Origin of the sequence: Winogradskyella damuponensis (assembly GCF_039538385.1) — a bacterium.
In the GTDB taxonomy this organism is placed as follows: Bacteria; Bacteroidota; Bacteroidia; order Flavobacteriales; family Flavobacteriaceae; genus Winogradskyella; species Winogradskyella damuponensis.
Window position 1 is genome coordinate 1 of the sequence record NZ_BAABCB010000002.1, and the last position, 230,686, is coordinate 230,686.

The 230,686-nt window shown below is 32.7% G+C and carries 205 protein-coding genes, 2 tRNA genes and 1 pseudogene (1 of these 208 cut by a window edge); 125 read left to right on the top strand and 83 right to left on the bottom strand.

All coding sequences use genetic code 11. The annotated features are described in order from the left end of the window. Positions 1–62 precede the first annotated feature (62 nt). Positions 63–2,495: a helix-turn-helix domain-containing protein gene (locus ABD730_RS00065; RefSeq protein ID WP_344711720.1), complete on the top strand. Its 2,433-nt coding sequence runs from the start codon at positions 63–65 to the stop codon at positions 2,493–2,495. Positions 2,496–2,630: 135 nt separating this feature from the next. Here ABD730_RS00065 and ABD730_RS00070 read toward each other — a convergent pair whose 3' ends face one another. From ABD730_RS00070 to ABD730_RS00125, 12 genes are all read right to left on the bottom strand, one after another. Continuing rightward, complete coding sequence (locus ABD730_RS00070; RefSeq protein ID WP_344711722.1) at positions 2,631–3,632, bottom strand: T9SS type A sorting domain-containing protein; 1,002 nt, start codon at positions 3,630–3,632, stop codon at positions 2,631–2,633. 2 nt (positions 3,633–3,634) lie between these two features. Continuing rightward, positions 3,635–4,675: a right-handed parallel beta-helix repeat-containing protein gene (locus tag ABD730_RS00075; RefSeq protein ID WP_334471649.1), complete on the bottom strand. Its 1,041-nt coding sequence runs from the start codon at positions 4,673–4,675 to the stop codon at positions 3,635–3,637. 95 nt (positions 4,676–4,770) lie between these two features. After that, the gene (locus tag ABD730_RS00080) at positions 4,771–5,331 is read right to left on the bottom strand and encodes a hypothetical protein (protein ID WP_344711728.1); all 561 of its coding nucleotides are present in this window, start codon (positions 5,329–5,331) and stop codon (positions 4,771–4,773) included. 24 nt (positions 5,332–5,355) lie between these two features. Next, positions 5,356–5,850: an outer membrane protein gene (locus ABD730_RS00085; RefSeq protein WP_334471647.1), complete on the bottom strand. Its 495-nt coding sequence runs from the start codon at positions 5,848–5,850 to the stop codon at positions 5,356–5,358. 21 nt (positions 5,851–5,871) lie between these two features. Next, a complete protein-coding gene (locus ABD730_RS00090; RefSeq protein WP_334471645.1) occupies positions 5,872–6,537 on the bottom strand; it encodes a hypothetical protein in 666 nt (221 codons plus the stop codon). A 16-nt stretch (positions 6,538–6,553) separates the two neighbouring features. Continuing rightward, positions 6,554–8,173, bottom strand: a complete 1,620-nt coding sequence (locus ABD730_RS00095; protein ID WP_344711730.1) for a hypothetical protein — start codon at positions 8,171–8,173, stop codon at positions 6,554–6,556. Between the two features lie 80 nt (positions 8,174–8,253). Further along, complete coding sequence (locus tag ABD730_RS00100; RefSeq protein ID WP_334471641.1) at positions 8,254–8,595, bottom strand: DUF4870 domain-containing protein; 342 nt, start codon at positions 8,593–8,595, stop codon at positions 8,254–8,256. A 14-nt stretch (positions 8,596–8,609) separates the two neighbouring features. Further along, complete coding sequence (locus tag ABD730_RS00105; RefSeq protein ID WP_334471639.1) at positions 8,610–9,137, bottom strand: hypothetical protein; 528 nt, start codon at positions 9,135–9,137, stop codon at positions 8,610–8,612. Positions 9,138–9,149: 12 nt separating this feature from the next. Then, positions 9,150–9,953: a hypothetical protein gene (locus ABD730_RS00110; protein WP_344711733.1), complete on the bottom strand. Its 804-nt coding sequence runs from the start codon at positions 9,951–9,953 to the stop codon at positions 9,150–9,152. 367 nt (positions 9,954–10,320) lie between these two features. Then, positions 10,321–12,606 carry a response regulator gene (locus ABD730_RS00115; RefSeq protein ID WP_344711735.1) on the bottom strand — a complete coding sequence of 762 codons (2,286 nt, stop codon included), beginning with the start codon at positions 12,604–12,606 and terminating at the stop codon, positions 10,321–10,323. A 384-nt stretch (positions 12,607–12,990) separates the two neighbouring features. Beyond that, positions 12,991–16,887, bottom strand: coding sequence for a two-component regulator propeller domain-containing protein (locus ABD730_RS00120; protein WP_344711737.1), 3,897 nt, complete (start codon positions 16,885–16,887; stop codon positions 12,991–12,993). A 151-nt stretch (positions 16,888–17,038) separates the two neighbouring features. Continuing rightward, positions 17,039–18,181, bottom strand: coding sequence for an acyl-CoA dehydrogenase (locus ABD730_RS00125; RefSeq protein WP_215927531.1), 1,143 nt, complete (start codon positions 18,179–18,181; stop codon positions 17,039–17,041). 91 nt (positions 18,182–18,272) lie between these two features. On the opposite strand from ABD730_RS00125, the gene ABD730_RS00130 reads away from it, so the two are divergent. The 16 genes from ABD730_RS00130 (at position 18,273) to ABD730_RS00205 (ending at position 31,479) form a co-directional block, all read left to right on the top strand. Continuing rightward, a complete protein-coding gene (locus ABD730_RS00130) occupies positions 18,273–19,349 on the top strand; it encodes an anhydro-N-acetylmuramic acid kinase (RefSeq protein ID WP_344711741.1) in 1,077 nt (358 codons plus the stop codon). 62 nt (positions 19,350–19,411) lie between these two features. After that, on the top strand, positions 19,412–20,638 hold the full coding sequence (locus ABD730_RS00135) for a Glu/Leu/Phe/Val dehydrogenase dimerization domain-containing protein (protein WP_334471655.1): 1,227 nt from the start codon (positions 19,412–19,414) through the stop codon (positions 20,636–20,638). Positions 20,639–20,644: 6 nt separating this feature from the next. Further along, positions 20,645–22,036 carry a sodium:proton antiporter NhaD gene (gene nhaD, locus ABD730_RS00140; protein ID WP_215927535.1) on the top strand — a complete coding sequence of 464 codons (1,392 nt, stop codon included), beginning with the start codon at positions 20,645–20,647 and terminating at the stop codon, positions 22,034–22,036. Between the two features lie 78 nt (positions 22,037–22,114). After that, entirely contained in the window at positions 22,115–22,810 is a 696-nt protein-coding gene (locus ABD730_RS00145; protein WP_334471627.1) for a MotA/TolQ/ExbB proton channel family protein, read from the top strand. A gap of 3 nt (positions 22,811–22,813) precedes the next feature. Then, complete coding sequence (locus tag ABD730_RS00150; RefSeq protein WP_215927539.1) at positions 22,814–23,206, top strand: ExbD/TolR family protein; 393 nt, start codon at positions 22,814–22,816, stop codon at positions 23,204–23,206. A 76-nt stretch (positions 23,207–23,282) separates the two neighbouring features. Next, a complete protein-coding gene (locus ABD730_RS00155; protein ID WP_344711743.1) occupies positions 23,283–24,179 on the top strand; it encodes an energy transducer TonB in 897 nt (298 codons plus the stop codon). A 1-nt stretch (position 24,180) separates the two neighbouring features. Then, positions 24,181–25,398, top strand: coding sequence for a bifunctional folylpolyglutamate synthase/dihydrofolate synthase (locus ABD730_RS00160; protein WP_344711744.1), 1,218 nt, complete (start codon positions 24,181–24,183; stop codon positions 25,396–25,398). Positions 25,399–25,461: 63 nt separating this feature from the next. Continuing rightward, a tRNA-Val gene (locus ABD730_RS00165) sits at positions 25,462–25,536 on the top strand. Positions 25,537–25,741: 205 nt separating this feature from the next. Next, a tRNA-Val gene (locus ABD730_RS00170) sits at positions 25,742–25,816 on the top strand. A gap of 129 nt (positions 25,817–25,945) precedes the next feature. After that, a complete protein-coding gene (locus ABD730_RS00175) occupies positions 25,946–27,037 on the top strand; it encodes a sensor histidine kinase (protein WP_334470592.1) in 1,092 nt (363 codons plus the stop codon). A gap of 8 nt (positions 27,038–27,045) precedes the next feature. Then, the gene (locus tag ABD730_RS00180) at positions 27,046–28,368 is read left to right on the top strand and encodes a sigma-54-dependent transcriptional regulator (protein WP_215927547.1); all 1,323 of its coding nucleotides are present in this window, start codon (positions 27,046–27,048) and stop codon (positions 28,366–28,368) included. 183 nt (positions 28,369–28,551) lie between these two features. Continuing rightward, on the top strand, positions 28,552–28,716 hold the full coding sequence (locus ABD730_RS00185) for a hypothetical protein (RefSeq protein WP_215927549.1): 165 nt from the start codon (positions 28,552–28,554) through the stop codon (positions 28,714–28,716). Between the two features lie 172 nt (positions 28,717–28,888). Further along, complete coding sequence (locus ABD730_RS00190; protein WP_334470587.1) at positions 28,889–30,205, top strand: Glu/Leu/Phe/Val family dehydrogenase; 1,317 nt, start codon at positions 28,889–28,891, stop codon at positions 30,203–30,205. 14 nt (positions 30,206–30,219) lie between these two features. Then, a complete protein-coding gene (locus ABD730_RS00195) occupies positions 30,220–30,639 on the top strand; it encodes a GreA/GreB family elongation factor (RefSeq protein WP_334470585.1) in 420 nt (139 codons plus the stop codon). An 11-nt stretch (positions 30,640–30,650) separates the two neighbouring features. Continuing rightward, positions 30,651–31,070, top strand: coding sequence for a hypothetical protein (locus tag ABD730_RS00200; protein WP_215927555.1), 420 nt, complete (start codon positions 30,651–30,653; stop codon positions 31,068–31,070). A 61-nt stretch (positions 31,071–31,131) separates the two neighbouring features. Continuing rightward, on the top strand, positions 31,132–31,479 hold the full coding sequence (locus ABD730_RS00205) for a hypothetical protein (protein WP_215927557.1): 348 nt from the start codon (positions 31,132–31,134) through the stop codon (positions 31,477–31,479). A 98-nt stretch (positions 31,480–31,577) separates the two neighbouring features. Here the strand turns inward: ABD730_RS00205 and ABD730_RS00210 are convergent, their stop codons facing one another. Together ABD730_RS00210 and gldJ are read right to left on the bottom strand one after the other, a co-directional pair. Further along, complete coding sequence (locus tag ABD730_RS00210; protein ID WP_344711753.1) at positions 31,578–32,858, bottom strand: UDP-N-acetylmuramoyl-tripeptide--D-alanyl-D-alanine ligase; 1,281 nt, start codon at positions 32,856–32,858, stop codon at positions 31,578–31,580. A 65-nt stretch (positions 32,859–32,923) separates the two neighbouring features. Further along, positions 32,924–34,612, bottom strand: a complete 1,689-nt coding sequence (gldJ, locus tag ABD730_RS00215) for a gliding motility lipoprotein GldJ (protein ID WP_334470581.1) — start codon at positions 34,610–34,612, stop codon at positions 32,924–32,926. A gap of 275 nt (positions 34,613–34,887) precedes the next feature. On the opposite strand from gldJ, the gene porU reads away from it, so the two are divergent. The 9 genes from porU (at position 34,888) to ABD730_RS00260 (ending at position 50,308) form a co-directional block, all read left to right on the top strand. Beyond that, complete coding sequence (gene porU / locus ABD730_RS00220; protein WP_334470579.1) at positions 34,888–38,754, top strand: type IX secretion system sortase PorU; 3,867 nt, start codon at positions 34,888–34,890, stop codon at positions 38,752–38,754. Positions 38,755–38,963: 209 nt separating this feature from the next. Continuing rightward, entirely contained in the window at positions 38,964–40,226 is a 1,263-nt protein-coding gene (porV, locus tag ABD730_RS00225) for a type IX secretion system outer membrane channel protein PorV (protein ID WP_334470577.1), read from the top strand. Positions 40,227–40,304: 78 nt separating this feature from the next. Next, positions 40,305–40,787 (top strand): cytidine deaminase, encoded by a 483-nt coding sequence (cdd, locus tag ABD730_RS00230; RefSeq protein WP_334470575.1) that lies wholly within the window; start codon positions 40,305–40,307, stop codon positions 40,785–40,787. 112 nt (positions 40,788–40,899) lie between these two features. Beyond that, the gene (gene pdhA, locus ABD730_RS00235; protein ID WP_334470573.1) at positions 40,900–41,901 is read left to right on the top strand and encodes a pyruvate dehydrogenase (acetyl-transferring) E1 component subunit alpha; all 1,002 of its coding nucleotides are present in this window, start codon (positions 40,900–40,902) and stop codon (positions 41,899–41,901) included. A gap of 3 nt (positions 41,902–41,904) precedes the next feature. After that, on the top strand, positions 41,905–43,524 hold the full coding sequence (locus tag ABD730_RS00240; RefSeq protein ID WP_334470571.1) for a pyruvate dehydrogenase complex dihydrolipoamide acetyltransferase: 1,620 nt from the start codon (positions 41,905–41,907) through the stop codon (positions 43,522–43,524). A gap of 152 nt (positions 43,525–43,676) precedes the next feature. Next, positions 43,677–44,411 carry a hypothetical protein gene (locus tag ABD730_RS00245; RefSeq protein ID WP_334470568.1) on the top strand — a complete coding sequence of 245 codons (735 nt, stop codon included), beginning with the start codon at positions 43,677–43,679 and terminating at the stop codon, positions 44,409–44,411. An 85-nt stretch (positions 44,412–44,496) separates the two neighbouring features. Further along, a complete protein-coding gene (locus ABD730_RS00250) occupies positions 44,497–45,459 on the top strand; it encodes a M28 family peptidase (protein ID WP_344711759.1) in 963 nt (320 codons plus the stop codon). Continuing rightward, positions 45,452–46,135, top strand: a complete 684-nt coding sequence (locus ABD730_RS00255; RefSeq protein ID WP_344711760.1) for an SDR family NAD(P)-dependent oxidoreductase — start codon at positions 45,452–45,454, stop codon at positions 46,133–46,135. The genes ABD730_RS00250 and ABD730_RS00255 overlap by 8 nt, the downstream gene beginning before the upstream one ends. Positions 46,136–46,267: 132 nt before the next feature. Then, positions 46,268–50,308: an FG-GAP-like repeat-containing protein gene (locus ABD730_RS00260; protein ID WP_344711761.1), complete on the top strand. Its 4,041-nt coding sequence runs from the start codon at positions 46,268–46,270 to the stop codon at positions 50,306–50,308. Here the strand turns inward: ABD730_RS00260 and ABD730_RS00265 are convergent. Together ABD730_RS00265 and ABD730_RS00270 are read right to left on the bottom strand one after the other, a co-directional pair. Then, positions 50,305–50,796, bottom strand: a complete 492-nt coding sequence (locus tag ABD730_RS00265) for a hypothetical protein (protein ID WP_344711763.1) — start codon at positions 50,794–50,796, stop codon at positions 50,305–50,307. The two genes, ABD730_RS00260 and ABD730_RS00265, sit on opposite strands and share 4 nt — an antisense overlap. Then, on the bottom strand, positions 50,793–51,683 hold the full coding sequence (locus tag ABD730_RS00270; RefSeq protein ID WP_344711765.1) for a hypothetical protein: 891 nt from the start codon (positions 51,681–51,683) through the stop codon (positions 50,793–50,795). The genes ABD730_RS00265 and ABD730_RS00270 overlap by 4 nt, the downstream gene beginning before the upstream one ends. 127 nt (positions 51,684–51,810) lie before the next feature. On the opposite strand from ABD730_RS00270, the gene ABD730_RS00275 reads away from it, so the two are divergent. From ABD730_RS00275 to ABD730_RS00290, 4 genes are all read left to right on the top strand, one after another. Continuing rightward, on the top strand, positions 51,811–52,647 hold the full coding sequence (locus ABD730_RS00275; protein WP_344711767.1) for a DUF4349 domain-containing protein: 837 nt from the start codon (positions 51,811–51,813) through the stop codon (positions 52,645–52,647). A gap of 25 nt (positions 52,648–52,672) precedes the next feature. Further along, positions 52,673–53,269, top strand: coding sequence for a SprT-like domain-containing protein (locus tag ABD730_RS00280; protein ID WP_344711769.1), 597 nt, complete (start codon positions 52,673–52,675; stop codon positions 53,267–53,269). Positions 53,270–53,280: 11 nt separating this feature from the next. Beyond that, positions 53,281–54,369, top strand: a complete 1,089-nt coding sequence (locus ABD730_RS00285) for a mannose-1-phosphate guanylyltransferase (protein ID WP_344711771.1) — start codon at positions 53,281–53,283, stop codon at positions 54,367–54,369. A gap of 88 nt (positions 54,370–54,457) precedes the next feature. After that, positions 54,458–55,951 (top strand): DUF389 domain-containing protein, encoded by a 1,494-nt coding sequence (locus ABD730_RS00290; RefSeq protein ID WP_344711773.1) that lies wholly within the window; start codon positions 54,458–54,460, stop codon positions 55,949–55,951. Positions 55,952–55,954: 3 nt separating this feature from the next. Here the strand turns inward: ABD730_RS00290 and ABD730_RS00295 are convergent, their stop codons facing one another. Both ABD730_RS00295 and ABD730_RS00300 read right to left on the bottom strand, forming a co-directional pair. After that, positions 55,955–56,722, bottom strand: a complete 768-nt coding sequence (locus tag ABD730_RS00295; protein WP_215927580.1) for an ABC transporter ATP-binding protein — start codon at positions 56,720–56,722, stop codon at positions 55,955–55,957. 2 nt (positions 56,723–56,724) lie between these two features. After that, positions 56,725–57,462, bottom strand: coding sequence for an MlaE family ABC transporter permease (locus ABD730_RS00300; RefSeq protein WP_215927582.1), 738 nt, complete (start codon positions 57,460–57,462; stop codon positions 56,725–56,727). A 112-nt stretch (positions 57,463–57,574) separates the two neighbouring features. On the opposite strand from ABD730_RS00300, the gene pafA reads away from it, so the two are divergent. Together pafA and ABD730_RS00310 are read left to right on the top strand one after the other, a co-directional pair. Beyond that, complete coding sequence (gene pafA / locus ABD730_RS00305) at positions 57,575–59,242, top strand: alkaline phosphatase PafA (protein ID WP_344711775.1); 1,668 nt, start codon at positions 57,575–57,577, stop codon at positions 59,240–59,242. A 9-nt stretch (positions 59,243–59,251) separates the two neighbouring features. Next, on the top strand, positions 59,252–60,058 hold the full coding sequence (locus tag ABD730_RS00310) for a DNA/RNA non-specific endonuclease (protein WP_344711777.1): 807 nt from the start codon (positions 59,252–59,254) through the stop codon (positions 60,056–60,058). A gap of 50 nt (positions 60,059–60,108) precedes the next feature. Here ABD730_RS00310 and ABD730_RS00315 read toward each other — a convergent pair whose 3' ends face one another. The 4 genes from ABD730_RS00315 to gcvP all read right to left on the bottom strand — a co-directional run bounded on the left by ABD730_RS00315 (position 60,109) and on the right by gcvP (position 65,645). Continuing rightward, entirely contained in the window at positions 60,109–60,960 is an 852-nt protein-coding gene (locus ABD730_RS00315; protein ID WP_334470602.1) for a glycosyltransferase family 2 protein, read from the bottom strand. A 58-nt stretch (positions 60,961–61,018) separates the two neighbouring features. Further along, positions 61,019–61,555: a methyltransferase gene (locus tag ABD730_RS00320; RefSeq protein ID WP_334470543.1), complete on the bottom strand. Its 537-nt coding sequence runs from the start codon at positions 61,553–61,555 to the stop codon at positions 61,019–61,021. A 20-nt stretch (positions 61,556–61,575) separates the two neighbouring features. After that, positions 61,576–62,634: a 3-oxoacyl-ACP synthase III family protein gene (locus ABD730_RS00325; RefSeq protein WP_344711780.1), complete on the bottom strand. Its 1,059-nt coding sequence runs from the start codon at positions 62,632–62,634 to the stop codon at positions 61,576–61,578. A gap of 161 nt (positions 62,635–62,795) precedes the next feature. Further along, on the bottom strand, positions 62,796–65,645 hold the full coding sequence (gcvP, locus tag ABD730_RS00330) for an aminomethyl-transferring glycine dehydrogenase (protein ID WP_344711782.1): 2,850 nt from the start codon (positions 65,643–65,645) through the stop codon (positions 62,796–62,798). A 118-nt stretch (positions 65,646–65,763) separates the two neighbouring features. On the opposite strand from gcvP, the gene ABD730_RS00335 reads away from it, so the two are divergent. Further along, on the top strand, positions 65,764–66,600 hold the full coding sequence (locus tag ABD730_RS00335; RefSeq protein WP_334470537.1) for a UbiA prenyltransferase family protein: 837 nt from the start codon (positions 65,764–65,766) through the stop codon (positions 66,598–66,600). Here ABD730_RS00335 and ABD730_RS00340 read toward each other — a convergent pair. The 9 genes from ABD730_RS00340 to ABD730_RS00380 all read right to left on the bottom strand — a co-directional run bounded on the left by ABD730_RS00340 (position 66,574) and on the right by ABD730_RS00380 (position 74,430). Further along, positions 66,574–66,840, bottom strand: a complete 267-nt coding sequence (locus ABD730_RS00340; protein WP_215927596.1) for a hypothetical protein — start codon at positions 66,838–66,840, stop codon at positions 66,574–66,576. The two genes, ABD730_RS00335 and ABD730_RS00340, sit on opposite strands and share 27 nt — an antisense overlap. Positions 66,841–66,865: 25 nt before the next feature. Further along, positions 66,866–67,423, bottom strand: a complete 558-nt coding sequence (locus ABD730_RS00345; RefSeq protein ID WP_334470535.1) for a sigma-70 family RNA polymerase sigma factor — start codon at positions 67,421–67,423, stop codon at positions 66,866–66,868. 96 nt (positions 67,424–67,519) lie between these two features. Next, positions 67,520–68,398, bottom strand: a complete 879-nt coding sequence (locus tag ABD730_RS00350) for a methyltransferase domain-containing protein (RefSeq protein ID WP_344711784.1) — start codon at positions 68,396–68,398, stop codon at positions 67,520–67,522. A 9-nt stretch (positions 68,399–68,407) separates the two neighbouring features. Further along, on the bottom strand, positions 68,408–68,842 hold the full coding sequence (locus ABD730_RS00355; RefSeq protein WP_334470531.1) for a hypothetical protein: 435 nt from the start codon (positions 68,840–68,842) through the stop codon (positions 68,408–68,410). A gap of 390 nt (positions 68,843–69,232) precedes the next feature. Beyond that, entirely contained in the window at positions 69,233–69,736 is a 504-nt protein-coding gene (locus ABD730_RS00360) for a GbsR/MarR family transcriptional regulator (protein WP_334470529.1), read from the bottom strand. 47 nt (positions 69,737–69,783) lie between these two features. After that, the gene (locus ABD730_RS00365; protein ID WP_344711785.1) at positions 69,784–70,581 is read right to left on the bottom strand and encodes a hypothetical protein; all 798 of its coding nucleotides are present in this window, start codon (positions 70,579–70,581) and stop codon (positions 69,784–69,786) included. A 12-nt stretch (positions 70,582–70,593) separates the two neighbouring features. Continuing rightward, positions 70,594–72,624, bottom strand: a complete 2,031-nt coding sequence (locus ABD730_RS00370; protein WP_344711787.1) for a M3 family metallopeptidase — start codon at positions 72,622–72,624, stop codon at positions 70,594–70,596. A 169-nt stretch (positions 72,625–72,793) separates the two neighbouring features. Continuing rightward, positions 72,794–73,273 carry a 5-(carboxyamino)imidazole ribonucleotide mutase gene (gene purE, locus ABD730_RS00375; protein WP_215927608.1) on the bottom strand — a complete coding sequence of 160 codons (480 nt, stop codon included), beginning with the start codon at positions 73,271–73,273 and terminating at the stop codon, positions 72,794–72,796. A 2-nt stretch (positions 73,274–73,275) separates the two neighbouring features. Further along, entirely contained in the window at positions 73,276–74,430 is a 1,155-nt protein-coding gene (locus ABD730_RS00380) for a 5-(carboxyamino)imidazole ribonucleotide synthase (RefSeq protein WP_344711789.1), read from the bottom strand. Between the two features lie 155 nt (positions 74,431–74,585). On the opposite strand from ABD730_RS00380, the gene ABD730_RS00385 reads away from it, so the two are divergent. The 6 genes from ABD730_RS00385 (at position 74,586) to ABD730_RS00410 (ending at position 79,885) form a co-directional block, all read left to right on the top strand. Next, the gene (locus tag ABD730_RS00385) at positions 74,586–75,695 is read left to right on the top strand and encodes an adenylate kinase (RefSeq protein ID WP_334470520.1); all 1,110 of its coding nucleotides are present in this window, start codon (positions 74,586–74,588) and stop codon (positions 75,693–75,695) included. A 63-nt stretch (positions 75,696–75,758) separates the two neighbouring features. Then, the gene (obgE, locus tag ABD730_RS00390; RefSeq protein WP_334470519.1) at positions 75,759–76,757 is read left to right on the top strand and encodes a GTPase ObgE; all 999 of its coding nucleotides are present in this window, start codon (positions 75,759–75,761) and stop codon (positions 76,755–76,757) included. 15 nt (positions 76,758–76,772) lie between these two features. Then, complete coding sequence (locus ABD730_RS00395) at positions 76,773–77,486, top strand: ion transporter (RefSeq protein ID WP_344711793.1); 714 nt, start codon at positions 76,773–76,775, stop codon at positions 77,484–77,486. Positions 77,487–77,528: 42 nt separating this feature from the next. Continuing rightward, entirely contained in the window at positions 77,529–78,521 is a 993-nt protein-coding gene (locus tag ABD730_RS00400) for a T9SS type A sorting domain-containing protein (RefSeq protein ID WP_344711795.1), read from the top strand. A gap of 29 nt (positions 78,522–78,550) precedes the next feature. Continuing rightward, positions 78,551–79,075, top strand: coding sequence for a DUF4136 domain-containing protein (locus ABD730_RS00405; RefSeq protein WP_344711797.1), 525 nt, complete (start codon positions 78,551–78,553; stop codon positions 79,073–79,075). Between the two features lie 81 nt (positions 79,076–79,156). Beyond that, positions 79,157–79,885, top strand: coding sequence for an SDR family oxidoreductase (locus tag ABD730_RS00410; RefSeq protein ID WP_334470511.1), 729 nt, complete (start codon positions 79,157–79,159; stop codon positions 79,883–79,885). A 66-nt stretch (positions 79,886–79,951) separates the two neighbouring features. On the opposite strand, the gene ABD730_RS00415 is transcribed toward ABD730_RS00410, so the two are convergent. Further along, on the bottom strand, positions 79,952–86,035 hold the full coding sequence (locus tag ABD730_RS00415; RefSeq protein WP_344711800.1) for an alpha-2-macroglobulin family protein: 6,084 nt from the start codon (positions 86,033–86,035) through the stop codon (positions 79,952–79,954). 185 nt (positions 86,036–86,220) lie between these two features. On the opposite strand from ABD730_RS00415, the gene ABD730_RS00420 reads away from it, so the two are divergent. Beyond that, positions 86,221–87,165, top strand: a complete 945-nt coding sequence (locus ABD730_RS00420; protein WP_344711802.1) for a tetratricopeptide repeat protein — start codon at positions 86,221–86,223, stop codon at positions 87,163–87,165. 209 nt (positions 87,166–87,374) lie between these two features. After that, positions 87,375–88,727, top strand: coding sequence for a UDP-N-acetylmuramate--L-alanine ligase (locus ABD730_RS00425; protein WP_334470504.1), 1,353 nt, complete (start codon positions 87,375–87,377; stop codon positions 88,725–88,727). A gap of 22 nt (positions 88,728–88,749) precedes the next feature. Here ABD730_RS00425 and ABD730_RS00430 read toward each other — a convergent pair whose 3' ends face one another. From ABD730_RS00430 to ABD730_RS00460, 7 genes are all read right to left on the bottom strand, one after another. After that, complete coding sequence (locus ABD730_RS00430; protein ID WP_344711804.1) at positions 88,750–89,478, bottom strand: tRNA-uridine aminocarboxypropyltransferase; 729 nt, start codon at positions 89,476–89,478, stop codon at positions 88,750–88,752. 99 nt (positions 89,479–89,577) lie between these two features. Beyond that, positions 89,578–89,949, bottom strand: a complete 372-nt coding sequence (locus ABD730_RS00435) for an immunity 53 family protein (protein ID WP_344711806.1) — start codon at positions 89,947–89,949, stop codon at positions 89,578–89,580. Between the two features lie 224 nt (positions 89,950–90,173). Further along, positions 90,174–91,148: a permease gene (locus tag ABD730_RS00440; protein ID WP_344711808.1), complete on the bottom strand. Its 975-nt coding sequence runs from the start codon at positions 91,146–91,148 to the stop codon at positions 90,174–90,176. Next, positions 91,141–91,548, bottom strand: coding sequence for an OsmC family protein (locus tag ABD730_RS00445; protein ID WP_344711810.1), 408 nt, complete (start codon positions 91,546–91,548; stop codon positions 91,141–91,143). Before ABD730_RS00445 ends, ABD730_RS00440 begins: the two co-directional genes overlap by 8 nt. Positions 91,549–91,559: 11 nt before the next feature. After that, positions 91,560–91,796 (bottom strand): thioredoxin family protein, encoded by a 237-nt coding sequence (locus ABD730_RS00450; protein WP_115818578.1) that lies wholly within the window; start codon positions 91,794–91,796, stop codon positions 91,560–91,562. A gap of 55 nt (positions 91,797–91,851) precedes the next feature. Then, positions 91,852–92,154: an ArsR/SmtB family transcription factor gene (locus tag ABD730_RS00455; RefSeq protein ID WP_344712312.1), complete on the bottom strand. Its 303-nt coding sequence runs from the start codon at positions 92,152–92,154 to the stop codon at positions 91,852–91,854. A 339-nt stretch (positions 92,155–92,493) separates the two neighbouring features. Beyond that, complete coding sequence (locus ABD730_RS00460; RefSeq protein ID WP_344711813.1) at positions 92,494–94,338, bottom strand: PLP-dependent aminotransferase family protein; 1,845 nt, start codon at positions 94,336–94,338, stop codon at positions 92,494–92,496. Positions 94,339–94,586: 248 nt separating this feature from the next. Here ABD730_RS00460 and ABD730_RS00465 point away from each other — a divergent pair, with 248 nt between their 5' ends. Next, positions 94,587–95,993 carry a cyclodeaminase/cyclohydrolase family protein gene (locus tag ABD730_RS00465; RefSeq protein WP_344711815.1) on the top strand — a complete coding sequence of 469 codons (1,407 nt, stop codon included), beginning with the start codon at positions 94,587–94,589 and terminating at the stop codon, positions 95,991–95,993. A 46-nt stretch (positions 95,994–96,039) separates the two neighbouring features. Here ABD730_RS00465 and ABD730_RS00470 read toward each other — a convergent pair whose 3' ends face one another. The 6 genes from ABD730_RS00470 to ABD730_RS00495 all read right to left on the bottom strand — a co-directional run bounded on the left by ABD730_RS00470 (position 96,040) and on the right by ABD730_RS00495 (position 100,172). Further along, positions 96,040–96,483, bottom strand: a complete 444-nt coding sequence (locus ABD730_RS00470; protein ID WP_344711818.1) for a hypothetical protein — start codon at positions 96,481–96,483, stop codon at positions 96,040–96,042. Further along, a complete protein-coding gene (locus ABD730_RS00475; RefSeq protein WP_344711820.1) occupies positions 96,480–97,040 on the bottom strand; it encodes a hypothetical protein in 561 nt (186 codons plus the stop codon). Before ABD730_RS00475 ends, ABD730_RS00470 begins: the two co-directional genes overlap by 4 nt. 131 nt (positions 97,041–97,171) lie before the next feature. Continuing rightward, a complete protein-coding gene (locus tag ABD730_RS00480; protein ID WP_344711822.1) occupies positions 97,172–98,116 on the bottom strand; it encodes a tRNA dihydrouridine synthase in 945 nt (314 codons plus the stop codon). A gap of 87 nt (positions 98,117–98,203) precedes the next feature. After that, complete coding sequence (locus tag ABD730_RS00485) at positions 98,204–99,091, bottom strand: dienelactone hydrolase family protein (RefSeq protein WP_344711824.1); 888 nt, start codon at positions 99,089–99,091, stop codon at positions 98,204–98,206. 75 nt (positions 99,092–99,166) lie between these two features. Continuing rightward, complete coding sequence (locus tag ABD730_RS00490; protein WP_334470481.1) at positions 99,167–99,574, bottom strand: hypothetical protein; 408 nt, start codon at positions 99,572–99,574, stop codon at positions 99,167–99,169. Positions 99,575–99,584: 10 nt separating this feature from the next. After that, positions 99,585–100,172 (bottom strand): FMN-binding negative transcriptional regulator, encoded by a 588-nt coding sequence (locus tag ABD730_RS00495; protein ID WP_344711826.1) that lies wholly within the window; start codon positions 100,170–100,172, stop codon positions 99,585–99,587. A 93-nt stretch (positions 100,173–100,265) separates the two neighbouring features. Between ABD730_RS00495 and radC the strand changes: the two genes are divergently transcribed. The 4 genes from radC (at position 100,266) to ABD730_RS00515 (ending at position 103,981) form a co-directional block, all read left to right on the top strand. Continuing rightward, the gene (gene radC, locus ABD730_RS00500; protein ID WP_215927657.1) at positions 100,266–100,964 is read left to right on the top strand and encodes a RadC family protein; all 699 of its coding nucleotides are present in this window, start codon (positions 100,266–100,268) and stop codon (positions 100,962–100,964) included. Between the two features lie 212 nt (positions 100,965–101,176). Next, complete coding sequence (locus ABD730_RS00505; RefSeq protein ID WP_486389693.1) at positions 101,177–102,472, top strand: polysaccharide deacetylase family protein; 1,296 nt, start codon at positions 101,177–101,179, stop codon at positions 102,470–102,472. Then, positions 102,469–103,155, top strand: coding sequence for a YjjG family noncanonical pyrimidine nucleotidase (locus tag ABD730_RS00510; protein WP_334470474.1), 687 nt, complete (start codon positions 102,469–102,471; stop codon positions 103,153–103,155). Before ABD730_RS00505 ends, ABD730_RS00510 begins: the two co-directional genes overlap by 4 nt. A gap of 10 nt (positions 103,156–103,165) precedes the next feature. After that, positions 103,166–103,981: a hypothetical protein gene (locus tag ABD730_RS00515; RefSeq protein WP_344711831.1), complete on the top strand. Its 816-nt coding sequence runs from the start codon at positions 103,166–103,168 to the stop codon at positions 103,979–103,981. A 4-nt stretch (positions 103,982–103,985) separates the two neighbouring features. Here ABD730_RS00515 and ABD730_RS00520 read toward each other — a convergent pair whose 3' ends face one another. Then, positions 103,986–105,263 carry a replication-associated recombination protein A gene (locus ABD730_RS00520; RefSeq protein ID WP_344711833.1) on the bottom strand — a complete coding sequence of 426 codons (1,278 nt, stop codon included), beginning with the start codon at positions 105,261–105,263 and terminating at the stop codon, positions 103,986–103,988. 119 nt (positions 105,264–105,382) lie between these two features. On the opposite strand from ABD730_RS00520, the gene ABD730_RS00525 reads away from it, so the two are divergent. Next, the gene (locus ABD730_RS00525) at positions 105,383–106,153 is read left to right on the top strand and encodes a rhomboid family intramembrane serine protease (RefSeq protein ID WP_215927662.1); all 771 of its coding nucleotides are present in this window, start codon (positions 105,383–105,385) and stop codon (positions 106,151–106,153) included. Here the strand turns inward: ABD730_RS00525 and rlmB are convergent. The 3 genes from rlmB to ABD730_RS00540 form a co-directional block, all read right to left on the bottom strand. After that, positions 106,150–106,884 carry a 23S rRNA (guanosine(2251)-2'-O)-methyltransferase RlmB gene (gene rlmB, locus ABD730_RS00530; protein ID WP_334470468.1) on the bottom strand — a complete coding sequence of 245 codons (735 nt, stop codon included), beginning with the start codon at positions 106,882–106,884 and terminating at the stop codon, positions 106,150–106,152. The two genes, ABD730_RS00525 and rlmB, sit on opposite strands and share 4 nt — an antisense overlap. Positions 106,885–106,953: 69 nt before the next feature. After that, positions 106,954–108,585 carry an aryl-sulfate sulfotransferase gene (locus tag ABD730_RS00535; RefSeq protein ID WP_344711837.1) on the bottom strand — a complete coding sequence of 544 codons (1,632 nt, stop codon included), beginning with the start codon at positions 108,583–108,585 and terminating at the stop codon, positions 106,954–106,956. 10 nt (positions 108,586–108,595) lie between these two features. Further along, entirely contained in the window at positions 108,596–110,284 is a 1,689-nt protein-coding gene (locus tag ABD730_RS00540; RefSeq protein ID WP_344711840.1) for a POTRA domain-containing protein, read from the bottom strand. 176 nt (positions 110,285–110,460) lie between these two features. On the opposite strand from ABD730_RS00540, the gene rpsL reads away from it, so the two are divergent. The 39 genes and pseudogenes from rpsL to ABD730_RS00735 form a co-directional block, all read left to right on the top strand. Beyond that, positions 110,461–110,835, top strand: a complete 375-nt coding sequence (rpsL, locus tag ABD730_RS00545; protein ID WP_019386263.1) for a 30S ribosomal protein S12 — start codon at positions 110,461–110,463, stop codon at positions 110,833–110,835. A 22-nt stretch (positions 110,836–110,857) separates the two neighbouring features. Next, positions 110,858–111,334 carry a 30S ribosomal protein S7 gene (gene rpsG / locus ABD730_RS00550; protein WP_178984421.1) on the top strand — a complete coding sequence of 159 codons (477 nt, stop codon included), beginning with the start codon at positions 110,858–110,860 and terminating at the stop codon, positions 111,332–111,334. Between the two features lie 3 nt (positions 111,335–111,337). After that, positions 111,338–113,464, top strand: a complete 2,127-nt coding sequence (gene fusA / locus ABD730_RS00555) for an elongation factor G (protein ID WP_344711847.1) — start codon at positions 111,338–111,340, stop codon at positions 113,462–113,464. Positions 113,465–113,475: 11 nt separating this feature from the next. Beyond that, positions 113,476–113,781, top strand: coding sequence for a 30S ribosomal protein S10 (gene rpsJ / locus ABD730_RS00560; protein ID WP_007650482.1), 306 nt, complete (start codon positions 113,476–113,478; stop codon positions 113,779–113,781). Between the two features lie 107 nt (positions 113,782–113,888). Further along, complete coding sequence (locus ABD730_RS00565) at positions 113,889–114,404, top strand: hypothetical protein (RefSeq protein WP_344711849.1); 516 nt, start codon at positions 113,889–113,891, stop codon at positions 114,402–114,404. A gap of 26 nt (positions 114,405–114,430) precedes the next feature. Next, positions 114,431–115,048: a 50S ribosomal protein L3 gene (gene rplC / locus ABD730_RS00570; RefSeq protein ID WP_215927671.1), complete on the top strand. Its 618-nt coding sequence runs from the start codon at positions 114,431–114,433 to the stop codon at positions 115,046–115,048. Then, positions 115,048–115,677: a 50S ribosomal protein L4 gene (rplD, locus tag ABD730_RS00575; RefSeq protein ID WP_215927673.1), complete on the top strand. Its 630-nt coding sequence runs from the start codon at positions 115,048–115,050 to the stop codon at positions 115,675–115,677. The genes rplC and rplD overlap by 1 nt, the downstream gene beginning before the upstream one ends. Positions 115,678–115,682: 5 nt before the next feature. Then, positions 115,683–115,973, top strand: a complete 291-nt coding sequence (rplW, locus tag ABD730_RS00580; RefSeq protein WP_173302428.1) for a 50S ribosomal protein L23 — start codon at positions 115,683–115,685, stop codon at positions 115,971–115,973. A gap of 12 nt (positions 115,974–115,985) precedes the next feature. Continuing rightward, entirely contained in the window at positions 115,986–116,813 is an 828-nt protein-coding gene (rplB, locus tag ABD730_RS00585; protein ID WP_215927675.1) for a 50S ribosomal protein L2, read from the top strand. Positions 116,814–116,823: 10 nt separating this feature from the next. Beyond that, entirely contained in the window at positions 116,824–117,102 is a 279-nt protein-coding gene (rpsS, locus tag ABD730_RS00590) for a 30S ribosomal protein S19 (protein ID WP_008269180.1), read from the top strand. A 5-nt stretch (positions 117,103–117,107) separates the two neighbouring features. After that, positions 117,108–117,515, top strand: coding sequence for a 50S ribosomal protein L22 (gene rplV, locus ABD730_RS00595; RefSeq protein WP_215927677.1), 408 nt, complete (start codon positions 117,108–117,110; stop codon positions 117,513–117,515). Between the two features lie 9 nt (positions 117,516–117,524). Next, positions 117,525–118,241 (top strand): 30S ribosomal protein S3, encoded by a 717-nt coding sequence (gene rpsC / locus ABD730_RS00600; RefSeq protein ID WP_215927679.1) that lies wholly within the window; start codon positions 117,525–117,527, stop codon positions 118,239–118,241. A gap of 20 nt (positions 118,242–118,261) precedes the next feature. Then, a complete protein-coding gene (gene rplP / locus ABD730_RS00605; protein ID WP_008269176.1) occupies positions 118,262–118,681 on the top strand; it encodes a 50S ribosomal protein L16 in 420 nt (139 codons plus the stop codon). A 12-nt stretch (positions 118,682–118,693) separates the two neighbouring features. Next, positions 118,694–118,885 (top strand): 50S ribosomal protein L29, encoded by a 192-nt coding sequence (gene rpmC, locus ABD730_RS00610; RefSeq protein WP_115818549.1) that lies wholly within the window; start codon positions 118,694–118,696, stop codon positions 118,883–118,885. A 17-nt stretch (positions 118,886–118,902) separates the two neighbouring features. Further along, positions 118,903–119,160 carry a 30S ribosomal protein S17 gene (gene rpsQ, locus ABD730_RS00615; RefSeq protein WP_092469501.1) on the top strand — a complete coding sequence of 86 codons (258 nt, stop codon included), beginning with the start codon at positions 118,903–118,905 and terminating at the stop codon, positions 119,158–119,160. Between the two features lie 2 nt (positions 119,161–119,162). Then, positions 119,163–119,531, top strand: a complete 369-nt coding sequence (gene rplN, locus ABD730_RS00620) for a 50S ribosomal protein L14 (RefSeq protein ID WP_092446808.1) — start codon at positions 119,163–119,165, stop codon at positions 119,529–119,531. 12 nt (positions 119,532–119,543) lie between these two features. Beyond that, positions 119,544–119,855, top strand: a complete 312-nt coding sequence (rplX, locus tag ABD730_RS00625; RefSeq protein ID WP_215927681.1) for a 50S ribosomal protein L24 — start codon at positions 119,544–119,546, stop codon at positions 119,853–119,855. Position 119,856: 1 nt separating this feature from the next. After that, on the top strand, positions 119,857–120,408 hold the full coding sequence (gene rplE / locus ABD730_RS00630) for a 50S ribosomal protein L5 (protein ID WP_215927683.1): 552 nt from the start codon (positions 119,857–119,859) through the stop codon (positions 120,406–120,408). Between the two features lie 2 nt (positions 120,409–120,410). Further along, positions 120,411–120,680 (top strand): 30S ribosomal protein S14, encoded by a 270-nt coding sequence (rpsN, locus tag ABD730_RS00635; RefSeq protein WP_115818545.1) that lies wholly within the window; start codon positions 120,411–120,413, stop codon positions 120,678–120,680. A 62-nt stretch (positions 120,681–120,742) separates the two neighbouring features. After that, the gene (gene rpsH / locus ABD730_RS00640) at positions 120,743–121,141 is read left to right on the top strand and encodes a 30S ribosomal protein S8 (protein WP_215927684.1); all 399 of its coding nucleotides are present in this window, start codon (positions 120,743–120,745) and stop codon (positions 121,139–121,141) included. 12 nt (positions 121,142–121,153) lie between these two features. Then, positions 121,154–121,696 carry a 50S ribosomal protein L6 gene (rplF, locus tag ABD730_RS00645; protein ID WP_334470434.1) on the top strand — a complete coding sequence of 181 codons (543 nt, stop codon included), beginning with the start codon at positions 121,154–121,156 and terminating at the stop codon, positions 121,694–121,696. A 10-nt stretch (positions 121,697–121,706) separates the two neighbouring features. Beyond that, positions 121,707–122,063 (top strand): 50S ribosomal protein L18, encoded by a 357-nt coding sequence (gene rplR / locus ABD730_RS00650; protein ID WP_215927688.1) that lies wholly within the window; start codon positions 121,707–121,709, stop codon positions 122,061–122,063. A gap of 6 nt (positions 122,064–122,069) precedes the next feature. Continuing rightward, positions 122,070–122,594 (top strand): 30S ribosomal protein S5, encoded by a 525-nt coding sequence (rpsE, locus tag ABD730_RS00655; RefSeq protein ID WP_179354566.1) that lies wholly within the window; start codon positions 122,070–122,072, stop codon positions 122,592–122,594. 13 nt (positions 122,595–122,607) lie between these two features. After that, positions 122,608–122,787 carry a 50S ribosomal protein L30 gene (rpmD, locus tag ABD730_RS00660; protein ID WP_008269164.1) on the top strand — a complete coding sequence of 60 codons (180 nt, stop codon included), beginning with the start codon at positions 122,608–122,610 and terminating at the stop codon, positions 122,785–122,787. Between the two features lie 15 nt (positions 122,788–122,802). After that, on the top strand, positions 122,803–123,255 hold the full coding sequence (gene rplO, locus ABD730_RS00665; RefSeq protein ID WP_215927690.1) for a 50S ribosomal protein L15: 453 nt from the start codon (positions 122,803–122,805) through the stop codon (positions 123,253–123,255). 9 nt (positions 123,256–123,264) lie between these two features. Next, a complete protein-coding gene (secY, locus tag ABD730_RS00670; RefSeq protein ID WP_215927692.1) occupies positions 123,265–124,629 on the top strand; it encodes a preprotein translocase subunit SecY in 1,365 nt (454 codons plus the stop codon). A gap of 78 nt (positions 124,630–124,707) precedes the next feature. After that, entirely contained in the window at positions 124,708–124,923 is a 216-nt protein-coding gene (infA, locus tag ABD730_RS00675; RefSeq protein ID WP_007094967.1) for a translation initiation factor IF-1, read from the top strand. A gap of 55 nt (positions 124,924–124,978) precedes the next feature. After that, positions 124,979–125,095: a type B 50S ribosomal protein L36 gene (gene ykgO / locus ABD730_RS00680; protein ID WP_008269159.1), complete on the top strand. Its 117-nt coding sequence runs from the start codon at positions 124,979–124,981 to the stop codon at positions 125,093–125,095. A 2-nt stretch (positions 125,096–125,097) separates the two neighbouring features. After that, a complete protein-coding gene (rpsM, locus tag ABD730_RS00685) occupies positions 125,098–125,472 on the top strand; it encodes a 30S ribosomal protein S13 (RefSeq protein ID WP_215927694.1) in 375 nt (124 codons plus the stop codon). Positions 125,473–125,572: 100 nt separating this feature from the next. Next, positions 125,573–125,956, top strand: coding sequence for a 30S ribosomal protein S11 (gene rpsK / locus ABD730_RS00690; RefSeq protein ID WP_173281865.1), 384 nt, complete (start codon positions 125,573–125,575; stop codon positions 125,954–125,956). A 213-nt stretch (positions 125,957–126,169) separates the two neighbouring features. Beyond that, the gene (rpsD, locus tag ABD730_RS00695; RefSeq protein ID WP_215927696.1) at positions 126,170–126,775 is read left to right on the top strand and encodes a 30S ribosomal protein S4; all 606 of its coding nucleotides are present in this window, start codon (positions 126,170–126,172) and stop codon (positions 126,773–126,775) included. 95 nt (positions 126,776–126,870) lie between these two features. Further along, a complete protein-coding gene (locus tag ABD730_RS00700) occupies positions 126,871–127,863 on the top strand; it encodes a DNA-directed RNA polymerase subunit alpha (protein ID WP_115818534.1) in 993 nt (330 codons plus the stop codon). A 59-nt stretch (positions 127,864–127,922) separates the two neighbouring features. After that, positions 127,923–128,399: a 50S ribosomal protein L17 gene (gene rplQ / locus ABD730_RS00705; protein WP_215927698.1), complete on the top strand. Its 477-nt coding sequence runs from the start codon at positions 127,923–127,925 to the stop codon at positions 128,397–128,399. A 275-nt stretch (positions 128,400–128,674) separates the two neighbouring features. Beyond that, positions 128,675–129,778: a glutamine-hydrolyzing carbamoyl-phosphate synthase small subunit gene (carA, locus tag ABD730_RS00710; protein WP_334470385.1), complete on the top strand. Its 1,104-nt coding sequence runs from the start codon at positions 128,675–128,677 to the stop codon at positions 129,776–129,778. 198 nt (positions 129,779–129,976) lie between these two features. Beyond that, positions 129,977–131,272, top strand: coding sequence for a phosphopyruvate hydratase (eno, locus tag ABD730_RS00715; protein WP_344711873.1), 1,296 nt, complete (start codon positions 129,977–129,979; stop codon positions 131,270–131,272). Positions 131,273–131,616: 344 nt separating this feature from the next. After that, on the top strand, positions 131,617–132,267 hold the full coding sequence (locus ABD730_RS00720) for a response regulator (RefSeq protein WP_344712314.1): 651 nt from the start codon (positions 131,617–131,619) through the stop codon (positions 132,265–132,267). A 98-nt stretch (positions 132,268–132,365) separates the two neighbouring features. Then, a complete protein-coding gene (locus ABD730_RS00725) occupies positions 132,366–133,700 on the top strand; it encodes a vitamin K epoxide reductase family protein (protein ID WP_344711875.1) in 1,335 nt (444 codons plus the stop codon). 113 nt (positions 133,701–133,813) lie between these two features. After that, the gene (locus ABD730_RS00730; RefSeq protein ID WP_344711877.1) at positions 133,814–135,157 is read left to right on the top strand and encodes a TlpA family protein disulfide reductase; all 1,344 of its coding nucleotides are present in this window, start codon (positions 133,814–133,816) and stop codon (positions 135,155–135,157) included. Between the two features lie 176 nt (positions 135,158–135,333). Further along, positions 135,334–135,450, top strand: a pseudogene (locus ABD730_RS00735) (cysteine peptidase family C39 domain-containing protein); the annotation flags it as partial. Positions 135,451–135,846: 396 nt separating this feature from the next. Here the strand turns inward: ABD730_RS00735 and ABD730_RS00740 are convergent. Continuing rightward, entirely contained in the window at positions 135,847–136,602 is a 756-nt protein-coding gene (locus ABD730_RS00740; RefSeq protein WP_344711879.1) for a DUF481 domain-containing protein, read from the bottom strand. Between the two features lie 175 nt (positions 136,603–136,777). Between ABD730_RS00740 and ABD730_RS00745 the strand changes: the two genes are divergently transcribed. Together ABD730_RS00745 and ABD730_RS00750 are read left to right on the top strand one after the other, a co-directional pair. Beyond that, positions 136,778–138,064: a citrate synthase gene (locus ABD730_RS00745; protein ID WP_215927709.1), complete on the top strand. Its 1,287-nt coding sequence runs from the start codon at positions 136,778–136,780 to the stop codon at positions 138,062–138,064. 152 nt (positions 138,065–138,216) lie between these two features. Next, on the top strand, positions 138,217–139,128 hold the full coding sequence (locus tag ABD730_RS00750) for a dimethylarginine dimethylaminohydrolase family protein (protein ID WP_334470374.1): 912 nt from the start codon (positions 138,217–138,219) through the stop codon (positions 139,126–139,128). Here the strand turns inward: ABD730_RS00750 and ABD730_RS00755 are convergent, their stop codons facing one another. The 6 genes from ABD730_RS00755 to rsfS all read right to left on the bottom strand — a co-directional run bounded on the left by ABD730_RS00755 (position 139,129) and on the right by rsfS (position 143,899). Then, positions 139,129–139,395 carry an acyl-CoA-binding protein gene (locus tag ABD730_RS00755; RefSeq protein WP_334470372.1) on the bottom strand — a complete coding sequence of 89 codons (267 nt, stop codon included), beginning with the start codon at positions 139,393–139,395 and terminating at the stop codon, positions 139,129–139,131. It abuts the gene before it with no gap. After that, a complete protein-coding gene (locus ABD730_RS00760; protein WP_215927715.1) occupies positions 139,392–140,045 on the bottom strand; it encodes a phosphatidylserine decarboxylase family protein in 654 nt (217 codons plus the stop codon). The genes ABD730_RS00755 and ABD730_RS00760 overlap by 4 nt, the downstream gene beginning before the upstream one ends. Further along, positions 140,035–140,856, bottom strand: a complete 822-nt coding sequence (locus ABD730_RS00765; protein WP_344711884.1) for a phosphatidate cytidylyltransferase — start codon at positions 140,854–140,856, stop codon at positions 140,035–140,037. The genes ABD730_RS00760 and ABD730_RS00765 overlap by 11 nt, the downstream gene beginning before the upstream one ends. Then, the gene (locus ABD730_RS00770) at positions 140,856–141,464 is read right to left on the bottom strand and encodes an LUD domain-containing protein (RefSeq protein ID WP_334470367.1); all 609 of its coding nucleotides are present in this window, start codon (positions 141,462–141,464) and stop codon (positions 140,856–140,858) included. The genes ABD730_RS00765 and ABD730_RS00770 overlap by 1 nt, the downstream gene beginning before the upstream one ends. 102 nt (positions 141,465–141,566) lie before the next feature. After that, entirely contained in the window at positions 141,567–143,510 is a 1,944-nt protein-coding gene (gene ftsH / locus ABD730_RS00775; RefSeq protein WP_344711886.1) for an ATP-dependent zinc metalloprotease FtsH, read from the bottom strand. 17 nt (positions 143,511–143,527) lie between these two features. Next, entirely contained in the window at positions 143,528–143,899 is a 372-nt protein-coding gene (gene rsfS / locus ABD730_RS00780; RefSeq protein ID WP_215927723.1) for a ribosome silencing factor, read from the bottom strand. Between the two features lie 94 nt (positions 143,900–143,993). On the opposite strand from rsfS, the gene ABD730_RS00785 reads away from it, so the two are divergent. Continuing rightward, positions 143,994–144,725, top strand: a complete 732-nt coding sequence (locus ABD730_RS00785) for a biotin--[acetyl-CoA-carboxylase] ligase (protein ID WP_344711888.1) — start codon at positions 143,994–143,996, stop codon at positions 144,723–144,725. Here ABD730_RS00785 and ABD730_RS00790 read toward each other — a convergent pair. Together ABD730_RS00790 and pyrE are read right to left on the bottom strand one after the other, a co-directional pair. Next, positions 144,722–145,117, bottom strand: coding sequence for an SRPBCC family protein (locus ABD730_RS00790; protein ID WP_215927727.1), 396 nt, complete (start codon positions 145,115–145,117; stop codon positions 144,722–144,724). The genes ABD730_RS00785 and ABD730_RS00790 overlap by 4 nt on opposite strands. A gap of 84 nt (positions 145,118–145,201) precedes the next feature. After that, positions 145,202–145,846, bottom strand: a complete 645-nt coding sequence (gene pyrE / locus ABD730_RS00795; RefSeq protein ID WP_334470360.1) for an orotate phosphoribosyltransferase — start codon at positions 145,844–145,846, stop codon at positions 145,202–145,204. Positions 145,847–145,966: 120 nt separating this feature from the next. Between pyrE and ABD730_RS00800 the strand changes: the two genes are divergently transcribed. After that, complete coding sequence (locus tag ABD730_RS00800) at positions 145,967–146,548, top strand: NUDIX hydrolase (RefSeq protein ID WP_334470597.1); 582 nt, start codon at positions 145,967–145,969, stop codon at positions 146,546–146,548. Positions 146,549–146,591: 43 nt separating this feature from the next. Here ABD730_RS00800 and ABD730_RS00805 read toward each other — a convergent pair whose 3' ends face one another. The 5 genes from ABD730_RS00805 to ABD730_RS00825 form a co-directional block, all read right to left on the bottom strand. Next, positions 146,592–147,470, bottom strand: coding sequence for a bile acid:sodium symporter family protein (locus tag ABD730_RS00805; RefSeq protein WP_344711891.1), 879 nt, complete (start codon positions 147,468–147,470; stop codon positions 146,592–146,594). Between the two features lie 59 nt (positions 147,471–147,529). Next, positions 147,530–148,219 carry an N-formylglutamate amidohydrolase gene (locus ABD730_RS00810; RefSeq protein WP_344711893.1) on the bottom strand — a complete coding sequence of 230 codons (690 nt, stop codon included), beginning with the start codon at positions 148,217–148,219 and terminating at the stop codon, positions 147,530–147,532. 84 nt (positions 148,220–148,303) lie between these two features. Further along, positions 148,304–149,530, bottom strand: coding sequence for a glutamate-cysteine ligase family protein (locus ABD730_RS00815; protein WP_344711895.1), 1,227 nt, complete (start codon positions 149,528–149,530; stop codon positions 148,304–148,306). A gap of 3 nt (positions 149,531–149,533) precedes the next feature. Further along, positions 149,534–150,979: a RimK family protein gene (locus tag ABD730_RS00820; RefSeq protein WP_344711897.1), complete on the bottom strand. Its 1,446-nt coding sequence runs from the start codon at positions 150,977–150,979 to the stop codon at positions 149,534–149,536. 208 nt (positions 150,980–151,187) lie between these two features. Further along, entirely contained in the window at positions 151,188–152,945 is a 1,758-nt protein-coding gene (locus ABD730_RS00825; protein ID WP_344711899.1) for a M14 family metallopeptidase, read from the bottom strand. A gap of 39 nt (positions 152,946–152,984) precedes the next feature. Here ABD730_RS00825 and ABD730_RS00830 point away from each other — a divergent pair, with 39 nt between their 5' ends. After that, entirely contained in the window at positions 152,985–153,353 is a 369-nt protein-coding gene (locus ABD730_RS00830; RefSeq protein ID WP_344711901.1) for a hypothetical protein, read from the top strand. Positions 153,354–153,421: 68 nt separating this feature from the next. Continuing rightward, a complete protein-coding gene (gene ctlX, locus ABD730_RS00835) occupies positions 153,422–154,354 on the top strand; it encodes a citrulline utilization hydrolase CtlX (protein ID WP_334470346.1) in 933 nt (310 codons plus the stop codon). Positions 154,355–154,441: 87 nt separating this feature from the next. Here the strand turns inward: ctlX and ABD730_RS00840 are convergent, their stop codons facing one another. Continuing rightward, a complete protein-coding gene (locus tag ABD730_RS00840) occupies positions 154,442–155,068 on the bottom strand; it encodes a chromophore lyase CpcT/CpeT (RefSeq protein ID WP_334470344.1) in 627 nt (208 codons plus the stop codon). A 38-nt stretch (positions 155,069–155,106) separates the two neighbouring features. Further along, positions 155,107–157,167 carry a tetratricopeptide repeat-containing sensor histidine kinase gene (locus ABD730_RS00845; RefSeq protein WP_344711904.1) on the bottom strand — a complete coding sequence of 687 codons (2,061 nt, stop codon included), beginning with the start codon at positions 157,165–157,167 and terminating at the stop codon, positions 155,107–155,109. A gap of 460 nt (positions 157,168–157,627) precedes the next feature. On the opposite strand from ABD730_RS00845, the gene argS reads away from it, so the two are divergent. Continuing rightward, on the top strand, positions 157,628–159,406 hold the full coding sequence (gene argS, locus ABD730_RS00850) for an arginine--tRNA ligase (protein WP_344712316.1): 1,779 nt from the start codon (positions 157,628–157,630) through the stop codon (positions 159,404–159,406). 196 nt (positions 159,407–159,602) lie between these two features. Next, positions 159,603–160,889, top strand: coding sequence for a carboxypeptidase-like regulatory domain-containing protein (locus ABD730_RS00855; protein ID WP_344711906.1), 1,287 nt, complete (start codon positions 159,603–159,605; stop codon positions 160,887–160,889). A 99-nt stretch (positions 160,890–160,988) separates the two neighbouring features. On the opposite strand, the gene ABD730_RS00860 is transcribed toward ABD730_RS00855, so the two are convergent. From ABD730_RS00860 to ABD730_RS00875, 4 genes are read right to left on the bottom strand one after another with little or no spacing between them, the layout of a single operon-like run. Beyond that, the gene (locus ABD730_RS00860) at positions 160,989–162,266 is read right to left on the bottom strand and encodes an acyloxyacyl hydrolase (RefSeq protein WP_344711908.1); all 1,278 of its coding nucleotides are present in this window, start codon (positions 162,264–162,266) and stop codon (positions 160,989–160,991) included. A 33-nt stretch (positions 162,267–162,299) separates the two neighbouring features. Further along, positions 162,300–164,615 carry a TonB-dependent receptor domain-containing protein gene (locus tag ABD730_RS00865; RefSeq protein WP_344711910.1) on the bottom strand — a complete coding sequence of 772 codons (2,316 nt, stop codon included), beginning with the start codon at positions 164,613–164,615 and terminating at the stop codon, positions 162,300–162,302. Further along, positions 164,608–165,504: a FecR family protein gene (locus ABD730_RS00870; protein ID WP_344711912.1), complete on the bottom strand. Its 897-nt coding sequence runs from the start codon at positions 165,502–165,504 to the stop codon at positions 164,608–164,610. The genes ABD730_RS00865 and ABD730_RS00870 overlap by 8 nt, the downstream gene beginning before the upstream one ends. 56 nt (positions 165,505–165,560) lie before the next feature. Next, positions 165,561–166,076 (bottom strand): RNA polymerase sigma factor, encoded by a 516-nt coding sequence (locus ABD730_RS00875; protein ID WP_334470333.1) that lies wholly within the window; start codon positions 166,074–166,076, stop codon positions 165,561–165,563. Positions 166,077–166,181: 105 nt separating this feature from the next. Here ABD730_RS00875 and ABD730_RS00880 point away from each other — a divergent pair, with 105 nt between their 5' ends. The 4 genes from ABD730_RS00880 to ABD730_RS00895 all read left to right on the top strand — a co-directional run bounded on the left by ABD730_RS00880 (position 166,182) and on the right by ABD730_RS00895 (position 172,093). Continuing rightward, the gene (locus ABD730_RS00880; RefSeq protein WP_344711914.1) at positions 166,182–168,767 is read left to right on the top strand and encodes a hypothetical protein; all 2,586 of its coding nucleotides are present in this window, start codon (positions 166,182–166,184) and stop codon (positions 168,765–168,767) included. A gap of 253 nt (positions 168,768–169,020) precedes the next feature. Continuing rightward, on the top strand, positions 169,021–170,352 hold the full coding sequence (gene ffh / locus ABD730_RS00885) for a signal recognition particle protein (RefSeq protein WP_215927754.1): 1,332 nt from the start codon (positions 169,021–169,023) through the stop codon (positions 170,350–170,352). 128 nt (positions 170,353–170,480) lie between these two features. Continuing rightward, positions 170,481–171,365 carry a bifunctional 5,10-methylenetetrahydrofolate dehydrogenase/5,10-methenyltetrahydrofolate cyclohydrolase gene (locus ABD730_RS00890; protein WP_215927756.1) on the top strand — a complete coding sequence of 295 codons (885 nt, stop codon included), beginning with the start codon at positions 170,481–170,483 and terminating at the stop codon, positions 171,363–171,365. Between the two features lie 8 nt (positions 171,366–171,373). After that, positions 171,374–172,093 carry a YwaF family protein gene (locus ABD730_RS00895; protein ID WP_344711916.1) on the top strand — a complete coding sequence of 240 codons (720 nt, stop codon included), beginning with the start codon at positions 171,374–171,376 and terminating at the stop codon, positions 172,091–172,093. On the opposite strand, the gene ABD730_RS00900 is transcribed toward ABD730_RS00895, so the two are convergent. From ABD730_RS00900 to ABD730_RS00925, 6 genes are read right to left on the bottom strand one after another with little or no spacing between them, the layout of a single operon-like run. Further along, a complete protein-coding gene (locus tag ABD730_RS00900; RefSeq protein WP_344711918.1) occupies positions 172,086–172,505 on the bottom strand; it encodes a VOC family protein in 420 nt (139 codons plus the stop codon). The genes ABD730_RS00895 and ABD730_RS00900 overlap by 8 nt on opposite strands. A 2-nt stretch (positions 172,506–172,507) precedes the next feature. Next, the gene (locus ABD730_RS00905; RefSeq protein ID WP_334470325.1) at positions 172,508–173,278 is read right to left on the bottom strand and encodes a pseudouridine synthase; all 771 of its coding nucleotides are present in this window, start codon (positions 173,276–173,278) and stop codon (positions 172,508–172,510) included. 21 nt (positions 173,279–173,299) lie between these two features. Next, positions 173,300–174,127 carry an alpha/beta fold hydrolase gene (locus ABD730_RS00910; protein ID WP_215927760.1) on the bottom strand — a complete coding sequence of 276 codons (828 nt, stop codon included), beginning with the start codon at positions 174,125–174,127 and terminating at the stop codon, positions 173,300–173,302. A 2-nt stretch (positions 174,128–174,129) separates the two neighbouring features. Then, complete coding sequence (locus ABD730_RS00915; RefSeq protein WP_334470323.1) at positions 174,130–174,495, bottom strand: cupin domain-containing protein; 366 nt, start codon at positions 174,493–174,495, stop codon at positions 174,130–174,132. 14 nt (positions 174,496–174,509) lie between these two features. Then, on the bottom strand, positions 174,510–175,067 hold the full coding sequence (locus ABD730_RS00920) for a hypothetical protein (protein ID WP_344711921.1): 558 nt from the start codon (positions 175,065–175,067) through the stop codon (positions 174,510–174,512). Positions 175,068–175,085: 18 nt separating this feature from the next. Beyond that, a complete protein-coding gene (locus ABD730_RS00925; RefSeq protein ID WP_334470319.1) occupies positions 175,086–176,624 on the bottom strand; it encodes a helicase HerA-like domain-containing protein in 1,539 nt (512 codons plus the stop codon). 178 nt (positions 176,625–176,802) lie between these two features. Here ABD730_RS00925 and ABD730_RS00930 point away from each other — a divergent pair, with 178 nt between their 5' ends. After that, complete coding sequence (locus ABD730_RS00930) at positions 176,803–177,435, top strand: 7-carboxy-7-deazaguanine synthase QueE (RefSeq protein WP_344711923.1); 633 nt, start codon at positions 176,803–176,805, stop codon at positions 177,433–177,435. 301 nt (positions 177,436–177,736) lie between these two features. On the opposite strand, the gene ABD730_RS00935 is transcribed toward ABD730_RS00930, so the two are convergent. Next, a complete protein-coding gene (locus ABD730_RS00935) occupies positions 177,737–178,282 on the bottom strand; it encodes a DUF2911 domain-containing protein (RefSeq protein ID WP_334470315.1) in 546 nt (181 codons plus the stop codon). 274 nt (positions 178,283–178,556) lie between these two features. Here ABD730_RS00935 and asnB point away from each other — a divergent pair, with 274 nt between their 5' ends. From asnB to ABD730_RS01005, 14 genes are all read left to right on the top strand, one after another. Next, complete coding sequence (asnB, locus tag ABD730_RS00940; protein ID WP_344711926.1) at positions 178,557–180,230, top strand: asparagine synthase B; 1,674 nt, start codon at positions 178,557–178,559, stop codon at positions 180,228–180,230. A 96-nt stretch (positions 180,231–180,326) separates the two neighbouring features. Continuing rightward, complete coding sequence (locus ABD730_RS00945) at positions 180,327–180,923, top strand: Crp/Fnr family transcriptional regulator (RefSeq protein ID WP_344711928.1); 597 nt, start codon at positions 180,327–180,329, stop codon at positions 180,921–180,923. A gap of 105 nt (positions 180,924–181,028) precedes the next feature. Then, positions 181,029–181,382, top strand: coding sequence for a hypothetical protein (locus tag ABD730_RS00950; RefSeq protein ID WP_344711930.1), 354 nt, complete (start codon positions 181,029–181,031; stop codon positions 181,380–181,382). Positions 181,383–181,388: 6 nt separating this feature from the next. After that, positions 181,389–182,270, top strand: a complete 882-nt coding sequence (locus tag ABD730_RS00955) for a pirin family protein (protein WP_344711932.1) — start codon at positions 181,389–181,391, stop codon at positions 182,268–182,270. A gap of 52 nt (positions 182,271–182,322) precedes the next feature. Continuing rightward, a complete protein-coding gene (locus ABD730_RS00960; RefSeq protein WP_334470305.1) occupies positions 182,323–182,640 on the top strand; it encodes a GNAT family N-acetyltransferase in 318 nt (105 codons plus the stop codon). Positions 182,641–182,642: 2 nt separating this feature from the next. Continuing rightward, entirely contained in the window at positions 182,643–183,530 is an 888-nt protein-coding gene (locus tag ABD730_RS00965) for a pirin family protein (protein WP_344711934.1), read from the top strand. A 39-nt stretch (positions 183,531–183,569) separates the two neighbouring features. After that, positions 183,570–184,160 (top strand): TMEM175 family protein, encoded by a 591-nt coding sequence (locus ABD730_RS00970; protein WP_334470301.1) that lies wholly within the window; start codon positions 183,570–183,572, stop codon positions 184,158–184,160. 480 nt (positions 184,161–184,640) lie between these two features. Then, a complete protein-coding gene (gene gyrB / locus ABD730_RS00975; RefSeq protein WP_334470299.1) occupies positions 184,641–186,590 on the top strand; it encodes a DNA topoisomerase (ATP-hydrolyzing) subunit B in 1,950 nt (649 codons plus the stop codon). A gap of 216 nt (positions 186,591–186,806) precedes the next feature. After that, positions 186,807–187,850, top strand: a complete 1,044-nt coding sequence (locus tag ABD730_RS00980; protein ID WP_334470297.1) for a DUF6588 family protein — start codon at positions 186,807–186,809, stop codon at positions 187,848–187,850. A 130-nt stretch (positions 187,851–187,980) separates the two neighbouring features. After that, on the top strand, positions 187,981–188,907 hold the full coding sequence (mdh, locus tag ABD730_RS00985) for a malate dehydrogenase (protein ID WP_334470296.1): 927 nt from the start codon (positions 187,981–187,983) through the stop codon (positions 188,905–188,907). A 199-nt stretch (positions 188,908–189,106) separates the two neighbouring features. Beyond that, positions 189,107–189,718: a hypothetical protein gene (locus ABD730_RS00990; protein WP_344711937.1), complete on the top strand. Its 612-nt coding sequence runs from the start codon at positions 189,107–189,109 to the stop codon at positions 189,716–189,718. 156 nt (positions 189,719–189,874) lie between these two features. After that, positions 189,875–192,931, top strand: coding sequence for a protein translocase subunit SecDF (gene secDF / locus ABD730_RS00995; RefSeq protein ID WP_334470292.1), 3,057 nt, complete (start codon positions 189,875–189,877; stop codon positions 192,929–192,931). Positions 192,932–193,055: 124 nt separating this feature from the next. Continuing rightward, the gene (locus ABD730_RS01000) at positions 193,056–193,463 is read left to right on the top strand and encodes a hypothetical protein (protein WP_334470290.1); all 408 of its coding nucleotides are present in this window, start codon (positions 193,056–193,058) and stop codon (positions 193,461–193,463) included. Continuing rightward, positions 193,460–194,314, top strand: coding sequence for a hypothetical protein (locus ABD730_RS01005; protein ID WP_344711940.1), 855 nt, complete (start codon positions 193,460–193,462; stop codon positions 194,312–194,314). The genes ABD730_RS01000 and ABD730_RS01005 overlap by 4 nt, the downstream gene beginning before the upstream one ends. Positions 194,315–194,438: 124 nt before the next feature. Here the strand turns inward: ABD730_RS01005 and ABD730_RS01010 are convergent, their stop codons facing one another. The 5 genes from ABD730_RS01010 to folE form a co-directional block, all read right to left on the bottom strand. Further along, positions 194,439–194,942 (bottom strand): DUF192 domain-containing protein, encoded by a 504-nt coding sequence (locus ABD730_RS01010; RefSeq protein ID WP_344711942.1) that lies wholly within the window; start codon positions 194,940–194,942, stop codon positions 194,439–194,441. Next, complete coding sequence (lgt, locus tag ABD730_RS01015; protein WP_334470284.1) at positions 194,942–195,766, bottom strand: prolipoprotein diacylglyceryl transferase; 825 nt, start codon at positions 195,764–195,766, stop codon at positions 194,942–194,944. The genes ABD730_RS01010 and lgt overlap by 1 nt, the downstream gene beginning before the upstream one ends. A gap of 305 nt (positions 195,767–196,071) precedes the next feature. Beyond that, complete coding sequence (gene yidD, locus ABD730_RS01020) at positions 196,072–196,308, bottom strand: membrane protein insertion efficiency factor YidD (RefSeq protein WP_215927785.1); 237 nt, start codon at positions 196,306–196,308, stop codon at positions 196,072–196,074. Positions 196,309–196,310: 2 nt separating this feature from the next. Then, on the bottom strand, positions 196,311–197,792 hold the full coding sequence (gene cysS / locus ABD730_RS01025; RefSeq protein WP_344711944.1) for a cysteine--tRNA ligase: 1,482 nt from the start codon (positions 197,790–197,792) through the stop codon (positions 196,311–196,313). Between the two features lie 55 nt (positions 197,793–197,847). After that, positions 197,848–198,525, bottom strand: coding sequence for a GTP cyclohydrolase I FolE (gene folE / locus ABD730_RS01030; RefSeq protein ID WP_215927789.1), 678 nt, complete (start codon positions 198,523–198,525; stop codon positions 197,848–197,850). Between the two features lie 198 nt (positions 198,526–198,723). Here folE and ABD730_RS01035 point away from each other — a divergent pair, with 198 nt between their 5' ends. Further along, positions 198,724–199,185: a hypothetical protein gene (locus ABD730_RS01035; RefSeq protein WP_344711946.1), complete on the top strand. Its 462-nt coding sequence runs from the start codon at positions 198,724–198,726 to the stop codon at positions 199,183–199,185. Between the two features lie 76 nt (positions 199,186–199,261). Then, positions 199,262–201,157, top strand: a complete 1,896-nt coding sequence (locus ABD730_RS01040; RefSeq protein WP_425583497.1) for a PKD domain-containing protein — start codon at positions 199,262–199,264, stop codon at positions 201,155–201,157. A 139-nt stretch (positions 201,158–201,296) separates the two neighbouring features. On the opposite strand, the gene ABD730_RS01045 is transcribed toward ABD730_RS01040, so the two are convergent. Together ABD730_RS01045 and murQ are read right to left on the bottom strand one after the other, a co-directional pair. Continuing rightward, positions 201,297–201,536 (bottom strand): DUF6095 family protein, encoded by a 240-nt coding sequence (locus ABD730_RS01045; RefSeq protein ID WP_344711950.1) that lies wholly within the window; start codon positions 201,534–201,536, stop codon positions 201,297–201,299. Continuing rightward, entirely contained in the window at positions 201,523–202,335 is an 813-nt protein-coding gene (murQ, locus tag ABD730_RS01050; RefSeq protein ID WP_344711952.1) for an N-acetylmuramic acid 6-phosphate etherase, read from the bottom strand. The genes ABD730_RS01045 and murQ overlap by 14 nt, the downstream gene beginning before the upstream one ends. A gap of 323 nt (positions 202,336–202,658) precedes the next feature. On the opposite strand from murQ, the gene ABD730_RS01055 reads away from it, so the two are divergent. From ABD730_RS01055 to ABD730_RS01100, 10 genes are all read left to right on the top strand, one after another. Further along, complete coding sequence (locus ABD730_RS01055) at positions 202,659–205,688, top strand: T9SS type A sorting domain-containing protein (RefSeq protein WP_344711954.1); 3,030 nt, start codon at positions 202,659–202,661, stop codon at positions 205,686–205,688. 265 nt (positions 205,689–205,953) lie between these two features. Further along, entirely contained in the window at positions 205,954–207,537 is a 1,584-nt protein-coding gene (locus tag ABD730_RS01060) for a helix-turn-helix domain-containing protein (protein ID WP_334471618.1), read from the top strand. After that, positions 207,538–208,695 carry a tetratricopeptide repeat protein gene (locus ABD730_RS01065; protein ID WP_334471616.1) on the top strand — a complete coding sequence of 386 codons (1,158 nt, stop codon included), beginning with the start codon at positions 207,538–207,540 and terminating at the stop codon, positions 208,693–208,695. Positions 208,696–209,266: 571 nt separating this feature from the next. Then, positions 209,267–212,293, top strand: a complete 3,027-nt coding sequence (locus tag ABD730_RS01070) for a T9SS type A sorting domain-containing protein (RefSeq protein WP_344711958.1) — start codon at positions 209,267–209,269, stop codon at positions 212,291–212,293. Positions 212,294–212,767: 474 nt separating this feature from the next. Beyond that, positions 212,768–214,279 carry a helix-turn-helix domain-containing protein gene (locus tag ABD730_RS01075; RefSeq protein ID WP_344711960.1) on the top strand — a complete coding sequence of 504 codons (1,512 nt, stop codon included), beginning with the start codon at positions 212,768–212,770 and terminating at the stop codon, positions 214,277–214,279. After that, positions 214,276–215,436, top strand: a complete 1,161-nt coding sequence (locus tag ABD730_RS01080) for a tetratricopeptide repeat protein (protein WP_344711962.1) — start codon at positions 214,276–214,278, stop codon at positions 215,434–215,436. Before ABD730_RS01075 ends, ABD730_RS01080 begins: the two co-directional genes overlap by 4 nt. A 153-nt stretch (positions 215,437–215,589) precedes the next feature. Then, a complete protein-coding gene (locus ABD730_RS01085) occupies positions 215,590–222,885 on the top strand; it encodes a choice-of-anchor J domain-containing protein (protein WP_344711964.1) in 7,296 nt (2,431 codons plus the stop codon). 33 nt (positions 222,886–222,918) lie between these two features. Further along, on the top strand, positions 222,919–223,854 hold the full coding sequence (locus ABD730_RS01090) for a PorP/SprF family type IX secretion system membrane protein (protein WP_334471610.1): 936 nt from the start codon (positions 222,919–222,921) through the stop codon (positions 223,852–223,854). Between the two features lie 18 nt (positions 223,855–223,872). Continuing rightward, a complete protein-coding gene (locus tag ABD730_RS01095; protein ID WP_344711966.1) occupies positions 223,873–225,741 on the top strand; it encodes an OmpA family protein in 1,869 nt (622 codons plus the stop codon). A gap of 2,584 nt (positions 225,742–228,325) precedes the next feature. Beyond that, positions 228,326–230,686, top strand: partial view of a T9SS type B sorting domain-containing protein gene (locus tag ABD730_RS01100; RefSeq protein WP_344711968.1) — the start only. 2,637 nt of this gene lie beyond the right edge of the window; only the first 2,361 of its 4,998 coding nucleotides appear in the window; the start codon lies at positions 228,326–228,328; its stop codon lies off the right edge, out of view.

The following is a 230,686-nucleotide window of genomic DNA, read 5'->3' on the forward strand; positions in this document are numbered from 1 at the left end:
CTATCGTGAAGTAAATCAATTAACCTTTTTTATTATCTTCATTCTTTATTTGGAATTGAATTATGAAAGAAAATTTAGAATTAGATTTAGCATGGAAGTTTGTAAACAATACTAATAGAAATGTCTTTTTAACAGGAAAGGCTGGTACTGGTAAAACTACCTTTTTACATAAACTAAAACTTCAGGGAAATAAACGAATGGTCATTGTTGCTCCTACAGGAGTAGCTGCCATCAATGCTAAAGGTGTTACAATTCATTCTTTTTTTCAAATGCCGTTTGGACCTATTTTACCAAATGATGAAATGTCCTCATCAAGTTTCAAACGAAAATTCAGCAAAACTAAAATAGATATAATTAAGTCTTTAGACTTATTGGTCATTGACGAGATTAGTATGGTTAGAGCTGATTTACTAGATGGTATAGATAAAACCTTAAGACGTTACAAGGATAGGAATAAAGTATTTGGCGGCGTACAGTTGTTAATGATTGGTGATTTACAACAATTGTCTCCAGTGATAAAGGATCATGAGTGGAGACTTCTACAGCCCTTCTATAAGAATGCATTCTTTTTTAGTAGTATTTCTTACCAAAATTGTAATCCTATTACTATAGAATTAAAACATATTTATAGACAAGAAAATCCGCTGTTTATTAATATTTTGAATGAAATCAGGAATAATAATTTAAGCATTGCTTTAGCCGAAGAATTAAACAAACGGTTTTTACCAGATTTTGAACCCAATGAAGATGATGGGTATGTGTCCCTAACCACACATAATAATAAAGCACGACAAACTAATTTGGTAGAGTTAGATAAGTTGAAAGGCAAAACATGGACATATAAAGCCATTATTGAAGGGACTTTTCCAGAGCATTCTTTTCCTAATAAAGAAACATTAGAGTTAAAAGTTGGAGCACAGGTTATGTTTATTAAAAATGATAGCTCTCAAGAGAAACGATACTTTAATGGTAAAATAGGAAAGGTGATATTATTAGAAAAGGATGAAGTTATTGTACACTGTCCGGATGACGATTTTAATATTACTACAAAATTAGAAACTTGGGAAAATATAAAATATACCGTTGATGCTGATACCAAAGCCATCTCTGAAGATAAAATAGGTAGTTTTACACAAATTCCATTGCGCTTAGCTTGGTCTATTACAATTCATAAAAGTCAGGGATTAACTTTTGAAAAAGCAATTATTGATGCTCAGGGAGCTTTTGCTCACGGACAAACTTATGTGGCATTGAGTCGTTGTAAATCATTAGAAGGTTTGGTTTTAAAAAGTAAAATTGAATCGAATCAAATAATTAGTGATTATAATGTTATTGAATTTAATAAGAAGGCAGAAGAAAATCAACCTAATGATTCTATTTTATTGGAATCAAAACGTAATTATCAATTAGATTTAATTTCAGAAGTATTCAATTTTTATGGTTTTATCTATCCTGCTAATCGTGTTTTAGATATTTATTATAAAAACAGAGGTAGTATTGAAGGTACAATAGAAGCTCCGATTATTACTATTAAAGATAGTGTAACAAATCTTCTTAAAATAAGTAATGGTTTTAAATCACAATTACAAACTTTAGTCAATCTTAAAGACATTCCTGAGCTGAGCGAAGTGGTGCAACAACGGTTTAAAAAAGCCTTGGGTTATTTTAAAGATCAAACGACTTCAACTATAGAAGCTCCTTTAAAAGGGGTAAATTTTTCTACTGATAACAAAGCCATTCAAAAAGATATTGATAAGCAATTAGATACTTTAGAGGAACTATTAGAAACTAAGCTTTCTTACTTTGAAGGTTTAACTGATGGTTTCAATACAGATACATTTTTAAGCTTAAGAGCAAAATCAGTATTCTTAGGTAAAGAAAAGCCCAAAAAACAGCGTAAAACAATTATAGATGGTACAACTAATGTTGAACTGTTTGAATTATTACGAGAATTAAGAAATCAAATTGCTAAACGTGAAGGCTTAGTTCATTTTCAAATTTTTACACAAAAATCGTTATATGCCATGTGTGAATTACTACCAACTTCTAAACAAGAATTGAAAGAGGTTCATGGTATGGGTAAAACGAGAATTGAAAAATATGGAGCAGACATATTAAAAGTTATAACGGATTATTGTAATGAAAATGATATTGAAACTTCTAATGATCATTCTGTATTTGATGAATTAAAACCTAAAAAACGAAAAGGGGATACCAAGAAGATATCTTTAGATTTATTTAAATCGGGAAAATCAATTGATCAAATTGCCTTAGAACGTGAATTAAATTCTAATACTATATTTGGACATCTAGCGGATTTTATTGCTTCAGGTGAAGTGAAAATTACGGATTTAATGTCTTCAACACATTATAAAGAATTAAAAGCGATTATCCCAACTCTTACTTTCGAAAACCTTTCAGATTTAAAACATCAAATAGATGATAAATATTCTTATGGAGAATTACGATTGGTCCTTCAAGAATTAAAATCATAATTATTACACTTTTCTAGGTTATAGGTTAATGATAGTAATAAAGGTGCTATGTCTAGATTTCACTCAATGGCATAAAAAAAAGCTTCGATAGCGAAGCTTTTTTTGAAAGGCTACTAACTCTTTAACTCTTGAATTCTATGATTTAATGATTTTAGCAACAGAACGTTTATTAGTGTTTTGTTCTATTATGTGCAGTAAATACATCCCTTTAGGATAATTTGAAAAGTCCATTTTTTCAAGTCTACTATTGGTTGTTGTATGAATGAGTTTTTTTCCATGTATATCAAACAGTTCTAATGAATAGTTTACATCTGTATGAAATTGAACATTTAATATCGTATGTGTTGGGTTAGGAAAAACCTTAAAATTTGTATGGTCTAAATTCTCTACCGATAAACTACTGTCTACATTAAAGAGTTCAAATATGTATGCAGACCAGTTATTATCCATATTCTTTACTCTAAGATATAAATAATGATTGCCATCGGTCATATCTTCAGGAACGGGTATGGCTAAAGTTTCATTAATTGTAAAACCTTCGGTTATTGGAATTGATACACCATTACCAATTCCTGGATCAGTATCAAAAAAGTATTCTGCAGCTGTTATAGGTGATGAAACAACATTAGAGATGGTTTGAATATAAAAGTAATCTCTGTAGAACAAACTCCAATTATGGTCTAAATCTTTTACACGTATATGTAATACATGTAAGCCATTATCGAGACCTGCAGTTGGAATATTAAAGGTATCATTGAGTGTTTGATCAGGTGTAATAGATAAGGAAGTGCCATTGCCAACACCAGGATCGGTATCGATAAAGTATTCAGCTTCACTTAAGTTTGAGCCTACAGGAGGAATTTCTATAGTATGTATGTAAAAATAATCACGATAATACATACTCCATATATCGTTAGTACCTTTAACTCGGATATGGAGTACATGCAATCCATTACTTAATCCATTGGTTGGTATACTAAAGTTTGAACTAATAGTATTGCCAGAAGTAACTGCTAATTCATTGGCATTCCCAACACCAGGATCTAGGTCTATAAAATATTCGGCATCTGTAATCTGGCTCCAGCCATTACAAAATGCGCCTATAGTGCAAATCAGGATGAGTAAAATACGTTTCATTACTATTGTTTTTGTGTTGCAGTAAAGTCTACATTAAGTGTTTGTCCTGGAGCAACAACACTATTTGTAATGGTGATACTTTCCGCATATGGAGTAAGATTAGGTCTTCCATTGGGATCAAACGCAAAGTTATTTCCATAAAGACCTATATCTGTTCCATCGCTTCCTGCATTGATTCCTGGTGATCCACTAGCTAAATTAAAGTCGTTAATATAAAAATCAGTTACAGATTCAAATGGTACGTTTTCAAATAAGGGATTGGTATTATCTAAATTATTGCTTCCTGATAACGGACTAATAGTAGCACCGTAATAGCTGTAGGTTATATTACTTACAAACGTTATTGTAGAACTATATAGGCCTATTTCTGTTAGAGTCCCTGTAGATAAGAAAATATTGTTATTTACTAATGTGTTAGAGCAATAAGAGAAAAATGTTTCAGAACTAAATGTGGTAAGAAATATATTATTTGTAACGATTGAAGTATTATTGAGATTAGTAATGGAACCTCTTAAAAAATTATTCTTTATTTGCCAATTGTTAGTCCCTGTTTGAGAGTTTATATTAGTGCTAGTACTTGAAAAATAATTGCCTTCAATAATCCACCCATCACTAAGGTTATCAGTAGTAGATCCGGTAACATTAGATCTAATACGATTGTTAATAATGTGCATATTGGTTTGATCGGGACTAGTACTAGATGTACCGCACTTTATATTGTTAATTGATAAACCTTTTATTTGTGAACCAGCTGAATTATTAATAAACGTAATGGTATTAAGGCTAGCGATTTCGCCTCCAGTAACATCAGAGTTGTGACCAAGCCCCATAATAGTGAGCGTTTTATCAATAGTTATAGACTCATAAGAATTAGGAGAAGGGTGCACTTGAATTATATCTCCTGTACTAGCTGTATTTATAGCAGTTTGCAAATCTGTAAATTGGGCTCCAGATTGATCTCGGTTGTCAACGGTGTGAATCGTTTGGGAAAAGCCAAATAGATTCAGTAATGTGCATAAAATAGTAATTTTTAAAGTTTTCATAATATGTATTTATTTAATTAATAAATGTGTGATATGTTTTTTTTAAGTCGGGTTAAAAGTGTCTTTTTAGTAGTGTATTTGTTTTTTATAAAGTGTCAATTGTTGCTGTACGCATTATACTCAAACTCTCCATCTACAATGTAAGTTTCCTCAATTTCATCGCCATTGATATTGACTTTATCAACAGCAATTCCTTGGAAAGATCCCTTTATACTAGTAACATAAATATCATTATGTTCAATTTGCAGAACTTCTACAGAAATAGATTTGGCTTCTAGACCTAATTCTAAATCATTAAATCCAAAAAGTAAATCGAAATCTGTATGACCATCTAATACTTCAGTCAAACCTGTTCTTGCAGGAATACTTAATGAAGCATTAATAGATTGATTGATATCGTTATAAACGATTACGGCCTTCTTTAAGGTTTGAGAATTGCTCTCAGGAAAAATATTAGCTACAGCAATTACACTTGGATCACTGATATTATCAGTCACAATATTGAACGTATCGTTTACTTGGTTGCCTGTGACACTATAATTGATATAAATAAGTTGTTGTGGAGTATCATTAGAATCATCATTATTTTTACTGCAAGACATCGTAACTAACGATAAGAGCAATAAGAGTTTTATTGTAGGCAATATAGGTTTCATATGATAGGATTTATAAATTAAACTTTACACCGCCTGCAATAACAAGCTGCCACCATCTATTATGACGTATTTTATTTCTGCGAAAGGGGTGATGCTACTTCCGATGTTAAAATTGGCACCTGCGCCTAAGTTGAGCCCTATACGACCATCACTACTAGAGAAATCACCTCCTAATCCAAAGCTGTTTTCGTATTTTACTTTAATACTAGAGTAGTTAAGACCTGCAATACCGTAAACATTAATGTTTTCTTCATCTAGAAAGTAATAGTTGGCATTGGCATTAACTTCAAACCAGTTTATTTTTATACCGCTTTCATCTTTAGGTAAATAATAAATAAACGATGGTGAAATGGTTAATTTTTCCATTATTGGAAACTCAGCATTAGCACCTAAACCTATAGTTTTAATTTCGGTACCATAACCTAATAGTGCTCCTATTTTTGTGTCTGATTGAGCTGACGCTGTAAGAGAAAATGTGATAATAATTATGGCTGTAATTAATAAATGGATTTTTTTCATGATTAAATATTTAAGATTATTTTACAAGTTATTGTTAGGTATCGTGTATTCAAAGCTACCTGTGACAGAGTGTAGTAATTCTTCTGGCTCAGAAGTTGGACCGGTATAGGCTTTGTAATATGCCTGCCCTTCAAAACTCCCTTTAATATGTCCAAGTGTTAAAATTCCAAAATCATTATAGGTTTCTTCATATTCAGTAATTGTTAGACTAATATTTTTTGAAAGTAAATGAGTAAGCAAATCATTATCACCATCATTATCACCATCATAGAAAGCATATAGTTCTCCAAACAAAAATTTCATATTAAAAATAGGTTCCTCTGTTATATTACCGGTTGATCCTGTTTCAATTTCACCAAGAGCAAATTCACCTATATTAGTAGGAAGTGTCATATAAATCTCCTTAAAATCATCACCAGGTAATGACCTTGCAAACACTAAACTTGCAACTTGCGTTGTTCCTTCATTATATACGTGTCCAAGTATCGTTATATTATCATTTTCAATTTCCTGAGATTCTGAAATAGTAAATGAATGATTAACAGCACTACCTGTTATGCTGTAATACATATAATTACTTTGAGATTGTGGGTCGTCGTCATTAGTGATGTCATCACTACTTGAGCAGGTATGTAACATTGTGGGTACTATGACCGTCAATATGATTTTTATAAAATTTGTTTTCATAACGTGGTTTTGTTTATTAATTTTTAAATCCAGAGAGTAAATTCATTGATTGATAATCTTTTTTACTTATCGTTGTAGGTTTCTTGTCTAGAGATTTTGCTGTTATACTTATATTATTCTTAGATTTATTTTTATCAATCATTTCCATTTCCATAATTAAACCATTAGAGAATTGGGATAGAATTTTGGGATCTATGTCTGGTAAATCCATGTTTTTTACGCCATTAAAGTTCATGAAATGACTAAGTTTTATAGGTGCTTCTATAGTATGGTACATTTTTATAATATACTTGTCGTCTTCAAGCTGTAGGCCTTTGCAATTGTAGTTTAATATGGTTTTTGAAGCTAAATCTGTAATTTTAAAATTTGGTTTGTCATTAGTATTTTTAAGTTCAGGAATAGGATACATTTGAAAAAAATTATGGCCTTGAGTCTCCATAAACATGACCATAATATTAAGATTTGAATCAAATAGCATGGTAGCATTACCTTTGTTTTTTGATTTGTTATCTACCATTTTTGTTGCTTGATAGTTTGCATTTTCTTTAATTAAGAAAGTCATATCTATGGCTTCTTTTTTTCTTGAAGCCATCAATATTTCGGTTTCAAGTTGCCAATCAAAATCATAAGAATCGGGTAACATTTTTGCAGTAACTTTGTTATTTTTTAATGCATTTCTGGCAGATTTTACTTGACCTTTTGAATTACTAGTATCATAATCGTCTTTATTTATATTTTCTGAATTTTCATCTTTTTTAAAAGATCCCATTACCATTCCCATCATATCTTGACCACGAGATTTTACTTCTCTAGCTGGTGGTAGATTGACTTCTACAGGTGTGTATTCGTAAATAATTAGACTTTCTCCAGGCGGCATCATGTCCATGTCAAAAGCACTCATAGACTGTTTTGTATCTGATTTATTGGTATATATTTCAATAAGACGATCGTTGTCATCAAAAATCACATAACTACCTTCATAGCCAGGCTCGTTTAGAAATTCAAACTTTGTATAGCTTATTCCTCTTAAGGATTGTTTACTTTCTTTAAAATCCTCATATCTAAAATGTTCGGGTTTGTATATAAAGGCAAATTCTACAAAACCATTAAACGGATTTGGGGTTATATTTTTATCCATTTGCTTTTGTGTGTTTGCCATAAATGGTTCTGGAGGTAGCTTTAGCATTTCTAACATCATGTTTGGCATCATCATTCCTTGACCTCCTGATGCTATTAGTGAAGATTTGTTGTAAGCTTGTGCTTTGTCATTATAAGCATATATAAATCCTTCACTGTCTGTATAACCTGGTTTAGGTGTTTTGTTAGATTCTAATCGTACAGCAACTTCTTCTGCATCAAAATATTGTGTCTGATTGCTATTTCCATTTTCATGTATTTTAAGAACAACATCTTCCTTGTAGAAATCTGTTTTATATTTGGTGTTAAGCTCTAGTGCTGAATTTGTTGATTCAGATTCGATTTGTTCTTCTGAATTTTTACGACTTCTTTTTTTAGACTTGTTTGTTGTTGTTGCATCATCTATGGTTTTTTCTGTTTTCTTTGAGACAACCTGATCCGTTTTTTTTAAAATGGTACGTTCGGCAGCTTGTTCTGCTTTTTTTCTTATTTTTTTCAAGATTTGAGCGTCTACATTTACGACCATGAAGAGGCTGAAAATCATCAATAGTATGTGTTTCGTTTTCATAATAAATGTGATTATAAATTGTTAAACCATTTTATATAATGTGTGCCTAAAAGGGGAACAGGTTTTTCTTTTTCGTTAATGGCATTTATAAATCCCATAATCCACATATAGAGTAAAACAAAGACACCAATGATGTTAATGAGCCAACCTAATATTGGTACAAGTCCAATGATGCCCAAAGCAAGACCTGTTATGGCTAAGCCTAAAGATTGGGTAATATGATATTTTGCAAAATCATCTTTTTTGTCATTATTCATCACAAAAGCAATAATGAGTCCTATAATAGTTAAATAGGCAATGATGGCAATTGTTTTACCTTCTGAAGATGTTGTTTTTGTTTTTGCTGATTCCATAAGATTTGTTGTTTTTAAAATGTAACGTTTATGTGTCCTGAAATTGGAAAGCTCCTACCATACTCCATCATTCCACTGCCTTCTCCTTCAAAGGTCATCCGTAGTCCTTTTGGTGTAATTTTAGAAATATTGATGGTTCCTTTTCTAAATATGATGCGTTTATTCATTTGCTTTACATCTCTATCTTTATTAAAGAGGTTGAGATCAACAGTTTGTTTTTCTGAATTCACATTTGGAATGTTGTATGTTGCTGAGCCTTTTTGTAAAATATCTGTATGAAAGAGGTTAAAGTTGAGTTGTAACGGATTATCATTATCCCTAAAAACAAGCAGAATTGAATCGTTTTGAAACTTGGTTTGTATTTGTGGTATTAATTGATTTTGCTTTATTTCAAATGATTTGCCTTCCATGGTGACTTGAATTGCAACATTTGAATCATTAGTACTGTAAGCAATACTATTTGTTTGAGTATTATTGTTGTTACAAGCTATGATTAAGCAAAAGAGGCTTATTGTTAGTATAAATTTTAATTGAGGTTTCATGTCTTAAAGTCTTTATTGTTTTACCGTAAATAGCTTTAGCATATTTTTTTGTTTTGGGCTAGGTACTTCGGCAATAAACGCATAGTTACCTGGCGTCAGATTTGTTGAAAAATAACCGGTGTTGCCTGTTGGCATTTCTTGAATACCTCCTAAAAAAGTGACTCCTTTAGGAGAAGGTGATATAAAACCTTTTGGGTTGGTCCAATTCATCCAACGATTTAATTCTTCTAAGTTGGCTTCGTTACTTAATTTGACTAAATGAATATCATGCCCTAAAAAGTGTTCATGTGCTTTTTGATCTGTAAATGTTACGGCAATAGTGTGCTGTCCTTTAGTGTAAGACGTATTTGCTGTGATACCATTGGCACTAGATATATTGAGATCTATGGTTGGTCGTGGTTTTTCTATCGCGCTCTTATGATTTGTAACACGTATTTCTTTAAACATACCCATTACAGAATGAAACTTGCCATTAGGCATTTTTACATAACATTCCATTAAGTAGTTTCCTGGTTCTAAATATATAGTAGACTCTGAGGTTGTATTGGGCGAGGTTAAACCAATACCTCCAGTAAAAACAACGTTAAAAAACCAAGGAGGTAAATTACCAAAGGCGGCGAGACCTTCTTCTGTTTTTCCTTCATTAATCAAGGTCATGCCTTTATCAAATACAGGAAATACGTCTGCTTTTGTGTCGGCAGCACTTATGCCATCAGGATATTTTTCAAATACTATAAAGTGTGTTTCCTGAGATTGATTTTTATAGCTGAATGTATTCCAACCAGAAGGAATAGAATCAACAGTTTGTATTTCCATGTTATTGGTTGTAATTTCTATAACTGGTTTTTTATCTGTTTTGCACCCGTAACAGAGCAACAGTAATGGAAGTAACAAATAATAGAATCGCTTTAAAATAGTATTCATGATTTCTTGATTTTTATAGATTTAACAACATTGCTATTAAGCACAATCTTTATAAAATAGTCTCCCCTTTTTAAGTGATCTAAATTGATATATATGTTTTCTACTTTTTTATTAAGCGTATGTCCTTTTGTTATCATTTTGTACTTTTTCAAATAGACAAATCGATTATTTAATAACTTTAATACTCTAAAATTAGATCGTTAACTGATAACGGGATTGCACTTATGTAACAAAGTGTTGTACTTATGTAACAGTGTGATTAAGTTGCTTGTTTTAAGGTGTTTGAAGCGAATTCGGTAGGGGTGCAATTGTAAATTGACTTAAAAGATTTTATAAAATAGGAAGATGTATTGAAACCCGTTTGGTAAGCAATTTCTGAAATTGTACTATCCGATTGTTCTAATAAACTAACCGCGACTTTCATACGTTCTTTTTTAATAAATTCTGTAGTAGATAAACCTGTAAGCGATTTCAGTTTTCTGTGTAGTTGCATTCTACTCATTAGCATTAAATCACTTAATTGCTTTGATGTAAAATCGGGTTGTAGTATATTTTCTTTTACAGCTTCTTGTAGTTTTTGAAAAAAATGATCTTCTGTGTGAGAAACATTTATACCATGGAAGTCTAGAGCATTATTTTTACTGTAATATTTGTGGAGTGTGTTTCTATTAGCAACAATTTGTTGTACTCGTATTTTAAGTTTTTCAACATTAAAAGGTTTTGTGACGTATGCGTCAGCACCAGATTTTAAACCTTGTATTTCATTTTTGTCACCAGATTTTGCCGTTAGTAGAATAATAGGTATGTGGCTTGTTTTTATATCTTCTTTTAAGGTGTTGCACATATCGATCCCATTTTTAATAGGCATCATTATATCGCTAATGATAATATCTGGAATAAGTTTTATAGCTTTTTCTATACCTTCCTTACCATTACAAGCTTCATAAAGTTTATAGTCTTCTTTAAAAATAGAGTGAATAAAAGTTCTGATGTCGTTATCATCTTCAACGATTAATAAAATAGGTTTTTGATTATGTTCTATATGTGCAGAATTTATGTGTTTTTCTGAATATTTAAGTTCTTCATGTGTTAGATCTAGAATTGGTTGCTGAGAAATTTCTGTAGCACCAAAATAGGAGAGCGCTAAAGGCAAAGTTACTGTGAACTGAATATCATCAGAATTCATAGTATGTGCTATAATATTACCATGAGATAAAACAGCTAACTCTTTTACTAAGGACAGTCCTATACCAACACCTTCGTTTAGCTTATTATTTTGGTAATAGCGCTGAAATAATTTTGGAAGTTCATCGTCTTTTAATTTATTCCCATTATTCACTATAGCAATTGTTATAAAGTTTTCATTTAAGTTAGCATCAAACGTAATTTTACCATTAATAGGGGTGTATTTTATCGCATTAGAAAGTAAGTTGGTAGCGATTTTCTCAATAACATCAGGATCAAACCAAACATCATCCATCGTGTCAATATTGTAAGAGAATTTGATTTGTTTTTCTTGAGCGCTATACTCAAAAGATTTAACTAACTGTTTTAATAATACTGTAATATTACCTTGCGATACATTGAGCTTTAAATTTCCAGATTCTAATTTTGAAAGGTCTAATAATTGGTTGACTAAATTTAATAAGCGTTTTGAGTTTCTTTTAATAAGGTTCAATTGCTCTTTATCATCTTCGGAAATATTTGGTTTCGCTAATTGATTTTCAACAGGACCAGAAATTAGTGTTAATGGGGTTTTAAATTCGTGTGAGATATTATTGTAAAGTTTAGTTTTAAACTCATCTAATTTTTTGATTTTGTCTTTTTCAATTTCAATTAAATTAAACTTATATCCTAAACCTAAAGAAAAACAAAGCATTTCTAAGAAAACCCCTAGCTGCGATGCATTAAAATTATAGAAACCAAATAAATTATTGGCATGTACACCTTGGATATAAACAGCTGTTGAAGCAGAGTACATGCCTAAAATAGTTAGAGAAATAAGGCATATATTACTTACCAAGATGTAATACCTTAGTTTTGATTTAATGACAATAAAAGCTCTAATTACAGCATATACGGAATATAGATGAAGCGGTATAAAAATGTAAGATTGGTATTTAACAACGTTTTCTGAGTCTTTGGTTATAAGCAAATACAAAAAAGTCACTGTTGCTAGCACATACATGAGTACCGTAAACATGTCTACTTCCTTAGAAAATCTTGCATGGTGAGATTTTATTTCTGCAAAAACATTAATAAATTTCACATACAGACCAGTTAGCAAAAACAATAAGGGTAATAAGAAGCTAAATTCTAGGTCTACATTATCTGTAAATAATCTTAGCTCTAGCATTAAATCTATTTTTATAAAAAAATAGCCAGCAAATAGAAGAGCATAAATTCCATATAGTAAATAGTCTTTTTTCTTTACTTGGATATAAACTAATAACATATATAAGCCAATAAATACAAATGCACCTTGAAATAGGAACGTTGTAATAATAGCCTTTATAGCATCTGTATTTTGAAAAATCTCATTCATTATCAGATCTCGTCTTTTAATAAAAAGAAAAGGGAAATAATGACTAACTCAGGATTATTTCAACTTACTTCCCTTTTCACAACTGATTAATAGCGTCTTAAATATTATTTAGTAATCTTGATAGATTTGATGACCTTATTATTTAGTAGAATTTCAAGCTGATAGTTTCCCTTTTTTAAATGGTCTATATTGAGATATATTTTATCATCTTTTGGTTTGTCCTTAATGGGATTTTCCATCTCAAAAAATTCTACTTAATTAGTGTAGGTGTAAAATTATAGTGAAGCTTGAATACATCATATCAATTATGTTTCAAAACATATAACAGGTGTTTCATTGTGTTGAAAGATGTTTGTAATTAACTGATTAATTGCGATATAGTGTTTAAGAAGGGTATTCTTTAGGAGTTGTCTTGTACGTGTCCTTGAAACATTTTATAAAATAGGAAGGAGAATTAAAACCAATTTGATACGCAATTTCAGATACTGTAGCATCCGAATTTTTTAATAATTCGAGCGATAGTTTTAAGCGTTGTGAACGAATAAATTCAGTGGTAGATAAACCAAAGATTGCTTTCATCTTTCTATGGAGTTGCGTTCTGCTCATTTGTAGTTTCTCACTAAACTTTTCACTAGTAAGGTTTGGATCCGTTAGGTATTCGTCTAAGACGTCTTTTATTTTTTGAAGAAAATCGTTTTCGGTAGAGGTAATAGCAAATTCTGGTGTAATGCTAAAATTTTTACTGAAGTGTTTTTGTAATTGTCGTCTGGTTTCGATTAAATTATCGACTTTCAACTTTAATTTTTCGCTATTAAAAGGTTTGGTAACGTAGGCATCAGCTCCTGTTTTTAAGCCCGTAATTTCATTAGCGTTACCTACTTTTGCCGTTAATAAGATGATTGGAATATGACTTGTAATTTCATCATATTTTAATGCATTACAGAGTTCAATACCATCTTTCTTTGGCATCATAATGTCGCTTATAATAAGATCTGGCATGTGTTTGCGTGCTTTTTCTATACCAGATTCACCATTGGTCGCCTCAATTAAGTGGTAATTGTTTTTGAAATTAGAAACGATAAAAGCACGTATGTCTGGTTCATCTTCTACAACTAAAAGTGTAGGTTTATCGGTGACTAAAATTTCTGATGCCTCTTGTACAGACTCATTAAGAGTCTCTTTTGTGTTCTCAATGATTTCTTCATTACTAAAGGCTTCTTTCTTAATGGGAAGTGTTACTGTAAATTGAATTTTATTGTCATCAATATTATTCGCAATAATGCTCCCTTTAGACAAGTTGACTAAATCTCTAACCAATGCCAAGCCAACACCAACACCATCAGATAGTTTGTTGTCTTGGTAGAATCGCTGAAACAGCTTACTCAAGTCTTTTCTGCCAACGCGATCGCTAGAATTTACTATAGATAACACCAATACATCATCTTGAAGATTGACATCGAATATAATTTCACTTTCTTTTGGAGCATATTTTACAGCATTCGATAATAAGTTCGATGTTACCTTTTCAATAACATCTTTATCAAACCACACTTGTTTTATATCTTGAATATTGCTTTTTATCTTAATATTTTTCTGATTGGCTTTATACTGAAAAGCACTAACTATTTGTTTTAACAATACGGTTATGTTGCCCTTAGAGACTCTTAATTTTATTTGCCCTGAATCTAGCATTGAAAGATCTAGCATCTGATCTACCAACAATACTAATCTGTCCGTATTTTGCTTTACTAGTTGTAACTCTTTTTTATCGCTTTTAGAAAGTTCTGGTTTTGATAGTTGATTTTCTATAGGTCCAGAAATTAGGGTCAGTGGTGTTCTAAATTCGTGCGAAATATTCGTGTATAATTTGGTTTTAAATTCGTCTAACTTTTTAAGTCGTTTAGTTTCTTCGTGTTCAAACTGAAGTTGCATTTTCATTTGCCAACGCCATTTTAAATAATAATAAAGTGCAAATGCAGATAACAACCCTAAGATTACATAAATAATTTTTGCCAAATTAGTACCATACCAAGGTTTGTTAATGGTAAATGCATATGTTGCAGGTGTATTGTTCCAAACACCGTCATAATTACTAGAGATAACTTTAAAAGTATAATCGTTAGGAGGAAGGTTGGTGTAATGTGCCGTATTACTATTGCCTGCATTTATCCATTCTTCATCGTAATTCACCAATTGATATTTATAAGAGTTACGCTCAGGTTGTGAAAAATGCAGGCTCGAAAACGTAAAAGTTATAGTGTTTTTATTGAATTTAAATGCTGCATTTTGTTGTAAGGGTTGGTCTACTGAATAAACTTCAAACTTTGTAATAATAGTTTTAGGTTTTATGGTGTTAAATGTTAATTGGTTTGGGTTAAACCAATTGAGACCTTCTAATCCACCAAAATAAAGATTACCGTTTTTGTCTTTATAGTAGGCACCCGTGTTAAATTCTAAAGCTTGTAACCCATCGTAATTACTATAATTTTCAAATTTATTTTTAGTTTGATTGGTAAATTTACTAATGCCATTATTTGTACTTAACCATAAATTCCCATTGTTATCTGGTAAAATTCCATAAATAACATTGTTAGGTAAACCATCCGTTGTTGTAAACGTTTCAAAAGTATCGTTTTCAATATGATACTTTTTAAGACCTTTGCCATTGGTTCCTATCCAAAGGATTCCATTTTGGTAGAGCAAAGACTTTATCTTACTATTGATGGTTTTAATATTAGTTATGCGATCTAAACTTGTATGTAACTTGTACAGGCCATTATCGTCACTTCCTATCCATAATTCATCATTGTCGCCATGGGTTACGGTTTTTATGTCGTTGGTTGTTAATAAAGAATTACTGGTATTAAATTGCTTAATAATTCCTTTATTTATGTCGAATAAAATCAGGCCGTTTCGTTCAGTACAAAGCCAACTTTGTTCATTGTTTTCTCTAACAATTTGCCAAATGGTATAATTGGCTAATTCTGGAAACGACTTATAGTTTCCGTTAATATCTCTAATATTTAGACCAAACCCTTGATGTCCAATCCATAAATTATTGTTATTGTTGAGTAGGCTAATAATTCTATCGCTAGCTAAAGGAGAATTATTGGCAGTGAATGTTTTATGTTCTTTAGTCTTAAAGTTAATGTAGGTTAGGCCTTTTCCAGAGGTGCCAATCCATATATTATCATCGTTATCAGTGCTAATACTTCTTACAACATCAACATTTACTGTTTTAGGAACTTGGTTATTGGTTAATACATTAAATTTTATTAGATGTGTATCGTAATAATTAGCACCAGCTCCATCAGTACCCAACCATATGATATTTGTTACGTCTTCATATAAACATAAGATGTCATTATATTGAATAGCAAATGGGTTGTCTTTGTTGGCTTTAAAGTTGGTGAGATTCTGGTTTGTTAGGTCAAGTTTATAAGCTCCATTTCCATAAGTCGCAATCCATAATCTGTTTTCTTTATCAATAAGAAGATCTTCAATATTTAAGTCTTCTGGAAGTTCTTTATGCCGATATTTTACAAACAAATCTGTTTTTTTTTCTCTGTAATATAAACCTTGACCAAAAGTTCCCAACCAGATGTTGCCGCTTTTATCTTTTGCTAATGTGCTAAAGTTTGCGTTATTGTGAGAATCTATCAGGATTTCCTTATAAGATGTGTTCTGTTTAAATTCAAATACCGAACCAGATGCTGAAACAATTAAGGAATTATTAGTTTCAATAAAATCATAAATAGTTCTTTGTTTATCATTTTCATTTAAAACCTGAAGCGTGTCTTTTGTTATCGCATCAATTTTAAATAAGCCGTCTCCATAAGTGCCAACATAAGTGTTTAAATTTTTATCTTGAAATATAGAACTGACATTTTTGAAGGTTGAGATGTGCTTAAAATCATCTGTTTTTGAGTTGTAAAGTTCTAGTTTTCCAGAATTAGTAATAATCCATAACTGATTTTGGTTATCATTATAAATCTTACCGAGCCTGCTAAATGTTGGTCTGGTAATGTCTTCAAAATGTTTGTCGTAGTGTTTAAAACTTCTACCATTATATTTGTTCAGCCCATCTTGTGTTGCAAGCCATAAATAACCAACACTGTCTTGTGCAATGCTAATAACGCTGCTTTGAGATAAACCATCATTGATGGTTAGACTATTAAATGAAAATGGCTTTTCGTTTACAGACTCTTGTGCGTTTACGAAAAATGAACAAGCAATCAATAAACAAATAAAAAGGAAAGAATTAATTATTTTGTAAAGCAAGTAAACCATAAATTAAATGACAGTGAATCTTAAAAAGATGTTGTTTAACTTACTAATATAAAGAATTTTAACTTGATATTACAATTTGTGAATAAATGTAAAAACCCATCAAAATTTGATGGGTTTTAAAATATATATTATGAGTAGTTATCTAATTTTTTATAAGTCCTCTAGAAATTACAATTTTCTGAATTTCTGAAGTTCCTTCATAAATCTGAGTGATTTTAGCATCACGCATTAAACGTTCTACATGGTATTCTTTTACAAATCCGTTTCCACCGTGTATTTGTACAGCTTCAACTGTGTGTTCCATAGCAACTTTACTAGCATATAATTTTGCCATAGCACTAGACATGTCATAATTGTTCCCTTGGTCTTTATCCCAAGCAGCTTTCATCACTAACATTCTTGCAGCTTCAATTTCAGTATGCATATCCGCTAATTTAAACGCTATAGCTTGGTGGTTACAAATTTCTGTACCAAAAGCTTTACGTTCTTTAGAATATTTTAAAGCTAATTCATAAGCACCAGCAGCAATACCTAAGGCTTGTGCAGCAATACCAATTCGTCCGCCAGAAAGTGTTTTCATAGCAAATCTAAATCCAAAGCCATCATCACCAATTCTATTTTCTTTAGGAACTTTTACGTCATTAAATTGTAATGTATGCGTATCACTACCTCTAATTCCTAATTTGTCTTCTTTAGGACCAATATCAAAACCAGGCATACCTTTTTCAACAATAAAGGCATTAATACCATGAGAGCCTTTATGCTTGTCTGTTTGAGCAATAACTAAATAAACTTCGGCACGTCCACCGTTTGTAATCCAGTTTTTTGTACCATTTAAAACGTAATGGTCACCTTTATCTATAGCGGTTGTTTTTTGAGATGTAGCATCACTACCAGCTTCTGGTTCGCTTAAACAAAATGCTCCAATACATTCACCTGTAGCTAATTTTGTTAAATATTTTTCTTTTTGAGCTTCATTTCCGTATGCTTCTAATCCGTAACAAACCAAAGAGTTATTTACTGAAACCATAACAGAAGCAGAGGCATCTACTTTAGATAATTCTTCCATGATGAGTACATAAGAAATAGCATCCATACCGCTTCCGCCATATTTAGGATCTACCATAATGCCTAAAAATCCTAATTCACCCATTTTACGTACTAAGCTTTCAGGAAAAGTTTGTGCATTATCACGTTCTATGACACCAGGAAGTAATTCTGTTTGTGCAAAATCTCGTGCTGCATCACGAATCATTAAATGTTCTTCTGTTAAGTTAAAGTCCATATACTATAAATATTATTGATTTCTTAAAATTTTGATGCAAAGATAATTTTTTATTGCGGTATTTTCAATAAGGAATATTATTTTTACTCATATGACAAAATTTACTTATAAAGTTATTGGTGTAATGTCAGGAACTTCACTAGATGGTATAGATCTTATTTATGCAACCTATGATGTTGTTGATGCCCATTGGGATTTTAAAATTCACGATGCAGAAACTGTAAAGTATTCAGCACAATGGAAATTACAATTGGGAGCATTAGTTAACCAGTCAATGGACCAATTGCAGGATATTGATTCGTTATATTCTAAATATCTAGCAACAGTAATTTCAACATTTATAAAACAACATCACATTAAAGATATAGATTTTATTGCCTCGCATGGACATACGGCTTTACACCAACCAAAACAAGGGGTAACTTATCAAATAGGTAATCTGCAAGTGTTAGCAGATGTTTTAAATGAAAAAGTTATCTGTGATTTTAGAGTTCAAGATGTAGAATTTGGTGGACAAGGAGCGCCTTTAGTACCTATAGGTGATCGTTTGTTATTTAAAGATTTTGATTATTGTCTCAATTTAGGCGGCTTTGCCAATGTTTCTTTTGAATCTAAAAATAAAAGAATTGCGTTTGATATTTGCCCTGTAAACATTGTTTTAAATTATTATGTTTCTAAATTAAATTTAGAATATGATGATAAAGGTAAAATAGCTTCAACAGGACAGGTAAATGAAGCGTTACTATTTCAGTTAAACACACTTCGTTTTTATAACGAACAAGCACCAAAATCTTTAGGTCTAGAATGGGTAGAATTAAATATCTTTCCACTTATTGAACCTTATAAGCTTGAAACAAAAGATATATTACGAACATTTATTGAACATGTTGCTATTCAGGTCTCTAGAATTCTAACAGAAAGCAATACAAAGGTTTTAGTTACAGGAGGTGGAGTTTACAATGATTTTTTAATGGATAGAATTAGTCATTTCTCTAAATCTAAAATTGTAATACCAGAAAATGAAATTATAGAATTTAAAGAAGCTTTAATTTTTGGATTGCTTGGAGTATTAAAAGAGAGAAACGAAGTTAACTGTTTAAAAAGTGTAACAGGTGCAAATCAAAATCATTCATCAGGAAAAAGATTAATCCCTAAAAATCTAAATTAATTAACATTTCGGTTCGATTGTTTTTTATATTTGTTACCGGAAATAAAACAAAAAATAAATTGATAAAAGATTTACTTCAGAAATACGAAAATAAGACTCCCGAAATCGTATTTCATTGGAACGACTCAGAAACAGATGCGGAAGGGTGGACAGTTATAAACTCATTACGTGGTGGAGCAGCAGGTGGTGGAACACGAATGCGAAAAGGATTAGATAGAAATGAAGTGTTGTCTCTTGCTAAAACGATGGAAGTAAAATTTACAGTTTCTGGCCCTGCCATTGGTGGAGCTAAATCTGGAATAAATTTTGACCCACAAGATCCAAGGAAAAAAGGTGTTTTAGAACGTTGGTATGCAGCGGTATCTCCTTTATTAAAAAGTTATTATGGAACAGGTGGTGATTTAAATGTAGATGAAATTCACGAAGTTATTCCAATTACTGAGCAGAGTGGTGTTTGGCATCCTCAAGAAGGTGTCTTTGAAGGCCATTTTAAACCAACACAAGCCGATAAAATTAATAGAATTGGTCAGTTAAGACAAGGTGTTATCAAGGTTATTGAAAATCCAGACTTTTCTCCTAGTGTTAATAGAAAATATACCGTTGCAGATATGATTACGGGTTATGGTGTCGCTACAGCAGCAAAACACTTCTATGATATTAATGGAGATTCTGTAAAAGGAAAACGCGTTGTTGTTCAGGGATTTGGAAACGTAGGTGCTGCAGCTGCTTTTTATTTCGCACAAATGGGAGCAAAAGTTGTTGGTATCATTGATAGAGTTGGAGGGTTAATCAATAAAGATGGATTTACATTTGAAGAGATCACAGATTTATACCTTGCAAAAAATGGTAATACACTAGTTGCAGATAACCTTATTCCGTTTGAAGAAATCAATGAAAGTATATGGTCGTTACAGACTGAAATATTTGCACCTTGTGCCGCATCGAGGTTAGTGACTCAAGATCAAATTGATCAGATGATTACTACAGGTTTAGAAGTGATTACCTGTGGTGCTAACGTCCCTTTTGCTGATAAAGAAATATTTTTTGGATCTATAATGGAACATACAGACCAAAAAGTGAGCCTAATACCAGATTTTATTTCAAATTGTGGTATGGCAAGAGTTTTTGCTTATTTTATGGAACGTAAAGTGCTAATGACTGATGAAGCTATTTTTAATGACACATCTGATGTTATAAGGAAAGCTTTAGAAAAAGTGCATGAAAATAATTCAACAAGAATAGGTATAAGTGAAACAGCTTTTGAAATAGCGTTAAAACAATTGATATAACATATAATGGAAGCTGCAATAATTCTTGTATTTGTTTTTGGCTATTTGGCCATAACATTAGAACACAATATTAAAATTGATAAATTAATCCCTGCTTTAGTCATGATGGCTATAAGTTGGGCACTGATTTCATTAGGTATTGATGGATTTACTCAATGGTTTGATTCTGCTAATCATAGCCTAATGGACAATTTTGGTTTACTTCCGCATGAAGAGAAAATGCACTTAATGGAAGAAACCTTACTTCATCATTTAGGTAAGACAGCAGAGATTCTTGTATTTTTATTAGGTGCAATGACCATTGTTGAAATAATAGATTATTTTGATGGGTTTTCTACCATTAAAAATGCTGTAAATTTTAACAGTAGGAAGAAACTGCTATGGATGTTTGCAATCTTAGCCTTTTTACTTTCAGCAATCATTGATAACCTTACTGCCACAATTGTTTTAATATCAATTCTTCAAAAAATTGTAAAAGAAAGAGATGTAAGAATATGGTATGCTGGTTTAATTATTATTGCCGCAAATGCAGGTGGTGCTTGGTCGCCTATAGGAGATGTGACAACAACAATGCTTTGGATTGGAGATAAAGTGTCTACAGGTAAATTGTTCTCGTATTTATTTATCCCTTCATTGTTATGTATGGTAGTACCAACTTTTATTGCGTCATTTTTAAAGCCTTTTAAAGGCGATTTAGAATTGCAAGAGTCAGATGGTAAACCAAAAAACAAGTTTAGTGCTACCATGTTATTCTTAGGATTGGGAGCTATTATTTTTGTGCCAATATTTAAAGTGATTACACACTTACCTCCTTATGTAGGTATGATGTTGTCATTGGGTGTTGTTGCTATTTTTGCTGAAGTATATAGTAGTTCTAAATTTTCAATTTCAGAAGTGAGTTCAGAAGAACATAATTCTAATGCAAGTCATAGTCCTGTTCATCATTCATTATCTAAAATTGAATTGCCAAGTATATTGTTTTTCTTAGGCATCTTAATGGCAGTTGCTGCCTTAGAATCTTTAGGAATTTTATTCGGTTTTGCAGGTTCACTTCAAGATACTATGCCAATGTTAGGTACAGAGTTTCATCATGAAGGTGTATCGGATTTAGTGGTATTACTTCTTGGAGTTGGATCGGCTGTAATAGATAACGTACCTTTGGTTGCAGCAAGTTTAGGTATGTTCTCAGAACCATTAGATAATGAGCTTTGGCACTTTATAGCTTATTCTGCAGGTACTGGAGGAAGTATGTTAATCATCGGTTCTGCAGCAGGTGTTGTGGCAATGGGAATGGAAAAAATAGATTTCTTTTGGTATTTAAAGAAAATATCTTGGTTGGCATTAGTTGGGTTTCTAGCTGGAGCAGCAGCCTTTATGGTAACAAGAGCTATTTTTTAATATTAAAATAATAAATATACTTAAGCTATAAACTTAGCGTTATAAACAGTACAACTTTAAAAAATTAAATATTTTAGTATGATATCATTAAATACTATTCAAGATGAAGTAGATATTTTAACAGAGGGAGAACCAGTTGAAAAAACCTTATCTATTATTGAATTAATTACAAGTGGAGGAACATCAGGAATAGTGATTATTCTTATTTTGTTCTTACTCTTAATTATAGCTACTTATATTTATTTTGAACGCATTTTTGCCATTAAAGCTGCGTCTAAAGTCGATTCAAACTTTATGAATCAGATTAAAGATCACGTAAGTAATGGTAAGATAGATTCAGCACAAATGTTATGTGCTCAGCAAAATTCACCAGTTTCGAGATTAATTGCTAAAGGAATTACTAGAATAGGAAAACCTCTAGAAGATATTAATACAGCTATAGAAAATGCTGGGCGTTTAGAAATTTATAGTCTAGAGAAAAACGTAAGTGTGTTAGCTACTATTTCTGGAGTTGCACCAATGATTGGGTTTTTAGGAACTGTTGTTGGTATGATTATTTCAATTTTTGAATTGGCAAATGCAGGAGGAACCATTCAAATGGATGTTTTAGCAAGTGGATTATATACAGCTATGACTACAACTGTTGGTGGACTTATAGTTGGTATTATTGCATACGTTGCATATAACCATGTTGTAGGAAGAACGAATAAAGTTGTTTACCAAATGGAAGCAAATTCTATTGAATTTTTAGATCATTTAAACGAACCTATCTAATTTATGAACATTAGAGGAAGAAATAAAGTAACACCAGAATTCAATTTCGCGTCAATGACCGATATTGTATTCTTGTTATTAATATTTTTTATGATAGCGTCAACATTGGTAAGTACTAATGCTATTGATATTATATTGCCAAAAGCAAGTGGTAAGACTGAAAATAAAAAATCGACTGCAGTAAGTATCAAAAAAGATTTGACCTATTATATTGATCAAAAACGCGTTGGTGAAAGTGTTTTAGAAACAGAGTTAGTATCTATTCTGTCTAACCAAGAATCACCAACAATCGTATTGAGAGCAGAGAAATCTGTACCTGTAGAAAATGTAGTGAAGGTTATGGATATTGCCAATAGAAATAAGTTTAAAGTGATATTAGCTGTTCAACCTAATTAACGGCATCATTTTTGAAAATAGCTTTGGAAACCAACAAGGTTTCAAAATTTGATAAGTTTAAAACAATACCTATAAAGTGAAATATTTAGAGACTAAACACGAACGCAATTCGGCAAAAATTACAGTACTCATTTCTTTGATACTGTTACTGCTATTGTTTGTTGTTGGGCCTCAATATATGGATCCTCCAGAAGAATATGGTGTAGCAGTAAACTTTGGGACCACAGATTTTGGTAGCGGCAATAAACCATTAAGTGAACCTAAAAAGGCTGTTGAAGAAAAAATAGTAGAAGAAAGTGCTGTTGAAGAAGTGGTACCGGAAGAATCACAAGTGACACCTACTGAAGCGGCAACCAAAGCCGAAGAAGTGATGACGCAAGATAACGCTGAAGAAATTGCTATAAAAAAGCAAAAAGAAGCTGAAGCAAAAGCTAAAGCGGCTGAAGAAAAGGCTAAGGCAGAAGCTAAAGCAGCCGCAGAAAAGATAGAGCGAGAAAAACGTGAGGCTGAAGAAAAGAAACGTGCTGAAGAAGCTGAGAAAAAGAGAAAGCTCGATGCTATGATTGGAGGTGTGAAAAATGCAGAAGGCAATACAGATGGAGGAGAAGGACCAGATAGTCAAGGTGGGAATAAAGGACAATTAGATGGTGATCCTTATGCACCAAGTTATTTTGGAGGTTCAGGTCCAGGAAAAGGAGGTGTAGGATACGGCCTAGGAGGTAGAGGCATACCATCCAAGCAAATATATAAGCAAGACTGCAACGAATACGGCTTAGTTGTTGTAAGAATTCAAGTAAACAGACAAGGCAAAGTAATTAAAGCAGAACCTGGAATTAAGGGCACAACCAATACAGATCCTTGTTTATTAGAACCTGCAAAAAAAATAGCCATGTCTCATAAATGGCCAGCAGATCCTGAGGCACCAACAACTCAAGTTGGTTTTGTGAGTATTAATTTTGATGTAGGTCAATAGAATGAATTATCAAGATACTGTGAATTGGATGTTTCAACAACTTCCAATGTATCAAAATAAAGGCAACTCAGCTTTTAAAAAAGACTTAACTAATACCATTAATTTAGCCACGTATCTCAACCATCCAGAAGGTAAGTTTAGATCTGTTCATGTTGCTGGCACTAATGGTAAAGGGTCAACAAGTCATATGTTGGCTTCAATTTTACAAGAATCAGGATATAAAGTTGGCCTATACACGTCTCCACATTTAAAGGACTTTAGAGAGCGTATTCGTATTAATGGTAAAGTTATAAGCAAGCAGGCTGTTATAGCTTTTATAAAGAAGAATAAAGCATTTTTAGAAGATAATCAACTGTCGTTTTTTGAAATGACTGTTGGTATGGCTTTCGATTATTTTTCAAAGCAAAAAGTAGATATTGCTATTGTTGAGGTTGGCTTGGGTGGTCGATTAGATTCTACAAACATTATTACACCAGAATTATCTGTAATTACAAACATAGGTTTTGATCACACGCAGTTTTTAGGAAACACATTTCAAGAAATTGCAGGAGAGAAAGCCGGAATTATAAAACAAAATGTTCCTGTTGTTATTGGAGAAACACATCCTGAAACCGAAAGTGTATTTAAACAAAAAGCAAGCGAAGCTAATTCTACGATTTACTTTGCAGATCAAATTATAAATGAAGCTTTAGAGAGCGATTTAAAAGGGTCTTATCAGGTACATAATATTAAAACGGTTATACAATCAATAAATATTTTAAAAGAACTAGGTTTTAAGATTTCTAAAAATAATTTAGAAAAAGGACTTTTAAATGTTGTTGGTAATACTGGTTTGCAAGGCCGATGGCAAATATTAGGGCACAATCCGAAGGTTGTTTGTGATACGGCGCACAATAAAGAAGGGTTAACTTATGTAATGGAGCAAATAAAAAAAGAAACCTTTAATAAGCTTCATATTGTATTTGGTGTTGTAAATGACAAAGATTTGGACACTATAATTCCTTTACTTCCTAAAGAAGCAAGCTATTATTTTTGTCAACCAAACGTGCAAAGAGGCTTAAATGCTAAAATATTGATGACTGCTTTTAAAAAAAATCAATTATTAGGAGAATCTTATAAAAGTGTTAGTGAAGCCTTAACTGTCGCAAAATCAAATGCTAATAAAGATGATTTGATTTATGTTGGCGGTAGTACTTTTGTTGTAGCAGAAATAATTTAAATTTTTATTAAAAAATGTTTTGAGATATTAAAAACTAGACTATCTTTGCAGTCCTAATTATTAGGGCGACTAGCTCAGTTGGTTCAGAGCACTTGGTTTACACCCAAGGGGTCAGGGGTTCGAATCCCTTGTCGCCCACTTCCAAAAGGAAACCCGATTTACGAAAGTAGATCGGGTTTTTTGCTTTTAATAAGCGAGTGAAGTTATTAGTTTTGGTAATTTATAAAACAGATATTTTAAGAATTACCTAACTGATTCAATATTTCAATAGCAGATGCAATTGCGTTCAAGGGCATCTAAGATTAAGTTCATTTGTTTAAAAAATGCTAAAGTCAATTACAAAGGGTCATTAACTCAGTTGGTTCAGAGTGTCACGTCGACAACGTGGAAGTCACTGGTTCGAATCCAGTATGACCCACATTATTAGAAAACCCAATTTATAATTGTAAATCGGGTTTTTTCGTTTAAAAATTACAGAGCATTGCTGTTATATAATTTATTGGATAATTATGTTTTGTTTTTTGAAAGTATATTTGTTAATTGAGATATGAATACTACAGAAGCAGCATTACAAGAACGTATTAAGGAGTTAACTTGTCTATATGAAGTTTCATCCATAATAGGAGATGTTAATATCGTGTTGCTTAAGGACACATTAAGAGCTGTAGCTTTTAGTTTAAAAAAAGCATTTCAACAATCTGAAGACACCCAAATTATAATACAAACAGAGCATAACAAAGTTGTAACTGAAAAAAGACAAGGAAAGTCTGTTTTTATTACTTCTGAAATTAAACTTTTTAATGAGGTTAAAGGTGAAATTAGTGCGCATTTAAATGGTGTAAATTATAGCGAGAACGATTTTTTAAATGAAGAGAAGTTGCTCTTAGATAATGTCGCTCTCATGGTTGGAAACATGTTAGAGCGTATTGAGATTCAGAAAAACCAAGCGTCTTTAAAACGGCAAATGGAACGTGCAGATCGTCTTGGGATTTTAGGTGAAATTACTGCCGGAATAGCGCATGAACTTAATACTCCTTTAGCAAATATTTTAGGCTTTGCAGAATTACTTAAGGATGATTTAGCAGATAATAAAAGTGCAACATCAGATTTAGATAAAATTATTCAAAATGCAGTTTTTTCGAGAGAAGTAGTAAAGAAGCTTATGTTTTTTGCTTGCGAAATGCCGCAAGAAATGAAACGTGTTAACATTGTGCCCAATATTAAAAATGCTATAAACTTATTAGATGCAACTTTTAGAAAAGAGCATGTAAAGTATCTTGTAAAAATTGAAGAAGAAGAATTATGGTTAAAGGCAGATCCTATTCAGCTCACACAGATTATTTTCAATTTATTAATTAATGCCATTTACTTTTCTCCAAAAGATGGATTGGTAACCATTGAGGCTGAAAAAACAGAAAAAGATATCATTTTGAAAATTTTTGACGAAGGAAAAGGATTTAACCCAGAAGATTTGGATAAAGTGTTTCAGCCGTTTTTTTCAACCAAACCTACAGGAGATGGTTCTGGACTAGGGCTAAGTGTTGTACATGGCATTGTAGCGTCTCATAAAGGCACAATAACAGCTGAGAATATGCCAAATAAAGGTGCTATATTTACAATAATACTCCCAAAAGAATAAATGACACCATGCAGTTACGCAAAGAAAATATACTTATTGTAGATGATGATGTTAACATCTTAGAGTTGTTACAGCGTCATTTGCAATCGTGGAATTATCATGTTTTTAAGGCGATGTCAGTAAAAGAAGCCGTAACAATTTTGCGAGATTCACAAATAGACTTATTGATTACAGACTTAAAAATGCCTGAGTTAGATGGTTCAGAACTTATTAAGTTTGTGTCAGAGCACTACCCAAAATTGCAAAAATTAGTTGTTACAGGTTATCCTTCAGTTCAAGATTCATTAGTTGCAATTAAATCAGGAGTGGTAGATTACTTAACAAAGCCATTTACAAAGGATGAATTAAAATCTGCAATAGATAAATCTATTTCTAATAATCAAATCCGGAAACCTAACCAATCTGAAGACGAACAAGAGTCTTCTTACGGGGAAATTATAGGTAATTCAGAAAAGATAAACGATGTCATTCAGGTCATTGAGCGTGTAAAAGATAATAAAGCTACGATATTTATTAAAGGTGAAAGTGGTACGGGAAAGGAGTTGGTTGCTAGAGCAATTCATTATCAAGGTAAGTTTGCAAGAGCGCCATTTATTGCTGTAAATTGTGGAGCAATACCAGAAAATCTTTTAGAAGCAGAATTGTTTGGGCATTTAAGAGGTGCATTTACAGGAGCAGAAACTAATAGAGAAGGGTTTTTTCAGGCTGCTAACGGAGGTACTATTTTTTTAGATGAAATAGGTAATGCATCACTAGCAGTTCAGTCAAGGTTGTTACGCGTATTACAAGAAAAAGAAGTTGTTAAAGTTGGGGCAACAAAAGCAGAAAAAGTAGATATACGCGTTATAGCGGCAACTAATAGCGATTTGCGTGATATGCTACAGAAGCAAACCTTTAGAGAAGATTTGTTTTATAGGTTAACTGTTGTCGAAATTGAAATAGCACCTTTGAGAGAGCGAAAAGAAGATATTCAGTTATTAGTAGATAAGTTTCTCTTTAAATATGGAGTAGAGTATAAAGATAGATTTCTTAAAATTACACCAGAAGCTTTGGAAATTCTAAAACGTTACGATTGGCCAGGAAATATTAGAGAATTAGAAAATATTATTCAGCGTGCAGTGATTATGTGTGATAAAATTATAGACGTAGCACATTTGCCTGAACATTTAAAATACACTTTAAATTTTTCTAAAGACAAATTGGAGCCGTTAAAAGTCATTGAAAAAAGATATATTGAAAAGGTCTTACGCGCTACAGATAATAATAAAACTAAGGCTGCAGAAATTCTTCAAATAGACCGAAAAACAATTCGTCAAAAACTTTCAGAATAATATTCTTTAACTGGTACTTTTTTACTCTATTGGGTAATTTTGTACCAATCTCTTTTTTGTGTTTTATAATTCAAGTCACTAACTATTCTTTGTTTACAGGCTTTTGTTGTTTTGCAGAGCCACGATTGGCTGTTTTGGCACAAGCATTGCTTCACTATACAAATAACATTAATAGTATTTATTATGAATCATTTTAATATTTGTCCGAGTTGCATGCATCGCAACGATTGTGTTTTAACAGCACAAAAGGATAAGGTTTGGTCTTGTAGTGAGTTTGATGAAATTAAATCAGAAGAGGTTTTTTTAGAAAAAGTACAACAGCCTAAGCAGGAACTAGAATTAGCTTAATATTTAATAATAAATTATGATTTTTAACGCATTAATATCAGTATTTAAAACTCGAAATCTAGTAGATAAAAAATCTGCTAAAGAAGTTTCTAGAAATAAATATATCATTGAGAAATATCATGAAAGATCGATAACTAATCGCTATTTCAAATAAAAATTTAAACATACTATAATGACAACATTAACAGCAGATTTGAAAAAAACAACCAAAAAAGCGACAAAAAAAGTACCTGTAAGAGGTATGATGGATAACGTGATGGAGCAGTTTAATAGTGCTGCAGACCAAATCAATTTACATCCAAACATTAGAAAAATATTAAGCATAACCAATAATGAAATTCTTGTGAATTTTCCAGTTAAAATGGATAATGGTGAGGTGGAAATATTTACAGGATACAGAGTACAACATAATAACGCATTAGGACCATATAAAGGAGGCTTACGTTATCATCCAACTGTAGATCTAGATGCTGCAAGAGCTTTAGCTATGTGGATGACATGGAAAACTTCTTTGGCAGGTTTGCCTTATGGAGGTGGTAAAGGAGGTATTAAATTAGATCCTTCTAAATATTCTGAAGGCGAATTAGAGCGTATTACAAGACGTTTTACGTTTGCTTTAGCAGATAATATTGGACCAGAACACGATATTCCTGCTCCAGATGTGAATACCAATAGCCAAACTATGGCATGGATAGCAGATACTTATATGAGTACGCGTCCGCCAGCAGAACGTAATGCAAACCAGCATATAGTTACAGGAAAACCAGATGGAAGTGGTGGACTTGAAGGAAGAGATAGAGCAACCGGTTACGGAGTGTACTTGACTATCAAATTCTGGGCAGAAAAAAACGATGTAAATTTAGAAGGAAAGAAATTTATCGTCCAAGGTTTTGGTAATGTTGGTTATTGGGCTGCTCTTTTTTTAGAAAGAGACGGAGCAAAATTAGTAGCAGTACAAGATGCATATGGATGTATTCAAAATCAAAAAGGTATAGCAGTTGAAGAGCTTTCTAAATATACTAAAATCAATGAAGGTAGTATTGCAGATTTTCCTGATGCAAAGCCCGTTAATAAAGATAAGTTCTTTGGTTTAGATTGTGATATTGTTATTCCTGCTGCTTTAGGAAATCAAATTACTAAAGAAAATGCATCAAAAATAAAAGGAAAACTTATTGCCGAAGGAGCAAATGGCCCAACCAATGTAGAAGGTGAAAAAATTCTTTTAGATAAAGGAATTACTATCATACCAGATATCTTATGTAACTCAGGGGGAGTTGTAGGTAGTTATTTTGAATGGTTGCAAAACCGAAATGGTGAAATTTGGCAACTAGATGAAGTTATGGCTAAACTTGACAAAAAGATGAAAGAATCTTTTAATAAAGTTTATGACTATTCTAAAAATGAAAATATAGATATGCGTACAGCAGCATTTTGTATTGCTATTGAACGTATAGAAAAAGCATATATACAAAGAGGTATTTTTCCATAAATAAATGTAAAAACATGAAGTACGGAAGTTTAATAATTGAAAAGAAAGAATACGTTTACTTAAAACGTATACTAAATGTATCGGGTTATGCCGAAGACCATGAAACTCAAAAATGTTTAATGAAACTGTCTGAAGAGCTAAAAACAGCTCAGATTGTTAGTGAAGAAGAAATGCCTAAGGATATTATTAGATTTAATAGTATCGTGACGCTAGTTTTAGAAAATGGTTTGGAAAAAAAGTTACAAGTTGTAATTCCAACAGAAAGAAATATAAAACAAAATAAGATTTCTATTCTTACACCAATGGGATCTGCATTAATTGGTTATTCAAAAGAGGATACCATTTTTTGGGATTTTCCAGGAGGGAAACAACAGCTAAAAATTATTGATGTAACCCAAGAAGAAACGTTTAGTGGATTAGATATTGTAATGTAAAAATATAAGATATGACAACTTTAAATACTGAAATTTTTCATCACGATTCAGATGTTGATGTAACACATAAAATCAACACTATGGAGTTAAGTAATTGGATTAATCATTTAAAGTATATAAAAAAAGAGTTGGTTAACCTTATTAATATTTGCACCGCAGATCTAAATGAAAAATTGGAAGACTATAGTGTTGAGGAGCGTTTTCAAAAAAAGAAAGTTGAAAACGAAATCCTATTAGAAGCACTTATAAAATATTCAAATTCTAGATCTAACATTGTAGAGTGTGAGGATACACAATGCGATATGGCATACATTAATGAGCACGAAAGTTATAGGAGAAGTTACCTATATCACTTGGATAAATACAGGAGGCTTAAAGATGAGTTTTTTAATAAAGTACAAGGAAAGTTTACACTTATAAAAATTAATTAATCTTATATCATATAAGCTTTTGAACACCGTTTTATCGCATCAACTTAATCAGCAAAGAAAATTGTGTATACAAAAAGATTTAAACGAATTAAATCTATGGATTAATACTTTAGAATTTTTTAATAACGAACTGGATCATTTTAGTGTTATAGAAAAACAGCTTATTAAAAAGGCTTCTGTTTCTAGTACTATTCAAGCCATTCGAAGAAAGAATGTCTTAAATATGGCCATCTTATGCAAGTACGAGCAAGAGTTGAAAACCGAATATCAATATGGGAAAACTGAATATGATTTAAACCGATTAAGATTCCATGAACAGAAGCGGATAAGTTATATGAAGCTCGTTGATGAGTGTAATACTTTTAAAAATAAATTCTACTTGTCTCTAAGAAAGTACAGAAGAGAATAACTTAAATTTTTACTTAAGATTACAAAAGGGTAATTCCCAATTATTTTTTTGTTGTTAATAGCAGGCCGTGAAAGAGAATTCTTTCACGGCTATTTATTTTATAATAATGTTAAAATTCGTTCTAAAGCCATTCCGCGAGACCCTTTAATCAAAACTGTAGCATTATTAAGTTGAAGCGATTCTATATGTGGTTTTAAATCTTCATAAGTTGAAAACTTAAGTGTTGATGCTTTGGTTTTGGTCTTATAAAAGTTTTTACCAATTAAATATGTGTTTTTTTCAAAATGATCTTCAATAAAATCGACTATGTTTTGATGTTCTTTTTCAGATTCAGAACCTAATTCAAACATATCTCCAAGAAAGAGAAACTTGTTTTTAACTTGTAGTTGTTTAAAATTTTTAAGCGCTGCTAACATGCTTGTAGGATTGGCATTGTAAGCGTCGAGAATAATTTTTGTATTGCCTTTTTCTATAATTTCAGAGCGGTTATTATCTGGGTGGTAACTTTCAATAGCTTTTTGTATGTTATCAGAGCTTACATTAAAATATTTTCCAATCGCAACAGCTACTGCTATGTTGCCATAATTATAATCGCCTATAAGTTGACTTTCAATTGTAATGCCATCATATGTTATGGTGACATAAGGGTTTGCATTTTCAAAAGCAACAATACAATCATTATTCGTATGAGATCCAAAATGACTAACATTATTATAGTTAGCAATTTGAGTTACTTGCTTTTTGTCGTCAGTGTTTATAAAGACTTTGTTCTGATTTTGCATTAAAAAATCATACAATTCAGACTTCGCTTTAATAACTCCTTCAATGCTTCCAAAACCTTCTAGGTGTGCTTTTCCAAAATTGGTAATTAAACCATAATCAGGCTGTGCAATACCAGATAAAAAAGCAATTTCCTTTAGGTGATTGGCGCCCATTTCTACAATTCCAAAGTCTAATTCTTTTGTAAAACTTAATAAGGTTAATGGCACACCAATATGGTTGTTTAGATTTCCAACTGTAGCTTTTACTTTGTACGTCGTTTCTAAAACCGCATTAATAAGCTCTTTTGTAGTGGTTTTACCATTGCTGCCAGTTAAAGCTATAATAGGAATGTTAATTGTCTTTCTATGATATGTTGCAAGCTTTTGAAGTGTTGTTAATACATCTTCAACTAAGATGCAATCATCGCTTATTAAAGCATTTTTATCATTTATAACACAATATTTTGCTCCACCGTCAAAAGCTTTATTTACAAATTGATTGCCATCAAAATTATCCCCTTTAAGCGCAAAATACATACAGCCTTGTTGAAGTTTTCTAGTGTCTGTAGAAACCGCTGTGCAGGCTTTAAATTTTTGATATATATCGTCTATTTTCATGAGCTTAAAAATAAAAAAGTCCTGATAAATTTATCAGGACTTTTTAAAATATTATTTAACGTTTATTAGTTACGTCTTTTTCCACCTTTTTGGCTTTTAGAACCAACTCTAGATACTGCGCATCTAAAGCCAATATAATCTGTTGCCATATCTTGTGGGAAGTAACGACGTTGTGCTGGGTCAATCCAGTATGCTCTATCTCTCCAAGAACCACCTTTATAAACTCTTACTTCGTCATTAATTAAAGATGTTCTACTATTAGATTTGTCATATTCTCTAATTAATTTACCCTCAGCAGAATCTGTTTCAACTCTATGTTTTGGTGAGTTGTACATTTTGCTAGTGGTATTTTTCTTTGCTGCTCCACCTTCTGTTTCATCAAAATTCTCTCTGTAGTAACGAGAAGAACGTTTGTCACCATCTCTAAAGTTGATGTTATCACTTTTACTAAAGTTAGTTCTTAAATAAGTTTCTTCTTCATCTACAGGAACTCTTGCGATTTCACCAGGTAAATCTCTAGCTACAATTTTTCCGTTGCTTAATGTATCATAAACAATTTCATCTGCAGTTACAATTTTTACAGTACCATCTTCATTGATTGCATTCTTAGTATATACATTTCCTCTATAGTAGTTGAAATCATTGAATTCGTCATCAACAATAGGTCTGTAAACATCGGCAACCCATTCGGCAACATTACCAGCCATGTCATATAAACCATAATCGTTTGGTGAGTATGTTTTTACTTCTGCAGTAATATCTGCACCATCGTCAGACCAGCCAGCAATTCCACCATAATCACCTTTTCCTTGCTTAAAGTTAGCCATTTGATCTCCACGATTTACACGCTTTCCAGATCTTGTATATTGACCATCCCAAGGGTATTTTTTACGTCCTCTATAAACATTAAAGCTACGTAATTCACTCATACCTAAAGCGGCATATTCCCATTCTGCTTCTGTTGGTAGTCTGTATTTTACAGGGATTGCACCAGATTCTCTATTAGCATAAATATTAACAGGATTGCCATCTGCATCTGTTTGTTGTCTACGTTTTCCACCTTCTAATACCTCCGAATTACCTCCGTAAGTCTCTGTAGGAGCGTTAATATAAGTATCAACATCAAAAGTACTTTCAGCATTCAAATCGGTATATTGAGCATCTCTTTTAATGTAACCAGCTTCTTGTAAAGATAATTCAGCTACACGGTTAGATCTCCAATTAGCATATTCTACAGCTTGAATCCAACTTACACCAACAACAGGGTAATTTGCATAACCAGGATGACGTAAATAGTTTTCTGTCATCATTTCATTATAACCTAAACGATTTCTCCAAACTAATGTGTCAGGAAGTGCACCTTTGTATATAAGTGCGAAATCTGGGTTATCTGGAGGATAAACACTTTTTAAATAATCTAAATAATAAAGATAATTTAGGTTAGTAATTTCAGTTTCATCCATGTAGAATGACTGAATATGTTGTTGATTTGGAGTGTTATTCCAATCGTGCATTGGATCATCACCTACTTTACCCATTGTAAAGGTTCCGCCTTCAATGAATGCAGTTCCAGGAGGTGTTTCTTGTTCCTTAAATTGAGTGTTGTACTGAAAACCACCTTGTTTATCGTTGATTTTCCATCCTGTGGCAGTATCTACATTGCCAGAATTAGAAGAACGGTTGCAACTTACAATTGAAGCGCAAAGCGTTACTGCTATTAGAAATTTTAGGTTTGAGACATGTTTCATATCCATACGTTTAAGTAAGCTCGTTTAATTTTAGAGTCGCAATATAACAATTAAAGGTAAACTGACAACTTTTTTTCGCGTCTAATTGCAAAAAAATGTGCATTTCATCCTTTTTTTTGAGCACAACAACGGACTTTTTTCGATTTGCCGATGTATTTTGCTCTTTAATAACGAGGGAGCAAATGAATTATTGTTGTATTTTTGAAATAAAAATTGCAAAGTCATAATATAGTGCTTTAACAGGCGTTATTTTATTTGAGACTAAAAACGAAAAAGAATACATGAAAAATTGCTATATAATCGCTTTGATGTTGTTTAGTGTGCTTTGTTTTGGGCAGCAAAAACAATTTAATATAAATTGGAGTGGATATAAAGTTTTAGAAACAGCTTATAGTAAAATAGAAGTGCCTGCTTTTGATGATAATCATTTTAGTTATAATGAAAGTGATGGTTTAACCTTTTTTGCTCAATGGGAAAGTAACGGAAGTCAAATTGATGAAAACTCAATACAATTAACCAATGTTGCTTATGAATCTATTTCTGCTTCTGAATTAAAGAATTTAAGTCCAAAATTAATTCCAAATTCTCCTAAGTATAAGATATACAATACTAATGCAAGAGATAAACGTGCTCATTATTTTGAATTAAGTCCTATTATTAAGGATAGAGGAGTTTATAAAAAAATTACAGGCTTTACAATTACGTATAGCACACGTTCTGCTCGTACAGCCAACAACCTAAATGATGCCAATGGAATTGTAAACTCAGTTTTAAGTACAGGACAATGGTTTCGTTTTTATATTGAAGATTCGGGTGTCTATAGATTATCCAAAAGCTTTTTAAGTAGTTTAGGTATTAATACCAATTCAGTAGATCCAAGAACAATAAAAATTTATGGTAATGGAGGGAGAATGTTACCTTTAAGTAATTCAGAAAATTACCCTTTCGATGTTGTAGAAAATGCCGTAAAGTTCATTGGTGAAGAAGATGGAAGCTTTGATAACAATGATTACATCCTTTTTTATGGTGAAGGACCTAAAACTTATAGTGAAGAAAGTGAAACCAATTTAAATATATTTACAGATAAGACATATTATTATGTGAATATCAGTTCTGGTAATGGTAAGCGTATTCAAGAAATGCCAACTATAGATGCTTCGCCAGATATAGTAATTAATACATTTCAAGATTATCAGTACTACGAAGTTGATGAATATAACCTGGGAAAAATAGGTAGACGTTGGTTTGGAGATGATTTTGATATTGAAAATCAACGTTCCTATAAATTTGAATTTCCAAATTTAGTAACTGATATTCCTGTAGATTTTAAAATTGTTGTTGGGTCTGTTTCTGAAGTAGAAACAACAATGAAGATTTCAATAAATGGAAATCAAGTTGATAATATAGGATTAGGAACCATAAGTCCTGGATCTGTATTAGCAACTGATAAAACACACAATAACTCACATATTATTACATCTGATGAGATTACGGTTACATTTGATTATAACAACAACGGTAACCCATCGTCAAATGCATTTTTAGATTATATTAATATTGAAGCAACTAGAGACTTAATTTATGAAGGCGATCAGTTAGTTTTTAAAAATAAAGATGTTATTACCACACCTGGAATAGCTCAATATAACTTGTCTAATACTTCTGCAGTAACAGAAATATGGGATGTTACAGATCGTTTTAATGTTACCAATCTTGTAAATTCTACTAGCGAAAATACAATAACCTTTAAAGCACAATCTGGAGAACAGAAAACATATATAGCATTTTCTAATGCCAGTGTTTTACAACCTAATAAAGACAGCAGGTCAAGTGTTGCAAATCAAAATCTAAAAGGAACTATTTTTAATAATGCCCAAGGACAGTTTGAAGATATAGATTATATTATTTTATCTCCTTCTCAACTGACAACACAAGCAGAACGTTTAGCGCAAATTAATAGAGATAGGTATAATCTAAACGTAAAAGTAGTTGATTTAGAAACAATCTATAATGAATTTAGTACAGGAAGTCAGGATGTAGCTGCAATTAGGAATTTTATTAAATACGTTTATGATAATGCAAGTACACCAAGCAAACGATTAAAATATTTATGCTTGTTTGGAGAAGGGTCTTATGACTATAAGGATAGAATACGTAATAATACCAACTTAGTGCCATCATGGTACTCTAAAGCAAGTTTTAGTCTCGGTAATTCCTTTGTTTCAGATGATTTCTATGCCATGTTAGATGATAATGAAGGAGATGGGTTAACAACTTCTGATAGAATGGATATCGCTGTAGGCCGAATTTTAGCAGAAGACGTACAGCGAGCCAAAGAAATGGTAGATAAAATTAATACCTACTATCAATCTGAGTCTTATGGCAGTTGGAGGAATAATGTGTTGCTTATTTCTGATGATGTTGATGAGGGCTGGGAAAGAAATTTACAAGAGACTACAGAAAGTTTGGGGAATTCGCTAAATCAAGAAAAACCATTTTTAAATGTCGTAAAGATTCATTCTGATGCTTTTGAGCAAGAGTCAACAGCAGCAGGAGATAGATATCCTAAAGTAAATGAAGCCATAAGAGACGCTATTGAAGTTGGAGCTTTAGTAGTGAATTATTTTGGTCATGGCGGAGAAGATGGTATAGCAAAAGAACGGATTTTTGATAAGTTTGATTCACAAGAAGTTAATAATATCTGCAAATACAATTTGTTTATAACTGTAACTTGTGAATATACCAAATTTGATGATCCACATAGAGATACAGCAGGAGAGTTTACCTTTTGGAATAAAAACGGAGGTGCCATTGCTTTACTAACAACAACACGTCAAATCTCAGAATCTACTGGAAGATTTTTTAACCTAGCCTTGGACGATTATCTCTATGCGTTTGGTTCTAATGATTATCCATCTATTGGAGAAGCATTGCGATTAACTAAAACAGATAATTCTATCGTTGGGCGTTCTCAAAAACGATTGGTCTTTCTAATTGGTGATCCAGCAATGAAATTAGCCTTTGCAAAACCAGATATTAGATTAACTAAGGTTAATGATGTAGAAATTACACAGCCTATTGATACACTTAAAGCTTTAGCTTATACAAAATTAGCAGGTGAGGTTGTAGATGTAAATGGAAACGTATTACCTAATTATAAAGGAACATTAACCGCTACGGTTTATGATAAGCCAATTGAACGTCAAACCTTAGGTAATGATGGAGTAACAGACGCTGATGGTGTAATTATTATGGACTATACAACATTAGGGGAAGTCATTTTTAAAGGGCAAGCAAGTATTGTTAATGGGCAATTTGAATTCGATTTTATTGTACCAAGAGATATTGTTATTCCTGTTGGCAATGGTAAAATTAGTTTTTATGCTCAAACGGATGATCAACTTTCAGATCAAGCAGGTGCAAATTTCGATATTAAAGTTGGAGGTATTAATGAAAATGCACCAACAGATGATATCGGACCAGTGATAAATCTATTCATGAATGACGAAAATTTTGTGTCTGGAGGTATCACTAACGAATCACCAACGTTGTTGGTAAAACTTCAAGACGATAATGGAATCAATACAGCAAGCGGGATAGGTCACGATATTACAGCCATTATAGATGGAGACGAAACCAACCCAATTGTATTAAATAATTATTACCAAGCCAGTGTAGATGATTATACTAATGGAACAGTTTCTTATCCTTTTAGAGATTTAGAACCAGGAGTACATACGCTTACATTAAAAGCTTGGGATGTTTATAATAATTCTTCAACAGCAGAAATTCAGTTTAGAGTTTTTGATGAAGACGAAGAATTGATTATTGATAATGTTTTAAATTATCCGAATCCTTTTGTGAATTATACAGAGTTTTGGTTTAATCATAACAGTTCTGATCCTTTAGATATTTCTGTGCAAATTTTTACAGTCACAGGTAAATTGGTAAGAACTTTAAATGGACAAACTAGTGCCGATGAATGTTGTTCTAAAGGTTCGTCGTCATTATCTAGAAGCATTATATGGGATGGAAGAGATGATTTTGGAGATAAAATAGGAAAAGGAGTCTATGTTTATAAACTAAAAGTGAAATCTAACCGTTTAAATAAGCAAGTTGAAAAAATTCAAAAACTTGTTATACTATAGAAGTGTTTAATTTTTTTGTTTTGTAGCTGAAATTATAGCTTTTTATTTTGCAGAAGATTTTCATTATTACGGTATAAGAAAACAGAAAGCAGGAAAAAAAGAAGTTGAATTGAGAGCAAAAAGAAAAAGTTTAAATTAATTCTTAAATAATAATTTATATTTGCTAACGAATTAGTGCTGATAAGTTAGCATTAATAACTAAAATGAACATGAAGAAATACATATTATCCCTAATCGCTATCGCGACAATTAACCTAACCTTTGCTCAAGTAGAAACCACACAAATTACTCGTAACAGTTTTGATAGTAGAGTAATTACTACAGGCTTGCCTTTTATGCTTATTGCACCTGATGCAAGATCAGCCTCTTTAGGAGATATGGGTGTAGCTACCTCTGTCGATGGATTTTCACAACAATACAATCCTGCAAAATATGCATTTTCAGAAGCTAAACAAGGAGTGAGTTTAAGTTATACACCCTATTTAACCAGATTAGTAAATGATATCTCGTTAAGTTATGTAACTTATTTCAATAGAATAAACGAGTATAGTTCTTTTTCTGCAGGACTTAAATATTTTTCATTAGGTGAAATTGTGCTAACACAAGATGCTAATGATCCTGGTGTAGCAGTAAAACCAAATGAATTTGCTATAGATGCAGCATATTCGTTAAGATTAAGTGATCAATTTGCTATGGCAGTAGCTCTACGTTATATGCGTTCAGCCCTTAGAATTGATACAGTAGATCCAAATGCGAGTCCAGGGAGTACATTTGGAGCAGATATAACAGGATATTACCAAAGTGAAGAAGAGGCTTATAATGATTTTAATGGGCGTTGGAGATTAGGTTTTGCAGTACAAAACTTAGGTCCAAGATTTAAGTACGATGATGGTGGTCAAGAAGTATTTCAGCCAACTAATTTACGTCTAGGTGCTGGTTTCGATTTTATTTTCGACCAGTATAGTAAATTGGCTGTTACTGCTGAGGTTTCTAAATATTTAGTGCCAACACCTCCAATTATGGGAGATAAAACGGTATTTACAGATACAAATGATGATGGTGTTTTTAGTCCAGATGATGGAGATTTTCAAACACAAGAGCAATTAGATGCTTCAGAAGAGAATGTTATCATTGAAGGTCAAAGTACAGATGTAAGTTTCTTAAGTGGAGTTTTTCAATCGTTTGGTGATGCACCAGGAGGTTTTAGTGAAGAGTTAAGAGAATTTACATGGGCATTAGGTGCTGAATATACATATCAAGAGAACTTTGCGTTTAGAGCGGGGTATTTTAATGAAGCAGATGATAAAGGAGCACGTAAGTTTTTTGCTTTAGGAGCAGGGTTTAAATACACAACAATAAATGTAGATTTATCGTACCTATTCTCAGCCTCTAAAATTCAAAGTCCATTAGAAAACACATTGCGTTTTTCATTGACCTTTAACTTTGGATCAGGGGAATATGATGAGTATTAGAATCTATAAATAATTTAAATTTCAAAACTATTGTTAAAAAAAGCAATAGTTTTTTTGTCTAAAATAAATAGTAAATTTATGAAGGAGGTTAAAATAGAAACTACATTACAAGTATATACAGGTTTTAATGAGCTTCCTCAAGCAATTCAAAACTTAATGAATACGGCAATTGAAGCTAGAGATAACGCCTACGCACCGTATTCAAAATTTAATGTAGGTGCTGCTATTTTACTCGATAATAATGAGGTTGTCATTGGTAGTAATCAAGAAAATGCGTGTTTTCCTTCTGGTTTATGTGCAGAGCGTACAGCTATTTATTATGCAGGTGCCAAATATCCAAAGGCTAAGATTCTAAAAATGGCAATTACAGCATCTTCCCAAAATCAAGTAACAGATAAACCAATCCCTCCATGTGGTGCCTGTAGGCAATCTATCGCAGAATACGAAATCAAACAAAATCAACCCATCGAAATTTATTTTATGGGAGCAAAAGGAAAGGTGGTAAAATCTAACTCATTAGCGAATTTGTTGCCGCTTCTTTTTGAAAGTTCGGTATTATAACGTTTTCGTTGCATTAAATTCATTAATTAACTGTTTTTTTACGATATACTGTTTCATCAGTATTTTCTAAAGTGTTATTTTTGCTATTCTATTTTAAAGAACTCATCAAAAAATGCAAAAAATAACCAAAGAAGTTTACCTAAAGTGGTATGAGGACATGTTGTTCTGGCGAAAGTTTGAAGACAAACTTGCCGCAGTTTACATTCAACAAAAAGTTAGAGGATTCCTTCATTTATATAATGGACAAGAAGCTGTATTAGCAGGTGCATTACATGCTATGGATTTAACTAAGGACAAAATGATAACGGCTTACCGTAATCACGTTCAGCCAATTGGTATGGGAGTAGATCCTAAACGAGTAATGGCAGAGTTATATGGAAAAGCAACAGGTACATCTCAAGGTCTTGGTGGATCAATGCATATTTTTTCAAAAGAACACCGCTTTTACGGAGGTCACGGAATTGTAGGTGGTCAGATTCCTTTAGGAGCTGGTATTGCTTTTGGAGATAAATATCATGGTAAAGATGCTGTAACTATTTGTTGTTTTGGTGATGGAGCTGCAAGACAGGGCTCATTACATGAAACATTTAACTTAGCAATGCTTTGGAATTTACCAGTTGTATTCGTTTGTGAAAACAACGGTTATGCTATGGGAACTTCTGTAGCGCGTACAGCAAACCATACAGATATTTGGAAATTAGGTTTAGGCTACGAAATGCCTTCTGGACCAGTTGATGGGATGAATCCTATTAAAGTTGCTGAAGCTTTTGATGAAGCAATTCAACGTGCTAGAAAAGGTGGCGGACCTTCGTTCTTAGAAGTGAAAACATACCGTTATAGAGGGCATTCAATGTCAGATGCTCAGCACTACAGAACAAAAGATGAGGTTGAAGAGTATAAGAAAATTGACCCAATTACTCAGGTAAAAGATATTATCTTAGAGAAAGGATATGCTACAGAAGCAGATTTAAAAGCTATTGATAAGGATGTTAAGAAACGCGTTTCTGAATGTGAAAAATTTGCAGACGAGTCTCCTTATCCAGATAAGAGTGTGATGTACGATGCTGTTTATGAGCAAGAAGATTACCCATTTATAGATCACAAAATTAAATAAGCTATGGCAGAAGTAATAAATATGCCGCGTTTAAGCGACACCATGGAAGAAGGAACTGTTGCCTCTTGGTTAAAAAAGGTAGGTGACAAAGTTGAAGAAGGAGATATTTTAGCAGAAATCGAAACGGATAAAGCAACTATGGAGTTCGAGTCTTTTAACGAAGGAACGTTACTACATATTGGTGTTCAAGAAGGTGAAACTGCAAAAGTAGATACGCTTTTAGCTATTATTGGTGAAGAAGGCGAAGATATTTCTAGTTACTTAAATGGAAGCGCATCAGAATCATCTGAAGAAAAAACAGAAGATACTGAGAGTGCTGCTGAAGAATCTCAAGAAGCGGAATCAGCAAGTGAAGTTGAAATTCCAGAAGGTGTTACAGTGGTTACCATGCCGCGTTTAAGTGATACCATGGAAGAAGGCACAGTAGCAACATGGCTTAAAAAAGTAGGAGAAGAGGTAGAAGAAGGAGATATTCTTGCTGAAATTGAAACCGATAAAGCGACCATGGAATTTGAATCATTCCAATCAGGTAACTTATTATACGTTGGTTTAAATGAAGGAGAAACGGCTAAAGTAGATTCTTTATTAGCAATTATAGGTCCTAAAGGAACTGACATTTCAGGTCTTGCGAAAAACTTTAAAGTTGATGGTGGTGATGAAAAGAAAGAAGCTCCAAAGGCTGAAACTAAAAAAGAAACACCAAAAGCAGAGCCTAAAAAAGTAGAAGCAAAGAAAGAAACACCAAAAGTCTCAACGTCAAATACAAGCTCAGGACGAGTTTTTGTTTCTCCTTTAGCTAAAAAAATGGCAGAAGAGAAGGGAATTAACTTAAGTCAAGTTAATGGTTCTGGTGAAAATGGACGTATTGTAAAGCGTGATATCGAAAACTTTACTCCAGCAGCACAATCTGCTTCAGTTGGTAAATTTGTTCCAACAGGACAAGAAGATTTTGACGAAGTGCCAAATTCAAATATGCGTAAAGCCATTGCTAAAAACTTAGCAAAATCTAAATTTACCGCACCACATTATTATTTAAATGTGGAGTTTGACATGGAAAATGCAATAGCATTTAGAGCACAATATAACTCTATACCAGATACTAAAATTTCTTATAATGATATGATTGTTAAAGCATGTGCTTTAGCGTTAAAACAGCATCCTCAAGTTAACTCTCAGTGGTTTGATGACAGAATGCAATTAAACAATCATGTTCATATTGGTGTTGCCGTTGCTGTGCCAGATGGTTTATTAGTGCCAGTGGTTAAATTTGCAAATGAGCAAAGCTTAACACAAATTGGTGCTGCTGTTAGAGAATATGCTGGTAAAGCAAGAAACAAGAAATTGTCTTTAGAAGAGATGGAAGGTAGTACGTTTACGGTTTCTAATTTAGGAATGTTTGGTATTGATAGCTTTACATCAATTATTAATCAACCAAATTCAGCGATTTTATCTGTTGGGAATATTGTTGAAAAACCAGTAGTTAAAAACGGACAAATTGTAGTAGGTAATACTATGAAATTATGTCTAGCATGTGATCACAGAACTGTAGATGGTGCAACCGGAGCACAATTCCTTCAAACTTTAAAAGGATATATTGAAAACCCTGTGACAATGTTAGTTTAATATATTAACGTTCACAGTATCGTGAAGATTATATAAAAAACCTATTTCATTAACCTGAAATAGGTTTTTTTTTGTTGTTGTATTAACCATAATATAAGATTACTTTTGCAGCTAAATTTAACTGCTATTCAGTAGTTTACTAAAAATATAAAATGAAAAATTTAAAAGTAGTTGTGTTAATGACATTTCTTACATTATTTATGTTGGGTAATGCACAAAAGAAGAAAGTGGCTGTTGTAACATTTTATGCAGACAAAATGATAGACTTATCAGCACTTGATGCTTCTGCAGATTTAATTGCAAAAAACACCAACCTAAGTGATGACCCCAATTTTAATTTAACTGAGCCACTTAATAAATTGCATGACGCTTTTTTTAGTGAATACGCTGAAAATTTTGATTTTGAATTTATAGCAGAAGAAGATGTATGGGCTAATGAAACATATAAAACGTTTAAACCTACTTATGAAGAAGCAGGAAGCATAAATAAAGATATAGAATCAACTACAACGGTTCAAGGCTATAAGGTTATCCCTAATTACAGACAAAATGTTAAAGATTTAAAAGGCGTTGCAGAAGATTTAGGTGTAGATGCTATAATGTTTATTCATTTAGATTTTGGTTTTGTGAAAACAGGAGTTGGTAGTTTTGGTTATGTTAGCATACAAGCAAGATTTAGTATGGATTTATATTCTAAAGATAATAAGAGTATTTTTCAGTTTCATGAAGTTGCGGGTTCTTCAAAAAAAGCAGCTATGGTAAAAGGTATTCCTGTTATGAGTACAGATAAGATTCAACCAATGTGTGAAAGCGCAGTAGATAAATTAATGAAAGATTTGAATAAAAAAGTAGCGCGTTTAGCTAAAAAAGCGAACAAAAAAATGTAAATCTTTTCAATTAAAAATAATCTTTTAAATCCTATGCCATTAGTTTGGTTTAGGATTTTTTTATATTTAAACACAAATAAAATTTATGATGAAAAAAGCACTTTCAATAATCTTAATAGCATTAGTTTGTTCATGTTCTTCGAGTAAAAAAACGTCAAACTCTAATGAAGTAACACCTGAAATCACAGAAAAAGCCATTAGAGCAAGTATGGAGTATTTAACTTCAGATGAATTGGAAGGGAGAGCAACAGGAACCGAAGGCTTAGAAAAAGCCGCTGTTTTTATAGAAAACTATTTAAAGTCTAATGGTATTAAACCTTATTTTAAAACGTATCGTGATTCGTTTAAACTAAATGATTTAGATGGTTACAATATTGTTGGAGTTATTGAAGGAAATGACCCAAAACTTAAAAATGAATATATAATTCTAGGTGGACACTACGATCATATTGGTAAAGGAAAAGTAGTAGAAGGAGATTCAATTGCAAATGGCGCCAATGATGATGCTTCTGGTACCATAGCGGCTATGGAATTTGGGAGGTATTTTGCCAAGACTAAGAGCAATAAACGTAGCATTTTAATTACATTATATGATGCTGAGGAATTAGGTTTAAAAGGCTCTGCTCATTTAGCTAAACGTTTAAAAGATAAGGGGGTGAATGTTTATACAATGATTAATTTTGAAATGATTGGTGTACCTAGAGCTTCAACGGAACCAATGGCTTATATGAGTGGTTACGAACGCTCTAGTTTAGCTGAAACTTTAAATAAATATGCAGGTGAGGAAGTTGTTGGTTTTTTTGATAGAGCAAAAAAGATGAATTTATTTATGAGGTCAGATAACTTTCCCTTCTTTAAAGAATTAAATATACCTGCACATGCCATTTCAACTTTCGATTTTACAAATTACGATTACTACCATCATGTAGATGATGAAGCCGATAAAATGGATTATGAGCATATGGTTAACTTTATTAATAAGATGATTCCTGCATTAGAAGGCATGATGAACGTACCAACAAAAGAAGTGATATTAAAAGATGAATAAAAATATTATTATAACAGGGACAAGTCGTGGAATTGGATTTGAATTAGTTCGCCTATTGGCAAAACAAGGCCATAATGTTTTAGCATTATCGCGAAATACAAAGCCAATAAGTCAACTTCATTTTGATAATATTTCATCCTTTGCATTTGATCTATGTAATGAAGTCGACTATAAAAAAGTAGCAGACTTTATTAAAAAAGAATGGAAGCATGTAGATATTTTAATTAATAATGCTGGTGCCATAATTAATAAACCTTTTGCACAAACAACATTTAAAGACTTTGAAAAAGTATACCAAACCAACGTTTTTGGAGTGTCAGAATTAACACGAACGGTACTTCCATTTATGAAGAACAATGGGCACGTAGTGACCATTAGTTCAATGGGAGGTATTCAAGGAAGTATGAAGTTTGCAGGATTATCAGCATACAGTTCTAGTAAAGGTGCTGTAATTACTTTGGTAGAGTTACTCGCTGAAGAATATAAAGAAACAGGTCCTCAATTTAATGTCTTAGCATTAGGAGCTGTTCAAACCGAAATGTTAGAAGAAGCTTTTCCTGGCTATCAAGCGCCGACATCGGCTAAAGAAATGGCAACATATATTCAAGATTTTGCCTTAACAGGAAATAAATATTATAACGGAAAAGTATTGCAGGTTTCTAATTCTACACCTTAATATATTGATGTCATAGCTAAAGCTGACTTTTAATTAAAAAAGCCAATTGTTTTTATATCATTTGTGTTATTCTAACAATAGGATAATAAAATATTAAAGCTAATTTTTATATTTATAAAAATAACCAGAGAAATGAGTCTAAAATTACCAAACAAAATACGTTTCATTTTCGTTGCTTTTTTATTGTTTTTTATTTTTCAAGATGTAAATGCGCAAACATTTAATCGGGTAGAAAACACTGTTGGTTTAGGGGTACTTCGAGAGAATAATGGAGTCGCCGTAGCCGACTATGACGGTGATAATGATTTAGATATTTTCGTGGTTGCAAAGGCAAAAGACGATCCTACTAGCCCTAAAACGTTAAGTCGCTTATTTCGAAATAATAATGACGGAACATTTACCGATGTTACAGAAATAGCTGGTTTTACTAATTTATTACTCCAAGAAGAAGGTGGTGGCGAATACTTTGGTTTAGCTGGAAATAAAAATGGTGCATTTTGGGGAGATTTTAATAATGATGGATTTCCAGATTTATTCTTAACCTACTCATTAAAAGTACAATTATGGCAAAATTTAGGTAATGGCACGTTTGTTAATATTACAGAAAGTGCTGGATTTACAACTTTTAATGAATGCTATAATACAGGAGCAACTTGGTTTGATTATAATAATGATGGCTATTTAGATATCTATATTAATGATTGGTCGGGTTGTGGCACAAACCAACTCTATAAAAATAATGGAGACAATACATTTGAAGATGTAACAGTTGAAATAGGCCTTTTTTCAGATGTAAGTAGACATAGTTATACTGCATTGCCTTTTGATTTTAATCAAGATGGTTTTATGGATTTACTAGTTTCAAACGACCTAAGTAAAGCTAATTATGTCTATATAAACAATAATGGTAATTCATTTGTAGAACAAGCAGCAGACTATGGTCTAGCTACTATGGGAGATGATATGGGAATTACAATAGGTGATCATAATAATGATGGTCATTTTGATTTATTTATAACTACAATAGATCAGAATTTTTTCCTTCGTAATAATGGTGATAATTCGTTTAGCGAACAGGCCGAAGCGTATGAGATTAACGCTACAGGATGGTCTTGGGGAACACGATTTTCTGACTTCGATTTAGATGGAGATGAAGATCTGTTTATTGCTAATGGTTATGATTTGGGTAATAGAAGCGCAGAACAAAATTTTTATTTTAGAAATGCTTTTGTAGAAGGCGAAGATAAATTTTATAATGTTTCAGCTCAGTTACAATTAAACGATTTAACTATAAGTGTAGAAGCTATTGATTGGGATTACGATAACGATGGAGATATCGATTTATTTATTACTAATAGTGATAGACCATCATTTCTATACGAAAACAAAACCCTAAATTTTGATACTACAGATCCTGCTGTACATTTTTTCAAAATTCAATTAGAAGGCACAACATCAAATCGTGATGCCATAGGTACAATAGTGACCCTAACTACAGAAAACGGAAGCTTAAAACGTTATTATTCTGGTGTAGGCTTATTGAGTCAGAGCTTACAAGCGGTCCATTTTGGTCTGGGTGAAGCAACTACAATTACAGAACTAGAAATAAAATGGCCATCAGGCTTAATTGAAACTTATAACGATTTAAGTGTAGATACAACTATAAAGGCAATTGAAGGACAGGGTTATGAGGAGTTAAATATTATACCAAGCCAGAAAACTTATGGCTGTACAGACCCTTTGTCTTGTAGTTATAATCCTAATGCAACCTTAGACGATGGCTCTTGTAGTTATATTTTACCCAACACTATTGTGGGTAATTTATCATCGTCTTTTCTCTCTACAGAGGTGTATACTTATAGCATTGGAGCTGAATCAATAGCGAATTGGCAAGTTGTAGGTGGAGAGATTTTAAGTGGCCAAGGTACAGATACAATTACCGTGAAGTGGCATATAGAAGAATCGGGTTCTGTTACAGTAACAGAGTCTACTGAAGATTGTATTAGTTTAGCAACTTCTGTTCAGGTTAATTTGAATGCAGATAACCTTCCTGAAGATATATCTATTGCAAGATTATGGAATGAAGCTTTATTAGAGGCCATAAGACGAGATTATGCAAGACCAACGATACACGCTAGGAATTTGTTTCATTCTAGTGTCGCGATGTATGATATTTGGGCCATTTATGACGATGTTGCAAGACCTTATTTAATAGGGAATACAGTAAATGGATTTAGTAGTACTTTGTCAGACTTTACTCCTTCTGAAAGTATAGAGGAGTCAGAGAAAGAAGCGATTAGTTTTGCAATGTATCGTTTGTTATCTCATCGTTTTCAAAACTCACCAAATGTTGAAATTACTCAAGCTAGATTTGATTTGTTAATGGACAAGTTAGGTTACGATACATCGTTTACGTCTTTGTTATACGAAAATGGAAGTGCAGCAGCTTTAGGTAATTTTGTTGGACAGATATTAATAGATTATGGTTTGCAAGATGGCGCAAGAGAAGCTACTGGCTATGATAATGGTTATTATGAACCAATAAATGTACCTTATGCTTTAGATGTCTCTTTTCACCCTCCTATAAATGACCCTAATAGATGGGAGCCACTAAGTTTAGAAACTTATATTGACCAAAGTGGTAATATCGTAGAAGGTAATGTACCTCCTTTTCTAAGTCCTGAATGGGGAAATGTATTACCTTTTGCCTTAAAAGAAGAGGATAAAGTGGCATACGAAAGGGATGGGAATGTCTTTAATGTGTATCACGATCCATCAAATCCACCTTATATAAGTACAACAGAAAATACTTCAGAAAGTGAAGCTTATAAATGGGGATTTTCAATGGTATCTGTTTGGCAATCGCATTTAGATCCTAGCGATAATGTTATGTGGGATATTTCACCAAGCGCAATAGGAAATGTAGATATTAGTACGTTTCCAACAAATTATGCCGACTATCCAAGTTTTTATAATTTTACAGAAGGTGGTTCTAATAGTAATGGACATGCTATAAATCCGTTTACAGGTAATCCTTACGAACCTAATATTGTGCCTCGTGGTGATTATACTAGAGTATTAGCAGAGTTTTGGGCAGACGGTCCAGATTCTGAAACTCCACCAGGTCATTGGTTTACACTATTAAATTATGTTAGTGATCATCAGGAATTTGAAAAACGTTTTGAGGGAGAAGGAGACATTTTACCCCCTTTAGAATGGGATGTTAAATCTTATTTTATATTAGGTGGAGGTATGCATGATGCTGCTATTTCTGGTTGGAGTATAAAAGGGTGGTATGATTATATTAGACCAATATCTGCCATACGTTATATGGCAACACAAGGGCAAAGTTCCGATCCTTCATTGTCTAACTATAGTGTTTCTGGTATCGAATTAATTGATGGTTATATCGAAGTCGTAGAGTTGGGAGATCCTTTGGCGGGTCTTACTAATGAAAATGTAGGTAAAATAAAGATGTATACTTGGAAAGGTCATGACTATATAAGTAATACAGAAACAGACCAAGCAGGAGTAGGTTGGATATTAGCAGAAGATTGGTACCCTTATCAGAGACCAACTTTTGTGACACCACCATTTGCAGGTTTTGTATCTGGACACTCTACGTATTCTAGAGCAGCAGCAGAACTAATGACTATGATAACAGGTGATGAATTTTTCCCTGGAGGTATAGCCGAATTTGTCGCAAAAAAGAATGAGTTTTTAGTATTTGAAGAAGGACCATCACAAGATGTTGTTTTACAATGGGCAACTTATAGAGATGCTTCAGACCAAACGAGCTTAAGTCGTATTTGGGGTGGAATACATCCACCAGCAGATGATATTCCCGGACGATTTATTGGTCAAGTGGTAGCTGAAGATGCATTTAGCTTTGCAATACCTTATTTTGAAGGTGAAGAATTAAGTGTTACTGAAGTTGCTTCAGAAATGGGAGTCTATCCTAATCCAACAACTAATGGTAAATTGCATATTTCAAATACAAAAACGAATGACCGCATTGAAGTGTATGATATGAGAGGACGTAAAATTGAAATACGAGATAGAGGCTATAATGAATTGACAAATACAACAACAATTACGTTAACTAATACTGAAATAGGTTTATACCTGCTGAAAGTAAATACTAGTACCACGATGATTGTGGTTAATAATTAATCATTATAGTTTTTAAAATCAATTTTGATTGCTGTTGTGGTTTGACCTTCAATCGTAATGTGTTGCTTTTTTATAAGAGCCTTTAAAGTATCTCTTTTTATAGCGTTATGTTGTTTTACGGTATAACCAAAATTGATGTTTGTTGTAGAATCATTAATTACTTCTACAGATCCAATTTGATATAAATCTTCTACTATAGGATAATCGTCATGGTCTAAACTATCTAAAATGATATTTGAAATCAGAATAGTGCTTGATTTTTTAGAAGTTTCAAAAGCTACATTTTTTTTAGATAAGTAAATTAGGTCGTATGTTTCTTGTAGTTTTTCTTCAACAATATGTAATTCATTAAAGTAAGGTTTTTCTATAGTTAATGTGTTGGCGTCATCGAATTCTAGACGTTCCATTTCAGAATGCTCAATAGATCTTTCATTGCTATTATTGCAACTACATAAGATTAAAACCAAAAGCGTCAAATAGCGTTTCATTCTACAATAAATTTAAGTTTCACAATTTTACCATCAGCATAGGTTTTGCTCAGAATCTTCATTTGTTTTAAACTTTGCGTTGGTGTTGTGAGTTTAGTAATGAATTCATGTTTTGTGTATAATTCGATACCTATATTATTGGGGAAAATTTGATAAATTAAAGCATCATTAGAAAAGATCTTTTCGAGATTTGCTTTATGTGCTTTCCAGTCAATAAGGTTTTTGCTAGAATAATAATCGAGCATTAAAGCATAATCATCTGTATTTAATTTGACTTTGCCATTGTCTATGTTTTTTATCGATTTAACAATGGTATCCGTTTTATGATAAGGAGATTGTACCACAAACGTTATATAGTCTGCATCTGTCGTATACGTAAAACAGCCATTATGATCAGATTTTATATAGGTTGGAGTTTCATCAATATTTAGAATTTTTATATCTAAACGAATTGAATTTATAGGTTGCCCTTTAATGTCATCTATAAAACAAATGGTATAGGTATGACTTCTATTGGTGAACCAAAAGGCTATTAAAATTGTTAGTAGCACAATCGGTAAGAGATAAAATTGTAAGGCTTTAGATTTTTGTTTAGAGACTTTGCTGTTCGCAGTTTTAAAATCAGACCAGTTTTTAAATCCAACATAAGTGCTGAGTAAATTAAGCATATCTACCCTTGGTAATTTATCAGTATCGTTTTTAAAATAGGTATAAAACCATTTTTCGCTGACACGTGTTTTTACACGTTCAAATAAATCTTCTTGAAACACTACAATGTCATTTCCACTCCAGTCTTTTACAGACTTAGAAGCATTGTGCTGTTTCAGAAAGGTTTTTAAAACCAATTCCTTAAGGTGAACGAATAATTCTAAGTCGTTAGAAATCAATAGTTAGTTTGCTTTAGTGCTTCTGTTTCAGTATTGTACACGCTTTACAATTGTTTTACAACGGCTTTACAATTGCTAATACATGTTTCAATATAGATTTGGTTTTAAATCTTAAAAATAAAGAATTATGAAACGTAAATCATTAAAAACAGTATTAAAATTATGGGTACTAGCCGTATTATTAGTGGCATGTAATCATTCAGAGTCCTCGGAAAACTTTGCTTTAGAAAGTGTTGAGGTTAAAGCCGATTTTGAAGCCGTTAAAATCGATGATAGTACTACCGAGACTCCAAAATTAGAATTAAAACATTTAAAAATCATTAAATCTGCAAATGTGAGGTATAAAGTTGAAGATGTAAAAATAGCTACAGAACGCGTTAAGCATATTTCTGAAGCATACAATTCTTATGTCTCAGATTTACGCTTCGAGAATAATCTTTATAAAAAAGAAAACCGATTCACGTTAAAAGTACCTTCTAAAGATTTTGATGTTATTATGGATTCTATAAGCAGTGTTGCCGAATTTATTGAATATGAAAATATAACCACTAAAGATGTGACTTCAGAATTTATAGATGTGGAAGCTAGATTGAAAACAAAATTAGAGGTTAAGGAGCGCTACGAATCTATTCTTAGAACAAAAGCAAAAAGTGTTGAAGACTTATTAGGTGTTGAAGAAAAATTACAACGTATTCAAGAGGAAATTGAATCCAGTCAAGGACAATTAAAATATTTAACCAATAAAGTGGCTTTTAGTACCATTCAGATTGATTTGTATGAAACGGTAGAATATAAAGAAGAACCAGAGCATTATAAAAAAACGTTTTTATCAGAAATTAAAGACGGTTTTACTTCAGGTTGGGATGTTCTGAAATTGTTTTTTATAGGTCTAGTGTATATTTGGCCATTTGTAATAATAGGAATTGTTGTGTTTATTTTGATTAGAAAAAGACTTAAAAAGTAATAATTTAACGCTTATTTTTGCAGTAATGCAAACACAGCTTTTAAATTTTATTCCTCCTGCGGCACAACCCATGATTACAGAGCTTTTAGCTATTGATCATTTAGTCGTAAAAGTGAAAAATGAGCGTAAAACGCGACACGGAGATTATAGAGAATTACCAAATGGGAAACATCAAATTACGATAAATTCTAATTTAAATGTTTATCGATTTTTAATTACACTAATTCACGAGATAGCCCATTTTGAAGCTTATAAAACATACGGAAGGCTTATTAAGCCACATGGAAAAGAGTGGAAGCATACCTTTCAGCATTTAATGTTGCCGTTTTTAAGGCCCGAAATTTTTCCGTTAGAGTTATTGCCATTATTAGCTAATCATTTTAAAAATCCAAAAGCGTCTAGCGATACAGATACGCAGCTCGCCTATGCCTTAAAGCAATTTGACGAAAGTAACGATAAGACCTATGTTTTTGAAGTACCTTTGAATACAACCTTTAAACTTTACAACGGTAGAGTGTTTAAAAAGGGAAATAAAAGAAGAAAGCGCTATGAATGTGTAGAAATTAATTCGGGTAAATTATATTTGTTTAACCCCAATGCAGAAGTAGAGGTTTTAGATTAAAACATAGATTGATGGATAGCAAAAATTCAAATTATTACGCCATTTTAATGGCAGGAGGAGTTGGTTCAAGATTTTGGCCTGTAAGTACGCAAGATTTTCCTAAGCAGTTTCACGATATGCTTGGTACAGGTGACACGTTGATACAAAAAACATTTAATCGCTTAGCACAGTTAATTCCAGAAGAGAATATTTTTATATTAACTAACGAGCGTTATAATGATCTTGTTTTTGAACAATTACCAAACGTTACCAAACGTCAAGTGGTTTTAGAACCAGCCATGCGTAATACAGCTCCTTGTATCTTATATGCAGCCTTAAAAATTCAGAAAGAAAATAAAGATGCAGTAATGATTGTAGCACCAAGTGATCATTGGATTGAAGATGAAGAGGCTTTTTCTAATAATGTAAAAACAGCTTTTGAGTATTGTGAATCTAACGATGCTTTAATGACTTTGGGGATTACGCCTACATTTCCTAATACAGGTTATGGTTATATTGAATATGATAAATCGGCTACAACTGAAATTAAACAAGTGAGTCAATTTAGAGAAAAACCCGATTATGAAACGGCAAAGTCTTTTATAGATCAAGGTAACTTTTTGTGGAATGCCGGGATTTTTATGTGGAGTGCTAAATCCGTTATTTCGGCATTCAAAAATAACCAACCTAAATTGTATCAATTATTTGAAAGTGGTTACAGCGTTTACAATACAGAATTTGAAGACGATTTTATTCGTGATAATTACGAAAAAGCAGAAAACATATCTGTAGATTATGCGCTTATGGAAAAGAGTGATAATGTTTATGTGATTCCTGCTACTTTCGATTGGAATGACCTAGGAACTTGGGGAAGCCTATACGATAAGTTAGATAAAGACGACAATGCTAATGCTGTGGTTAATGCTAAAACCTTATTAGAAGATGCTCATGGTAATATGATTCGTTCTAAGGCAGATAAAATTATTGTTGTCGATGGACTAAAAGATTATATCATTGTAGATAAAGACGAAGTTTTGCTTATCTTTCCTAAGGAAAAAGAACAAGATATTAAAAAAGTGCTACAAAATGTAAAAGCCAATTTTGGTGAAGAATATGGATAAACCTTTTGTTTTATTAGCGGTATACATTTAATATATTGATTACTGATTTTTAGGTTTTTAATTATAAAATTTGATTTTTTTTTAAACTATGAGCGAAGAACATAAATTTAATTTTTCAGAGGAAGAGGAGCAGCGCATCACTAATGAGATGAACAAAGAGAAAGCTGTTGAAGAAAAGAAGGACGCCGTTAAGAAAGATGCACAAGGTTTATTTGCAAGTATAAAATTGTTTTTAACTGAATTACTCGATTTTAGAGATGATACAGATAGAGATGCCACCATTACTGCTATTAAGCATGATATTCCATTCAAAGGGGCAACCGCTTGGATTTTGGTTTGTTCTATTTTTGTGGCTTCCATTGGTTTAAATGCAGATTCTACAGCTGTGGTTATTGGAGCCATGTTAATTTCGCCATTAATGGGGCCAATCTTAGGGGTTGGAATGTCTATAGCTATTAATGATATTGATACATTAAAGAAGTCTTTAATAAACTTAGCCACAATGATTGTCTTAAGTTTATTAACGGCATTTTTATTCTTTTGGTTATTTCCGCTGAGTACAGAAACTTCAGAGCTTTTAGGAAGAACGAGACCAGACATTAGGGATGTCTTAATTGCTTTCTTTGGTGGTTTGGCACTGATAATTGCACGAACCAAAAAAGGAACAATTGCTTCTGTGATATTTGGTGTTGCTATTGCTACAGCCTTAATGCCGCCTTTGTGTACAGCAGGTTATGGTTTGGCTATTGGTAATTGGAACTTTTTTGGTGGAGCCATGTACTTGTTTACCATTAACACCATATTTATAGCATTAGCAACATTCTTAGTTTTAAAAGTATTGCGTTTTCCAATGCTTAAATATGCTAATTCAGCAAAACGGAAACGTATTTCTAGAGTAGCAATGGCCGTTGCTGTTATTGTAATGATTCCTGCAATTTGGACATTTTTAACGGTATTGAACGAGAGTAAAATAGATATGGCTTATAAGAGTTTTCTAAAAGATGAAATAACAGAAAATCGTAGTCTATGGTTATATAATGAAGACCTTGATATGGATTCTAGAACGATAAACTTGTATTTTAATGGAGAAGTAAGTGATGAAATCGTTACTTCTTGGCAAAATGCTAAGAATAAGTCTGCCGCTCTTAATGAGTTTAAATTGGTTATAAACGCTAATAAAACCAGAAGTGTAGATCGTATGGCACAATCTCTAGATAGAGCTTATGCAGATTTAGATAGAAAAGATAATGTCATTGAAGGTTTGCAAAAACAAATAGAAGAGTTGCAATCAAATATCTCTAATTTAAATAAAGTAATAGAATCTAAAAACACCAATGAAAATGCGGTGTCATTTAGTGAGTTATCTCGTGATGCTAAAATTAAATTTAATGATTTAGAGTATTTTGGTTATGCTAAAATGTTAGAGTCAAAAGATTTTATAAATATAGATACAGTAACTGTCGCTAACGTGAGATGGAAAGTTCAACTTGCAGATAGTTTAGTTTTTATGAAAGAGCGTGATTTACAAACATGGCTAAAAAATGAATTGAAAGTAGATACCGTATTTATAAAACGAAACTAAACATTAGTCACTTTCTTCGAGATACATTTTTCGTACTTTCTTAAATAGATTAGAAGAGTAAACAAAGTCAGTTACCACTTCGTTATCAGTTTTAAATATGGTTTTGTTAGAACCTTCCCATGCTTTTAACCCATCTTTTAAGAATACAATTTTTTCACCAATTTCCATTACAGAATTCATATCGTGAGAGTTGATGACTGTAATAATATTGAATTCGTCTGTAATTTCTTGAATTAAATTATCGATAACAATAGCAGTTTTTGGATCTAAACCAGAATTGGGTTCGTCACAAAATAAGTACTTAGGGTTGTTTACAATTGCTCTAGCAATAGCGACACGTTTTTGCATACCGCCAGAAGCTTCACTAGGCATTTTTTTATGAGCATCAGGCAGATTAACACGGTTTAGAACCACATTAACTCTATCTTCCATTTCACTTTTACTTTGTTTTGTAAACATACGTAATGGAAACATCACATTTTCGGCAATAGTCATAGAATCAAATAAAGCACTGCCTTGAAAAACCATGCCTATTTCGGCACGTAATGCTCGCTTTTCATTAGGACTTAATTTGCTGAAAATCTTTCCGTCATAAGAAATTGAGCCTTCTTCATATTCAAATAAGCCCAATAAGCATTTTAAAAATACCGTTTTACCTGAGCCACTTTGTCCAATAATTAAGTTGGTCTTTCCTTTTTCAAAAGAGGTTGTTATGCCTTTTAAAATATGGGCATCTCCAAACGATTTATGTAAGTCTTTAACCTCTATCATAATTAGCCAAGTAATAAACTGGTTAGTAAAAAGTTAACTAATATAATCATAACACTAGTCCATACAAAAGAAGTTGTACTCGCTTTACCAACTTCTAAAGCGCCTCCTTTCATAAAATAACCGTAATACGAAGGTATAGTTGCTAATAAAAATGCAAATACAAAGGTTTTTACAAAAGCGTAGATGAAGTGAAACGGAATAAAGTCCATTTTTACTCCTTCAATATAATCTTCCATAGTACCATAGCCACCATAGACACAAGCTACAAGTCCTCCAAGAATCCCTAAAAACATGGCGATAGAGATTACAAAAGGATAAAGCGTTAGAGCAATAAATTTTGGAAAAACAAGGTAGTTAATAGCATTTATTCCCATAACCTCTAGTGCGTCAATTTGCTCAGTAACGCGCATTGTTCCTATACTTGATGTGATAAAAGAACCAACTTTACCCGCCATAATTATAGAAATAAAAGTTGGAGCAAATTCTAGTATTATAGATTGTCTAGTGGCAAAACCTACTAGATATTTTGGCATCAAAGGACTCGTCATGTTTAACGAAGTTTGAATAGCAACAACTCCTCCTACAAAAAATGAAATAAAAGCAACAATTCCTAATGAGCCTATAATAAGATCATCTATATCTTTTAAAATTAAAGGTTTCATCACAGACCATTTTGTAGGTCTACGAAAAATATCCTTAATCATTATAAAATAAGTGCCTATATTATGTAGGTAAATCATGTTTAATTTAATTAGTGCTAAAGTATAAAAAATGATTAGGAAATTACCCTAAATTAAAATTAAGATAACATAAAAATTGTATTTTTGAGATTGATATAAAAGACATATAGAAATGAAAAAAATCTTCACTATAGCTTCCATTTTGTTTTTGTTTAATTCTTGTAGCTCTCAAAATACTACAATAGAAACTACAGAAACTACCTCTATAGCAGAAACAAGCTCTAGACCTAAACTAGTTGTTGGAATTGTGGTAGACCAAATGCGCTATGATTATTTAACACGTTTTGAATCTAAATTTGGAGATGGTGGTTTTAACCGCATGATAAATGAGGGATTTAATTGTAAAAACAATCATTTTAATTATATACCAACCTATACAGGTCCAGGACATGCATCTGTATACACGGGAACTACTCCAAAAATTCATGGAATCATAGGTAATAACTGGTATGATAAGGAAACTAAAGAAATGGTGTATTGTGCAGGAGATGACAATGTGAAATCGGTGGGAACTGAGCATAAAGCAGGGAAAATGTCACCACACAGAATGCAGACAACAAGTTTTGCTGACGAGAACAGGTTGTTTACGCAAATGCAAGGTAAAACTATTGGGATTTCTTTAAAAGATAGAGGAGCTATTTTGCCAGCAGGTCATGTTGCAAATGCAGCATATTGGTTTCATGGAAGAGATGAAGGGCGTTGGATTTCAAGTTCGTTTTATATGAATGATTTGCCAAAATGGGTAAAAGATTTTAATACCGAAACTCATGCAGAATCTTATTTAAAAGAATGGAATACTCTTTATGATATTTCAACGTATACTGAAAGTGGTGTTGATGAAAATACGTTTGAAGGAGGCTTTAAAGGAAAAGAAAAGGCTACATTTCCTTACGACTTAAAAGCATTAAGTAAAGACAATAGAGGTTTCGATATTTTAAAAGCAACACCTTATGGCAATAGCTTAACTACAGATTTTGCTATAGCAGCAATTAAAGCAGAAGGTTTAGGGCAAGATCAAATTACAGATGTTTTAGCGGTAAGCTTTTCTGCGACGGATTATGTAGGTCATAATTTTGGTGTAAACTCTAAAGAAATCCAGGACACCTACTTGCGTTTAGATAAAGATTTAGAACGCTTATTTATATATTTAGATGCTACTGTGGGTAAAGGGGAATACACTGTTTTTCTTACTGCAGATCATGGAGCAGTAGACGTACCTTCTTATTTAACTTCGGCAAGAATACCTTCTGGTTACGTAGATAATAAAGATAGAAAAGAAAAATTTAATACTTTTTTAGAGGCGACTTATGGCACTAAAGATATTGTTGAAAATATTAGTAATGGACAAATATTCTTAGACAGAAAGAAAGTAGAGGATTTAGATTTAAACCTTATTGATGTTCAAAACGCGATTGCAATGGAGCAATTGGGTTATAAGAATATTTCTAAAGTTTATACAGCAACAACGATGAGTTCATCAAGTTTTTCAAATGGAGTAGAAATGTTGTTGCAAAATGGATTTAACCAAAAGCGTTCAGGCGATGTGTTGTTAGTTAATGACACAGCCTTTATTTCATATAGTAAAACGGGTTCTACTCATGGTAGTGGTTTAAATTACGATACTCATGTGCCTTTATTATTTTTTGGTAAAGGGGTTAAGCATGGTGAAACATTTGATAAAACTGTAATTCCAGATATTGCGCCAACAATTTCTGCACTTTTAGGCATTAGTTTTCCAAATGGAGCGACGGGAAAACCTTTAGGGTTTGTTATTGATTAAACGCTTATTTTGAAAAGAAAACCAATATTTACTATAATAGCCATCATCATTGTCATTGGCATTTACAGTTATGAGTATATTTTAAACTCAGAAGAAAAAACTAAAATCGTACATGAAGGGCAAACGGTAAAAGAAGGCACCAACGCGTATTACTTGCCAACAAGTACAACGAACCAAATAATTCATCATCAAAATTATTCCTTATCGTATAGCGAGCCTCATGAACAAGCCGAATGGGTGGCTTATGAGTTAAAAGCATCACATCTAAGTTCTACAAACCACAAGCGGCCTTATTTTGAAATCGACAATGCAGTAAAAACAGGAGCTGCACATTGGGGAAATTATAAAAAATCTGGTTACGATAAGGGGCATTTGTGTCCTGCTGGAGATAGGCGTTTTACTAAAGAAGCGCATGACGAAACTTTTTTAACGAGTAATATAAGTCCACAAGAACATAAATTTAATGCAGGTGTTTGGAATAGGTTAGAACAGAAAGTAAGGTATTGGGCGAAAAAGAATGATGGAGTTTTTGTGATTACAGGAGGTGTTTTAAAAGACAATTTAAAGGCTATTGGAGATGAAAATGTTTCAGTGCCTAATCAATTTTATAAAGTAATATTAGATAATACTAAAGGGCGAATTAAGATGTTGGCTTTTTTAATGGATCACAAAGATTCGGATCTACCTTTATATAAATTCGTGGTTTCTGTAGATGAGGTTGAAGCTGCAACTGGAATTGATTTTTTTCCGCAGTTAGATGATGCTATTGAAAATACATTAGAAGCATCGAGTAGTTATAAAAGTTGGAGTTTCTAAGTGATTTCTCGCTCTAATTAGAAAAAAATAATAGCGTACTGGTAGTGTTTTTATTTTAGAAATTTATCCTTTATACCTTTCCAACGTAAATCCCTAATAAATTTTCCTTCAGCTTTAGAAACCAAAAAATCGACTTGATTAGATTTAGCTCTAAAATAACCAGACATATAATCTGTAAACAGTTGAAAACTGCCTTTTTTATATGCGAGTTTTAAGGCCGAAATCAAAGTAATCCAAAAATGATAACGCATTTTGTACATAGCTTCTCCTTGTAAATATTTAGATGCTTTATTGTAGGATTGTCCGGTGGGTTTTAAATGCTTTATATGAAGTGTTTCGTCAGTTAAAATGTCCCAATTATAATATTTAGCCAAGAGTTCATCTACGGTATCCCAACCCATAGACGCTTTTAATTGCCCTATTTGATTAAAACATTCTTTTCTATAGGCTTTAAGAGCTCCTCTAATATGATCTTTATTGGTTAGATTTTCAAGAACCCATGCATTATTTTTTTTAATATAACAGAACCCAGAAGCCATTCCTAATTTTGGATTAGACTGAAAATGGCCTGCTATTTTTTCTAAATAATCTTTTGGAAAAATAAGATCGGCATCAAATTTACAAATGATGTTGTAGTTGTTATCTAAAGTTTCTAAACCTTTATTAAAAGCATGAATTATTTTTGATCCAGGTAAATGTTGGTCTGAAGACTTGGAGTTTACAATAGATAGCCAAGTGTATTTTGAAGCATATGTTTCAACAATATTTTGAGTAGCATCTGATGAATTATCATTTACAACAACTAATGCTTTAGGCAATAGTGTTTGTTGCGCCAAAGATTCTAAAGTTTTACCAATGTAATCTTCTTCGTTGTGAGCAGGAATGATGATGTAAATATCCATTAGAAATTTCAAAATACTAAGTTTCAAAGCTAAGTAAAACGCAATTGAAATTAGGGATTTATGCTTTGGAATTTATGCCTCTTTCTGCATAGACAATATAATAACGTGGAGTAAAATGCCTTAAAATAGGTCTTATACCAAATTTCTTTACGGGATTAGTCCATTTTTGTCGGTCTTTAATTATCCATCCTGTTTTTTCTAAAAGCCAATCGAGTTGCCAATCCTCAAACTCATGGTAATGTCTATCTCTCATATCTGTTTTACTTCTATAAGCAGAAGCAAACCAGAGTTTTAATGGTACACTGATAAGAATTCTGTCAGCTTTAATAGATTTTAAAACTTCATAAGGAGATAAGAAATGTTCAAAAATCTCAAAGGCGGTTACTACTTTTGCAGACGAGTCTTCAATTTCAGAACGTTCTTCATCTAAATCTTTACCTGTGGTATTTTCAACCGAGTAACCTTCAGAAATCATAATTTCTGAAAACGGATTTTTAACACCTAAATCTAAGATCGAATCCGATAGATTAACATGTTTTTGTAAAAACTGAAGGGTGAGTTTAAAGCGTTTATTTGGATATGTTTTTTCGTACATCTATTGTTGAATCAGTAAAATCAATATTGATATACAATAGCATTGATATTCATACCAGCGCCAACACTTGCAAACATTATAATATCACCTTTATTAATTTCTTGATTTTCTAATTGACCTTTTAAAATTATATCTAATAACGTAGGTACGGTTGCTACACTAGAATTGCCAAGCCTATTTATAGACATTGGCATTATGCCTTGAGGCGTTTTCATTTGGTATAGTTTATAAAACCGGTTCACAATGGCTTCGTCCATTTTCTCATTAGCTTGATGAATCAATATTTTTTTAACATCGGTAATGGACTTGCCACTTTTTTCGAGACAAGATTTTAATGCCATTGGTACATTAGAAAGCGCAAATTCATAGATTTTACGACCATACATTTTAATGTATCTACGTTGGTCTGTAATCTCAGGATTATTGGTTTCTCCAAAAAAGATAAAATGTGCTTCATCTAAAGCATAAGTCGCTGTTTCATGTGCTAAAATTCCACCTTTTTCATCATTTTTTTCAATAATAACAGCTCCTGCGCCATCACTATAAATCATTGAATCTCTATCGTGTTTATCAATAACTCTAGATAAGGTTTCACTACCAATTACTAAACAGCGTTTAGCAATACCTGCTGTGATAAATGCGTTGGCTTGAATGACTCCTTCTATCCAACCAGGACAACCAAAAAGTAAATCGTAACCTACGCATTTAGGATTTTTAATTTGCAGCAAATGTTTAACACGCGATGCTATACTAGGTACAGTGTCGCTCTGTTCTGTGTTATATTTTATGTCGCCATAATTGTGAGCAACAATAATATAGTCTATGCTCTCTTTTTCAATACCAGCATCTTCAATAGCTTTTGTTGCCGCAATAAAAGCAATATCACTGTTTAATTGTTTTTCATTAACATAGCGCCTTTCCTGAATACCTGTTATAGCTTCAAATTTTTCTACAATAATTTCATTAGGGCTATCAATTGAAGTTCCATCAGCATTTAAAAATTGATGATTATAAAAATCTTCATTTTTTTCAACAATACTTGGTATATAACTTCCCGTTCCTGTAATTCTAATTGCCATAGTTCTTTAATTTCAATACTACGAAGCTACTTAATATTATAGAATTTTCTATAATTTAAAGTTTTAATGCTTTAATTTTTAATGAATTCGTAATAATTGCTGTTTATAATTTGAAATGCATAAAAAAGCTTTCAATTTGTAAATTTTTTATAATACTATTTTTAAGCTTCCATGTAATCTTCAATTGGTGCACAACTACAAATAAGGTTTCTATCTCCATAGGCATCATCGACACGTCTTACACTTGGCCAAAATTTATTGTCTCTCACAAAATCTAGAGGAAATGCTGCCGCTTCTCTGTTGTATGGTAGTGTCCATTCATCAGCGGTTAGCATATCTAAAGTATGAGGTGCATTTTTTAATATGTTATTGGATTCGTCTTTAGATGATGAATCAATTTCTTTTCTAATAGAAATCATAGCATCACAAAAACGATCCATTTCTGCTTTACTTTCACTTTCTGTAGGTTCAATCATCATGGTTCCTGCTACCGGAAATGATACTGTTGGTGCGTGGAATCCATAATCCATTAAACGTTTTGCAATGTCTGTAACTTCAATGCCATTGGCTTTAAAATCACGACAGTCTATAATCATTTCGTGAGCGGCTCTTCCCATTTCTCCTGAATATAAAGTTGGGTACGATCCTTTTAAACGTTCTTTAATATAGTTCGCATTTAGTATCGCAATTTCGGTCGATTTTTTCAAGCCTCTGTAGCCTAACATTTTAATATAGCCATAAGAAATAAGGCAAACTAATGATGATCCAAAAGGAGCGCCAGAAATAGCCGAAATTGCTTGATGACCTCCTGTTTTTACAATTGGGTTTCCTGGTAAAAAAGGAACTAATTGTTCTGCTACACATATTGGTCCAACACCTGGTCCACCTCCTCCATGAGGGATGGCAAATGTTTTGTGTAAATTTAAGTGACAAACATCAGCACCAATATTTCCAGGATTAGTTAAGCCTACTTGCGCATTCATGTTAGCACCATCCATATAAACTTGTCCGCCGTTATCGTGAATAATCTGTGTGATTTCTTTTATCGCAGATTCGTAAACTCCATGTGTTGATGGGTAAGTAACCATTATCGCAGAAAGATTATCTTTATGTAATTCTGCTTTTTCTCTTAAATCTTCGACATCGATATTACCATTTTCTGAAGCTTTGGTAACAACCACTTTCATACCTGCCATAACAGCACTTGCTGGGTTTGTCCCGTGAGCAGATGATGGAATTAAACAAATGTTTCTATGGTGATCTCCACGAGACTCATGGTAAGCTTTAATAACCATTAAACCGGCGAATTCACCTTGAGCACCAGAATTTGGTTGAAGTGATGTTGCTGCAAATCCAGTGATTTCTGATAATTGGTTTTCTAATTCTTTTAATACTAATTTATAACCTATAGGCTGGTCTGCAGGTACAAATGGATGTATATTTCCCCAATTTGGCCAACTTAGTGGTAGCATTTCAGATGCTGCGTTTAATTTCATGGTACAAGACCCTAATGAAATCATTGAGTGATTTAAAGCCAAATCTTTGCGCTCTAAACGTTTTACATAACGCATTAATTCTGTTTCAGAATGGTAGGTATTAAAAACTTCAAACGTTAAAAACTCAGACTGACGTTTTAAATGATCTGGAATGGTTTTTATATGAGAAATAGATGCAATTTTATCTGTAGTGTTGCCTGTTGCATTTTCAAAAATTGAAATAATTTCATTTAAGTCTTCAATAGTTGTAGTTTCATTTATTGAAATTGTTACTGTATTGGTGTCTGGATAATGAAAATTAACTTCACGTTTTTCTGCTTCATACTTAACCTTTACAGCATCTGTTTTTATTTGAAGCGTATCAAAGTAGTGAGAGTTTACTTGCTCTAATCCTAGTTTTTCTAGAGCATTGGCTAGAGTAGAGGTAGAGTTCTTAACTTTATCTGCAATAAAAGTTAAACCTTTTGGACCATGATAAACAGCATACATTCCTGCCATAACAGCTAAAAGTACTTGAGCAGTACAGATGTTAGATGTTGCTTTGTCGCGTTTAATATGCTGTTCACGCGTTTGTAATGCCATACGCAAAGCTCTATTGCCATTTTTGTCTTTGGTTACACCAATAATACGACCAGGAACATCTCGTTTGTAAGCTTCTTTAGTTGCAAAAAAAGCAGCATGAGGACCTCCATAACCCATTGGGATTCCAAAGCGTTGTGTTGTTCCAACAACTACATCTGCCCCAAATTTACCTGGAGCTTCAAGTTTTACTAGACTTAAAATATCTGCTGCAACAGCGACTTTAATGTTTTTAGCGTTGGCTTGTTCTATAAAGGATTTAATGTCTGTAATCTGACCATTTTTTCCAGGATATTGTAATAAGGCACCAAAATATTCATCAGAAAGGTTGTATTCTGCTTCGTTACCAATTACTAATTCAATTCCTATTGGGTTTGCTCTAGTTTCTAGTAGTGCAATAGTTTGTGGCAATACTAAATCTGAAACAAAGAATTTATTGACATTGGCTTTCTTTTGAGCACGATCTCTAACGGCAAATAAAAGCCCCATAGCTTCTGCTGCTGCAGTACTTTCATCTAAAAGTGATGCATTGGCAATTTCCATACCTGTTAAATCAATAATCATGGTCTGGAAATTTAATAATGCTTCTAATCTACCTTGAGCAATTTCTGCTTGATAAGGTGTGTAAGCAGTATACCATCCTGGGTTTTCTAATATGTTTCGCTGAATTACAGCAGGTAAATTTGTAGGATGATAGCCTAAACCTATGTAAGATTTGTAGACTTTGTTGAGTTGTGATAGTTTATAAATGTGAGTTAGATACTCTTGTTCGCTCATTGCAGCATCAAGATCTAAATCGTTTTCTAAACGGATATTATCTGGAATAGTTTCAGTAATTAATTGTTCTAAATCTTTAACACCTATAGTGTCTAACATGGCTTGTTGTTCGGTTGAATTTGGGCCAATATGTCTGAGTGCAAATGAGGTTGTGTCCATTATAAAATAATTTATTTAGTTCTGCAAAAGTAAGGATTTAGCCTAGTTTTTTAGTTAATGAAAACTAAAGTTTTTAACCGAAATGATAGGTTATTAACACATTCCTTACTTTTGTTGAATGGGAGTTTTAAAACGCATCTTTAACTTTTATTTGAATAGTAGTATTCATGTTGCATTAGCCGCTTATGCCTTAGCATGGATAACACTAATAGAGATGAATGTTGATTATGATAAATCTCTCTTAAGTTTTGTTTTTTTTGCAACGATAACGGGGTATAATTTTGTAAAATATTTTGGAATTGTTAAGTTTCATCATCGCAGTTTGGCCAGCTGGCTAAAAGCGTTACAAGTGTTTTCTTTTCTAGCCTTTTTAGCTATGTGTTATTTTGTGCTAAAGCTTGAGTTTAATGCATTAGTACTTATTGTTATTCTTGGAATTATTACATTCTTTTATGCTATTCCGATAATGGTTCCTAAACAGTATTTGTTTGATGACCATAAAAATTTAAGGCAAGTCAGTGGTTTAAAAGTTTACCTTATTGCATTAATATGGATGCTTACAACGGTTTTATTGCCCATGTTAAATAATGATATTGTGATGAGTCCTGATAGCGTAATTATAGGTGTGCAACGGTTTTGTTATGTGCTTGTATTAATGTTGCCGTTTGAGATTAGAGATCTAAATTACGATAGTTTAAAGTTAGCAACAATACCTCAAAAAATAGGGGTTAAAAACACTAAAATTATAGGAGTAGCCCTTTTAGTTGTTTTTTTGATGTTAGAGTTTTTTAAAGATGAATTACTAGATGTATCCATTATTGCCATTGTAATAACGACTATTATTACACTAGTATTATTGCTTCTTTCAAACAAAAATCAATCAAAATATTTTAGTGCGTTTTGGGTAGAAGGTTTGCCTATTATTTGGCTATTGGTCTTGTTGTTGCTTCGCTAATTCTTTATCAAATTGTGATTGAAGCTTTTTTAGTTCTTCAGTTTTGAGACACTGAACTTTTGATTTTTCTATGGTTTCAGATAATTTCTTGTTTTTATTAGAATACTTCTTAGTAATGTGGCAATACATAAGACGTAATCTTAGTTTGAATTGTTCCCAAGAAGAAGCTTCATCATATTGTACTTTGTCACAAATATGCTTTGCTTCATCACAGCTAATAAATAAAAAACTTTTTTTCATTTTTAATGTCCTTGTAAACGGAATATTATTTATACCAATTATCTTCCATGCATTCTGCTAATGCAGTTCGTGCTCTGTGTATAATAACCCATAGGTTAGACGCAGTAATATCTAAATCATTACAAATGGTTTCTGTATCATAACCTAAAATGGTTTTCATCTTAAAAACGTCGGCTTGTTTTTCAGGTAATTTCCCTAAACAATCGTAGATGGCGTCACCTAATTCTGAATTCACTAAATGGTCTTCAGCAGTTTTGTCACTGGCATCTGCCACGCGCTCTTCTAACCAATCACCTTCAGTGTCTGTATCACTGTTGTAACTCATTCTAACTTCGGCTTTACCTTTATTAGAATTTATTTTTCGGTAATGGTCAATGATTTTACGTTTTAAAATAGAGATTAGCCACGTGCGTTCACTCGCTTCACCCTTAAAGTTTTTCATGGATTTAAGGCCTGCTAAGAATGTTTCAGATATTAAATCTTGAGCAATTTCTCTGCTATTAACACGAGTAATTGTGTAATTAAATAAATAATCTGAATATGATTTTACCCAATTGTTTGGGTTTATTTGATGCTTAGGCATTTTTCATTTTCATTGCTGACTCAAAAATAGGTTAAAATTTTTAAATATAATTTAGTTCTAAAAATTAAAGTAAAATTACATAGCGTGCATATCTCATTATTTTTTTGTGGCGCTAATGATATAATATCCAAAACTTTTGAGGTGTAATCCTGTTAATAATGCGTAGAATGATCCTTTTAAGTTGTGAAGACTTTCTCTTTTTATAGATTTAAAACTCAGTAATTTTTTTAGTATAAAGCCCATAATTGCAAATGGTACGTGTAGTACAGAAGGAGCAACGCTATGGGAGGTGTCTTCAATTGTAATATTTATGAAACCTAAGTCTTGTAACTTTTGCTTTATAAAAGTGTGAGTTTCCAGTTTTTCAAGACTCCAATGATCGCATAAACGGTTGTAGGCATATTCTGCTCCTTTGCAAAGATCTGAACGCTCTTTTTTTAGGAAGGCATCTGCGATGACTAATTTTCCGCCAGATTTTAAAATACGATACGCTTCTTTTAATGAATTTTCTCCGTGACCGGAATGGCAAAAGCTTTCTATGGCTACAGCCGAATCAAAGGAATGAGATTGAAATGAGGTGTGGTTATAGTTTTCTTTTAAAATAATACCATTTTTTCCTTGTAATAAATCATTCCCATGTTTCACTTGAAAATCAGAAAGCGTGACTCCATAAGTGATGAGATTTTGATGTTGTTTTAAGGCATAGCGCATCGTGCCGCCCATACCACAACCTAAATCGATGAGTCTATGTTTTTTAGTGTTAATTTGAAGTCGTTTTATAACCTGAGCATTCATTTGATTAAGCATGCTGTCGCGTTTAAAAGGATTAGTTTTAAACGGTGCATAATAACCAAAATGCATGTTAAAGTCTTGACTCCAAAATTCGTAATCTTCTGAGGCTTCGTTATAGAAATCTATCATTTCTATTTTGTTTTTTTCAGAATAGCTGTCAATAGGTAGTGCTTGTGTTTTCATGATGGAAATTTATAAGATTGAACTAAGATTTATCATTAATAACCACGTGTAAACCACAGCAAATAGTATGAACAAGGTATTCATGAAATAACTACCGATCTTGAAAATTAATTTCTGAGGTATTTGGTACATGGGATAATATGCAATTTGTGTAGCGACTTTTCCAACCCAATATGCCGCAATAAGTCCGGTTAATGCAATAGCTAAGTTTGATCCGTTTTGTAAATCGTTGGGAATTACGATAGCAATTAATCCAAAAGAAAAATTTAGACCTTGAATATATCTGCCATACGTTTTTGCGATTTCTTGATTTAGAGGTTTTAGCTGTTTCACATCATTATACCAGTCAAAAACCTTGTGTCTTATATAAGGATAAATTAATGCGGTGAATATTTGTCCACAGCCACCTAGAATGATTAACCAATTTGGAATTTGTGTTTTCATGATAATTTAATTTTATAAGTGATATAGAAATGGAATAGGGCAAGACCCATTGAAACGAATAACCATAGAAATATGAGTTGGAATCCTCCAATTCCGAAATGGCCTTTAATCCGAAAGAGTACAATAAGGTATACCGTTGTAATTACATAACTTTTAAATAGGTTTTTGACAGGTTTAGAGAGCGTTTTAAAATTAACTATAAGTGTTACACTCATTAAAATTTGAACAAGACCTAAAACAATTTGTGCCATAATGCCTCCCCAAAAAGTGAAGTAAAGAAACAGAGTAATCAGGATTAACAATTTGTTGATATCATAAAAGTGTTTCATGTTTTCTTTGTTTTTAAACTTTCAGAAAAAATTGAAAGTTTGTTTTAAAAAAAGATACCTGCTACTTCATTAGTTTTAAAACCGACTTCGTTAACCAATTTTGTTTTTGATTCACCATCTTATTCATTAAAGTATCTAAATCTTGCGTTAATTGGTTTAATGCCTTTGTTTGTTTAATGAGCTCTTTTGTTTTTTCAGTGCCATCATCTTTAATTGTAGAGACCTCTTCTAGGACTTTAATTACAGGTCTAATTTCTCTTCGGCTGCGTTCTTTGGCTACAATTTTTGCTAGTTCTTGTACGTCTTTTTCTGTGGTGAAAAATTCTTTACGTTCACCTGAAACTAAAACTTTGGTTACAATGCCCCAATCCATCAATTGTCTTAAATTCATACTGGTATTACCACGTGAAATTTTAAGATCTTCCATAATGTCTTCCATAGACAAAGGCTGCGTGGAAATAAAAAGTAAGGCTTGTATTTGAGCCATCGCTTTATTGATGCCCCAAAGTGAGCCTAAACTTCCCCAAGTGCTAATAAATTTTTCTTTTGCTTCTTGATATTCCATAATACAAATATATAATAATTTTTAAACTTTCAATAATCTTTGAAAGTTTATTTGATTTGATAATGGATATGGTCATCGTGTCGTACCGCTTTACAACCGTGAAATCGAATTTTAGATTCATGACCTAAACCGAGTGATTGTTTCAAGTGTGGCTCAATAAATAGCTTTTGGGTTGAAGGCGCAGAAAGCAATTTTTTAATTATAAGCACTGTTTTAGGTTTATCTAGTTTTAGGTTATGAATCGTTCCAAGTGTGAGATACTTTGTAAAATCATATTGCCAATAACCTTTTTCTAAACAAGATTTAAAGCTGTAATTTTTATCGGTATTAGCATAAACACCATAACCAGAAATTGAAGGTTTTTTAGAGGTTGAAATGCCATTGTGATCTAAATACATAAAAGATAAATCTATCTTTTTTCCATCATTATGACTTAAATGCGGCAATAAGGGAAAGCCATTAAAAAAAGGAAAGTTAGCATCTAAATAGGTGATTGTAATTCCGGATTTGAATAAAACATGAGCAGAATCTTCTAGTTCGCGTTTTAATTCTGGGTTCACATAATTCCTAAAAGCTAAGGGGTAAAACCAATTTCGAGGTTTTAAATGCTTATCAAACCATGGTAATTTTTCTCTTCCAAAATGAGTAGCAATTGGCGGAATGATAACAAGGTTAAATAGCAAGTAAAGTAAAGGGAAAACAATACGTTTTCCCTTTTTGATTTTATAAGAAATAATAATAGTAAGAAGCCAAATAATACCTCCAATTTGCGTGATTATTGTTAAAATTAAAATGATTGCGATATGCCCAATAAGTTTTAATAAGCTCATAAACAGTGAACGCACTAACGTTACGTTTTATTTCAACAAGCCTGCACGTCTTAATAAGGCTTCAGGTTTTGGTTCTTGTCCTCTAAACTTTTTATACAAAGTCATTGGGTTGTCGGTACCTCCTTGCGATAATACAAAGGTTTTAAACTTATCTGCCACGGTTTTATTAAAAATGCCTTCTTCTTTAAAATATTCAAAGGCATCTGCATCTAAAACTTCCGCCCATTTGTAACTGTAATAGCCAGAAGAATAGCCTCCTTGAAAAATATGCGAAAACGACGTGCTCATACAATTTTCTGCGACATCTGGATATAAACTTGTATCTCCAAAGGCTTCAACTTCATGAGACTTCACATTTGAAATATTAGAAGGATCAATACCATGCCAAGACATATCTAATAATCCAAAACTCAATTGACGTAAGGTTTGCATACCTTCGTGAAAGGTTGCTGAAGCTTTTATTTTTTCAACCAGTTCCATTGGGATGACTTCGCCTGTTTTGTAATGTGTTGCAAATAACTCTAAAGCTTCTTTTTCGTAGCACCAATTTTCTAGTACCTGACTTGGCAATTCAACAAAATCCCAATATACGCTAGTTCCAGATATACTTGGATACGTGGTGTTGGCTAACATACCGTGTAAGGCGTGACCAAATTCATGAAACAATGTTGTGACTTCATTAAAGGTTAATAATGATGGTTTACTTTTTGTTGGTTTTGTAAAGTTACATACGATAGATACATGTGGTCTTTCATTTTTACCATCTTTTATCATCTGTGGTTTAAAAGACGTCATCCAAGCACCATTTCGTTTTCCGGCTCTTGGGAAGAAGTCGGCATAGAAAATGGAAACTAATTCTCCTTCGCTATCCGTAACTTTATACGTTAAAACGTCCTCGTGATATTTATCAATGGTATTAATTTCTTCAAACTGTAGACCGAATAATTTATTAGCTACTGTAAAAGCACCATTGATTACATTTTCTAATTTGAAATACGGTTTTAATTGCTCATCATCCAAGTCGAATAATTTTTGTTTCAACTTTTCAGCATAATAACCAGAATCCCATTTTTGTAATTGATCGATGTTATCTAATTCTTTTGCGAAAGCTTCTAATTCTTCAAATTCTGCATTAGCCGCTGGTTTCGCTTTTTCTAATAATTCGTTTAAAAATGACGTTACTTTTTCTGGCGTTTCTGCCATACGCTCTTCCAACACAAAGTGAGCATGTGTTTTGTAGCCTAAAAGTTGAGCACGCTCAAAACGTAATTGCGCTATTTTAAGAACAATGTTTTGATTGTCTAGTTCATCGTTTTGAAATCCTTTTCTTCCAAAGGCTTTAGATAATTTTTCTCTTAAAGCTCTGTTGTCTGCATAGGTCATAAACGGAATATAACTTGGATAATCTAAGGTGATTAACCAACCGTCTTTGTCTTTGCTTTCTGCTAATTGTTTAGCGGCTTCTTTGGCTCCTTCTGGTAAGCCTGAAAGCTCAGACTCATCTGTAAGGTGCATTTCAAATTTATTTGTTTCCGCTAAAATATGTTCTCCGAATTTTAATTTTAATTGACTTAATTCTTTGTCAATGGCACGAAGTTTTTCTTTTTTATCTTCAGGTAAATTAGCTCCATTACGAGAAAATCCTTTATATTTTTTATCGAGAAGCGTGTCTTGCTCTGTAGTTAAATCTAAACTAGATTTAGCATCGTAAACTGCTTTTACGCGTTTAAATAAGGCTTCATTCAACGTGATGTCATTGCTGAAATCTGAAAGTAAAGGTGAAACCTCTTGTGCAATTTTCTGAATCTCGTCATTAGTTTCAGCAGAATTCAAATTAAAGAAAATACTAGATAGACGATCTAACTCTTCACCAGAATAATCTAAGGCTTCGATGGTGTTTTTAAAAGTTGGTGCTTCAGTGTTTGCTGTTATGGCATCAATTTCGGCTTTTGCTTTTTCTATGGCAATATTAAAAGCCGATAGATAATCTTCTGTTTTTATTTTAGAAAAAGGGGCTGTTTTATAAGGAGTATTGAATGAATTATTAAGAATTGTCATTTTATGTTATTTTTCTTACTAAATAATTGATAATCTGTTTTTTAACTAAAAATTAAGAAGCTGATTACATAAGTTGTTTGTACTTTTGTAAAATCTTTTTAGTGATGTATTTTACTACTAAGAATTGATTAATAGCAAAAAAAAGCCTTGATGTAAATTGAGGCTTTTTTTATAGGTTTTTTGCGGAGTCTATAACTTTAGATTTTAGTCCTTCTTTATAAACCATTATTTTGTCTAAAACACATTGGTCAGCGCTGCCTAAAATCTGAGCAGCTAAAATTCCTGCATTTTTGGCTCCGTTTAAAGCTACAGTAGCTACAGGTACTCCGCCTGGCATTTGTAAAATGGATAATACAGAATCCCAACCATCTATAGAATTACTGCTTTTTACAGGAACACCAATAACTGGTAACGGAGACATAGAGGCTACCATTCCTGGTAAATGTGCTGCACCACCTGCGCCAGCTATAATTACTTTGATGCCTCTTTTATGAGCATTTTTACTAAAATCGAATAATTTTTCAGGGGTTCTGTGTGCCGAAACGATATCAACTTCAATTTCAATATCAAAACCGTTTAATATATCTATAGCGTCTTGCATTACTGGCATGTCGCTTTTACTTCCCATTATTATGGCTACTTTACTCATTTTTATTCGCTAATTACTTCGATTGTTTGTTTTACTTGTTCTGCTATTTTACGAGCTACAGAGATCTCTTTGTTAACAATAGTTACATGGCCCATTTTACGGAAAGGTCTGGTTTGTTTTTTTCCGTAAATGTGTGGTGTTACTCCATCCATTGCAAGAATTTTTTCAATGTTTTTATACACTACATTTCCGGTATGATTTTCGGCACCAACAAGGTTCACCATCACTCCAGCGACTTTACTTTCGGTATTGCCAAGAGGTAAACCTAAAATGCATCTGATCTGTTGTTCAAATTGTGAGGTATAACTAGCTTCAATACTATAATGACCAGAATTATGTGGTCTTGGTGCGACTTCGTTTACTAAAATGTCATCAGTTTCAGTTTGAAACATTTCCACAGCCAATAAACCCACATGTTTAAATTCTGCTGCTACTTTTAATGCAACAGATTCTGCCTTCTTTGCAATAGCATCAGGAATTCTAGCCGGACAAATCACATATTCCACTTGATTGGCTTCAGGATGAAATTCCATTTCAACAACCGGATACGTTTTAACATCTCCTTGTGCGTTTCTAGCCACAATTACAGCTAATTCATTTTTAAATGGAATTAACTGTTCTGTAATACATTCCACATTTGGTAAATCCGTTAAGTCAGAAAGATTTCTAACCACTTTTACACCTGTGCCATCATAACCAAATCGAGCGCTTTTCCATACAAAAGGATAATTTAAGCCTCCATGATCTACAGCTTCATCAATTTCAGACGTATATGCAAATCTTGAGAAATCTGCTGTCGGAATATTATGATCGCGATAAAATAATTTCTGAGTCGCTTTATTCTGAATGGTTCGTAATGTTTTAGACGAAGGAAACACTTTTACACCTTGTTTTTCAAGTGTTTCTAAAGCATCTACATTAACATTTTCTATTTCAAAAGTTAATACATCAACCTGTTTTCCGAAGTTAATTACGGTGTCGTAGTCTAATAAATCGCCAACGGTGAATTCGTCGCAGGCCAGTCGTGATGGTGCATCAGGACTAGGATCTAAGACACAAGTGTAAATATCAAACTTACGCGTATCGTATAACATCATTTTGCCAAGTTGGCCACCACCAAGAATTCCGAGTTTAAAATTTGAAGAAAAATAGTTCATGTTCACTTTCCACGAAAGTGGAAATATTTTAAAAGATTCAACTTAATTTATAGCAAAAATACGCTAAATATCATATATCCCTCTAAATTCCTAAATCAAAAATCCCTTAAAAAGCAATCAAATATGTATCTTTGCAACTCTAAAATAAAAAGAAAGTGATTAAGCTTCACGATTTATACTTCAAACCTTTTATATCTGAACAAGAAATAGATACCGCTGTCCAAAAAATGGTAGATGGTATTGCTGAGGATTTAGGCGACGAAGTACCTGTGTTTATTGGGATTTTAAATGGCTCGTTTATGTTAGTAAGCGATTTTGTAAAAAAATACCCAAAGCCATGTGAAGTTACTTTTATTAAACTGGCCTCTTATGAAGGTGTGAAGTCTACAGAAGATATTCAACGCTTAATTGGATTAACCCAAGATTTAACAGGGCGTACAGTTGTTATTTTAGAAGACATTATAGATTCAGGAAACACTTTGGAAGAAGTGCATCGTATTTTTGAAAACGAAAATGTAAAGCAATTGATTATTGCAACGCTGTTTTACAAACCCGAAGCCTATAATAAAGACTTTAAACTTCATTACGTCGGTATGGAAATTCCTAATAAGTTCATCGTTGGTTATGGACTTGATTATAATGGATTAGGAAGAGATTTGCCAGATGTATATCAATTAAAAACAACACAACATATGACAAACATAGTACTATTTGGCCCTCCGGGAGCAGGTAAAGGAACACAAGCTAATTTTCTAAAAGAGAAATACGATTTAATACACATCTCTACAGGTGACGTTTTTAGATTTAATATCAAAAACGAAACCGCTTTAGGAATGTTAGCTAAGTCTTTTATGGATAAAGGAGAATTAGTGCCCGATCAGGTTACTATTGATATGTTGAATAAAGAGGTGGAGAAAAATGCAGGTGCTAATGGTTTTATATTTGATGGTTTTCCAAGAACCAATGCACAAGCAAAAGCCTTAGATGCGTTAATGGAAGATAAAGATTCTCAAATTGACGCTATGGTGGCTCTAGAGGTTGATGATGAGGTTTTAGTAGAGCGTTTACTTAAACGTGGAGAAACGAGTGGAAGAACTGATGATGCAGATGAGAGTATCATAAGAAACCGAATAAAACAATACTATACCAAAACGGCTGTTTTAAAAGATTACTACACTGATCAAAATAAATATTTTGGTGTTGATGGTGTTGGTAGTGTTGAAGATATTACAGTGCGTTTAAGTACTGTAATAGATAAATTATAAATTACCATTCCTACTAAAATAGGAATCTAACTAAAAAGATTCCCACTTTGGTGGGAAATGAATATGACTGAAGGAAATTTTGTTGACTACGTAAAAATGCATGTTACTTCCGGAAATGGAGGTAAGGGCTCGTCGCATTTACATCGCGAAAAATATATTGCTAAAGGTGGACCAGATGGCGGTGATGGCGGTAGAGGAGGTCACGTGATTTTAAGAGGAAACTCTAACCTTTGGACACTTATTCACTTGAAATTTAAGAGGCACTTTAGAGCTGGTCATGGTGCACATGGTAGTTCAGGTAGAAGTACAGGTGCAGATGGAGAAGATGTTTATGTTGAAGTGCCTTTAGGAACGGTTGTACGTGATTCTGAAACAGATGAGATTCTATTTGAAATTACCGAAGATGGGGAAGAAAGAATAGTCGTTGAAGGAGGTATGGGAGGTCGTGGTAACTGGCATTTTAAAAGTTCAGTAAACCAAACTCCACGCTATGCACAACCCGGAATTCCACTTGAAGAAAAAGATATTACTTTAGAGCTTAAAGTTTTAGCTGATGTTGGGTTAGTAGGTTTTCCTAATGCAGGGAAATCAACCTTATTATCTGTATTAACTTCTGCAAAACCTAAAATTGCCGATTACGAGTTTACAACCTTAAAACCAAATTTAGGTATTGTAGAATATCGCGATTTTAAATCTTTTGTAATGGCAGATATTCCTGGTATTATAGAAGGTGCAGCAGAAGGAAAAGGTTTAGGATACTACTTTTTAAGACATATTGAACGAAATTCAATTCTATTGTTTTTAATTCCTGCAGATGCCAAAGATATAGTAGAACAATACGAAATTTTAGAAGACGAATTAAGACGTTATAATCCTGAAATGCTAGACAAAGAACGTCTCGTTGTAATCTCAAAATCTGATATGCTAGATGATGAGTTGAAATCTGAAATATCGACCATTCTAGATAAAGACTTAAAAGCAGAATATATGTTTATCTCTTCTTTAGCACACCAAGGATTAACAGAGTTAAAAGATAAACTTTGGAAGTTGTTGAATGATTAATGTTTGAGCATTAAGATGAAAAACTACCTTAAAAATTTAGTAGAGCTCAACGATACTAAAAAGAGTAAACGCTTTGCTTATTTTATTCAGTTTTTAATTATATTTTCGGTAGTTACTTTTTCAATTGAAACCTTGCCCGATTTAAAACCACAAACTAAAGTGATTTTAAATGCTATTGAAGCATTTTGTGTTATTGTTTTTACTTTTGAGTATTTAGCACGTATTTATGTTGCAGATAATAAGTTGAAATTTATTTTCAGTTTTTTCGGAATTATTGATTTTCTAGCAATCTTACCATTTTATTTATCTTTTGGAATTGACTTAAGATCGTTGCGTCTATTGAGGATGTTCCGCTTGTTTAGATTATTCAAATTAGTTCGTTATAATAAAGCAATGCGGCATTTTGCTAATGCCATGAAGTTAGCTAAAGAGCAAATAATCCTCTTTATGATTATCACTATAATGCTCATTTATTTTGCCGCAGTTGGAATTTATTATTTTGAAAACGAAGCCCAACCAGAACATTTTTCTTCTGTATTTTCAAGTCTTTGGTGGTCTATTGTTACCTTAACAACAGTTGGTTATGGTGATGTATATCCAATTACTGTTGGTGGTCGCATTTTTACCTTTTTTATACTGTTAATTGGTTTGGGAGTTGTAGCGATTCCAACAGGTATTATTTCGTCTTCTCTAACCAAAGCAGTAGAACCAAACGAGGAGAAGAAATAGATGCCTCAAAACATTAATACAAACCTTTTTGATTTATTCGATATGAAAACATTTTTAAACCTTATAGCACTAGTCTTTTTTACAGCTAGTTTTGGACAATGTCCTGAAGGAGATGTTGTATTATTTGGACAACCTGCTGTTGATAATTTCGAAGTTCAATACCCAAATTGTCAGGCTATTGAAGGATTTCTTATTATTCAAGGAAATGATATTGTAGATCTCTCCCCATTGTCTCAGATAAATGCCGTAGGAAGTCTTCTTATTAATGATACTTCTCTTAGTAATATGCAAGGCTTAGACGCTATTACAATTACGGGTTTGAGCGAACAAGATGCTTTTATCGTTATAGATAACAACCCAATGTTTCAGGACATATTATTTTTAAATAATTACACAGTTAATGTTCCTGTGGTGTTTTTAGTTAGAGATATGCCTGCTTTAACATCTTTGGAAGGAGCCGGGAATATAACTGAGTTTATCACATTATATTTAGAAAACAACGATCAGTTATCTGACTTGAATGGTTTAAATGAGAATCTAAATATTATTGGTGGATTAGTTCAAGACCCTGTTTTATACATCAGAGAACACGCAAGTCTATCTGATATTTCTAGATTGAACACAGCGCAATTGAATAATTCGTTGACGGCAGAGATTATTAATAATACCCAACTTGCGGTTTGTGAGAATGATTTAGTGTGTAGTTTAATTGAGAATAATGCTATTTTAATTGAGAATAATGCTTTGGGTTGCAATTCAAATGCTGAAGTTGAAATAGCGTGTGAAAGCTTATCTCTAGGTGAAGTTGAAGAGGAATTATTTAAAATTTATCCCAATCCCGTATCTGGAATTCTGTTTGTTGATGGTCTCAATAATGAGAATTTTGAAAGCTTAAAAATATATTCAAGTACTGGCGAAAAAATCTTAGAAACAAACACGCATAAATTAGATTTAACAGCTTTTCAAACGGGAGTTTATTTTATTAAAATTACGACTAAGCAAGGGAGTTTAACAAAACTTGTGATAAAAGCGTAATGCGTTTTTAGTATCTTTAAACTAAAAAGATGAAAAAGTTAACGTTTCTATTTATAGTATTTTTTATCACCTCATGTGGTACAATAGTCAACTACGATTACGAAAAGTCAACAGAATTTAGTAATTACAAGAGTTATAATTATTTTGATGACATGAAAACGGGTTTAAACGAATTAGATACGAAACGCTTAATCAGAGCTATGGATAAAAAGCTCAAAACAATGGGGTTATTAAAATCAGATTACCCTGATTTTTATATCGATATACAAAGTCAAGATATCCAAAGCCGAAACCAAAGTAATGTTGGTATTGGTGTTGGAGGAGGTGGCGGACACGTTGGAGGTGGAGTTGCTATAGGAATTCCTGTAGGAATGAATAAGCAAACGCGAGAAATTGTTATTGAATTTGTTGATGATTCTAAAACAGGAATGTTTTGGCAAGCCGTGAGTGAAAGTAGTTATAATCCTAATGCAACACCAGAGAAACGCGAGGCACAGTTTGAGGCTTTAGTGGAAAAAATTTTTGCAAGCTATCCTCCTAAGTTAGAAAAGTAATTTTATCATTTTCATAACAGTTTTAACTTCAACGTTGTTTCAGTGTTTTGTAATTTTGGTGTCAACTGAAATTCAAAAGAAATGGAAGCATTAAAAGGAAAAGTAGCACTTATTACAGGTGGTACAAAAGGTATAGGTTATGGTGTTGCAGAAGCATTATTAAATAAAGGAGTAAAAGTAGTTATTACGAGTAGGCATCAGAATTCAGCTGAAAGTGCAGCTCAAGAATTGGCAGCAAAAACAAATAAATTAGATGCTATAATAGGAGTTGAAGCCGATGTAAGACGACTAGATAGTCAGGAAGCAGCCGTACAACAAGCAGTGTCAAAATTTGGCAAGTTAGATATTGTTATAGCTAATGCTGGTTTGGGGCATTTTGCAAGTATTGAGGATTTAACAACAGAACAGTGGAATGACACCATTGATACAAATCTTACTGGAGTGTTTAATTCTATTAAGGCTAGTGTTCAGGAACTCAAAAAATCAAAAGGTTATTATATTACCATTTCAAGTTTAGCTGGCGCTAACTTCTTTGCTAGTGGTTCTGCATACAATGCGAGTAAATTTGGTGTAACAGGATTTACACAGGCAGTGATGCTAGATTTAAGACAATACGGAATTAAAGTAAGTACAATCATGCCTGGTTCTGTATCGACGCATTTTAATGGTAATGTGCCAAACGATGAACAAGCTTGGAAAATTCAAAGTGAAGATATTGGTGAATTGGTCATTGATTTATTAAAAATGAATCCAAGAACTCTACCAAGTAAAATAGAAGTAAGGCCTACCACGCCTCCAAGTAAAGGATAAGTAAAGGGTAGAAAAAAAAGAGGTTTCAATTAGAAACCTCTTTTTTTTAATTTAGAATATTAACTGTTAGTTTACTGCAATTCTAACGCCTTCACTATGACTACTAAACTCTGGTGCATACATACTCTGAATGGTGCTAATGCCATTACTCATATTACCAGCATTACTCACTCGTAAATCATATTCAAAGACATAAACCCCCTTTGGTAAATAGTCCATAAAGAAATTGGTGGCCGCATCTTTGGTGCTTTCATAATACCCCAAACCATCTTGCCATTTGTACTGCGATAATACATTTACAGGTTCTAAACCAGCAGCGCGCATGTCTTTAAGATGTACAAATTCCATAGTGCGATCGGTTCTCAATTCAATTCTAACTCTAATTAAATCCCCTACTTTTAATTGACTTGCTGAGGTGATTTCGGTGATTTCTTCACCTTTATCGGTATTCGATTTTAAGAACAACTTTTTACTTAACTTTAAAGGAGTTTCAGCTGAAGTTATTTTGTCTAAATCTTCAAAATATTGCCAATATAAAGCTCCCCAAGCAATGCCTTCACCTTTTTTAGTAATGGTAACATCGGCTTGTTCTGGTTTAATTTCAGAACCATTCCAAGAGGTTTTATAATACCCTGTGCCAGCTTCTACTTTTACGTTTTCTAATGTTGAAGGTGAAATGGTTTCATTACCAACTTTAACGTCTACTTGTTCTGTAACGCTAAGCCAATCACTTCCTTGTAATAATAATGCATAAACGGCTTCGGTTGTTGCTTTAGTCGTTTTCCAACTGTTGGTCTGCTTGTTTTTAAGTAACCATATTTTTAGATTGTCTATAACATCGAGATTCTTTGCTTCGCTTTGTATACTTGTACCAATTTCCGAAAACACTTCCACCATTAAGGCTTGTGTTTCAACTGGTGCTTGGTACCAGTGCCATGAGTTGGTGTTGGTTTTCCAATACATGCCTAATTCCTCTGAAGTAATACTGTTTTCTTTTAATGATTTTACAATTTTACCAGCCGTTTTTGTGTCGTCTGATCTATGCATGGTTAAAGCCATTAGGCCTTTCGCGTATAATGAACGCGATAACCAATATTTCTGAATCTGTCCTTGGTAATACTCCATAATATTCTGAACTTCTTTCGAAGGTGTCATTTCAGGGTAAAAACTTCGTGTATATAAATAATGCAATTGGGTATGTGACAAATGATCTTTGCTTAAATCAGCATCCTTGTTGTACTTTCTGATGTCTTTATATTCTTTAACAAATTCGGCATCTAAATAGTCTATGGCGTTTTCGATCATAGAGCCTTCGACTGCGCTCAGGCTGACATTTAATTGTTTCAAATGCCCAAATCCAGCAATAATATGTTGGGTAATAAATCGATTATCACGCCCACCATTAAACCAAGGCCAAGCTCCAGAACCATGTTGATTGTTCTTTAATTTACGAACAGCAGATTGCAATTCATTATTCATTTTATTCAAGTCGAATAATAAGGCAATACGTTTTTTCTGTTCGGTTTCAGACTGTGCATCACGTAACCAAGGTGTTTCTTCAATCAATAATGATTTCAATTCTTGGTTCTTTTCTAAGTTAGACAATAAAGCGTTAGTAGATTTCCATTGGTTGAAAACAGCTTCAATTCTTGGATTCGATTTTACAATATGTTGTGCTAAGGCATTCGCATAATATCTTGAAAATGTTTGCTCGTTACACTCATAAGGATATTCCATTAAATAAGGTAGGGCTTGGACAGCATACCACGCCGGATTCGATGTCATTTCTAAGGTCAACTTATGGTGACTCAGCGTTGTTGAGGTAGTATTCTTCAGTTTATCTAAAGTGAATGTTTTTGTTTGGTTAGACCGTATCCACATTGGTAGCGTTTCTGTAACTAGCATTCTGTTAGATAAAACAGGTAAGGCATTTTGCTCGCCATCACTAAAATCACCAGCTTTTGCAATCACTTTATATTGTACCGCTTGGATGTTTTTTGGGATATTCAAACTCCAAGACACTTGCGTATTGCCTTTGGCATCAACTACAAAAGGAGAGGTGTTACTAGAATTTGAAAGTTCTGCATCAATGGATTTCCCGGTCACAGCATCAGTTAATATCAATTGAGCCATTCCAGATAATTCATTGTCGGTAAGATTTGCAATTTTAGTACTAATTGTAATTTGATCTCCTTCTCTTAAAAAACGTGGTGCGTTTGGTATCACCATTAATTCTTTCTGCGTCACTGTTTCTAATTTTGTTACGGCACTTTCTAGAGTTTTAGTGTGTGCCAATAATTGTAACTTCCATTTGGTTAAGGCTTCTGGTGCTGTAAAATTGAAGCTCACATTTCCTTCCTTGTCGGTTTGTAATTGTGGAAAGAAGAACGCGGTTTCGTTTAGGTTTTTTCTTATTTGGATGTTTTCTTCTGGTAATCCATGTATTTCCATATGTGTTGCTCCTACTATCGAAGTAGAGTCAGGAACCATCTTTGTTTTGTTGCTAGTGAATTGATATTCTGGATCAGCTTTTGTTCCATAACCAACAGCCACGACTTCTTCAAGTTCAGCAGAATCAGAAACCATTGCCACGGCTTCTGGCGAAGAAAGTCTTTTACTTCTACTTAAGTACCTGTGATTATTCCCAAAATAAAACCCAAACCAATTTAATGCATCGCGTCTTTGGTTTGGATAATAGCTAGAACGATTAAAATTATTGAATAATTTAAAATTAGTATTACCAAAACTTTGTCTAGAATTTTTACCTAGTCTTCCATGATAAACAGGGTTGTTAATAGGACTAAAATTCCAGTTATGAGATCTGAATTCATCTAAAGAGGCATCATACATGCTAGCCAATAATTCTGCAGATACTTTATCACCTTTTGGTCCTTTAATTTTAAAACTCCAAGTTTCATCTTGTCCTGGTTGTAATTTATCTCTAAAAGTGGTGGTTTCAATGTCTAAAGCAGTACTCGGGTAAGGTACATTGATATTAAAACTTTGAGATTTATATTCGTTAAAAGCGGCAAATGACGTGTGTACTGTAAAGCCGCCTAAATCGCCTTCTGTTACAGGAATGCTAATTGTTTTTTTAGAATTGTTGAGTTGGACTAACTGTGTCATTATAATTGTGTTGTCCTTTTCAATTTCTACGGTAACTGTGATGTTTTTAGCAGCAGAACCTAAGGTTAATTTTGCCATCGAATTAATTTCGTAAGTGTCTTTATCTAACTGTGCTTCATAGATTTGGTTATCTGCTATGGTCTTGTCTTTATCACTAAATAACGATGTAAAGACTTGGTCTTTTATGGGTTGTCCAAATTTATCTTGGCTTTCTGCGACAATAATATATTGGCCGGATTCCCATTTACTTAACCTTTTTAAGATGATGTTTTTTTCTTTTTCGGTATCAAATTCGGTGCTAAAAACTTCGTCGCCTTTTGCCCAATTGGTTAATTGCTCTTCATTATTATAAGGTTCGTTAGGGAATAGTGTTTTAAATTCAGCTTCAGAAAGTGTTTGGTAATCTGGGGCTTGCCAAGGTCTTGTTCTTAAAACACGATTTGGCGCCTTTAGTTTATATATTTTTAATTGTCCTTTTGCTGGTGCAAATTGTCCGTTAAGATTTTGAGACGTTAAAGTGAATTCAACGTCTTTTTGAGCTTTATCAATTTTCTGAGGAGCAACTATATTGAGTGTCATGGCATGGTAACCAACATTAACAATGGTAGATGTAGAACGAGTTTCTCCATTAATATCTGTTACATCTGCTGTGATTTCATAATTAAAAACAGGAAGATTGTCTTTAGAAACACTTTCATCAGGAAGTGCTTTAAATGTAATTTCAAATTCTCCTTTAGCATTTGTTTTGGTCTCTCCAAAAGTGATTTCTTGAGCTTCCGAATTAAAATAGGGACGTCTCCAATAATACCAACTCGGAAATCTTACATTTCGTTTTACACGATATGCTACTTTAGCATCTGTAATATTACTACCTGCAAAAGCGATTGCCGTTCCGTTTACCGTAATGCTATCGTTTACTTTGTAAGTTTCTGTAATGGGTTGAAATTCTGGTTTGAACTTCGGTCGTTTGTATTCTTCAACAGAAATGTATGTGTAGCCGTAACTATGTGAAAACATATCAATGCTAAAATTACCAGTTAAGCCATCATTAGGTAAAACAAACTCACCATGTACTGAACCAAAATCATTGGTTTTTAATAAAAGTTCGCTTATAACTTCACCATTCACATTTTTCAATCTTAATTTTGAAACCTCATGAGCTGATACTTCCGTTTTTCCGTCTTTAGATTTGGTTGCGATACCTTTAAAATAAACGGTTTGGCCTGGTCTGTATATACTTCTGTCTGTGAATAAAAAGTTGCGGTATTGTGTGTCGTTATTTTTGTTTTGGTCGTATTTTCTATTAATATAGAAGTCTCCAAAGTAACCCGTCTCATCCTTAGTTTTAACCTTAATTTGAACATCTCTATAGTAGTTGGTGTTCTTTTTAAATTCGAACTTACCAAAACGGTCTGTTGTAAAGTACTTTGTTGAACGCTTATTATTTCTGTTGTTTGCATACGATAATTCAACTTCTGCATAGGCTGAAGGTTTACCATTTTGTCTATGGATAACTTGATACAAATGCGTGTCGTTTTCTGAGCTTTCAACCAATGCTAAATTTGTAGCTTGAATATGAGCTGTTGCAAAAACGTCATGTTCAGAATTTGTATTTGTTTTAATTAAGTATAGACCATTTTCTAGATGTGGTAATACAATTTCTGTGCTGTGACTTTGATAATCTCCTTCGGTTTTTAATGCTCTTGAAAATGTTTCAACAGGATTCAGTTTGTTGAAAAAATCACGCTTCTCTTTCGCTCTGTAAATTTGATTATAACGTTCTAATTGGTTTTGTGAAATTTTATATATTTTAAAATCTAAAGCGTCTAAATTTTTGTAGGTCACTAAGATTTTTGAAGGAGAGTTATTACTAATAAATTCTTCAGTTTGTAATTGTAAATTAGCTTGTTGTATTTGCTCAATTAAAACCTTGCATTTTAGAGCACCAACACTATTTGGGAATTTAGAAATTGCCAAATTACAAAGTTGTAGTGCTTCTTTTAGTTTCCAGCGGTTTTTGGTGTTGTCTTCACTGTCTTTAATAGTGTTATTGTAAGAGTTGCCTTGTGTATAATATACTGTAGCAATTTCAAAATCATATAAAGTCGATAATTCAGAAGATGCTAATGCGTTTGATTTAGACCTTAAAGTTTCCAGAAGTAAATGGTCTACATTAGAAAATACAGCATGTTGTTTTACAAAATTTAGTCGTTCAATGTCTATTTCTACAAAAGCTTTAGTCGCTTTATTCTTTTTGTGAAATTTTATTAAATTTTGATAGATTTTTAAGGCATTGCGTTGAAGTGATAATGTGTCTTTAGATGATAAATCTATAGTGATAAAACGCTCACTATCTGAAATAAATGCTTTCTTATCAATACTAAATTTGTATGCAGGCTGTGTAATACTATTTTCATCTGTTTTATAAAAGTTTAGTGCATTATGACTTAGTAAATCGTATAATGTTGGACGATAATCTTTAGAGTTGTCTTGTTCAATTAAAAGTGTAGAATAATTAGTTAATAATTCTTGTTGAAGTAGTGTGTTATTGCTAAGTGAACGTTGAAAATAGGTGTGAATTTCACTAAATAAAGTTTGTAAATCCCATGTTCTAAAATCATCACTCACTTTTTGAGACGTTTTGGTACGATTATAAAATTGGTAGCGATTTTGCTGAAAATATTGCCAATACATGGTTGCTAGCATATTTTCCAATAGGGGCTTAGTTACATTACTTTTTGAAGACTCAATTTCAGATTTAAAACGATTTACGATGTTGAGTTGTGCATCTTCTTCAAGGATGAGCATATATTTACTAATATGTAATAATGCTTTGATACGTTGTTGAGTGTTTTTGGTTTTAATCGCTTTTTGATAGATGGTTTCAACCAGATCAGAAGCACTTTTGGTAAGGCCTTCGCTTTCGAGCTTATCCACTTCTTTCCATTGATTTTCAAATTCATTTTGAGCATTAGAAAAAGAAGCAAAGCAAATGAGCATGAGTATAGAGATATAGTTTTTCATAGTGTTTTCCGTAAATGTGGTAATCTTTAGTTTAACTGTGATCATTTTCTACAAAATACCTTCAAAAGGTATTCCAAAAAAAGGTCTAATGAGTAAAAGTCTTATTTAGATGAGTGAAGTTAACAATTTGTTGAGGAAACCGAGCGTTATTAAATTGTATTTTTGTCTAAAGATTTAATAATTATATGATTAGATATTTGTTTGTTTTAATGCTGTCGTCGTTCTGTTATTCACAAACTTCAATAGCGAATGCGGAAGCGTTTATAGCTAAAAAGCAATTTGTAAGGGCTCAAAATGAAATGACTGCATTTTTAGAGTCAAATCCAAACGACTTAAAAGGAATCGAACTTTTAGGTGATGCTTATGGCCATCAGAAAAAATGGGATAAGGCTATTGCGCAATATCAAATTTTAAAGCAAAAACGACCAAATAATGCTAATTATCACTATAAGTATGGAGGTGCTTTGGGAATGAAAGCCTTGAGTATAAGTAAAATTAAAGCGCTTGGCATTATTGGAGATGTTAAACAATCATTTTTAAAAGCAGCTCAACTGGATCCCCAACATATTGACACACGTTGGGCTTTGGTAGAATTGTATGTTTCGCTTCCTGGTATTGTTGGAGGAAGTTTTTCTAAAGCTTTAATGTATGCAGAACAATTAGAGGAATTATCTAAAGTTGATGGTTATTTAGCTAAAGGCTATGTTTATGAATATGATGACGAACCAGAGCTTGCCGAAAAATATTATAGATTAGCTATAAAAGTGGGTGGTTCTGTAACGTGTTATGAAAAGTTAACTGAATTTTACGAAGGACAAGAACAGCCAGAAAAAGCTATAGGTAATTTAGAAGAAGCTAAAGATAAACACCAGCGTAACGCAATGCACTATCAAATTGGTAAGGTGTGCGCAGATTATAATATTCAATTAGAGAAAGGTGAAAAATGCCTTAAAACGTATTTGTCTAACCATTCGGCAAAAGATGGTGTGCCTAAAGAATGGGCTTATTATCGCTTAGCACAAATCTATAAACACAAGAATAATAAAACTGAAGCTTTAGTTTGGATAAATAAAGCGATTTCAGGCTTACCTGATATTGATGTGTTTAAGGAATTTAAGGAGACGATTTAATTTATACCTTCTTCTCAATACATTTATTTGTTTTTTTTACTTTGAATTAAGAAACATTCGTACTGACGTATAGATTATGTTTCGTATTTCGTTTTTGTGTCAGTGCAAGTGATTTTTGTGGAACGAGAAAATCGTATCGAGAACCTTGTTTGATAAATTCTCATTTCAAAAAACTTATAGTATTTTTACGGTATACATTTAAGGATACTATGAACGTACATTTTATCGCTATTGGTGGTGCAGCAATGCACAATTTGGCCTTAGCACTTCACAATAAAGGTTATAAAGTTACAGGAAGCGACGATACCATTTTCGAGCCTTCAAAATCGAGATTAGAAGCTAAAGGCTTATTGCCAGATGCTTTTGGTTGGTATCCTGAAAAAATCACTTCAGATTTAGAGGCGATAGTTTTAGGAATGCACGCTAAAGCAGATAATCCGGAGCTATTAAAGGCTCAGGAACTAGGTTTGAAAATCTATAGTTATCCAGAATTTTTATACGAACAAGCCAAAAATAAAACACGTGTGGTTATTGGCGGAAGTCATGGAAAAACAACCATTACTTCTATGATTTTGCACGTGATGCATTATCATAATAGAGATGTGGATTATATGGTTGGTGCACAGCTTGAAGGTTTTGATGTGATGGTAAAACTCACAGAGCACAATGATTTTATGGTGTTAGAAGGTGATGAATATTTAAGTTCGCCTATAGATATGCGACCAAAATTTCATTTGTACAAACCAAATATTGCGTTGTTGAGTGGTATTGCTTGGGATCATATTAATGTGTTTCCTACGTATGAAAACTACGTGGAGCAGTTTAGCATCTTTGTAGATTCTATTGTGACAGGTGGAAGTATTAATTATAACGAAGAAGATCCTGAAGTCAAACGTGTAGTGGAAGCTTCAGAAAATCAGATTCGAAAAATAGCTTACAAAACTCCAGAATACACGGTTGAAGATGGAGAAACATTATTAGAAACTCCAGAAGGTCCAATGCCAATTGAAGTTTTTGGTGCGCACAACTTAAATAATTTAGCTGGTGCCAAATGGATTTGCCAACACATGGGCATCGATGAAGACGATTTCTACGAAGCCATTTCTACGTTTAAAGGAGCAAGCAAACGTTTAGAGAAAATTGCCGAATCTAAGACAAGCGTAGCTTATAAAGATTTTGCACACTCTCCAAGTAAAGTAGAAGCCACAACCAAAGCGGTAAAAGAACAATACAGCGATCGTACTTTAGTGGCGTGTTTAGAATTGCATACCTATAGTAGCCTTAATGCCGAATTCCTAAAAGAATATAAAGGAGCTTTAGATGCTGCAGATGTTGCTGTTGTGTTCTATTCTCCACATGCTGTAGAAATTAAGAAACTAGAAGAAGTTACAGAAACACAAATTGCAAATGCTTTTGAGCGCGATGATTTAATCATTTATACCAATCCAGAAGACTTTAAAAACTTCTTGTTTTCTCAAAAATTTGATAATAAGAGTTTGTTATTAATGAGTTCGGGTAATTATGGTGGTTTGGATTTTGATGAGGTGAAAGCACTTTTTTAAAGCGCTATTATCTATTTAGTAATTAGATCTCTTCTTGTTCAAAAACAGTATTTCTTTGCGTCCTCGTCTTATAGATATTCTTAGGACTAATGTCTCTGTTTGCCTTTGGACAATAGTTTTTACTATTTGGGTTTAGAATATAGTCGAGCTGATAATCAATCATTTTTTCAAAAGGAATAAGGAAGTCCTTTGTTTCGCATTGTTCTACGTTACCTTCTTTAAGTAAATTTAAAACCGTATAAACGGACTCAATGGTACTCAAACAAAGCGATTCTGGTTGCTGCTTAATAATAAATTTTGATTTTATTTTATTATCAAAACTCACTCTCTTTAGTTTTTGCAAGTTCTTACTTAATTTAAGCATTTTGCGAGCGCAAGGCCATGTACCATCAAGAATGAAGATGTGTGGAGTGCCACCCATAAAAGAATTTATTTCAGAACTTTTTCTTATGGATAAGTTGAAATTATCTTTTCCTGGATAAAGTAAGAAAGCACTTTTTTCATTAGAGAGTATGTCATTCACACGTTTATTATTGGTAAAATCTATACCAACTATAATTTCTGAATTTTCAAGTTGAAGATTAGTCATATGTCCCGTGCCGTTTTTTTCTTTTTTGTACTCCTTTGGGTGCATAAGAATAATAAAGCGCGTCTTAGTCTGAAATGGACTAATATGTTTACAAATACATGTGCTTGAAGGCCTCATACATTTATAACATGTAATTCTGTGGGTTTTTATATCTACTTGCAAGTCAAATATCTTTTTGTTTCTCTAATTGGTTATTGTATATAAATATACAGAGACTTTTATTTTCCAATTATCGAACGTTTTGAATACGTTTATATACTATTACTCATTCTCAATCTTATCAATCATCTGCTTAAATAGATCTAACAAGAAAATAAGTTTGCTAGCATCACCTGCTGCGAAGAATTTTGAATTTTCAACTTTTACACCATACCAATCTTGTCTATTGATTTCGTTAAGAATCCATTTGATTTCTAAATTGGCTATAGATGTTTTAGAGATATCAATTTCAACTTCCCAACCTGGTGTGTCTAATGTGGTAATCTGAATCACTTCACCTTTTTCCCAGTCTCCATCGCAATTACTTTTGAACCAATCTTGTATCCACTCTAAAATTTCCATTCCAATTCTCTTATTATATGTTTTGTCATTAAGAAGCGTAACCAAATATGCTGTATGCTCTCCATAAATCACAAAGAAACATGCTTATGAAAAATGCTAAAACTTATAGCATACGACAACGCAGCGTGCAATATAATCTTTATCTTCTTATGTAGCGTTGTCTTGTGTAGAAGTTGAACGCATTAAAAATAAGGAATAGTGTTTGTTGTAATAATCCGATGAAAATAATAACATCATACAAGCCTGTTATAAAACACACAGATGATTTAATTATCTATTACCATTTCTGTGTAGATTTATAATAAGATGTTAAAGACGTAACCTGAAAGTATTATACAAAGCGTAACAACACCAAAAAAAATGGCAATCAATTTTAAGGACATTACTTTTTTTAGCAAGGTGGCTTCAGGAATAGATAAACCTACGGTTGCCATCATAAAAGCGATAGCTGTACCCAAAGGCACTCCTTTAGCAACAAAAACTTGAATCACAGGCACAATACCTGCTGCGTTGGCATACATTGGTACGGCAACTAATACGGCAATAGGTACAGTCCACCATTCTCCACCTCCTAAATACGCACTAAAAAAGTTTTCTGGAACATAGCCATGCATGGCTGCTCCAATAGCAATACCAATAATGACATAGAGGAGAACGCTTTTTACAATATCCCAAGCTCCGTTTATAATTTCAGGTAAGCGTTGGTAAAACGTTTTGTGTTCTTCTTCAAATTGGGCTTGTTGCATTTTGTTTTTGAGAATCTGTTTTACCCAATCGGATAGTAAGGGTTCAAGATTAAATTTACCAAGAAGCCAACCACCAATCGTACCTAATAAAATACCTGAAGCGACATAAATTAATGTGGCTTTTACACCAAACATACCTATAAACATGGCTACCGCAACCTCATTTACTAATGGTGAGGTGATTAAAAACGAAAAGGTGACACCTAAGGGAATGCCGCCTTGTACAAAACCAATAAACAATGGTACCGAAGAGCAGGAACAAAACGGTGTTATGGCTCCAAAAACGGAAGAGAAAAAGTATTCTAAACCGTAAAGCTTTTTTTTGTTCAGATAATCTTTAAGGCGTTCAATGGGGAAATAAGCATTTACAATGCCCATGATAAAAACGATAACAAAAAGCAGAATCAGAATTTTAAGCGTATCGTACACAAAGAAATTGAGTGCCACTCCTAAATGGGTTTCGGCACCAATGCCTAAGACAGAATAGATGAACCAATCGGCAAAATGTTGTAACCAATTAAACATTTTTTAAGGTTTTAATGGTGCCAGAAATAGAACAGGATAATTTGATAGTATTGTAAATAGTTCCAAACTTTTCAATATTCTTTTTTAATAATTCTACATTCAATTTATCGTCCTTGGTGTAAATGGTTAAATCATAATTGATGTTTTCCATTCGTGGCGGATTTTCGAGACGTGTAGCACTAACATTAAGCATTGTTTTGGTGTAGCTAAATTTCATCATAGTAGAAAAACGTTCCACATTTTTAAGCATACAAGCGGCAAATGAACCTAAGAATAATTCGGCAGGATTGGGTAAAGCTTCAGCGGTTTTAGACGTTGTGCCAAAATCTATATCTGATGCTTTGATATGAATAATAGCATCTTCATTAGATAAGGAAGAGGCTTTGATTTGATAATTCATAACCGTTCATTTTAATTTAAAAGTTTCAATACTTCGTCTTTTGAAGGGACTCTGCCTTTTATGGTAACAACATCATCGATGACTAAAGCAGGAGTCGTCATAATGTTGAATTTCATAATTTCCATGATGTCCTCAACTTTGTCAATAGTAGCATCAATGTTGTGTTCTTTAACGACGTCTTTAACCACATTAGTCATTGATTTACATTTTGGGCATCCGGTTCCTAATATTTTAATTACTTTACTCATAATACAATTATTTGTTTATCGCCAATAGACGATAGGGTTTTGAAAAAAATATCAATCAAAAAAAATCTTGAAACAATGCTTTTGCAATTTTCCAGTTATCGTGATTAATACAGTACTTTATTTTAGGTGATTCTAATTCGCCTTGAATTAAACCCACATTTTTCAATTCTTTTAAATGTTGAGATACTGTAGATTGTGCCAACGGAAAGACATCTACTAAATCTCCTGTGAAACAACACGATTGATTTTTGAGATGCTTCAATATGGCAATTCGTGTTGGATGTCCTAATGCTTTAGCAAATTTGGCTAAGGCTTCGGTATTTTTCTGGTACTCTATGGTTTCTAAACTTCTTTTCATGTCTCTTATCGTAAATTTACGATTGGTTTTTGGGTTAAAATGTGACATTTGTCACATTAGCTTAATTATTAGATATATTATAAGGGAAAGTATCTTTTGAGTACTGCTGTCATTCAGAATAGAGCGAAGCATTTCAATTACCCAAGATGTTAATAGTAGATACAGCTTCTTCGGTTATGCTTCCCTCAGAATAACAACTAGTGAATAATTTAGTCTTAAAAAAAAATGTACCGAGAACTTTTAGTCAATCTAATAGTTCTCGATACATTCATGTATTCTTTGTTGCACTTCGAATCAATAAACACTCGAAATGATGTGCTAGGACAGGTTCAGTGATTCTTAAATCTTAGAAACAAATTCCAAAAACACTGCTTTATGCTTTTCCAAATCTAAATCTGGAGATAAGGACACACGTGCAATATAATCTTTGTCACCTTCTTTGGTAGTACCTTGTGTTGAGGTTGCAGGAATGGTCCAATAACAGCCTTTTAACTGTCCGTAACTCACGCAATACTTGCTTTCGTTAGGGATTTCGGTAATCATTAAATTGATTAATCTATGATTTAAAGCACGTTTATAAGTTTCTTTTTCTTCAGGAGTATTGCCTTTTGTAGGAAGGTCTAATGAAAACACTGAAGGAGTAAACCCTTGTGCTGCCAATTCTTCTGAAACAAAATTGATTTTCGCTTCTGGTAAGGTGTCATGAATAAAATTCACAAACTCACGTGTGTTTTTATACGCCTCCGCAATACGCTGATTCATAGATGGTAATTGCTTAGCCAATATCTCGTATTGAAGCGCAGTCGCCTCATTATCGCAAAGCGTCAAATGCAATGCAATTTTATCCATTAAAGCATCTACTTTAGCATTTCCTACAATATAACCCGCTGTACATTTTCCACCACTCGGGAATTTAGAACCACTCGCATAAGAAATCGTACGCACTGAAGATAATATTTCACCTTCACCTAAAAAGTGCACATTAGGACAAAAGGTTTGATCTAATATAAACACAGGATCTATCGCGATGTCTCCAGAAGCCGTTTTACGTTCTTTGCTTAAAGCTTCTTTTAATTTTTGTAAATCCGGAACTTCAACACGCGGGTTGGTTGGGATTTCAGCAATGATATAAGGAATGGCATCGTCGTGGGCAATTTTATCTAAAACGGTATGGATACTTTGCACCATATCATTATCACCATCTACTGGTAAATCGACCACTTCCACATTATCTAAACAGGCCGCAACACGTCTGGCTTGGTCATTGGTGCCTCCATAACAATTTGGTGGCACCACAAACTTAATCGCTTTGCCTTTATGGTGTTCTAAGGAATAGTCTACCAAGCCCATCATAATGGCATACTGAACCGATAATCCGCTAGAACCGACTAAAGGCTGAGACGTTGTGCCGTTAATTTCCTTAATGGAATTTAAAACACTGGCTTTGTTTGCTTCAAAGTCACTGTCTTCATTGGTAATCGGAGTGTGTTCGGTTAACGCTTTTAAAGCCACTAGACAATTCGCAGGGGTCATAGCAATCGTTTCGCGACGTCTCACATGCTGAATGTCTGAAATATAACCATGGTTTTGCTCACCATTAACTAATAATACACTTCCTAAATGGGCATGATTATTAATATAAAAGTCAATATTTGGGTTAAGCTCAGTTGTAGAGAATTCATGTTGTTCTGAAATGAAAACCGTACTGCCTTTAAACTCTAGAATAGCATCTGTACTATCAATTTTTATGATATCGAAATTATAACCATACACCTGCTTGATAATATCAGCATCAAAAAATTCTGGAAGTTCGCCTGTATATACAATTTGGGTCTTTTTGTTTTCTAATAAATTTGTTCTTAAAATAGACAACACAGGAACCGTTTGTGACGAAAAACTAATCACCTGTTCTGGTTGTAGTCCATGTAAGTTGGCAATGGCCCATTCTAAAATACAAGATAAAGGATGCCCTAAACGAATATAATCGTAAGCGGTTGGTAATTCGTTTAATGCCGATGGCTCAGTGCTATTGGCATTAAATAACAACTCAAACTCATCTAAAAACTGTGTTTTAGCTAATTTCTCATTGTAAATATCTAAACGATGCGTGGTTAGACCTAACCAGTCAGTTGGCATGTTGCTTAGAACGTCTTTTATGTAATTTAGGGTTTTATTGTCTTGCATGATTGCCACTTTATAATGATTTGTAAAGATACGTTAGTTGAGGTTTTACTGAAAGCCTTACAAGGTGTTTTGTGTTCCAGTATTGATTATTTTTTTTATTAAAATAAATAAAATGACGCTTTAATTGTTTTAATTTAATTTTAATAGTGAAATAATGAAGCATAATTATTTTATTTACAAGTATGTAGGCTAGGTTTCTTTAACAGTGATTTGTCTAAAAAAAGTATATTTGTTTAAAATAATATAATATGGAGTTGAACTTGATAGAAAGGACTGTAAAAGAGTTGATGGAGAAATTTGGAGCAGGTAATCATAAACCTGGATCCGGAAGTGCAGCAGCATTTCAAGGAATGGTTTCGGCTAAATTAATATCAACAGTAATAAGCTTATGTGCTGAAGAAAAAAGAAAACACCTTTACTCTCATTGTATCTATCAACTCTTAGATTTTCAAGATCAAATTGAAGGTAGAATTTATCCGAAACTCGAAGATTTATTTCAATTTGATTCTGAACAGTTTGACAAGACTATAAAGTTAAGAAAAGCTCGTGACATAGAAACTGATGAGGCAAAGAAGAATCAACTCAGAAGAGAGGCACTTGAAGAATTAAAAATATCTATTGCTATACCTTTCCAAATTGCTGAGCTCTGTAAAGAAATAGCTGAAATTGGAGATTTTGTTTTTGATAATGGATTTCGGGCTGCTCGTGGCGACTCGCAAGTTGGGATAAGTGGTGCTGTTTCAGCATTGTCTGGATGCATTGCTATTATACGTCTAAATGTCCTTTCATTTAATAGTGATGAATATGAATACACAAAATCAATAGTCCATAGGGTTAATGATTTAGACAAAGACAATCAAAAGCTAAATAAACTAGCTAATGCAAAGATTGAAATACTACGGAATGAGTTTAATCAAAAAATTCCTCTGTTTGAAGGTTTAAGTAAATTAAGGGCTAAATATCGTGGTAAGAAGAATGTTAAGATTGAAGAATGCGTGAGAGATTTACAAAATCTAATATGGGTAAATAAGCATTTAATCTGGAAAAAGAAGGTTCCTAGTAATCAATTTGAGGTTTTACGACCAGATATTGTATTAAGACAAGCTTTAGGTTTTGATTATTTTTCATCTTCAAGTTATGGGGTTCCTAATGAAAATGATGAAATAGTTGAAGTTGCAGGTGTAATCGATCAACCGAACAAATTAGTTATGGTGTCAAATAAGTTTCCAAAAGAAGTACAGAGATTTACAGCAGCACATGAATTGGGACATGCAATACTTCATGATCAACCGGTTTTACATAGAGATATAGCTGTGGAATGTATTGGTCAAAGAAATACACGTGATATTGTGGAAATTGAAGCAGATAAGTTCGCTACAAATTTTTTAATGCCCAATAAATTGGTGAGAAGAGAGTTCGAAAATATTTATTCATATAAAGTTTTTGAACTAAACGAGGATTCTGCTTTTCAATTTGGAGGACGAAGTGTTGGTGAATTAAGGAAGGAATGTAAAAACCTACGTGGGTTATCGCGTAAATTGGCATCCACAGAGTCATTTGATAATAAGCATTTTCATTCTTTATCTGAAAAATTTAATGTTTCAGTAGAGGCAATGGCTATACGTTTAGAAGAATTAAAATTATTGTATTATTAACATGTCAATTTAAATTTTATAACATAAAAATCTTAACACCAAAACCCTATTCCCCAGAACTAAAAACCCTCTGCCACACCAAAACAACCTTACGTTTAATTTTAGTCGGGTTTGAGACTACAAAAGCAAAACCCATAGTGGTAAGAAGAGCAATAAAGGCAAGTGCGCCAAGTGCACCTCCATAACCATCAAAGACATGGCTTTTCGTAATGTAAATCCCAGTGAATAGCGCTCCTGCTATGGCAAGCAAGGTGTAACTTTTTAAGGTTTTAGCAGAAACCATCCCAATAAACGAGGTGCCAACAAATACAATAGGTAGATGTTCTGTTAAATAGCTATTGAGTAGGTTAGGGAAGATATAAAAAAATAAGCCTACAATGAGTGAGAGTAAAGCAGACGCTTTTACAGCGCCAAGTCGTAAGTGTTCGCTAACAAAGTAGGTGAGTGTGGCGCCTAAAATTCCGGTGATGATGAGGATAAATGTATTCATGCTATGAATGAATAAATTAGAGTCGCAGTGATAACACCAGCAAATGCCATGGTGCCTAATTTTCCGCCAACACCGAGAAATAAGTTTTTAGACATCATAAAAAACAAGCCTGCCAAAGTGCCTGCAGCAAGAACAAAACCAATAGATGGAGTGGTTGCTACACTAGACATACCTACAAAAGCTCCACAATAGATACTTGCTGGTAGTTGTTGTAAATAGTTCGATTTTTTATTTAGCGATGGTACAAATGATGCCAAAGTACCCACAATACCCATGGCTAAAATACTTCCTAAGCCTCCATGGATATTTAAGAGGTAACATAATACCGCACCAATTGGCACCCAAATAACGACTGATATTTTTTCGTAGGCGTAATCTTCATGGTGTAAATCTAAGTAGCGGTATCCAAAAACGATGGTGAGTATAATAACAAGTGCCGCTATAATTATGGCAGCGTTGGTTTCGTAATGCGCGTTTACAATCATGGTTAAAAATGTAACCTGTGTAAATAAAACAGTAGCGACCATTAAAAATCGAATGGCTTTATGTTTCCTCATTAAGAAATTTTAGTTTTTTGCTTTGGGGCTAAGTTTGATAACTTAGTCTTAGAAGATGCAAAGGTCTAAGAAAATTTTTAAGAGGCAAATTGTAGCGTAGAAATTTAGAGTTAAGTTAATAAGACTTAAACTTATCCGTTTTTTAATATTTCAGTAACGGCTTGTTGGTATGCTCTTGGATTATTGGCCTTTTTTATTTTCTTAAAGGTTTTTTGTGGATTAGAAAACGACTGCGCAAAGTATTCCCAAAAACCTTGCATTTTCATTTTTATAGGAGTTGGTCCAGAAAGCGCGGCATCGTATTGCTGATAAATAGTGTCGTGAAATTCTCTAAAAATATCCCATCGGTTTTCTGGATATTCAGTCGTGTCGTTTTTTATCATGCTTGGTAAAAACGGATCAGCAATTAATCCTCTGCCAATCATAAAATGATCGATACTAGGAAAACGGGTTTGCATTTCTTTTAGCTTTGCTACAGAGGTGATATCTCCATTATAATACAATTTGTGTTTGGTGCTTTCTATACATTTTTCAAAAGCATCAAGATTGACACCTCCTTTATAGAGTTGTTTTCCAATACGTGCATGAATGGCAATATTCTTTAGCGGATAAGCATCTAAAATAGGGAAGGTGTCTAAAATTTCTTCCGGATGTTCGTAGCCCATTCGCATTTTCATAGAGACCACAATGTCTGTTTCTTTATGAACACGCTCAAGAATATGATTGATTTTTTCTGGGTCGCAAATCAATCCAGAACCCATACCACGATTCGTTACCATTGGATAGGGACAGCCTAAATTCCAGTTCAACTCTTTATAGCCTAATTCCTGAATGTAATCAACCACGAATAAAAACTCATCAGCTCTATTGGTCATAATTTGTGGAATGACTTCGAGGTCAGTATTATTTTCCAGTTGCAAATCTATTTGATAAGAATTTTTGATTATTAATTTCTTATTAAATCGAATATAAGGAGCATAAAACGTGTCAATGCCTCCAAAATAGTGGTTAAAGGCATTCCGAAATCGGAAGTCTGTAAACCCTTGTAGAGGTGAAGATAATAGCGTAAGCGGCATTTCGTTTTGTGTTTTTAGGTTGCGTTTTTATGCGACTGCTAAATAACAAAAAACTAACTTATTATATTGATGAATGTAAGAGGTTCTTTATTTTAAATGTTTATTAAAAAAAGCAATGGTACGTTCCCAAGATAAAGTAGCTGCTGCTTTATCATAACGTGGAGTCGTGTTATTATGAAAACCATGATTCACTTCAGGATAGATATAAGCTGTATATTCAATACCATTGGCTTTTAAGATTTTTTCAAAAGCAGGCCAACCTGCATTAACTCTGGTATCTAATTCGCCATATTGGAGTAGGAGTGGCGCTTTAATCTTTACAGCATCTTCAGCTTCTGGTTGTCGGCCATAATACGGCACTGCAGCGCCTAAGTTAGGTAAACGAACAGCCATCATATTAGAAATCCAACCTCCAAAACAAAAGCCAACGACACCAACATTGCCATCGCAGTTGTCGTAATTTTTAAGGTGATGATAAGCTGCAATAAAATCTTCGAGCATTTCCTGCTGGTTACGTGTTTTTTGCATTGTTCTTCCATCGTCGTCATTGCCGGGATAGCCGCCAAGCGGACTCAAAGCATCTGGCGCCAATGAGATAAAACCTGCTTTTGCGGTGCGCCTGCCTACATCTTCAATATATGGATTTAGACCTCTGTTTTCATGTACCACAATAACTCCAGGTAATTTTGTTTTGTTGTCCTTTGGTTGTGATAATAAGCCTTTGATGGTACCACCTCCTTTTGGGGATTCATAAGTTATATAATCTGAATCTAAGCTTGGGTCATCTGGTTGTACCATTAAATTAGTGATATAATCTGGCGACATAAAACTTAATAATGATGATAGTGTAACTCCTCCAACAGCGTATAAAGATAGTTTTTCTACAAACTGTCTTCGGTTGAGTTTGTTATGTGCGTAATCATCGTATAAATCGAAAACGTCTTGTTTAATGTCTTCTTTTTTTAAGTCTTTCATAAGTTGCTGTTTTATATCATGGATAATCAATTGATTAAATTACAAATTTTGAAAACGCAAATCCGTATTTTATAATTATTTAACACGTGTTAAGATAATAGAGTCGTCATCAAATTCAGTGGGTCTTGCTGCATCAAAATTTATATTAAATTTTAAAGTGTCTTCATCTGTAAATTCTGCGATGCCTAACATTTTCTTTGATTCACCAGATTCTATTTTTGTCATAGTAAAATCAACTTCAATTGGATTAGTGTCGTAATTAATGGTGTAAGTCATTTTTCCTTTTTTACCATTCATAAAGAATTCTTTACCTCCAATAGTTTGTCCATTAATTTCAAAAGCGGCATAACCTTCATCATCAAAAATAATATAGCCAATCTCATTCTTGTCTTCACCTTTCCATTTGCCAATAAAGTCGTTTGTATTGGTTGTGGTGTTTAATAAAAGTGCAGGGATAATAAATAATGTAAATAGATACTTCATTGGTTTTTGTTTAGAATATTTTATTTAAAAATTGAGTAATACTTTCTTGATTGGCTCTAACTAATTCTTCTCGAGCCGCTTTGATGTCGCTTGGTTTTTTGTCTTGAGAGAGTTTAAATTTACCTTCCCAATTGGTAATCGTAATTTCAAACATTTCAATATAGTTAAGGTTTTTGTCTAAACGCGGATGGTTGGGGTCTAAAATGTATTTATGGTCTGGTGCTTCTAAAAATTCAGTCATTAAAATTAAGGATTGCTTTAGAGCCGCTTTACTTTCTATAGCTTTTACTTTACCTTTTAGATGTACTTTAATATAGTTCCACGTAGGAAGTTGTGCTGTAGAATAAATACTAGGCGAAATATAACATTCTGGTCCTGCAAAAATGAGAGTAACCTCCTTATTGTCCTTTAATAATTTAGCTTGCGGATTGTTTATATCAATATGGCCAATGAGTTTGCCTTCTTTATAAATTAAAGGTAAATGTGTAATTACGGGTTGATTGTCTTGTACAGAAATAACCGTTGCTAAAGGATAGGTTTTTATAACGTCAACCATGTGATTGGTGTCATTATCTTGGTGATGTTGTGGAGGATACAATAGGTTTGTGATTTTAAGATTTACGTCTATTGATTATTAAATTACTTCAACATTTATAGACGCTTAAATTTACAATTTTTTTATCTTTAATGCATGGCAAAGAAGTTAACTTCATTTTCAATTAAAAATTGGTCACAAGACGATCAGCCAAGAGAAAAGCTTAGAGACAGAGGGAAAACGTCTTTAAGTGATGCTGAATTAATAGCCATTTTAATTGGTTCTGGCAACAGAGAAGAAAGTGCTGTAGCATTATGTAAACGTATTTTTGCGAGTGTAGGTAACAACTTAAATGCTTTAGGTAAATTATCTATTGCACAATTAATGGAGTTTAAAGGTATTGGTGAAGCCAAAGCGATAACTATTGCTGCGGCATTAGAATTAGGACGTCGTCGTCGCTTAGAAGACGCACTTCAATTAGATAAAATAACATCGAGTCGTTCGGTTTTTGATGTTATGCAACCTGTTATTGGAGATTTACCGCATGAGGAATTCTGGATCTTATATCTCAATAATTCGAATAAAGTCATTCAGAAAAATCAATTAAGTAAAGGAGGTATTACAGGTACTTTAGTCGATGTTCGCTTGGTACTCAAAAATGCATTAGAAGTTGGAGCTGTAGCCTTAATATTGTGTCATAATCATCCTTCAGGGACTTTAAAACCAAGTCAAGCAGACAAAGCGATAACTCAAAAGTTAAAAGTGGCAGCTCAGAGTTTAGATATTTCGGTTTTAGACCATCTAATCATTACTGAAAATGCTTATTATAGTTTCGCAGATGAAAATAGTCTTTAAGCAATTCTAAAACTTAGAAATCTTAAATCTCATGTTATTTTGAAAAGCTATAGAATTTATTGTTTTTAATTTGGAATTTGCCCTAGCTATAAATTAACTTTCCAAAGCCAAATCAAAATTTTTTAAATAAAGGTCAATTAGGATTACCAATATAATTAGGGCAATTAGAGTTGGAATTTGTTATTTTTAACTTTTGGAATCCGCAATGCCTTATGCTACTCGTTTATACACATAAAATCACACCTCGCGTTACTTATACGTTTAAGCATATATGTAAACGAATTTTAGGTTTAGAAATTGGTTTTACGTCTAAAGTTGAAGATTTTATAGCACACGATAGTCTTAAAATGTCTTACGCAAGACAACCTTTAAGTCATGAGTTGTTTGTAAGAAGCAATAATTTGTTGTTTGAAACAGGGCTGTCAGATATTGATATTAGCGTACAGCAATGGGAGAACACAAAAGGATTTTTCTCTACAGGAGATCGAAGCGATTTACCATTCGATATTTTTGCCGCCTCTTTTTATTTATTAAGTAGATACGAAGAATATTTACCACATGTTAAGGATGATTATGGTCGGTTTTTAGCATCTGAAAGTTTAGCGTCTCAGCATAAGTTTATTAACCAACCTGTTGTAGATATTTGGGCTTATAAGCTTCAAGCTGTTTTGCAAGAGCGGTTTCCAGATTACAAATTTACAACACGTAAATATAACGTTAAGCCAGTGATAGATGTACCCATGGCTTACTATTTTAAACATAAAGGTTTATTGCGAACTATTGGAGGAACTTTAAATGACCTCGGACGTTTTAAATTGAAACAAACGTACACGCGTTATTTAGTTTTAATGGGTTTTAAACGCGATCCTTATGATACTTTTAAGTGGATAATTAGAAAACAAAAAAAATACGATTTTAAATTTATAGTATTGTTTTTAATAGGAGATTATTCAACCTACGATAAAAACATAAGTACGAATAGAAAATCATTTGTATCCTTAATAAAATCGGTTGCAGATTATTGCGATGTTGGAATAAAAGCATCATATTTTTCTTTAAATAATATCAAGACACTTAAAGCGGAAAAGATTAGAATGGAAGGAATTACACATACCGATTTAAAAGCGGTTCGTCATTCGTTTTCTAAACTCAATTTGCCTACGTCTTATCGTAATTTAGTAGAATTAGAAATTAATCAAGATTTTACAATGGGTTATATTGATACCTTAGGTTTTAGAGCAGGTACGTGTACACCATTTCAGTTTTACGATTTAGATTACGAAGTGCAAACGCCGTTGCAAATTAATCCGTATCAGTGTTTAGATTATGCATTGTTAAAATACAATTCAGAGCTCGATAAAACAGAGCATTTACAAAAGTTAATTAACGAAGTTAAAGCCGTGAATGGTACTTTTGTTGCTGTGTTTCATAATTATAGCTTTAGTGATCTTGACCGCTGGAAAGGTTTTAAATCACTATTTAATTTAATATTAGAATCATCAGAATGAAAAACGAAATAAAACATGTGTTTTTCGATTTAGATCATACCCTTTGGGATTTTGATAAAAATTCAGGATTAACGTTTGAAAAGATATTTAAGCTGAATACTATTGAAGTAAATCTCGATGATTTTTTAAGAGTTTACGAACCTATAAATTTTAAATATTGGAAATTATATAGAGAAGAAAAAGTAACAAAATCAAACTTACGGTATGGGAGATTACGAGAAACTTTTGATAAAATAGGAGTCAAAGTTGAAGACGAAATGATATACCATTTGTCTGAAAGTTATATAGATCATCTTTCAACTTTTAATCATTTGTTTGATGGGACTTTTGAAATTCTAAATTATCTGAAGGATAAATACCAGCTTCATATTATTACTAATGGATTTGAAGAAGCTCAGGATAAAAAAATGACCACTTCAAATATTAAACCGTATTTTAAAACAGTTACAAACTCTGAAATGGTAGGAGTGAAAAAGCCAAACCCTAAAATTTTTAATTTTGCGTTAGATTGGGCAAAGGCTAAACCTCACGAAAGTGTTATGATTGGAGACAGTCTAGAAGCAGATATTGAGGGAGCTCATAATATAGGTATGGATACCATTCATTTTGATTATAAGGATACCCATAATAATCATAAATATAAACGCATAACCAATTTAAAAACGCTTGTTAATCACCTTTAAAAAAAATAATATGTCAAAGAAAATAGTAGTTTTAGTTTTATTTATGCTTGTGAGTTGGTATGGTGTAGCTCAAAAAAGTATAAATGATTACAAGTATATTATTGTACCTCAAAAGTTTGATTTTTTTAATACAGAAGACCAATATCAATTAAATTCTCTAACGAAATTTCTATTTAACAAATATGGTTATGAGGCCTTTTTTGCAGGTGACGTTGATGAATTTCCAGAGGATTTAAAAAAGAATCGTTGTTTGGCATTAACCGCTGAAGTAACTAAAGAAAGAGGTGGAATATTTAAAACAAAGCTGTTAATTTCGCTAAAAGATTGTTACGGCGTTACCGTTATGACATCTCAAATAGGAGAGTCGCGAGTAAAAGAGTATAAAAAAGCATATAACCTAGCTTTGAGAGATGCTTTTGTAACCTTCCAAAATTTTAATTATAAATATGTTCCTAAAGCAGACGTAATGGTTAAGCCTGTAAATGCTGAAACGGGAAGTGTAAATGAAAGTACTATTAAAGTAGCAACACCAGAAAATAAAATTGTTGAAACAACTAAAACTGAAGAAGTAGAAAGTGTTAAAACAGAAGTGGTTTCTACAACACATGATTTTTCAGATTTACATTATGCCCAAGAAATTAAAAACGGTTTTCAATTGGTAAATTCAGAACCAAAAATTGTTATGATTTTACTGAGCACTGCAGCAGAAAATGTATTTATTGTTAAAGGGAAGAGTGCCATTGTTTTTAAAGAAGACGGATTTTGGTACTATTCTGAAAACAATGGAGAACTAGGTGATAAAACAGCAATGAACATTAAGTTCTAAACCACTAATAACCATATTTATCTTTCCAAAGCATTTTTAAATAATTTCGCTGTGCTTGTTCACGAGCATTATTTCCTGGATTATATAGTTTTGTATTGGCAATTTCTTGTGGTAAAAATTCTTGAGCTGCAAAGTTGTTTTCGTAACTGTGCGAATATTTATATTGATCTCCATAACCCAATTCTTTCATTAGTTTGGTAGGAGCGTTTCTCATTGCTATTGGAACCGATAAATCACCAGTGTCTTTTACTAATTGTTGGGCTTTGTTTATAGCTTCGTATGCTGCATTGCTTTTTGCCGAACTGGCTAAATAAGTGACACACTGGCTTAATATAATTCGAGATTCTGGATTGCCAATTACAGAAACCGCCTGAAAGGTATTATTTGCAATAACTAAAGCCGTTGGATTAGCATTTCCAATGTCCTCACTAGCGAGAATTAAGAGTCGTCTTGCAATAAACTTTACATCTTCGCCTCCTTCAATCATTCGTGCCAAATAATACACAGCAGCATTTGGGTCGCTTCCGCGAATGGACTTTATAAATGCCGAAACAATATCATAATGCTGCTCTCCTGTTTTGTCGTATCGAGCAGATTTGTTTTGGATTTGTTTCATCACTAAATCATTAGTGATAATAATTTCTTCACCTTCAAATGAAGCAACTAATAGTTCAAAAATATTTAGCAGTTTTCTAGCATCACCACCAGACAATCGAAGTAGTGCTTCTGTCTCTTTTAATTCAATATTTAATTTAGAAAGTTTAGAGTCTTCAGTCATTGCGCGTTGAAGTAAATCTTCTAAATCTGTTTTGCTAAATGCATTTAAAATGTAAACTTGGCATCTAGAAAGTAATGCAGAGATAACTTCAAAACTTGGATTTTCGGTGGTTGCTCCTATTAAGGTAATCCAGCCTCTTTCTACAGCTTCTAAAAGTGAATCTTGTTGCGATTTACTAAAACGATGAATCTCATCAATAAACAAAATAGGGTTTTTTGTGGTAAACATACCACCACTTTTTTTTGCTTTATCAATAACTTCTCTGATGTCTTTTACCCCAGAATTGATGGCACTTAATTTAAAAAACGGACGTTCAGATTCATTGGCAATAATATTAGCAAGTGTCGTTTTTCCAATACCTGGAGGCCCCCAAAGTATAAGTGAAGGAATTACACCGTTTTTAATTTGCTGATAAAGCACACCGTCTTTGCCAACTAGATGTTGTTGACTTAAATAATCGTTTAGTGTTTTTGGCCTAAGGCGTTCTGCTAATGGAATATTCATAATTCAAAATTACAAAATGCTTTTGTGATGTATTAATTTAATTTCATCTTAAAATACCTTTTTCTGCCAATTTTGCAGACTATCCTATTTTGGCTACAAAATTGAAAGAGATTTATAACATGAGCAAACATCAACATTTTAAATATTCTAATAGTATTATTGTCTACCCTTTGATGATTTTGTTCAGTATTTGGTTGGTGTTTTGGTATCAAGTAAGAATAGATAGTGGTATAAAAGCTCTTGGAATAAGACCTCAAAAAATTGACGGACTTATAGGAATTGTAACAAGTCCATTTCTACACGGAGACATTAATCATATTTATAACAATTCTATTCCTCTTTTTGTACTCAGTGTAGCTCTGTTTTATTTCTACAATAAAATAGCATGGAAAGTACTAGGTTTTGGCATTTTATTATCAGGACTTTTAACATGGGTTATTGCTAATAATGGAAATCATATTGGAGCAAGTGGTTTAGTTTATGTGTTGGTTAGTTTTATGTTTTTTAAAGGGATTTTTGCCAAACATTATAGATTAATTGCTCTGTCTCTAGTCGTTATTTTTCTTTACGGAAGCATGATTTGGTATGTGTTTCCTATTAAAAGTGGTATGTCTTGGGAAGGGCATTTAAGTGGATTAATTACAGGCTTGGTGTTTGCATTAGTTTTTAGAAAACAAGTTGCAAAACCAGACCGTTATAAATGGGAAGAACCAGATTATAATGAAGAGGATGATCCGTTTATGAAACACTTTGATGAAAATGGAAACTTTATTGAGCTTCAACCTGAAGAAGATATAGAAGTTGAATCTGAAATTGAGGATAATCAAAAGCCCTCAAATAATCACAATAGAATCAGTATCAAATATACATTCAAAAAAAATGAAGATTAACGGCGTTGTCTAACGGCTTCATATAAAAAAGCACCACAAGCCACAGAAACATTTAAAGATTCTATTTCGCCTAGTATAGGAAGTTTTGCTTGGTCGTCTACAACTTTTAAAACAGATGGATTAATTCCTCGGCCTTCAGACCCCATAATTATAGCACATGGTTCTTTAAAAGAGACATCATATAAATAATTGTCTGCTTTTTCAGTAGCAGCAATAACTTTTATTCCTGAAGACTGCATATGGAAAACGGCATCTTTAATATGGTCTACTTTACAAATAGGCATTTTAAAAATAGCTCCAGCACTTGTTTTTATAGTATCTCCATTAATAGGTGCTCCTCCTTTTTTCTGAATAATAATACCATTGACTCCTGTACATTCTGCAGTACGAACAATGGCACCAAAATTTCTTACATCACTTAATTGGTCTAATAATAAGAATAAAGGTGTTTTTCCAGATTCAATAACACTCATTACTAAGTCGTCAATATCATGAAAAGCAATTGGAGATATTTGTGCTACAGCTCCTTGATGATTACCTCGAGTTAGACGATTTAATTTTTCAATAGGAACGTAAGAAGAATTAATGCCTTCAGTACGAATAGCAAGTTCTAATTCTTGGAACAATTCACCATGAAGTCCTTTTTGCATAAAAACCTTATCTATGGTTTCACCAGATTTTATGGCTTCAATAATCGCTCTAATTCCAAAGATTGTAGTTTCGTTCTTCATGCTGCAAAGGTATAAAAAAAACCATCCGGAAATTGAGATGGTTTATCAAATTAATTCAAGTTTGTTAACTTAGTTTTTTGCCACCTTTTTACTTATAATATTGGTGTCTGAATAAATCTGTAAAAAATAGATGCCGTTTGGCTGGTTATATAAATCAATAGTGTTAGATGTAGTTGTATAGATTTTTTTTCCAATAACATTATAAACGTCAATTTTATCAATAGTTAATTCTGATATTATTTTTAAGGATCCGCTTGTAGGATTAGGGTACACTTTGGTTATTAGTGTTTCATAATTGGAAACACTTAAATTTTTACATGCCGTTATATTTGAATTTAATTCAATAGGTGCGCTTGGTGTTAAATCTCTATTTGTAAAAGCGGGATAATCTATATGATATTTTTGTGCTCTAAAACTGGTATTAGAATAGGTGGAAGGGTTGGTTCCTTGTGAAATGATATTTCCATTAGAAGTATTTATTGGATTTATATATTCCCATACAACTTCTTCTGTCGTTGTGATTTCAAAGAAGCGACCATTGATTCCTTCGCAAATTAGAGTATTTCCGTTTGGTAAGCGCTGTGCACTGCTTAGTATACCAGAGTAGAAGTTTAAAGCGCCCGTAGAGCTTCCGTAAGTGTAATCTGGAGATATAGGGCCATATGCACTTCCTGTATCATAAGAATATACTCCTGGGCTATCGGTTTCAGGGTTTACAATACAAGCTTCAGAAAATAAGGGTAACCTTCCTCTACCATTATTAAATAATAAAATTTTATTTTCATCTAATAGGCCGGGTTTAATAAAATGAGGAGAGTGTTGTCCGTAAAGTTGTCGGTCTGATTCGTCACCTTGATTATAGGCTTGAGGGTTTCCCCAGCGGTATAGAAAATCGCCTCCTTTATTATAGATGCCTCCTTCGCCTGTAGCTGCTTCTTCAGTTGTAGTAGAGTGATCTATAATATAAAATTCACTTAAATTTCTAGAGCTTATTATAATCTGATCTAAAATAGGATTGTAATTTATTGAATTAAAATGAAGCCAATTGGCACCTCCATCACCTCCATTTAAAAAGTTGATATTTAATTTTTCGGGATGTAAGGCTATATCACCAAAATTGTCTTTTTCGTCATCAAAATCCTGAATAACATGGTCCATGATGTTCCATTTCCATACAATTTCAGCACTGTCTTCGCCAATAGGAGTAACTTCTATAATTTGTTCATTGTATAAAATGTCTTCATTTAGAAGTGATGGGTTGCGTCCTAGTTGTAGAGCTTCAGAATTAGTAATCTTAGTAACTGCAAGAATAAGAACATTTCCGTTAGGCATAGGGAATACGTCATGGTGTTGTCGCATTGTCGAATTGTCATAAAAATATTGCCAAGTGAGGTTGCCCTCCCAATCAAATAGTTCTATAACGCCACCTTGTCCACCAAAAACAATATCACTACTTTCAGTTCTACCAGCTCTTAAAATATTTCCATTTTCTAATAAATGAACAGCATTGCCAGGCGGGAACTCACTAGACCACTGATTTATAATTTCTCCACAATTATTAATTAAGTAAGTTTCCGTAAAAGCACTAAATAAGGTGTAGCCATCTGCAACACCTTCAGAAATAAGTGTTGTACCAATAGTGTTTTGGGAATAAGAAACGTTAATTGTAATTAAGAGTGTGAAAATTATTTTTTTTAACATGAGTTTTTCTTTAAAAAGTTGCAGTTAAGCTAATATGTATTTTAGAATCTGATAATTTAAATTGTCTGTTTTCTGTTTTTCCGCTAGAATAATTTAAACGAAAAAGGCCAGCATTGGTAAGTAGGCCTAGTCCAAACCCAAAACCAAATAGTTTTTCTTTGCTATTTGTAAGTCTATTTTCAAAATAGGCAGCATCTAAAACCGAATGTACATAAATATCATTACTTAAACGATATCTGTATTCGGTACTTAGAACTCCGTAGAGATTGGCAACCAAACTATTTTCTTCAAATCCACGAATGGAATTGATACCTCCAAAACGAAATAATTCATTATCTAAATAATCGTCTGAAATAAGTGTTGCTCCATTTAAACGTGCATAAAAACTGTTCTTATTATTAAGATTAAATATCTTGTAAGCATCTATGTTAAATACACTTTGTTTTTGCGTGCCTAAGTTGTTATCTCTGTTTCCATAGCCAGAAGAGGCATCCAACCAAAAGTTAATAGGAAATAAAGGATCAGAGAATTGAGGTTTTGTATAATTGTAGTGTAATGTATAATAATTAGATGTGTAATCGTTTAAAATATCAGTATCGTCATCTAATAAGTTTGTTGAATTTGTAGTATTAATTCCTATTCCAATTTTATGCTGGGCATTAATTTGATAATTAATTTTTGCGTATTGCTTAGCAGTTAAAAAGGTAGAGTCTTTTCTAAAAATATTAAGGCCAACTTGCAACCCAATAGGAGAGCTAAATAGATAAGGTAAATCAGCATCTACATTGATTGTTTGTTGATCTATCTCATCGCTTTTATAAAAAAGATTTAAGGTCTCTCCGTAGTTAAGATTGTTAATCAGTCGTAAATCTAAATAACCATCAAATTCAATCTTATTAGTGTTTTCGTTAGTGCCAAAGCCAAGGAAACCATCAAAGTTGTTTGTCTTTGTTTTTTCTACATATATATATAGTGTTGTAGAATCTTGGGTAAAAAGCACTTCTGGGTCTTTTATTTTATTAGCAAATCGTAAGTCGTTTAATAGTTCAATTTTTTCTTTAATAGCATTTAGGTTGAAAGACTTTCCTGTTCTTAACTTTAAGAAACGTTTTAAGTAAGATTTCGGAAACTTCTCATAGCCTTTTACAATAATCTTATCAATTCGTCTTTTTTGGTTCGTTACAATTTTTAAGTCGGCTGAAATTAAATCAGATGCTAATTTAGAAATATTAATAAGCTGTAAAGTTGAAAACGGATCACCTTGTTCGGCAATTGTAGAATTTAAGTTTTTTAAATAGGTTTCTAGCTCAGTTATTCTGAGTTCAAAGTAATTATTGTCTTTTGATTGATGAATAAGGTTCAAATATTCAGTATTAAAATCCGAAGGGTAATAGATTCGAATTCGGTTTATCCGTTTGCCCGTTATTAGTTGTGCTTTAAAAAGAGAGTCGTTTTGTTTAGTAATACTTTCAATTGAAGTGTCAATATAGCCCCTTTTTGTCAGCTTAATTTTAAGATTTTGAATTTCAATTTCTAAATTTTTGTAATTATTGAAGCTCTTTTGGTAACCTAGAGAGTCAATAGTTGCCGTTGAAACTTCGTTTTCTCCAATAACTTTTAAATTGATAGATTGAGAAGTGCCTAGATTTGAAAAAACTAGAAGAATAAGAAAAAAAAGAAAACGGCTGTAAAACGGCATGGACACTAAATAGAGTAACTCTTATGTAACGTAAAAATAAGTGATATTATATACGAATGAAATGAAAGTTCATATTTCTTTTAAAAATTAATTCTCAAGTGTTTGAATAATAGATATTAATTACTACATTTGCACCCCTCAAAAGTGAGGATTAATAAAATTTTATATAGAAATATATGCCAACAATTTCACAATTAGTACGAAAAGGAAGAGCCAAAATAACCAAGAAGAGTAAATCGGCTGCTTTAGATTCGTGTCCTCAAAGACGTGGTGTATGTACTCGTGTTTATACAACGACACCTAAGAAACCTAACTCAGCAATGCGTAAGGTAGCAAGGGTTCGTTTAACAAACGGAAACGAAGTAAATGCATACATTGGTGGAGAAGGTCACAATTTACAAGAGCACTCGATAGTATTGGTTAGAGGTGGAAGGGTAAAAGATTTGCCAGGAGTTAGATATCACATCGTTCGTGGTGCTTTAGATACAGCAGGTGTATCAGGAAGAACACAGCGTAGATCTAAGTATGGTGCAAAACGCCCTAAGAAGTAATTAAAAACTTTAAGAAGAAGACATGAGAAAAAGAGCAGCAAAAAAGAGACCGCTTTTACCAGATCCAAGATTTAATGATCAGTTAGTAACACGTTTTGTTAACATGATGATGTGGGATGGTAAGAAGTCTGTAGCTTTTAAAGTATTCTATGATGCAATTGATATTGTTGAAGAGAAAAAGAATGATGACGAAAAAACAGCTTTAGAGATTTGGAAAGAAGCTTTATCAAATGTGATGCCTCACGTAGAAGTACGTAGTCGTCGTGTTGGTGGTGCTACATTCCAGATTCCAATGCAAATTCGTCCAGACCGTAAGGTTTCAACTGCGATGAAATGGTTAATTAGCTTTTCACGTAAGAGAAATGAAAAATCTATGGCGCAACGCTTAGCGGCAGAAGTTTTAGCAGCAGCTAAAGAAGAAGGAGCTGCGGTTAAGAAAAGAACTGATACGCATAAGATGGCAGAAGCAAATAAAGCATTCTCACACTTTAGATTTTAAGAAATGGCAAGAGATTTAAAACTTACAAGAAATATAGGAATTGCAGCTCATATTGATGCTGGTAAAACAACAACAACAGAGCGTATTCTTTTTTATACGGGAGTTTCACACAAAATTGGAGAAGTGCATGATGGTGCTTCTACAATGGACTGGATGGAGCAAGAGGCAGAAAGAGGTATTACAATTACGTCTGCTGCAACTACTTGTGATTGGACATTCCCAAAAGAAAATGGTGAGCCAACAGCAGACGCTAAAGATTACCATTTTAACATTATTGATACACCTGGTCACGTAGATTTTACGGTAGAAGTTAACCGTTCATTACGTGTATTAGATGGTTTAGTGTTTTTGTTTAGTGCAGTTGATGGTGTAGAGCCACAATCTGAAACTAACTGGAGGCTAGCAGATAACTATAAAGTTCCAAGAATTGGTTTCGTTAATAAAATGGACCGTCAAGGATCTGACTTTTTAGGTGTTTGTCAGCAAGTAAAAGATATGTTGAAGTCTAACGCAGTGCCAATCGTTTTAAACATTGGTGATGAAGATAACTTCAAAGGTATTGTAGATTTAGTTAAAAACAGAGCTATTGTATGGCATGATGATAACTATGGTTCTACTTTTGATGTTGTTGATATTCCTGAAGACATGAAGGACGAGGTACGTAAGTACCGTGCTTTATTAATCGAGGAAGTAGCAAGTTACGACGAGAACTTACTTGAGAAATTCATGGAAGATGAAGACTCTATAACAGAAGATGAAGTGCACGCTGCACTTAGAGCTGCTGTAATGGATATGGCTATTATACCAATGGTATGTGGTTCTTCATTTAAGAATAAAGGTGTACAGTTTTTATTAGATGCTGTTTGTCGTTATTTACCTTCTCCAATGGATAGAGAAAGTGTAGTAGGTGTTAATCCTGATACAGATAAAGAAGAAAGACGTAAGCCAAGTGTTGATGAACCTTTTTCAGCCTTAGCGTTTAAGATTGCTACAGATCCTTTTGTAGGTCGTTTAGCTTTCTTTAGAGCGTATTCTGGTCGTTTAGATGCAGGGTCTTATATCTTAAACAACCGTTCAGGTAAAAAAGAACGTATCTCACGTATCTATCAAATGCACTCTAATAAGCAAAATGCTATCGATTTTATCGAAGCAGGAGATATTGGAGCAGCAGTAGGATTTAAAGACATTAAGACTGGTGATACTATGTCTGATGAAAAACATCCTATTGTTTTAGAATCTATGGACTTCCCTGATCCTGTAATTGGTATCGCGGTAGAACCTAAGACTAAAGCAGATGTTGATAAGTTAGGTATGGCTTTAGCTAAATTAGCGGAAGAAGATCCAACGTTTACAGCAAGAACAGATGAGTCTTCAGGACAGACAATTATTTCTGGAATGGGTGAGCTTCACTTAGATATTATTGTAGACCGTTTAAAAAGAGAATTTAAAGTTGAGGTTAACCAAGGTCAACCACAAGTTGAATATAAAGAAGCCATTACTCAAGCTGCAGATCATAGAGAAGTTTATAAGAAACAATCAGGTGGTCGTGGTAAGTTTGCTGATATCGTATTTACGATTGAGCCAGCAGATGAAGGTGTAGTAGGTCTTCAGTTTGAATCTGTAATTAAAGGTGGTAACGTTCCTAAAGAATTTATCCCTTCAATTGAAAAAGGATTCAAAATGGCAATGGCTAATGGTCCATTAGCAGGTTACGAAGTAGATTCTATGAAAGTAACTTTAAAGGATGGATCTTATCACGATGTGGATTCGGATCAATTATCATTCGAATTAGCAGCAAAACTTGGTTTTAAAAATTCAGCTAAAGCAGCTAAAGCAGTTATAATGGAGCCAATCATGAAACTTGAGGTGATTACACCAGAAGAAAACATGGGTGATATTGTTGGAGATTTAAATAGAAGACGAGGTCAAGTTAGTGACATGGGTGATAGAGCTGGTGCAAAAACTGTAAAAGCTACTGTGCCATTATCTGAGATGTTCGGTTATGTTACAACATTAAGAACATTGTCTTCAGGTCGTGCAACATCAACAATGGAATTTTCTCACTATGCTGAAACTCCTTCTAATATATCTGAAGAAGTAATAAAAGCAGCTAAAGGAGTTGAATCGTAAATCTTAAGAAAATGAGTCAAAAAATCAGAATAAAATTAAAGTCTTACGATCACAACTTAGTAGACAAGTCTGCTGATAAGATTGTAAAAACAGTAAAAAGTACAGGTGCAGTAGTAACAGGACCAATTCCTTTACCAACACACAAGAAAATTTTCACTGTATTACGTTCACCACACGTAAACAAGAAGTCAAGAGAACAATTTCAATTAAGCTCTTATAAGAGACTTTTAGATATTTACTCTTCGTCTTCTAAGACAATTGACGCTTTAATGAAGCTTGAATTACCAAGTGGAGTTGAAGTTGAAATCAAAGTGTAATTAGCATTAACATGTCCCAAGCTGCGAGCGAAGGAAAAACGGTAAAAAATACAATTCAAGGCTGAAACGTATTTCAGCCTTGAATATTTATAAATAAAAAAGATCAAATGAATAAAATAAATAAATATATTCTTTTACTAGCAGTAGTATTTAGTTTTTCTTGTAGCAGTGACGATGATAATTCTAACGATGGAGGTTCATCGGTTTTAGGAACATATACATTAGATAGTTTAGTGCCAAGCTCTACTATAGATGCTGATGCTAATGGAACTTTTACTACAGAAGATATTATTGATCTCATCAATTGTGATTTTAAAATAGTACTTACAGATAATACTATTACCATCAATATGGATGATTTTTCAGTGTACCAACCAGCAACGGTTTCATCTGGTCCTGAAGGAGTAGAATTAGATTTAGAATTAGTAGAATGTCAGAGTTATACTGAATCTGGAACTTATACAGTAGAAGACGGAAGTTTAATTTCTACTATTGATGATGAGCAAAATATCTTAGCTATTAGTGGAAATGAAATAACTTTAATTTATACAAGTTATTTCCATACAAGTGCTGATTCTGGAAATGATACTTCAGTTCAGTTTACAGCAAAGTTTAGTAAATAAATAATAATAACAAATAAATAATAATTATGTCTGGGTTAATTGGAAAAAAAATCGGTATGACCAGCATTTTCGATGAAAATGGGAAGAACATTCCTTGTACAGTAATCGAAGCTGGACCATGTATCGTTACCCAAGTCAGAACTGAAGAAGTGGATGGTTATTCTGCCCTTCAATTAGGTTTCGATGACGCGACAGAAAAAAGCGCTACTAAAGCAGACTTAGGTCATGCTAAAAAAGCGGGTACTTCTGTAAAACGCAAAGTTGTTGAATTCAAAGGTTTTGATGAGGAGTACAAATTAGGTGATGCAATCACTGTAGAGCAATTTACTGAAGGAGAATTTGTGGATGTCGCAGGTACTTCAAAAGGTAAAGGTTTTCAAGGTGTAGTAAAACGTCACGGATTCGGAGGTGTAGGTCAAGCAACGCATGGTCAACATAACCGTTTAAGAGCTCCAGGTTCTATTGGTGCAGCTTCTTATCCTGCGAGAGTATTCAAAGGAATGAAGATGGCCGGAAGAATGGGTGGTGAAACAGTAAAAGTTCAAAATTTAAGAGTTTACAAAGTAGTTCCAGAAAAGAACTTACTTGTGGTTAAAGGATGTGTTCCTGGTCATAAAAACTCTTATGTAATTATTCAGAAGTAATGAAGGTAGCAGTTTTAGATATAAACGGAAAAGACACTGGAAGAAAAGCTGAGCTTTCTAAAGAAGTGTTCGCTATAGAGCCTAATAATCACGCTGTCTATTTAGATGTTAAGCAATACTTAGCAAATCAAAGACAAGGTACACATAAGGCTAAAGAAAGAGCAGATATCTCTGGAAGTACACGTAAGATAAAAAAACAGAAAGGTACTGGTACTGCGAGAGCAGGTAGTATTAAATCTGGTGTATTTAGAGGTGGTGGTCGTATGTTTGGTCCTAGACCAAGAAATTACGGTTTTAAATTAAACAAAAACGTAAAACGATTAGCGCGTAAATCTGCATTAAGTATTAAGGCAAATGACAAATCAATTTTAGTAATGGAAGACTTCAGTTTTGATGCTCCAAAGACTAAAAACTTTGTTAATGTATTAAAGGCTTTAGAGGTAGAAAACAAAAAATCTCTTATTGTGTTGGGTGAAACAAATAATAATGTATATTTGTCATCACGCAATTTTAAAGGGTCTGAAGTTATAAAGACTTCAGAGTTAAGCACTTATAAAATTATGAATGCTAATAAAGTTATTCTAATTGAGAGTGCATTAGAAGGAATTGAATCGAATTTAAGTAAATAGAACAGATGAGTATCTTAATAAAACCTATCATCACAGAAAAAGCAACCATGCAAAGTGAGTTGTTAAATGCATATGCATTTGAAGTGAATACAAAGGCGAACAAGGTAGAAATCAAAAAAGCGGTGGAAGCTGCTTATGGAGTTTCTGTTGAAAAAGTTCGTACAATAAATGTCCGTCCAGAAAGAAGAACACGTCACACAAAGACTGGTATTCAACATGGTAAAACAAATGCTGTTAAAAAGGCAATTGTACAACTGGCGGAAGGTGAAGTAATAGATTTATACACTAACATGTAATTTTAGACATTAATGTCAGTAAGAAAATTAAAACCGATCACATCAGGTCAGCGATTTAGAGTAGTAAATGGATTTGACGCCATTACTACTGATAAGCCGGAGAAAAGCTTGCTTGCTCCGAAAAAGAGATCTGGTGGTAGAAACAGTCAAGGAAAAATGACCATGCGCCAATTAGGTGGAGGTCATAAGAAACGTTATCGTATTATCGATTTCAAACGTAACAAAACTGGAGTTCCAGCGGAAGTTAAAACAATTGAATACGATCCAAACAGAACAGCATTTATTGCGCTATTAAACTACCAAGATGGTGAGAAACGTTATGTTATCGCTCAAAATGGTTTACAAGTAGGGCAAAATATAGTGTCTGGTGAAACAGGTATCGCTCCAGAAATTGGAAACGCAATGCCTTTAAGTGAAATACCATTAGGAACAATTATTTCTTGTATTGAGTTACGTCCTGGGCAAGGAGCTGTAATGGCTCGTAGTGCTGGTGCATTTGCTCAATTAATGGCAAGAGGTGATAAGTTTGCTACAGTAAAGTTACCGTCTGGTGAAACTAGAATGATTCTAGTAACATGTATGGCTACTATTGGAGCGATTTCAAATTCAGATCATCAATTATTAGTATCTGGTAAAGCAGGTAGAAGTAGATGGTTAGGAAGACGTCCAAGAGTAAGACCAGTAGTGATGAACCCAGTCGATCACCCAATGGGTGGTGGTGAAGGTAAATCTTCAGGTGGTCATCCAAGAAATAGAAACGGTATTCCTGCTAAAGGATTTAGAACACGTTCTAAGACAAAGGCGAGTAATAAGTATATTGTAGAACGTAGAAAGAAATAATTAAGATAGTATGGCACGTTCATTAAAGAAAGGACCTTATATCCACTATAAGCTAGAAAAGAAAGTTGCAGAAAATGTAGCTTCAAACAAAAAGACGGTAATTAAAACTTGGTCTAGAGCATCAATGATTTCTCCAGATTTCGTTGGTCAGACTATAGCAGTTCACAATGGTCGTCAATTTGTTCCAGTTTATGTTACTGAGAATATGGTAGGTCACAAATTAGGAGAATTTTCACCAACACGATCTTTTAGAGGTCATGCAGGTGCTAAGAATAAAGGTAAAAAATAAGAATCATGGGAAGTCGTAAAAAACAAATGGCGGAAGCTATTAAGGCTGAGAAAAAGCAGGTTGCTTTTGCTAAGCTAAATAACTGTCCTACATCACCAAGAAAAATGCGTTTAGTTGCGGATTTAATTAGAGGTGAGAAGGCAGATAAAGCTCTTCAGATTCTTAGATTTAGTCAAAAAGAAGCATCTCGTCGTTTAGAGAAACTTGTAATATCTGCAATTGCAAATTGGCAAGCTAAAAACGAAGACGCTGATGTTGAAGAAGCTAAATTGTTTATCAAAGAAATTAGAGTAGATGGTGGTTCTATGTTAAAGAGATTGCGTCCAGCACCTCAAGGTAGAGCACACAGAATAAGAAAAAGATCTAATCACGTAACAGTGGTTGTAGATGCAATAAATAAAACACAAAGCTAAGATAGAGATATGGGACAAAAGACAAATCCAATCGGAAATCGCTTAGGAATTATCAGAGGATGGGAATCTAACTGGTACGGAGGAAACGATTATGGTGATAAGCTTGCCGAAGACGATAAGATTAGAAAATACGTTCACGCGCGTTTATCTAAAGCTAGTGTAAGTAGAGTAATTATTGAGCGTACGCTTAAACTTGTAACCGTTACTATCACTACTGCTAGACCTGGTATTATTATCGGAAAAGGTGGCCAAGAGGTAGATAAGTTAAAAGAAGAGCTTAAGAAAATTACTGGTAAAGAAGTTCAATTGAACATCTTTGAAATCAAAAGACCTGAACTAGATGCTTATTTAGTAGCAGCAAGTGTAGCTCGTCAAATAGAAAGTAGAATTTCTTACAGACGTGCTATAAAAATGGCTATCGCAGCTGCTATTCGTATGAATGCAGAAGGAATCAAAATTCAAATTAGTGGTCGTTTAAATGGTGCTGAAATGGCACGTTCTGAACACTACAAAGAAGGACGTATTCCTTTATCTACCTTTAGAGCTGATATTGATTATGCTCTAGTAGAAGCACATACTACTTATGGTAGATTGGGCATCAAAGTTTGGATAATGAAAGGCGAAGTGTATGGTAAAAGAGAATTATCACCACTAGTTGGCTTATCTAAACAAAAAGGTAAAGGTGGACGTGGTGGAAACAAGAACCAATCTCGTCGTAGAAAGTAATTTTTTAAAGAAAAGACAAAATGTTACAGCCTAAAAGAACAAAATTTCGTAAGCAGCAAAAAGGACGTATGAAAGGAAATGCGGGAAGAGGTCATTTGTTATCAAATGGTACTTTCGGTATTAAATCATTAGAGTCAACTTTTATAACTGCACGTCAAATAGAAGCAGCGCGTATTGCAGCTACTCGTTATATGAAAAGAGAAGGATCGTTATGGATTAAAATTTTTCCAGACAAGCCGATCACAAAGAAACCTCTTGAAGTACGTATGGGTAAAGGTAAAGGTGGTGTAGAATATTGGGCAGCCGTTGTAAAACCAGGACGTATGTTATTTGAAATAAGTGGAGTGCCATTAGACGTAGCTCAAGAAGCTTTACGTTTAGCAGCACAGAAACTTCCGGTAAAAACTAAGTTTATCATAGCTAGAGATTACGAAGCTTAATAGAAAGATATTATGAAGCAATCAGAAATTAAACAGCTTTCAACAGCTGAGTTACAAGAGAAACTTAGTGAATCTAAAAAGAGTTATACGGACCTAAAAATGGCTCATACTATTTCTCCTTTAGACAACCCAATTCAGTTACGCGTTGCACGTCGCACAGTAGCTAGAGTGGCAACAGAACTAACTAAAAGAGACGTACAATAATTGTATTCTGCTGAAAGATGGAAAAAAGAAACTTAAGAAAAGAACGTATAGGGATCGTAACGAGTAACAAAATGGAGAAATCTATTGTTGTTGCTGAAGTTAAGAAAGTAAAACACCCTATGTATGGAAAATTCGTGTTAAAGACAAAGAAATATGTCGCACACGATGAGACAAATGACTGCAACGAAGGAGATACTGTAAAGATCATGGAAACACGACCTTTAAGTAAATCTAAATGTTGGAGATTAGTAGAAATAATTGAAAGAGCGAAGTAATTATGTTACAACAAGAATCAAGATTAAAAGTAGCTGATAATACTGGTGCAAAGGAAGTTTTAACTATCCGTGTACTAGGTGGAACTAAAAGAAGGTATGCTTCTGTAGGAGATAAAATAGTTGTATCTGTTAAAGATGCTACTCCAAACGGACAAATCAAAAAAGGTGCTGTATCTACAGCAGTTGTAGTTCGTACAGCTAAAGAAGTAAGACGTCCAGATGGGTCTTATATTAGATTTGACGACAATGCATGTGTACTATTAAATCCTCAAGGGGAAATGAGAGGAACTCGTGTTTTTGGACCTGTAGCTAGAGAACTTCGTGATAAACAATTCATGAAAATTGTATCATTGGCACCTGAAGTGCTTTAATTGATAAATAAGATGACAAAGCTTAAAATAAAATCAGGAGATACAGTAAAAGTAATAGCTGGTGATCACAAAGGATCAGAAGGTAAAGTACTTAAAGTATTAATAGATAAAAACAAAGCCATTGTAGAAGGCGTAAACATGGTTAAGAAACATACGAAACCAAGTGCACAAAATCCTCAAGGTGGAATTGTAGAGAAAGAAGCCTCTATACATATTTCAAACTTATCGTTGTTAACTTCAAAAGGTGAAGCAACAAGAGTTGGTTATAAAATGGAAGGTGATAATAAAGTGAGATTTTCAAAAAAATCTAATGAAGTAATTTAATATGGCTTACGTTGCAAGATTAAAAAAAGAGTATCAGGAAAAAGTAATTCCTGCTCTTACGGAAGAATTTGGATATAAAAATGTAATGCAAGTACCTAAGCTTACTAAGATAGTAATATCTAAAGGTGTTGGTGCTGCTGTTGCGGATAAAAAGTTAATTGATCACGCGGTAGAAGAGCTTACAAAAATATCTGGACAGAAAGCTATACACACAATGTCTAAGAAGGATGTTGCATCTTTCAAGTTACGAAAAGGAATGCCAATTGGTGCCAAAGTAACTTTAAGAGGTGAACAAATGTATGAATTCTTAGATCGTTTGGTAACTTCAGCTTTACCAAGAGTTAGAGATTTTAACGGTATTAAAGCTACAGGTTTTGATGGACGTGGAAACTATAATTTAGGTGTTGTAGAACAAATTATTTTTCCAGAAATAGATATTGATAAAATCAATAAAATTTCAGGAATGGATATTACATTTGTGACTTCTGCGGATACAGACAAGGAAGCGAAGTCTTTATTAACAGAATTAGGATTACCTTTTAAAAAGAATTAATTATGGCTAAAGAATCAATGAAAGCCCGTGAGGTGAAGCGTTCTAAAACGGTAGCTAAATATGCAGAAAAACGTAAAGCTTTAAAAGAAGCTGGCGATTATGAAGCATTACAGAAATTACCAAAAAATGCATCACCTATACGTCAACACAACCGTTGTAAACTTACAGGAAGGCCTAAAGGTTATATGAGACAATTTGGAATTTCTCGTGTAATGTTTAGAGAAATGGCCAACCAAGGTTTAATACCAGGTGTTAAGAAGGCAAGTTGGTAAAATTATAAATTGGTTTCAGGTTTGGCAATAGTGCCGAAAACCGCTACCGCAAATTAATAACTATGTATACAGATCCAATAGCGGATTATTTAACGCGAGTTAGAAATGCAGTTAAGGCCAACCACAGAGTGGTTGAGATCCCTGCATCTAACTTAAAAAAAGAAATAACTAAGATTTTATTCGACCAAGGATATATCTTAAGTTATAAGTTTGACGACTCTACAGTACAAGGTACAATCAAAATTGCTTTGAAGTACAGTAAAGAGACTAAAGAGTCTGTCATTAAAAAAATTCAAAGAATCAGTAAACCAGGTTTACGTAAGTATGCTTCATCTAAAGAAATGCCAAGAATCCTTAACGGATTAGGTATTGCAATTGTTTCTACGTCTCACGGAGTGATGACAGGAAAACAAGCGCAGAGAGAAAATGTAGGTGGTGAAGTTTTATGTTACGTATACTAAAAACAGGAAATTATGTCAAGAATAGGTAAAAACCCAATAACAGTTCCTGAAGGTGTCACAGTTGAGATTAAGGATAATTTAATTACTGCTAAAGGTAAATTAGGTGAATTAACTCAAGAGTATTCAGATATTCAGATTAAATTAGAAGACGGTACTATTACATTAGAGCGTGCTTCTGACAAGAAAGATTTAAGAGCAAAACATGGTCTTTACAGAGCATTAATTGCTAATATGATAGAAGGTGTTTCAAAAGGCTGGACCAAAGAACTAGAAATGGTTGGTGTAGGTTATAGAGCATCAAATCAAGGACAAAAATTAGATTTAGCCGTTGGTTTTTCTCATAACATCGTTATGGATATTGCTCCAGAAGTAAAAGTTGAGACAGTATCAGAAAAAGGTAAAAATCCAATTATTAAATTAACGTCTTTTGACAAACAATTGGTTGGCCAAGTTGCAGCTAAGATTCGCGGTTTTAGAAGACCAGAACCTTACAAAGGAAAAGGTATCAAGTTTGTTGGTGAAGAAATTAGAAGAAAAGCAGGTAAATCAGCTTAATAATTAAGTTATGGCATTGACAAAGAACGAAAGAAGAATAAGAATTAAAAACAGAATCCGTAAGGTTGTTTCTGGTACAGAAACAAAACCTAGATTAGCTGTTTTTAGAAGTAATAGAGAAATTTATGCTCAACTCGTAGATGATGTAACTGGTAAAACTTTAGTTGCTGCATCTTCAAGAGATAAAGACATAGCAGCATCTAAAGGAAACAAAACAGAAGTAGCTGCATTAGTAGGTAAATCTGTAGCAGAGAAAGCTATGAAAGCTGGTGTTGAAACTATTTCTTTTGATAGAGGTGGTTATTTATATCATGGAAGAGTAAAATCATTAGCAGAAGGTGCTAGAGAAGCAGGACTTAAATTTTAAGACATTATGTATCAAAAATATAAAAACGCAGAGCTTGTTAAACCAGGCGGACTAGAATTAAAAGATCGCTTAGTTGGCGTTCAGCGTGTAACTAAAGTAACAAAAGGTGGTAGAGCATTTGGTTTTTCTGCTATTGTTGTTGTAGGTGACGAAACAAATGTTGTAGGACAAGGATTAGGTAAATCTAAAGATGTTGCTACTGCAATTGCTAAAGCTGTTGAAGACGCTAAGAAAAACTTAGTAAGAATACCTATTCTTAATGGAACTATTCCTCATGAGCAAAAAGGTAAATATGGTGGAGCAAGAGTTAACATTATTCCAGCTGCACCTGGTACAGGAGTTATTGCAGGTGGTGCGGTAAGAATTGTTCTTGAAGCAGTAGGTGTACACGATGTATTATCTAAATCTCAAGGATCTTCTAATCCTCATAACGTAGTAAAAGCAACTTTTGACGCTTTATTACAATTAAGAGATGCTAAGTCTGTAGCTAAAGAGCGTGGAATTTCACTTGAAAAAGTATTTAACGGATAATCGATAGGATAAGATGGCAAAGATTAAAGTAAAGAAAGTAAAAAGTGCAATCAATCGTACTAAAAGACAAAAGCTAACATTATTAGCTTTAGGTCTAAAAAAGATTGGTCAAGTAGTAGAGCACGACGCCACACCAAACATCCTTGGTATGGTTAAGAAAGTTGAACATTTAGTTTCTGTAGAGGAAGCTTAAAAATATAACTTAACAATGGATTTAAGTAATTTAAAACCTGCAGAAGGTTCAGTAAAAAATCAAGGTAAACGTATTGGTCGTGGTCAAGGTTCTGGTAAAGGTGGTACGGCAACACGTGGTCACAAAGGAGCTAAATCTCGTTCAGGTTATTCTAAGAAATTAGGATTTGAAGGTGGTCAAATGCCATTACAAAGACGTGTACCTAAATTTGGATTTACAAATATTAACAGAGTAGAATACCAAGGTATAAACTTAGATACTTTACAAAAGTTAGTAGATGAAAAAGTAATCAAAGATAGTGTTGATTTTGAAACACTTGTATCTATGGGATTAGTTGGTAAAAACGAGCTAGTTAAAATTTTAGGTAGAGGTGAGTTAAAAACAAAATTAACAGTAACTGCTCATAAATTTACTGCTACGGCAAAGGCAGCTATAGAAGCTGCTGGTGGTGAAGCTGTAACTTTATAAGATTATAGGATGAAAATAATAGAAACATTAAAAAACGTTTGGAAAATCACAGAACTTAAGGATAGAATTATTCTAACCTTAGGTTTGCTTTTGGTTTATCGTTTTGGTGCTCAGGTGGTATTACCTGGTATCAATATTGATGCTTTAGGTGGATTACAAGCAGGTATGGATGGTGGTATCATGGGATTATTAAATGCCTTTACAGGTGGAGCATTTGCTAATGCTTCTGTATTCGCATTAGGTATTATGCCATATATCTCAGCTTCCATTGTTGTTCAGTTAATGGGTATTGCGATTCCTTATCTACAAAAACTTCAGAAAGAAGGTGCTAGTGGTCAGAAAAAGATCACTCAAATTACACGTTGGTTAACTATAGGTATTTGTTTAGTTCAAGCACCAGGTTATTTAGCTAGTATTCCTTCATTATCAGGATTGTCATCAATTAATGCTATGTTAGTACCTGGTTTTAATGAAAATATGTTTTACTTCTCATCAGTAATTATTCTAGTAACAGGGTGTGTATTCGCTATGTGGTTAGGTGAAAAAATTACAGATAAAGGTATAGGTAATGGTATTTCATTATTAATTATGGTTGGTATTATAGCAACGTTACCACAATCGTTTGTACAAAATATGTACTCTAGACTTGAAGGTGGTAATGGTGGTTTTATGATGATTTTAATTGAAATGGTTATATGGTTCTTAATCATATTAGCTTCTGTTTTCTTGGTTATGGCAGTTAGAAAAATTGCTGTGCAATATGCAAGAAGAACAGCTTCTGGTGGTTATGAAAAGAATGTATTTGGATCACGTCAGTTTTTACCATTAAAATTAAATGCTTCTGGTGTAATGCCAATTATCTTTGCACAAGCAATTATGTTTGTTCCAAGTTTAATAGGTAGCTCTGCTTGGTTGAAAGATACAAGTACAGGCATTTGGATGCAATCTAACTTCCAAGATATGTTTGGATTTTGGTACAACTTAATATTTGCTTTATTAATTATAATATTTACATATTTTTATACAGCAATTACAGTACCGACAAACAAAATGGCTGATGATTTAAAACGTAGTGGTGGATTTATTCCAGGTATACGTCCAGGATCTGAAACATCTGAGTATTTAGATAAAATTATGTCACAGATCACCTTACCAGGTTCTATATTCTTAGCATTAGTTGCTATTTTTCCAGCATTTATCGTTAAGTTAATGAGCGTGCAACAAGGTTGGGCATTATTCTTTGGTGGTACATCACTTTTAATTATGGTAGGTGTAGCTATTGATACAATGCAGCAGATTAATTCTTATTTATTAAATAAGCATTATGATGGCTTGATGAAGACAGGTAAGAATAGAAAAGCGGTTGCGCAATAAGATGTTAAACATTAGAATGTCAGTGTTAAAAATTAGGCAAGGTATTTGCATTTAATCACTGAATACTAAATATATATTATGGCAAAACAAGCAGCAATAGAACAAGACGGAACAATCATAGAAGCATTATCAAATGCAATGTTTCGTGTAGAATTAGAAAATGGTCATATAGTGACTGCACATATCTCTGGTAAAATGCGTATGCATTACATAAAGTTATTACCAGGAGATAAGGTGAAATTAGAAATGAGTCCTTACGATTTAACTAAGGCTCGCATAACTTATAGATACTAATACAAGATATAGCCGAAAGGTTCTATCATACTATAGTAGTAATAAATAATACAAGATGAAAGTAAGAGCATCAGTAAAGAAAAGAAGCGCAGACTGTAAATTAGTGCGCAGAAAAGGTAGACTTTACGTCATTAACAAAAAGAATCCTAGATTCAAACAAAGACAAGGGTAAATATGGCAAGAATTGCAGGTGTAGACATACCAAAACAAAAAAGAGGAGTGATTTCTTTAACTTATATCTACGGAGTAGGTAGAAGTAGATCAAAGGAAATTTTAGCTGCGGCTAAAGTTGACGAAAGCACAAAAGTACAAGATTGGACTGACGACGAAATAGGAGCAATCCGTGACGCTGTTGGAACTTTTAAAATCGAAGGTGAATTACGTTCTGAAACACAAATGAACATTAAGCGATTAATGGATATTGGATGTTACAGAGGTATTCGTCATAGATCTGGTCTTCCATTAAGAGGACAACGTACTAAGAATAATTCTCGTACAAGAAAAGGTAGAAGAAAAACGGTTGCTAACAAGAAGAAAGTAACTAAATAATAAATAGTCTTTAGTCTTTAGACGTTGGAAAGAATCTGTTTGAAATTTAACGGTTTAGGATTCTAGCGACTATTAACTAATACTAAAAGCTAAAAATAAAATGGCAAAGGCAAGTACAAAAAAACGTAAAGTTATAGTTGATGCAATAGGTGAAGCTCATATCACAGCTTCTTTTAACAATATCATTATTTCTTTAACAAACAAAAAAGGTGACGTTATTTCATGGTCATCGGCAGGTAAAATGGGATTTAGAGGTTCTAAAAAGAACACTCCTTACGCTGCTCAATTAGCTGCTGAAGATGCTGCAGGCGTAGCAAAAGAAGCAGGTTTAAAGAAAGTGAAAGCATACGTTAAAGGACCTGGTAATGGTAGAGAATCTGCTATCAGATCTATTCACAATGCAGGAATTGAAGTTTCAGAAATTATTGATGTAACTCCAATGCCACATAACGGCTGTCGTCCACCAAAAAGACGTAGAGTATAATCTGAATCGTATTCAGTTTTCTAAGTCAGTCTTAGTTAAAAAAACTCACACAAATTTTAAATAAACTAATATCATTCATTTATGTATTGATATTAGTTTATTTTGCATAAATTTGCAAACTGAAAAATAACAAGTATCAATCGAGAGGTTAACGATTAAAGAAGGATAAGATTAAGACCTTAATTCTTTACTCACTCTCTAAACAAATTTAAAATGGCAAGATATACTGGTCCTAAAACTAAAATCGCCCGTAAATTCGGACAAGCGATCTTCGGAGATGATAAAGCCTTCGAAAAAAGAAATTACCCTCCAGGGCAACACGGAAACAACCGTCGTCGTGGTAAAAAATCTGAATATGCAATCCAATTAATGGAGAAGCAAAAAGCAAAATATACTTATGGTATATTAGAAAAGCAATTCAGAAACATGTTCAAAAGAGCAACAGCATCTAAAGGAATTACAGGTGAAGTATTACTTCAATTATGTGAATCTCGTTTAGATAATGTGGTATACAGAATGGGTATTGCACCAACAAGAAGTGCTGCAAGACAATTAGTATCTCACAGACATATTACAGTAAATGGTGAAAAGGTAAATATTCCTTCGTACCAATTAAAAGCTGGAGATGTAGTTGGTGTTAGAGAAAAATCAAAATCATTAGAAGCTATTCAAAATTCATTAGCAAACTCTAGCAATGTTTTTGAATGGATTACATGGAATACAGGTTCTATGGAAGGTACTTATGTTGCTGTTCCTGCAAGAATTCAAATTCCAGAACAAATCAACGAGCAATTCATCGTTGAACTTTACTCTAAATAATAAACTAATCATATTGGTATTTGGCCAAAGGATTTATTTGTCTTCTTCATACTTATAAATCGCGCAACTAAATAACAATTAAAACGAAGAATAATATGGCAATATTAAATTTTCAAAAGCCGGATAAAGTAATCATGATTGATTCTACTGATTTCGAAGGTAAATTCGAATTCAGACCTTTAGAACCAGGATACGGATTAACAGTAGGTAATGCTTTGCGAAGAGTATTATTATCTTCTTTAGAAGGTTTTGCAATAACTTCAGTTAGAATAGAAGGCGTAGATCACGAATTTTCTACAATTTCTGGTGTAGTTGAAGATGTTACTGAAATGATTTTGAACTTAAAGCAAGTTAACTTTAAGCGTCAAATAGATGAAATAGATAACGAAACTGTTACTATCTCTATTTCAGGACAAAATCAAATTACAGCTGGTGATTTTCAGAAGTTTATTTCTGGGTTCCAAGTATTAAATACAGACTTAGTTATCTGTAACTTAGATCCTAAAGTAAACATCAATATGGAATTAACTATTGAAAAAGGAAGAGGTTATGTTCCTGCAGAAGAAAATAAGAAAGCTTCAGCACCAATTGGAACCATCTTTACAGATTCAATTTTTACACCTATAAAGAATGTAAAGTATGCTATTGAAAACTTCCGTGTAGAACAAAAAACGGATTACGAAAAATTAGTTTTCGAAATTCAAACTGACGGATCAATCAATCCTAAAGATGCTTTAACTGAAGCTGCTAAAATATTAATTCACCACTTCATGTTATTCTCTGATGAGCGTATCACTTTAGAAGCTGATGAAATTGCACAGACTGAAACTTATGATGAAGAATCACTTCACATGAGACAACTATTGAAAACTAAATTAGTTGATATGGATCTTTCTGTACGTGCACTTAATTGTTTAAAAGCTGCAGAAGTAGATACTTTAGGAGATTTAGTATCATTCAATAAAAACGATTTAATGAAATTCAGAAACTTCGGTAAGAAGTCTTTAACAGAGCTAGAAGAACTAGTAAACGTTAAAGGGTTAAACTTCGGAATGGATTTAAGTAAATATAAATTAGATAAAGATTAATTAATCATATTTTGCTCCTCGATTTGCGAGTTTAGTAGCAAGATGATAAAACAAATGTCATGAGACACGGAAAAAAATTCAACCACTTAGGAAGACAAACAGCACACAGAAAAGCAATGTTAGCTAATATGGCTTGTTCATTAATTGAGCACAAACGTATTAACACGACAGTAGCTAAAGCAAAAGCTTTAAAGCAGTTTGTTGAGCCAATGATTACAAAATCTAAAGCAGATACAACTCACAACAGACGTATTGTTATGGCTAAGCTTAGACAAAAAGATGCCGTTGCAGAATTGTTTAGAGATGTAGCACCAAAAATTGGAGATCGTCCAGGTGGATATACACGTATCATCAAATTAGGAAACAGATTAGGTGATAACGCTGATATGGCAATGATAGAGTTAGTAGATTATAACGAACTTTATTCAGCTGCTAAACCAGAGAAGAAAACACGTAGAAGTAGAAGAGGAGGAAGCAAAGCAAAAGCTGCTACACCTGCACCTACGGAAACTAAAGCTTCTAACGAAGAAGAGTAAAAATGCTAGTAAAAAAACGAATGGAATTTGAAATCAACACTGATCAAAATTTGAAATCGTTTTTTGCATTTCATAAATCGCGATTATCGCGTGTTAATAAGCATTGATAAATATAAAGGATAGACTGTTTCAGTTTATCCTTTTTTTTTGGATTTTTGCAAAAATTAAAAATTAATTTTACTTGGTTGTATTGTCCCCTTGAGGGGACTTTAGGGGTGTTTTAAAATGTATTTAAAATTATTTCTTCCAACTAATGTGACTCAATAACATAACCAATGAAATACAAACAAAGAAAAAAGGCCCTTATTCTTTTAGCAGACGGTACAATTTTTCATGGTAAATCCATAGGAAAAGAAGGTTCTGCTTTTGGCGAAGTCTGTTTTAATACTGGTACTACAGGTTATCAGGAAATATTCACAGATCCTTCTTATTACGGTCAACTTATGGTAACTACCAATGCACATATTGGAAATTACGGAATTAAAGAAGATGAAAGTGAATCTGATGATGTTAAAATAGCAGGATTAATTTGTAAAAATTTTAGCTTTAATTATAGCAGACCAGCAGCTGATAGTTCTTTAGAAGATTTTTTTGAAAAGCATAATACCTTAGCCATTGCAGATGTAGATACAAGAGCATTGGTAAGCTATATTAGAGATAATGGAGCCATGAATGCTGTAATTACTACTGAGGTCGATAATATAGAAGCTCTTAAAAAGCAATTAGCAGAATTCCCTTCAATGAAAGGTTTAGAATTGGCATCTAAAGTATCTACTAAAGAACCATATTTTGTTGGTGATGAAAATGCAACATATAAAATTGCAGCTTTAGATATTGGTATCAAAAAGAATATTCTTAGAAACCTTGCGAAGCGCGATGCTTACATTAAAGTGTTTCCATATAATGCAACATTTGAAGAGCTAGAAGCTTTTAATCCTGATGGCTATTTCTTATCTAATGGTCCTGGAGATCCAGAACCGTTAACCGATGCTATTAATTTAGCTAAAGAAATTATAGCAAAAGACAAACCTTTATTTGGTATTTGTTTAGGACATCAAGTGATTGCTTTGGCTAACGGAATATCAACGTATAAAATGCATAATGGTCACAGAGGTATTAATCATCCGGTTAAAAATTTAGTGACAGGAAAAGGTGAAATCACATCTCAAAACCATGGTTTTGCTATCAATAGAGAAGAAACAGAAGCTAATGCTAATGTTGAAATAACACATGTGCATTTAAACGACCATACAGTTGCAGGTATCAAACTAAAAGACAAAAATTGTTTTTCAGTACAGTATCATCCTGAAGCAAGTCCTGGACCAAATGATTCCTTGTATTTATTTGATCAGTTTATAGAAAATATTAAAAATAAATAATACCAAAAACGCAATAAAACACCCTTTTTATTGCGTTTTTTTAGTTACGAAATCATTATCGTAAGCAATTATCATAAATATGATTTTTGTCAAGTTTCGCGCCTTAGATTTTCGTAAATTTGACTAGCTTAGAGGCTAGTCATGCTGAACTCGTTTCAGTATTTCAATAGAAATTATAGTAAATTAAAATTAAAAATAATGAGCATTATTATCAATGTACACGCAAGACAAATTTTAGATTCTAGAGGGAATCCAACAGTAGAAGTTGATGTTACTACAGAAAACGGTATTATGGGTAGGGCAGCAGTACCATCTGGTGCATCTACAGGAGAGCATGAAGCTGTTGAATTACGTGATGGTGGTGACACTTACATGGGAAAAGGAGTATTAAAAGCCGTAGAAAATGTAAACTCTACAATTGCTCAAGAGTTATTAGGTGTTTCTGTTTTTGAACAAAACGCTATTGATCAAATGATGATTGAATTGGATGGTACTCCGAACAAATCAAAATTAGGAGCTAATGCTATTTTAGGTGTATCCTTAGCCGTTGCAAAAGCAGCAGCTAATGAATTAGGTATGCCATTATACAGATATGTTGGAGGTGTTTCTGCAAATACATTACCATTACCAATGATGAACATTATTAATGGTGGTTCTCATAGTGATGCTCCTATTGCTTTTCAAGAATTTATGATTATGCCTGTTAAAGCAAAAAACTTTACACATGCTATGCAAATGGGAACTGAGATCTTCCATAATCTTAAAAAAGTATTACACGATAGAGATTTAAGTACAGCTGTTGGAGATGAAGGTGGATTTGCACCAAACTTACCCGGAGGAACAGAAGATGCTTTAGACACTATTAAATTAGCTGTTGAAAAGGCGGGTTATACCTTTGGTGAAGACATTAAAATTGCTTTAGATTGTGCTGCAGCAGAATTCTATAAAGATGGTAAATACGATTATACTTTATTTGAAGGTGATAAAGGTGTAGTAAGAACAAGTGCAGAACAAGCAAAATATCTTGCAGAATTAGCCTCAAAATATCCTATTATTTCTATTGAAGATGGAATGGATGAAAATGATTGGGATGGTTGGAAAGACCTTACAGAGCAAATTGGTGATAAAGTACAATTGGTTGGTGACGATTTATACGTAACTAACGTAGAGCGTTTATCTCGCGGTATCGAAAATGGTATTGCTAACTCTATTTTAATTAAAGTAAACCAAATTGGTACCTTAACTGAAACTATTGCAGCGGTGAACATGGCACATAATGCAGGTTACACCTCTGTAATGTCTCATAGATCTGGTGAAACAGAAGATAATACTATTGCCGATTTAGCTGTAGCATTAAACTGCGGACAGATTAAAACTGGTTCTGCATCTCGTAGTGATCGTATGGCAAAATACAACCAGTTATTACGTATTGAAGAAGAGTTAGGAAGTGTTGCTTATTTTCCTGGAGCTAATGCTTTTAAGGTGAAAGCATAAGTTTTTTTGGATTGTCCCCTTGAGGATTAGTGAGAAACAAAATATTTTTTGTTTTGAAACTACCGAGCGAAGCTCTTAGGGGTGTTTTTTTTGAATGTATAGAAAAATACACAATTAGAATAGACTATTCAACTAAATATGCTGAATATATACTAAACCATCTAAAATATTAATTTTAGATGGTTTTTATTTGTAAGAAAAAAGTATTAGTTTCATGAAAATTCTTACCCTAAGGATTAATTAGTTCATTGTTGATTACACATATTTAATTTTTTGATAGCCTAAACATTAGGCTTTAAAACCTGTGCAATATTTATGATTAAAAATCCATTAACGTCCTAATCATAGATGACCATCCCATTATTATTGAAGCGATTATTAACACACTTCAATATATGCAAGACCAATCAGATAAGTTGTGTTTTAAAACCGAAAGTGCTAGGGATTGCGAAACAGCTCATCAAAAAATTCAAAGCTATTCTGCAGCAAAACCTTTAGATTTGGTCATCTTAGATTTAAGTCTACCACCAGCTCCACAGCTTAATTTATATTCTGGTGATGATTTGGGTGTATGCATTAGAGGACAATTTCCAAATACTAAGATTTTGGTCATTACGTCATATACTAATAGTCATAGAATTAGGCAGACTATTAATGCCTATAATCCGTTGGGCTTTTTAAATAAACAAGATGTAGGTTTTTCAAATTATATTAGTGCCATTAACAAGGTGTTGTTTGGTGAAACTCATTACAGCAAAACCATAATAAACGCTATTAAGCAAAAGTCGCTCAATAATATTCAGTTAGATGCTTATGATGTTATAATACTTAAAGAACTTGCCAATGGCTCTAATATGAGAGATTTATTAAAGTTAGTGCATTTGTCTAAATCAGCGATAGATAAGAGAAAACGACTTTTAAAACGAAAATTTAATATTGAGAGTAATAGTGATAGAGACTTGGTTCTGGCAGCTAGAACAAATGGTTTTATTTAGATTTCCGTTTTTGCTTACTTATTGTGCGCATTTATATCCTGTAAAATATGCTCATTGTCCTAATTTAGATTTTTGTTTTATTATAATAAATTTCTTATATGAGTAATATAAAATCACTTTTTAATTATTTAGAAGCAGAAGATATATATCTCGATAAAGAAGAATTTAATTTTCAGTTTAATTCGCATCCAGATTTCCCTACGCTTTTAGCATTAAGCGACACTTTAACATTCTTCAACATTAAGAATGGTGCATTTAATGTAAATAAGTCAGAGATTGAATTATTGCCAAATAAATTCTTTGCAAGATTAAATAAGAGTAACTCAGATTTTTTATCCTACGTTCAAAAAAAGGATGATACTGTTATATATTCTAATGGAGTTGAGAACAATTCAATAGCAAAAACTGATTTTGAGGCTTTATGGACCGATATTGTATTATTGGTGGAGAATGAAAATATAGTTCCAAAAGCGAAATCAAAGCCAAAATACAATTACATAATACCAATAGTTACTATAGCACTAATTACTGCAGTTATAGTATTGACCGCTCCAAAAAAATGGTTTCTATTGTTCTACACATTGCCAATCTTAGGGCTGTTATTTTCTACAGCTGCACTAAAAGATCTATTTAGCACAAAGAGTGAACTCTTCAATAAATTTTGTAATGTAACAGCTAATACCAGTTGTAAAACTGTAGTTAACTCAACTGAATGGAAATTTTTTGATACCATAAGCTTTAGCGATCTAGGCATCCTTTTCTTTTCTACGCAACTTGTTGGGTTGTTCTTGATGGGACTTTTAAATCTATACTCTGCGTATTTCTCATTACAGATTGTAGTGCTGCTCTTTTCGGTACCTGTTATAATTGCCTCATTGTATTATCAAAAATATATCGAAAAAAAATGGTGTCCAATATGTTTATCAATCATTGGTGTTGTCATTTTGGAGTTTATTGCTGTAATTTTAATACATTCAAATTTTGGCTTTAATATAGGATTGCTTAGCGTATTGTTGTTCTTCGCCACAATCTCACTACTAACAGCAGTATGGTTGCCATTAAAAAAAAACTTAAAAAAAGTAAATGATTTAAAAACTGTTGAGTTAAAAGCCAATAGGTTTAAGAGGAATTATAATACGTTCAAATTGCTTTTAACATCAGAAGATCGATATAACCTCCCAGAAACGAAATTAGTTTTTGGTAATAAAAATGCTAATTTAAAGATAAGTATCATCACCAGTCCATATTGTGGATTTTGTGAAGAACCTCACTATCTACTCAAATCTTTATTAGATAAATATGAACAACAACTAAATATTTCAATTTTTTATAATGCCAGTCTAAATAATTTGATTAGCCATCTTTGGCAAGAGGTGGCTAAATTTAAAAACGTATTTTTATATAAATTTCACAAAAAAATAATGTTATGGTAAGAGCCCCAAAAAGAGTCTTAATAATTTTACTTGTCGTAATTGTTATTGGGATTCTTGTTTTTAATCTAAAAAAAGAAACATCAAAACTAATAGAAACATCAAAGCAAGTTTACTTGTTTGCAGAACAAGCAGGAGACACTTTAATAGAATCAGTATTGCTTGATGAAACCCATATTGAATTTAATAAACAGTCTTTTTTGCTTAAAGCAAAGAATGAAGATGAAAATTTAAACTTTAGTTTTAAATTGGAATCACCAAGACTATTTAGGTTTGCTAGTTTTAAACCTAGCTCAATTGCGTTTTTTATATATGTAACTCCAGGTGATACGCTTAGTTATAAATTGGATAATAGTATAATAACTTTTAATGGCAATAATGAAGCCCATTATAATTTTTTTAAAGAACTTTATAATTTAAACCTAAATTACCCAAGATATAATGAGCAACTTGGAATTTCTGAATATAAGAAAGTTCATGAAAATTATTATAAAAATAAGCAACAGTTTTTAGATCAGTATGCAAAAAACAAAAATGTTTCAGATTTATTTTATAATAAAATAAAAGATGTTTTTAAATTTCAATATATCAATGGGATATTAAATCAGAACAGCATTCCTAAAGGCGCCATAACTAATTATACAGAATATTTAAAAGGTATATCTATCAATGATTTTAATAGAAATGACCAAGATGATAATGTGAATTTTTATCTTGCATTAACAAAATATCTAAATATTGTATCTGAAGAAAAATTTGGCAATAATATATATTCAATAGAATCACTAGATTTTCAATTAGATTTAATCAATAAAAATTTGGTTGGTAAAACTAAAGAATATGCGATTACAAAAATGATATTTGAATTTGATAGTCATTCGATTGCAAAAGATTCAAAGAACCTACAAGATAAAATTATGATTTACTTGCCGCAAATAAAAGAAGAAAAATATAAAGTTGTGTTAGAGAGAATAAATGAACGATTAAATAAGATTAATAATCGATTAGCAGAAAATGTTTACGGTTCTATTTTATTAGATATTGATGGAGACAGAATTACATTAAAAGATATTTTAAAGAATCAGGGCAATACAATTAAAATAATTGATTTTTGGGCAAGTTGGTGTGCACCATGTATTGAAGAAATTAAAAGTAGTCATGAGTTTAGAAAAAAATTAATTCAGAATAAAAATGTAGAATTCTATTATTTTTCAATAGACGAGAATCAAGAAAGTTGGAGAAAAAAAGTTGCCGAATTACAAGAATTTGGTATGAATAAAAATCAATATGTGATTGGTAAAACTCAAAGCAATCATTTAATAGCATTTTTTAACGTGAGTACTATTCCTCATTATGCTATTTTAGATTATAATAATAATGTTGTTTTGATTAATTCGCCCTCTCCAAATGATACTTTGGAATTCAATGATATTATTAATAAAATTGAAATATCAGAATAGAAATAATTTTCCCTCTTAAAAAAAAATAAATCGATTTGTATATAGGAGTATTGTCAATAAACATATAATTCAAAAATTTTAATTGCAACATAAACAATATATTTTCTTAAATAGTATTTTGATTAAAATACTGAATGACTAATTTTCGTTTTTACAAATAAAAAGATCACAAAGATTGTGGTCCAATCTGCCTAAAAATTATTGCCAAATATTATAAAAAATCAATTTCCTTACAGAAATTAAGATCAATTAATGAAACCACAAGAGAGAAGCTCTTTAGGGTTGTTTTGTGAATGTATAGAAAGATATATAATTAGAACAGACCATCCAAGTAAATATTTTGAACATATACAAAACCATCTAAAAGATTACATCTAGATGGTTTTTTTTATTCGAGATTTATTAAGATTATGCTCATTATCATATAACCGTGTGAAACTTTCACCTTCTAGAGAAGATTAAATACACTTGTAATAAGAAAACAGAATTCAATGAAAAAAGACACGAGATAAATTATCCCAATGAACTTGAGATTAATACAGCATTTTTTATAAGTTTAGATAAGTTTTAAACCAAAATTAGTAGGCATCCACAATTATCTTAGTTCTATTTGTGCCATCATTTCATCAGTTAGTAACATTGGCGTCTTTGTTCTTGTTTCTAAAAGCGTAGCGCTCTTATATCTTAATTCAATCAAACGTATACACAATTCCATTGGTCAACTCATACTGTGTTTTAGGAATACCAATAATAGGATTGGCATCAAAATTATAAGTGAAAGATGTTTTAAATAGTAGATTTTTTAAGACTTTAATACCAAGAGATGTTTGATTCGAAATTCTAAAATCAGAGAATTGTTTTAATAGTGGTTGGTAATACGTTGTACTCACTAAAGATATATTTTCTAAAGGATATAAACTACAAGAAAAATAGACGCTACCTCTAAAATCTCTTAGGATGTCAATGGTTTTGTCAGAGGATTCTTCATGTTCAAACATTAATAATGTTCCTAAATAAAACCTGTAATCTTTACTTTTAGACAATTTAAACCGTGGTCCAAGACCTAATAATCCTCTGAATTTAATGTCAGAAATAGCATCATACTGACTTTGAGCAAAAACTTCAAGCTTTAAACGTTCTGTGATTTTCCTATTATATCTAATATGTTGAATGCCTTTGTTTACAAAAGAATTGTCTTCAATTTGTTCAAGCTTTAAATCATTAATAAAAAGATAAAGGTTTTTTCTGGTATTGTATTGAAGCCTCAAACTGTTGGTGATTTTAAAGATGGACTGTGTGTTCTTTATAAGTCCAATATCTAAACTTGCAGAACCTGACCATTTTGATGTATCAGAAATACGTCTTAAGGATTCTACATTTACAATTTGCGCGTATGTGAGGTTAAGACTAAAAACTAATATAACGAGTAAAAAAAAACGTTTCATATCTGTAAAATAAGCACAAAAATAGCATGATTTTTTAAGCTTTTAATTAGGAAACATCAAGGAATAAAATTGAAGTTATTTTAAATGTTAAAACCATTATAAATCTACTTTCTAAATCGTTTGAGATTTCGTAAATTTACAATCCTTATAATTTATTAAAACCCGAAAAGAAGATATGTCAGATAAAGCTACATTAGAAATTAATGGCGAGAAGTATGATTTTCCTGTTATTATAGGAACAGAGAAAGAAGTCGCTATAGATGTTAAGAGTTTAAGAAGTACAACAGGAGGTGTTATTACCTTAGATCCTGGTTACAAAAATACAGGAAGTTGTAAAAGTGCTATAACATTTCTAGATGGCGAAAAAGGTATCTTAAGGTATAGAGGGTATTCTATTGAAGAGTTAGCTGAAAAAGCTGATTTTTTAGAAGTAGTTTATCTACTTATTTTTGGTGAATTACCAAATAAACAAGAGTTAGACAAGTTTCATGAAGATATAAAATCACATTCTGTTGTAGATGATGATTTAAAAAAGATACTAGATGCTTTTCCTAAGTCAGCACATCCAATGGGTGTTTTGTCTTCATTAACAAGTGCTCTTACAGCATTTTATCCATCTTCTGTAAATGTAGCTTCAGAAGAGGCCATGTATAATTCTATTGTTACTATTTTAGGTAAGTTCCCTGTTATTGTAGCTTGGACGATGCGTAAAAAACAAGGTTTACCTTTAGAATATGGTGATGATAATTTAGGTTATGTAGAGAACATTCTTAAAATGATGTTTAAGAGCCCAAATAGTGAATACAAACAAAATCCAATTCTTGTAAATGCTTTAGATAAACTTTTAATCTTACACGCAGATCATGAGCAAAATTGTTCTACATCAACAGTAAGAATTACAGGATCGTCTCATGCAGGACTTTTTGTTTCTCTAGCTTCAGGTATTTCTGCACTTTGGGGACCATTACATGGTGGTGCTAACCAAGCCGTTTTAGAAATGTTAGAAGCCATAAAAGAAGATGGTGGTGATACCAAAAAATATATGGCTAAAGCTAAGGATAAAAATGATCCTTTCCGTTTGATGGGCTTTGGACACCGTGTATATAAAAACTTTGATCCAAGAGCTAAGATTATTAAAGTTGCCGCTGATGAAGTGTTATCAGATTTAGGAATTAAAGATCCTATTTTAGATATTGCAAAAGGGTTAGAAAAAGAAGCTTTAGAAGATCCATATTTTGTAGATAGAAAATTATATCCAAACGTAGATTTCTATTCTGGTATTATTTACAGAGCTATGGGAATACCGGTAGAAATGTTTACCGTAATGTTTGCTTTAGGTCGTTTACCTGGTTGGATAGCACAATGGAAAGAAATGAGACGAAATAACGAGCCAATCGGTCGTCCAAGACAGTTATATATTGGTGAAACATATAGACCTTTCAAGGCTATTGATAAGAGATAATTGATTGTAATAAACTTATAAAAGCTTCATCTATGTTATGGAGCTTTTTTTATGCGCAACTTTATGAAATGCTCATACAGATAGTTTATTATTCTAATGAAATTGTAATTAGGCTGTTTCATTTGACTGTAAATAACAATTAATATTAACACATGAAATTAAACATACAAAACGAAACATCACGTTTAAAAGCCGTTATTCTTGGTACAGCCAAAAGTATTGGTCCTATACCATCAATAGAAGACGCTTATGATCCTAAATCCATACAGCATATAAAAGCTGGTACCTATCCAACAGAAGATGATATGATAAAGGAGATGGATGCTGTTGTAGAAGTGTTTAAAAAATATAATGTAACGGTTTTTAGGCCCGAAATTATAGCGGATTATAATCAAATATTTTCTAGAGACATCGCCTTTGTAATAGAAGATAAATTAATAAAAGCAAACATATTACCAGATCGCGAACGTGAGTACACAGCAATTCAACATGTGCTAAATAAAATAGGAGAGGAGAATATTATTGTACTGCCAGAAGAATGCCACGTAGAAGGAGGTGATGTAATGCCTTGGAACGATTATATTTTTATTGGTACTTACTCTGGTGATGATTATTCAGATTATATAACGGCTAGGACTAATACAGATGCCGTTATAGCCATACAAGAGTTGTTTCCTCACAAAACCGTTAAGGCTTTTGAACTACGTAAGTCTAACACCGATCCAAAAGAGAATGCATTACACTTAGACTGTTGTTTTCAACCTATTGGTAAGGATAAAGCCATTCTTCATAAAAATGGCTTTTTAGTTGAAAAGGAATACGAATGGTTACTAAATTTCTTTGGAAAAGATAATGTCTTTGAAATTACAAAAGAGGAAATGTATAATATGAATAGTAATGTCTTTTCTATTTCTGAAGACGTTATTATTTCAGAAAAGAATTTCACAAGATTAAATACGTGGTTAAGAGAAAAAGGCTTTACAGTTGAGGAAGTGCCTTATGCCGAAATTGCGAAACAAGAAGGTTTATTGCGTTGTTCTACAATGCCTTTAATTAGGGAATAATTATTTACGATATAGAAAATAATTGTTTACAAGATTAATATACTCTTGTTTTGCTTCATCTTGAGAGATGTTTTTGACTTGAAATAAGGCATTAGTTTTAAAAGCATTTATAATAGGTTTACGACTGCTAGGGCGATCATAATTATTAGTTGCTTTTTTAAAATAAGCATAAAGGCGTAATAAAAAATCGGCAGGAAAAGGTTCAGTATGATCGTTTACACGATTTACCGCAGTCTTAAATTCTATGTCTAATTGTTCTGAAGTCATTTCATTTCTGCAATGATACTTTCGCCGCCTTTTACTTTTTGGTTAAGTTCAACTTTAATATCAGCATCCAAAGGTAAAAATAAATCTACACGTGAGCCAAATTTTATAAATCCAGAATCCGATCCTTGTTCTACTTTAGTACCAACTTTGGCATAATTAACTATACGTCTAGCTAGAGCTCCAGCAATTTGACGATACAATACTTTACCAAAACCATCATTTTCTACTACAACTGTAGTACGCTCGTTTTCCTCACTAGCTTTAGGATGCCAAGCTACTAAATACTTTCCTGGATGATACTTGCTAAATGTTACTTTTCCAGCGATTGGATGACGCGTAACATGTACATTTATAGGAGACATAAACACAGAAACTTGAATACGTTTATCTTTAAAAACTTCATTCTCCATAACTTCTTCAATCACTACCACCTTACCATCAACCGGAGATAATGCTTGCTTTTCGTTAGCATGCGTATTTCGTTTTGGGTTTCTGAAAAATTGTAAAATAAGAATAAAGAACACCAAAATAGCTAGCATTAGCCCTTTTCGTATCCATTCATTAGTGATAAATCCATCAATTAAAAAAAACGAACCCACAACAATCACTAGAGTTATGAATATAATTTTATGCCCTTCTTTATGAAACATAGTTTAAAATTCTTAAAAATAAATAAATAAATGGTGCCGCAAATATAATACTATCTAACCTATCTAATAGCCCTCCATGACCAGGCATTATTGCTCCACTGTCTTTTACTCCAGCTTGACGTTTAAATTTAGACTCAATTAAGTCTCCAAAAGTGCCTAAAACACTAACAATAATAGCTAATATTAACCATGGTGTAAAACCAAGAGTTTCTGTATATTTAGCAATAAAATAGCTAGATATACATGCAAAAAATAATCCTCCTAAAAAACCTTCTACTGTTTTTTTAGGAGATATGCTTGGGAATAATTTTTGTTTACCAAAATTCTTACCGACTAAATAAGCAGCACTGTCGTTAATCCAGATTAGTATAAAACTACCTAATAATAATAATGGAGTGAATTCATTTTGGTAGTTTGCTATAAGAAGCATAAAGACAAAACCACTAGATAAATAAAATGTTGTAGCTATATAGCGTTTAGATTCAAAAAGTGGGATTTTCTTTGACGTAAATAGATCTTTAATTAAAATGAGGTTGACAAACGTAGTAATAACTAATAAAATCTGAATGGCCTCATCAGTTCCTGTGATAGTTAAATTTTGTAAACAAACATACCAAAACCCAATATAGATAATAAAATATACGATGTATTGAATAAAAGACTTAAGCTTAATGAGCTTGCTAAATTCTGTAAGCGAGATAATACCAAATATTCCAATAAGTATAACTGTAGCTTCTTGGACAAAAAGCGAACCAATAAGAAGTGCCACATACACAGCACCAGATAAGGCTCTTATAGCTAATTCTTTCATTATAAATCTTCTAGCAAGAGTAAGTATAAGTTTTTAGAACTGCTGCCATAGGTTAAAAAGTCTTTATCATCTGCAGTTTTAAAGTGCTTAATAGTAGTAATATTTGTAGGTATTGTTGCTTTACTTTTTGCTTTTATGCCTTTAAGACCTTCTCCAATAGTTTCTACAAATTGACTTGTTGTAGCATAAATAATGAAGTGGTCTGGTAATTCAATTAATTTTTTTTCGGCAATTTGATTTGAAGAAATCAATAAAGAACCATCATCAGAAATTAAATATTCGCAAGTAGATAAAAAATAGGCACTTTCTGAAAGATTTTTAGTACTATTAAGATTGAAATCTTTAAATAATTCAGACAAGCGTTGGTCTATTAAGAAAACTTTATCATTATGCCAATTGTTTTCGTCTAGTATTGCGTTAAAACTTTCTTTAACTTCTTCAATATTTTCACAATACAAAAACTTACCACCATTGGCTTTAAAATTAATAGTAAAGCGTTCATCTACAGGTAGCTTAACCTCTGGCATGTATTTGCCACGCTCTTGATTCGGTATGTGCTCTTCTGTCTGTTCAGACTTTTTTCCGAAGAATTTACGAAATAAGCTCATTCAATAGTTGCGATTAATCCTGTCGTTTGTGTGATTTTCAAATATAAAAAAACTTAAATTAACATTGGGTTAATTTAAGTTTTTTATATGATTGTATATAGGTTATTCTTCCTCTTCGTTTGAGATTACCGTATTTTCAAAAGTACGCTTACCAAATATCTTTTCAAGATTATCTTTAAAGATAACTTCTTTGTCTAAAAGTACTTCTGCTAATTCGGTGAGTTTATCTTTATTATTTTCTAATAACTTAATGGCACGTTGATATTGCTCTTCAATAATATCAGAAATTTCTCTATCAATAAGCTCTGCTGTTTTTTCGCTATATGGCTTTGTAAAACCATATTCAGACTGTCCAGAAGAATCATAATACGTTAGGTTTCCTACTTTGTCACTTAGACCATAAACAGTAACCATAGCTCTCGCTTGTTTTGTTACTTTTTCTAAGTCACTTAAAGCACCTGTAGAAATTTTATCAAAAATTACTTTTTCTGCAGCTCTACCTCCTAATGCAGCACACATTTCATCTAGCATTTGTTCTGGGTGTACTATTAAGCGTTCTTCAGGTAAATACCATGCAGCACCAAGAGAGCGTCCTCTAGGAACAATGGTTACTTTTACTAATGGAGCAGCGTGCTCAAGCATCCAACTCACAGTAGCATGACCAGCTTCGTGAAAAGCAACAGCTCTTTTTTCTGCTGGAGTGATAATTTTGTTTTTCTTTTCTAAACCTCCAATGATTCTATCAACGGCATCTAAGAAATCTTGTTTGTTTACAGACTTCTTTCCTTTTCTTGCTGCAATTAAAGCTGCTTCATTACAAACATTAGCAATATCTGCACCAGAAAAACCAGGTGTTTGTTTGGCTAAGAAATCGATATCTAATGTCTCTTCTTTTTTTAGTGGTCGTAAATGCACTTCAAAAATCTCTTTACGCTCTCTAACGTCTGGAAGATCGACATAAATCTGACGGTCAAAACGACCAGCTCTCATAAGTGCGCTATCTAAAACGTCTGCTCGGTTTGTTGCAGCTAATACAATAACGTTAGTATTAGTTCCAAAACCATCCATTTCTGTTAAGAGTTGGTTCAACGTGTTTTCGCGTTCATCATTAGAACCAGACATGTTGTTTTTACCTCTTGCTCTACCAATAGCATCAATCTCATCAATAAAAATAATTGAAGGAGATTTTTCTTTAGCTTGTTTAAATAAATCTCTTACACGCGATGCTCCAACACCAACAAACATTTCCACAAAGTCTGATCCAGATAGTGAAAAGAACGGTACTTGTGCTTCACCTGCAACGGCTTTAGCTAATAAGGTTTTACCTGTTCCCGGAGGGCCTACTAATAATGCACCTTTTGGGATTTTACCACCTAAAGCAGTATATTTTTCTGGGAACTTTAAGAAGTCTACAATTTCTTGAACTTCTTCTTTCGCGCCTTCTAAACCAGCGACATCTTTAAAAGACGTCTTCGTATCTATTTTTTCGTCAAAAAGTTTAGCTTTAGATTTTCCGATATTAAAAATTTGTCCACCAGCTCCTCCGCCACCTCCAGATGACATGCGTCGCATAATAAAAATCCAAACACCAATAATAAGAACAAAAGGTAATAATGTAAGTAATAAATCTCCCCATACATTTTGTTCAGATTTAAATCCTACAGCAACATCTAGATTATTTTCAGCTGTTATAGCATTTATTTCTTCTTGGAATAATTTTAAATCACCAAATTCGAATTTATAATTAGGTGCTGCAGCTACAGATGGTAGAATTGTATTTGGTTTTGAACCTTTGTGTACATCTAAAGCTTGTGCTTCTTTAGTTAAATATACTCGAGCCTCACGGTTATTAATAATTTCTACTTTTTTAACCTCTCCGTTACGTAAATAGTTAAAAAACTCTGTTGGAGTAGTTTGTTTTCCTGTAGAACTTCCAAATCCACCTGAGAAAATTTGTATAGATATAAATATCGCAATGATAATTCCGTAAATCCAATACGGATTTAGTTTCGGTTTTTTGTTTAAATTTTTATTGTCTTTAGCCATTATAAGCGTTTCTCTTTTTAGTAACTTGTTTCTATTTGGGTGATTTTTGCATCTCCCCAAAGACTTTCAATATCGTAGTATTCTCTAATGTGTTTTTGAAATACATGGACTACAACGTTAACATAATCCATCAAAACCCATTCGGCATTTTCGGTACCTTCTACATGCCAAGGTTTATCCTTAAGCGTTTTGCTAACTTGTTTTTGGATGGAATTGACGATTGCATTTACTTGCGTATTTGAAGATCCTTCGCAGACAATAAAATAATCACAAACCGTATTTTCTATTTCTCTTAAATCTAAAATTGTAATTTCTTTTCCTTTAACTTCTTCTATGCCTCCAATGATGGTTGTAATGAGTTGGTCTGGATTGATTTTTTCTTTCGTCATTAATTTCAGTTAATTTTGTGCAAAGTTATTATTTTTTTAGTTCTTGTAAGCTCTAAATATCATAAGAAAACTATAAAATAAATTTTCCGTTTTTATGTATATAATCAAACTTAATGCCATTGACTCAACAAACAGCTATCTAAAGGATATAGTGTCGGTTACGTTACCTAAGGATTACACTGTTGTTGTGGCAGAAAAACAGACAAAAGGCAGAGGGCAAATGGGAGCAGAATGGCAAGCGGAAAGTGGTAAGAGCCTTACGGTAAGTGTGTTTAAGAGCTTAGAGTCTTTTGATGTTAAAGAGCAATTTTATATTAGTATGGCTGTTTCTTTAGCCATTTTTAAAGCGTTAAGCGTTTTTAAAATACCACAATTACGTATTAAATGGCCTAACGACATTTTGTCAGCAGACACTAAAATATGTGGTATTTTAATAGAGAATGTCATAAAAAACAATAATTTACAAGGCTCTATAATTGGATTTGGTCTTAATGTGAATCAGAAATATTTTGATAATTTACCACAAGCCTCCTCTATGAGTTTATTAACAGGAGTAATTTATAATAAAGATGAAGTGCTTTCTGAAATATTAAAACAGATGAAATTCTATTTCAATATATTAGAGTCTAATAATCATTCTGAAATCAAAGAGGAATATGAAAGCTTCCTTTTTAGAAAAGATAAACCATCAACTTTTAGAAGTTCTAACAATAATAGCTTCTCTGGAATTATACAAGGAGTGACCAAAAGTGGTCAATTGCAAGTTTGGACAGAAGATGAGATTATTAGAACCTTTGATCTTAAAGATGTGAAACTATTGTATTAGATCTCAGTCTTCATATTCGTTGTTAAAGTCTCAATAAATTTACTTATTGGGCCTTTAATCATCATTGCCATCATAGCATTAAATTCACCTTCAAAATTTAATTTTACATCGGTTTTGTTTGACTCAATTTCTGTAATATCAGCAATTAAAGCAAAGTCTAATTTTCCGCCTGCAGCACCTAAAACGATTTTATTGTAAGGAACAGCTTCCTTTTTCTTTAATATAATTTCGGGCATTCCTTTTAAAGCGAATAGAAATTTATCATTTTCTAAAACTTCAAACTTACTAATGTTTTCAGGCATTAAACTTTCAAAGTTTTTAACATCTGAAAGAAAATTAAAAGTTTCTTCTGCTGATTTATCTAAGGTTACTTTTGGGGATTCTAATTTCATAAGTATTGTGTTATGTTGTTTTTATTTGTTGTTAAGTTTTAACGTGTTAGTTAAGCGACTCAACAATTTTACTATAATGCTATATCAATTAGCGTTCCACTCACTAGGATTGGCATTCCATTGTGCTAAAATGTCTTGTTGGTCTTTGGTTATATAAAACGTTTCAACAGCTTGTTCTAGCAAGTTTTCGTAATTACCAAGTGTATGCAATTCGACATTAGCGTCTTCAAAATTCTTTTTAGCAATATCAAAGCCGTAAGAGAAAATAGCCACCATTCCTTTTACGTTTACTTCAGCTTCTTTTAATGCTTGTACAGCATTTAGACTGCTCATTCCGGTGCTAATTAAATCTTCAACAACAACTACGGTTTGTCCTTTTTCAATATAACCTTCAATTTGATTTTGGCGACCGTGCTTTTTGGCCTCTGGTCTTACATATACAAAAGGTAGGTTTAAATACTCTGCTACCAAAGCTCCAATACCAATAGCTCCTGTGGCAACACCTGCAATAACATCTGGTTTTCCATAGATTTCTTCAATGTTCTTGGCAATTGTTGCTCTAATATAGTTTCTAATAGGTGGGAACGATAGTACAATTCTGTTATCGCAATATATAGGTGATTTCCAGCCAGAAGCCCAAGTAAAAGGATCGTTAGGTTGTAATTTTATAGCATTAATTTGCAATAAAACTTCTGCTGTTTTTTTGGCAGTATCTTTGTTAAAAATCATGGTACAAAAATAATGATTTTTCGAGGTTAGAAAATTTTAAACGAAAATAAATTTCATTTCAAATGGTTTCTCAGAAAAAATAATAAATTTACAAAAGGAAAGTTGAAACAAACTCAAACGATGTACACTATTTATGTAGGTGATAAACCTATAATTTTAACTACTGAAGTAAAAAAAGAAACTGATTTTAAATCCTTTCTTTTAAAATCTGTAAATATTGGTAAAGTGATAAAAACTTTAAATAATACAGATTTGAAAGCCGTACACTTAATTCATAAAAATGAAGATAAGTTACTCAAAAAGTTTTTAAAGCTTTTGCCTAATGTAGTTGCAGGTGGTGGAAAAGCTTACAATTCTAAAAATGAGATACTCTTTATTTACCGAAATAATAAATGGGATTTACCAAAAGGAAAAGCGGAACGTAAAGAGACAATTGAAGAAACCGCTATACGTGAAGTAGAAGAGGAGACAGGTGTTGAAGGTTTAAAAATTACCAAACCATTACCAACAACATATCATATTTTTAAACGACATGGTAAACATAAAATTAAAGTGACGTATTGGTTTGAAATGACAACCGATTTTGATGGGGAATTATTTCCGCAAGAAAATGAAGGCATCACTAAAGTTGAATGGTTAGACGCTAAAGCCTCTCAAAAAGCTTTAGAGAATAGTTATGCTAATATTCGGATTTTGGTTTAAGTGCGTTTTGTCATTTTGTAAATGTTTTATGACTTAGCCTTTTTTATTTAGAATCGATTTCTGGTTTTTTTCCAAGTTGCCACATTAAAATGCCACCAGTGATAAACATCCATATCGCATAAGCACCAGTAGGAATTCCCATTTCTACATTATGTAGTATTGATGTCGCAATTACAAATGCCAATGTGCCATTTTGTATGCCACTCTCAACTGTAATTGAAATAACATTCTTTAATTGTAACTTAAATAACCGAGCGGTTACATAACCTAATCCCATTGTTATTAAATTTAAGAGTAGAGTTACTAAACCTACTTCTCTCATTGCAGTACTTAGTATTTCAAAATTAGCTACAATAACGGCTATAAAAACTAAAATAAAAATTGCAGTAGAAGCTATACGCATTGGTTTTTTCATTCGTAATGCAAATTTAATTTTGTACTTACGTATAAGCATACCTATGGAAATAGGTATTACCGTGATGACCATTATTTGTAGTATGGTGTCTAATATGGGTAATTTGATAGTGACTCCTGTAGCTGTGCCAAAATAATCTAATGCAAAAGCTAAAATAAAGGGGATCGTTATAATGCTTACAAAACTCGTAATAGCAGTTAATGTAGCTGATAAAGCAATGTTTCCTTTACAAATTTGAGTGATTAAATTACTTGTTGGGCCACCAGGACATGTGGCTAAAATAATTAAGCCAACAGCCATTATTGGACTTAAATTAAAAGCTATTGCTAAAGTAAAACCAACAGCAGGAAGTAATATCAGTTGATTAGTTAAGCCAATTAAAATAGCTTTAGGATATTTTACTAATCTCGTAAAATCTGCAGGAATTAAAGTCATTCCCATACCGAGCATAATAATAGCTAATGATAAGGGTAAAAATATATTGCTTATAATTTCGGCTGCAGACATGGTTTGTTGTTATCAAGTTTTAGACGAATTTAAGCTTTTAATTCTATAAACTCAAGTGATTAAAAATGGTGATTAATTGATTTTAAGATTGTTATAGTGTTAAAAAGTGCGTGATGTATGTTTGTGCTGTTATTGACTACAAATTTCTGATTAACTTCAATCTCAATCCCTAAATAATTTGTTGAAAATTGTTTTCTTAAAAACGTAGTGAATCCATCTGCTTTTCCTAAATAAGGATAGTTAAACCTTACGTTAAGATTGGGATCTTGTTTTAGAAGCTCTGCTTTAAATTGTTTACAAAACTCTTGTTCTTTTTTACGGCGTGAATCATATAGTAATCCAATATCAGCTTTACGTTCGTTGCCATTTAGATTTGGAGTAAAACTATGAATAGATAAATGTAGCACTTGCTGTTTACTTTTAATATATGCCGCTATTTTATATTCAATTTCAGTTCTATAAGGAAAATAATACGTATTAAGAATTTCTGATTGCTCATTTTTAGGTAGGCTGTTACTAAACTCTGAAAAAAGTTGCTTGTTAAACAAGGACCGATTTAACTCTACCAATAAACGACTCGTCTCACTAAAATAGGAGGCATCGGCCAATGGTTGTAAATATTGAAATATATCTAAAGCACCTAAATCATAACCGCGATGAGTTTTTAAAACCGCTTCATTGTTAAAGTGTTTTTTGTACGTATCAGGAATGTTATTTCCTGCATGTTCGCATGTTAGAATGAGTTTCATGTGTTTATTCGTATTGTTTTTTTAAGTCACATGGTTCATTTTTATAATCATACACTTCTATACCAAAATCTAGATGGAGGTGTTTCACGGTTGAAACAAGGTGTTCGTTTTTAAACACTTTTGCATATCTCGATAAACCGAAATAATATGTGTTTCAGAAGTATCATTTCCAATGGCTTTTAATAATCGTGTTGCTAATGTGCCTTCTTTTAAAATTAGCTCAATAGCCTTGTGATGCGATTTATGTAATTTTTGTTTTACAGCATTATACAAATGTTTCCATACGTCGTTAATTGTAGAACTCTTGTTTATTCCAAATAAATGTAAATACGCTAGATTTTCAATTTTAGAGTTTTCAGCATGTCTTATAGCATCGTTTAAAATGTCAAATAGATCTTCTTTTACCCACAGTTTTTGTTCTTTTAATGAACAGAAATTTTTATTTACCAAAGCTTTTAAAACCTCAATAACTAATGCACAAATAGCGATATCTGCTTTAGGACATTCTTGAATGTCCATCAAACGAATCTCGATAGCATTGCGATCAAAACGTGCAATAGCTCCACGTGAATTCAAAAAATGCTGATCTAAAATTTTGTCTTTATCATAAGGTTGAATCGCTCGTTTTATTGGTTCGAAAACTGTTGCATAATAATCTAATTTTGAAAAAGTACGCTCAGGAATAACTACACCTGTTAACTCGGGTATTTCCTTTTGGTTGGTTTTATAAAACTCTAAACGCGTGTCTTTAAAACCTGTGATTTGCCCTTCGAGAATCGGAGAACTTGCACAAAGTCCTGGTAGTAATGGCAACAAAATTCGAATAGCAGCATGTAGTTGTTCAAACTCCTTATCGTCATAAAACGGTAAATTAATATGTGTGCTTTGTACGTTACTCCAGCCATGACCTTTACAGTTAAAAATAGTATTGTACAGTGCATAGACTTTACTATAACTATGTTTCCAAAGTTGCGTGTCTGTATTAGGGTTCATTAATGGATGTGATGCCGAGCCTAAAAGCTTTAAGTCTAAAGGGTGTAAAAGCGCAGCGATTTCCATAATGTTGGCATGAAATTTATCAGCCAAATCATCTGTACTTTTTGCAGGCCCATTAGTTTTTAGTTCAATAACATGTGCCACAAGTTCATTGCTCCATCCAATGCTACCATTTTCAATATCTGATACTAATTTGCCTGCTTTCAAGGTAAGTAGCTCATCTACTTGTGGAGCAACTTTAAAGTTGTTGTTGTTAACAAGCATATATTCGAGTTCTATGCCGTAAACGTCGAATAAGTGATATTTTGTTTTCATGTATTACTCTAATCGTTTTTTAAATGCTGAAAGAATTTCCGTATAGACCAAATCGCCATAATGCGCATCTTCTACACCAAAATCTATATTTGGGTTATCATTAATTTCTATAACCATCAGTTTGCCGTCTACAACTTTAATGTCAATGCCGTAAAGACCTAATCCCATTAATTTGGCTGATTTTAATGCGATGTCAATTACGTTTTTTGGAACGTCTTCAATAGGTAAACAATCGGCATCTCCATCTTGTTCGTTTTTGTCTGTGGCTTTCCAGTTGTAAATTTGCCAGTGACCTTTTGCCATATAATATTTACAAGCGTAGAATGGTTTGTTGTCAATGATACCAATACGCCAATCGTAATCCGAAGGGCAAAATTCTTGAGCAATAATTAAATCAGACTCTTTCAGCATTTCGGTAACCAAAGCATTGTATTCTTCTTTAGTTTTTGCTTTTTTTACTCCAAAAGAAAAGGTAGAATCAGGTGCTTTTAGGACACAAGGTAAACCGGTTTGTTCTAATACAGAATTGCGATTATTGCTATGTACAATGACTGTCTTTGGTGTGCTAATGTTAGCATTATTTAATGCTTCTGCCATATATACTTTATTACAGCATTTTAAAATCGCATCTGGGTAATCAATTATCGCAATACCTTCTTGTTGTGCTTTTCTAGCAAAGGTGTAAGCTTCATTATTGACTTCTGTACTTTGTCTTAAAAAGAGCGCATCAAAAGACGAGAGGCGGGACAAGTCTTTAGGTTCAATAATTTCGGCATAGATATTCATCTTTTCAGCAATTTCTATAAACTTTTTTAAAGCTCTAGGGTTGCTAGGAGGTGCTGGGTCGTTTGGATGTACTAATATGGCCAAGTCAAAATTGTAATTCGTAATTTTTGCCGTATCATAACGCTTTTTTGCAAAATACTGATTTGCAAACTCATGAACACTTGAGATATGTTCTGCAGGAATTTCAGCTTCTGATATCGCTTTTATACTTTGAATATTCCATTTGGTGGTGTGATTAAAATTTACACGTAAAAATGGGACTTGAAAATGCTTATAAAAAAGTGCACTTAGCGCCTTGTATTTTTGAGCCACATTTTGACCAAAGTAAATGCTCAAGGTAAAATCTTGTGACTTTATGTTTTTTAAGCTTTGTTGGATAACATCATCAAATTCGTCAGAAACGATTCTAACTAATTTTAAAGCCTTAAGATCTACAATATTTTTTGTAGTTGGTATTGGTAAATGGCCTCTGGCTTCTGCCAAAAGTGATACGTAATAGCCTTTGGATTGGTATGAGTAGTCCTTGCATAAATTGAAAATTCGTGCATTTTTTAATAAGGAAAACTTAGGGTTTGTTAGGTAATCTTGAGAGGAAATTACGGTTATATTATCAATTGAAAAGTTCCATTTTTCAGGTTGATTAACAACAATGTATTTGTTCATTTAGAGCGCGTTACGCTATTATAATTTTAAACAAATGTATATTATTTTTTGATTGGTTTTACAGGGGTAAAAAAATATTTTTATTGCCTTTTTTAGGTTGTTTTAATGCTGTTCTAAGAAGCTTTATTTTAATGTTTAGACTCGTTTAATACGGGTATTTTATGTTATGTTAAACGAATTTGTTCTAGCAAATTTTATAAATTAAAACTTATTTTATGCGATATACAGGGTATTGTAAATGCGCTTTTTCATAATGTTTACTCTGTTTATGTAACCAATCTAATTGAGCGTACCAGTTATTCGCAAAATCTTCGTCGTAGCTAATTTTTACATTGTACTCTATTTGAAGCTTTGGGTTGTTCTTTAAAAGTTGTTCTGCTTTGTCTTCCCATACATAAGGAGAAAAGCCTTCTTTTTGTTGTAAAATTGTATCGAAGAAATTCCAATTAAAAAATGAATCTGTCGCAGAAGGTTCTAATGTTTCTAATAGATAACGCATAGCTTTTTGATTTGTAGAAATGAGATAATCTCCTTTTTTAAACGTTACTTTCTCTACAGCGGTATTAATGTTGGTTTTGAAATGTGCGTAATGACCTTCATAAGGGGACTTGCGAGTTTCGTAGCTTCCAATTTTATAAGACTCAACAGTTAGTGTGGTGTCGTTTTTAAATTGGGTATATGTAACGTTGTTTAGCTTCAATAAATCCATGATATTATGCCAACCTTGCGGAATAATATAAGCTTTAGGAATACGTATAGAGTCGGTTGCTTTAAAATAATTTTGATAGACTACATCCTTAGTAAATGGTTTAGATCTGTCATATTTTAAACGTTTTGCGCCCGTAAATTCACTTGGAATCATTTCGCCTTCATAACCTTTAAATTTTAAAGTAGAGGTTAGCGTTGTATCTACAGCCCAAGTTAATGGGTAGTTATCACCTGCGGACCATATTTTGGTTTGTGCTTTTCTGAGTTTTGTGATTTTATCTCCTTGTTCTTCGGTGATTTCAATCATGCTTTTCATTAATTCGTATGTGCCTTCTACACGTTGTTTGTATGGTTTAAGCATATGAGTTTCTACCATCATTCCAAGAGTGTTAAACAAGGATGTGTAACCTGTAGAATATCTTGGAGTATCTAAAAATTGTGTAAATCCAGAATCTGGTGTACGGTTAAAGACATTAACATAAGGAGTAATGTCCCAAGATTTTGCTTCTAGTTTTTGTTCTAGCGACGGCATTATCTCAGTATGTATAAATTTTCCTAATTGACCTCCCAATTTATTGTGTTGGGTAAATAAATGGGTCAGTGTATATTGATAATCAGCTCCATTACTTACGTGATTATCGATAAAAACATCGGGCTGTACCAAATGAAATATTTGAGTAAAAGCTTTGGCATTTTTGGTGTCGGCTTTTATAAAATCTCTATTCAAATCATAATTTCTAGCATTTCCTCTAAACCCATAAGCTTTTGGGCCGTTTTGATTGGTTCGTGTAGTAGCGTTTCTATTTAAACTACCACCAACATTATAAATTGGGATGGTAACCACAATTGTATTTTTAGGTGCCTCTATTTTACCTTGAACCAAATCTCTAAATAGCATCATGGTGGCATCAATACCATCAGATTCTCCAGGATGAATACCATTATTAATTAATAGAATTCTATTGTTTTGTCTAAGTGTTTCAAAATTATCACCAGAGCCATTCATATTTAAAGTGACTATATGTAACGGTTTTCCTGAATCTGTTTCACCAATGTCTTGAATTGAAATTTCAGGATAACTGTTTGCTAAATCTTTATAGTATTTTATAGTTTCTTGATATGTAGCTGTTTCTAAACCGTCGCTTTTTTCGAAAACCGTTGTAAAATCTAATTTAACTTTTTTATGCTCGGAATCTTGCTTCTCTGCTTTGTCAGCGCAAGAATAAATAATTAAGAAAAGTAGGATGAGTTTTTTCATTATTACAATTTTGCTTTAAATTTACTTATATTTATTGATATGAAAACACATCGGTTGAGCTTTGGCGAAATAACTATCTTAAAAAGAAATCTCGCAGAAGTTATAATTAATGAAGGAGTTTTAATGGATATAAAAATGGTTGAAGAATATCATTCATTTTTATTAACACATTTAGAAGCTCCATTTTCTCTTCTTGTAAATAAAAAGTTTGCATATGCTTATACCTATAAAGCTCAAAAAACAATTGCTACTTTAAAAGAAATTAAAGCTATGGCTGTTGTTGTTGAGGGGTTTAACGCCAAATTGTCTACCAATTTTCTAATAGGAATGAATAAAGAAAAAAAGTGGAATATTAAGACGTTTAGGTTAAGAACAGAGGCGATGATTTGGTTAGAAAATCATGTGTAATTTTATGATTGTTTTCGTCTTAAAAAACAATAACTTTGCACAAAATTTATCACTCTATTTTTTATTTTATGCAACAAACTACAAATACTATTTTAATGATTCGTCCTGTAAACTTTAGGATGAATGAGCAAACAGCAGTTAATAATTATTTTCAGGAAGATTTAGATATAAAAAATGCCGAAATTAATATTAAAGCACAAGAAGAATTTGATGCTTTTGTTGCAAAACTAAGGTCTGTTGGTGTTAATGTGATTGTTGAACAAGATGATATACTATTGGATACACCAGATTCAATTTTTCCTAACAATTGGGTGAGTTTTCACGCCAATGGTGATATTGCTAAGTATCCAATGTTTGCAGAAAATAGAAGACGAGAGCGTAGAGACGAAGTTTTTATTAGATTAGAACAAGAAGGCTTTAAGATTGAAAATATTATTGATTATACGTCTGCTGAGCACGAAGGTGTTTTTTTAGAAGGTACAGGAAGTATATTAATGGATCGTGTAAATAGAAAAGCTTATTGTGCATTATCTCCAAGAGCAGATGAAGAGTTGTTTATAGAGTTTTGTGAAGACTTTGAATATACTCCTGTAATTTTTACGGCTAATCAAACTGTTGATGGAAAACGTTTAGAAATTTATCATACTAATGTCATGATGTGTTTAGCAGAAAACTTTGCTGTAATTTGTTTAGACACCATTGATGATAAAAAAGAGCGAAAAAATGTTGTTAAACATTTAAAGCAAGATGGTAAAGAAATTATTTCTATTACAGAAGCTCAAATGCATCAATTTGCGGGTAATATGTTACAGCTTAGAGGTGAAAATGAGCAACGCTATTTGGTTATGAGTGAAGCTGCGCATAAAAGTTTAACGAAATCTCAGATTGCTAGTATAGAAAAGCATTGTCCTATTATATCGAGTTCTTTAGAAACAATTGAAACCTGTGGTGGCGGAAGTGCACGCTGTATGATGGCAGAGGTCTTTTTACCTAAAGCATAAGGTTTTAAGCATTTTTGGTTGTTAGTGCTTCTTTTTAATGTTTAGTAAGGTAACGTTTTTTTGAAATTTGTGATTCTGAGTTTTAAGCTAGTCTATTTTATTAAAAATATAACCTGCTTTTTCTGCTCCCCAGACATAGTTTCCGTTGGCATCAAAACCACGATCCCAAGAAATAATTTTGTCTTCTAAAATTTCAACTTCACTTCTTGCAAATGAGGCTCCACGCATTGTGCTAACACATGTGGTATCTCCTGTTTTACCTATAAATTGATTTGGCTTTGTGCGTTTTAAGATAACCTCACAGCCTTCTTTTAAAGCAATATCATTTAAAGATATAGCGTCAAAAGCTTTAGGGTTTTTCCATTTGCCAATCCAAAGAGAGTCTACATTTAACGCGTAAATAGCGGAGCTGAATGTACTATCTGAAGCTCTTGTTACTTCGTATATACGTTGGCGATAAGGTTTGTTCTGTCTGTTGTTTAGAGCTTGTTCTACGTATAGAAAGTTTCCTTTATCTTCCCAAATAGGATACATGTGTAATGCTATATTGTAATAGGAAGAATCAATTTGGGCTTGAATTTCAGAATTAAAAGAACCTTGCATCAAAGCAAACAATTCTTTGAGTTCCTTGTCTTCTTTAATTTCGGATTTGGATTCGTTTTTACAATTGTAGAAAAAAGATAAAAGGATAATAATAGGGAGTAAATGTTTCATAAAGCCTCAATTTAGAAGCTAAATATAGATAAAATAAATTAAGCCTTAGCTTCTGATTTAGGAAGTTCGACAAAGAATTTACTACCAACATTTTCTGTGCTTTCTACCCAAATTCTACCGTTATTAAGTTCCACTAGATCTTTAGCAATAGTTAATCCTAAACCTGTACCTTTTTCGTTTTTTGTACCTGCCGTTGTAAAGTTTTTATGTGCAGCAAATAACTTGTCAATATTCTCCTTGGCAATACCAACACCAGAATCTTCTACACAGATTAAAGATTTACCATTAGCATCTACATTAGAAATCGTAATTACATCTCCTATTCTGCTAAACTTAACAGCGTTTGTAATTAAATTCTGAATAACAATTTCTATCATACTACGATCTGCATAAACAAAATCGCGTTGTGACTCATCAATTAATACAATGCGTTTGTCTTCAACTTTTTGCTCAACTAAGGCAATTTTAGTCTGAAATACATCTTGAATATTAAATAGCTCAGGTTTTGGTTCTAAATTCTGCATTTGTGATTTAGACCAGTTTAATAAATTAAATAAAAGTGACGATGCATTATTCGCGTTTTCACTTAATTCTGGAATTAATTCATAAAATTCATCTTTAGAAATACTGTCTTCTTTTAGTAAATCTAAAAAGGCTTTTATAGAAGAAATAGAATCTTTTAAATCGTGAGAAACAATAGAGAAAAGCTTGTCTTTTACTTGGTTAACTTCTTCTAAATGATGTGTTTGTTCTAAGATGGCATCTGTTCTAACCTGTTCCTGAGTTAATTTTTCTTTTTCTTTTTTTAAATTGTCTTTATGGTACTTTGTTTTTGATAGACTGTAAATTAAAAGTATCAATAACACAGTTGAAAGCGCAATTAATGCATACAGTAAAAATGAATTATTCTGCCAAGAATCTTTGGTTTCTGGTAATTCGTTTTCCTTAACTGTAACAGTGTCATTTTCTGAGGTGTTTTCAGTTTTAATAAGATCAATTGGACTTATATCTGTAGGGAATACAGGTTGGTCTACTTTAGACAGCGAATCCTTTAAGTCGTAGAATTTATTCTGCCAAAAGAATGCATTTTGAAAATAACCACGTGTAGAATCTAACGCAATATGAAGTTTGTAGTTCTCTAAAAGCTCTTTTTTGTTGTCAATTTTTTGAGCAATAGCATAGGCTTCATTCAATTGCTTTTCTGCTAATTTTACCTTTCTATTCTGAAGATTTAAGTTCCCAATAGCATTTAAAGCTCTTAAAAGTCCTTCTTTATTGTCTTGTTTTCTATTGTATTTTAAACCTTCTACTAAATATTTAGAAGCTTTATCATATTCTTTAAAGCGTAAATATTCACTACCTAATTTTGGTAGAATTTCACCTCGCAAATTCTGATCGGTTTTAGGGTTTAAAATGTCTAATACCTTTTCGTAATATTCAATTGCTTTACGGTGTTCTTTCAATAACGAGTATAATTCGGCGATATTTTTTGTAGAAATTTTAATGCCTTCCGTGTCATTAAGTTGCTTTCTAACGTCTAAAGCTTTGTAGTTAAACTCTATAGCTTTATCAATTTGATTAGTTTTAAAATAAGCTTCAGCTAAATTATTATAAGCAGTACTCAATTCATCTTTAAGGTATTGCTTTTCAAAAATATTTATTGCAGATAAAGAGTTCTGTAATCCAATCGCATAATTACCTCGTTTAATTTCAATAAGACCAATGCTATTGCTCACTCTAGCTACACCAAGCGTATCACTAATTTTTAAGTATAAATCTCTAGATTTCTTATAATTATCTATGGCATTCAAGTAGTCGTTGCGTTCGGTATAGATTAAAGCTCTATAGTAGCTACTTTCTGCAAGACCTTTTATGTAATTAAGCTCCTCAGATAGTTTAGAAGTTTTATTAACATAAAGTAAAGCTTTGTTGTAATCTGCTTTTTTATAGAGTTCGTTAATGAGCACCAAAGACATGTCCACCTTTGTAGAGTCTGGTTTTTTAAAGGCTATTTGTACTGTCAGTTCATCTATTTTTTCATTTTGAGAAAATACAGATAAAGACATAAGACAAACAGCTAAAAATAGTAACTGTTTCATCTTAAAATAGCTTTATAACGTATTGCGCTGTTTTGGTGCGAATAACTTTTAGAGAGGGATAAAAAAGTAAGTTAACACAAAACAATAACAACATGGTTAATGTTTGATTATTAAGCCTCATTAATGTTTGGGACATTGATTAATAGCCTACCAAAAGTGCTATTATGATTACAAATATGCTAATAATTAGGTTTTAATACGAATAAATTAGATGAAATGTACAATATAGTTTTGTTAAAAAATCACTTATCGACCAACGGCACAAATCTTGGGAGTATTACTGTTTCATCGACGAAATGCACGATTGGCTTAGTGGTCTCTTTTTTAGATAGTTAGTGGAGGGTGGTTTTTATATCGTTGTAGCTTTAATGTTCTGTAATTATGTCTATTTAGAATCTTAAATAAAACAATAAAACTTCTATATTTGCAAGCGTTTAAAATGCCAAAAGATAAAGATAAGATGAAGCTTCAAGAAACTTTAGAATTACATGTAAAAGCAGCTGTTAAAGCATTGTTTGAATCAGAATTAGAATCGGTAGAATTTCAAGCGACTCGCAAAGAGTTTGCTGGAGATATTACGGTTGTTGTATTTCCGATGTTGCGTGTAGTAAAAGGAAATCCTGCTGTAATTGGTGAGCAAGTTGGTCAGTATTTACTCGATAATGTGGATTTGGTTAGAGGATTTAATGTTGTTAAAGGCTTTTTAAACATTGAAATTGATGATGCATATTACCTCGATTTCTTTCAGTCTATAAAGGACGATAACACGTTTGGGTTTGTTGAGGTAAAAGAAGACAAAGCCGTAATGGTAGAGTATTCTTCGCCAAATACCAATAAACCATTGCATTTAGGTCACGTAAGAAATGTGCTTTTAGGTTATAGTGTTGCTGAAATTTTAAAAGCTTCTGGTAAGAACGTTTATAAAACGCAGATTATTAACGATAGAGGTATTCATATTTGCAAAAGTATGTTGGCTTATCAAAAATTTGGTCAAGGTGAAACTCCTACTAAAGACTTGAAAGGAGATAAATTGGTTGGTAATTATTACGTAAAGTTTGATCAGGCTTATAAATCTGAAATTTCAGAATTAGTAGCCCAAGGTCAGTCTGAAGAAGAGGCTAAAAAGAACGCTCCATTATTATTAGAAGCACAAGAAATGCTTATTAAATGGGAAGCTGGAGATGAGGATGTTGTAGCACTCTGGAAAAAAATGAACCAATGGGTTTATGATGGTTTTGATGTGACTTATAAAAATATAGGAGTAGATTTTGATGCTTATTATTACGAAAGTAATACCTATTTATTAGGGAAAGAGTTTGTTGCCGAAGGTTTAAAAACAGGAGTCTTTACTAAGAAAGCAGACGGATCTGTTTGGTGCGATTTAACCGAAGATGGTTTAGACGAAAAAATTGTATTACGTAGCGATGGAACTGCAGTTTACATGACTCAAGATATTGGTACAGCGATTCAACGTATAAAAGATTACCCAGATGTTGGAGGTATGGTTTATACGGTTGGTAACGAGCAGGATTACCACTTTAAAGTTTTATTTTTAATCTTAAAAAAATTAGGCTTCGATTGGGCTAAAAATCTATTCCACTTAAGTTATGGTATGGTAGATTTACCAAGCGGAAAAATGAAGAGTAGAGAAGGAACGGTTGTAGATGCGGATGATTTAATTCAAGAAATGGCAGATACCGCTGAAGAAATTTCTAAAGAATTAGGTAAGCTTGAAGATTACTCGGAAGAAGAGAAAAAAGCACTCTACAAAACCATTGGTTTAGGAGCATTAAAATATTACATCTTAAAAGTAGATCCTAAAAAACGAATTTTATTTGACCCAAAAGAATCTATTGATTTTCAAGGTAATACAGGGCCTTTTATTCAATATACCTATGCAAGGATTCAGTCTATATTAAGAAAGGCTACTACAGCTTCGCTTAGTGATCTTGATAATGCTAACATAGTGCTTCACGACAAAGAAAAACAACTTATCAAACAGTTAGAGTTATTTCCTGAAGTCATTCAAAATGCAGCAGAGCAGCATAGCCCTGCGTTAATTGCAAACTACACTTATGATTTGGTAAAAGATTTTAATTCATTTTATCAAAATGTATCTATTCTAGGTGCAGATACAGAAGAAGAAAAAAGCTTTAGAGTAGCATTGTCTAAATCGGTAAGTCAGACAATTAAAAATGCATTTCAAGTTTTAGGAATTGAGGTACCAGAACGTATGTAAGTTTAGATAACATCTAATTTTTATCATATGAAATGTGTTATTCTGAACTTGTTTTAGAGCTTATTTTAAATAGACGCCGTTTCTATCTGTATTTTTTTTGTAATTATTTCTCGTGAGGTTTAACACTTTGTAAGAGAGTGATTTGTGTATTTTTTCGTAATTTAGTAAGAGCTCAATTGTTCTTTAAACTACTGCTATGGAAAAATGTCACACTTTAAAACGCTATACCATTACGTTTTTGTTAATGGTTTTAGTGGTGTTTTCGTTAAATGCTCAAGCTGTTTTTACAGAATATAGTGGTAAAATTATTGATGGGCGTTCTAATAAAGCTTTAGAAGCAGTTAGCTTAAATATCAATGAAACCAATATTGGTACCATTACAAATTCTGAAGGCGAGTTTGTAATAAAAGTTGCTAGCGATTACTTAGATTCTAAAGTGACGATTTCATTATTAGGTTATGATACTTACAGCGTTCCGTTATCTCAATTGGCCAAAGCAGATAATGTTATAAAATTATATGTCGCTGTAACCGAATTATCTGCTGTTAGTATTTCTGCATTTAAAAATGCTGAAAGTTTAGTACAAAAAGTGTTTCGAGATAAAATGCAACACTTAGACGATCAGTCTTTGTTTATGACAGCTTTTTATCGTGAAACTATTAAGCGTCGTAATAGAAATGTATCATTAACTGAAGCGGTTGTTAATATTCTTAAACAGCCCAATTCCTCATCTCTTCGGGATGCTATTCAGCTAAGTAAAGCAAGAAAAAGTACAGATTATAAACGTTTAGATACCGTTTCTGTAAAGTTACAAGGCGGTCCATTTTCGGCATTGTATTTAGATATTATGAAGTATCCTGAACATATTTTTACAGAAGAAAGTATTAAAATATATAATTTCTCTTTTGATGAGCCTTCAGTTATAAATAATAGAGCAGTTTATGTGGTAAATTTTATTCCAAAGGCTAACGTTGTTGGAGTAAACTATATTGGTAAATTATTTATAGATGTAGAATTATTGGCTTTGGCAGGTGCAGACTATGCTTTAGATTTAAGTGATAAAAAAAGAACCAAAAATTTATTAGTTAAAAAAAAGCCTAAGGATATTGTTGTTTACCCTTTAGAAGCAAGTTATAAAGTGGCATATAAAGTTAATGGTAAAACATGGTATTACAATTATTCTAATTTGAATCTGAAATTTAAAATTAATAAAAAGAAGCAGTTATTTAATAAGGTTTATACTTTGGCTAGTGAAATGGCTGTAACAAATTGGGAAGTTAATTCTACTGATAAAAGAATTAAAATTAAGGATAGATTAAAACCAACTATGGTTATTACTGACGCAATTTCTGGGTTTTCAGATCCTAATTTTTGGGGAAAATATAATCTAATAGAACCAGATAAGTCTATAGAGTTTGCGATAGCTAAAATTAAAAAGAATATCGAAAAAGAAAAACAGGATAAAAAAAAGAAGAGTAGCTAAGCACAACTATAAATGCGTTATATAAGTAGATTTAGAATAAGCATTTATTTAATGCTATAAGAGGACGTTATTAAAGTCTAAAATCACTATTAATTCTTACTATATGGATTTCTCTTTTAAATTAAAACGGTATACATAACCACAGCTTAATTCTGTAAAATCTGCCTGACCAAGATTTGCATTAATATGTGCACCAAGAAAAATATTGTGCTTTGGAGCTTTGTTGGTTGTCCATAAATAATATTTTAATCCCATTCTAGCAGAAATAGTTCGTTTTATTTCATAATACCAATCTAATTCACCTAAAACTTCTATGGTTTCTCCATTTGCGTTTTCATAAGTAAACCCTTGGTTAAGTTGCCAATCTATTTTGTAAAAAGGTTTGTGTATGTTTAAACCTAAATCAAATTCAAAACCAATATGGTCTATTAATAATTCAGAGCTTGCAAAAATCCCAAAACTAGTTGCATAACCATAAGGGTTATCTTTAAAGTGAGGAAATTGTTCTTCAATTAAAGCTTCATTGTTTTTTATGTAATCGTAGTAGTGCTCATAGAACCTGTAATAAAAACCACCACCAAATTTAAATGTATTATTTAGGATTTTTCCAGCAGAAGCAGAAACTGTAAAAACTTCTTTTTTGGTATTAAACTTTTCAGATAATACATTTTGGCCTAAACCCAACCGAAAAGCCATATACGTTTGAGATTTAGAGGCGAAAGTAGGTTTTTTAAAATCGTTATTACTATTAGAGTTTTTGTCAATTTTAGCAGAAACACTTGCTGTAAAAGAATTTAAGCCTTGGTTTGGTAAGTTCGTATGGCCATTAGAATGATGTAAGTATCCCAAGCCAAATCGCCAGTCTGTAGCATGGGTTTTAAAAACATCGTAATAGAAAAAAGATCTAAACGACCAGTTAATTTTTGTGGTGATTGCTCTGTTAAATGCATTGGTAATTATATCGTATTGAGTGTCCATATAAGAACTACCAAAACCTATTTGGAGGTTTAAACCGTTTAATTGTTTTTTTAATATTGAAAATTCAATAAATGGCAATATACTATAAGCATGCCCAACTTTGGTAGAATTACCAAAATCTGTATAACCCAATGAAATACCAGTTTTAGGATAGTTTAATCTCGCAGCCCATTCTTTATTAGAGTTATAGTTGTATTGGCCAATACTTAAAAATACGTTTTTTTGTAGCTTGGTTTTAGGGAAATCAGTATTGGCTTCTTGTGTTTTTCCAACAATAATTTCGGGTGTAAAAAAGAGTGATGTCTTAGGGGGGGTAGTAGTTGTTTGGGCCAAACAATTTTGAAGAAAAAAGAATATAGTAATAGCTAAAGATAAGCTTAAATAATTTTTGAAGCGCATTAATAACTGGTTGGTTGGTGTTACAATAAACAACTAAAAATTGATTCTAAAACTAAGATTTGGTGTAAATTTTAAAGACCTATTATTAATTTCAACCATAGAATCATCAGAATTAAAGGTGTAATACCGATTGATAATGTTGGTTTGATTAAAGATGTTCCAAACAGAAGCTCCAATATCGGCTTTTACACCTTTTGAAAATTTAAAATTATAAATTACAGAGATATCTGTTCTAAAATAATCGGGTAAACGTGCATTATTTGGAGACGCGTATTCTATAATATTGTTACTGTTGTCTTGTGTTGTTGAAGGTGTTGTGTATGGCCTTCCTGAATGCCAATTAAGTCCTAGGCCAATTTTAAAATTATCAATATTATAAGTTAAAGAAGCGTTGGCAACATGTTGCAAATCTAACGTGTTTGAGAAAGAATTGCCATTATTTAGATTTTCAAAATGATAATCGTTTTTACTAAAGGTATAACTTAGCCAAGAGCTAAAATTATTAAAGCGTTTGTTAATTAAAAAATCAATACCTTTTACGGTATAAGAACCAATATCGTTTGTAAACTGAAACTGGTTTTGAAACCCTTGACTAAGAGCGGTAATATTATTTACATTTTTGTAATACCCTTCTAGAGATACTAATAAGTTATTTTGGTTATAGCTAACACCTGCTGATACTTGTTGGCTTTTAATTAAAGGAATGTTATTCGTATTTGCTAATTGCCAACGTCTTTTTTCTATGCCTAAAAAATCTTGCTGTAAATCTATAACCTGAGTAATAGATTGACTCTTTAATTCGCCTAATATTTCTAACCTAAAATAGTCCGATAGTTTTTGGTTGAATGCAAACCGAGGTTCAATAATAAGCTTTTGCAGTTTCCCAAAGTAACTAATTCTTGAACCTAAACGTAAATATGTATTACGAGATTGCGAATAGCGTACAACTTCACCAAATATGGCATGTGTTCTTATAATTTCTTTTGTTAAACTCGTAAAATTAGGATTGGTTACATCTTCAAAATTGGTAACACCAACTTCGTTAAACTGATAGCCCAAATTTATTTTTAAGGAAGGGCTTAATACTTTTGAAATATCAAACCGTAAACCATAATCTTCAACTTTATTTTCTTGCTTTAAGAATTGATTGTTAGAAATATTGTTATTTGTAGCATCTAAATCATAATTAGAATAATAAGCTTGAGCAGAAAGATTTGTTCCATCCTTTAATCGTTTAGAATAGGTAGCACTTGTTCCAAAACTTATTTGGTTTAATTCACTTTTTGTCTCTTGGAAATCGTTATTTGTTGTTGTGTATACCTGTTTGTAATCTAAGTTGTTATACATGTTCATGACATTAACGCGTAACTTAGAGGAGTCGTTGATGTTATATAAAAATTTAGCATTAAAATCATAAAAAATAAAACGCTCGTCTAATGCCAATTGTGTATTAATAGCATTTGAAGTATTTAATTCTGAGTCTGAAAAAATACGGTCAAAATAGGAGTCATAAGTTTTTGAAACTATAAAATCTGTATAAGAACGTCTAGCGGCTAATTGTAATTCTGTTTTTTTAGATAATGGGATTTTTGCAAATCCATCAACGCTTAGCAGGTTGCCTCCAATTCCACCACTTGTTTTTTCGCTTAAATTGTCTGTGTTTTGAATCGCAATAGTACTAGAAACAGCATTGCCAAATTTGGCGCTAGTTCCGTTTTTAGAAACTGTAACATCATTAGATAAATAAGGATTGAAAGTAGATATTAACCCAAAAAAATGACCCGTTTGATACATTCTTATTCCTTCGTATAAAATAAGATTTTGATCGTTTGTACCACCACGAACATTGATATTAGAAATGCGTTCGTCTACACTAATTATTCCTGGTAAGTTTTGTACTATTTGTAATACATCTGGTTCAATCAATCCGGGTAAAATTTGAAAGGCTTTGGTGTCTGCCTCAATGGTTCCGTTGTTTGTTTTAGAAATACCTTTAGTTAGATAATTCGTAACAACAACCTCTTCTAGGTGCTGAATACTGTTTTGTACTTCAGTGACTTTTTGCGGTGTAATAGCAATAAAACGATTGCTTAGAATTTCAAAATTAAGGTTGGTGTCAAGTTTTAGTTGGTTAACAGCTTGTGTTAAAGAAAGTCCATGGCGTAAAGGAGTGATTGAGATGCCTTCAATTGTCTTGGTTTCAAAAGAAAATTTAACATCGTACTGTTTTTCAAGTTCTAAAAGTATTTGTGCAAGCGTCTGTTTTTCCTTTAACTCTTGGCAATAGGCAAGGTTGTAAAAGGTAAAAGATGAAAAAAAGAAAATTAAACAAAGTAATTTTTTATTCACGCTTTAATAAAATAGATTTTTCTGATTTGCTGTAGCTTAAATTTAATGGTATTGTAACAGACTTTAATGCTAAATCTAAATTATTATGAGTGAAACTTCCTGTAAATAGACGAGATGTGTCAATATTTTCTGTAATTATTTTCTGTTTGTATTGATTTTCAAACTCAGCAATGACGTGTTTAAGAGGAATGCTGTTAAAGCTGCTTTCGCCTTGTAACCATTGTGGTTGAGTTGTGTTTTCTATTTCAGTTGTTAGTAATTTTCCATCTATAATCTGGAAAGTGTCGCCTGGTTTTAATTTAACCGTTTTGTCTTTATGTGTTACACCAACTAAACCTTCGTAACAAGTTACTTCAAAATAAGATTTACGTTGCTTTACATTAAATTGTGTTCCTAAGACGCTAACTACTCCTTCAGAAGTAATAACATCAAATTTTTGACCTTTGGCAACTTTAAAAAAGGCCTCACCTTGTAGTTTTACCTCTCTATTGTTGCTCCAGTGACTCTTATTAAAAGTGATTGTAGAATTGGCATTTAAATCTACAATAGAATTATCTGGTAGCTCAATAGTACTTTGTTGTGCTATAAGTGTTCCAACTTCAGTGTCTAGAGTTGAAGTGTAATAGTAAATACTAAATCCTATGGCTAAAATAGCCGCAATTCTAAGCAGTGGTTTTAGCCATTGCTTCGTTTTTGTAGGTTTAGGTTTAAGATGTTGCTTTAATGTTTTGTAAGATGTATCTATAGCAAATTCGGGTGCTTTAAAAGATTTTAAAGCAGTATCCATTTTAATAAGATCATTATAATCTTCTAGCTGCTTAAAAGCTTTTAGCTCTTCAGTATTTAGGTTATGATCTAACCATTTTTTTATGAGTTCCTCTCGTTTCATAAATGTAATTTCAAGTATATAACAGCTTAGGTTTAAAAATCCCTACTTTTTTAGTTTTAAAGTTCGTTAATTTCTTCTCTTAACTTTTTTAAAGCTCCATAAATTCGTTTTTCAACGGCTTTTACAGATATATCTAAAAGCTTTGCTATTTCTTTAAAACGTTTCCCTTCAACTCTGTTCATTAAAAAAGCGGTGCGTTGCGCTTCGGTTAAATTATTTATTGCGTTTTGTAATTTTTGATGGTATTCTTTTTCTTGTAGTACAAACTCAGGTGTTTCATTAGTAGCGTGTTTTTGAGGTTGTTTATTATATTTTAAAACTACTTTTTGATGAGCTACGGCATTGAGCATTAGGTTATTTGCCGTTGTAAACAAATAGCTTTTTGCTTTGTCAGGAGTAATTTTGCCGCAATTTTGCCATAATTTAATGAAAGCTTCTTGCACTTTATCTTGCGGATTCAATTGTTGTCCAAACTTGTAATACAGAAAATCATGAAGATTTTTAGCATGTTTATTATACAAGCGCTCAAATAATTGTGACTCGCAAATATTATCTTGTAAAGGTTTGCTCATAGGTTTTTATAGGTTGCACAAATTATAAATAAATTTTTAATAATTGAGAGTAGGACTTTTTACAATTAAACTGTTCTATAATAAATCGTTAAATTTATCTGAGTTATGAGTTTTAGAATCAACAGTATAGTTATAAGTTTACTTTTTGTCTTTTTTTGTTTTACATCTTGTCAAGATGAGATTAATGAAATAGAAAACCCAAACGATCAAGAAGCCATTGTACCTAATTCTACCTTGGTAAATCTTATGGGAAGAACGGCAGCAAACTCTGGAGCTGCTGATGATATTTTAGATGGTGCAAGTTGCTTCTCTGTAGAATTACCAGTAACAGTTGTTGTTAATGATATTACGACTATAATTGAAACAGAAGCCGATTTAGAAGCGCTTGAAGATATGTTAAGTGACGTAGTAATTGATGAAGATATTTTAGATTTTGTTTTTCCAATTACAATTATATTTAACGATTACAGCGAAATTTTTATTGAAAATGAAGACGAGCTTCAAACTTTTGTTAATGAATGCGTCTATAATGAGAACGCTGTAATTGAATGTGCAGATTTTGTATATCCAATTTCATTTTCAGTATTTAATTCAGGGTTTAATTTAATTGATACAGTTGTTATTCAAAATGACGAAGCTTTATATGTTTTTCTTAATGAATTAGAAGAAGACGAAAGCGTTTTAATAGTGAGTTTAAACTTTCCTATAACTATACAATATGCCAACGGCGAAACTGTAGATGTTAATACAAATCAAGAACTAACAGATGCTATTGAAGCTGCAGAGCAGTTTTGTAATGTTATCGATGATGATTGTCTTGAAGATGAAATTGCATTGAATTTAGTTGAGTGTCCATGGAATTTTAGTAATGGAACAGATACTTATGATAATTACCAGTTAATTTTTAATGATAATGGAGAGTTGCTTATTTCTGAAGGTATAGCAACTTCTGCAATTGGTGGGGCTTGGAGCTTGTCTACTACAGATAATGGTGTTCTCTTAAGCTTATCAGAATTAACAGCATTTCAAGATGATTTAGAAGGAGATTGGTTAATTGTATCGTGTAATAATGCAGGTTCTATCACAATTACGCGTGCTAATACAGTGCTTGAATTAGTTCAAGATTGTCCGCAAACTGAAGGCTGTTCTGCATTAGAAATTAATGCTAATATTAGCGAGTGTGTATGGAAATTAGAAACCAATCTTTTAGATTCGTTTGTACCTATTTTTATGCATTTCAATTCAGATGGCGACGTTTTAATTGAGGATGTCAATAATTTAGAATCGCAAATTGGGACTTGGGAAATTGTTACCATTGCTACAGATGTTTTTGTTAATTTATCTTTACAACAAGGTTACGAATCCTTAAACGGGCAGTGGCAAGTTGTAGAATGTGAAGAAGGAAGTCTATACTTAATCAATGGCGATAACTTTATTACTCTAGAGCAAAGATGTGAAGTAAATAACCAAGATCTTTTAAATTGTTATAGTTTATATGTTTTGTCTCAAGAATGTGATGATAATAATGATGGTATAGCCACATTTGTTTTTGAAACTAATAGTTTACAAAGTTCAGAATGTATTGAGCTTTATCCAATATCTGGCAGTTATCATCCTACTTATGACGATGCTATAATTTCTACGAATCATTTAAATATTCAATTAACTACACCAACAGAATTAACATCTCAAACAATATATTTTAGAGTTTTTAATCAAGAAACACAAGAATTTGCGGTACAAGAATTAGAGCTAATAGTTGAAGCTTGTAATGATGATGTGTTTAATTGTTTTGGAGATTTTGAAATTGTAGAATGTAATCAACCTAATAATGTGCCTGTTTATAATCTAAGTGCTAACACTATTGGGTTAGTAGATTGCCAATATCCTTTTACACCTTCATTTCACGAAACATTATCCGATGCAGAGAACAATATTAATCCAATAGCAAACACAGAAGCTTATGGTACTTTAGCTACTGAAGTTTATTTAAGAATTGAAGCTGAAAGCGGAAATTTTCAAATATTTAATGTTTATTTAAATACAGAAGAGTGTAATTATTTTGAATGTTTTCAAGGTTTTGATGCCGTTTTAGAACGGTGTGAAGAAGATAATAATACTTCCGCAACTTTTGATTTAACAATTGCTTTCTCAAATTGTACAAGCAATCCAGATTATAATATATCTTATCATCTAACACAATCTGAAGCTGATGCTAATATAAGTCCTATTTTAAATCCACAGAGTTTTACCAATTTTGTAGCATCTCAGCAAACGGTATATGTAAGAGTAGATATTGGTAATGAATATCAAGTATTCCCAATTCAACTAAATGTTATCGATTGTAGTACAGGCAGCTGTACGGAAGGAGATATTGATAGTATTTTAACTGAATGTGAATGGAACATCACAAGTTATAATGGTAGTGATAACCTTGATAGTTATAATTTTAATTTCGAAGAAAATTCAGGAATTGTAGTGATATATACCGATACAATAGTAATAGATGCTTATTGGTCTACAACACAAACTAGTGATGGTGTAGTAATAGAGTTTACAAACGTTTCAGGACCAAATATCCAAGCCATAAACGGAAGTTGGTTAGTTGTAGAATGTACCACAGAGCAATTAGTATTGCATGCCATAAATGATAGCAATAATGAAATAGTTCTAGATAGAACCTGTGAATAAAGAAAATGCTGAAAGTTAGTAATTTTAGTAAGTTAGTTAAGTTGATAAAAAAGAGTTGCTCGCCATGAGCAGCTCTTTTTATTTGATAGTAATTTATCAATTTGTTTAATGTTCCTTCTTCTTAAACCTTCATTTATAACTAAAAAACTAATTCTTAAACACATTAGTAATTCCCTCATAAATTCTTAAATTTGCAGCTTATTAAATAATTACAGGCTGCTTTGTTGCAGACTGCAAACAGAATACTAGAAACATGTTCAATAATTTAAGTGATAAGTTAGATAAAGCGTTACACGTATTAAAAGGTCATGGTAGCATTACAGAAGTAAATGTTGCTGAGACGCTTAAAGAAGTAAGACGTGCGCTTTTAGATGCCGATGTTAACTTTAAAATTGCAAAGGAATTTACCGTACGTGTAAAAGAAAAAGCACTTGGTCAAGATGTATTAACAACATTACAGCCAGGCCAATTAATGGTTAAAATCGTTAAAGACGAATTAACCGAATTAATGGGAGGCGATGTAGAAGGTATTAATCTTTCTGGAAACCCTAGTGTGATTTTAATGTCAGGTCTTCAAGGATCTGGTAAAACCACTTTTTCTGGTAAGCTTGCCAATTATTTAAAAAATAAAAAAACGAAGAAACCTTTATTAGTAGCTTGTGATGTTTATCGCCCTGCTGCAATTGATCAGTTACATGTTGTCGGTGATCAAATAGGTGTTGAGGTTTTTAGTGATAGAGGCAATACAGATCCTGTTGCCATTTCGCAAGCAGGTATTGCACATGCAAAAGCCAATGGTCATAATGTTGTGATTATTGATACCGCTGGTCGTTTGGCTGTAGATGAAGCCATGATGACTGAAATCTCTAACATCCATAAAGCGATTCAGCCACAAGAAACCTTGTTTGTTGTAGATTCTATGACAGGTCAAGATGCGGTAAATACTGCAAAGGCCTTTAACGATATTTTAAATTTTGATGGTGTTATCCTTACCAAATTAGATGGTGATACACGAGGTGGTGCTGCAATTTCTATTAAATCTGTAGTTAATAAGCCAATTAAATTTATTGGTACAGGTGAAAAGATGGAAGCAATTGATGTCTTCTATCCATCACGTATGGCAGATCGTATTTTAGGCATGGGTGATGTGGTGTCTTTAGTTGAACGTGCTCAAGAACAGTTTGATGAAGAGGAAGCAAGAAAACTTCAGAAGAAGATTGCCAAAAATCAATTTGGGTTTGATGATTTCTTAAAACAGATTCAGCAAATCAAGAAAATGGGGAACATGAAGGATCTTATCGGAATGATTCCTGGAGCAGGAAAAATGATGAAAGATATTGATATCGATGACGATGCTTTTAAAGGTATCGAAGCGATTATTCATTCTATGACACCAGAAGAACGTGCTAATCCATCAGTAATAAATGCAAGCCGTAAAAAGCGTATAGGTAAAGGGTCTGGAACTTCAGTACAAGAAGTAAATCAACTCTTAAAGCAATTTACGCAAATGAGTAAAATGATGAAGATGATGCAAGGTGGAGGCGGAAAACGTATGATGCAAGCTATGCAGAATATGCCAAAGTAAAGTTTACAGTATTTAGTCCTCAGTTGACCGTTACAAAATTCAGTCTTCAGTTGGCTTTTAAAAATAATAAATTAATCAATAAGAGATTTGCGCCATAGCGTCTTTGCAAGAAAACAATAACCAAAAGCATGACAATTTTAGACGGAAAAAAAGTAAGTAACGACATTAAAAACGAAATCAAAGCCGAAGTCGATAAGATGAAAGCTAATGGTGAAAAAGTGCCTCATTTAGCTGCTGTTATTGTCGGTAACGATGGGGCTAGTTTAACTTATGTAGGTAGCAAAGTTAGAGCATGCGAACGTGTTGGTTTCGAATCTACAATGGTGCGTTTGTCAAATACAACAAGTGAAGTTGAGTTGCTCGATAAAATTGAAGAATTAAACAATGACGATAATATAGATGGCTTTATAATTCAATTACCATTGCCTCCACAAATTAATACGCAAAAAGTATTAATGGCTGTAAATCCTGATAAAGATGTCGATGGATTTCATCCTATGAACTTCGGGAAAATGGCATTAGATATGTCTACATTTATTCCGGCAACACCATTTGGTATTTTAGAATTGCTAGACCGTTATGAAGTAGAAACTAAAGGTAAACATACAGTTGTTATTGGTCGTTCACATATTGTTGGTCGCCCCATGAGTATTCTAATGGGAAGAAAAGGTTTTCCTGGAAATTCAACAGTAACTTTAACTCATAGTCACACTAAAAATATTACGCAGATTACTTCACAAGCAGATGTTATTATTTCAGCCTTAGGAGTGCCTAAGTTTTTAAAAGCCGAAATGGTAAAAGATGATGCTGTAATTATTGATGTTGGAATCACAAGAGTACCAGACGATTCAGAAAAAGGCTATTATATTACTGGTGATGTAGATTTTGAAAACGTAAGCAAAAAGGCAAGTTTTATTACACCAGTTCCTGGTGGAGTAGGTCCAATGACAATTGCCATGTTGCTAAAAAACACATTGTTGGCAAGAGAGCAACACAGAAAAAATTACAGATAATTTTTTAAATGGAATCGTGGTTACTATGTATCGTGCAGGCAAAAGTCACGTTAGGTAGTTTTCAACATATCATTCCTATTCTATTTGCAATAGCATTTACTGTTTGTCTTGTAAGTTATTCTAGCAAGAATTTCAATGCATTTCAAAAACAAAAAGCAGTTCATTATTTAGCTTGGTTTGTTTCCCTGACGCTTATTGGGTTTCATGTATACCGAATGCTTTTTGATAACTATAATTTTAAAACCGATTTACCACTTTACCTCTGTAGTTTAATGGCTTTATTAATTCCTGTGTTTACGTATTATCGTAAATATTGGATGTTTGAAATACTAGTGTTTTGGATTATTGGAGGCACATTACAAGCTGTTATAACACCAGACATTACTACAGGATTTCCAAGTTTTGACTATTTTAGATATTGGATAATCCATTTGGGATTGTTATCCATCATTTTCTATTTCATATTTGAATTAAAAATGAGACCAACACTTAAAAGTGTATTTAAATCCTTCTTTGCACTTCAAGGTTATGTTGCTTTAATGATGCTTTTGAATTACCTGTTAGATGCTAATTATTTTTACTTAAATGAAAAGCCAAAGTCGGCTTCACTGTTAGATTATTTTGGAGAATGGCCGTATTATATTTTGGTAGGTCAGCTAATAATAATTCCTCTGTTTTTGTTAATTTATGGGCCATTTTACCTTTCCAACAAACGAAACATTACTTAGCAAATAACTGAGTCATATCTTTAAAGGCTTTAAACTCTAATGCATTTCCTGAAGGATCTTTAAAAAACATGGTAGCTTGTTCTCCAACTTGCCCTTTAAATCTAATGTATGGCTCAATAATAAAGGCTATGTTTTTAGATTTTAATAATTTAGAAAACTCTTGAAATGCTTCCCATTCTAAAACAACACCAAAGTGCGGAACGGGAACAGCTTTGCCGTCTACTTGATTTGTATGCGTATCTGCTTCTGTTTTGTCTTTAAAATGAATAACTAATTGGTGTCCAAAGAAATTATAATCTACCCAATGGTCGCTACTTCTACCTTCTTCAAGTTGTAATGTATTAGTGTAGAAATTTCTACAGGTTTCTAAATTATGAACAGGAATAGCAAGGTGAAACGGAGATAAAGCCATAACTAGCGTCTGTTTTTTCTTATTGTATTGTTTTGACTTGCCTCATACGTTTTTGTAGAATCGCTTATTAATTCGTTTAGCGTTTTAAATTCGGCTTTAGTCAATTCTCTATATTTTCCAACAGGTACATCAAGCATTATATTCATTATTCGAATACGCTTTAACGCTTGTACTTCATAATTACAATATTCACACATTCTACGGATTTGTCTATTTAATCCTTGAGTTAAAATGATACTGAACGTGTATTTGTCAATCTTTTTAACCTTACATTTATTAGTGTGTTTGTCTAAATCTTCTAAATAAATTCCTCCAGACATACGCTCAATAAAGGTTTGAGAAATTGGTTGGTCAACAGTTACGATGTATTCTTTTTCGTGATTATTACTCGCTCTTAATATTTTGTTTACAATATCTCCGTCGTCAGTGAGAAGAATTAAACCTTCACTTGGCTTGTCTAATCTTCCTATGGGAAATATGCGTTTTGGATAGTTGATATAGTCAATAATATTGTCTTTTTCTACTCGAGTGTCTGTAGTACAAACGATACCTACAGGTTTGTTAAAAGCTAAGTACACAAAGTCTTGTTTGCGTTCTCCAATGATTTCGCCATCAACTTTAACAACATCTTCGGATGCGACTTTAGTTCCCATTTCAGGAACAACATCGTTAATAGTTACTCTTCCTGCTTCGATTAAACGGTCTGCAGCTCTACGAGAGCAATAACCAGCTTCGCTGAGGTATTTGTTAAGGCGTTTTAGTTCTTGTGACATGCTGTAAAAGTACAATAAAGATTAGTTATTAATAAACTCAATAATCTTTGGTGTTAAAGAAATATCCTTTAATCCATGACCAAATCCTGAAGTAGAAATAAATTCAGAATTTTTATAACGGTTAGCAATTAATAGTCCGTCTTCATAAGGAATAATACGGTCTTTTTTATCATGGATAATTAAACCTTTGGCTTCAATTGACTTGGTAAAATTTGCAGTTGAAAAGTATGAAACAGGCTGTCCAAAACGTTCAACAATAATATTGTCTAAGCCATTTGAAACTTTATTGTTAAAACCCATCATGGTTTTGTATCTATCAAAAACTCCAGTAAAATGTGCTGGTGCTCCTAATAAAACCATTTTATGTATACTTGGTAATTGATGTTTGTATAAACAAAAAACACTTGACATTGCACCAACTGAATGTCCAATTAGTACATCTGGCTGAAACTTTTTGGCGACTACATTTATAAATTCAGAATATAAAATGGCATTAAATTGTTTTCCGTCAGACCTCCCATGAGCTGGAGCATCTAAGGCAATAATATTATAGTCTTGTGCTTTTAAATCTTTTAAAATATACTCCCAACGTGATGCATTACTTTCCCAACCGTGGGCTAGTAAAATAGTTTTGCCCTTGCCCACCCAACGGTAGGTTGCTATATCTAGATTTTTATAGTTTATTTCTTCATAAAAAGCAGATTCGATTACACGTTTTTGCTGTTCGTTGTAACTTCCTTTTCTAGGTGAAGCAAATAAATTTATAGCTTTTTTTGCGGCGTATTTAGACGAGATTAGACTGGTTGCGTTAAGAGCTCTACCAATTGATTTAATAACAAAACTACTCATACTTATTGGTCTTCTCTATTTACGGCTTCAACTGAAAATGCAGGCAAGCATACCGCTAGATATTCACATGGTTCTGTAAAAGGATTAGAGTATTGTAACCGAGTATTTTTTTCTACTTTAATAGATTGGCCAGCTTCTAAAACTATGGTTTCTCCATCGATAATGAATTGTTTTTTTCCTTTAATGATAAACGTATATTCATCAAATTCTGGTGTTTGAAAAGGCTCGGACCAACCAGCAGGAGCAACCATGTGTGCAATACTAATTTCTGAATTACCATCTGTTGCATTTCCAAAATGTTCTTTTATAATTTTACCATCTTCTGTTGGAACTACAAATGGCGAGTTTTGAATTTTATATTTTTTCATTTTGTTTATTGCTTTTACCAATGAATCATGAAATATTTAATCTTAGCTTTTTCAGGAACTTGAATTGGGTCAATAGTCATATCCATGTCAAAGCGCATGCTTGCAGGAAGCTCTTTTTTGTCAATAGTAAAAGAGGCGTTTATTTCATTAACAGAAACGACAATTACATTAATGAGGTTGTCTATTTTTGAAATTTTATAAGCTTCTTTTATATCTTTAAATGTACTTAAAGTTGAGATGTTTTTCTCTGTTTTATAACGTGAATCAATAATGTTTACGCTAGAAATTACAGATGTTGAATCTAAAGCTTCTTTTGGAGATAAGTCTAATAGTTTTTTGCCACCTTTTTCAAAAATTTCAATGCTGTTTACAGCTCCAATAAATTCATCTCCGGCAATATAACGCACAACCGAATCATTGCTAAAAATGGCATCTAATTCTTTTACTTGCGTAGAGTCTGTTAGTAAACCAATATGATTCTTAGTAATTGTAAATGGATTTACAACTTTTTCTTTTGCGCAACTAGTAATAATAAGAGCACAAATTAGTGCCATTAATAAAGTGTTTTTCATGTTAGATTTAGGCATTTATTATTTTATCATTTTACTTAATATTCCCAAGACTCCACGGATTACTGTTGCACTGGTTAGAACCTTTACTATAGGATTCATTCGTGTACTTTGTCTTCTAGTTGAGCTTGTTTTTCTTTTACTTTCGGCACGTTTTAAGGCTTCTTTTTCTTCTTTTGCTTTTTGTTTTACCTCTTCAGCCTCGGCTTCTTTAATTTTTTTATTTAACATTTCATAAGCACTATCCCTATCAATTTCTTGATTATACTTTTTAGCGAGTTTTGATTGTGCTAATAAACTGGCCAATTCAGACTCTGTTAAAATATCCATTCTACTCATTGGTGCACGCAACATTGTAGCGGCCAGAGGTGTTGGTTTTCCTTTTTCATCTAAAGCAGAGACTAAGGCTTCACCAATTCCTAATGATGTTAAAACTTCTGCTGTATCGTAATAATCCGTATCAGGATAATTTTGAGCTGTTAATTTTATGGCTTTTCTGTCTTTTGCAGTAAACGCTCTTAAAGCGTGTTGTACTTTTAAACCCAGCTGCCCTAAAACAGCTTCAGGGACGTCGGTTGGATTCTGAGTAACAAAATATAATCCAACTCCTTTACTTCTAATAAGCTTTACAATACTTTCAATTTGATTTAATAGCGCGTCCGAAGCTTCATTAAAAATTAAATGTGCCTCATCAATAAACATGATAAGTTCTGGTCGGCCACTATCTCCTTGTTCAGGAAAAGTAGAATAGATTTCAGCTAATAAACTCAACATAAACGTGGAGAATAATTTTGGCTTATCTTGAATATCAGTTAATCTAATAATGTTAATATAACCGCGTCCATTCTCATCAATGCGCAATAAATCTTGTGTGTCAAATGAGGTTTCGCCAAAGAACAAATCGCCACCTTGTTGTTCTATTTCTATTAATTTTCTAAGAATAGCACCTGTTGAAGCGGTAGAAATACGCCCATAAGATTCTTCAAATTCTTTTTTACCTTCATTAGTAGCATATTGTAAAATTTTCTTGAAATCTTTGAGGTCTAATAACGGTAAATGGTTGTCGTCACAATATTTGAAAATTACGGAAATGATTCCGGCTTGGGTTTCTGTAACGTCTAATATTCTCGAAATTAAAACAGGTCCAAATTCACTTATAGTTGCTCTTAATCGAACTCCATCTTGTTCAGACAAGGTCATTACTTCTACGGGAAAAGCTTTTGGCTCAAAGGGTAAACCTATTTGCGCATGGCGTTCATCAATCTTTGCATGTCCAGGACTAGGTTTTGCTAAACCACTTAAATCTCCTTTGATGTCCATAAGTAAAACAGGAACTCCTTTTTCAGAAAGATTTTCTGCTAAAACTTGTAATGTTTTTGTCTTTCCAGTACCTGTTGCACCAGCAATAAGACCATGTCTGTTCATGGTTTTTAATGGTACGTTTACAAAAGTGTTAGTCATGGTTTTACCATCTAGCATAGCAGAACCTAAGGTAATATAATCACCTTTAAACGTGTTTCCGTCGTTGATGTCTTTTATGAAAGCTTCAGAATTCTTCATGAGTCAGAAAATTTGGATAAAAATAATGTAATTTTAATCAAGTATGAAATAGTTTTAGATTGCAGTCTTAGTATTTATCAGCAATTAATACCTAATCTTGTTTTGATAGTATAAGAATGTTTAATTATTACTCAGAGTTTACTGCCTACTGCTTACTTATTAATATATTTGCAGCCTTATGACAAGAAGAGAACGACAAGAGTTAATAGATAAAGGGTTATTATTGCCTTTAATGGAAGAATTTTACACCATTCAAGGCGAAGGATTTCACAAAGGTACTGCTGCTTATTTTGTGAGAATTGGAGGCTGTGATGTAGGTTGTCATTGGTGCGATGTTAAAGAAAGTTGGTTAGCAGAATTACATCCGCCTACAGAAACAGAAAAGATTGTTGAAAATGCGGTTAAATATAGCGACACCATTATTGTAACAGGTGGTGAGCCATTAATGTGGGATATGGGACCTTTAACAGCTCAGTTAAAAGCTAAAGGAGTGCAAACACATATCGAAACCTCAGGGGCTTACAAATTATCAGGAGAATGGGATTGGATTTGTCTGTCGCCTAAAAAAATGAAATTACCAACAGAAGACGTTTCTAAAAAAGCAAACGAACTGAAATGTATCATATATAATAAAGACGATTTTAAGTTTGCAGAAGAACAGGCTACTAAGGTAAATGAGGACTGTATTTTGTATTTACAACCAGAGTGGAGTAAACGCGAGAAAATGATGCCGTTAATTGTAGAGTACGTTATGGCAAACCCCAAATGGAAAGTGTCACTTCAAACACATAAGTATTTGAATATCCCTTAAAATTCAAATAGATAGTTATTGCATTTGTCCTGTAAACTATTACGTATACAATAGTATTATATTTGTTAAACTTAGAGAAGTAATAGCACAAACACAATATTTCTCTTTTAACCTTTTGGATAAAACAATAGGTAATTATGTTACTTATTCTAATACAGAAACGGTAGCGTTAACGGCTGGAGTAGGTGGTAGAGCAGGTACAATGGCAACAAAAGATGTAAGATTTTATTAGAGTATATATGAAACAAAAAAAAACGCCTTGAGAAATCAGGGCGTTTTGTATTGTATATACCAGATAGATTTAACCTTTAAAAGGCACAGCAACTCTCACAGTTCCCCAACCTAAATGCATATTAATTCCGTTGTCAGATTTATTAAATGCAATAGAAAATGCTTCTAAAGATTCTTTTGCTTCTGTAACGGGTACTTTTAGACGTGCAACATCATTTTTTTCATTATAAGAATAACTTCCCCAAACATTTAAGTCTGTGCTAATAATTGCTGTCCATTCTTCTTTTCCAGGAATGACATAAAAAGTATAAGTTCCTGCTTTTATCTCTTTATTTCCAAACATCAGGTCTTTATAAAGTGTAATTTCGGCAGCTTCATTTGCTCCTGTTCTCCATACTTCCCCGTTTTTTACTAATTCACCTACCGAGCGATTATTTAACTGTGGACGACTATAGGCGATTTTAATTATTTTGTTTGAATCTTTGTAATTAGAAGGGAAAGCGGCAACATCCATAGGACTCTTATCTAAGCCTTTAAATTCTTGTGCATCAACATTAAATGTAAATAACATTAAAAACGCAAAAGCGATTGAAGTCATTAAATTTGATTTTTTCATAAGTAATACTGTGTTTTAGATTTTGTTAAAAATAGTTTTTAATTCTATGAATAGTCGCAATTAAATATTAAAATTTACATATTCATAGTAAAACTAATAATTTCGAGATGAGTTAGTTTTAAAACAACATCTATTATGTATTTAAAGTTTTAAATTGAAACCATTTAGTTGTATTGCGTTTTAAATATGAAAGTTTAATTTCATATTTGTCGTATAATTAATAATATAAGGGCTAAGCTTAATTGAAGCCAAATTCAAATAAAAAGTAAAAGTTATGTGCGGAATAGTATGTGCGTTCGATATAAAACAGAAAGTTGAAGATTTAAGACCTCAGGTTTTAGAAATGGCAAAAACCATTCGTCATCGTGGACCAGACTGGAGTGGAATTTATAGTGATGATAAAGTGATCATGGCACACGAACGTTTAGCGATTGTTGATCCAGCCTCAGGGAAGCAACCTTTGTTGAGTCCTGACCAAAAACTAATTCTTGCAGCTAATGGAGAAATATATAACCATAGAGCTTTGCGACAACAATTTGAAGGAAAATACGATTTCCAAACTCAAAGTGATTGTGAAGTGATTTTAGCTTTATACCAAGAAAAAGGAGTGGATTTCGTAGATGAAATGAACGGTATCTTTGGTTTTGCTATATACGACGTAGAAAAAGATGAGTATTTTATCGCTAGAGATCATATGGGAATTATTCCTTTATATATAGGTTGGGATAAAAACGGAACTTTTTATGTCGCTTCAGAATTAAAAGCACTAGAAGGTATTTGTACTAAAATTGAACTATTTCCTCCAGGACACTACATGTCTAGTAAAGATGGCGAATTTGTAAAATGGTATAAACGCGATTGGACGGATTATGATGCTGTAAAAGATAACGAAACAAGTATAGAAGAAGTAAAGCTGGCCTTAGAAGATGCTGTACATAGACAACTAATGAGTGATGTGCCGTATGGTGTATTGTTGTCTGGTGGTTTGGATTCATCGGTAACCTCTGCTATTGCTAAAAAATATTCAGAAAGACGTATCGAAGCGGATGATAAAGAAAAAGCATGGTACCCTCAATTACATTCGTTTTCAGTTGGATTAGAAGGTTCACCTGATTTGGCGGCAGCTAAAAAAGTGGCAGACCATATAGGAACTGTGCATCACGAAATTAAATTCACCATCCAAGAAGGTTTAGATGCAATTAAAGATGTGATTTACAATATTGAAACATACGATATTACTACAATACGTTCATCTACACCAATGTATTTAATGGCAAGAGTGATTAAATCGATGGGAATTAAAATGGTATTATCTGGTGAAGGAGCAGATGAGTTATTTGGAGGGTATTTATATTTTCATAAAGCACCAAGTGCACAAGAATTTCATGAAGAAACGGTTCGTAAATTAGATAAATTGCACATGTATGATTGTTTAAGAGCAAACAAAAGTTTGGCCGCTTGGGGAATAGAAGGTCGTGTACCATTTTTAGATAAAGAATTTATGGATGTAGCTATGCGCATTAACCCAAGTGATAAAATGATTAATGGAGAACGTATGGAAAAATGGGTCGTTCGTAAAGCGTTTGAAGATATGATTCCAGAAAGCGTAGCTTGGAGACAAAAAGAACAATTTTCTGATGGAGTAGGTTACAGTTGGATTGATACCTTGAAAGCGCTTGTTGAAAATGAAATTACAGATGAACAAATAGAAAATGCATCATTCCGTTTTCCAATAAACACACCTTTAAACAAAGAAGAATATTACTACAGAACTATTTTTGAAGGACATTTTCCAAGTGATGCCGCTGCATTAAGTGTGCCACAAGAGGCAAGTGTGGCCTGTAGTACAGCAACAGCTTTAGAATGGGATGAAGCCTTTAAAAACATGAATGACCCATCGGGTAGAGCAGTAGCTAAGGTGCATTCAGATTCTTATGTCAAAGCTTAAATAGGAATTAAATAACGAAGTAAAAAGACCAATCAAAAAAGATTGGTCTTTTTTTATATGTAGCATTGTTGTAATTTCATAATCTTAATTGTAACAATGTTATTACCAAATTTTAAAAAATTTCTTATTGAAAAAGGCGGATTATCTGAAGAGGAATTCACCCAAATAATCCCTTTTATAAAAACGAAAAGAGTTGCTAATCACGAGTTCTTATTAAAATCAGGCGAGGTTTGTTCGCATTCTTTTTTTGTAGAACAAGGTGTGCTTCGATTTTATGCCTTAAATGAAGAAGGTAAAGAACACGTCCTTCAGTTTGCGACCGAAAATTGGATTCTTAGTGATCGTGGAAGTGTTTTTTTTCAAGAGCCTTCAACTTACTATATAGATGCTATTGAGGATACATTAACTGTAATGTTAGATGAAGAATTTGTTAATGAGGTGGTCAAAGTCAATTCAAATTTTAGAATTCAAAACGAAAAACTATTACAGAATCACATTCGACATTTATACAAACGTATCAGTTTATTAATAGGAGCTTCTGCAAAAGTAAGATACCTAGAATTTGTCAATATGTATCCAGATATCATGTTGCGTGTACCACAATGGATGATTGCTTCTTATTTGGGTATTACTCCAGAGAGTTTAAGTAGAGTGCGAAAAGCATTAGCTAAAGAAAATTTTAAACTCAAGTGATATTTTAATCCTATTAATGTCTAGTTTTTTGCTTCTTATCAAATGTCAATGCATACCTTTTTTTGTTCCTGTAATTTTACAGTAATAAAAGAAAGGAAATATATTATGAGACATTTAGAAGTATTAGTTGTCAGTAAAGACACTACAATTCCAAGAATCTTAAATTGGAAGGTTTCTACAGTAGATACTATAGAGATGGCTATAGAAAAAATACAACAGCGACCTTATAATGTCGTTGCTATTTCTAACAAATTTAATCTAATAGACAAAGTCAAGTTGAGTCAGGTTGTATCGGTATTGTCTGACAATGCAATTTTAGTAGAATATACTGATAATAAAATTTTAGCAGAAACCGTAAAAGCGGCCTATTGGAGAGCAAACAAGCCAAGTAGTCAAAGCAATTATTTAGACAATTCATTTGAAATTACATTGGCAAACCGTATCAACTTAAACAAATAAAATAACATGAAAACTAATAAACTAAGACGTATAGAAAGAGTAACCCAACCAGGAACACCTCATTTTGTAGGTGATGGATTTAGAGTTCACAATTTTATTCCAAGGACATCAACCATGCAACGTATGAATCCTTTTATAATGTTAGATTATAATTCCAAGTATAATTTTCCTGCAACAAATAAGCCAAAAGGTGTAGGAGTGCATCCTCACAGAGGTTTTGAAACGGTAACCATCGCCTATAAAGGATGTGTAGAACATAGTGATAGTGCGGGTGGTGGAGGCGTAATTGGAGAAGGAGACGTGCAATGGATGACAGCTGCTTCTGGTGTTTTACACAAAGAGTTTCATGAAACCGAATGGAGTAAAACAGGAGGAGAGTTTCAAATGGTACAACTTTGGGTGAATTTACCTGCAAAGGATAAAATGAGTACTCCAAAATATCAGGCTATCTCTAATTCTGAAATTACAAAAATTGACTTGCCAAATAAAGCAGGAGAAATAGAGGTAATAGCAGGCGATTATCAAGGGCACAAAGGTGCTGCCTCTACATTTTCGCCAGTGAATATGTTTAATTTGAAATTAAAAAAAGGAGCTAAAACGCAATTGTCGTTTCCAGCAAACTATACAACAGCACTTTTAATGGTTGAAGGTGATGCAATAGTAAACGAAAATACAGATGCACTGCAAGACCATTTTGTGATGTTTAGCAACGATGGAGAGTCGTTTACCGTAGAAGCCTTAAATGATGCTATAATTTTAGTGCTAAGTGGTGAGCCAATTAATGAACCAATTGCAGCGCATGGACCTTTTGTGATGAATACACAAGAGGAACTCATTGAAGCATTTCAGGATTTTAATACCGGAAAATTCGGTTATTTAGAGGATTAGTAATTTAAAAAGTAGTTCATTTTTTTGAACTACTTTTTTATATCTTTAAGACATGAGGGACGAGTTTAAAAATATTCCACTTCGTAAAAACGAAGATAAAAAGTGTTTCGAAATAGAAATCGATGATAGTTTTGCTTTTATCCAATATAAGGAGATGAGCGATCAAATAGCATTAATTCATACGGAAGTTCAATCTGCTTTAAGTGGTAAAGGAGCTGCAAGTGCTGTGGTTGAGAAAACGCTAAATTATATTGAAATCCAAGGCAAAAGACTATTACCATTTTGTCCTTATGTTTTCGCATATATAAAGAAGCATCCAGAATATAAATCCTTAGTGGATCCAAGTTTTAACGGTTACGATAAATTATAAATATGTCAAATACAAAATTAATTATAGAGGAACGTGCTGCCAATATTGGCAATTTTATGGTAGGTCGCTTGTTGCCATTTCGACAAAAACGTATGGTGGGACCATTTATTTTTATAGACCATATGGGGCCTGCTTGTCTAAGTGATTCTGAAAACTTGGATATTGCAATGCATCCGCATATTGGCTTGTCTACTTTAACATATTTGTTTGAAGGAGCTATTATGCATCGCGATAGCTTAGGAACAGAAGTAGAAATAAAACCAGGAGCGGTAAATTGGATGACAGCAGGAAAAGGTGTTGTGCATACAGAGCGTACACCAGAATATTTACGTCACTCAAAAAAAATGCTTCATGGCTTACAAATATGGGTGGCCTTGCCCAAAGCAGACGAGCAATGCGATCCGTCGTTTACACATGTTTCTGCAGATGAAGTTCCGAGTTGGGAAGATAACAATGTGCATTTTAAACTCATAGCAGGAAAAGCCTTTGGAAAGCAATCTCCTGTTCCAGTATATAGTCCTCTTTATTTTATAGAAATAAAATCAAGCGAAACGAAAACCATTTCAATAGGCGAACATTTATTTGGTGAAAGCGCATTGTATATTTTAGAAGGTAGTATTAAAAGTGATGGATATACTTACGAAACAAAACAGTTATTAGTGGCTAAAGACAGTACTTTATGTGCGTTTGAAATTGAAGCTAATTCAACTATTTATATTTTTGGCGGAAATGCATTCCCCGAAGAACGGTTTATAGAATGGAACTTTGTCGCATCAGATAAAGCTCTTATTGCGAAAGCTAAAAACGATTGGAAAGCAGATAAATTCCCAAAAGTGATTAATGAGACTGTACGTATTCCATTACCAACTCCAAAACGCTTTGGTGGTTAATTTAGAATTTAGTAGAATCACATTGATTAAAATTAAGTTATGAGAACAGGAAGATTAGAAGCGTTTAGCGATGGTGTTTTAGCTATTGTAATTACCATTATGGTTTTAGAACTGAAAGCTCCAGAAGACACTACTTTTCAAAGTTTATTATCTGTGGCACCAGTATTTATAAGCTATGTGTTAAGTTTTATTTACATCGGAATTTATTGGAACAACCATCATCACTTATTTCAGATTTCTCATAAGGTAAACGGAAGCGTTCTTTGGGCAAACTTACATTTGCTGTTTTGGTTGTCTTTAATTCCTTTTACTACAAGTTGGTTGGGAGAAAATGAACATTATTATGAAGCGTTACCAGTAGCTACTTACGGTTTTGTGTTATTGATGAGTGCTGTAGCTTACTTTATTTTAGAACGTACGCTAATTAAAAATCACGATAAAGATTATTTATTGGCGCGTTTAATTATATATAAAGTAAAAGATTATGTCTCCACAGCATTGTATATTATAGCTATTCCTTTAGCTTTTGTGTACACGTGGCTCGCTATTGTCTGTTATGCGATTGTAGCTTTAATTTGGTTAATGCCAGACAAAAAAATGGAAACCTTAATAGATGAGGTTGAAGTCTAATCTATTTTTTATAAATCGATTTATAAAAAGTCAGTTTTAAAGCTGACTTTTTCTCCTTTTGTACGATAAATTTGTCAGGATGTCGCACTTAAAAACGAAGAAATTCATCAATTTTAACGCTCATTCAAACTTCGAAATTCGACTTGTAAAGCTTTTTTGGTTTTTGGCGATTCTGAGTTAGCCTTAAAATTAGTTAAATCAAATTTAAGGCGCTTTTTAGCCTTTTTAAGGCATTATTAAGTAATTAACAAATGTTGATAATTATCGGTTTCAATCCATAAAAAGCTTTTATAAAGTGTTTTAAAATCGTATATTTGTTAGTATTCAAAAATGATACAACTGTGTCATTTTTTTTATGTCAAAGCGGTCTTAATTTTTAAAATGAAATTGAAGGAAATTAGGATAGCTGGATTGCTTCCGTTTAAAAAAATAAACGGAACTTTTTTTAATAAAGATTCGAACTAAAATTTATTCAAAATAATGAGCGAGAAAAGAGAAGAATTTAATAAGGATAATTATTCTGCAGATAGTATTCAGGCTTTAGAAGGTATGGAGCATGTACGTATGCGTCCATCCATGTATATTGGAGATGTAGGTGTCCGTGGTTTACACCATTTAGTTTATGAGGTAGTTGATAACTCTATTGATGAGGCTTTAGCTGGTCATTGTGATAATATTACTGTAATTATCAACGAGGATAATTCTATTACCACAGAAGATGATGGTCGTGGTATTCCTGTAGATTTACATAAAAAAGAAGGAGTTTCTGCATTAGAGGTTGTTATGACTAAAATTGGTGCAGGTGGTAAATTCGATAAAGACTCTTATAAAGTGTCTGGTGGATTGCATGGTGTTGGTGTAAGTTGTGTAAATGCGCTATCTGAGCATCTTAAGGCAACCGTTTACAGAAAAGGAGAAATTTGGGAGCAAGAGTACGAAAGAGGTAAGGCTACGTATCCTGTAAAAAGAGTTGGTGAAACTGAAAAAAGAGGTACGATTGTAACTTTTAAACCAGATCCAACAATTTTTACACAAACTTTAGAATATAGTTATGATACGTTAGCAAGCCGTTTACGAGAATTAGCATATCTTAATAAAGGTATTACCATTCATTTAGTTGATAGACGTCATAAAAAAGAAGATGGTGAGTTTGAAGGAGAAACATTTCACTCTAAAGAAGGATTAAGTGAATTTATTAAATTCTTAGACGGAAATCGTGAGCCTTTAATGAAAGATGTTATTGCTTTTGAAGGTGAAAAAAATGGAGTGCCTGTTGAAGTAGCAATGGTATATAATACTTCTTATGCTGAAAACTTACACTCATATGTAAATAATATTAATACACACGAAGGAGGAACACACCTTTCTGGGTTCCGTCGTGGACTTACACATACGCTTAAAAAGTACGCCGATGAATCAGGGATGTTAGACAAGTTAAAGTTTGATATCGCAGGTGATGATTTTCGTGAAGGTTTAACGGCAATTGTATCTGTAAAAGTACAAGAACCTCAATTTGAAGGACAAACAAAAACCAAATTAGGAAACCGTGAAGTTTCTGCATCTGTTTCTCAAGCTGTTTCAGAAATGCTTACAGACTATTTAGAAGAAAATCCAGATGATGCAAAAACGATTGTTCAAAAAGTAATTCTTGCAGCTCAAGCACGTCACGCAGCTCAAAAAGCACGTGAAATGGTACAGCGTAAAACCGTAATGAGTATTGGAGGTTTACCTGGTAAATTATCAGATTGTTCTGAGCAAAATCCAGAAGTATGTGAAATCTACTTAGTAGAGGGAGATTCTGCAGGTGGAACAGCAAAAATGGGTCGTGATAGAGCGTTTCAAGCCATTTTACCATTAAGAGGTAAGATTCTTAATGTTGAAAAAGCAATGACACATAAGGTTTTCGAAAACGAAGAAATTAAAAATATCTTTACAGCTTTAGGTGTAACCATTGGAACAGAGGAAGATAGTAAAGCATTAAACCTTTCAAAATTAAGATATCATAAAATTGTGATTATGTGTGATGCCGATATTGATGGTTCACATATTGAAACACTAATTTTAACGTTCTTCTTCCGTTACATGAGAGAATTGATTGAAAATGGACACATTTATATCGCAACTCCACCTTTGTTTTTAGTGAAAAAAGGAGCAAAAAAGGAGTATGCATGGAATGATGAAGAGCGTTTAGCTTTGATGGAGCGCTATGGTGATGGAGCAAAAATTCAACGTTATAAAGGTCTTGGAGAAATGAACGCAAGTCAACTTTGGGATACAACAATGAATCCTGAGTTTAGAACTTTGCGTCAAATTCATATAGAAAATGGTGTAGAAGCTGATAGAGTGTTCTCTATGTTAATGGGCGACGAAGTACCACCTCGTAGAGAATTTATAGAGAAAAATGCTATTTATGCAAATATTGACGCCTAAGTATTAATGATTTAATATATAAAAAAAACACCCATTTTTGGGTGTTTTTTTGTGCCTTTATTTTTTTGATTTTTATAATATCAAGTAATAAAAAATCATTGCTTTTAAGCTTATTTAGTATAAGGTTCGGAGGCTAATTATCCATGTATGTGATGAAAATAAACCATTTCTGTGATTATTTTTATAAATTAGGCCTATGTAAAAACCACTATTGCTATGAGAAAATTTATCACTTTAATTATTGTTATTGCTAGTGTGCAATTAACTAAAGCCCAAGATTTAGAAACTATTTTGCTTGCATCAGAGGATGCTAGTTTGCTTACGCAGAATTATTTAAATCCAGCAATGGTGGGATTAATGTATAGTATGAATGGTGGTTGGGCAACAACAGCAAAAGTTCATAAAAAGTTTGGCTTTGATATTACTATTGGTGTTAATGCCTCTTTTGTACCAGATGCAGCTAAAACATTTGCATTTAATCCAGCAGATTACCCTTTTTTATCTGTAGCTAGTGGGCAAAACAAGTTACCAACCGTAATGAGCGAGGATGATACAGAAGCGACTATAGATGTTTCAATACCAAATGGAGATGGCACCTCTAGAGTAATAAGTTTTGATATGCCTGGAGGTATTACTGAAGATTTACCTGTAAATGCAGTGCCTGCTCCAACAGTGCAGATTGGGTTTGGATTACCATTTAAAACAGATATTAAGGCGCGTTTTGTGCCAACTCAAAATTATGATGATGTTGAAGCTAAGCTGCTTGGTTTTGGATTGCAGCACGACTTAACACAATATTTAGGCCCCTTAGATAAATTGCCGCTTAGTGTATCTGTTTTAGGTGCATTTACGAGTATGAGTGTCACTTATGCAATGTCAGATACCGATAATTCTGATAACGTTTTTGTTACAAATGGCGAAGCAGAATTTAAAATGAATACATGGACGGTTCAGGCATTAGCTTCTTTAGATTTTAAATTAATTACATTCTACGGAAGTCTTGGTTATAACAACGGGAAGACAACAGCTAAAATGAAAGGGGATTATACACTAACTTACGATGTAGAAGATAGTAATGGAAACCAAATGGGGACGGTTCAAGAAGAGATAAGCGACCCTATAAATTTGAATTTTGAGGCAAATGGAATGAGAGCAACATTAGGCACAAGATTAAATTTAGGATTCTTTAAAATATTTGGCGATTATACGTTTCAAAAATATAATACAGCTACAGTTGGTATAGCGTTGAGCTTCAGATAAGATTAGATCTTAAAACAAGAGACTAAAGCACAAGATTTACTCTTGTGCTTTCTTCGTTTAAAGCAATTTTATTCGTAATTTTACAATCATTTAAAACAATTAGTTTCACATAATAAAACATATAAAACAAATGAAAGTAACCGTAGTTGGCGCAGGAGCTGTAGGGGCAAGTTGTGCAGAGTATATTGCAATTAAAAACTTTGCTTCAGAAGTTGTAATTTTAGATATTAAAGAAGGCTATGCAGAAGGTAAGGCAATGGACTTAATGCAATGTGCATCTTTAAATGGGTTTGATACTAAAATTACAGGAAGTACAAACGATTATTCTAAAACAGCAAATAGTGATATTTGTGTAATTACTTCTGGTATTCCTCGTAAACCAGGTATGACACGTGAAGAATTAATAGGTATTAATGCAGGTATTGTAAAAACAGTATCAACAAGTTTAGTAGAGCATTCTCCAAATACAATTATTATTGTTGTAAGTAATCCAATGGATACAATGACGTATTTGGTACACAAAACTACAGGTTTACCAAAACACAGAATTATAGGAATGGGTGGAGCGTTAGATTCTGCACGTTTTAAATACAGATTAGCTGAAGCATTAGAAGCACCTATTAGTGATGTAGATGGTATGGTAATCGGTGGTCATAGTGATAAAGGTATGGTACCATTAACGTCTCATGCAACTAGAAACAGTATTAAAGTTTCTGAATTTTTATCAGAAGAACGCTTAAACCAAGTGAAAGAAGATACTAAAGTTGGCGGAGCAACACTAACAAAATTATTAGGTACTTCAGCTTGGTATGCTCCAGGTGCTGCAGTAAGTGGCTTAGTTCAGGCTATTGCTTGTGACCAAAAGAAAATATTTCCATGTTCAGCCTTGTTAGATGGTGAATATGGTTTAAGCGATTTATGTATTGGTGTACCAGTAATTTTAGGTAGAAAAGGAATTGAAAAGATTGTAGACGTACCTTTAAGTGCTGCTGAAAAAGCACATATGGTAGAAAGTGCAGAAGGTGTAAAAAAGACTAATGGATTATTAGAACTTTAATTATATCAATAGATTAATTATTTCACAATAACCTTGCTAACTCATCAGTTGGTGAGGTTTTTGTTTTAATTAAGGTAAGTTTATGAGATTTCACCCGAAGATGTGACCAAAATAGAAGGTTTGTAGGTCATAAATTTCAAAATATTTAGAATAAAGACGGTAGAAATACAGTCTTTATTTTTTTGTCTATATTTGGCGCATGAAAACCAAACTGAAATTTGGAATATTAGCTTTACTCTTAGCGTTTTTAGGAACGTTTATAGAGCATACAACGCTACCAAATCAACAGATTGTAATTCAGTTTTCAGATACGTCTATTACAGCTGAAGATACTGAAAATGCTATTGAAGCCATTCAAGGCAAATTACAAAGTATTGGTGTTACTCAAATTCAGATTGGTCAAAATAATAAAGGTCAGCTTAGAATTACCTATCATAGTGATGCAAATGTGGCTTATATTCAGAAGACACTTTTTAACGTTGAAGAGTTAAAGTTAGCTTACAATTCCTCTCAAAACCATTCAAATAATTTTCCAGAGAAGAAAGGTGCAAAAAACTATGAGCTTAATATTTCTGAAATTAAGACAGGTAGTGATATTGATTGGAGTTTTGAAGGAACTCAAGTTGCAGAGATAAATCAAAAGACAGACCACTCCAAACCACTAAAAGTTAATTATTCAAGCGAACTGAATAATACAAAACAAAGTAACAACACTATTAATGTTGCTGTTATAGTAAATACGGCTATTGCCAATGCAATAGATAATATATCCTATATAATTCCAGAGGTTAGAGCAGGGCCAACCGTTTAAAAAACTGTTCTTTCTAAAAGAATTTTTACTTCATTCCAAGTCTTTCTTATTCAATAGAAAAGACTAAAAATCAAAATCATAAAAAACATTGTTGAATTATAGTGTATACTCTATATTTGCGCGTTCAAAAAATTCGACATTAAATAAATAATTACAATGCAAAACAAAGGAATAATTAAGCTTTTTGCGCTTTTATTTGGTTTGGTAAGTATTTACCAATTATCATTTACATTCAAAGCAAACCAGCTAGAAGATACAGCAAAAGAAGCAGCAATTGCTAAAATCGCAGACACAGAAGACGATTACCAATCTAAAAGGAACATAGAAGAGGTTCGCTATTTAGATTCATTAAAAACCACTAAAATTAAGGTAGGTGATAAGTTTGAACCTATTGAAGTTTATAATTTAGGGTTTGCAAAATATTCATATACTGAAGTTGAAAATAATGCCATGAACCTTGGTTTAGACCTTAAAGGTGGTATTAATGTTATCCTTCAAATTTCGGTTAGAGACATTTTAAAGGGATTAGCTAATAATAGTAAAGACCCTATTTTTAATAAAGCTTTAGATGATGCAGAAGAGTTACAAAAAGATGCACAAGAATCTTACTTAGAATCTTTCTTTAGAGCATTTGATGCTATTAAAGGTGATACTAAATTAGCATCTCCAGACATTTTTGCAAATCGTACGTTAAGTGATGAGATTAAATTCGATATGTCAGATAACGAAGTTAAAAGTATCATTGAAACAAAAATTGATGAGTCTATCGTTTCTGCTTTCGAAGTATTACGTAAGCGTATTGATAAATTTGGTGTAACATCTCCAAATATTCAACGTTTAGGGAACTCAGGTCGTATTCTTTTAGAATTACCAGGAGCTAAAGATATTGAGCGTGTTAAAGATTTAGTAACTAAGACAGCACAATTACAGTTTTGGGAGACGTATAAGACTCAAGAAGTTTTACCTTATTTAATGCAGGTTAACCAAACTTTGGTTGAAGAAAATAAGGCAAAAGAAGCAAAAGAATCTAAAAACGATGCTATTGCAGAAACAACAGTAGATCAAGATTCAACTTCAAGTGCTATTGATGACTTAACGGGTCAGATAGAGTCAGACTCAACTAATGTAGCCGATTTAAACCCATTAGGTATTCAGGGGTACGGAAATGGTGGCTCTGTAGTTGGTATGTTCTTAGCTAAGGACAAAGAAAAAGTTATGGCGCATTTAAATGCACCAAAAAATAGAGCTTCACTTCCTGCAGAAATGCGTTATGTAAAATTTGTTTGGGGAATACAAACAGAAGATTCTGAGTATTCAGAACTTTATGCAATTAAAGGAAACAGAGATGGTGTACCAGAATTAAGTGGTGCTGTAATTACAGATGCTAGACAAGACTATGACCAAGTAAGCAGACCAGCTGTAAGTATGCAGATGAATGCTAAAGGGGCTAAGATTTGGGAAGAAATGACCAAAAAGGCTTATGAAACTCAAGGTTATATTGCTATTGTTTTAGATAATATTGTGTATTCTGCGCCAAGTGTATCTACAGGTCCAATAGCAGGTGGTAATTCACAAATTTCTGGAGCATTTTCGCTAACAGAGGCTGTCGATTTAGCTAACGTTTTAAGAGCTGGTAAATTACCTGCTTCTGCTCAAATTGTTCAAGCAGATGAGGTTGGACCTTCATTAGGTCAAGAGGCTATTGACAGTGGTATGAAGTCATTCGTTATCGCTTTAGCATTTGTTTTACTTTGGATGTTATTTTACTATGGTAAAGCAGGTGGTTTTGCAGATATCGCTTTATTATTAAACATCTTATTAATCTTTGGTGTATTAGCAAGTTTAGGAGCTGTATTAACTTTACCGGGTATTGCAGGTATTGTATTGACTATTGGTATTTCGGTCGATGCAAACGTGCTTATTTTTGAAAGGATACGAGAAGAATTAGCAAAAGGTAAATCGCAAAAAGAATCTATTAAAGATGGTTTCTCTAACGCCTTATCTTCAATTTTAGATGCGAATATTACAACCGGTTTAACCGCTTTAATATTATTTGTATTTGGTACTGGTCCAATTAAAGGATTTGCAACAACATTAATCATTGGTATTTTAACGTCTTTATTTACAGCGATTTTTATAACGCGTCTATTAGTAGACTGGTATATAAATAGAGGTGGTAAATTAGATTTCTCTACTGGTTTAACGAAGAACTTATTTACCAATGTAAATATTGATTTCTTAAAGAAACGTAAGATTGCATATGCTATTTCTGCGGTATTTATTGTAGCTAGTTTAGGGTCTCTTTTTACAACAGGATTAGATCAAGGTATTGACTTTGTTGGAGGTAGAACTTATCAAATACGTTTTGATCAGGATATGAGTGTTGAGGAAGTGAAAAACGACCTACATAATGTATTTGAAAGTGCAGAAGTAAAAACCATTGGTGGACCAAATCAATTAAAGATTTCTACCAAATATTTAGTAGAAGATACGTCTGTTGAAGCCGATGAAAAAGTACAATCTATGTTGTTTACTGCGCTTCAAAAATACCTTCCAGAAGGAATTACATATGAAGAATTTTTAGATGGATCAGGAGATAAGAAAATAGGTAAAATGTTATCTAGTAAAGTAAGTCCAACAATTGCCGATGATATTAAGAAATCATCTATTTGGGCTATTTTAGGATCTTTAGTAGTAGTTTTCTTATACATCTTATTAAGATTTAAGAAATGGCAATTCTCTCTTGGAGCTGTAGCTGCTGTTTTCCATGATGTTTTAATCTTGTTAGGTATCTATTCATTAACATGGAGATTTATGCCATTTAGTATGGAGATTGACCAAACGTTTATTGCGGCAATCTTAACAGTAATTGGTTACTCTTTAAATGATACGGTTGTAGTATTTGATAGAATTAGAGAGTACTTTAATGAAAACTTAGGTTGGAATTTTGATACAACTATTAACAAATCTATAAACAGTACTATTAGTAGAACATTAAATACCTCGTTAACAACATTAGTGGTGTTATTAGCAATGTTCTTATTTGGTGCAGATTCACTTAAAGATTTATTATTTGCATTAATCGTTGGTGTAATTGTTGGTACATATTCTTCAGTATTTATTGCAACACCAATTATGTATGATACAGCTAAAAAAGGAAACGTAACTGATGCACTTAAAAACAAAGTGAAAGAAGACGTTGAAGAAGCTTAAGCTTACAACAAATAATATTCTGAATTAATTCAGAGTTTAAAAAATGCCTTTCTTAATAGAGAGGCATTTTTTTGTTTCTAAATCTTTAATAGCATATATTTATTTTATAATCCAATTGTAATTCATGTCTAACACAATAAAAGTGCTTTTGTTGAAGTACGGAATTCCTAGCCTTGCTGTTATAGTAATTGCTGTGCAGTTCTTTTTTGTAAATACACAAAGTCTTAATAAATGGAAAGGTGGTGGTTATGGTATGTACACAGGAATCCATTATTACTACAATCAGATATATATTCCAGGCATGTCAGTGGATTCTCTGATTGCAAATAATAATGAAATGGAAAGGGTTTTTAAGCATTTAAAATTAATGCCTAATGATGATAATTTAATGAGCGCTGCAGAATTTGTAGTAAAAAAAACTCACAAAGACAGTATTCATATTCAGATATGGAAACCATCCGTTAATTCAAAAAATGGTGTCTATTCGAGAGCTTTGGTCAATGAGATCTATTTTAAAAAAACAAGCCTGTGATATATTGGATAGGTATAAAAGAGAAATTAAATAATCACATTGAGCTTGCAAGTCAGTTGCTGCTTTTAATGCTTGGAATCTATATTTCTATTATGTCTGAAAAATATGGTATATGGAAAACTCCAGTGCTTTTTCTAGGCTTATTTTGTTGGTTTTTCTTTCGTCACAAGACAAAGCATCCTATTATTTGGATGGTCTTTTCTGCACTACTGGTTTTTGATCTTTATCTCATGTATTTGAGAGTGGCAAATCATCATTTTGTGTTAACATTTATGACGCTTTCTGTTTTATGTTATCGCTATCATAAACGTAGTGATATACTTTTAAAAAACATTCAGATACTTTTGGTTATTGTTATATTGGCGTCGGTTTTGCAAAAACTAATATCTAATCAGTTTATAAGTGGTAACTTCTATTATTATATGTTGAATAGAGGTTTTCTGTTTGACCCTTTTTTAGGATTTTTTCCTGAAATTTCAGAGGTAACAAAAAGCAATACGGAAAGTTTAATAGCCTTGCAAGCTACAGATCCCAATATTGGTGAAAGCATTGTTTTAAAAGATGTATTTCCAAATCTTGGTGTAATTAGTCAAGTATTTGCAATGCTGACTATTGCTATGGAATTTATTGTTGCAATTGCTATTTTATGGAAACCTAAAAGTAGGTGGACGCATTTGCTTTTTATAATGATGATTATAGGTATACTTTGTACGCGATTAGAAACAGGTTTTATGGCCTTGCTTGCCATTTCTGGCTTGTTTTTGTGCAACAATATTAAATTGAGATTATTGTATGCAATAATAGCAATGTTTTGTGTTGTTTTAGTCGTGACTAAACTTGGCTTTCATTAGCTATAATATAGTTGCGTGTATAGATATCAGAAAGTTTACTGATGAATAGGTTTAACCTGTTTTGAGAATTTGTTCTCTTTTATTATAGCCTAAAGATATGTTGATGTATAAGTAATCTATTGTGTTACTCGTTTGTTGAGGTAAAACTTATTTTGTCACCAATAGCCAATTGCCATGCGTCAGAAAGCCCAGCATTAATTTCTAAAACATATTTAGCAGGAGCTTCTGATGGAAGAGAGGTTTCATCCATAGGCTTTGCATTTTTTTGAAAACTAACGATAGATAAATCGTTATCTATATAAATAATATCTAAAGGGATTTTAGTGTTTTTCATATAGAAACTTCGCATTTGCATATTAGGAAATACAAATAACATACCTTGATTGGTTTCAAGTTTCGTTCTATACATTAAGCCTGTTTGGGTGGTATATTCGTCATCTGCAATTTCAATATCTAAGGTCTTTATTACAGAGTCGGAATCTGCTTTTTTAAGCATTAAAACACCTTCTTTTTTGAAACTCACAACAACTTTGTCTTCAGATTTGGTTGTCTTTTCTTCTTTACAAGATGCAAACAAAGTACAAATTAAAACAATAAATACAGATTTTAAATAGAGTTGAACTTTCATTAGCTCAATTTGGTTTTTGGTTTATAGATAAACATGAAGTATAGTCCAATTAATACAAACGGAATACTTAACAACTGTCCTGTATTAAGAAGCCAATCTGCACGTTCTGGATTTTGAGCTTCTTTTACAAACTCTACAAAGAATCTTACAGTCCATAATAAGACTAAAAACAAGCCAAATAAAAAGCCTTGTTGTTCAGATTTTTTTGTTTTCCAATAGAAGTAAAAGAGAATTAGAAATACAAAAACATAACAGAATGCTTCATACAATTGTGCCGGATGTCTAGGTTGTGTTTCGCCTAATTGTTTAAACACAACGCCAAAATCACTTCCGGTATATTTACCTATAATTTCAGAATTAATAAAGTTCCCAATTCTAACAAATACAGCTCCTAAAGCAACAGGGATTACCACGCGATCTAAAATCCAAAGTACTGTTTTGTGTAATACTTTTTTATTGTATAAGTACATAGAAATAATCATTGCAATTGCTGCGCCATGACTAGCCAAGCCTTGAAAGCCAGTAAACTCAAATCCTCCTTTAAATTTAAAAGGTAAAAAGATGCTAAAGAAATCTTCTGTAATGAGTTCTGGTTGGTAAAATATAACGTGGCCTAATCTTGCACCAAGCATAATTCCTAAAACAGAATAAATAAATAAGGAGTCTAATGATTCCTCAGATTGACCTTCGTTTTTATAGATACGTTTAGTGATTTGAAAGCCTAAAATAAAGGCTGTAATCCACATAAGACTATAAAAGTGAAGTTTAAAAAATCCTAAATCTATAAACTTAATAGGATCCCAATCAATTTGTAATAAAAACATAAATATTCTATTTTATGAGGTAAAGATAATATTTTGAAAGGGATTGAAAATGAGATTAACGTAAAATTAGTCTTCTTTTGAAGGAACTTGAATAAATCCTCTTTTTATCAAAGATTGTAGTGGATAAAAAATAGATGAAGCATCTTTTTTAGTGATTGAGTTAACTGTAGTTCTAGATAAGTTTTTAGTTGTCATCTTTTTTCGGAACTGGATCAAAACCACTACCTCCCCAGGGCGACGGAACGTAAAAAAAATGTACGGGGTACATTTTTAGAGAACGGGCGAGCAGGCGCGTTGGCGAATTTTTAGTTGTCATCCTTTCTCGGAACTGGATCAAAACCACTACCTCCCCAGGGATGACAACTAAAAATCCGTTTTAAAGCCAACCAACCGCCTTTAAAAAAACCATGTACTTCAAGTGCTTCTTTTGCATAGTGAGAACATGTTGGTTGGTACCTGCAAGTCGCAGGAGTCATTGGTGAAATAAATATTTGGTATAATTTAATCAGTAATAAAAAAGGATATGTTAAAAGTTTCTTCACGATTAGTTTGTCGTAAAAGTTGTGCCTTCTCTACTATCATTAAGTTTAATACCTGCTTCAGCCAATTCGTCTCTAATTTTATCAGACAGTGCAAAATCTTTGTTTAATCGGGCTTCTTTTCTAAGGTTAATTAGAATTTCTACTGCACTCGCTAGTTTGTCGCTACCAGTATTTGTTTTAGAAATATTTACCAAGCCAAGCACGTCAAACACAAAAATGTTAATGGTGCTTTTTAAAGATTCTAAATCTGTAGATGTTATGCTAGCACTTCCATCTTTAATTTGATTAATAAATTTTACAGCTTCAAAAAGTGTGGCAATTAAAATAGGAGTATTAAAATCATCATTCATCGCATCGTAGCATTTTTGCTTCCATTCAGCAACATTAAATGAAGATGTAGAACTTGTTTTTAAATTATCAATTAAGGAAATCGCATCCATAAGTCTGTGAAATCCTTTTTCGGCAGCTGCCAAACCATCATCTGTTAAATCTAAAATACTTCTGTAAGATGCTTGCATCATAAAAAATCGAATGACGCTTGGATTGTATGCTTTAGACATAATATCATTGTCTCCTGAAAGTAATTCAGCTGGATTTATATAATTTCCAGTAGATTTACTCATACGAGCTCCATTCAATTCAAGCATATTGGCATGCATCCAATATTTTACGGGATCTTGACCTTTTGCGGCTTGATTTTGGGCAATTTCACATTCGTGATGCGGAAACTTTAAATCCATTCCGCCTCCATGAATATCAAAATACTCACCAAGATATTTAGTACTCATAGCAGTACATTCTAAATGCCAACCAGGAAAACCATCACTCCAAGGTGAAGGCCAGCGCATTATATGTGTTGGTTCTGCTTTTTTCCAAAGGGCAAAGTCTTGTGGGTTTTTCTTATCGCTCTGACCGTCAAGTGCTCGGGTGTTATGTATTAAGTCTTCTAATTTACGTTTGCTTAAAATACCATATTCATTAGATTCATTGTATTTATGCACATCAAAATAAACCGAACCATTAACAACATAGCCAAAACCATTATCAATTATAGATTGAATTAACTCTATCTGTTCAATAATGTGACCTGTAGCAGTAGGTTCAATACTTGGAGGTAAAAAGTTAAAAGTGTTGAGTACATTATGAAAATCTACAGTATAACGCTGTACTATTTCCATAGGTTCAATAGCTTCTAATCTGGCTTTTTTTGTAATTTTATCTTCACCTACATCTGCATCATTTTCTAAATGACCAGCATCTGTGATGTTTCGAACATAACGCACTTTATAACCTAAATGTTTAAGGTAGCGAAAAATCATATCGAAAGACATAAATGTTCTCACATTACCTAAATGCACATTACTGTATACTGTTGGGCCGCAAACATACATTCCAACATAGCCATCAGTTATAGGTTGAAAAATTTCTTTTTCACCAGAAAGTGTATTGTATAATTTTATTTGATTTGTATTATATAATGACATGATGCGATTTTGAAAAATGAATCAATAAATTGAATTAGTGTGTTGAGTGAAAAAATTAAAATTGTGTATCTAATTTAATGTAGTCTAAAAACTCTCGTCTTGTTTCTTTAGATTTAAATTGACCTCCAAATTCTGAAGTAACAGTGCTACTTTCAATATCTCTTATGCCACGAGAATTAACACATAAATGTTTTGCGTCAATAACACAAGCCACATCTTCTGTATTTAAAACACTTTGAAGCTCTTTAACAATTTGAATCGTTAGTCGCTCTTGTACCTGTGGTCGTTTGGCAAAATAATCTACTATTCTGTTCATTTTAGATAAGCCAACAACAGTCCCGTTAGATATATACGCAACATGTGCTCGTCCAACAATAGGTAATAGGTGGTGTTCGCAGGTTGAGTAAACTGTGATGTTTTTTTCAACAAGCATTTCGCCGTATTTATACTTATTGTCAAATGTTGAGGCGTTTGGTTTTTTATCCGGATTTAGACCTCCAAAAATCTCATTAACAAACATTTTGGCAACTCTGTTTGGAGTGCCTTTAAGACTATCATCATTTAAATCTAAACCTAGAGTTTCTAAAATATGTTTAACATCACTTTTAATAATGTCAATTTTGTCATTGTTAGAAAGTTTAAAAGCATCAGCTCTTAATGGTGTGTCGCTAGATGATCCTATGTGATTATCACCTAAAGCATCTATATCGTTAAAATCACTATTGATTTTCATTGTAAAATAAATTGGTTTTCAGTTTTTAAAAGCAAGTGGCAAAGATAAGCAATAAAAATAGCATCATATAGGTAGGGAAATTAATTATATAACTGTTATATAATAAAAACCGTTAAAATGTCATTATCCTTGGTGAATTAACATAGGTTTTATTAAAATTTTCTTAATTTTCGAAACTTTAAAAAATCCATTTGAACAATGAAAAAACTAATGATTATTCTTACTCTGATACTCATGCCTTTATGTATGTTTAGCCAGCAGTCCAAACAAAAAAATCCAGTTCCTTTGGCAAAATTTAATGACAATGTAAAGTTGCCATTAACAGCTACTGAGCGTGCTCAGATTATAGAGGTTTATGGTGAATTTGCTGATAAATATGTTTTTAACAATCCACATAGGCTTAGGAGTATTAAACATATTCTTAGAAATAGAGTAGAGATTAAATTAGTAACTGATGAAAAAAATAAAAAAGCGTGTCCTAAATTATCTGAGGTGTCCGTTTTTGATGGTTTTGTTTCAGAACTAAAACGAGATGAAAACTTTAATCCTAATACTTTTAATCCACTAAAGTATAATTTTGAATTTCATTCTAGAGCAGCAGCGATGTATCAGGTAAATGGTACAAATTATTATATCATTATTAAGTCTCAATATCAATAAAATTATAAACATGAAGTATATAATTACTATAATTTCTATATTATTTACATCGCTAATGTTGGCTCAGGATGTAAATATGCAAACAGCAACAGTTAGTCAATGTGGTGGGGTTTTTTACGATTCAGGAGGTGAATTTGGCAACTATGGAGATGGTGAAAATTTTATCCTAACATTATGTCCTGAAAATCCAGGTCAGAAAATACAATTAGATTTTACCGAATTTGTAACACAGGTAAACCAAGATATTATGTCTATTTTTGATGGAGATAGTGTTGCGGCAACCTCTTTTGGTGATTTTTCAGGTTCTAATAGTCCTGGTTTAGTACAGCCTACTGAGGATAATACTTCAGGGTGTATAACAATTCAATTCGTTTCAAATGCAGCTGGTAATATAAATGGTTGGGAAGCGAATATCGCTTGTTTAACACCATGCCAAACTATTAATTCTCAGATTGATTCTACATCTCCTGCTCCAAACGGAGATGGCTATATAAGAGTATGTCCTAATGAAGATATTACTTTAAATGGAAGCGGTGTGTTTTCTGTTGATGGAGCTGGTGCTACTTATGAGTGGGATTTAGGTGATGGTAATACAGCATCTGGCCAAAGCGTAACTTTTTCGTATCCTGATCCAGGCGTATATATTGTAAATCTAAATATACGTGATGCAAATACTTCAATTGATCCACTTGGATGTGATAATAACAATTTAATTAACCAAGTTATTCAAGTTGCTACTGAACCTGATTTTTCAGGAACAGGCGCAGCAAACTCTGTGCTTTGTTATGGAGAGAGTACTGATATAACAGGTGAAGTTGAAGCTGTTGAATTTATTAATAACTGTACACCTCCTGTGAGTGGTATTACATTTTTACCAGATGGAAGTGGGGCGGTTTACGAGACATCTATAACTGTAGATTGTTATGATTCTGCACAAGCTTTAACAGATATTAGTCAATTGATTAGTATTTGTGTAACCATGGAGCATTCGTATTTAGGAGATTTAGATATAGAGATAATATCGCCTAACGGACAAGTTGTTAGGATGCATGATCAAGGTGGTTCTAGTGCAAATTTAGGTATTCCATGGGCAACGGGAACAGTTGATGGAAATAGTGGTAATACAACACCAGGAGAAGGTCGTCAGTATTGTTTTGTACCTGTTGGTGGATTTCCAACTTTGGTTGGAGGTATTCAAACTGGCGGTACGTTTCCTAACGGAGATGGGCCTGGAACTTACAATGATTCTTATGTTCCAGCAGGAACTTATAGTTCTATAAACTCTTTAGAGGGGCTTCTTGGTTCGCCTTTAAATGGAGATTGGACGATTAGAGTTGTTGATAATATTGGAGCAGATAACGGACATATTTTTGCTTGGAGTATTGAGTTTGATCCTAATTTACAACCACCAGAGCTTTCTTTTACACCTGTAATTGAGACTGAAGCATGGGATGCAGATGCTACAATAACAGGTACTGCAGGAAACATAATAACAGTTCAGCCACCAACAGCTGGTTTGTATTGTTATACTTATAGAGTTACAGATGATTTTGGTTGTGAATATACGCAGGAAGTTTGTGTTGAGGTATTACCAGAGGTAATTACGGAAGCGCCTGATGATTTATTTGTTTGTGATACTGGTGCTCCTCCTTATATTTTTGAATTAGATTCTAATACTCCAGTAGTTCTAGCAAGCGCACCTAACCCTAGTGAGTTAATTGTTACCTACCATAATTCACTTATTGATGCTGAAGCTGATGTTAATGCTATGGCTGATTTGAGTAATTATTCAGGAACAGATGGGGAAATTATATTTATTAGGGTAGAATATCTAAATTCTGGGTGTTATGAAATATTACCATTCTCTTTAAATGTAGCTGGCCAACCTACCATCAATCCTGCTCTAGATTTAGAATTATGTGATGATTTAAGTAATGATGGTTTTGAAGAGTTTGATTTAAGCGTNTTTTGAAATACAAAGGAAAAATCTATTAACTACTAAAGCTCTATTTTATTTACCTAAGCAAAAACCGTTTAATATTTTAGTTTTGAATTGAGAATAGAGATTTAGCTAGGTGACTTATAATATAATTCTTTAAAAAGAATAAATATTATTTTTTCTTTTTAAAGATACTATCTAGAATAGTGTTAATCCCTAGAAATAAGAAAACAATAGCACCAATGCAGAGTATAAAGGCTATAATTAGAAGCGGTATATAAAGTGGTTTTTCGCTATTATCTAATGCTAAATGTAATAATGTCGGACCTGCGAACATGAGTCCTAAACAAATTCCTAATCGTTTTAATCCTTTCGCTAATAGGTCTCTGTCTGTTCTATTATTTTCGTCCATGGGTAATACTATCTCTTACATTTTTATGTTTACTTAATAATATAGCTGCTTCTGCTTCTGAAATGTTTAGTTCTGTCATAATCATTTTTGTAGCTCTATTTACTAATTTGTCATTGCTAAGCTGCATATCTACCATTTTATTGCCTTTCACTTTGCCTAGCTGGATCATTGCAGTTGTAGTAATCATATTAAGAACTAGTTTTTGAGCTGTACCAGCTTTCATTCTTGAACTTCCTGTTAAAAACTCAGGGCCTACAATAATTTCAATAGGAAATTGAGCAGTTAAAGATAAAGGGCTATTATGATTACAAGTAATACAACCTGTTATAATATTATGTTCATTGCTTTTTTCTAAGGCACTAATAACATATGGGGTTGTGCCTGAAGCAGCTATACCAATGACAATATCTTTATTAGAAATATGATGTGCTTGTAAATCTAACCAACCTTGACTAGTTGAATCTTCGGCATTTTCTACAGCTTTTCTTATAGCATTATCTCCGCCTGCAATCAAACCGATTACCAAGTCATGAGGTACACCAAATGTAGGTGGACATTCAGAAGCATCAAGAATACCTAATCTTCCGCTAGTACCAGCTCCTAAATAAAATAACCTTCCTCCACTTTTGAGTTTAGAAACAACTTGGGCAATTAGTGTTTCTATTTGTGGCAATGCTTTTTCTACAGCTAAAGGAACCGTTTGATCTTCTTTATTTATAAGTGTTATAATCTCGTTAATTGACATTTTTTCGAGATCATTATAGTTTGAGTCTTGTTCAGTGGTTTTTATAAAATTCATGCCTTAAAGGTAAGAAATAATTTTGGCGGATTAGGAGCATAAATGATTGAAAAAAGGTTAAATATATTCGCTATTAAATTTCAAAAAGTGAAGGATTAAACCAAAGTAATTGTGAGAAATCACATCAAAAATAGAAGGTTAGGCATGTTTTATAATAAATGTTAATTGTTTGATTTAAATTGTTGTTATCTAGTGGTTTATTGGTTTTTTTTACTTTCAAATTTCGGTAAATGCCAAATATAGAATCTTTTTATGCATATGATCTTCTACTATCTTAGAAGTCTTTAATACATAGTATTTAACTAATCCAAAATTCAAAACCAATGAAAAAAATTACAATTTATTTAATGATGCTAATTAGTGTCTCTGCTTTTTCGCAAATTGAAATTGTTGACAATTTCAATTCTGAGTCAAGCGGATCTGCACCTACAAACTGGACAGGTGAGATGCAGACTACTGCTAGTTATATTTGTGATGGTGAAGGACTAAGCGCATGGTCCTTTTTGCCGGCAGGTAATACTGCTAGTATGGTATCACAGAATTACACTGGGATATCTAATGGAACAAATCTTACGGCTAACTTTTCTTATAATATTTTTGAGAGAAGTAGTCAGTTTCCTGGAGCACAAAATGTGAATCCAACTACAGATTGGGGAAGTTTAGTTTTTGAATATTCTACAGATGGTGGAACAACATGGACAAACATATCTACGATAGATGATTCTAATTACACTTTCACTGATGCTAGTACGTGTCAATCAGCGAGTGTTTCAGTGGGAACAATAGCAAGTGGAAGTGATTTTCAAGTACGATTTTTGTTTAATCTTGTGAATGTTGCAGGGTTTAGAACAATAGTAGTAATAGATAATATATCTATAACTCAAGAAGCAGATGCAATACCTAATTGTGATGCTGTATTATTATCTCCTTTAAATGGTGCAGATGATGCAGATACAGATGTTTCAATAACTTGGCAAGCAGCTACAGGTCTCGCTACAGGTTATACCGTTTCTGTAGGTACAACTTCAGGTGGTACAGATATTGTTAATGGAGTAATAACGACTGAAACAAGTTATGATTTAACAGGATTAAGTTATGTTACACCGTATTATGTAAACATTGTACCTTTTAATAGTATTGGTGATGCTATTGGTTGTAATGAAGAAAGCTTTACAACACGTTCGGCACCTTTAATAGGAGCTACGTGTAGTAGTCCAATAGTTGTTTCTTCTTTTCCCTATATAGAATCAAATGGTGATACAGCTAACTACGAAAATAATATTGATGTTAGTCCATGTAATAATACATATATGAAAGGTAATGATGTTTTTTATGAAATTACACCAACTACTGATATGTCAATTAATATAGAAGTTAATAGTATTCTTCCAGATACAGGTAATAGAGCAGGAGTACATGTTGTTCAAGGGTGTCCTGATGTTGCTACGGAATGTGTAGATTATATTGGGTCTTACTCAGGAGCTTCAAGAAGTTTATTAGATGTTGTATTATTATCAGGTAATACTTATTATGTCGTTCTAAGTTCTTCAAATGCAAATAGCACGTATGGATATAGTTTAATAATTACACAAAACAGTTGTATTAATCCAACACTAGGAGCATTAACTCCAATTGCAGATTGTGATAATGATGAATTCTCTGTAGATGTAGAGATTTCTTATTTAGGGAGTGCAACATTTTTAACCTTATCTGATGATTTTTCAGGTACATCTGACATTACTAATATTAGTTCTACAGGTATTGTAACAGCAGGACCATACCCAAGTGGTACAATTGTTAATTTCACATTAACTAACGATGGTGATGACGGATTATGTTCTTATACTAATTCTACATTCTTTTACTGTCCACCTTCAAATGATGATTGTGTTAATGCTATAGATTTAACAGCTACAATTAATTCAGATGACTCTTGTAGTTTATTTACAAGCGCAACTAATACAGGAGCTACAGAATCTATTGCAGATCCAAGTGCTTGTACATCATCTAACACTAATGATGTGTGGTTTAGTTTTACAGCTTCTTCTGAAATTATGATTTTAGAATATTTAAATGCAGAATCAGCTCCTGGTTTTCCAAATGGTGGAACTTTTCAATCAACAGAACTATTATCAGGAACTTGTGGGGCATTTACAAGCTTGTTATGTTCTTCTTCAGCATACGTCACTTTTAGTGGTTTAACAATTAATGAGACTTACTACATTAGGAGTAAAACTAATATAGGTAGCTCTCAGCAAAATTATGATATCTGTTTAAGAGAGGCACCAGTTGCACCAGCAAACGATGAGTGTTTAGATGCAGTAACTTTATTGGTACCTACAGTAGAAGGCGCTACAGAACTAGTTTCAGGTACGCTTGTTGGTTCAACCTTATCTTCAGATAATTCTTGTGACACTTCAAATGTTGGTGATGTTTGGTATGTGTTAAACCCTACTGTAACAGGTGTCTATGAGTTTTCTATTGCAGAGAACCCTACTTTACAAGATGGATCTGTTTCATATTCCATTTATGAAGGAACTTGTGGTGCCTTAGTCTCTAAAATACCCTCTTGTACTAACTCAAGTGAAATCATAACATTAAATATGGGATCTACTTATTATGCTATGGTTCAATCTAGCCAATCTTATCCTGGGATTACTTTTGATTTAGATATCACTAAATTACCAGATGCAGTTGCTAATAGTGATTGTGCATCATCAATTTCTATAATAGAATCTACTGATGAAACTGGTAATAATGCTATTTCTGGAAATATAAATGTTACTAGTATCGCTTATAATTCACCAGAAGGTTGTGAAAGTTCTTCTTCAGAATCTGTTTGGTATTCACTAACACCTCAGTATACAGGGACGTATCATTTTGACTTTACAAGAGTAAGTGGTAGTGCAAATTATACAGTATATAATACAGGTGATTGCTCGCAAACAACGAGTGCTGGTTATGTACCTGGTATTACAAGTTGTTCTAATAGTGGTTTAACACCAAAAACAGGAGATTTGGTAGCAGGAAACACATACCTAATTTTGATCCATTCTTCTAGTGCTGCAGAATACAGTTTCTTTGCGTATGCTGATGAATTGTTAAATGTTGATGCAAATGATTTTGAAACATTTAAGTATTACCCTAATCCAGTAAAAAATACATTAACTGTAGAGGCAAATAATGCAATATCACAAATTGGTATCTATAATATTGTTGGTCAGAAAGTAAAAGAGATGACTCCAAATACATTAACGACTTCAATTAATATGAATGAGTTAAATAAAGGAGTTTATTTTGTAACAATAATTATGAATAATTCTCAAAAGACCTTTAGAGTTATAAAGGAATAACTTTAGATCGTTGGATTAATAGCAGGAAGAGCAACATAAAATGTTGCTCTTTTTTTTTAATTATATCACATCACATAATACTCAAAAGCGTTATTCTTATAATTGTGACTAGAAGATATACCTAAAGATTAAATATGCTTCTATGGTTTATCTAATAATTGTTCTTTTAGAAAGTTTATTATATTTACTAACTTACAATAATTATATGCATACAATTTTAAATATTATAATTCTTTGCGTTAAGAATTTGGGTTAGCGCACTAAAATGACACATAAAGATTCACGTTGTTATAAATATATACGCTCAATTAGTTTATGGGTAAGTCTTACATTGGCATGTTTTAGCTATTCACAAGAAAACGATCTCATTACTAAAGCACAAGAGTTAGTTTATTCAAACCCTGATGAATCACTCAAGATAGCAGAACACTTATTAAATACCAGTCAAGATTTAGAGCAGATAGTTGCTTCTAATCTTTTAATTGCTAGAGCTCAGATTATTAAGGGAGATTATCACGAATCTGTAATTCATGCTTTTGATAAAAATAATTTATCAGAATCAATTAGTGTGAATATACAAATAGAGTTAAATCTTCTAAAAGCACAACTTTTACGGCTTATTTATTTAGATAAACAGGCGCAGTACTTTATAGAAAAGGGAGAAAAACTATTAAAAAAAATGCCTCAAAGTGCCTATAAGGACTTAACACAATATTTAATAAAACTTGAGGAGATTAACACAAATATTGAGAGACGAAATAGCGAGAAAGCTATAACATTAATCGAAAATACTGAAAGTGAATTTAGAGCGTTTTTAAAAACAAACTCAACAGAAAAACGAGCAATACTTCTTGCTAAAGAAAGAGCTTATAATAATTTATCTAATTATGATTCTGCAGAAGTGTATATAGAAAAAACTTTAAATCTGATTAATGCATCTCAAATAAATAATCTCTATCAAAAAGCTTTAATTTATAAAGAATTAGGTTATTTACAATTACAGAAAAAAGAGTTCAGTAAAAGTGAAGAATCTCTTTTTATTGCTTCGAGATATGCAGAAATTATAGATAACCCTATACTTTTAATGGAGATTAATAGGGATTTATCTATTAACTATTTAGCTTCTGGTCAAAACATTAAACATAAGGTTTTTAATGACAAATATTTAACGTTAAATACAGAAGTAGAAAGAACAGAGCAATTGGCAGTGAATACATTATATACAATGCTCTCTAATCAAGAAGAAGATGATTTAATTGATGAAAGACAAACTCATAGTAATTATTTGTATTTATTAGTAGCAGGTTTTATAGGAGCACTGTTTATTGGAGGTTATGTGGTTTTAAAAGGTGAAGCGAGAAAAAAAAGACATAAAGAAATTATTAATTATTTGGAAGTCATTAGAAATAGTGATATTAAAACAAAACCTATAAAAAAAGCAAAACCAAAACGTATTGCTATACCAGAAGAAACAGAACAGCTAATTTTGTCTAAATTGAAGCGGTTTGAAACTTCAAAAAAATTTTTAAATAAAGATATTTCACTGGCTGTACTCGCAGGACAATTTGATACAAATACTAAATATTTGTCAGGTGTAATTAATAAACATTATGATGATAATTTTAACACATTTATAAATAAACTTCGTGTTAATTACATCATTGATAAATTAAAAAACGATTCCAATTATATAAATTATAAGATTAGTTTTCTTGCAGAAGAAAGTGGGTATTCCTCTCATAGTAGTTTTGCTACAGTTTTTAAATCTATAATAGGTATGTCTCCTGTGACCTTTATTAAGATGATTCAAAAAGAACGTGATCAATTAAAAAAGAAAACTACAAGTTAAATGAAAAAAAAGCATTTATATGGTTTTCTCATTTTGGTATTTAGTATGCCACTGTCTTCGTTTGCATTAAGTTTTAATCAAAATATAAAAAAAATTGATAGTGTCTTAGAAGCTAGTAGATTTAGAGTGTATGAAAACCCTAATGAAGCTATTGAATTAGGGCTGTCAGTTTATGAAAATTCAGATTATACTATAAAAACAAAGGTTAAAGCTTTAATGCTAATTTCTTTAGCTTATACTTCTAAAAGAAATTATCAAAAAGCATTAGAATATATAATTTTAGCCGATGAACTTTCAAAAACATTAAATGATAAGGTATTACAAATAGAAATCTTATTTAGAACAGGAATTTTATACCAACAACTTAAAATTTTTGATAAATCTATAGATTATTTAGAAAAAACAGAACAAATGGCTTTCTTATATCCAGATCGTGCGATTGTAAGCAAGTATATTGCTAATAGTTATACGGTAAAAGGTTTTATTTACAAGGATAACCTTAATTGTGATATTGCCTTAGAGTATTTTGACAAAGGTATTGCAGAGTATCAAAATGTAAAAAATGAAGAAGTAAATACCAATCTGAGTATTGTCTACTATAATAAGGGAAATTGCTATACTTTGCTTTCTCAATATGGTAATGCAAAAAACAGTTTTAATAGATCTATTGCCTTAGCCAAAGTCGTTCATGCCAATAGTCTTGTTGCATTTGCTAAAAAAGGCTTAGCATCTGTCTTTACAGAGCAAGGTGAATATCAGAAAGCTATAGATTATTTAGAGGAGGCTTTGGAGGAATCTAAAGAGGTAGGTGATCTTGTATTAAATTCAGGTATTTATAATGGTTTATTAGAGAATTATTTGGCACTAAACCAATGGGAAGAATATCAAAAATATTATGAGCTTTACTCTAATAGCCAATTAGAAATAAAAAAAGCTGAACGAAATTCGGTAAGCGATTCATTAGATGACAATAATAATCGTAAAAATGAAAAACTTCAAGATCTTCAAAAACAGACCTTAAATAGGTTAAAACTATTTTCTTTATTTGTGTTACTTCTTTTTATTGGTGTGTTTTTTATCAATAAAAGAAATGGAAAAACAATAGCAATCTTAAAAAATAAAATAGAAGCCCTTCAAAATAAAAAAACAATTTCCTAAGTATTAATAAACTATATGGTAATGTTTAAATAGTAAAAAGGTTTACTAGGTTATTTTCTATTCCAAACTTTTATACGGCAGTCTTATATATTTTGTTCTCACAAAAAACAATAAAAAGTACATTTAAGTAAGCATTATGTTTATTTAAACTCAAACTTATATGAATACGTTTTTTATAATGAGATGCCTATGCTTATTAAGTAAAAAAAATAGAGATCTATCCGAATATATTAAGCAACAAGTAATTAGATTTTTAAAATTATTATAACCTATTATAATAAGAAATTTTTTATTGTTTGTGAAGCTATATTTTAAACAGTTATTCCTGTTTTTAGTTCTAAATATGGTTATAAAAGCTCTAAAATGAACAAATGGTTCGTCTTTATTTAAGTTTTTGTATAAAGTAATGTGTTTGCGTGTATCTATCTGTTAGTCAGTTGTTTTGTTGTGTTTTTTGGTTTTATTATTTCGGGAAAAAGTAAAAACATCCTCTTTTTATAACGTAGTTCTCTATCTATATTAGAGCATTATAAGACTAACCACAAAACGATATAACTAAAACAAAAAACCAATGAGAAAAATTACTTTTTATTTAATAATGCTACTTAGCATTACAGCATTCGCTCAAGTAGAGATTGTTGAAAACTTTGATAATGCTCCAGATTTCGGTTTACCTGAAGGTTGGACAGCGTCTGAAAATTTTTTAGTAGAAACATGGTATACTTGTGAGGAAGGAGGGAAAGGAACAGGAGCTAACTTTGAATTTGCTGGGTCTGGCTCTATTACTTCTCCAAACTATTCTGGAATAACTAATGATACAGATTTAACAGTCAGCTTTTCTATTAATGCATATCAACAGGTTAGTTTTTGGCCACCCATTTCACATATTGCACCTGCAGAAGGATGGGGAACAGTAGTGTTAGAATATTCATTAGATGGAGGTGTTAGTTGGGTAACAGCTTATACTGTAGATGATTCTAATTTTACATATATAGGAGTAGATAGTTGTGTTGCCATGCCAGCTGTTAACCTTGGACCTCTTGCTGCAGGAAGTGATTTTCAAGCGCGATTTGTTACTACAGTTACTAATGTTTCAGCAGCGCAATTAATTATTTCTATTGATGATATTTCAATTACACAAGTAGCAACTTCAGTACCAAATTGTGATGCTGTTTTATTAAACCCTGTAAATGGGTCTACAACCGCAGATTTAAATACAATACTAAATTGGCAAGCAGCTACAGGTATTCCAACAGGATATACGGTTTATGTGGGATCTAGCTCAGGAGGAACAGATATAGTAAATGCTGCTACTACAGCAACTACGAGCTACTCATTAGACGGTCTAGGTTTAGATTACGAAACTGAATATTTTGTTACTATTGTACCATTTAATGGTGTGGGATCTGCAACAGGCTGTACAGAAGAAAGTTTTACAACACGCTTAACACCATTGCCAGGAGCTACATGTTCTAGTCCAATAGAAATTGCTACACTTCCATATATTATAGAAAGTGACGATACAGCTAATTACGAAAATAACATTAACGTTGGACCTTGTGGTAATTATCCAGAGGCTTTTATGACAGGTAATGATGTGTTTTATGAAATAACACCAGCTACAGATATGTCTATTAATATTAGTCTTGCAAATGTTTCTGAATATGCTGCAGCTATTCATGTTATGGAAGATTGTCCAGATGTAGCTACAGAATGTGTTGCTATGTTAGGCGATAATTACTCGGCAACACCACCTTATACAATGGAATTAACTGAAGTGGTTTTAAATGCAGGACATTCTTATTTTATTGTGTTGAGTCGTGCTAGTATGGATGGTACATTTTCTTATACTATGATTATTACTCAGAACGATTGTATTAATCCAGAATTTACTGTAACTCCTGTTGCCGAATGCGATTCAGGCGAGTTTTCGGTAGATGTTGATGTTAATTATTTAGGTGATGCTTCAGGTTTAACTTTAACAGATAACTTTGGGTATGCAAACACTAATATTAGTTCAACAGGAATTGTAAATGTTGGACCTTATGCTTCAGGATCTACAGTAGAATTTACATTAACTAATAATGATGATGACAACTGTTCTTTCTCAGATTCTACTTTCTTTTATTGTCCTCCTGTAAATGACGATTGTACAGATAGTACAGTATTAACTATTAATACAGATGGTACATGTACTATTTTTACAAGCGCTACTAACGCAGGAGCTTCAGAAGCTACTAATAATCCAATTAATTGTGAGTTTACAAATACCAATGATGTTTGGTTTAGCTTTGTTGCAACTAGTGAAACTTTGATTTTAGAATATTCAAATATTGTTTCAGCAATTGGTGATGGAGGTATATTTCAATCTACAGAATTACTAGAAGGTAGTTGTGGTTCTTTTACAAGTTTAGGATGTTTTATGTCAAACTATGTTACATTAAATAATTTAACAATAGGAGATACTTACTATATTAGAAACAACTCAAATAATGTAGGTGACTATGCTCAAAACTATGACATTTGTTTAAAAGAAGCACCAGTACCACCTGCAAACGACGAGTGTTCTAATGCTATTGTGTTAACCGCTTCTACAGATGAAAGTTGTGATAACATAATATCAGGAACAACTGTAGGTGCAACAATCTCGGAAGATAATACCTGTAACTCAGATTTTACAGCTTTTTACAAAGACGTATGGTATGTGTTTACTGCAGCAGAAACAGGGCTTTATAAGTTTACTTTTGAAAGAACCGATTTTGAACCAAGTGCATATTACTCTATTTATTCAGGGACTTGTGGTGCTCTAGTTGAAGAAAGTACTGGTTGTTATAATACAGAACCTACTGTGCTTTCAGCTACCAGTGGAGAAAGTTATTATGTAATGGTTAGATCTGGTGATGATGGTCCTGGTATTGATTTTGACTTATGCGTATTTAAATTACCACCACCTGTTGAAAATGATAGTTGTTCTACACCAACAGTTCTATTAGAATCTACAGATGAAACAGGTAATAATATGATTTCTGGTGATTTTGCTAACGCTTACTCATCACCTGAGTCTTGTGCTCCAAGTGCTAAAACAATTTGGTATAGCTTTACACCTAGTTACACAGGTACGTATCACTTTAATTTTGTAAATACTGTAGGTTACCCTAATTACACAATATACAATACTGATGATTGCTCTTTAACAACAGATAATTTTGTTACTGGTACATATTGTTTTAATTCAGGCGAAAATTCAGCAGATTTAGTCTCAGGAAACACTTATTTAATTTCAATTTTTAGTTTTGATAACAATACTGTTGAATCTTTTGACTTATCCGTTTATCCAGATGCATCTTTAAGTGTAGAATCAAATAGTTTTGAAGAATTTAAATACTATCCAAATCCTGTTGTAAATACACTTACTATTAATGCTAAAAACACAATTTCAAATGTTAGTATTTTCAATATTGTTGGCCAAAAAGTACAAATGGTTACTCCAAATAGCATGGAAACAACAATTAATATGAGCGAATTGAATGAAGGCGTGTATTTTGTCACAGTAACAGCTAATGGTTCTCAAAACACGATTAAAATTGTAAAAAAATAAACAGTAATAACTTTAATTTGACTAATAGCAAATTAATATGCATGGGCAATACCCTTAATGACTGTCCATGCTTTAAATACCTTTAAACCCTTAACTAAACTTTTAGGTATTTATTTAGCACTTTTTTAAAGTGTGATTTTTTTCAAGAAAAAGCAGCTTACACAGCTGCTTTTTTATGTTTTAAACTAATGTTTTTATATAAATAAAAATTCTATAGTTATATTGTTACGTAGAATAACCATAGTTTAATACTTTTATAGTTATATTATAATCCTACTGAGTAATATTATTTGAAATAATAATGCATTTACTTTTTATTTTTATAATATATTATTGGTTTGAAAACTATGTTTGCACTGTAGTCGTTATATGATAATATATTTGAGAAATATAAAAACAACACACTATTTTAAGAAGCTTCTGTTAAGAAAGGCTTTGTTTTTTACGGCTATAAGTTTTTTGTTTTTAACAAGCGTGTACTCACAAGAAGATGCTCTTGTTTTAAAGGCAAAAGAACTTGTGTATTCTAACCCAACTGAAGCTATAAAAATAGCAGACCACCTCTTAAATATTAGTCATGAACCTCAAGAATTTGCAATAGCTAATATGTTATTGGCAAAAAGCTATATGACTAAAGGTGATTATAAAAAAGCAATTATTTATGCCTTTGATGATCAAAATCAATTAGAAAAAGTAGCCATAAAAACACGAATAGAAAATAATATTCTAAAATCTACATTGCTACGAAAACTATATTTAGACACACAATCTATAGAGTATCTTAATAAGGCAAGTGTATTGGTTTCTAAGGTTTCATCTGAAAAAAAGTTATATGAATATCATATTTTTTTAGAACACATAAATATGCTTTTGGATAGGCTTAGTGTAAATGAAGCAATTATTAAATTAAAAGAGACCGAACTTCAATTTAAAAATTTTTTAAATGAAAATGTAGATGAAAAAAGAGCATATCATTTCGTTTATGCAAAAGCTTATAATAGTTTAACTAAATATGATTCTGCATTTGTACATATAGACAAAACATTTGAATTATTAAATGCTTCTAATAAGATTAACCTATATGAAAAAGCATTAATTTATAAAGAATCAGGACTCTTATTTCTAAAAAATAAAGAATTTAAAAAGAGTAAAGAAACACTGTTTATTGCATTGCAAATTGCCGAGGTTTTAGATAATCCCTTTTTACTGAAAGAAATTAATAGGGATTTGGCAATCAGTTATTTAGCGTCTAATCAAAAAAATGAACATAAGGTCTATTACGAAAAGTTTTTATTTTTAAATAACTCAGTTGAAGAAATAGAACAAGGGGCTGTTAATACCTATTATAATATTATTAGCAGTCAAGAAGAAAGTCAATTAGAAAGTTATAATCAAAAATATACTAAGTATTTATATCTTTCAATTGCGATAGCTCTATTTATAATAATTGTAGGTGTTTTAATTCTTTTAAAAAGTGAAAGTAGAAAAAAACGCAACAGAGAAATTATTAATTATTTAGAGGTAAGTCGAAATATTTTTACAAAAGTAAAACCAACAATATCGGCAAAGAAGCAAACTTCAAAACGTTTGGTTATACCTGAAGAAACCGAACAAAATATTATATTAAAACTTAAGCGCTTTGAAAAATCTTTAAAATTTTTAAATAAAGACATGTCGCTTGCCCTTTTGGCAGGACAGTTTGAAACAAATACCAAATACCTCTCAGAGATTATAAATAAAAACTATAACGATAACTTTAACACCTTTATAAACAAACTTAGGGTTAATTATATTATTGAAAAATTAAAAAACGATACCAATTATATAAATTATAAAATCAGTTTTTTAGCTGATGAGAGCGGTTTTTCTTCACATAGTAATTTTACGATAGTATTTAAAGGAATTGTAGGCATGTCACCTGCTACATTTATTAAATTATTAGTAAAAGAAAGGGAGGAAATTATGAAAAACGAGGACACTAAATGAGTTTAAAGCTTAAATATTACCTTCTTTTTAGTGTGTTAATTTTTAATACACTCTCACTTGCTGCAATCCAGTTACCAAACAATAAACAAGGAGACAGTTTAGTAAAAGAGGCGACAAAAGCGGTTTTTAAGGATCCAAACAAAGCAATTTCATCAGCTTTAGCAGTTTATGATAATGTATCTCATTCTAAAAAAACGAGAACTAATGCCTTAATGGTTGTTTCTACGGCTTATGCTTCAAAAAGAGATTATAAAAGGGCTTTAGATTATATTATTATAGCTAATGAGTTTTCTCGTCAAATAGATAATAAAAAATTACAGATTGAGATTTTATTTAGAACAGGGATTTTATACCAACAGCTAAAAATTTATGATAAGGCCATAGAATATATGGAAGACGTCGAAAAAAGATGTTTAAATCATTCTGAAAGAGATAGCGTTGGAGGTGTCTTAGCATCGAGTTACTTAGTTAAAGGCTTTGTATACAAAGACAATCTAAATTGTGATATTGCTATAGAGTTTTTTGATAAAGGATTAAAAGAATACGAAAGATTAGGGAATTACAATCATAATAGAAGTATAGGACATTATAATAAAGGAAATTGTCAAATATTACTTTCAGAATATGACAATGCAATACAGAGTTTTAATAAGTCTATAGAATTTGCCAATATTGAAAACGCCAGTAGCTTGGTTTCATTTGCAGAAAAAGGTATGGCAGAAGTATACACTCTAGAAGGCAAATACAATAAAGCGATTTCGATATTACAATCAGCTTTGGATAAATCAAAAAATGTTGGAGATTTAGTTCTAAATCTAGGAATATATAAAGGCCTTTTTGAAAATTATTTAGCCTTAGATCAATGGGATGATTATCAAAAATATTACGATCTTTTTTTAAAAACACAACTAGACATTAAAAAATCTGAACGTAACTCGGTAAGTGTTTCAATTAAGGAAAATTCTAAAAATTTAAATAACGATTTAGAACTTGTTCAATCCAAATTCAAGAATAGATTTTATTTGATTATTTTAATCGTATTAGTCTTCATTATTGGTGTATGTATTCTTCAAATAAAGAATAAAAAGACGATAAAATCACTACAAAAAAAGATAGAAAGCTTCCAAAGCTTAAAACCTTCTATAAAAATAAAATAACACATCATTTTAAGTTTAACTAGCTTGTTTTTAGTTTTTTAAGTGTTTGTTTTTACTTTTAAATTTCGGGAAATAGTAAAGACTTAGCCTAAATATTATGTATGATAATATATATATTTAGCAATAAGTTAATAATTCTGAAATTGATTTAACATGAGAAACAAATTACAAAATGTGGCAGCAAATACATTCTGCTTTTCGTCAATTATGATGTGTAAAAACCGAAGCTTTTATGTTATTACTTTATTAGTCTTTTTATTGATTTCAGTAAAAGGTAATGCACAATTAAATGAAACTTTTGATAGTGGTATTCCTGGCACTTGGACGCTAATTGATAATGGAGTAGGAACATTAGGTTGGTCAACGACTACTGATGGTTATTTAGGAACAAATGGAACTTCAATAAATCCAAGTGCAGATAATATTGGTGATCAAAATACAGCACAATATTTTTTAGTAACACCTCAAATTGCAGTTCCAGAAAATGGAGAAATTCAGTTTTATACAAAGCAGTCTAATGAAGCAGATAATGGAGCTCAATACGAAATAAGACTTTCTACAGCAGCACAACCAGATGTTAATGGCTTTAATATAACTATTCAATCTTATACAGAAGCAAACTTAAATATAGGTGCGCAAACCAACTATGAAAAAAAGGTCATTGAAATACCAACGTCTATTCCTGCGGGTTTAAATATTTATATAGCATTTGTAGCCATAAATACACAAAACGGAGCGACGCCAACTGGAGATGAGTGGTTTGTAGATAATGTGTCTATATTAGAAGGTTGTTCAGAAGTTGAAGACGATACTGTAACAATAGACGCCATTACCGTTGAAGGTGCAGAAGTATCATGGACACACCCAACAGCCACTAATTTTGAAATTCAAATTTTACCTGCAGATGGTGTTCCTGCTGATAGCGGAATACCAGTCTCAGGAACGTCATATACTTTAACTAACTTAGATGAAGACACAGATTTTGATATTTATATTTCTGCTATTTGTGATAATGACACACAAAGTGCTTTTACGGGGCCGTACACCTTTAGTACTTTAAAATTTGGTTTGTCTTGTGACGCACCAATTATAGTTCCAGATATTTCTTCAACTCCTTATGTTTTAGTCGATAATTTAGATCAATGGATAAACCCAGATATTTCTTATACAACTCAAGGGACTAACTGTGTTTTAGGAACATCAACCACTAATTACCTAAATGGAAATAAAATATTTTTAAGTTATACACCAACTGAAGATGGTTTAGTAACATTAACACAAACAACAGCTGTTGAGCCAGGCGGCGGAGATAATAACTGTTGGAACTCTAGAAGTTCATTATTTGTTTATGAAAGTTGTGAAGACGTAGGTGTTAACTGTATTGGTGGGACAATAACAATAAATTCTTATGACCCTAAATCAATATCTAACTTATTAGTTCAAGCAGGAGAAACATATATCATTGTTGTCTCAACCGAATTCTCAACTCCAACTGCAGGAGTTTGTTTTTCTTTAGAAATTACAGCACCAAATTGTGCGCCACCAAGTGATTTGTTGTATAATAATTTAACCGAGGATAGTGTTAGTTTTTCTTGGGACAATATTGGGGGTTTTGCAGATACCTGGGAGTACGCAGTAGTACCATCAGGTACAGGAGAGCCAACGGGTTCTGGAATATCAACATCTACCAATATTGATAACCTTGTTAATACTGGTCTTGTATCTGCTACAACTTATGATTTATATGTAAGATCTATTTGTGATGGTACTCCAGGTATTTGGAGTGATCCAATGACTTTTACAACACAATGTACTTCATTTAGTGTACCCTATTTTACCAATTTTGATACTGCAACAAACGAAAACCCAGAACCATGTTGGACAACTATTGATGCCAATGGAGATGGAATTGCTTGGAGTTTTATTGGAGGATGGGCTACGGTACAAACTGAAAGCTCGAGATATGAAAATCACGATTTTTATGTGTCACCTCGTGTGATTTTTGATGGTACACCAAAACGTATTCGTTATAAACACCGTTCTACCCAAGGAGGTTCAACATATACTGTAAAATTGTCAACAACAGGTGTTGGTTTAGATGATTTTTCAACAGTGGTTTTGCCACCAACAACAATTACCAATTCAAGCTTTCAAGAAATAATTGTTGATTTACCTGAAGATATAATAGGTGAAGTAAATATTGCTTGGATTGTTGAGCCAAACACCACTGAATCAGCATTAAGAGTGTCTATTGATGATGTGTATATTGAAGAAAAACCAACTTGTCCAGATCCATTAAATCCTTATGTTTTAGGAAGTCAGATAACAACTAATTCTGCATGGTTATTATGGTCCGAAGGAGATTCTGAAACACAATGGCAATTGGCAATACAAGATGAAGGATCAGGAATACCTACTGGAGATGGTATTTTAGTTTCAGATAACCTTCCATATATAGCAACAGATTTATCACCTGGAAATAGATATGAATTTTATGTGAGAGCTTATTGTTCTTCAGAAGATCAAAGTCAATGGGTTGGTCCAGTCACATTTACAACCTTATGTGAATCTTATGATTCGCCGTTTTATGAAAGTTTTAATGATGAAGATCCTGATACTCAAAAGTTTTGTTGGGAAATAAATGATGCTAATAATGATGGAGCTACTTGGATGATAGATGAAAGTCATGCACTATTACAAACATCAGCATTTTCACCACCTTCTGATTTTAACGATTATTTAATCTCTCCTGCAATTAATATAGATGGAGTTAAGGAATTAAAGTATAAATACAGATCTGATTTTTCTTTCTTTTCGGCATTTCCACGCTTTGGTTTGGAAGTTTTAATGTCTACTACAAATACAAATCCAGGTAGTTTTTCTGTAATCTCTCCTTTAGAGGTCTTTACAAACCCTAGTTATGAAGAAAAATCAATAATTATTGAAGCTACCGGAACTATTTATATTGCTTTTAGAGTGCCACCAGAATTTACAGGTGCTTGGTCTGTTTTAAGTATTGAAGATGTTAGTATTACAGATATTTCTGCATGTCCTAATCCTACAGATTTAGTTGTTAATAATGTTTTTACAAATTTTGCAGATTTATCATGGACAGCAGGATACCAAGAAACAGATTGGAATGTAGCAGTGCAACTTGCTGGCTCAGGAATACCTTCTTCTGGAGTTTTAGAATCTAGTAATGGCTATATCGCCTCAGGCCTTTTACCAAATACAGAATATGAATTTTATGTACAAGCCAATTGTGAAGATGGTAATAGTGAATGGGTCGGTCCAGTAACTTTTAGAACAAGTTGTAGTGCATTTACATCTCCTTTTGTTGAAACCTTTAATACAGATTCTGAATCTGAAGATTGTTGGATTGTTGTTAATAATAATGAAGATGGTGAAACATGGGAGTTAAATAGTGCGTCTTTAGTTTATGAAGGAGATCAAGCAGCTGCTATGTTTACGGGAACTAATGGCCTTAACGAGGATTGGTTAATTTCACCAACAATTACTATTACAGAGAATCAGCGTTTACGATACTATTATAGAGTTTATGATAGTTTCTTTACTGAAGATTTAGAAGTATTACTTTCTACTAACGGAACCAGTTTAGAGCAATTTACAACAGTATTATATGATTCTGATGATGATCCAGTGCTTATTAATAACGAAGAATTTAAAGTAAAAATTATCAATCTACCTGCAGGTATAACAGGAGATATTAATATTGCTTTTCATGTACCTTTCTTTGCCAGCACAGAGCCATATAGAGGACAAACTTTGGTAATTGATAATGTTAATATTGAAGATATTCCAGATTGTCCAGAGCCAACAAATATTATATTAAATAATATAACAGATACTCAAGTGCAAGTATCATGGGATGCAAATGTCGCAGAAACCGCATGGGAGATTTCAGTACAACCGTCAGGTACGGCGGCTCCTGTTGGAGATACAGATCCTGAGTATTTATTTAATGCATCAACAAATCCGTTTACAGTTACTGGTTTAGATAGTTCAACAATGTATGATATTTATGTTAGAGCTGTTTGTGATGAAGGAAGTGAGTGGGTAGGACCGTATGAAGTAATAACAAAATGTAGTTTCGAAAACTTATGTCAATACACATTTATACTAACTAGTGATTATAGTACATCTTCAACATTAGATATTACTCAGAATAATCAAGTTGTACAATCGCTACCTTTTACAGGTCAAGAAGAAGAATCGTACAGTGTCTTTTTGTGTTCTGGAGTTGAATTTTCTCTTTTTTTCGATACTATTGGTTGGTCTATTCCACAATATGCTAATTACCAATTTGAGATTCAAAATAATCAAGGTGAAACCATTTATACAAGTCCATTAGGATTATTACCAAGAACAACAGTTTATACAGGAAGCGCGCTTTGTGGTACTGTTGCTTGTCCGCAACCAACAGACTTAACGGTTAATAACTTGTCTGAGTTGTCATGGACACCTGGAGGTGGCGAAACAGCATGGGAAGTTGCTATACAACCATTTGAGAATGGAACACTTCCACAATCGGGAACTATAGTTTCTACAAACTCTTACACACCAACAGATGCAGATTTTAATGATTTAAACGCTGTTACATATGAATATTTTGTAAGAGCTGTATGTGGATCTGATGAAGAAAGCTATTGGTCGGGACCTTTTGAGTTTGTTAGAAATGATGATGTTTCAAATGCTATAACCTTACCAATAAATGATAACGAGGTTTGTAGCGCATCAGGAACTACAGTGTCTTTTATAAATGCTTCTGCATCAGTAGATGAAATGACTTGTGAAGGAGTAAATGGAGGTGATATTTGGTTTGACTTTACAGCAGAATCCTTAGTTCATATTATAGAAGTAAATAATTTTAGTGGAAGTTTACAAGATGATTTTGGCGATCCAGCATATCCAGGAATTATAATGACATTATATAAAGATAATGGTGGAGGTAACCTTGAAGAAGTAATATGTAGTTACGATAATCTTATCGTTGCAATGTACACTTCAGAATTAATTGTAGGTCAGAATTATAAAGTCAGATTAACATTAAATAGCACAACTAGCACAGAATATTTATTTAATGTATGTATTAAGACACCAGAAGACCTGTGTTCTATTAATACGGTCAATGGTAATTTTGAAGAACCTAACTTAGAAGGTTTAAGTGGTCTTAATACTATTATTTCTGTAAACACATTGCCTGGTTGGCGTTCAAATTTAGATTCAACTACTGAGATTTTTTATTGGGAATCTCTTAATGCACCAGGTTTTGAACCTTATGAAGGTGGCCAGTGTGTTCAATTATTATCAGATCAAGGAACAACAATAGATCCTAACGATCCAGATATTAAAGGCTATTACAGAGATTTTGATACTTCAGAAATCACATTGTACGATTATAGTTTTGCACACCTTGCAAGATCTGATAATAATATTGTTCAGTTATTTGCAGGTCCTGTTGGAGGGCCTTATACAATGATTGATGAGCATTTAGGAACAGTACAAGCATGGACGCTCGTTTCTGGCGAATACAGTGTGCCTGCAGGGCAAGATATAACAAGATTTATCTTTAGAGCTCATGATGGTGATGATTTAGGTAATGTTTTAGATGCGATCAATTTTGTAGCTAATAATGAGATTATCACAGCTCCATTTACAGTAGATTGTGATGATAACATTGCAAATGTTGAAGCTAATGGAACGGGAACTTGGGTGTCTAGTGATTCTAATCCTGGAACGGTTTCAATTACCGATGCCAATAGCAGTTCTACAACAATTACAAATTTTGTACAACCTGGTGTTTACACCTTTACGTGGCAAACTTCATATTGTGCATATGATCTAGAAATTACATACAACGGTATTGCAGATATACCAGAAACTCAAAGTCTTGTTGAATATTGTTTAAATAGTACTGCAGAGCAATTAACGGCTTCAACTTCAGACACCTACAATTTAATGTGGTTTACACAAGCTGTTGGAGGTACTGGTACCACAACGGCACCAACACCAGATACTTCAGTAGTAAATACAACCTCTTATTATGTGGCTTTTGTAGATACAGAAGGCTGTGAAGGCCCTCGTACAGAGATTCAAGTAGTCGTTAGCGAGTCTTTTACTCCAGAGTTAACATTTACATATGATGACATTTGTGTGGTCGCTACTGAAAATCCTATACCAACATTAAATACTAATTTTGAAACAGGAGGTACATTTTCATCAACCACATTAACGGTAGATACTACAACAGGTATTATTGATATGGCTTCAGCATCAGTAGGACAACATGATATCATTTATACGTACGATGGAGATGAAGAAACGTGTACGTTGTCAGGATCATATGTGGCTACAATTGAGTTTACAGCGGCATCTATTCCTGTGACTGTTTTTAATTATGGAACTGAGGCCTATTGTGTATTATCATCAGAGACTATTATACCAACATTAACACCTAATTTTACACAAGGAGGTACATTTAGTTCTTCAACATTAACGGTTAATGCAACTACAGGAGCTATTGATATGGCTTCAGCAACTTCAGGTAGCCACGAAGTTACTTATACAGTTGAAGCAAATGCGACAGCATGTTCTGATGCAGGTTCTTCTATTTCAACTATTCTCATTACGGCAAGTACGAGTCCAATAACAGAATTTAGTTATGCTGAAGATGTTTATTGTGCAGATACAAATACTATTCTTCCAGAGTTTACGACAGGGTTTACAACAGGAGGAACGTTTAGTGCCGAAAGTGGTTTATCTATAAACGCGACAACAGGTGAAATTAATGTGGCTTTAAGTACTTTAGGTAATTATGACGTTACTTATGAAATTTTAGAAGACATTTCTAATTGTGCAGAAGGGAGTGTAGCGACGTTTAATATTACGATATTAGATACTATAGACGTTGTTGTTGAAGGTGAATGCGATGGTTCTAATTATACATTAACGGCACTTCCTATTGACGATTCTTTTGATACTACCGAAGCAAATTACACATGGAAGGATGCAAGCGGAAATATTGTAGGAGATAATTCAGAAGTATTTAATGTTACAGATTATGCGAATCAAAATCCTAATGTAATTGTACCACTACAATTCTCTGTAACGGTAGATTTTGGAGGTTGCTCAACAACTACAACTTACACAACCGAACGTTTGTCTTGTGGAAGTATTCCTCAAGGTATTTCTCCAGATGGAAATAATAAGAATGATACATTTGATCTCACAGGTTATGGTGTTAATTCTCTATTGATTTTTAATCGTTATGGTACAGAAGTGTATAAGTATAATGGTAATTATACCAACCAATGGCATGGACAAACTAATGATGGTAAAGCATTACCAGATGGTACCTACTTCTATAGCCTTCAAAAAGACGATGGAAGTTCAGTAACAGGTTGGGTGTATATCAACAGAGCACAATAATTATAAAAGACAATAAAGCAATATTATATACAGATGAAAAAAATATATTTTACACTAGCTTTTACACTTATATTTTTTATAAGTGCTAATGCGCAACAAGACCCTCAGTATACACAATACATGTATAATATGAATGTTGTAAATCCGGCTTATGCAGGCTCTAATGAAGCTTTATCTATCGGATTATTATACAGATCACAATGGGTTGGTATTAATGATGCGCCAAAAACAGCTACACTTTCAGTACATAGTCCTATTGGTAATAATGTAGGTTTAGGATTGTCTGTTATTTCAGATAAAATTGGACCTGTAGAAGAAAATAATGTTTTTGCCGATTTTTCATATACTTTAAATTTGGGAGGAGAACATCGTTTAGCATTTGGATTAAAAGCAGGAGCAACATTTCATAACATAGGTTTGTTTAGTGATATTGGAAATGGTTATGTGCCAGATGCAGGAGATGAGGCTTTTAGCGAAAATACAAACAATACGTATTTAAATATTGGAGCTGGTGCATTTTATTATACAGATAAATATTATGTGTCTTTGTCGGTGCCAAATATGTTAAAAAGCACATATTTAGATGTTACAAATAATGGACAAGAGTTTAGTTATGGCTCTGAGGTGTTACATTATTTTCTTTCTGCGGGTTATGTGTTTGACATAGCAACTAACACAAAATTCAAGCCTTCATTTTTATTAAAATCAGCATTTGAAGCCCCAACCTCCTTGGATCTGTCTGCTAACTTTTTATTCTATGATAAATTTGAAGTAGGAGCTACTTACCGTTTAGACGATTCTGTAGGTGCTATGGCTAATTTTGCAGTAACTCCAGATATTAGAATAGGTTATGCTTATGACTATACAACATCAGACCTTAATATAAAATCATCTGGCTCACATGAAATCATGTTGTTATTCGATTTAAATTTCTCTAAAAAAGTATCAATCTCACCTAGATTCTTCTAACATCTAAAACATTTTAAAATGAAAAAAATATATAGTCTTTTAAGCTTGTTTTTAATTATAACTTCAGGCTTCGGACAAAATAAACAGTCAGAAAAAGCAGATAAGCTTTATGAAGGTTATCAATATGTAGATGCTATTGAAGCCTATCTAAAACTTGTTAAAGATAACAAGGCAGATACTTATGTATATAAGCAATTAGCAGATAGTTATTATCATGTATTTAATATTGAAGAAGCTTCAAAATGGTACAAAAAAGCATTAGAAAATAATCAAAATGCAGAAACACATTTTCGTTATGCGCAAGTATTAAAATCGCAAGGTAATTATGAGGCTGCTAACAAGCAAATGGATCTGTTTTCTAAAATAAAACCTGAAGATGTACGTGCAAAAGCTCATTTAGAAAACCCTAATTATATTCCAAAATTGTCTGATATCTCTAAAACGTTTACCGTTAAAGATGTTGATATTAATGATGATGAGCAAAGTGATTTTGGTGCTGTTCTCTCTAATGATAATATTTTGTATTTTGTAAGTACAAGAAAATCGTTTGGAAAAGAAGATGCCTGGACAAAGCAACCTTATTTAGATATTTATAAATCAGTGAGAAATGATGACGGAGTCTTATCTGAACCAGAACCATTAGAAGAACTGAACACTATTTACCACGATGGACCTATATCCATTACCGCAGATGGGAAAACAATGTATTTTTCTAGAGATGGCCATACGGAAGGATCGTTCAAAAAAATAAAAAACAAAGGAGTCAAATTAGCCCAACAAGGCATTTATAAAGCGACCATGGTAGAAGGTAAATGGGGACATATTGAAGCTTTACCAATAAATAGTAAAGATTATACCGTAAGCCATCCAAGCATTAGCAGTGATGGTAAAACACTTTATTTTGCGTCTAATATGCCAAATGGTTTAGGCGGCACAGATATTTGGAAAATAAGTGTCAATGGTAGCACATACGGTGAACCAGTAAACTTAGGCCCTAAGGTAAATACTCCAGGCAAGGAAGGCTTTCCTTATATAAGTGAAGATAATATACTATATTTTGCTTCAAGCGGAAGGCAAGGTTTTGGTGGTCTTGATATTTTTAAATTTGATGTTGATAAAAATGAAACACCCGAAAACCTGGGAAACGTAATAAACACTAAAAGAGACGATTTTGCTTTTAGTGTGAATAACACTTTTCAAGTTGGTTATTTTTCGTCAAATAGATCTGGAGTAGATAATATTTATATGGCAATACCTATTTGTCAGTTTGAAACAATAGTAATGGTTAAGGATTTAGAGACCGATTTAATAATTTCTAAAGCAAATATTTCTATTTCCGATAGTCAAAACAATAGTATTGCAACACAAGAAACTGATATTAATGGTAAGACGTCTTTTAATGTAAGTTGTGATGACTATGTTATAAATGTCTCAAAAGAAGGTTATGAAACAGTAACAGTGCCTGTTAAAGAATCTAAAGGAGAAACTACAACTGTTAATGTTGTTTTACAACCTATTAATGAGATGATTACAGAGACAGAAGTGAAGTTAAATAATATATACTTTGAGTTTAATAAAAGTAATATTACCAACCAAGGTGCATTAGAATTAGATAAATTGGTTTCAATTATGAAAGATCATCCTAACATGAAAATTTTGGTAAGATCACATACTGATTCAAAAGGTAAGGCCGCTTATAATTTAAAATTATCAGAAAAAAGAGCACAATCAACAATGCAATATCTTATTTCTAAAGGAATACATAAGCAAAGATTATCTGCAAAAGGGATGGGCGATACAGAACCAAAAATAGATTGTAAATCTCATTGTACAGAAGATGATGATGCACAGAATAGGCGTTCAGAATTTCTTATTATTAAAGAATAACAGTTTTGTAATTAATTAAAGAAAAGTAATTGCTTTTAGAATAGGAGTTTTTATTTACAAATTGTTATAGTTGCAATCTCAAATACTTCTATTTTAATAAAAAATTAGGATTTTGTTATAACACAATTAATTAGGAATAAAATAGATGATAAAAAATATTAGATGAAGAAGATTTTACTCTTATTAATTTCTATAGTTCTTTTCTTTGAAGTGCAAGCACAAGAACCAAATGATTGTGTAAATGCTATCGTAGTATGTGGTAATGAAACATTTATGTCTAACGCTACAGGTATAGGAAATACTCAGGAAGTTTCTGGATGTGGTGGTTTTGAAAATAATTCGATATGGCTAGAGGTTAATATAGCACAATCAGGAACTTTAGGATTTGATTTAATTCCTGATGATCCAGATATTATGGTCGATTATGATTTTTGGGTTTTTGGCCCCAATCGATCATGTGCAGATTTAGGTAGTCCTATTCGTTGTGCAACTACCAATCCTAATCAAGCAGGTTTATCAAATAATCATACAGGTATTAATGGGAGTACAACATTAACACAAACAGGGCCAGGCGCTAGTGGTAATAGCTATGTGTATTGGTTAAATGTTACAGTAGGAGAATCGTATTTTATTGTTATTGATAGACCTACAGGAGATGGTGGTTTTCAATTGGAATGGACAGGTACTGCTAATGAAGGTTCTGGTGCATTTCCTGCACCTCCAGAAACTAATGACATTGAAGATGTAAAACAATGCAGTAGTAATCCAGATGTTGCTGTTTTTGATCTAAATAGTATAAAATCGAGTATTAACCCAGACCCAGGAGTTGTTATCGATTTTTATGAGAGTTTAGCAGATGCAACCGATGATGTTAATGAGTTGCCAGGTATTTATGCTAATACTGCTAATCCTCAGCAAATTTATGCTAAAGTAAAATCAGGGATAACAGGTTGCTATTCTTTAATTGATTTTAATTTGGTAGTTACACCTATTCCGGATGCCACCATAGCGGTTTCAAATACTGACATTTGCTTAGGAGAAGAGGTAACATTTACAATCACGGGAACTCCAGATGCTGTGATTCATTATAATATAAACGGAGGAACAACGGAAGAGGTTTTATTAGATGCTACAGGTATAGCGACACTTGTTCAATCTCCAATGTTAAATACAGAAGTTAATTTGGAAGATGCTCAGATTTTGAGTGCGACCAATACAGTGGTTTGTTCACAGGCATTAACAGATTCCGCTTCAGTTACAGTTATTACTAACATGGCTCCAACCATAATTAGTAATTCACCCGTCTGCGAAGGAGAAGCTGGAGAATTACAATTTTCTGGTGATGCTAATGCAACAATTACATACTCCATTGGTAGTGGTGCGTCCCAAACTTTAAATTTAGATGCCACAGGTAGTTTCACCCTTTCACTTCCTGCTTTAACGTCAGATACTGATATTGAAATTATTTCTGTAACGAGTGCTTTATTACCTAACTGTGTACTTAATTTAAATACGACGGAAACTATTTTGGTTAATCCGTTTCCCGATACTACAATTGGAGGAATTTTAGTTGAATGTAGTGATGGTGTAAATTCTAATTCTGCAGATTTTAATTTAGATGCAGCAAGTGAAATTATTTTAGATGCGCCAGATCCTAATACAACAATAACGTATTTTGAAACACAAGCTTTATCTATAAATGGCGATCCAGCAGACGCATTAACATCGCCTTACAGTAGTACATCGGCCTATCAAATTATATATGTACGTATTGAAACCGATTTAGGTTGTGTTAGGCAAACCGTACTTTCTCTTCAGGTTGTTGATGCTCCTATAGCAAATATGCCATCAGACTTGTCATCATGTGATGCTAATAATATAGGTGTTGGAACTTTCGATTTAACCCAAACCGAATCTGAAGTGATTGCAGGAAACACAGAAGCAGTGCAATTCTCTTATTATATTCTTGAAACTGATGCTGAAGCAGGAACACCTGCAATTACAAATCCAACTACATTTGAAAATACAGAGGCCTATAACCAAACTATTTATGTTCGAGTTGATTCGGATGCTACTGACTGTTATAGTATTGCGCCATTAAACTTAGAAGTGTTTGATAATCCAACGATCACAATTCCAGACAATCTTGAAACTTGCGATGATGTCAGTAATGATGGTTTAGCACAATTTAATCTTGAAAATCAAACTGCCATTATACTTAATGGAGCAACAGGTATAACGGTTACGTATCACTTGTCTCAATTAGATGCCGAAAATAATGATGATGCTATAACAAGTTTATATACAAATGATAGTAACAATCAGACAATATATGTTCGTGCAGAAAATGATTTAAATACAAGTTGTTTTACAACAACAACTTTTGACTTAGTAGTAAACCCATTACCAACCTTAATAGCGCCAAGCGCTTTAGAAGTTTGTGATGATGGTATTCCAGATGGTTTAACAGAGATCGATTTAANTTCAAACAGCAGTTATATTAGGATCTCAACCATCTGATGATTTCAATGTCAGTTACCATTTAAGTTTTGAAGCTGCAGATTTAGGTGAAGACGCTTTACCAATGTCTTACACGAACACTGAAAATTCTCAGCCTATTTTTGTAAGGGTAGAAAACTCAGGGGATTCAGATTGTTATAATGCTTCAGCTACAGCAGTTTTTAATTTAGTTGTAAATACAAGAGCAATAGCAACAACACCAGAAGATATGGTTGTCTGTGACGACCCTAGCAATGACGGTTTTGCTACATTTGATTTAAGTAGTCAAGAAGCCTCTATATTAGGTTCTCAAGACCCGACAATTTATACCGTAACATTTCATAGTACACAAGCAGCAGCAGATGCTAATGTAGATGCTTTGCCATCAAGTTACACCAATACGACACCAAATCAAGAGACGATTTATGTACGTGTAGAAAATCCAATATATCCAGATTGTTACAGTACTACAAGTTTTGATTTAATCATCAACGCTTTACCAACACTAGTTCCTGTCTCAGCGCTACAGGTTTGTGATGATGATACCGACGGTTTTGTAGGCTTTCCATTAAGTACAAAAGTATCAGAGCTATTAAATGGTCAGACAGGTATAGTTGTTTCTTTTCATGAAACTTTAGCAGGCGCAGAAGCAGAGCCTTCTACCGCAGAGATATTTGACGGTTATATAAATACGACCATGACTAGTCAGACAGTATTTGTACGTTTAGAAAATAGTACGACCAACTGTTATAATGTAAATACACTTCAGCTAGAGGTTATGGAAAATCCAATCGCCAATATCACAACACCTTTAGAAGTTTGTGATGATAATGCGGATGGTTTCGTTGAATTTGATTTGAGTGTCAAAGATGCCGAAGTTGTTGGTTCACAAACCGGCATGATGGTTAGTTACTATGCTACTCCAACAAATGCAGAATTAGGGGATAGTCCATTACCAACCAATTATACCAATACAACAGCAGGAGCACAAGAGATTTATGTTCGTATAGAGAATGGTACTTCAGGTTGTTACGACACCACAACTCTACAGTTAATTGTTAATCCATTACCAACAACAATAGCTGTAACGCCATATGAACTGTGTGATTACGATAATCCAGGGAATGAAGAAGAAGCTTTTGATTTATCTACAAAAGATGCAGAGATTTTAGATGGTCAAGTAAATGTTTCATTGGCATATTACGAAAACGAAGCTGATGCCGAATTAGGGGTGAATCCTATTACAGGATTGTATACCAATACAAGTAATCCGCAAACGCTAGTTGCTGTCTTAACAAACACAATAACCAATTGTACATCAACGCTTACTTTTGACTTAGTAGTAAACCCATTACCAGCCTTAATAGTGCCAAGCGCTTTAGAAGTTTGTGATGATGGTATTCCAGATGGTTTAACAGAGATCGATTTAAGTCTCAAGAATACAGAGATTACAGGTAATAATCCTATCTATTCTGTAAGCTATTATTTAACACAATTAGACGCAGATTCAGAGACCAATCCATTGCCTACCTTATATACTAATACGAGTAATGGTCAAATCATTTTTGTACGTGTAGAAGATACAAACACAGGCTGTTATGATACAACGACCTTAGAGTTAATAGTAGAGCAAGCACCAATAGCATTTACACCGCAAGCATTACGCTACTGTGATCCTGATAATGATGGTTTTGGATTGTTTAACCTTACAAGTGTTAACAATGAAATCACAGGTGGAGCACCAGGATTAACCGTAACTTACCATGAAACAGAGACCAATGCAGATAATGGTGTAGATGCCATAGATACTACAGTGAATTATAATAACATTGTACAAGATGCTCAGACACTTTATGTAAGAGTAGAAAGTGCAACAATAGCTACAGACTGTGCAACGATTGTGGAGTTAGATTTAATTGTAGAGCCAACACCACAACTAGTAGCGCCAACGCCATTAGAGGTTTGTGATGATATCTCAGCAGATGGATTTGCGACCTTCGATTTAACCACTAAGGCAAACGAAATATTAAACGGTCAAGATCCAACGCAGTATATTGTAAGCTATTATGAAAGTGAAGCAAATGCATCCACCGGATTGAATCCTATAGCTAATCCTTTAGCTTATACCAATACAGACGATTTTAATCAAATCATTTGGGTACGTGTAGAAGATAATACTACAGTAGAAGGCTGTTACAAATTAATAGCCTTAGAATTAATTGTTAATGCATTACCTGTTTTAGTAACACCAGCACCTTTAGAGTTGTGTGATGTAAACAACCCAGGAGATGAGCAAGAAGCTTTTATCTTAGAAGAAGCCAATGCCGAGATTTTAAATGGTCAAACAGGTATAACCTTAACGTATTACGAAACGCAATTAGATGCAGCTAATGGAACCAACCCAATCGTAAGTCCTTATACGAATCTAAGTAATGCTCAAACGATT

Bases quoted from the DNA above. Each gene is read 5' to 3' on its own strand.
- ABD730_RS00065 (WP_344711720.1), top strand. From the start codon at position 63: ATGAAAGAAAATTTAGAATTAGATTTAGCATGGAAGTTTGTAAACAAT.
- ABD730_RS00070 (WP_344711722.1), bottom strand. From the start codon at position 3,632: ATGAAACGTATTTTACTCATCCTGATTTGCACTATAGGCGCATTTTGT.
- ABD730_RS00075 (WP_334471649.1), bottom strand. From the start codon at position 4,675: ATGAAAACTTTAAAAATTACTATTTTATGCACATTACTGAATCTATTT.
- ABD730_RS00080 (WP_344711728.1), bottom strand. From the start codon at position 5,331: ATGAAACCTATATTGCCTACAATAAAACTCTTATTGCTCTTATCGTTA.
- ABD730_RS00085 (WP_334471647.1), bottom strand. From the start codon at position 5,850: ATGAAAAAAATCCATTTATTAATTACAGCCATAATTATTATCACATTT.
- ABD730_RS00090 (WP_334471645.1), bottom strand. From the start codon at position 6,537: ATGAAAACAAATTTTATAAAAATCATATTGACGGTCATAGTACCCACA.
- ABD730_RS00100 (WP_334471641.1), bottom strand. From the start codon at position 8,595: ATGGAATCAGCAAAAACAAAAACAACATCTTCAGAAGGTAAAACAATT.
- ABD730_RS00105 (WP_334471639.1), bottom strand. From the start codon at position 9,137: ATGAAACCTCAATTAAAATTTATACTAACAATAAGCCTCTTTTGCTTA.
- ABD730_RS00110 (WP_344711733.1), bottom strand. From the start codon at position 9,953: ATGGAAATACAAACTGTTGATTCTATTCCTTCTGGTTGGAATACATTC.
- ABD730_RS00115 (WP_344711735.1), bottom strand. From the start codon at position 12,606: ATGAATGAGATTTTTCAAAATACAGATGCTATAAAGGCTATTATTACA.
- ABD730_RS00125 (WP_215927531.1), bottom strand. From the start codon at position 18,181: ATGGACTTTAACTTAACAGAAGAACATTTAATGATTCGTGATGCAGCA.
- ABD730_RS00130 (WP_344711741.1), top strand. From the start codon at position 18,273: ATGACAAAATTTACTTATAAAGTTATTGGTGTAATGTCAGGAACTTCA.
- nhaD (WP_215927535.1), top strand. From the start codon at position 20,645: ATGGAAGCTGCAATAATTCTTGTATTTGTTTTTGGCTATTTGGCCATA.
- ABD730_RS00145 (WP_334471627.1), top strand. From the start codon at position 22,115: ATGATATCATTAAATACTATTCAAGATGAAGTAGATATTTTAACAGAG.
- ABD730_RS00150 (WP_215927539.1), top strand. From the start codon at position 22,814: ATGAACATTAGAGGAAGAAATAAAGTAACACCAGAATTCAATTTCGCG.
- ABD730_RS00160 (WP_344711744.1), top strand. From the start codon at position 24,181: ATGAATTATCAAGATACTGTGAATTGGATGTTTCAACAACTTCCAATG.
- ABD730_RS00175 (WP_334470592.1), top strand. From the start codon at position 25,946: ATGAATACTACAGAAGCAGCATTACAAGAACGTATTAAGGAGTTAACT.
- ABD730_RS00180 (WP_215927547.1), top strand. From the start codon at position 27,046: ATGCAGTTACGCAAAGAAAATATACTTATTGTAGATGATGATGTTAAC.
- ABD730_RS00185 (WP_215927549.1), top strand. From the start codon at position 28,552: ATGAATCATTTTAATATTTGTCCGAGTTGCATGCATCGCAACGATTGT.
- ABD730_RS00190 (WP_334470587.1), top strand. From the start codon at position 28,889: ATGACAACATTAACAGCAGATTTGAAAAAAACAACCAAAAAAGCGACA.
- ABD730_RS00195 (WP_334470585.1), top strand. From the start codon at position 30,220: ATGAAGTACGGAAGTTTAATAATTGAAAAGAAAGAATACGTTTACTTA.
- ABD730_RS00200 (WP_215927555.1), top strand. From the start codon at position 30,651: ATGACAACTTTAAATACTGAAATTTTTCATCACGATTCAGATGTTGAT.
- ABD730_RS00210 (WP_344711753.1), bottom strand. From the start codon at position 32,858: ATGAAAATAGACGATATATATCAAAAATTTAAAGCCTGCACAGCGGTT.
- gldJ (WP_334470581.1), bottom strand. From the start codon at position 34,612: ATGGATATGAAACATGTCTCAAACCTAAAATTTCTAATAGCAGTAACG.
- porU (WP_334470579.1), top strand. From the start codon at position 34,888: ATGAAAAATTGCTATATAATCGCTTTGATGTTGTTTAGTGTGCTTTGT.
- porV (WP_334470577.1), top strand. From the start codon at position 38,964: ATGAAGAAATACATATTATCCCTAATCGCTATCGCGACAATTAACCTA.
- cdd (WP_334470575.1), top strand. From the start codon at position 40,305: ATGAAGGAGGTTAAAATAGAAACTACATTACAAGTATATACAGGTTTT.
- pdhA (WP_334470573.1), top strand. From the start codon at position 40,900: ATGCAAAAAATAACCAAAGAAGTTTACCTAAAGTGGTATGAGGACATG.
- ABD730_RS00240 (WP_334470571.1), top strand. From the start codon at position 41,905: ATGGCAGAAGTAATAAATATGCCGCGTTTAAGCGACACCATGGAAGAA.
- ABD730_RS00245 (WP_334470568.1), top strand. From the start codon at position 43,677: ATGAAAAATTTAAAAGTAGTTGTGTTAATGACATTTCTTACATTATTT.
- ABD730_RS00250 (WP_344711759.1), top strand. From the start codon at position 44,497: ATGATGAAAAAAGCACTTTCAATAATCTTAATAGCATTAGTTTGTTCA.
- ABD730_RS00255 (WP_344711760.1), top strand. From the start codon at position 45,452: ATGAATAAAAATATTATTATAACAGGGACAAGTCGTGGAATTGGATTT.
- ABD730_RS00260 (WP_344711761.1), top strand. From the start codon at position 46,268: ATGAGTCTAAAATTACCAAACAAAATACGTTTCATTTTCGTTGCTTTT.
- ABD730_RS00265 (WP_344711763.1), bottom strand. From the start codon at position 50,796: ATGAAACGCTATTTGACGCTTTTGGTTTTAATCTTATGTAGTTGCAAT.
- ABD730_RS00275 (WP_344711767.1), top strand. From the start codon at position 51,811: ATGAAACGTAAATCATTAAAAACAGTATTAAAATTATGGGTACTAGCC.
- ABD730_RS00280 (WP_344711769.1), top strand. From the start codon at position 52,673: ATGCAAACACAGCTTTTAAATTTTATTCCTCCTGCGGCACAACCCATG.
- ABD730_RS00285 (WP_344711771.1), top strand. From the start codon at position 53,281: ATGGATAGCAAAAATTCAAATTATTACGCCATTTTAATGGCAGGAGGA.
- ABD730_RS00290 (WP_344711773.1), top strand. From the start codon at position 54,458: ATGAGCGAAGAACATAAATTTAATTTTTCAGAGGAAGAGGAGCAGCGC.
- ABD730_RS00295 (WP_215927580.1), bottom strand. From the start codon at position 56,722: ATGATAGAGGTTAAAGACTTACATAAATCGTTTGGAGATGCCCATATT.
- ABD730_RS00300 (WP_215927582.1), bottom strand. From the start codon at position 57,462: ATGATTTACCTACATAATATAGGCACTTATTTTATAATGATTAAGGAT.
- pafA (WP_344711775.1), top strand. From the start codon at position 57,575: ATGAAAAAAATCTTCACTATAGCTTCCATTTTGTTTTTGTTTAATTCT.
- ABD730_RS00315 (WP_334470602.1), bottom strand. From the start codon at position 60,960: ATGGATATTTACATCATCATTCCTGCTCACAACGAAGAAGATTACATT.
- ABD730_RS00320 (WP_334470543.1), bottom strand. From the start codon at position 61,555: ATGTACGAAAAAACATATCCAAATAAACGCTTTAAACTCACCCTTCAG.
- ABD730_RS00325 (WP_344711780.1), bottom strand. From the start codon at position 62,634: ATGGCAATTAGAATTACAGGAACGGGAAGTTATATACCAAGTATTGTT.
- gcvP (WP_344711782.1), bottom strand. From the start codon at position 65,645: ATGGACACAACCTCATTTGCACTCAGACATATTGGCCCAAATTCAACC.
- ABD730_RS00335 (WP_334470537.1), top strand. From the start codon at position 65,764: ATGGGAGTTTTAAAACGCATCTTTAACTTTTATTTGAATAGTAGTATT.
- ABD730_RS00340 (WP_215927596.1), bottom strand. From the start codon at position 66,840: ATGAAAAAAAGTTTTTTATTTATTAGCTGTGATGAAGCAAAGCATATT.
- ABD730_RS00345 (WP_334470535.1), bottom strand. From the start codon at position 67,423: ATGCCTAAGCATCAAATAAACCCAAACAATTGGGTAAAATCATATTCA.
- ABD730_RS00350 (WP_344711784.1), bottom strand. From the start codon at position 68,398: ATGAAAACACAAGCACTACCTATTGACAGCTATTCTGAAAAAAACAAA.
- ABD730_RS00355 (WP_334470531.1), bottom strand. From the start codon at position 68,842: ATGAAAACACAAATTCCAAATTGGTTAATCATTCTAGGTGGCTGTGGA.
- ABD730_RS00360 (WP_334470529.1), bottom strand. From the start codon at position 69,736: ATGGAATATCAAGAAGCAAAAGAAAAATTTATTAGCACTTGGGGAAGT.
- ABD730_RS00370 (WP_344711787.1), bottom strand. From the start codon at position 72,624: ATGACAATTCTTAATAATTCATTCAATACTCCTTATAAAACAGCCCCT.
- purE (WP_215927608.1), bottom strand. From the start codon at position 73,273: ATGAGTAAAGTAGCCATAATAATGGGAAGTAAAAGCGACATGCCAGTA.
- ABD730_RS00380 (WP_344711789.1), bottom strand. From the start codon at position 74,430: ATGAACTATTTTTCTTCAAATTTTAAACTCGGAATTCTTGGTGGTGGC.
- obgE (WP_334470519.1), top strand. From the start codon at position 75,759: ATGACTGAAGGAAATTTTGTTGACTACGTAAAAATGCATGTTACTTCC.
- ABD730_RS00395 (WP_344711793.1), top strand. From the start codon at position 76,773: ATGAAAAACTACCTTAAAAATTTAGTAGAGCTCAACGATACTAAAAAG.
- ABD730_RS00400 (WP_344711795.1), top strand. From the start codon at position 77,529: ATGAAAACATTTTTAAACCTTATAGCACTAGTCTTTTTTACAGCTAGT.
- ABD730_RS00405 (WP_344711797.1), top strand. From the start codon at position 78,551: ATGAAAAAGTTAACGTTTCTATTTATAGTATTTTTTATCACCTCATGT.
- ABD730_RS00410 (WP_334470511.1), top strand. From the start codon at position 79,157: ATGGAAGCATTAAAAGGAAAAGTAGCACTTATTACAGGTGGTACAAAA.
- ABD730_RS00415 (WP_344711800.1), bottom strand. From the start codon at position 86,035: ATGAAAAACTATATCTCTATACTCATGCTCATTTGCTTTGCTTCTTTT.
- ABD730_RS00420 (WP_344711802.1), top strand. From the start codon at position 86,221: ATGATTAGATATTTGTTTGTTTTAATGCTGTCGTCGTTCTGTTATTCA.
- ABD730_RS00425 (WP_334470504.1), top strand. From the start codon at position 87,375: ATGAACGTACATTTTATCGCTATTGGTGGTGCAGCAATGCACAATTTG.
- ABD730_RS00440 (WP_344711808.1), bottom strand. From the start codon at position 91,148: ATGTTTAATTGGTTACAACATTTTGCCGATTGGTTCATCTATTCTGTC.
- ABD730_RS00445 (WP_344711810.1), bottom strand. From the start codon at position 91,548: ATGAATTATCAAATCAAAGCCTCTTCCTTATCTAATGAAGATGCTATT.
- ABD730_RS00450 (WP_115818578.1), bottom strand. From the start codon at position 91,796: ATGAGTAAAGTAATTAAAATATTAGGAACCGGATGCCCAAAATGTAAA.
- ABD730_RS00455 (WP_344712312.1), bottom strand. From the start codon at position 92,154: ATGAAAAGAAGTTTAGAAACCATAGAGTACCAGAAAAATACCGAAGCC.
- ABD730_RS00460 (WP_344711813.1), bottom strand. From the start codon at position 94,338: ATGCAAGACAATAAAACCCTAAATTACATAAAAGACGTTCTAAGCAAC.
- ABD730_RS00465 (WP_344711815.1), top strand. From the start codon at position 94,587: ATGGAGTTGAACTTGATAGAAAGGACTGTAAAAGAGTTGATGGAGAAA.
- ABD730_RS00470 (WP_344711818.1), bottom strand. From the start codon at position 96,483: ATGAATACATTTATCCTCATCATCACCGGAATTTTAGGCGCCACACTC.
- ABD730_RS00475 (WP_344711820.1), bottom strand. From the start codon at position 97,040: ATGAGGAAACATAAAGCCATTCGATTTTTAATGGTCGCTACTGTTTTA.
- ABD730_RS00480 (WP_344711822.1), bottom strand. From the start codon at position 98,116: ATGCCGCTTACGCTATTATCTTCACCTCTACAAGGGTTTACAGACTTC.
- ABD730_RS00485 (WP_344711824.1), bottom strand. From the start codon at position 99,091: ATGAAAGACTTAAAAAAAGAAGACATTAAACAAGACGTTTTCGATTTA.
- ABD730_RS00490 (WP_334470481.1), bottom strand. From the start codon at position 99,574: ATGAAGTATCTATTTACATTATTTATTATCCCTGCACTTTTATTAAAC.
- radC (WP_215927657.1), top strand. From the start codon at position 100,266: ATGGCAAAGAAGTTAACTTCATTTTCAATTAAAAATTGGTCACAAGAC.
- ABD730_RS00505 (WP_486389693.1), top strand. From the start codon at position 101,177: ATGCTACTCGTTTATACACATAAAATCACACCTCGCGTTACTTATACG.
- ABD730_RS00510 (WP_334470474.1), top strand. From the start codon at position 102,469: ATGAAAAACGAAATAAAACATGTGTTTTTCGATTTAGATCATACCCTT.
- ABD730_RS00515 (WP_344711831.1), top strand. From the start codon at position 103,166: ATGTCAAAGAAAATAGTAGTTTTAGTTTTATTTATGCTTGTGAGTTGG.
- ABD730_RS00520 (WP_344711833.1), bottom strand. From the start codon at position 105,263: ATGAATATTCCATTAGCAGAACGCCTTAGGCCAAAAACACTAAACGAT.
- ABD730_RS00525 (WP_215927662.1), top strand. From the start codon at position 105,383: ATGAGCAAACATCAACATTTTAAATATTCTAATAGTATTATTGTCTAC.
- rlmB (WP_334470468.1), bottom strand. From the start codon at position 106,884: ATGAAGAACGAAACTACAATCTTTGGAATTAGAGCGATTATTGAAGCC.
- ABD730_RS00535 (WP_344711837.1), bottom strand. From the start codon at position 108,585: ATGTTAAAAAAAATAATTTTCACACTCTTAATTACAATTAACGTTTCT.
- ABD730_RS00540 (WP_344711840.1), bottom strand. From the start codon at position 110,284: ATGCCGTTTTACAGCCGTTTTCTTTTTTTTCTTATTCTTCTAGTTTTT.
- rpsL (WP_019386263.1), top strand. From the start codon at position 110,461: ATGCCAACAATTTCACAATTAGTACGAAAAGGAAGAGCCAAAATAACC.
- rpsG (WP_178984421.1), top strand. From the start codon at position 110,858: ATGAGAAAAAGAGCAGCAAAAAAGAGACCGCTTTTACCAGATCCAAGA.
- fusA (WP_344711847.1), top strand. From the start codon at position 111,338: ATGGCAAGAGATTTAAAACTTACAAGAAATATAGGAATTGCAGCTCAT.
- rpsJ (WP_007650482.1), top strand. From the start codon at position 113,476: ATGAGTCAAAAAATCAGAATAAAATTAAAGTCTTACGATCACAACTTA.
- ABD730_RS00565 (WP_344711849.1), top strand. From the start codon at position 113,889: ATGAATAAAATAAATAAATATATTCTTTTACTAGCAGTAGTATTTAGT.
- rplC (WP_215927671.1), top strand. From the start codon at position 114,431: ATGTCTGGGTTAATTGGAAAAAAAATCGGTATGACCAGCATTTTCGAT.
- rplD (WP_215927673.1), top strand. From the start codon at position 115,048: ATGAAGGTAGCAGTTTTAGATATAAACGGAAAAGACACTGGAAGAAAA.
- rplW (WP_173302428.1), top strand. From the start codon at position 115,683: ATGAGTATCTTAATAAAACCTATCATCACAGAAAAAGCAACCATGCAA.
- rplB (WP_215927675.1), top strand. From the start codon at position 115,986: ATGTCAGTAAGAAAATTAAAACCGATCACATCAGGTCAGCGATTTAGA.
- rpsS (WP_008269180.1), top strand. From the start codon at position 116,824: ATGGCACGTTCATTAAAGAAAGGACCTTATATCCACTATAAGCTAGAA.
- rplV (WP_215927677.1), top strand. From the start codon at position 117,108: ATGGGAAGTCGTAAAAAACAAATGGCGGAAGCTATTAAGGCTGAGAAA.
- rpsC (WP_215927679.1), top strand. From the start codon at position 117,525: ATGGGACAAAAGACAAATCCAATCGGAAATCGCTTAGGAATTATCAGA.
- rplP (WP_008269176.1), top strand. From the start codon at position 118,262: ATGTTACAGCCTAAAAGAACAAAATTTCGTAAGCAGCAAAAAGGACGT.
- rpmC (WP_115818549.1), top strand. From the start codon at position 118,694: ATGAAGCAATCAGAAATTAAACAGCTTTCAACAGCTGAGTTACAAGAG.
- rpsQ (WP_092469501.1), top strand. From the start codon at position 118,903: ATGGAAAAAAGAAACTTAAGAAAAGAACGTATAGGGATCGTAACGAGT.
- rplN (WP_092446808.1), top strand. From the start codon at position 119,163: ATGTTACAACAAGAATCAAGATTAAAAGTAGCTGATAATACTGGTGCA.
- rplX (WP_215927681.1), top strand. From the start codon at position 119,544: ATGACAAAGCTTAAAATAAAATCAGGAGATACAGTAAAAGTAATAGCT.
- rplE (WP_215927683.1), top strand. From the start codon at position 119,857: ATGGCTTACGTTGCAAGATTAAAAAAAGAGTATCAGGAAAAAGTAATT.
- rpsN (WP_115818545.1), top strand. From the start codon at position 120,411: ATGGCTAAAGAATCAATGAAAGCCCGTGAGGTGAAGCGTTCTAAAACG.
- rpsH (WP_215927684.1), top strand. From the start codon at position 120,743: ATGTATACAGATCCAATAGCGGATTATTTAACGCGAGTTAGAAATGCA.
- rplF (WP_334470434.1), top strand. From the start codon at position 121,154: ATGTCAAGAATAGGTAAAAACCCAATAACAGTTCCTGAAGGTGTCACA.
- rplR (WP_215927688.1), top strand. From the start codon at position 121,707: ATGGCATTGACAAAGAACGAAAGAAGAATAAGAATTAAAAACAGAATC.
- rpsE (WP_179354566.1), top strand. From the start codon at position 122,070: ATGTATCAAAAATATAAAAACGCAGAGCTTGTTAAACCAGGCGGACTA.
- rpmD (WP_008269164.1), top strand. From the start codon at position 122,608: ATGGCAAAGATTAAAGTAAAGAAAGTAAAAAGTGCAATCAATCGTACT.
- rplO (WP_215927690.1), top strand. From the start codon at position 122,803: ATGGATTTAAGTAATTTAAAACCTGCAGAAGGTTCAGTAAAAAATCAA.
- secY (WP_215927692.1), top strand. From the start codon at position 123,265: ATGAAAATAATAGAAACATTAAAAAACGTTTGGAAAATCACAGAACTT.
- infA (WP_007094967.1), top strand. From the start codon at position 124,708: ATGGCAAAACAAGCAGCAATAGAACAAGACGGAACAATCATAGAAGCA.
- ykgO (WP_008269159.1), top strand. From the start codon at position 124,979: ATGAAAGTAAGAGCATCAGTAAAGAAAAGAAGCGCAGACTGTAAATTA.
- rpsM (WP_215927694.1), top strand. From the start codon at position 125,098: ATGGCAAGAATTGCAGGTGTAGACATACCAAAACAAAAAAGAGGAGTG.
- rpsK (WP_173281865.1), top strand. From the start codon at position 125,573: ATGGCAAAGGCAAGTACAAAAAAACGTAAAGTTATAGTTGATGCAATA.
- rpsD (WP_215927696.1), top strand. From the start codon at position 126,170: ATGGCAAGATATACTGGTCCTAAAACTAAAATCGCCCGTAAATTCGGA.
- ABD730_RS00700 (WP_115818534.1), top strand. From the start codon at position 126,871: ATGGCAATATTAAATTTTCAAAAGCCGGATAAAGTAATCATGATTGAT.
- rplQ (WP_215927698.1), top strand. From the start codon at position 127,923: ATGAGACACGGAAAAAAATTCAACCACTTAGGAAGACAAACAGCACAC.
- carA (WP_334470385.1), top strand. From the start codon at position 128,675: ATGAAATACAAACAAAGAAAAAAGGCCCTTATTCTTTTAGCAGACGGT.
- eno (WP_344711873.1), top strand. From the start codon at position 129,977: ATGAGCATTATTATCAATGTACACGCAAGACAAATTTTAGATTCTAGA.
- ABD730_RS00725 (WP_344711875.1), top strand. From the start codon at position 132,366: ATGAGTAATATAAAATCACTTTTTAATTATTTAGAAGCAGAAGATATA.
- ABD730_RS00740 (WP_344711879.1), bottom strand. From the start codon at position 136,602: ATGAAACGTTTTTTTTTACTCGTTATATTAGTTTTTAGTCTTAACCTC.
- ABD730_RS00745 (WP_215927709.1), top strand. From the start codon at position 136,778: ATGTCAGATAAAGCTACATTAGAAATTAATGGCGAGAAGTATGATTTT.
- ABD730_RS00750 (WP_334470374.1), top strand. From the start codon at position 138,217: ATGAAATTAAACATACAAAACGAAACATCACGTTTAAAAGCCGTTATT.
- ABD730_RS00755 (WP_334470372.1), bottom strand. From the start codon at position 139,395: ATGACTTCAGAACAATTAGACATAGAATTTAAGACTGCGGTAAATCGT.
- ABD730_RS00760 (WP_215927715.1), bottom strand. From the start codon at position 140,045: ATGTTTCATAAAGAAGGGCATAAAATTATATTCATAACTCTAGTGATT.
- ABD730_RS00765 (WP_344711884.1), bottom strand. From the start codon at position 140,856: ATGAAAGAATTAGCTATAAGAGCCTTATCTGGTGCTGTGTATGTGGCA.
- ABD730_RS00770 (WP_334470367.1), bottom strand. From the start codon at position 141,464: ATGAGCTTATTTCGTAAATTCTTCGGAAAAAAGTCTGAACAGACAGAA.
- ftsH (WP_344711886.1), bottom strand. From the start codon at position 143,510: ATGGCTAAAGACAATAAAAATTTAAACAAAAAACCGAAACTAAATCCG.
- rsfS (WP_215927723.1), bottom strand. From the start codon at position 143,899: ATGACGAAAGAAAAAATCAATCCAGACCAACTCATTACAACCATCATT.
- ABD730_RS00785 (WP_344711888.1), top strand. From the start codon at position 143,994: ATGTATATAATCAAACTTAATGCCATTGACTCAACAAACAGCTATCTA.
- ABD730_RS00790 (WP_215927727.1), bottom strand. From the start codon at position 145,117: ATGAAATTAGAATCCCCAAAAGTAACCTTAGATAAATCAGCAGAAGAA.
- pyrE (WP_334470360.1), bottom strand. From the start codon at position 145,846: ATGATTTTTAACAAAGATACTGCCAAAAAAACAGCAGAAGTTTTATTG.
- ABD730_RS00800 (WP_334470597.1), top strand. From the start codon at position 145,967: ATGTACACTATTTATGTAGGTGATAAACCTATAATTTTAACTACTGAA.
- ABD730_RS00805 (WP_344711891.1), bottom strand. From the start codon at position 147,470: ATGTCTGCAGCCGAAATTATAAGCAATATATTTTTACCCTTATCATTA.
- ABD730_RS00810 (WP_344711893.1), bottom strand. From the start codon at position 148,219: ATGAAACTCATTCTAACATGCGAACATGCAGGAAATAACATTCCTGAT.
- ABD730_RS00815 (WP_344711895.1), bottom strand. From the start codon at position 149,530: ATGAAAACAAAATATCACTTATTCGACGTTTACGGCATAGAACTCGAA.
- ABD730_RS00820 (WP_344711897.1), bottom strand. From the start codon at position 150,979: ATGAACAAATACATTGTTGTTAATCAACCTGAAAAATGGAACTTTTCA.
- ABD730_RS00825 (WP_344711899.1), bottom strand. From the start codon at position 152,945: ATGAAAAAACTCATCCTACTTTTCTTAATTATTTATTCTTGCGCTGAC.
- ABD730_RS00830 (WP_344711901.1), top strand. From the start codon at position 152,985: ATGAAAACACATCGGTTGAGCTTTGGCGAAATAACTATCTTAAAAAGA.
- ctlX (WP_334470346.1), top strand. From the start codon at position 153,422: ATGCAACAAACTACAAATACTATTTTAATGATTCGTCCTGTAAACTTT.
- ABD730_RS00840 (WP_334470344.1), bottom strand. From the start codon at position 155,068: ATGAAACATTTACTCCCTATTATTATCCTTTTATCTTTTTTCTACAAT.
- ABD730_RS00845 (WP_344711904.1), bottom strand. From the start codon at position 157,167: ATGAAACAGTTACTATTTTTAGCTGTTTGTCTTATGTCTTTATCTGTA.
- argS (WP_344712316.1), top strand. From the start codon at position 157,628: ATGAAGCTTCAAGAAACTTTAGAATTACATGTAAAAGCAGCTGTTAAA.
- ABD730_RS00855 (WP_344711906.1), top strand. From the start codon at position 159,603: ATGGAAAAATGTCACACTTTAAAACGCTATACCATTACGTTTTTGTTA.
- ABD730_RS00860 (WP_344711908.1), bottom strand. From the start codon at position 162,266: ATGCGCTTCAAAAATTATTTAAGCTTATCTTTAGCTATTACTATATTC.
- ABD730_RS00870 (WP_344711912.1), bottom strand. From the start codon at position 165,504: ATGAAACGAGAGGAACTCATAAAAAAATGGTTAGATCATAACCTAAAT.
- ABD730_RS00875 (WP_334470333.1), bottom strand. From the start codon at position 166,076: ATGAGCAAACCTTTACAAGATAATATTTGCGAGTCACAATTATTTGAG.
- ABD730_RS00880 (WP_344711914.1), top strand. From the start codon at position 166,182: ATGAGTTTTAGAATCAACAGTATAGTTATAAGTTTACTTTTTGTCTTT.
- ffh (WP_215927754.1), top strand. From the start codon at position 169,021: ATGTTCAATAATTTAAGTGATAAGTTAGATAAAGCGTTACACGTATTA.
- ABD730_RS00890 (WP_215927756.1), top strand. From the start codon at position 170,481: ATGACAATTTTAGACGGAAAAAAAGTAAGTAACGACATTAAAAACGAA.
- ABD730_RS00895 (WP_344711916.1), top strand. From the start codon at position 171,374: ATGGAATCGTGGTTACTATGTATCGTGCAGGCAAAAGTCACGTTAGGT.
- ABD730_RS00900 (WP_344711918.1), bottom strand. From the start codon at position 172,505: ATGGCTTTATCTCCGTTTCACCTTGCTATTCCTGTTCATAATTTAGAA.
- ABD730_RS00905 (WP_334470325.1), bottom strand. From the start codon at position 173,278: ATGTCACAAGAACTAAAACGCCTTAACAAATACCTCAGCGAAGCTGGT.
- ABD730_RS00910 (WP_215927760.1), bottom strand. From the start codon at position 174,127: ATGAGTAGTTTTGTTATTAAATCAATTGGTAGAGCTCTTAACGCAACC.
- ABD730_RS00915 (WP_334470323.1), bottom strand. From the start codon at position 174,495: ATGAAAAAATATAAAATTCAAAACTCGCCATTTGTAGTTCCAACAGAA.
- ABD730_RS00920 (WP_344711921.1), bottom strand. From the start codon at position 175,067: ATGAAAAACACTTTATTAATGGCACTAATTTGTGCTCTTATTATTACT.
- ABD730_RS00925 (WP_334470319.1), bottom strand. From the start codon at position 176,624: ATGAAGAATTCTGAAGCTTTCATAAAAGACATCAACGACGGAAACACG.
- ABD730_RS00930 (WP_344711923.1), top strand. From the start codon at position 176,803: ATGACAAGAAGAGAACGACAAGAGTTAATAGATAAAGGGTTATTATTG.
- ABD730_RS00935 (WP_334470315.1), bottom strand. From the start codon at position 178,282: ATGAAAAAATCAAATTTAATGACTTCAATCGCTTTTGCGTTTTTAATG.
- asnB (WP_344711926.1), top strand. From the start codon at position 178,557: ATGTGCGGAATAGTATGTGCGTTCGATATAAAACAGAAAGTTGAAGAT.
- ABD730_RS00945 (WP_344711928.1), top strand. From the start codon at position 180,327: ATGTTATTACCAAATTTTAAAAAATTTCTTATTGAAAAAGGCGGATTA.
- ABD730_RS00950 (WP_344711930.1), top strand. From the start codon at position 181,029: ATGAGACATTTAGAAGTATTAGTTGTCAGTAAAGACACTACAATTCCA.
- ABD730_RS00955 (WP_344711932.1), top strand. From the start codon at position 181,389: ATGAAAACTAATAAACTAAGACGTATAGAAAGAGTAACCCAACCAGGA.
- ABD730_RS00960 (WP_334470305.1), top strand. From the start codon at position 182,323: ATGAGGGACGAGTTTAAAAATATTCCACTTCGTAAAAACGAAGATAAA.
- ABD730_RS00965 (WP_344711934.1), top strand. From the start codon at position 182,643: ATGTCAAATACAAAATTAATTATAGAGGAACGTGCTGCCAATATTGGC.
- ABD730_RS00970 (WP_334470301.1), top strand. From the start codon at position 183,570: ATGAGAACAGGAAGATTAGAAGCGTTTAGCGATGGTGTTTTAGCTATT.
- gyrB (WP_334470299.1), top strand. From the start codon at position 184,641: ATGAGCGAGAAAAGAGAAGAATTTAATAAGGATAATTATTCTGCAGAT.
- ABD730_RS00980 (WP_334470297.1), top strand. From the start codon at position 186,807: ATGAGAAAATTTATCACTTTAATTATTGTTATTGCTAGTGTGCAATTA.
- mdh (WP_334470296.1), top strand. From the start codon at position 187,981: ATGAAAGTAACCGTAGTTGGCGCAGGAGCTGTAGGGGCAAGTTGTGCA.
- ABD730_RS00990 (WP_344711937.1), top strand. From the start codon at position 189,107: ATGAAAACCAAACTGAAATTTGGAATATTAGCTTTACTCTTAGCGTTT.
- secDF (WP_334470292.1), top strand. From the start codon at position 189,875: ATGCAAAACAAAGGAATAATTAAGCTTTTTGCGCTTTTATTTGGTTTG.
- ABD730_RS01000 (WP_334470290.1), top strand. From the start codon at position 193,056: ATGTCTAACACAATAAAAGTGCTTTTGTTGAAGTACGGAATTCCTAGC.
- ABD730_RS01010 (WP_344711942.1), bottom strand. From the start codon at position 194,942: ATGAAAGTTCAACTCTATTTAAAATCTGTATTTATTGTTTTAATTTGT.
- lgt (WP_334470284.1), bottom strand. From the start codon at position 195,766: ATGTTTTTATTACAAATTGATTGGGATCCTATTAAGTTTATAGATTTA.
- cysS (WP_344711944.1), bottom strand. From the start codon at position 197,792: ATGTCATTATATAATACAAATCAAATAAAATTATACAATACACTTTCT.
- folE (WP_215927789.1), bottom strand. From the start codon at position 198,525: ATGAAAATCAATAGTGATTTTAACGATATAGATGCTTTAGGTGATAAT.
- ABD730_RS01035 (WP_344711946.1), top strand. From the start codon at position 198,724: ATGAAAAAACTAATGATTATTCTTACTCTGATACTCATGCCTTTATGT.
- ABD730_RS01045 (WP_344711950.1), bottom strand. From the start codon at position 201,536: ATGGACGAAAATAATAGAACAGACAGAGACCTATTAGCGAAAGGATTA.
- murQ (WP_344711952.1), bottom strand. From the start codon at position 202,335: ATGAATTTTATAAAAACCACTGAACAAGACTCAAACTATAATGATCTC.
- ABD730_RS01055 (WP_344711954.1), top strand. From the start codon at position 202,659: ATGAAAAAAATTACAATTTATTTAATGATGCTAATTAGTGTCTCTGCT.
- ABD730_RS01060 (WP_334471618.1), top strand. From the start codon at position 205,954: ATGACACATAAAGATTCACGTTGTTATAAATATATACGCTCAATTAGT.
- ABD730_RS01065 (WP_334471616.1), top strand. From the start codon at position 207,538: ATGAAAAAAAAGCATTTATATGGTTTTCTCATTTTGGTATTTAGTATG.
- ABD730_RS01070 (WP_344711958.1), top strand. From the start codon at position 209,267: ATGAGAAAAATTACTTTTTATTTAATAATGCTACTTAGCATTACAGCA.
- ABD730_RS01080 (WP_344711962.1), top strand. From the start codon at position 214,276: ATGAGTTTAAAGCTTAAATATTACCTTCTTTTTAGTGTGTTAATTTTT.
- ABD730_RS01085 (WP_344711964.1), top strand. From the start codon at position 215,590: ATGAGAAACAAATTACAAAATGTGGCAGCAAATACATTCTGCTTTTCG.
- ABD730_RS01090 (WP_334471610.1), top strand. From the start codon at position 222,919: ATGAAAAAAATATATTTTACACTAGCTTTTACACTTATATTTTTTATA.
- ABD730_RS01095 (WP_344711966.1), top strand. From the start codon at position 223,873: ATGAAAAAAATATATAGTCTTTTAAGCTTGTTTTTAATTATAACTTCA.